This is a genomic window from Marinomonas sp. HM11-D, from assembly GCF_057626615.1.
Map to the genome: position 1 here is coordinate 115,343 of NZ_JBMMKT010000004.1, position 230,686 is coordinate 346,028.

Annotated in this window: 214 protein-coding genes, 1 other RNA gene, 2 pseudogenes and 2 riboswitches (2 of these 219 cut by a window edge); of the genes and pseudogenes, 74 read left to right on the forward strand and 143 right to left on the reverse strand. The window is 46.5% G+C overall.

The features are described from left to right. The 4 genes in view from ACOSVP_RS07320 to ACOSVP_RS07335 are tightly spaced (at most 5 nt apart) and all read right to left on the reverse strand, a layout consistent with a single transcriptional unit that may run on beyond the window. On the reverse strand, nt 1-209 hold the beginning of the coding sequence (locus ACOSVP_RS07320) for an Hsp70 family protein (RefSeq protein ID WP_487346841.1). 2,491 nt of this gene lie to the left of the window's left edge; 209 of the gene's 2,700 nt are visible here — the first part of the coding sequence; the start codon lies at nt 207-209; its stop codon lies beyond the left edge, outside the window. Further along, nucleotides 209-1,957 (reverse strand): Hsp70 family protein, encoded by a 1,749-nt coding sequence (locus tag ACOSVP_RS07325; RefSeq protein ID WP_487346842.1) that lies wholly within the window; start codon nt 1,955-1,957, stop codon nt 209-211. The genes ACOSVP_RS07320 and ACOSVP_RS07325 overlap by 1 nt, the downstream gene beginning before the upstream one ends. Then, nucleotides 1,958-2,551, reverse strand: a complete 594-nt coding sequence (locus ACOSVP_RS07330) for a DUF2760 domain-containing protein (protein WP_487346843.1) — start codon at nt 2,549-2,551, stop codon at nt 1,958-1,960. A gap of 5 nt (nt 2,552-2,556) precedes the next feature. Further along, the gene (locus tag ACOSVP_RS07335) at nt 2,557-4,476 is read right to left on the reverse strand and encodes an ATP-binding cassette domain-containing protein (protein WP_487346844.1); all 1,920 of its coding nucleotides are present in this window, start codon (nt 4,474-4,476) and stop codon (nt 2,557-2,559) included. A 253-nt stretch (nt 4,477-4,729) separates the two neighbouring features. Between ACOSVP_RS07335 and ACOSVP_RS07340 the strand changes: the two genes are divergently transcribed. From ACOSVP_RS07340 to ACOSVP_RS07360, 5 genes are all read left to right on the forward strand, one after another. Continuing rightward, nucleotides 4,730-5,833 (forward strand): efflux RND transporter periplasmic adaptor subunit, encoded by a 1,104-nt coding sequence (locus ACOSVP_RS07340; RefSeq protein WP_487346845.1) that lies wholly within the window; start codon nt 4,730-4,732, stop codon nt 5,831-5,833. Next, nucleotides 5,830-8,940 carry an efflux RND transporter permease subunit gene (locus tag ACOSVP_RS07345; RefSeq protein ID WP_487346846.1) on the forward strand — a complete coding sequence of 1,037 codons (3,111 nt, stop codon included), beginning with the start codon at nt 5,830-5,832 and terminating at the stop codon, nt 8,938-8,940. The genes ACOSVP_RS07340 and ACOSVP_RS07345 overlap by 4 nt, the downstream gene beginning before the upstream one ends. 108 nt (nt 8,941-9,048) lie before the next feature. Next, the gene (locus ACOSVP_RS07350; RefSeq protein ID WP_487346847.1) at nt 9,049-9,822 is read left to right on the forward strand and encodes a motility protein A; all 774 of its coding nucleotides are present in this window, start codon (nt 9,049-9,051) and stop codon (nt 9,820-9,822) included. A gap of 2 nt (nt 9,823-9,824) precedes the next feature. Next, complete coding sequence (locus tag ACOSVP_RS07355; RefSeq protein ID WP_487346848.1) at nt 9,825-10,610, forward strand: OmpA/MotB family protein; 786 nt, start codon at nt 9,825-9,827, stop codon at nt 10,608-10,610. 27 nt (nt 10,611-10,637) lie between these two features. After that, nucleotides 10,638-11,063 (forward strand): PilZ domain-containing protein, encoded by a 426-nt coding sequence (locus ACOSVP_RS07360; RefSeq protein ID WP_487346849.1) that lies wholly within the window; start codon nt 10,638-10,640, stop codon nt 11,061-11,063. Between the two features lie 76 nt (nt 11,064-11,139). On the opposite strand, the gene ACOSVP_RS07365 is transcribed toward ACOSVP_RS07360, so the two are convergent. The 15 genes from ACOSVP_RS07365 to ACOSVP_RS07435 form a co-directional block, all read right to left on the reverse strand. Then, nucleotides 11,140-12,312 (reverse strand): O-succinylhomoserine sulfhydrylase, encoded by a 1,173-nt coding sequence (locus tag ACOSVP_RS07365; RefSeq protein WP_487346850.1) that lies wholly within the window; start codon nt 12,310-12,312, stop codon nt 11,140-11,142. A gap of 92 nt (nt 12,313-12,404) precedes the next feature. Beyond that, entirely contained in the window at nt 12,405-13,913 is a 1,509-nt protein-coding gene (gene purF / locus ACOSVP_RS07370) for an amidophosphoribosyltransferase (RefSeq protein ID WP_487346851.1), read from the reverse strand. Nucleotides 13,914-13,979: 66 nt separating this feature from the next. Continuing rightward, nucleotides 13,980-14,513 carry a CvpA family protein gene (locus ACOSVP_RS07375; protein WP_487346852.1) on the reverse strand — a complete coding sequence of 178 codons (534 nt, stop codon included), beginning with the start codon at nt 14,511-14,513 and terminating at the stop codon, nt 13,980-13,982. A gap of 71 nt (nt 14,514-14,584) precedes the next feature. Then, nucleotides 14,585-15,193, reverse strand: a complete 609-nt coding sequence (locus ACOSVP_RS07380; RefSeq protein WP_487346853.1) for an SPOR domain-containing protein — start codon at nt 15,191-15,193, stop codon at nt 14,585-14,587. A 16-nt stretch (nt 15,194-15,209) separates the two neighbouring features. Next, entirely contained in the window at nt 15,210-16,430 is a 1,221-nt protein-coding gene (folC, locus tag ACOSVP_RS07385; protein ID WP_487346854.1) for a bifunctional tetrahydrofolate synthase/dihydrofolate synthase, read from the reverse strand. 4 nt (nt 16,431-16,434) lie between these two features. Continuing rightward, nucleotides 16,435-17,301 (reverse strand): acetyl-CoA carboxylase, carboxyltransferase subunit beta, encoded by an 867-nt coding sequence (gene accD, locus ACOSVP_RS07390; RefSeq protein ID WP_487346855.1) that lies wholly within the window; start codon nt 17,299-17,301, stop codon nt 16,435-16,437. Between the two features lie 38 nt (nt 17,302-17,339). Continuing rightward, the gene (gene trpA, locus ACOSVP_RS07395; protein WP_487346856.1) at nt 17,340-18,146 is read right to left on the reverse strand and encodes a tryptophan synthase subunit alpha; all 807 of its coding nucleotides are present in this window, start codon (nt 18,144-18,146) and stop codon (nt 17,340-17,342) included. A gap of 2 nt (nt 18,147-18,148) precedes the next feature. Continuing rightward, a complete protein-coding gene (trpB, locus tag ACOSVP_RS07400) occupies nt 18,149-19,360 on the reverse strand; it encodes a tryptophan synthase subunit beta (protein WP_487346857.1) in 1,212 nt (403 codons plus the stop codon). Then, nucleotides 19,353-19,970, reverse strand: coding sequence for a phosphoribosylanthranilate isomerase (locus ACOSVP_RS07405; RefSeq protein ID WP_487346858.1), 618 nt, complete (start codon nt 19,968-19,970; stop codon nt 19,353-19,355). Before ACOSVP_RS07405 ends, trpB begins: the two co-directional genes overlap by 8 nt. Beyond that, nucleotides 19,954-20,781 (reverse strand): tRNA pseudouridine(38-40) synthase TruA, encoded by an 828-nt coding sequence (truA, locus tag ACOSVP_RS07410; RefSeq protein ID WP_487346859.1) that lies wholly within the window; start codon nt 20,779-20,781, stop codon nt 19,954-19,956. The genes ACOSVP_RS07405 and truA overlap by 17 nt, the downstream gene beginning before the upstream one ends. Beyond that, entirely contained in the window at nt 20,774-23,146 is a 2,373-nt protein-coding gene (locus ACOSVP_RS07415) for a motility hub landmark protein FimV (RefSeq protein WP_487346860.1), read from the reverse strand. Before ACOSVP_RS07415 ends, truA begins: the two co-directional genes overlap by 8 nt. Nucleotides 23,147-23,263: 117 nt before the next feature. Further along, nucleotides 23,264-24,007, reverse strand: coding sequence for an EAL domain-containing protein (locus ACOSVP_RS07420; RefSeq protein WP_487346861.1), 744 nt, complete (start codon nt 24,005-24,007; stop codon nt 23,264-23,266). A 147-nt stretch (nt 24,008-24,154) separates the two neighbouring features. Beyond that, the gene (gene groL / locus ACOSVP_RS07425) at nt 24,155-25,786 is read right to left on the reverse strand and encodes a chaperonin GroEL (RefSeq protein WP_487346862.1); all 1,632 of its coding nucleotides are present in this window, start codon (nt 25,784-25,786) and stop codon (nt 24,155-24,157) included. A gap of 57 nt (nt 25,787-25,843) precedes the next feature. Continuing rightward, on the reverse strand, nt 25,844-26,134 hold the full coding sequence (locus ACOSVP_RS07430; protein WP_487346863.1) for a co-chaperone GroES: 291 nt from the start codon (nt 26,132-26,134) through the stop codon (nt 25,844-25,846). Between the two features lie 128 nt (nt 26,135-26,262). Next, nucleotides 26,263-26,739 carry an FxsA family protein gene (locus ACOSVP_RS07435; RefSeq protein WP_487346864.1) on the reverse strand — a complete coding sequence of 159 codons (477 nt, stop codon included), beginning with the start codon at nt 26,737-26,739 and terminating at the stop codon, nt 26,263-26,265. A 50-nt stretch (nt 26,740-26,789) separates the two neighbouring features. On the opposite strand from ACOSVP_RS07435, the gene ACOSVP_RS07440 reads away from it, so the two are divergent. Next, nucleotides 26,790-27,101 (forward strand): MGMT family protein, encoded by a 312-nt coding sequence (locus ACOSVP_RS07440; protein WP_487346865.1) that lies wholly within the window; start codon nt 26,790-26,792, stop codon nt 27,099-27,101. Nucleotides 27,102-27,127: 26 nt separating this feature from the next. On the opposite strand, the gene ACOSVP_RS07445 is transcribed toward ACOSVP_RS07440, so the two are convergent. Next, nucleotides 27,128-27,613, reverse strand: a complete 486-nt coding sequence (locus ACOSVP_RS07445; RefSeq protein ID WP_487346866.1) for a YajQ family cyclic di-GMP-binding protein — start codon at nt 27,611-27,613, stop codon at nt 27,128-27,130. An 84-nt stretch (nt 27,614-27,697) separates the two neighbouring features. On the opposite strand from ACOSVP_RS07445, the gene ACOSVP_RS07450 reads away from it, so the two are divergent. Then, nucleotides 27,698-28,648, forward strand: a complete 951-nt coding sequence (locus ACOSVP_RS07450; protein WP_487346867.1) for a ketopantoate reductase family protein — start codon at nt 27,698-27,700, stop codon at nt 28,646-28,648. A gap of 48 nt (nt 28,649-28,696) precedes the next feature. Here ACOSVP_RS07450 and ACOSVP_RS07455 read toward each other — a convergent pair whose 3' ends face one another. Both ACOSVP_RS07455 and ACOSVP_RS07460 read right to left on the reverse strand, forming a co-directional pair. Beyond that, on the reverse strand, nt 28,697-29,533 hold the full coding sequence (locus ACOSVP_RS07455; protein WP_487346868.1) for a CvfB family protein: 837 nt from the start codon (nt 29,531-29,533) through the stop codon (nt 28,697-28,699). A gap of 65 nt (nt 29,534-29,598) precedes the next feature. Beyond that, a complete protein-coding gene (locus ACOSVP_RS07460; RefSeq protein WP_487347095.1) occupies nt 29,599-30,153 on the reverse strand; it encodes a DUF1415 domain-containing protein in 555 nt (184 codons plus the stop codon). A gap of 156 nt (nt 30,154-30,309) precedes the next feature. On the opposite strand from ACOSVP_RS07460, the gene ACOSVP_RS07465 reads away from it, so the two are divergent. Beyond that, nucleotides 30,310-31,545, forward strand: coding sequence for a DEAD/DEAH box helicase (locus ACOSVP_RS07465; RefSeq protein ID WP_487346869.1), 1,236 nt, complete (start codon nt 30,310-30,312; stop codon nt 31,543-31,545). 90 nt (nt 31,546-31,635) lie between these two features. On the opposite strand, the gene ribA is transcribed toward ACOSVP_RS07465, so the two are convergent. Both ribA and ACOSVP_RS07475 read right to left on the reverse strand, forming a co-directional pair. Beyond that, entirely contained in the window at nt 31,636-32,241 is a 606-nt protein-coding gene (gene ribA, locus ACOSVP_RS07470) for a GTP cyclohydrolase II (protein WP_487346870.1), read from the reverse strand. 77 nt (nt 32,242-32,318) lie between these two features. Next, on the reverse strand, nt 32,319-32,792 hold the full coding sequence (locus ACOSVP_RS07475; protein ID WP_487347096.1) for an Lrp/AsnC family transcriptional regulator: 474 nt from the start codon (nt 32,790-32,792) through the stop codon (nt 32,319-32,321). A gap of 191 nt (nt 32,793-32,983) precedes the next feature. Here ACOSVP_RS07475 and leuA point away from each other — a divergent pair, with 191 nt between their 5' ends. Then, nucleotides 32,984-34,657, forward strand: a complete 1,674-nt coding sequence (leuA, locus tag ACOSVP_RS07480) for a 2-isopropylmalate synthase (protein WP_487346871.1) — start codon at nt 32,984-32,986, stop codon at nt 34,655-34,657. A 119-nt stretch (nt 34,658-34,776) separates the two neighbouring features. On the opposite strand, the gene ACOSVP_RS07485 is transcribed toward leuA, so the two are convergent. From ACOSVP_RS07485 to ACOSVP_RS07495, 3 genes are all read right to left on the reverse strand, one after another. Beyond that, nucleotides 34,777-35,703, reverse strand: coding sequence for a GGDEF domain-containing response regulator (locus ACOSVP_RS07485; RefSeq protein WP_487346872.1), 927 nt, complete (start codon nt 35,701-35,703; stop codon nt 34,777-34,779). Continuing rightward, nucleotides 35,700-39,989 (reverse strand): PAS domain S-box protein, encoded by a 4,290-nt coding sequence (locus ACOSVP_RS07490; RefSeq protein WP_487346873.1) that lies wholly within the window; start codon nt 39,987-39,989, stop codon nt 35,700-35,702. The genes ACOSVP_RS07485 and ACOSVP_RS07490 overlap by 4 nt, the downstream gene beginning before the upstream one ends. Nucleotides 39,990-40,264: 275 nt before the next feature. After that, nucleotides 40,265-42,178, reverse strand: a complete 1,914-nt coding sequence (locus tag ACOSVP_RS07495; protein ID WP_487346874.1) for an FAD-dependent monooxygenase — start codon at nt 42,176-42,178, stop codon at nt 40,265-40,267. A 96-nt stretch (nt 42,179-42,274) separates the two neighbouring features. On the opposite strand from ACOSVP_RS07495, the gene ACOSVP_RS07500 reads away from it, so the two are divergent. Further along, nucleotides 42,275-43,198: a LysR family transcriptional regulator gene (locus tag ACOSVP_RS07500; protein WP_487346875.1), complete on the forward strand. Its 924-nt coding sequence runs from the start codon at nt 42,275-42,277 to the stop codon at nt 43,196-43,198. Here ACOSVP_RS07500 and ACOSVP_RS07505 read toward each other — a convergent pair. Together ACOSVP_RS07505 and ACOSVP_RS07510 are read right to left on the reverse strand one after the other, a co-directional pair. Continuing rightward, a complete protein-coding gene (locus tag ACOSVP_RS07505; protein ID WP_487346876.1) occupies nt 43,195-44,031 on the reverse strand; it encodes an inositol monophosphatase family protein in 837 nt (278 codons plus the stop codon). The two genes, ACOSVP_RS07500 and ACOSVP_RS07505, sit on opposite strands and share 4 nt — an antisense overlap. 115 nt (nt 44,032-44,146) lie before the next feature. After that, nucleotides 44,147-44,464 carry a DMT family transporter gene (locus tag ACOSVP_RS07510; RefSeq protein ID WP_487346877.1) on the reverse strand — a complete coding sequence of 106 codons (318 nt, stop codon included), beginning with the start codon at nt 44,462-44,464 and terminating at the stop codon, nt 44,147-44,149. Nucleotides 44,465-44,562: 98 nt separating this feature from the next. Here ACOSVP_RS07510 and ACOSVP_RS07515 point away from each other — a divergent pair, with 98 nt between their 5' ends. The 6 genes from ACOSVP_RS07515 (at nt 44,563) to gntR (ending at nt 50,404) form a co-directional block, all read left to right on the forward strand. Continuing rightward, on the forward strand, nt 44,563-45,447 hold the full coding sequence (locus ACOSVP_RS07515; RefSeq protein ID WP_487346878.1) for a LysR family transcriptional regulator: 885 nt from the start codon (nt 44,563-44,565) through the stop codon (nt 45,445-45,447). A 255-nt stretch (nt 45,448-45,702) separates the two neighbouring features. Beyond that, nucleotides 45,703-46,719, forward strand: a complete 1,017-nt coding sequence (locus ACOSVP_RS07520) for a TRAP transporter substrate-binding protein (protein WP_487346879.1) — start codon at nt 45,703-45,705, stop codon at nt 46,717-46,719. 94 nt (nt 46,720-46,813) lie between these two features. Beyond that, nucleotides 46,814-47,365, forward strand: coding sequence for a TRAP transporter small permease subunit (locus ACOSVP_RS07525; protein ID WP_487346880.1), 552 nt, complete (start codon nt 46,814-46,816; stop codon nt 47,363-47,365). Between the two features lies 1 nt (nt 47,366). Then, on the forward strand, nt 47,367-48,683 hold the full coding sequence (locus ACOSVP_RS07530; protein WP_487346881.1) for a TRAP transporter large permease: 1,317 nt from the start codon (nt 47,367-47,369) through the stop codon (nt 48,681-48,683). Between the two features lie 76 nt (nt 48,684-48,759). After that, complete coding sequence (locus ACOSVP_RS07535; RefSeq protein WP_487346882.1) at nt 48,760-49,254, forward strand: gluconokinase; 495 nt, start codon at nt 48,760-48,762, stop codon at nt 49,252-49,254. Between the two features lie 145 nt (nt 49,255-49,399). Further along, entirely contained in the window at nt 49,400-50,404 is a 1,005-nt protein-coding gene (gene gntR, locus ACOSVP_RS07540; protein WP_487346883.1) for a gluconate operon transcriptional repressor GntR, read from the forward strand. A gap of 19 nt (nt 50,405-50,423) precedes the next feature. Here the strand turns inward: gntR and ACOSVP_RS07545 are convergent, their stop codons facing one another. The 13 genes from ACOSVP_RS07545 to ACOSVP_RS07605 all read right to left on the reverse strand — a co-directional run bounded on the left by ACOSVP_RS07545 (nt 50,424) and on the right by ACOSVP_RS07605 (nt 65,968). Further along, nucleotides 50,424-50,831 carry a GFA family protein gene (locus tag ACOSVP_RS07545; RefSeq protein ID WP_487346884.1) on the reverse strand — a complete coding sequence of 136 codons (408 nt, stop codon included), beginning with the start codon at nt 50,829-50,831 and terminating at the stop codon, nt 50,424-50,426. Between the two features lie 478 nt (nt 50,832-51,309). Continuing rightward, entirely contained in the window at nt 51,310-52,245 is a 936-nt protein-coding gene (locus ACOSVP_RS07550) for an AEC family transporter (RefSeq protein ID WP_487346885.1), read from the reverse strand. Between the two features lie 189 nt (nt 52,246-52,434). Continuing rightward, the gene (locus tag ACOSVP_RS07555; protein ID WP_487346886.1) at nt 52,435-54,306 is read right to left on the reverse strand and encodes a methyl-accepting chemotaxis protein; all 1,872 of its coding nucleotides are present in this window, start codon (nt 54,304-54,306) and stop codon (nt 52,435-52,437) included. Nucleotides 54,307-54,810: 504 nt separating this feature from the next. Further along, complete coding sequence (locus tag ACOSVP_RS07560; RefSeq protein WP_487346887.1) at nt 54,811-56,682, reverse strand: methyl-accepting chemotaxis protein; 1,872 nt, start codon at nt 56,680-56,682, stop codon at nt 54,811-54,813. A 605-nt stretch (nt 56,683-57,287) separates the two neighbouring features. After that, nucleotides 57,288-58,238: an SMP-30/gluconolactonase/LRE family protein gene (locus ACOSVP_RS07565; protein WP_487346888.1), complete on the reverse strand. Its 951-nt coding sequence runs from the start codon at nt 58,236-58,238 to the stop codon at nt 57,288-57,290. A gap of 1 nt (nt 58,239) precedes the next feature. Beyond that, nucleotides 58,240-59,535: a TRAP transporter large permease gene (locus tag ACOSVP_RS07570; RefSeq protein ID WP_487346889.1), complete on the reverse strand. Its 1,296-nt coding sequence runs from the start codon at nt 59,533-59,535 to the stop codon at nt 58,240-58,242. After that, nucleotides 59,535-60,056: a TRAP transporter small permease gene (locus tag ACOSVP_RS07575; protein WP_487346890.1), complete on the reverse strand. Its 522-nt coding sequence runs from the start codon at nt 60,054-60,056 to the stop codon at nt 59,535-59,537. The genes ACOSVP_RS07570 and ACOSVP_RS07575 overlap by 1 nt, the downstream gene beginning before the upstream one ends. Before the next feature lies 1 nt (nt 60,057). Next, nucleotides 60,058-61,029: a TRAP transporter substrate-binding protein DctP gene (gene dctP / locus ACOSVP_RS07580; protein WP_487346891.1), complete on the reverse strand. Its 972-nt coding sequence runs from the start codon at nt 61,027-61,029 to the stop codon at nt 60,058-60,060. 129 nt (nt 61,030-61,158) lie between these two features. Continuing rightward, nucleotides 61,159-62,658 (reverse strand): tripartite tricarboxylate transporter permease, encoded by a 1,500-nt coding sequence (locus ACOSVP_RS07585; RefSeq protein WP_487346892.1) that lies wholly within the window; start codon nt 62,656-62,658, stop codon nt 61,159-61,161. A gap of 12 nt (nt 62,659-62,670) precedes the next feature. Next, complete coding sequence (locus tag ACOSVP_RS07590) at nt 62,671-63,129, reverse strand: tripartite tricarboxylate transporter TctB family protein (RefSeq protein WP_487346893.1); 459 nt, start codon at nt 63,127-63,129, stop codon at nt 62,671-62,673. A 64-nt stretch (nt 63,130-63,193) separates the two neighbouring features. Further along, on the reverse strand, nt 63,194-64,147 hold the full coding sequence (locus ACOSVP_RS07595; protein ID WP_487346894.1) for a Bug family tripartite tricarboxylate transporter substrate binding protein: 954 nt from the start codon (nt 64,145-64,147) through the stop codon (nt 63,194-63,196). A gap of 126 nt (nt 64,148-64,273) precedes the next feature. After that, nucleotides 64,274-64,951: an RraA family protein gene (locus tag ACOSVP_RS07600; RefSeq protein WP_487346895.1), complete on the reverse strand. Its 678-nt coding sequence runs from the start codon at nt 64,949-64,951 to the stop codon at nt 64,274-64,276. Nucleotides 64,952-64,954: 3 nt separating this feature from the next. Continuing rightward, nucleotides 64,955-65,968 carry a hydroxyacid dehydrogenase gene (locus ACOSVP_RS07605; protein ID WP_487346896.1) on the reverse strand — a complete coding sequence of 338 codons (1,014 nt, stop codon included), beginning with the start codon at nt 65,966-65,968 and terminating at the stop codon, nt 64,955-64,957. Nucleotides 65,969-66,137: 169 nt separating this feature from the next. Here ACOSVP_RS07605 and ACOSVP_RS07610 point away from each other — a divergent pair, with 169 nt between their 5' ends. Continuing rightward, complete coding sequence (locus tag ACOSVP_RS07610; RefSeq protein WP_487346897.1) at nt 66,138-67,031, forward strand: LysR family transcriptional regulator; 894 nt, start codon at nt 66,138-66,140, stop codon at nt 67,029-67,031. Between the two features lie 94 nt (nt 67,032-67,125). On the opposite strand, the gene ACOSVP_RS07615 is transcribed toward ACOSVP_RS07610, so the two are convergent. The 4 genes from ACOSVP_RS07615 to ACOSVP_RS07630 all read right to left on the reverse strand — a co-directional run bounded on the left by ACOSVP_RS07615 (nt 67,126) and on the right by ACOSVP_RS07630 (nt 72,369). Next, nucleotides 67,126-68,076 carry a D-2-hydroxyacid dehydrogenase family protein gene (locus tag ACOSVP_RS07615; RefSeq protein WP_487346898.1) on the reverse strand — a complete coding sequence of 317 codons (951 nt, stop codon included), beginning with the start codon at nt 68,074-68,076 and terminating at the stop codon, nt 67,126-67,128. A gap of 87 nt (nt 68,077-68,163) precedes the next feature. Further along, nucleotides 68,164-69,417 (reverse strand): HD-GYP domain-containing protein, encoded by a 1,254-nt coding sequence (locus ACOSVP_RS07620; protein WP_487346899.1) that lies wholly within the window; start codon nt 69,415-69,417, stop codon nt 68,164-68,166. Between the two features lie 58 nt (nt 69,418-69,475). Further along, nucleotides 69,476-71,827 carry a response regulator gene (locus tag ACOSVP_RS07625; protein WP_487346900.1) on the reverse strand — a complete coding sequence of 784 codons (2,352 nt, stop codon included), beginning with the start codon at nt 71,825-71,827 and terminating at the stop codon, nt 69,476-69,478. Beyond that, nucleotides 71,824-72,369 carry a heme NO-binding domain-containing protein gene (locus ACOSVP_RS07630; protein WP_487346901.1) on the reverse strand — a complete coding sequence of 182 codons (546 nt, stop codon included), beginning with the start codon at nt 72,367-72,369 and terminating at the stop codon, nt 71,824-71,826. Before ACOSVP_RS07630 ends, ACOSVP_RS07625 begins: the two co-directional genes overlap by 4 nt. 154 nt (nt 72,370-72,523) lie before the next feature. Between ACOSVP_RS07630 and ACOSVP_RS07635 the strand changes: the two genes are divergently transcribed. Beyond that, a complete protein-coding gene (locus ACOSVP_RS07635) occupies nt 72,524-73,615 on the forward strand; it encodes a response regulator (RefSeq protein ID WP_487346902.1) in 1,092 nt (363 codons plus the stop codon). Nucleotides 73,616-73,672: 57 nt separating this feature from the next. Here ACOSVP_RS07635 and ACOSVP_RS07640 read toward each other — a convergent pair whose 3' ends face one another. The 3 genes from ACOSVP_RS07640 to ACOSVP_RS07650 all read right to left on the reverse strand — a co-directional run bounded on the left by ACOSVP_RS07640 (nt 73,673) and on the right by ACOSVP_RS07650 (nt 81,291). Then, nucleotides 73,673-75,628, reverse strand: coding sequence for a methyl-accepting chemotaxis protein (locus ACOSVP_RS07640; protein ID WP_487346903.1), 1,956 nt, complete (start codon nt 75,626-75,628; stop codon nt 73,673-73,675). A gap of 375 nt (nt 75,629-76,003) precedes the next feature. Beyond that, complete coding sequence (locus tag ACOSVP_RS07645; protein ID WP_487346904.1) at nt 76,004-76,924, reverse strand: diguanylate cyclase domain-containing protein; 921 nt, start codon at nt 76,922-76,924, stop codon at nt 76,004-76,006. After that, nucleotides 76,924-81,291, reverse strand: coding sequence for a PAS domain S-box protein (locus ACOSVP_RS07650; protein ID WP_487346905.1), 4,368 nt, complete (start codon nt 81,289-81,291; stop codon nt 76,924-76,926). Before ACOSVP_RS07650 ends, ACOSVP_RS07645 begins: the two co-directional genes overlap by 1 nt. Nucleotides 81,292-81,623: 332 nt before the next feature. On the opposite strand from ACOSVP_RS07650, the gene ACOSVP_RS07655 reads away from it, so the two are divergent. Together ACOSVP_RS07655 and ACOSVP_RS07660 are read left to right on the forward strand one after the other, a co-directional pair. After that, nucleotides 81,624-82,943 carry a diguanylate cyclase domain-containing protein gene (locus tag ACOSVP_RS07655; protein ID WP_487346906.1) on the forward strand — a complete coding sequence of 440 codons (1,320 nt, stop codon included), beginning with the start codon at nt 81,624-81,626 and terminating at the stop codon, nt 82,941-82,943. A gap of 133 nt (nt 82,944-83,076) precedes the next feature. After that, nucleotides 83,077-84,237 carry an alpha-hydroxy acid oxidase gene (locus tag ACOSVP_RS07660; protein ID WP_487346907.1) on the forward strand — a complete coding sequence of 387 codons (1,161 nt, stop codon included), beginning with the start codon at nt 83,077-83,079 and terminating at the stop codon, nt 84,235-84,237. A gap of 45 nt (nt 84,238-84,282) precedes the next feature. Here ACOSVP_RS07660 and fabG read toward each other — a convergent pair whose 3' ends face one another. The 4 genes from fabG to ffs form a co-directional block, all read right to left on the reverse strand. Next, complete coding sequence (gene fabG / locus ACOSVP_RS07665; protein ID WP_487346908.1) at nt 84,283-85,023, reverse strand: 3-oxoacyl-ACP reductase FabG; 741 nt, start codon at nt 85,021-85,023, stop codon at nt 84,283-84,285. A 99-nt stretch (nt 85,024-85,122) separates the two neighbouring features. Further along, entirely contained in the window at nt 85,123-85,581 is a 459-nt protein-coding gene (locus ACOSVP_RS07670) for a ferritin family protein (protein WP_487346909.1), read from the reverse strand. A gap of 169 nt (nt 85,582-85,750) precedes the next feature. Continuing rightward, complete coding sequence (locus ACOSVP_RS07675; protein ID WP_487346910.1) at nt 85,751-86,065, reverse strand: helix-turn-helix domain-containing protein; 315 nt, start codon at nt 86,063-86,065, stop codon at nt 85,751-85,753. 115 nt (nt 86,066-86,180) lie between these two features. Next, nucleotides 86,181-86,277: signal recognition particle sRNA small type (ffs, locus tag ACOSVP_RS07680), an RNA gene on the reverse strand. A 204-nt stretch (nt 86,278-86,481) separates the two neighbouring features. Here ffs and ACOSVP_RS07685 point away from each other — a divergent pair. The 4 genes from ACOSVP_RS07685 (at nt 86,482) to ACOSVP_RS07700 (ending at nt 89,639) form a co-directional block, all read left to right on the forward strand. Further along, entirely contained in the window at nt 86,482-87,345 is an 864-nt protein-coding gene (locus ACOSVP_RS07685) for a 6-carboxytetrahydropterin synthase (protein WP_487346911.1), read from the forward strand. Beyond that, complete coding sequence (gene hisI, locus ACOSVP_RS07690; RefSeq protein ID WP_487346912.1) at nt 87,342-87,746, forward strand: phosphoribosyl-AMP cyclohydrolase; 405 nt, start codon at nt 87,342-87,344, stop codon at nt 87,744-87,746. The genes ACOSVP_RS07685 and hisI overlap by 4 nt, the downstream gene beginning before the upstream one ends. Nucleotides 87,747-87,963: 217 nt before the next feature. After that, the gene (locus ACOSVP_RS07695; RefSeq protein WP_487346913.1) at nt 87,964-88,737 is read left to right on the forward strand and encodes a class II glutamine amidotransferase; all 774 of its coding nucleotides are present in this window, start codon (nt 87,964-87,966) and stop codon (nt 88,735-88,737) included. A gap of 143 nt (nt 88,738-88,880) precedes the next feature. Continuing rightward, nucleotides 88,881-89,639 (forward strand): SDR family NAD(P)-dependent oxidoreductase, encoded by a 759-nt coding sequence (locus tag ACOSVP_RS07700; protein WP_487346914.1) that lies wholly within the window; start codon nt 88,881-88,883, stop codon nt 89,637-89,639. Between the two features lie 87 nt (nt 89,640-89,726). Here the strand turns inward: ACOSVP_RS07700 and ACOSVP_RS07705 are convergent, their stop codons facing one another. From ACOSVP_RS07705 to ACOSVP_RS07715, 3 genes are read right to left on the reverse strand one after another with little or no spacing between them, the layout of a single operon-like run. Then, the gene (locus tag ACOSVP_RS07705) at nt 89,727-90,683 is read right to left on the reverse strand and encodes an isopenicillin N synthase family dioxygenase (protein WP_487346915.1); all 957 of its coding nucleotides are present in this window, start codon (nt 90,681-90,683) and stop codon (nt 89,727-89,729) included. Nucleotides 90,684-90,695: 12 nt separating this feature from the next. Next, on the reverse strand, nt 90,696-92,990 hold the full coding sequence (locus ACOSVP_RS07710; protein WP_487346916.1) for an ATP-dependent helicase: 2,295 nt from the start codon (nt 92,988-92,990) through the stop codon (nt 90,696-90,698). A 23-nt stretch (nt 92,991-93,013) separates the two neighbouring features. Next, the gene (locus ACOSVP_RS07715) at nt 93,014-94,156 is read right to left on the reverse strand and encodes a succinylglutamate desuccinylase/aspartoacylase family protein (RefSeq protein WP_487346917.1); all 1,143 of its coding nucleotides are present in this window, start codon (nt 94,154-94,156) and stop codon (nt 93,014-93,016) included. A 163-nt stretch (nt 94,157-94,319) separates the two neighbouring features. Between ACOSVP_RS07715 and ACOSVP_RS07720 the strand changes: the two genes are divergently transcribed. From ACOSVP_RS07720 to ACOSVP_RS07730, 3 genes are read left to right on the forward strand one after another with little or no spacing between them, the layout of a single operon-like run. Next, complete coding sequence (locus ACOSVP_RS07720; RefSeq protein ID WP_487346918.1) at nt 94,320-95,540, forward strand: ABC transporter substrate-binding protein; 1,221 nt, start codon at nt 94,320-94,322, stop codon at nt 95,538-95,540. An 18-nt stretch (nt 95,541-95,558) separates the two neighbouring features. Beyond that, entirely contained in the window at nt 95,559-97,250 is a 1,692-nt protein-coding gene (locus ACOSVP_RS07725; protein ID WP_487346919.1) for an ABC transporter permease, read from the forward strand. Further along, nucleotides 97,244-97,879 carry an ATP-binding cassette domain-containing protein gene (locus ACOSVP_RS07730; protein WP_487346920.1) on the forward strand — a complete coding sequence of 212 codons (636 nt, stop codon included), beginning with the start codon at nt 97,244-97,246 and terminating at the stop codon, nt 97,877-97,879. The genes ACOSVP_RS07725 and ACOSVP_RS07730 overlap by 7 nt, the downstream gene beginning before the upstream one ends. Here ACOSVP_RS07730 and ACOSVP_RS07735 read toward each other — a convergent pair. The 5 genes from ACOSVP_RS07735 to ACOSVP_RS07755 all read right to left on the reverse strand — a co-directional run bounded on the left by ACOSVP_RS07735 (nt 97,854) and on the right by ACOSVP_RS07755 (nt 102,432). Next, the gene (locus ACOSVP_RS07735; RefSeq protein WP_487346921.1) at nt 97,854-98,312 is read right to left on the reverse strand and encodes a hypothetical protein; all 459 of its coding nucleotides are present in this window, start codon (nt 98,310-98,312) and stop codon (nt 97,854-97,856) included. The genes ACOSVP_RS07730 and ACOSVP_RS07735 overlap by 26 nt on opposite strands. A 116-nt stretch (nt 98,313-98,428) precedes the next feature. Then, complete coding sequence (locus ACOSVP_RS07740) at nt 98,429-99,286, reverse strand: ABC transporter permease (RefSeq protein WP_487346922.1); 858 nt, start codon at nt 99,284-99,286, stop codon at nt 98,429-98,431. Then, nucleotides 99,283-100,116 carry an ABC transporter permease gene (locus tag ACOSVP_RS07745; protein WP_487346923.1) on the reverse strand — a complete coding sequence of 278 codons (834 nt, stop codon included), beginning with the start codon at nt 100,114-100,116 and terminating at the stop codon, nt 99,283-99,285. Before ACOSVP_RS07745 ends, ACOSVP_RS07740 begins: the two co-directional genes overlap by 4 nt. A gap of 89 nt (nt 100,117-100,205) precedes the next feature. Then, nucleotides 100,206-101,354: an ABC transporter substrate-binding protein gene (locus ACOSVP_RS07750; protein WP_487346924.1), complete on the reverse strand. Its 1,149-nt coding sequence runs from the start codon at nt 101,352-101,354 to the stop codon at nt 100,206-100,208. Nucleotides 101,355-101,388: 34 nt separating this feature from the next. Beyond that, nucleotides 101,389-102,432, reverse strand: coding sequence for an ABC transporter ATP-binding protein (locus tag ACOSVP_RS07755; RefSeq protein WP_487346925.1), 1,044 nt, complete (start codon nt 102,430-102,432; stop codon nt 101,389-101,391). Nucleotides 102,433-102,593: 161 nt separating this feature from the next. Here ACOSVP_RS07755 and ACOSVP_RS07760 point away from each other — a divergent pair, with 161 nt between their 5' ends. The 5 genes from ACOSVP_RS07760 (at nt 102,594) to trbK (ending at nt 106,819) form a co-directional block, all read left to right on the forward strand. Beyond that, a complete protein-coding gene (locus ACOSVP_RS07760) occupies nt 102,594-103,379 on the forward strand; it encodes an MBL fold metallo-hydrolase (protein ID WP_487346926.1) in 786 nt (261 codons plus the stop codon). After that, the gene (locus ACOSVP_RS07765) at nt 103,376-104,428 is read left to right on the forward strand and encodes a LacI family DNA-binding transcriptional regulator (RefSeq protein WP_487346927.1); all 1,053 of its coding nucleotides are present in this window, start codon (nt 103,376-103,378) and stop codon (nt 104,426-104,428) included. Before ACOSVP_RS07760 ends, ACOSVP_RS07765 begins: the two co-directional genes overlap by 4 nt. Next, a complete protein-coding gene (locus ACOSVP_RS07770; RefSeq protein WP_487346928.1) occupies nt 104,425-105,219 on the forward strand; it encodes an inositol monophosphatase family protein in 795 nt (264 codons plus the stop codon). The genes ACOSVP_RS07765 and ACOSVP_RS07770 overlap by 4 nt, the downstream gene beginning before the upstream one ends. Nucleotides 105,220-105,315: 96 nt before the next feature. Beyond that, complete coding sequence (locus ACOSVP_RS07775) at nt 105,316-106,050, forward strand: dienelactone hydrolase family protein (protein WP_487346929.1); 735 nt, start codon at nt 105,316-105,318, stop codon at nt 106,048-106,050. Between the two features lie 364 nt (nt 106,051-106,414). After that, complete coding sequence (trbK, locus tag ACOSVP_RS07780) at nt 106,415-106,819, forward strand: entry exclusion lipoprotein TrbK (RefSeq protein WP_487346930.1); 405 nt, start codon at nt 106,415-106,417, stop codon at nt 106,817-106,819. A 149-nt stretch (nt 106,820-106,968) separates the two neighbouring features. Here the strand turns inward: trbK and ACOSVP_RS07785 are convergent, their stop codons facing one another. The 6 genes from ACOSVP_RS07785 to ACOSVP_RS07810 form a co-directional block, all read right to left on the reverse strand. Continuing rightward, nucleotides 106,969-107,832, reverse strand: a complete 864-nt coding sequence (locus ACOSVP_RS07785) for an isocitrate lyase/PEP mutase family protein (protein WP_487346931.1) — start codon at nt 107,830-107,832, stop codon at nt 106,969-106,971. A gap of 244 nt (nt 107,833-108,076) precedes the next feature. Next, complete coding sequence (locus ACOSVP_RS07790; protein WP_487346932.1) at nt 108,077-110,596, reverse strand: sensor domain-containing protein; 2,520 nt, start codon at nt 110,594-110,596, stop codon at nt 108,077-108,079. 173 nt (nt 110,597-110,769) lie between these two features. After that, nucleotides 110,770-111,063: an STAS domain-containing protein gene (locus tag ACOSVP_RS07795; protein WP_487346933.1), complete on the reverse strand. Its 294-nt coding sequence runs from the start codon at nt 111,061-111,063 to the stop codon at nt 110,770-110,772. A 437-nt stretch (nt 111,064-111,500) separates the two neighbouring features. Continuing rightward, complete coding sequence (locus ACOSVP_RS07800; protein ID WP_487346934.1) at nt 111,501-111,917, reverse strand: universal stress protein; 417 nt, start codon at nt 111,915-111,917, stop codon at nt 111,501-111,503. Nucleotides 111,918-112,308: 391 nt separating this feature from the next. Continuing rightward, complete coding sequence (locus ACOSVP_RS07805) at nt 112,309-112,689, reverse strand: hypothetical protein (protein WP_487346935.1); 381 nt, start codon at nt 112,687-112,689, stop codon at nt 112,309-112,311. A gap of 186 nt (nt 112,690-112,875) precedes the next feature. Further along, nucleotides 112,876-113,772: a DMT family transporter gene (locus ACOSVP_RS07810; RefSeq protein WP_487346936.1), complete on the reverse strand. Its 897-nt coding sequence runs from the start codon at nt 113,770-113,772 to the stop codon at nt 112,876-112,878. A gap of 209 nt (nt 113,773-113,981) precedes the next feature. Between ACOSVP_RS07810 and ACOSVP_RS07815 the strand changes: the two genes are divergently transcribed. Continuing rightward, nucleotides 113,982-114,119, forward strand: coding sequence for a hypothetical protein (locus ACOSVP_RS07815; protein WP_487346937.1), 138 nt, complete (start codon nt 113,982-113,984; stop codon nt 114,117-114,119). A 320-nt stretch (nt 114,120-114,439) separates the two neighbouring features. Here the strand turns inward: ACOSVP_RS07815 and ACOSVP_RS07820 are convergent, their stop codons facing one another. The 3 genes from ACOSVP_RS07820 to ACOSVP_RS07830 form a co-directional block, all read right to left on the reverse strand. Beyond that, nucleotides 114,440-115,255 (reverse strand): CHAD domain-containing protein, encoded by an 816-nt coding sequence (locus ACOSVP_RS07820; RefSeq protein ID WP_487346938.1) that lies wholly within the window; start codon nt 115,253-115,255, stop codon nt 114,440-114,442. A gap of 134 nt (nt 115,256-115,389) precedes the next feature. Continuing rightward, nucleotides 115,390-115,755 (reverse strand): hypothetical protein, encoded by a 366-nt coding sequence (locus ACOSVP_RS07825; RefSeq protein ID WP_487346939.1) that lies wholly within the window; start codon nt 115,753-115,755, stop codon nt 115,390-115,392. Between the two features lie 98 nt (nt 115,756-115,853). After that, on the reverse strand, nt 115,854-116,234 hold the full coding sequence (locus tag ACOSVP_RS07830) for a TonB-dependent receptor (protein WP_487346940.1): 381 nt from the start codon (nt 116,232-116,234) through the stop codon (nt 115,854-115,856). A 475-nt stretch (nt 116,235-116,709) separates the two neighbouring features. On the opposite strand from ACOSVP_RS07830, the gene ACOSVP_RS07835 reads away from it, so the two are divergent. Continuing rightward, on the forward strand, nt 116,710-117,018 hold the full coding sequence (locus ACOSVP_RS07835) for a hypothetical protein (RefSeq protein ID WP_487346941.1): 309 nt from the start codon (nt 116,710-116,712) through the stop codon (nt 117,016-117,018). A gap of 98 nt (nt 117,019-117,116) precedes the next feature. Here ACOSVP_RS07835 and ACOSVP_RS07840 read toward each other — a convergent pair whose 3' ends face one another. The 3 genes from ACOSVP_RS07840 to ACOSVP_RS07850 form a co-directional block, all read right to left on the reverse strand. Next, nucleotides 117,117-117,728 carry a cation efflux transmembrane domain-containing protein gene (locus tag ACOSVP_RS07840; protein ID WP_487346942.1) on the reverse strand — a complete coding sequence of 204 codons (612 nt, stop codon included), beginning with the start codon at nt 117,726-117,728 and terminating at the stop codon, nt 117,117-117,119. A 65-nt stretch (nt 117,729-117,793) separates the two neighbouring features. Further along, nucleotides 117,794-118,378: a hypothetical protein gene (locus ACOSVP_RS07845; protein WP_487346943.1), complete on the reverse strand. Its 585-nt coding sequence runs from the start codon at nt 118,376-118,378 to the stop codon at nt 117,794-117,796. Between the two features lie 140 nt (nt 118,379-118,518). Next, complete coding sequence (locus tag ACOSVP_RS07850; protein WP_487346944.1) at nt 118,519-118,662, reverse strand: hypothetical protein; 144 nt, start codon at nt 118,660-118,662, stop codon at nt 118,519-118,521. 224 nt (nt 118,663-118,886) lie between these two features. Here ACOSVP_RS07850 and ACOSVP_RS07855 point away from each other — a divergent pair, with 224 nt between their 5' ends. Then, nucleotides 118,887-119,762: an MYG1 family protein gene (locus ACOSVP_RS07855; protein ID WP_487346945.1), complete on the forward strand. Its 876-nt coding sequence runs from the start codon at nt 118,887-118,889 to the stop codon at nt 119,760-119,762. 79 nt (nt 119,763-119,841) lie between these two features. On the opposite strand, the gene ACOSVP_RS07860 is transcribed toward ACOSVP_RS07855, so the two are convergent. The 12 genes from ACOSVP_RS07860 to rsmI all read right to left on the reverse strand — a co-directional run bounded on the left by ACOSVP_RS07860 (nt 119,842) and on the right by rsmI (nt 134,283). Next, nucleotides 119,842-120,654, reverse strand: a complete 813-nt coding sequence (locus ACOSVP_RS07860) for a formate/nitrite transporter family protein (protein ID WP_487346946.1) — start codon at nt 120,652-120,654, stop codon at nt 119,842-119,844. A gap of 98 nt (nt 120,655-120,752) precedes the next feature. Then, nucleotides 120,753-121,787, reverse strand: coding sequence for a serine hydrolase domain-containing protein (locus ACOSVP_RS07865; protein WP_487346947.1), 1,035 nt, complete (start codon nt 121,785-121,787; stop codon nt 120,753-120,755). A gap of 333 nt (nt 121,788-122,120) precedes the next feature. Next, on the reverse strand, nt 122,121-123,386 hold the full coding sequence (locus ACOSVP_RS07870; protein WP_487346948.1) for a hypothetical protein: 1,266 nt from the start codon (nt 123,384-123,386) through the stop codon (nt 122,121-122,123). A gap of 176 nt (nt 123,387-123,562) precedes the next feature. Then, nucleotides 123,563-124,693, reverse strand: coding sequence for a phospholipase D family protein (locus ACOSVP_RS07875; RefSeq protein ID WP_487346949.1), 1,131 nt, complete (start codon nt 124,691-124,693; stop codon nt 123,563-123,565). A gap of 106 nt (nt 124,694-124,799) precedes the next feature. After that, the gene (locus ACOSVP_RS07880; protein WP_487346950.1) at nt 124,800-125,657 is read right to left on the reverse strand and encodes an SIR2 family protein; all 858 of its coding nucleotides are present in this window, start codon (nt 125,655-125,657) and stop codon (nt 124,800-124,802) included. Nucleotide 125,658: 1 nt separating this feature from the next. Further along, nucleotides 125,659-126,693, reverse strand: a complete 1,035-nt coding sequence (locus ACOSVP_RS07885) for a ParA family protein (protein ID WP_487346951.1) — start codon at nt 126,691-126,693, stop codon at nt 125,659-125,661. Between the two features lie 1,165 nt (nt 126,694-127,858). Then, on the reverse strand, nt 127,859-129,016 hold the full coding sequence (gene thiH / locus ACOSVP_RS07890) for a 2-iminoacetate synthase ThiH (RefSeq protein ID WP_487346952.1): 1,158 nt from the start codon (nt 129,014-129,016) through the stop codon (nt 127,859-127,861). Then, nucleotides 129,013-129,786, reverse strand: coding sequence for a thiazole synthase (locus ACOSVP_RS07895; protein WP_487346953.1), 774 nt, complete (start codon nt 129,784-129,786; stop codon nt 129,013-129,015). Before ACOSVP_RS07895 ends, thiH begins: the two co-directional genes overlap by 4 nt. A gap of 1 nt (nt 129,787) precedes the next feature. Further along, a complete protein-coding gene (gene thiS, locus ACOSVP_RS07900; protein ID WP_199460741.1) occupies nt 129,788-129,985 on the reverse strand; it encodes a sulfur carrier protein ThiS in 198 nt (65 codons plus the stop codon). Beyond that, on the reverse strand, nt 129,966-131,132 hold the full coding sequence (thiE, locus tag ACOSVP_RS07905; RefSeq protein ID WP_487346954.1) for a thiamine phosphate synthase: 1,167 nt from the start codon (nt 131,130-131,132) through the stop codon (nt 129,966-129,968). The genes thiS and thiE overlap by 20 nt, the downstream gene beginning before the upstream one ends. Continuing rightward, nucleotides 131,133-133,124 carry a phosphomethylpyrimidine synthase ThiC gene (gene thiC, locus ACOSVP_RS07910; protein WP_487346955.1) on the reverse strand — a complete coding sequence of 664 codons (1,992 nt, stop codon included), beginning with the start codon at nt 133,122-133,124 and terminating at the stop codon, nt 131,133-131,135. A 136-nt stretch (nt 133,125-133,260) separates the two neighbouring features. Then, a riboswitch (TPP riboswitch) is annotated at nt 133,261-133,365 on the reverse strand. 63 nt (nt 133,366-133,428) lie between these two features. Beyond that, on the reverse strand, nt 133,429-134,283 hold the full coding sequence (gene rsmI, locus ACOSVP_RS07915; RefSeq protein WP_487346956.1) for a 16S rRNA (cytidine(1402)-2'-O)-methyltransferase: 855 nt from the start codon (nt 134,281-134,283) through the stop codon (nt 133,429-133,431). A 146-nt stretch (nt 134,284-134,429) separates the two neighbouring features. On the opposite strand from rsmI, the gene ACOSVP_RS07920 reads away from it, so the two are divergent. Genes ACOSVP_RS07920 through ACOSVP_RS07930 form a run of 3 tightly spaced genes read left to right on the forward strand, consistent with a single transcriptional unit; the run spans nt 134,430 to nt 137,088 of the window. Further along, complete coding sequence (locus ACOSVP_RS07920; RefSeq protein ID WP_487346957.1) at nt 134,430-136,148, forward strand: penicillin-binding protein activator; 1,719 nt, start codon at nt 134,430-134,432, stop codon at nt 136,146-136,148. After that, complete coding sequence (locus tag ACOSVP_RS07925; RefSeq protein WP_487346958.1) at nt 136,108-136,485, forward strand: YraN family protein; 378 nt, start codon at nt 136,108-136,110, stop codon at nt 136,483-136,485. Before ACOSVP_RS07920 ends, ACOSVP_RS07925 begins: the two co-directional genes overlap by 41 nt. Nucleotides 136,486-136,494: 9 nt before the next feature. After that, a complete protein-coding gene (locus ACOSVP_RS07930) occupies nt 136,495-137,088 on the forward strand; it encodes an SIS domain-containing protein (protein ID WP_487346959.1) in 594 nt (197 codons plus the stop codon). A 7-nt stretch (nt 137,089-137,095) separates the two neighbouring features. On the opposite strand, the gene ACOSVP_RS07935 is transcribed toward ACOSVP_RS07930, so the two are convergent. The 8 genes from ACOSVP_RS07935 to zapE all read right to left on the reverse strand — a co-directional run bounded on the left by ACOSVP_RS07935 (nt 137,096) and on the right by zapE (nt 143,216). Next, nucleotides 137,096-137,482, reverse strand: coding sequence for a ClpXP protease specificity-enhancing factor (locus ACOSVP_RS07935; RefSeq protein ID WP_487346960.1), 387 nt, complete (start codon nt 137,480-137,482; stop codon nt 137,096-137,098). 65 nt (nt 137,483-137,547) lie between these two features. Continuing rightward, on the reverse strand, nt 137,548-138,180 hold the full coding sequence (locus ACOSVP_RS07940; protein ID WP_487346961.1) for a glutathione S-transferase N-terminal domain-containing protein: 633 nt from the start codon (nt 138,178-138,180) through the stop codon (nt 137,548-137,550). A gap of 112 nt (nt 138,181-138,292) precedes the next feature. Then, entirely contained in the window at nt 138,293-139,078 is a 786-nt protein-coding gene (locus tag ACOSVP_RS07945) for a cytochrome c1 (RefSeq protein WP_487346962.1), read from the reverse strand. Then, nucleotides 139,078-140,313 carry a cytochrome b gene (locus ACOSVP_RS07950; RefSeq protein WP_487346963.1) on the reverse strand — a complete coding sequence of 412 codons (1,236 nt, stop codon included), beginning with the start codon at nt 140,311-140,313 and terminating at the stop codon, nt 139,078-139,080. Before ACOSVP_RS07950 ends, ACOSVP_RS07945 begins: the two co-directional genes overlap by 1 nt. Further along, nucleotides 140,313-140,909 carry a ubiquinol-cytochrome c reductase iron-sulfur subunit gene (gene petA, locus ACOSVP_RS07955; RefSeq protein WP_487346964.1) on the reverse strand — a complete coding sequence of 199 codons (597 nt, stop codon included), beginning with the start codon at nt 140,907-140,909 and terminating at the stop codon, nt 140,313-140,315. The genes ACOSVP_RS07950 and petA overlap by 1 nt, the downstream gene beginning before the upstream one ends. Nucleotides 140,910-141,110: 201 nt before the next feature. Continuing rightward, on the reverse strand, nt 141,111-141,503 hold the full coding sequence (rpsI, locus tag ACOSVP_RS07960) for a 30S ribosomal protein S9 (RefSeq protein WP_487346965.1): 393 nt from the start codon (nt 141,501-141,503) through the stop codon (nt 141,111-141,113). Between the two features lie 15 nt (nt 141,504-141,518). Then, nucleotides 141,519-141,947, reverse strand: a complete 429-nt coding sequence (gene rplM, locus ACOSVP_RS07965) for a 50S ribosomal protein L13 (RefSeq protein WP_487346966.1) — start codon at nt 141,945-141,947, stop codon at nt 141,519-141,521. A 159-nt stretch (nt 141,948-142,106) separates the two neighbouring features. Next, nucleotides 142,107-143,216: a cell division protein ZapE gene (gene zapE, locus ACOSVP_RS07970; RefSeq protein ID WP_487346967.1), complete on the reverse strand. Its 1,110-nt coding sequence runs from the start codon at nt 143,214-143,216 to the stop codon at nt 142,107-142,109. A 130-nt stretch (nt 143,217-143,346) separates the two neighbouring features. Between zapE and ACOSVP_RS07975 the strand changes: the two genes are divergently transcribed. Then, nucleotides 143,347-143,787, forward strand: coding sequence for a ZapG family protein (locus ACOSVP_RS07975; RefSeq protein WP_487346968.1), 441 nt, complete (start codon nt 143,347-143,349; stop codon nt 143,785-143,787). A 91-nt stretch (nt 143,788-143,878) separates the two neighbouring features. Here the strand turns inward: ACOSVP_RS07975 and ACOSVP_RS07980 are convergent, their stop codons facing one another. Then, on the reverse strand, nt 143,879-144,640 hold the full coding sequence (locus ACOSVP_RS07980) for a Nif3-like dinuclear metal center hexameric protein (protein ID WP_487346969.1): 762 nt from the start codon (nt 144,638-144,640) through the stop codon (nt 143,879-143,881). On the opposite strand from ACOSVP_RS07980, the gene ACOSVP_RS07985 reads away from it, so the two are divergent. Further along, nucleotides 144,639-145,703 carry a S1C family serine protease gene (locus ACOSVP_RS07985; protein WP_487346970.1) on the forward strand — a complete coding sequence of 355 codons (1,065 nt, stop codon included), beginning with the start codon at nt 144,639-144,641 and terminating at the stop codon, nt 145,701-145,703. The genes ACOSVP_RS07980 and ACOSVP_RS07985 overlap by 2 nt on opposite strands. Before the next feature lies 1 nt (nt 145,704). On the opposite strand, the gene ACOSVP_RS07990 is transcribed toward ACOSVP_RS07985, so the two are convergent. The 10 genes from ACOSVP_RS07990 to ACOSVP_RS08035 all read right to left on the reverse strand — a co-directional run bounded on the left by ACOSVP_RS07990 (nt 145,705) and on the right by ACOSVP_RS08035 (nt 152,779). Beyond that, nucleotides 145,705-146,241 (reverse strand): SRPBCC family protein, encoded by a 537-nt coding sequence (locus tag ACOSVP_RS07990; protein ID WP_487346971.1) that lies wholly within the window; start codon nt 146,239-146,241, stop codon nt 145,705-145,707. Between the two features lie 13 nt (nt 146,242-146,254). Further along, nucleotides 146,255-147,565 (reverse strand): histidinol dehydrogenase, encoded by a 1,311-nt coding sequence (hisD, locus tag ACOSVP_RS07995; RefSeq protein ID WP_487346972.1) that lies wholly within the window; start codon nt 147,563-147,565, stop codon nt 146,255-146,257. Nucleotides 147,566-147,571: 6 nt separating this feature from the next. Next, on the reverse strand, nt 147,572-148,210 hold the full coding sequence (hisG, locus tag ACOSVP_RS08000) for an ATP phosphoribosyltransferase (RefSeq protein WP_067207315.1): 639 nt from the start codon (nt 148,208-148,210) through the stop codon (nt 147,572-147,574). Nucleotide 148,211: 1 nt separating this feature from the next. Then, nucleotides 148,212-149,474 carry a UDP-N-acetylglucosamine 1-carboxyvinyltransferase gene (gene murA, locus ACOSVP_RS08005; protein WP_487346973.1) on the reverse strand — a complete coding sequence of 421 codons (1,263 nt, stop codon included), beginning with the start codon at nt 149,472-149,474 and terminating at the stop codon, nt 148,212-148,214. A 17-nt stretch (nt 149,475-149,491) separates the two neighbouring features. Then, nucleotides 149,492-149,728 (reverse strand): BolA family protein, encoded by a 237-nt coding sequence (locus tag ACOSVP_RS08010; protein ID WP_487346974.1) that lies wholly within the window; start codon nt 149,726-149,728, stop codon nt 149,492-149,494. A gap of 110 nt (nt 149,729-149,838) precedes the next feature. Further along, entirely contained in the window at nt 149,839-150,111 is a 273-nt protein-coding gene (locus ACOSVP_RS08015; protein ID WP_487346975.1) for a hypothetical protein, read from the reverse strand. Nucleotide 150,112: 1 nt separating this feature from the next. Next, nucleotides 150,113-150,736, reverse strand: a complete 624-nt coding sequence (locus tag ACOSVP_RS08020) for an MlaC/ttg2D family ABC transporter substrate-binding protein (RefSeq protein ID WP_487346976.1) — start codon at nt 150,734-150,736, stop codon at nt 150,113-150,115. Further along, a complete protein-coding gene (gene mlaD / locus ACOSVP_RS08025) occupies nt 150,736-151,197 on the reverse strand; it encodes an outer membrane lipid asymmetry maintenance protein MlaD (RefSeq protein WP_487346977.1) in 462 nt (153 codons plus the stop codon). The genes ACOSVP_RS08020 and mlaD overlap by 1 nt, the downstream gene beginning before the upstream one ends. A 2-nt stretch (nt 151,198-151,199) precedes the next feature. Further along, a complete protein-coding gene (mlaE, locus tag ACOSVP_RS08030; RefSeq protein WP_487346978.1) occupies nt 151,200-151,982 on the reverse strand; it encodes a lipid asymmetry maintenance ABC transporter permease subunit MlaE in 783 nt (260 codons plus the stop codon). Beyond that, on the reverse strand, nt 151,982-152,779 hold the full coding sequence (locus ACOSVP_RS08035; protein WP_487346979.1) for an ATP-binding cassette domain-containing protein: 798 nt from the start codon (nt 152,777-152,779) through the stop codon (nt 151,982-151,984). The genes mlaE and ACOSVP_RS08035 overlap by 1 nt, the downstream gene beginning before the upstream one ends. 167 nt (nt 152,780-152,946) lie before the next feature. Between ACOSVP_RS08035 and ACOSVP_RS08040 the strand changes: the two genes are divergently transcribed. The 9 genes from ACOSVP_RS08040 (at nt 152,947) to yjgA (ending at nt 159,920) form a co-directional block, all read left to right on the forward strand. Beyond that, on the forward strand, nt 152,947-153,903 hold the full coding sequence (locus ACOSVP_RS08040; RefSeq protein WP_487346980.1) for a calcium/sodium antiporter: 957 nt from the start codon (nt 152,947-152,949) through the stop codon (nt 153,901-153,903). A 3-nt stretch (nt 153,904-153,906) separates the two neighbouring features. Then, complete coding sequence (lptC, locus tag ACOSVP_RS08045; protein WP_487346981.1) at nt 153,907-154,488, forward strand: LPS export ABC transporter periplasmic protein LptC; 582 nt, start codon at nt 153,907-153,909, stop codon at nt 154,486-154,488. Next, a complete protein-coding gene (gene lptA, locus ACOSVP_RS08050; RefSeq protein WP_487346982.1) occupies nt 154,469-154,984 on the forward strand; it encodes a lipopolysaccharide transport periplasmic protein LptA in 516 nt (171 codons plus the stop codon). Before lptC ends, lptA begins: the two co-directional genes overlap by 20 nt. Before the next feature lie 5 nt (nt 154,985-154,989). Then, complete coding sequence (gene lptB / locus ACOSVP_RS08055; protein ID WP_487346983.1) at nt 154,990-155,715, forward strand: LPS export ABC transporter ATP-binding protein; 726 nt, start codon at nt 154,990-154,992, stop codon at nt 155,713-155,715. Between the two features lie 76 nt (nt 155,716-155,791). After that, a complete protein-coding gene (locus ACOSVP_RS08060) occupies nt 155,792-157,279 on the forward strand; it encodes an RNA polymerase factor sigma-54 (protein ID WP_487346984.1) in 1,488 nt (495 codons plus the stop codon). A gap of 11 nt (nt 157,280-157,290) precedes the next feature. Next, complete coding sequence (gene ptsN / locus ACOSVP_RS08065) at nt 157,291-157,740, forward strand: PTS IIA-like nitrogen regulatory protein PtsN (protein WP_487346985.1); 450 nt, start codon at nt 157,291-157,293, stop codon at nt 157,738-157,740. 10 nt (nt 157,741-157,750) lie between these two features. Further along, complete coding sequence (locus tag ACOSVP_RS08070; RefSeq protein WP_487346986.1) at nt 157,751-158,020, forward strand: HPr family phosphocarrier protein; 270 nt, start codon at nt 157,751-157,753, stop codon at nt 158,018-158,020. A gap of 3 nt (nt 158,021-158,023) precedes the next feature. Then, nucleotides 158,024-159,376 (forward strand): magnesium transporter, encoded by a 1,353-nt coding sequence (gene mgtE, locus ACOSVP_RS08075; RefSeq protein WP_487346987.1) that lies wholly within the window; start codon nt 158,024-158,026, stop codon nt 159,374-159,376. Nucleotides 159,377-159,389: 13 nt separating this feature from the next. Further along, nucleotides 159,390-159,920, forward strand: coding sequence for a ribosome biogenesis factor YjgA (yjgA, locus tag ACOSVP_RS08080; protein ID WP_487346988.1), 531 nt, complete (start codon nt 159,390-159,392; stop codon nt 159,918-159,920). Between the two features lie 2 nt (nt 159,921-159,922). Here the strand turns inward: yjgA and ACOSVP_RS08085 are convergent, their stop codons facing one another. The 7 genes from ACOSVP_RS08085 to ACOSVP_RS08115 form a co-directional block, all read right to left on the reverse strand. Then, the gene (locus tag ACOSVP_RS08085) at nt 159,923-160,762 is read right to left on the reverse strand and encodes a carbon-nitrogen hydrolase family protein (RefSeq protein WP_487346989.1); all 840 of its coding nucleotides are present in this window, start codon (nt 160,760-160,762) and stop codon (nt 159,923-159,925) included. Between the two features lie 7 nt (nt 160,763-160,769). Continuing rightward, entirely contained in the window at nt 160,770-164,606 is a 3,837-nt protein-coding gene (locus ACOSVP_RS08090; protein WP_487346990.1) for a YhdP family protein, read from the reverse strand. A gap of 14 nt (nt 164,607-164,620) precedes the next feature. Next, nucleotides 164,621-166,075: a ribonuclease G gene (rng, locus tag ACOSVP_RS08095; RefSeq protein ID WP_487346991.1), complete on the reverse strand. Its 1,455-nt coding sequence runs from the start codon at nt 166,073-166,075 to the stop codon at nt 164,621-164,623. Next, nucleotides 166,068-166,664: a Maf family protein gene (locus tag ACOSVP_RS08100; protein WP_487346992.1), complete on the reverse strand. Its 597-nt coding sequence runs from the start codon at nt 166,662-166,664 to the stop codon at nt 166,068-166,070. The genes rng and ACOSVP_RS08100 overlap by 8 nt, the downstream gene beginning before the upstream one ends. Before the next feature lie 10 nt (nt 166,665-166,674). Continuing rightward, nucleotides 166,675-167,148 (reverse strand): rod shape-determining protein MreD, encoded by a 474-nt coding sequence (gene mreD / locus ACOSVP_RS08105; RefSeq protein WP_487346993.1) that lies wholly within the window; start codon nt 167,146-167,148, stop codon nt 166,675-166,677. Continuing rightward, nucleotides 167,145-167,930 (reverse strand): rod shape-determining protein MreC, encoded by a 786-nt coding sequence (mreC, locus tag ACOSVP_RS08110; protein WP_487346994.1) that lies wholly within the window; start codon nt 167,928-167,930, stop codon nt 167,145-167,147. The genes mreD and mreC overlap by 4 nt, the downstream gene beginning before the upstream one ends. Nucleotides 167,931-167,998: 68 nt before the next feature. Next, a complete protein-coding gene (locus tag ACOSVP_RS08115; protein WP_487346995.1) occupies nt 167,999-169,042 on the reverse strand; it encodes a rod shape-determining protein in 1,044 nt (347 codons plus the stop codon). A gap of 239 nt (nt 169,043-169,281) precedes the next feature. Here ACOSVP_RS08115 and gatC point away from each other — a divergent pair, with 239 nt between their 5' ends. Genes gatC through gatB form a run of 3 tightly spaced genes read left to right on the forward strand, consistent with a single transcriptional unit; the run spans nt 169,282 to nt 172,490 of the window. Continuing rightward, entirely contained in the window at nt 169,282-169,569 is a 288-nt protein-coding gene (gene gatC, locus ACOSVP_RS08120) for an Asp-tRNA(Asn)/Glu-tRNA(Gln) amidotransferase subunit GatC (protein ID WP_067207252.1), read from the forward strand. A gap of 12 nt (nt 169,570-169,581) precedes the next feature. Next, a complete protein-coding gene (gene gatA / locus ACOSVP_RS08125; protein WP_487346996.1) occupies nt 169,582-171,042 on the forward strand; it encodes an Asp-tRNA(Asn)/Glu-tRNA(Gln) amidotransferase subunit GatA in 1,461 nt (486 codons plus the stop codon). 2 nt (nt 171,043-171,044) lie between these two features. Then, on the forward strand, nt 171,045-172,490 hold the full coding sequence (gene gatB, locus ACOSVP_RS08130; RefSeq protein ID WP_487346997.1) for an Asp-tRNA(Asn)/Glu-tRNA(Gln) amidotransferase subunit GatB: 1,446 nt from the start codon (nt 171,045-171,047) through the stop codon (nt 172,488-172,490). A gap of 78 nt (nt 172,491-172,568) precedes the next feature. Here gatB and ACOSVP_RS08135 read toward each other — a convergent pair whose 3' ends face one another. After that, entirely contained in the window at nt 172,569-173,813 is a 1,245-nt protein-coding gene (locus ACOSVP_RS08135) for a GGDEF domain-containing response regulator (RefSeq protein ID WP_487346998.1), read from the reverse strand. Nucleotides 173,814-173,916: 103 nt separating this feature from the next. Between ACOSVP_RS08135 and ACOSVP_RS08140 the strand changes: the two genes are divergently transcribed. Both ACOSVP_RS08140 and ACOSVP_RS08145 read left to right on the forward strand, forming a co-directional pair. Then, nucleotides 173,917-174,195 carry a YkgJ family cysteine cluster protein gene (locus ACOSVP_RS08140; protein WP_487346999.1) on the forward strand — a complete coding sequence of 93 codons (279 nt, stop codon included), beginning with the start codon at nt 173,917-173,919 and terminating at the stop codon, nt 174,193-174,195. After that, a complete protein-coding gene (locus ACOSVP_RS08145) occupies nt 174,192-175,880 on the forward strand; it encodes a L,D-transpeptidase family protein (protein ID WP_487347000.1) in 1,689 nt (562 codons plus the stop codon). The genes ACOSVP_RS08140 and ACOSVP_RS08145 overlap by 4 nt, the downstream gene beginning before the upstream one ends. 42 nt (nt 175,881-175,922) lie before the next feature. Here ACOSVP_RS08145 and rlmM read toward each other — a convergent pair whose 3' ends face one another. Genes rlmM through ACOSVP_RS08160 form a run of 3 tightly spaced genes read right to left on the reverse strand, consistent with a single transcriptional unit; the run spans nt 175,923 to nt 178,777 of the window. Next, nucleotides 175,923-176,975 (reverse strand): 23S rRNA (cytidine(2498)-2'-O)-methyltransferase RlmM, encoded by a 1,053-nt coding sequence (gene rlmM / locus ACOSVP_RS08150; RefSeq protein ID WP_487347001.1) that lies wholly within the window; start codon nt 176,973-176,975, stop codon nt 175,923-175,925. A 14-nt stretch (nt 176,976-176,989) separates the two neighbouring features. Further along, on the reverse strand, nt 176,990-177,673 hold the full coding sequence (locus tag ACOSVP_RS08155; protein ID WP_487347002.1) for a pseudouridine synthase: 684 nt from the start codon (nt 177,671-177,673) through the stop codon (nt 176,990-176,992). 9 nt (nt 177,674-177,682) lie between these two features. After that, on the reverse strand, nt 177,683-178,777 hold the full coding sequence (locus ACOSVP_RS08160) for a GGDEF domain-containing protein (protein ID WP_487347003.1): 1,095 nt from the start codon (nt 178,775-178,777) through the stop codon (nt 177,683-177,685). 545 nt (nt 178,778-179,322) lie between these two features. On the opposite strand from ACOSVP_RS08160, the gene ACOSVP_RS08165 reads away from it, so the two are divergent. The 6 genes from ACOSVP_RS08165 (at nt 179,323) to ACOSVP_RS08190 (ending at nt 185,220) form a co-directional block, all read left to right on the forward strand. Then, entirely contained in the window at nt 179,323-180,783 is a 1,461-nt protein-coding gene (locus tag ACOSVP_RS08165) for an ABC transporter ATP-binding protein (protein ID WP_487347004.1), read from the forward strand. Further along, nucleotides 180,780-181,847 (forward strand): ABC transporter permease, encoded by a 1,068-nt coding sequence (locus ACOSVP_RS08170; RefSeq protein WP_487347005.1) that lies wholly within the window; start codon nt 180,780-180,782, stop codon nt 181,845-181,847. Before ACOSVP_RS08165 ends, ACOSVP_RS08170 begins: the two co-directional genes overlap by 4 nt. Nucleotides 181,848-181,856: 9 nt before the next feature. Continuing rightward, nucleotides 181,857-182,789, forward strand: coding sequence for an ABC transporter permease (locus ACOSVP_RS08175; protein ID WP_487347006.1), 933 nt, complete (start codon nt 181,857-181,859; stop codon nt 182,787-182,789). Between the two features lie 55 nt (nt 182,790-182,844). Beyond that, complete coding sequence (locus ACOSVP_RS08180; RefSeq protein WP_487347007.1) at nt 182,845-183,915, forward strand: BMP family ABC transporter substrate-binding protein; 1,071 nt, start codon at nt 182,845-182,847, stop codon at nt 183,913-183,915. Between the two features lie 118 nt (nt 183,916-184,033). Further along, the gene (locus ACOSVP_RS08185) at nt 184,034-184,393 is read left to right on the forward strand and encodes a DUF2750 domain-containing protein (protein ID WP_487347008.1); all 360 of its coding nucleotides are present in this window, start codon (nt 184,034-184,036) and stop codon (nt 184,391-184,393) included. Between the two features lie 20 nt (nt 184,394-184,413). After that, the gene (locus ACOSVP_RS08190; protein ID WP_487347009.1) at nt 184,414-185,220 is read left to right on the forward strand and encodes a M48 family metallopeptidase; all 807 of its coding nucleotides are present in this window, start codon (nt 184,414-184,416) and stop codon (nt 185,218-185,220) included. 88 nt (nt 185,221-185,308) lie between these two features. On the opposite strand, the gene ACOSVP_RS08195 is transcribed toward ACOSVP_RS08190, so the two are convergent. Next, nucleotides 185,309-185,620, reverse strand: a complete 312-nt coding sequence (locus tag ACOSVP_RS08195) for a high-potential iron-sulfur protein (RefSeq protein WP_487347010.1) — start codon at nt 185,618-185,620, stop codon at nt 185,309-185,311. A gap of 105 nt (nt 185,621-185,725) precedes the next feature. After that, complete coding sequence (locus ACOSVP_RS08200; RefSeq protein ID WP_487347011.1) at nt 185,726-188,521, reverse strand: diguanylate cyclase; 2,796 nt, start codon at nt 188,519-188,521, stop codon at nt 185,726-185,728. Nucleotides 188,522-188,805: 284 nt separating this feature from the next. Here ACOSVP_RS08200 and ACOSVP_RS08205 point away from each other — a divergent pair, with 284 nt between their 5' ends. The 3 genes from ACOSVP_RS08205 (at nt 188,806) to ACOSVP_RS08215 (ending at nt 192,179) form a co-directional block, all read left to right on the forward strand. Then, complete coding sequence (locus ACOSVP_RS08205; protein ID WP_487347012.1) at nt 188,806-190,020, forward strand: LysR family transcriptional regulator; 1,215 nt, start codon at nt 188,806-188,808, stop codon at nt 190,018-190,020. Between the two features lie 149 nt (nt 190,021-190,169). Further along, entirely contained in the window at nt 190,170-191,117 is a 948-nt protein-coding gene (locus ACOSVP_RS08210) for a Gfo/Idh/MocA family oxidoreductase (RefSeq protein ID WP_487347013.1), read from the forward strand. A gap of 78 nt (nt 191,118-191,195) precedes the next feature. Further along, on the forward strand, nt 191,196-192,179 hold the full coding sequence (locus ACOSVP_RS08215) for an aldo/keto reductase (protein WP_487347014.1): 984 nt from the start codon (nt 191,196-191,198) through the stop codon (nt 192,177-192,179). Between the two features lie 99 nt (nt 192,180-192,278). Here ACOSVP_RS08215 and ACOSVP_RS08220 read toward each other — a convergent pair whose 3' ends face one another. The 11 genes from ACOSVP_RS08220 to ACOSVP_RS08270 all read right to left on the reverse strand — a co-directional run bounded on the left by ACOSVP_RS08220 (nt 192,279) and on the right by ACOSVP_RS08270 (nt 202,513). Further along, nucleotides 192,279-192,782: a porin family protein gene (locus ACOSVP_RS08220; RefSeq protein ID WP_487347015.1), complete on the reverse strand. Its 504-nt coding sequence runs from the start codon at nt 192,780-192,782 to the stop codon at nt 192,279-192,281. A 242-nt stretch (nt 192,783-193,024) separates the two neighbouring features. Continuing rightward, a complete protein-coding gene (locus tag ACOSVP_RS08225; RefSeq protein ID WP_487347016.1) occupies nt 193,025-194,890 on the reverse strand; it encodes a bifunctional sugar phosphate isomerase/epimerase/4-hydroxyphenylpyruvate dioxygenase family protein in 1,866 nt (621 codons plus the stop codon). A gap of 203 nt (nt 194,891-195,093) precedes the next feature. Next, nucleotides 195,094-195,948, reverse strand: coding sequence for a shikimate dehydrogenase family protein (locus ACOSVP_RS08230; protein ID WP_487347017.1), 855 nt, complete (start codon nt 195,946-195,948; stop codon nt 195,094-195,096). Nucleotides 195,949-196,124: 176 nt separating this feature from the next. Next, nucleotides 196,125-196,979 (reverse strand): class III extradiol dioxygenase family protein, encoded by an 855-nt coding sequence (locus tag ACOSVP_RS08235; RefSeq protein ID WP_487347018.1) that lies wholly within the window; start codon nt 196,977-196,979, stop codon nt 196,125-196,127. Then, nucleotides 196,979-197,326, reverse strand: a complete 348-nt coding sequence (locus ACOSVP_RS08240; protein ID WP_487347019.1) for a protocatechuate 4,5-dioxygenase subunit alpha — start codon at nt 197,324-197,326, stop codon at nt 196,979-196,981. Before ACOSVP_RS08240 ends, ACOSVP_RS08235 begins: the two co-directional genes overlap by 1 nt. Nucleotides 197,327-197,580: 254 nt before the next feature. Continuing rightward, nucleotides 197,581-198,432, reverse strand: coding sequence for a class III extradiol dioxygenase family protein (locus tag ACOSVP_RS08245; RefSeq protein ID WP_487347020.1), 852 nt, complete (start codon nt 198,430-198,432; stop codon nt 197,581-197,583). Continuing rightward, the gene (locus ACOSVP_RS08250; RefSeq protein WP_487347021.1) at nt 198,432-198,791 is read right to left on the reverse strand and encodes a protocatechuate 4,5-dioxygenase subunit alpha; all 360 of its coding nucleotides are present in this window, start codon (nt 198,789-198,791) and stop codon (nt 198,432-198,434) included. Before ACOSVP_RS08250 ends, ACOSVP_RS08245 begins: the two co-directional genes overlap by 1 nt. Nucleotides 198,792-198,826: 35 nt before the next feature. Next, the gene (locus tag ACOSVP_RS08255; RefSeq protein ID WP_487347022.1) at nt 198,827-199,696 is read right to left on the reverse strand and encodes an amidohydrolase family protein; all 870 of its coding nucleotides are present in this window, start codon (nt 199,694-199,696) and stop codon (nt 198,827-198,829) included. Nucleotides 199,697-199,737: 41 nt separating this feature from the next. After that, nucleotides 199,738-200,808 carry a 4-oxalomesaconate tautomerase gene (locus ACOSVP_RS08260; protein ID WP_487347023.1) on the reverse strand — a complete coding sequence of 357 codons (1,071 nt, stop codon included), beginning with the start codon at nt 200,806-200,808 and terminating at the stop codon, nt 199,738-199,740. Continuing rightward, entirely contained in the window at nt 200,801-201,478 is a 678-nt protein-coding gene (locus ACOSVP_RS08265; RefSeq protein WP_487347024.1) for a 4-carboxy-4-hydroxy-2-oxoadipate aldolase/oxaloacetate decarboxylase, read from the reverse strand. The genes ACOSVP_RS08260 and ACOSVP_RS08265 overlap by 8 nt, the downstream gene beginning before the upstream one ends. Before the next feature lie 27 nt (nt 201,479-201,505). Beyond that, nucleotides 201,506-202,513, reverse strand: a complete 1,008-nt coding sequence (locus ACOSVP_RS08270) for an amidohydrolase family protein (protein ID WP_487347025.1) — start codon at nt 202,511-202,513, stop codon at nt 201,506-201,508. Between the two features lie 596 nt (nt 202,514-203,109). Between ACOSVP_RS08270 and ACOSVP_RS08275 the strand changes: the two genes are divergently transcribed. The 6 genes from ACOSVP_RS08275 to ACOSVP_RS08300 all read left to right on the forward strand — a co-directional run bounded on the left by ACOSVP_RS08275 (nt 203,110) and on the right by ACOSVP_RS08300 (nt 209,955). After that, nucleotides 203,110-204,120, forward strand: coding sequence for a DctP family TRAP transporter solute-binding subunit (locus tag ACOSVP_RS08275; protein ID WP_487347026.1), 1,011 nt, complete (start codon nt 203,110-203,112; stop codon nt 204,118-204,120). A gap of 84 nt (nt 204,121-204,204) precedes the next feature. Then, nucleotides 204,205-204,675 (forward strand): TRAP transporter small permease, encoded by a 471-nt coding sequence (locus tag ACOSVP_RS08280; RefSeq protein WP_487347027.1) that lies wholly within the window; start codon nt 204,205-204,207, stop codon nt 204,673-204,675. 2 nt (nt 204,676-204,677) lie between these two features. Then, nucleotides 204,678-205,946 (forward strand): TRAP transporter large permease, encoded by a 1,269-nt coding sequence (locus ACOSVP_RS08285; RefSeq protein ID WP_487347028.1) that lies wholly within the window; start codon nt 204,678-204,680, stop codon nt 205,944-205,946. 199 nt (nt 205,947-206,145) lie between these two features. Next, nucleotides 206,146-207,396 (forward strand): porin, encoded by a 1,251-nt coding sequence (locus ACOSVP_RS08290; protein ID WP_487347029.1) that lies wholly within the window; start codon nt 206,146-206,148, stop codon nt 207,394-207,396. Then, entirely contained in the window at nt 207,396-207,833 is a 438-nt protein-coding gene (locus tag ACOSVP_RS08295) for a type 2 periplasmic-binding domain-containing protein (RefSeq protein ID WP_487347030.1), read from the forward strand. Before ACOSVP_RS08290 ends, ACOSVP_RS08295 begins: the two co-directional genes overlap by 1 nt. A gap of 28 nt (nt 207,834-207,861) precedes the next feature. Continuing rightward, entirely contained in the window at nt 207,862-209,955 is a 2,094-nt protein-coding gene (locus ACOSVP_RS08300) for a bifunctional diguanylate cyclase/phosphodiesterase (protein WP_487347031.1), read from the forward strand. On the opposite strand, the gene ACOSVP_RS08305 is transcribed toward ACOSVP_RS08300, so the two are convergent. From ACOSVP_RS08305 to ACOSVP_RS08325, 5 genes are all read right to left on the reverse strand, one after another. Continuing rightward, nucleotides 209,944-210,333: a nucleoside-diphosphate sugar epimerase/dehydratase gene (locus ACOSVP_RS08305; RefSeq protein WP_487347032.1), complete on the reverse strand. Its 390-nt coding sequence runs from the start codon at nt 210,331-210,333 to the stop codon at nt 209,944-209,946. The two genes, ACOSVP_RS08300 and ACOSVP_RS08305, sit on opposite strands and share 12 nt — an antisense overlap. A gap of 31 nt (nt 210,334-210,364) precedes the next feature. Then, entirely contained in the window at nt 210,365-211,129 is a 765-nt protein-coding gene (locus ACOSVP_RS08310; protein ID WP_487347033.1) for an ABC transporter ATP-binding protein, read from the reverse strand. Further along, nucleotides 211,126-212,106 (reverse strand): FecCD family ABC transporter permease, encoded by a 981-nt coding sequence (locus tag ACOSVP_RS08315; protein ID WP_487347034.1) that lies wholly within the window; start codon nt 212,104-212,106, stop codon nt 211,126-211,128. The genes ACOSVP_RS08310 and ACOSVP_RS08315 overlap by 4 nt, the downstream gene beginning before the upstream one ends. Before the next feature lie 4 nt (nt 212,107-212,110). Beyond that, entirely contained in the window at nt 212,111-212,893 is a 783-nt protein-coding gene (locus ACOSVP_RS08320; RefSeq protein WP_487347035.1) for a cobalamin-binding protein, read from the reverse strand. A 131-nt stretch (nt 212,894-213,024) separates the two neighbouring features. After that, nucleotides 213,025-214,854, reverse strand: coding sequence for a TonB-dependent receptor domain-containing protein (locus tag ACOSVP_RS08325; protein WP_487347036.1), 1,830 nt, complete (start codon nt 214,852-214,854; stop codon nt 213,025-213,027). Between the two features lie 60 nt (nt 214,855-214,914). After that, a riboswitch (cobalamin riboswitch) is annotated at nt 214,915-215,111 on the reverse strand. A gap of 185 nt (nt 215,112-215,296) precedes the next feature. Between ACOSVP_RS08325 and ACOSVP_RS08330 the strand changes: the two genes are divergently transcribed. Next, nucleotides 215,297-215,722 (forward strand): thermonuclease family protein, encoded by a 426-nt coding sequence (locus ACOSVP_RS08330; RefSeq protein WP_487347037.1) that lies wholly within the window; start codon nt 215,297-215,299, stop codon nt 215,720-215,722. A 6-nt stretch (nt 215,723-215,728) separates the two neighbouring features. Here the strand turns inward: ACOSVP_RS08330 and ACOSVP_RS08335 are convergent, their stop codons facing one another. The 6 genes from ACOSVP_RS08335 to ACOSVP_RS08360 are packed head-to-tail and all read right to left on the reverse strand — an operon-like array spanning nt 215,729 to nt 221,671. Continuing rightward, nucleotides 215,729-215,998 (reverse strand): amphi-Trp domain-containing protein, encoded by a 270-nt coding sequence (locus ACOSVP_RS08335; RefSeq protein ID WP_487347038.1) that lies wholly within the window; start codon nt 215,996-215,998, stop codon nt 215,729-215,731. 6 nt (nt 215,999-216,004) lie between these two features. Further along, the gene (locus ACOSVP_RS08340; RefSeq protein ID WP_487347039.1) at nt 216,005-217,327 is read right to left on the reverse strand and encodes a metallophosphoesterase family protein; all 1,323 of its coding nucleotides are present in this window, start codon (nt 217,325-217,327) and stop codon (nt 216,005-216,007) included. Nucleotides 217,328-217,360: 33 nt separating this feature from the next. After that, a complete protein-coding gene (locus tag ACOSVP_RS08345; protein ID WP_487347040.1) occupies nt 217,361-218,047 on the reverse strand; it encodes a histidine phosphatase family protein in 687 nt (228 codons plus the stop codon). Further along, nucleotides 218,048-219,133, reverse strand: coding sequence for an HprK-related kinase B (locus tag ACOSVP_RS08350; protein WP_487347041.1), 1,086 nt, complete (start codon nt 219,131-219,133; stop codon nt 218,048-218,050). It abuts the gene before it with no gap. After that, entirely contained in the window at nt 219,133-220,035 is a 903-nt protein-coding gene (locus ACOSVP_RS08355; protein WP_487347042.1) for a GAK system ATP-grasp enzyme, read from the reverse strand. Before ACOSVP_RS08355 ends, ACOSVP_RS08350 begins: the two co-directional genes overlap by 1 nt. Next, a complete protein-coding gene (locus ACOSVP_RS08360; RefSeq protein WP_487347043.1) occupies nt 220,028-221,671 on the reverse strand; it encodes a phosphotransferase in 1,644 nt (547 codons plus the stop codon). Before ACOSVP_RS08360 ends, ACOSVP_RS08355 begins: the two co-directional genes overlap by 8 nt. 540 nt (nt 221,672-222,211) lie before the next feature. Between ACOSVP_RS08360 and ACOSVP_RS08365 the strand changes: the two are divergent. Continuing rightward, nucleotides 222,212-222,886: pseudogene (locus ACOSVP_RS08365) on the forward strand (PAS domain-containing protein); the annotation flags it as partial. A 108-nt stretch (nt 222,887-222,994) separates the two neighbouring features. Beyond that, a pseudogene (locus ACOSVP_RS08370) lies at nt 222,995-223,420 on the forward strand (methyl-accepting chemotaxis protein); the annotation flags it as partial. Here the strand turns inward: ACOSVP_RS08370 and ACOSVP_RS08375 are convergent. From ACOSVP_RS08375 to soxR, 4 genes are all read right to left on the reverse strand, one after another. Continuing rightward, entirely contained in the window at nt 223,417-223,968 is a 552-nt protein-coding gene (locus ACOSVP_RS08375; protein ID WP_487347044.1) for a DUF2889 domain-containing protein, read from the reverse strand. The pseudogene ACOSVP_RS08370 and the gene ACOSVP_RS08375 overlap by 4 nt on opposite strands. Before the next feature lie 175 nt (nt 223,969-224,143). Continuing rightward, the gene (gene katG / locus ACOSVP_RS08380; protein ID WP_487347045.1) at nt 224,144-226,333 is read right to left on the reverse strand and encodes a catalase/peroxidase HPI; all 2,190 of its coding nucleotides are present in this window, start codon (nt 226,331-226,333) and stop codon (nt 224,144-224,146) included. A gap of 289 nt (nt 226,334-226,622) precedes the next feature. Continuing rightward, nucleotides 226,623-227,714 (reverse strand): MBL fold metallo-hydrolase, encoded by a 1,092-nt coding sequence (locus tag ACOSVP_RS08385; RefSeq protein ID WP_487347046.1) that lies wholly within the window; start codon nt 227,712-227,714, stop codon nt 226,623-226,625. A gap of 90 nt (nt 227,715-227,804) precedes the next feature. Beyond that, nucleotides 227,805-228,308 carry a redox-sensitive transcriptional activator SoxR gene (soxR, locus tag ACOSVP_RS08390; RefSeq protein WP_487347047.1) on the reverse strand — a complete coding sequence of 168 codons (504 nt, stop codon included), beginning with the start codon at nt 228,306-228,308 and terminating at the stop codon, nt 227,805-227,807. Nucleotides 228,309-228,488: 180 nt separating this feature from the next. Here soxR and ACOSVP_RS08395 point away from each other — a divergent pair, with 180 nt between their 5' ends. Together ACOSVP_RS08395 and ACOSVP_RS08400 are read left to right on the forward strand one after the other, a co-directional pair. Next, on the forward strand, nt 228,489-229,643 hold the full coding sequence (locus ACOSVP_RS08395; protein WP_487347048.1) for an efflux RND transporter periplasmic adaptor subunit: 1,155 nt from the start codon (nt 228,489-228,491) through the stop codon (nt 229,641-229,643). A gap of 2 nt (nt 229,644-229,645) precedes the next feature. Next, a protein-coding gene (locus tag ACOSVP_RS08400; RefSeq protein WP_487347049.1) for an efflux RND transporter permease subunit crosses the window boundary here: on the forward strand, nt 229,646-230,686 show its 5' end (the start). It continues 2,007 nt past the right edge of the window; only the first 1,041 of its 3,048 coding nucleotides appear in the window; its start codon is at nt 229,646-229,648; its stop codon lies beyond the right edge, outside the window.

The following is a 230,686-nucleotide window of genomic DNA, read 5'->3' on the forward strand; positions in this document are numbered from 1 at the left end:
CAAGGCAAGACTGGCTCGATTTTACCGAGCTCGTCCTTTGCTAATAGGTAAATTGCACTCGGTAAACGAGTCGATGGGCGCACTGTCCCATCAGCCATAAACTGAGGTATTTCCAGTAATTTGGGCTCTGTCTCGCCCGCCGCAAGGTAAGACACCACACAGTTAGTGGTGCCTAAATCAATACCAATACGATATCGAGCGTTTGACATTAAGACTCCCTAACTTGGAATTCGATGGTCCATACCAAATCAGATTTTACATCGTGAGCTTGAAGCAATAGCAAGCCTAGCTCTGTGACACGTGCAGATAGACAAATGCGCACCATTTCACCTTCTTGGTAATGGCCAGCGTCTAACGCAATCGATAACGGGCTAAGCTCAATCAAAGCTGGTACAGAGAAGGAAGGAATCACCTTACCTAAGGTATCAACGTCAGCCCCTTTCGATTGGAAGAAACGGAACGTCACTGTCTCGCCCACCACAAGAGAAAACTCATTTGGCAGCATCTGCTCGTCTGAGCCTTCTTCTAGGCCAAACGGTGCGACACACAATGCATCCACTGGCGGAGCCATACCTGGAATCGCTGGCATTGGACTTGCGACACCAATGTAGTAGTTCGCAGCAAGGCCGCTCTTAACTTTAACACCGCCTTCCTGCTGTACTTTCTCATAGAAAGCCGCACCTTTGGCTACCGCATAGTCCAGATGCGCAGGCGTTAGCATGGTAAGTTCAGTGTGCTCGCCCAGCATTTCTTGCAGGCGTTGTTCTAGCAGATCACGGATCGGCTTCGCGTTGAACACACCACCGTTTAGCAGCACCTTGTTTGGCACCACTTCCACCGTCGCAAGGAACTCAGAAATATGACGCGTGATCGCGGGATCGGCTTCGTAATCTAGGTTAATCGCAGCAAAACCAGAGCGTTGCGCTGTTTGAGCGCGTTCACCCAAATTTACTGCAGGGAAGAAGCCCGCTAGCAATTGCTGCTGCACATCGGCTTGCGTCAGGGTTGCCTTGATACTGTTATTGAATAGGCTACGACCACGGCTCGGCACCACCACAGTAGCATCGGCCAGGTCTTGATTACCCAACAAACGTTCTTTTGCTTCTCGGCAAGCTTGTGTCAGACCCGTAATTTGCCAAGGCTCTAGTTGTGTCCCTTGCTGCGCTAGTTGACCAGCTAAGTGGTAGGTCAAGGTCATGTCCATGTTGTCACCACCCAGAAGGATGTGACGACCTACGGCAACACGTTCAAGGCCTAGACTACCGTCTTGGTCTACCGCTTGGATCAAGGATAAGTCAGTGGTACCGCCACCCACGTCAACCACTAGAATATGATCATCAACGTTTAGGGAATCGGTCCACTTAGGTTGATCGGCTAACCATGCATAAAAAGCCGCTAATGGCTCTTCAATAAGACGCGCACGAAGGCCAGCTTTGTTGGCAGCATTTTCTGTGATCGCACGAGCAGCAGGATCAAAAGATGCAGGCACGGTAATCACTACCTGCTGATTCGCCATGGGCGCATCGGGGAACCTATGGTTCCAAGCGTTTACTAAATGCTCGATATACCATTCCGTCACTTGTGCAGGAGAGACTTTTTGTACTTCTTCCAGTGCATCGACAGGTAGTACTTGTTCGTCCGCATTGACACGTGTGTGACACAACCAGCTTTTCGCGCTCTGCGCCATACGGCCTTGGGACTTACCGCCCAGCTCACGCGCTAGCGCACCGACGATCACATCGACTTTACCCCAAGGTAGCTGACGATCACTTTCCAGAAACTCTGTCGCATGGGGGAAATACGCAAACGATGGCAGCAAAGTTAATTCTTCCACTCGTCCCGCCGCCGTTAGTTGTGGAATCAATAACTGTTGCAGACTCGCGTCTTCGCCCTGCTCTGCGTAAAACACTGCTGAGTGAGTGGTACCCAAATCGATACCGATAAAATACTGTGCCACTTAAACCTCTACTTCCGCAGGTGCCAAGATATGTAGGCTGTCTGTGTTAGAAACTTTTGGTAGGTTGGTTGCCGTTACTTGCCAACCTGGGTGAATCAAGGTACCTGCGTATGGGCCTTCGCCCTGTACGCGACCTTCAAGCTTGATGGCTTTTGGATCGTAATCAGCAGCCACTTCAACACGGCTGTTTTCTGGCGCACCATTTACCACATCAACGGTAAAGTACTGGCTTACAACCTTAGAACAACCGGCGTGAATTTGACGTGCTGCTGCGCCCACATCCGCATCGCTGTAACCATCAATGCTTTCTTTGACGAAGTCGATAAAGCGCGCTTCTTGCTGCAGTAGTTGCAACAATTGCAAAGCACCGTCTTCACTGACGGTATCCAGCTTAGGGGCTTGAACTTCAACCTCTTTCACCACTTCAACCGTTTTAGTGATGACTTCTGGTTCCACTTCAGAGGCAAACTTTTGGCCTTCACTCACCGCTGAACAGCGTGCGGCGTATTGGCCATTGCCCATGTATTTGAAAAACTGGCCGAACGCGCCAAAAAAGCGCGATACGAAGCCGATAGATTTGATTTCATCAGACATAGTGTTTATCCATTCTGCATTTCTTCGAGCTCGACCCAACGTTCCATCGCATTCTCGAGCGCTTGTTCTGTTTCGGCAATTTTGGCTAAGGTCGCTTGAACCTTTTCTTGATCACCGGTGTAGAAATCCGCTGCAGCGGTAGTGTTGCTCAGTTCTTCAAGTTGCTCTTCTAACTTAGCAATGAGATCTGGCATACCATCAAACTCGCGCTGCAGTTTGTAGCTTAATTTACTCTTCACCTTAGCGGGTTCAGCAGCCTTAACCGGTACGTCGGCTTTCTTTTCAGCCTTTTTATCGGCTTTTTGAGGCTTTTCCACTTCGGCTGTCGATTCATCTGGGAATTTACCCCCTTGACGAATCCAATCTTCGTAACCACCAACGTACTCTTGTACTTTACCCTCACCTTCAAAGGCGATGGTGCTGGTCACTACATTGTCCAAGAAGGCACGGTCGTGGCTCACCAACAACATGGTACCGTCGTAGTTCATCAGTAGCTCTTCTAGCAGCTCTAAGGTTTCTACGTCTAGGTCGTTGGTTGGTTCGTCCAATACCAAAAGGTTAGCCGACTTGGTGAATAATTTTGCTAGCAAAACACGATTACGCTCACCACCCGATAAGGCTTTTACTGGTGTGCGAGCACGCTCAGGCGGGAATAAGAAATCCTGTAGATAGCCGATGATATGGCGGTTTTGGCCGTTGATTTCGATGGTATCTTTACCTTCACCAACGTTATCCGCCACAGTTTTCTCAGGATCTAACTGATCACGCAACTGATCAAAGTAAGCGATTTCAAGTTTAGTACCTTGACGAACCGTACCTTGGTTTGGCGTTAATTGACCTAATAGAATTTTTAAGAAAGTACTCTTACCGCAACCGTTTGGACCGATCAGACCAATACGATCGCCGCGGCCGACCACCAAATCCATGGGTTGAAGAATGACTTTGTCGCCAAACGAATGGGCCACCTGAGTGAATTCCGCCACCAACTTGCCAGACTTTTCTTTGCTGTCCAGCGTCATCTTAGCGGTGCCTTGACGATTGATGCGTTCTTTGCGCTCTTCACGTAGAGCTTTTAAGGCACGAACTCGACCTTCGTTACGGGTACGGCGGGCCTTGATGCCTTGGCGAATCCAAGCTTCTTCTTCTGCCAATTTTTTATCAAACAATGCATTGGCACGCTCTTCTTCTTCCAATAACTTTTCTTTGAAATCAAGGAACGCAGACAGGGAGCCTGAGAATGACAACATGTTGCCACGGTCAAGCTCGATAATACGATTGGCTAGATTTTCTAGGAAACGACGGTCGTGGGTAATAAAGAGAATCAAACCGCGGAATTGCTTAAGCTGACTTTCCATCCACTCGATGGTTGGCACGTCCAAATGGTTGGTCGGCTCGTCCAGCAGTAATACGTCAGGATTCGACAGCAATGCCTGAGCCAAAATCACACGACGACGCCAGCCTCCGGACAACTCTGACATTAGCTTGTCAGCAGGCAGAGCCAAGCGTTGAATCATGTGATTCACTCGTTGTTCAAGGTCCCAACCTTGACGCTTATCCAATTCGTTTTGAATACGAGCCAACTCATCGTGATGGGCTTCATCAAAATCTGCCAGCAATTCGTTGTAGCGTTGCATTAACTGATGGATATCACCACCGCCTTCGCTCACCACTTCACGAACGGTTTTGTTGTTCGCTTCTGGAAGTTCCTGTGGCAATTGCGCCACACGCATACCGCCTTCGACGCGAATCACGCCTTCATCGGGAATGACTTCGCCTGCGATGATTTTTAAAAAGGTAGACTTGCCTGCGCCATTGCGACCGATGATGGCAACACGCTCTCCGGCTTCGGCTGAGAAGCTGACGTTACTCAGCAACGGATGATGGCCAAACGCCACGCTCACTTGGTCGAGTGTTAATAAACTCATAGTATTCCGTAAAAACAGGGTCAATTTGATGGCGCCATGTTACCACTGTTCAAGTGTAAAAATTAACAATAGCGGTATTTTTACGTTGATTTTTAATAAATTTCCTTCGAAACAAGCACCAATTTAGGCGCTTTCAATTGACCTATTCTTGCAAAGGTATCAATTTAGTGCATAAACGAGTGTTCGTCTTACGGATGAGGTGCTTATAATTTACACAAAATCGCCTCACAGCCTGACTGCTATGGAGTAAAACATGGAACTAAGTAACAAGCTCGGCCCCATCATTGCGATTAGCATGGGAGTACTAGCGACGGTTTGGTTATTAAGCGGTGAACAAGGCATAGTTAAAGCTCCTAACGACCAAGCTACTTCCGAAGCAGCGCCTATTGAAGAATCTAATTCAGCCTCTAAATCTCTGTTTAAAGTGAGTGCCCAACAACAGCAGTCACAATGGGTCTCGCAAACGCTGCGCCTTAGCGGTTCTACCATCGCCAACAATACCTTAACCATTAGCAACCAATGGGCTGGGCGCGTGACCGACGTTTTGGTCAGTAAAGGGGATATCGTAAAAGCCAACCAGCCCCTGATTAAGATTGATGACCGTAGTTTGCAAGCCAACATTCTCCAAGCAAGGACCTTGGTAAAACAACGCACTCTGGAATTAGAAGGTGTGCAGCGCCTGACGGATCAAAAGCTTTCCTCTAAGGTAAGCGTCGCTTCAGCTGAGGCAGCTTTGGCAGATGCTCAAGCCAAGCTTGCTGAGCTAGAAGTGGATCTTGAAAATAGCCAAGTTAAAGCGCCCTTTACAGGCGTTGTAAATGAATTTTCCATCAAAGCAAATCAATGGCTAAGTGTCGGCGAACACGTGACTACCCTAGTCGATACCACACCGATGAAAGTCTCGGTACAACTGCCACAAAATTATTTACGCAGTGTACGGTTAGGCTCGAGCGTTGACGTTACGATTCAGGGACTAGAGCTACAAGGCCAGATCAGCTACATCAGTCGCGTCGCGGACAACCAAACCCGCTCTATCCCACTGGAAATCACCCTTACTGACACCCTTGAGACAGTACCAAGTGACATTAGTGCTGAAGTCTTACTGCATTTAGAGAAAGTCAAAGCCCACCCAGTCTCTCCCGCGCTACTGAGTATCAACGACAGTGGACAAATGGCAATTAAGACCCTTAATCACAATATCGTCGAACAACAGCCAATCACCATTATTCGCTCTGAACAAGACAAGGTCTGGATTACGGGTTTAGACGACAGTGCCACCATCATTAACGCTGGGCAAGGCTTTGTAAAAGTAGGTGATCAGGTGGATGCAGAGATCAGCCACGGAGAACAACCATGAGAACAGTGATCGACGCAGCGCTCACCCGATCACGCACGGTTCTGCTGCTGTTTGCCTTAATCATTATCTCGGGCACGGTGTCCTATATAGAGATCCCCAAAGAAAGTGCCCCCGATATCACTATTCCCATGGCCTATGTATCGGTCACTTTAGAAGGCATTTCACCTGAAGATGCAGACAGTCTCTTGGTACACCCGCTTGAGCAAGAACTTAGGGGCGTCGAAGGATTGAAAGAAATTCGTTCCACGGCCTCAGAAGGTCACGCGTCGATTATATTAGAGTTTCAATCAGGTACAGATATTGACCAAGCCATTATCGACACCAAAGATAAGGTTGATCGCGCGAAAAGCGAGTTAACAAGCGATGCTGACGAACCCACTGTTACTGAAATCAACCTCTCTACCTTTCCTGTCATTCGTATCAACCTGTTTGGCGACGTGGATTTCGCCACCCTAAGCCAAGTTGCTAATCGCCTACAGGATGATATCGAAGCCGTTGAAGGGGTACTGGAAGCGAAAATTAATGGCGATCGCGAACAGCAAGCCGAAATCATCATCGACCAACAGAAACTGGACAGTTACGGTTTAAATCTCAGTGAAGTAGCGGGACTTTTGTCAAACAACAATCGCCTCGTGGCCGCCGGTAATTTGGACGCTGGCGCAGGCCGTTTCCCGATTAAGGTGCCTGGCTTATTAAAGACCGAGCAAGACATCATGGAATTGCCGGTTAAAATTTCTGACCAGCAAGTGGTGCGCGTACAAGACATTGCGACGGGACAACTTACCTTTGAAGATCCTAACAGCTTTGCCCGCGCCAATGGTCAGCCAAGCATCACCCTAGCCGTATCGAAGCGCGTCGGTGCCAACATTATTGAAACCATCAATGCTGTTAAAGAAGTCGTGCGCGACAGCCAAGACAACTGGCCTGAAGGTGTTCAATTTAGCGTCACACAAGACCAATCAGAGCAGATTGAAACCTCCTTAAACGATCTATTTAATAACGTACTCGCTGCTACTTTGCTGGTGATGATTGTGATTGTTTGGGCACTGGGCGTTCGTTCTGCGGTATTAGTTGGCCTCGCCATTCCTGGCGCTTTTCTTACTGGCATACTGTTTCTAAGCCTGCAAGGTTTCACCATTAATATGGTGGTACTTTTTGCCCTGATTCTAAGCGTTGGCATGCTGGTCGATGGTGCCATAGTCGTCACCGAATACGCGGATCGTAAACTCGCTGAAGGTGCCGATAAAAAAGCGGCCTATGCTGCTGCAGCGCGTCGCATGGCTTGGCCGATTATTGCTTCCACGGCAACGACACTAGCGGTATTTATGCCACTGCTGTTCTGGCCCGATATTGTTGGCGAGTTTATGCGCTATATGCCGATTACGGTCATTGCCACCTTATCAGCATCCCTGTTAATGGCATTGATCCTGTTGCCGACGCTGGGCTCGATCGTGGGTAAACGCGGCGCTTATTCTGCCGCCGCCCTACAGACCCTGCAACTCACTGAGCACGGTCACCTTGACGAACTAAAAGGACTCACTGGACGTTATGGTCGATTATTAATGCGCTTAGTAGAACGGCCTGTCGCGGTTCTTGTGGTCGCCATTGTCATGCTAATTAGCGTCATTGCTATTTATGTCAGCTTCGGCAAAGGCGTTGAGTTTTTCCCATCCGTTGAGCCGGAAGTCGCCAACCTAGAAGTGCGTGCTCGCGGTGACTACTCTTTGCAGGAGAAAGATCAGTTTGTACGTCAAGTTGAAGCCCTGATCCTGCGACACAAAGAATTCAAAAGTGTTATCGCCACCACCTACACCAGCCCTCCTGACAATGCTTCACCCGATGCCATCGGCACCATCACCATGGAATTTATTGACTGGAATCTGCGCCGTTCTGCCAATGCGGTGCTGGCCGATGTTCGTGCTGAAGCAGAACAGATTCGCGGTATTAAGGTGACGACTTTGGTTGAGCAAGGCGGCCCTCAATCTGGATCTGATATCGAGCTACAACTAAGTTCCAAGTTTGGTTCGGTTTTAGACCCAGCCGCAGATCAGATTGTAGCGCGCTTGCAGCAACACCCAGCCATCGTCTCCGTAAGCGATGACCGCTCTTTACCGGGTATTGAATGGCGCTTGCAAATCGATCGTGCTGAAGCCAGCAAATACGACGTAAATGTCAATATGCTAGGCAATGTGGTTAAACTGGTCACAACAGGCATCAAGCTGGGGGACTTTTTACCCGAAGGCGCGGAAGACAAAATCGATATCATGCTGCGTTTCCCGATTAATCAACGCACTCTAGATCAACTGGATCAGCTACACATTCCTAGCAACCAAGGTATCGTTCCGGTGAGTAACTTTGTCACCCGTTATGCCGCCCCTAAACAGGGCTATATTCACCGTGTAGATGGCAAACAAGCCATTAAAATCTCAGCTGACGTTCAGGATGGTCTGGTTGTAGATCAGGTGATTCAAGGTATTCGCGCCGAGTTGGAGCAAGCCAACCTGCCTGATAGTTTGCAATACGAATTTCGCGGCAACACAGAAGACCAAGAAAAAGCAGGCAGCTTCCTACTGAAAGCGTTTGGCGTGGCTTTCTTTATTATGGCTATTATCTTGGTAACCCAGTTCAATAATTTCTTCCAGTGCCTACTGATTCTCAGTGCAGTAATCTTCTCGACCATGGGGGTGTTCATCGGACTACTTTTAAAAGGCGAGCCATTTGGCATCGTTATGAGTGGTGTGGGTACCATTGCCTTGGCGGGGGTCGTGGTGAACAACAATATCGTCTTAATTGATACGTTTAATGGTCTACGTCATAAAGGTATGGAAATTAAAGAAGCGGCTATACGCACCGGCGTACAGCGCCTCCGTCCGGTTATGCTAACTACCATTACCACGATCCTTGGACTTATGCCTATGGTGTTCCAGCTGAATATCGACTTTGTCCATCAGGAACTAAGTCTTGGCGCGCCTTCGTCGCAATGGTGGACTCAATTGTCCACCGCGATCGCAGGGGGCCTAGCCTTTGCAACCCCATTAACACTAATTCTGACTCCTTGTTTGTTGGTTTTAGGCCACAGAAGTAGAAAACCAAAACAAAAAGCATAAAGTGTGCACAGATGTCATACAAAAAACTTACGTTAAGCACTTGTCCTGACCATTTTGGGTCTACATAATGATCCCTTACCCTCTTGCGAACATTAGGTAGTTTATTCGATGGATTTTGCATCATTTATAGGAATCATTTCAGGCTTAGCCCTGATCGTTGGCGCCATTTTTCTAGGTAGCAGCGACTTCTCCATTTTCATTAACATTCCAGGGATCATGATCGTAGTTGGCGGCACCATCGCTGCGACATTACTGACGTTCCAATTCAAAGACACCATGGCAGCTTTAAGAGCCATGTTTATTGTATTCGCGCAAGACAAGCAAGATCCTCAAGCCATGATTGCGACCATGTTGTCATTAACTAAGATTGCTCGTCGCGAAGGCCTTATTGCTTTGAGTCGTGTTGATGCAGGCTCTCCATTCTTGAAACGTGCCTTGGCGATGGCATCCGATGCCTCTGATGAAGACTACATTCGCAAAACCTTACAGGCTGATATCGACTCTTTAAAAATGCGCCATTACGTAGTGCAAGACGTGTTTAAGAAGATGGGCACCTATGCTCCTGCTTTTGGTATGTTAGGTACCTTGATTGGTTTGATTCAGATGTTGGCTCAACTAGATGATCCTGAAACCATCGGCCCCTCTATGGCCGTTGCGCTTTTGACCACTTTTTATGGCTCCTTACTGGCCACCGTTATCTTTAACCCTATTGCTGGTAAGTTGAAAGCACGGACTATACTTGAGATTCAGACATTAGAAATCATTCGTGACGGTACGGTAAGCTTACTGGGTAGCAACAACTACTTGGCCGTTTACGAGCGCTTATCGTCTTATGTTCCTGCCCATCAACGTAAGCCTGCAGGTATCGGTGGTGGAGACTAATTATGATCGATCCGTTCCTAGAAGATGATGAAACCGCAGGTTGGATTTTTACCTTTGCCGACCTAATGTCGCTGCTGTTGGTATTCTTCATCCTGCTCTACAGTCTTTCAAAAATGACCGAGACCACCCTAGTTGCAGCGCTTTCGTCCATTCAAATTGCATTAAATAGTAATGGTGCTCTGGTTCGCCAAGACCCGCTCAAATATTCTGGCGGTGGTACAGAAACCATCAAGCCTGCAGAACCACAAATGGCCACCAATAAAGAGTTGGTTTACGCAGAAGACCCAATCGACGAAGAAGTACGCGAAGAAGTCAACGAGATCGCCAATGAGGTGATGGGCAAATTTGTTGCGAACAACATGCAGAGCCAAGTAGCGGTTTTCGAAGATGGCGAAAAAATCACCATTCGTATTGATGGCCATTCATTATTTGAGTCCGGTGAAGCCACCATTCTTTATAGCGCTGAACCAATTTATGAGACTCTGCTAGGCATTTTTAACCGTTACCCAGATTACGATATTAATATCAAAGGTCATACGGATAATATTCCAATCAATACGTCACGCTTTCCAAGTAACTGGGAGCTTTCAGCAATCCGTGCAACGACAACGCTAAGGTATTTCTTAGAAAATGATATTCCGCCAGAACGTATGACCGCAACCGGCTATGCCGACAGTATTCCTTTGGTAAGAAATGATACCGAAGAGCACCGTGCTATGAACCGACGTGTTGAGTTTGTTCTTCAGCGCGATAAAGATAAGCCAATTAACGGCGCAAATAAGAAATAAGCTTGGTGTTCGTTCAAGGAGCGCAGCATGTCCGATGACATGAACTTTGATTATCATTCCAATGAACGCCGTAACGCAGTTCGGGTGCTACCTGTCGGGCACAAACTGTCGTTTGACCAAGGCCAGTTCAAACTCGACTGCATTGATATCAGCATGGATGGCGTGGCATTAAAAAGTGATGCTAGCCTCCCTACTCTTACAGACGAGCAAGTGGGTTTTATACTCGACCAAGATGAGTTGGTGATTGGCAAAGTGAAAGCACGTTTGATTTATAAACAATCGGATCGATCCGGCTGGCAGTTTACCGCCTTAGAAGATGCAGTACGGGAGTTTATTGAAACACTGGTGCTGGACACACAGAAGCAAGAGCTTCGCAAAGCGGCAAATGAGAGATTAGTTGAGCAAGAAAAAGAACTGCTACATCTTGATCAAGAAACTCAGCAAGATAGTTAAATTCAAACGCACTATTGTCAGCAACAAAAAGAGCAGCCTAGGCTGCTCTTTTTAGATCTAGCGACTTCAACAGGCGTTATAGTTTTTCCAAAGCCTGCTTCACATCGGCAATGATGTCTTCAATGTCTTCTAGACCGACTGACAAACGTACTAAGCCTTCTTTGATGCCCGCGGCTAGCTTCTCTTCATCCGTCAAACGGCCATGAGTCGTCGTTGCAGGATGCGTCACCAGTGTCTTGGTATCACCAAGGTTGCCGGTAATCGACATCAACTTAACGTTATCAATAAACGTCCAAGCCGCTTCACGACCGCCCTCAACTTCAAATGACATCACGCCACCAAAGTCTTTCTGCTGTGCTTTCGCCAACTCATGGTATTTGTGCGATGGCAGACCACCGTAGTTCACTTTTGATACTTTTGGATGCTGCTCAAGATACTCTGCTAGCGCTTGGGCGTTGGCAGAATGAGCCTTCATACGCAAGCTAAGCGTTTCAAGACCGTTCAACAATACCCAGGCGTTAAATGGGCTCATTGCCGGTCCCGCACTACGCATAAAGGCAATAAACTGACTGACGATTTCTTTCGAAGAAATCAGTGCACCACCCAAGCAGCGACCTTGGCCGTCGATAAACTTAGTGGCTGACTGCATCACAATGTCAGCACCTTGCGTCAGCGGGTTCTGCAAAGCAGGCGTTGCAAGCACAGTGTCGACACACAACAACGCGCCTTTAGCATGAGCAAGCTCAGCGACCTTAGCAACATCTACGACTTCATACAAAGGGTTTGAAGGTGTTTCAAAGTAACACAAACGCGTGTTGTCATCGATTTCACGTTCCCACGCTTCGTAGTCCGTTGCATCCACGTAGGCGATGTCAACGTTGTACTTGGCCATGTAAGCGTTAAAGAATTTTACCGTTGAGCCAAAAATATTACGTGAGCAAACTACCTTGTCGCCTGCTTTTAGCAACGAGTAACCCAAGGTCATCAATGCCGCCATACCCGAGGACGTAGCAATCGCCGCTTCACCCTTTTCCAACGCTGCCAGACGCTTTTCAAACATCTCAACCGTTGGGTTAGTGAAACGTGAGTACACGTTACCGTCTAGCTCACCACAAAACTTACCTGCCGCTTCTGCAGCACTGGAGTAAGCGAAGCTGGAGGTCATGAAAATGGCTTCACTGTTCTCTTGCTCTTGGGTTTGACGAATACCCGCACGAATCGCGAGCGTTGCATCTTTATATTCAGACATGGGTCACTCCAAGTTGACTCTTTAAAAACAACTAAGCCAGGTGAGAACCTGGCTTAGCATCTGCAAATACAAACTAGCACTAAGCCAATGAATTACATTGGGTGCATTAGATCGCTATCTGCGGCTTCTTCATCAGAAACTTTTTTGGCATCGCTACGCGATTCCGCAAGGCTATCAAGGTACGCTTGATTGATGTTACCAGCGATGTATTTACCATCAAATACTGATGTATCAAATTCACGCACATCAGAATGCTTCTCATCGATACAAGCCGCAATTAGGTCATCAAGATCTTGGAAAATCAAACGGTCAGCACCGATCAATTCACAAATCTCATCGACATTACGGTTGTAAGCAATCAGCTCCGTCGCCGCTGGCATATCGATACCGTATACGTTCGGGTAACGAACTTCTGGTGCAGCAGAGGCAAGGTATACTTTCTTGGCACCGGCATCACGCGCCATTTCGATAATCTCTTGGCTTGTGGTACCACGAACAATTGAGTCATCTACCAAGAGTACATTCTTATCTTTGAATTCGAATGGCACTGGGTTTAGCTTCTGACGCACCGATTTCTTACGCACCGTTTGACCAGGCATGATGAAGGTACGACCGATGTAACGGTTTTTCACTAGACCTTCACGGAATGGAATGTTTAGTTCTTGTGCGATTTGCAACGCTGCGGTACGGCTTGTATCAGGGATTGGAATCACCACATCGATGTCGTGGTCAGCCCACTCACGCTTGATCTTAGCCGCCAAACGATCACCTTGGTTGATACGTGCTTTGTAAACAGAGATGTTATCAATCACAGTATCTGGACGAGCAAAGTATACGTACTCGAACAAACATGGACGTGGCGGACGGGCTTCCGTACATTGACGCTGATGAACCTTATGGTTCACGTCAAAGAACAACGCTTCACCTGGGCGAATATCACGCTCGATCTTAAAGCCTGCAGCATCTAGCGCCACACTCTCAGACGCCACCATGTATTCGATACCTTTTTCGGTTTCTCGAGAACCGTAAATCAGCGGGCGAATACCATCAGGGTCACGGAATGCAAGAATACCGTAGCCAGTGATCAGGGCAACTACAGCATAGCCACCTTCAATACGCTTATAAACGCGCTCAAGGGCGTTAAAGATATCATCAGGTGTTGGAACTAGCTTGCCTTCTTCATGAAGTTCGTGTGCCAAAACGTTAACCAACACTTCAGAATCTGAGGTTGTGTTGATGTGACGAAGGTCGGACTCAAACACTTCTTGCTTAAGCTTCGCTGTATTCGTTAGGTTACCGTTGTGCGCCAACGAAATACCGTAAGGAGAGTTCACATAAAACGGCTGAGCTTCAGCAGAACTAGACGTACCCGCAGTTGGGTAACGCGCGTGTCCAATACCGATATTGCCGTGCAGTTTTTTCATGTGTCGTGTACGAAACACTTCACTCACTGGACCATTATCTTTGCGCAAGCATAATAATCCGTTATGGCTTGTAACCATACCAGCAGCGTCCTGACCGCGATGCTGAAGAAGCGTGAGAGCGTCAAAAATGGTTTGGTTAACCATCGACGTGGCTACGACACCAACGATACCACACATGTATATATACCTCGTGATTTGGGGAAACGACTTCGCCGTCTATTTATAACTTCGCACAGAATGCGATTAACTGTTTAAAGTACGTTCTATAAGAGAAGAGTCAAATGCCTCACTCCCTTTGCCTAACATGTCACGTACCCAATCTTTTAATATAACGAGCTGAGGCACGAGCTGGGATGACTTCCACATCTCGCTTTTCTCAATTGCAGGACTAAGGCTCAACAATGAGACAAATGCCACCACAACTAAAGCACCTCGTACAAAACCAAATAGCATGCCGATCACGCGATCGGTACTGCTTAAGCCGGTTGCTTGAATCAAGGAACCGAGCGTAAAACTGACTAACGCGCCGATGACTAAGCTGGCGATAAACAGCGCAATAAAGGCAACTATGTAACGGATTTGATCGTTTTGCACTTGATCAACTAGCAGAGTTTGCAGAGGACCGGTAAATTTCACCGCAATGATGAAGGCTACCACCCAGGTCACCAATGACATAACTTCTTTGACGAAGCCACGTTTTAGGCTAATTAACGTCGAAATAACCACGACTACGATGATGACCCAATCCAATGTGCTAATCGATTGAATTTGCTCCACGCTTACCTCTTAAATAATGCTGCGCAGTTTACCAAAAGCTGGCTTTATTCCAAGCTATCAACTAGTAACTATTACGAATTAGGTGAATATTTCACAACTATTCCGCTGAGTTTAAATTCTTTCAAGACTTTCTCTTTCATCTGCTCTGACGCTTCACGCTTCAACTCAGGGCCGATAAACACCTTATAGAGTGAATTCATGTTCATCACATAAGCTGGATAACCCGCATCCTGAAGCTTTTTCAAAGTGCGGGTGGCATTGTCTTGTTTACCAAAAGTGGCCACTTGCAAGGTCCAGCGTTCACCAACCGGTGCCAGTTCAGTTTTCACCTCAACAGGCTGAGGCGTTGGCTCGACTTGCTCTGGCTCAGGTGCCTGCACAACAGGCTGTGATGGCGTGGCGCTGGTTGCCTTAGACGGATCCGCGGATGCAACATTGATTAGCTCAATGTTGTTAACATCCACTTCATCTGCCTCAAGCGCAGAGCGCTGATCCAATTCAGCCACAGGCTGTACCGGAGCAATGGCTACTTCTGGAAAAGTCGGCCTTTCAGGCACAGAGATCTGAACATTAAGTTCCTCTGGTCGCTCACCATCTAGAACCAATGGCAAAAGTACGGCCGACGAAGCAATTAATAAGCCTGCTCCGATCAAACGATATTTCGACTTAGTATCTAACATGAGCCTCACCTTTCACTTATTGGATTGACAGAAACTCTGACACAGTCACAAACGAACCAAACACAATCACCGTAGCGGATTGAGCCTGCGCGGTTTGTTTTGCTGCGCTCAGGGCATCACTGATGTTGTCATAGCAGTGAGATTGACTAACAAACTTTGCTAACTCAGACGCTTTGGCGCCACGTGGGCCAGGTAAGTCAATAAAGTGCCACTCAGAAAACGTGTCTTTAAGAATCGACATAACACTGCCGATGTCCTTGTCTTTTAGCATGCCACAAACAGCAATCGCGGGCGTGTTTAAGCGCGCCACTTGCTGTTTCAATTGCCCTGCTGCTTCTGGATTGTGTGCCACATCAATATACAAGGTTGGCTCACTAGCCACTTGCTGAAAACGCCCCATCAAAGTTGCTTTTTCAAACATAGCGACCAGTCGTTCGCGTGATACTTCGATATCAAGCTGCAATAGCGCGGCAATAACGGTCGCGGCATTTTCCATTGGCAACTTTGGCAGAGGTAACTCAGCAAATGACTGGCCTAAACCTTGCCAACTCCAATCAGAGTCCGTTGCAGTGAAAGTAAAATCCACATGCTTTTGCAGCAAAGGAGAACCTGTTTCCGCAGCCACATCAGCAATGGATTGCGGCGGATTCACAACGCCGCTGATCACTGGCTTGCCTGGACGAGCAATGCCGGTTTTTTCACGACCAATACCTTCGATTGAATCCCCTAGCCAATCCATATGATCCAGAGCAATCGACGTGATCACCGCCAGATCCGTATCGACCATGTTGACAGAATCCAAGCGACCACCAAGACCTACTTCTAGCACCCAGTAATCAAGCTCTAATCGGTCATAGACCCATAGGGCTGCAAGCGTTGAGAACTCGAAGTATGTCAATGGCGTGTCGCCGCGAACTTGTTCAATCACCTCGAAGGCTTGCACCAAGAGTTGATCGGAACACTCTACGCCATCAATCAGCACACGCTCATTGAAACGTAAGAAATGAGGCGATGTGTAGGTACCTACTTTAAAGCCAGAATCCACCAAATATCGAGTCAACATGGTACAGGTAGAACCTTTACCATTAGTACCCGCCACCGTAATAACTTTGGCTTTTGGACGACCTAAATTGAGTTTCTCTAAAACGGATAGGCCTCGTTCAAGGCCTAGTTCGATTTCGGAAGGGTGTTGGCTCTCAATATATGAGAGCCATTCTGAAAGAGATTTTGCGGACATTCAATTACGCTGCTTTGTGAGTCAAGATCGATAGAATGTTATGCAGACGATCACGCATTTGGTGACGTGTAATAATCATATCAAGCGCACCTTTATCCAATAGGAACTCAGAGCGCTGGAAGCCTTCAGGAAGCTTCTCACGAACCGTTTGTTCGATAACACGAGGACCCGCGAAACCGATCAAGGCATTTGGTTCAGCAACGTTCAAATCACCTAGCATTGCCAAAGAGGCTGACACACCACCAAACACTGGATCTGTCATGGCTGAAATGTAAGGAATGCCTTGTTGCTTCATGCGCTCAAGCGCGGCACTGGTTTTCGCCATCTGCATTAGAGAGATCAACGCCTCTTGCATACGTGCGCCACCTGAAGCGGAGAAACAGATCAGAGGAATGCGTTTTTCAAGACAAACGTTTACCGCTTGAACAAACTTTTCACCGACGATCGAACCCATTGAACCGCCTAGGAAGTTGAATTCAAAGGCTACTGCCACCACTGGCATACCGTTTAGAGTGCCTTCCATTGCTACCAAAGCGTCTTTCTCGCCGGTTGCTTTTTGAGCCGATACCAAACGGTCTTTGTACTTCTTAGAGTCTTTGAACTTTAGTTTATCTTCTGGCTCAAGTTGAGCAGCGATCTCAGTACGGCCTTCTTTGTCTAGAAAAATATCAAGACGACGACGCGCCGTTACACGCATGTGATGTTCACACTTAGGACAAACATCTAGATTCTTTTCAAGCTCTGGGCGATATAGCACGTTGTCGCACTTTGGACATTTTTTCCAAAGACCTTCTGGTACGCCACCTTGCTGTGCACGCTTCGACTCGCTACGCATAATCGAAGGAACAAATTTATCTAGCCAACTGCTCATTTAACTCTCCAAAATAATAACGAACTGACGCCTACGGCTTACTTATCCATTTCCGAACGCATCGGCGACAAAATAGCGCGTAATGCATCAGCAACCTGATCTTGTGTACTGTCCTTCGCTTGGGCGATGGCATTCACTAAAACACTACCGACGATAACACCGTCTGAACATTGGCTTACCGCTCGCGCTGTTTGCGCGTCACGAATACCGAAGCCAACACCAATCGGTAGGTTTGTAATTTTTCGCAATGATTCAACATGTGTCGCCACACTGTCCACATCCAATGATGCCGATCCGGTTACACCTTTTACTGAAACGTAATAAACATAACCCGATGCCAAGTCACAAATCTTCTTAGCACGAGCATCTGTGGTCGTTGGTGACAAAAGGTAAATCAAATCAATGTCATTGCTACGGAAGCATTCTACTACATCTGTTGCTTCTTCAGGAGTCAAATCTACTAATAAAATGCCATCAACACCGGCTTCTTTTGCTGCATCTGAGAAAGCTTGGTAGCCAAAGAACTCGATTGGATTCAAATAGCCCATTAAAACAACAGGTGTCTGTTGATTTAGGGTACGAAACTCTTTAACCATCTCTAGCACTTTACGGATGGTAGTGCCCGCCGCCAAGGCGCGTTCGCAAGCTAGCTGAATCACTGGACCATCCGCCATCGGATCAGAAAACGGCATGCCGATCTCGAGCACATCCGCACCTGACTCAACCAAGGCATGCATCAATTCCACCGTGTAAGCTGGCGTCGGATCACCCGCTGTGATGTAAGGAATTAGGGCTTTTTTGTTGTCCGCTTTTAATTGCTCAAAACATTGTTGAATACGGCTCATGGTTACATCTCCAAACCATCAATTTCTGCAACCGTGTGGATGTCTTTATCACCACGACCCGATACGTTAATCACCACGATCTTATCTTTGTCCATCGTCGCCGCCAGTTTCATACCGTAGGCAATGGCATGACTTGATTCTAGCGCTGGCATGATACCTTCAAGACGCGTTAGCTCGCGGAAGCCATGCATGGCTTCATCGTCGTTGATGGCCACATAATTAGCACGACCAATGTCTTTTAACCACGAGTGTTCTGGGCCAACACCTGGGTAATCAAGGCCCGCAGAAATAGAGTGTGTACCCAAAATTTGACCGTCATCATCGGCCATCACATAGGTACGGTTACCATGCAAGACACCTGGACGACCAGCAGTCAGAGGCGCAGCGTGACGACCAGTTTCGATGCCATCGCCGCCGGCTTCAACACCATACATTTCCACACTTTCATCTTCGATAAATGGGTAAAACATACCGATCGCGTTTGAGCCACCACCAACACAAGCCACCACTGCATCAGGCAGACGACCTTCTTGCTCCAAACATTGCGCTTTGGTTTCACGACCAATCACGGCTTGGAAATCACGCACCAGCTTTGGATATGGGTGCGGGCCCGCTGCGGTACCGATAATGTAGAAGGTGTCATCAACATTACTTACCCAGTAACGCATCGCTTCGTTCAGGGCATCTTTTAGAGTCTTGGTACCAGACTCTACTGGAATCACTTCCGCACCCAAAAGCTTCATGCGGTAAACGTTTAGTTTCTGGCGACGAATGTCTTCAGAACCCATGAACACCTTACATTTAAGACCAAGACGTGCGGCTACCGTAGCGGATGCCACACCGTGTTGACCTGCTCCGGTCTCAGCAATGATATTTGGCTTGCCCATGTGCTTCGCCAGCAAAGCCTGACCAATGGTGTTGTTAATCTTGTGCGCACCGGTATGGTTTAGGTCTTCACGCTTCAGATAGATTTTTGCACCACCTACACTATTAGTAAGGCGCTCTGCAAAATAAAGCGGTGACGGACGACCAACGTAGTGAGCTAAGTCTTTGTCAAAAGCCGCTTGGAATTCAGGATCCTTTGATAAGGTTTCGTACACTTCTGCCAAATCTTCTAGAGCAGACATTAATGTTTCGGAAACAAAGACACCGCCAAACTGACCAAAACGGCCATGCTCATCCGGCAAATTCAAGGAAATTTTAGACTTATCCACGCTTAGCTCCGTTAATAAATTGAGTCACTTTTAAGGGATCTTTTTTCCCTTTTTGTTTTTCTACACCACCACTGACGTCCACAGCATAAGGCTGAACACTGGCGACAGCATGGCTAACATTATCGACCGTCAAACCACCAGCTAGTATCAATGGTTTGGGCAAACTTTCTGGAATCAAATGCCAATCAAAGGTTTCCCCTGTACCGCCAGGTACACCAGGCTTATAGGCATCCAATAAAATCGCTGTTGCTTGATCGTATCGCTTAGCTTCTAACAATAGATCAACATCTGGCTTCATTCGAATCGCTTTAAAATAGGGTTGACCATAGCAAGCGCACTCTTCCGGCGTTTCATCACCATGAAATTGCAAAGTCCAACGCGCACTCCCGGCAATCACCGAATGCACCAATGACTCATCTGCATCGACAAACAAGGCGACAGGCGTAATAAAGGGAGGCAACTGCGCAACGATTTCATTGGCAATCTCTGGTGTAACGTATCTTGGGCTTTTTTCGTAAAAAACAAAGCCTAGCGCATCCGCCCCTGCATGAGAGGCCTGCAATGCATCCTCGAGATTGGTAATACCACAGATTTTAACGCGGCAATTCATAAGCTGGCTCCTCTTTGAATGGTAAAAAATGAGGACCTAATGGTGGCTTAGGTACACCAAACTCTACTGGGTATTCGGCATCTACAAAGTACAGACCAAATGGCGGAGCCGTGATACCCCCTTGGGCTCGATCTTTTGCATCCAGCACTTGCTGGGCCCATTCTATAGGCTGCTCACCGGCGCCAATGGTCATCAGTACGCCAGCAAAATTACGAATCATATGGTGCAAGAAGGCATTCGCGCGCACATCCAACACAATATACTGACCGAATTGATCGACTGAGAAATTTAAGATAGTGCGCACAGGACTATTCGCCTGACAACCAACTGCACGAAAAGAGGTAAAGTCATGGGTTCCAATAAAGACTTGACAGGCAGCTTGCATCGCTTTGATATCAAGATCCTTATAAGTCCAAGTCACCCCTTTACCCATGACGGCAGGACGGTACTCAGACTGATAAATCACATAGCGATAACGGCGACTCACTGCACTAAAACGGGCGTGAAAATCATCTGCTACGTTAGCGGCAGCTTTAACAGAAATATCGTGCGGAAGATGTGTGTTTACCCCTAAGGTCCAAGCGCGTAATGGGCGCTGGGAATCTGTTTCAAAATGAACCACCTGTGCACTGGCGTGAACGCCTGCATCAGTACGACCTGCACAGATCACACTAACAGGATGGTTGGCAATTTTGGAAAGGGCTAATTCGAGACACTCTTGAACGGTGGCAACATCAAATTTTTGAGCTTGCCACCCTTTGTAGGCTGCCCCATCGTATTCAACGACTAGGGCTACTTTTTGTTTACTCACTTGGGAACATGCGCTCCATCATACTACTGGCTTCTGCAACCTGGCTTTCACTGCCAGAATTGATTACGTCCTCAAGTATAACACGTGCACCCTCTTCATCACCCATATCCATGTAGGCACGAGCTAAATCTAATTTGGTCGCGACTTCATCACCGCTAGCATCGAAGAAATCGATCGGTTCTTCATCATCGTCTTCTTCGCCATCCATATCTTCTGCCGCTTGATCTTCACCAAACTCTGGAATATCAAGACCACCAAAGTCATCTTCTTCCTGCGCTTCAGCCAAGACTTCATCAATACTATCCGCCAGCGCAGTATTAGGCTCAGCATCAAATACAGAGGACTCGTCTACATCGTCTTGATCCTCTGCATCCGTCAGTAGACTATTAACAAAAGACTCTTCTTCAGAGTAATCTGCCGCTTCTTCTGCTTGAGCAAGCTCATTTTCCACTGGCGTATCATCCGCCACATCAAGCTCACCCAGAGTATCCTCTAGATCAAAACCACTATCTTCTGGCAAAGTATCTTCAGCAAAGGCATCAGCACCAAAAGCATCGAGCAGATCATCCGGATCCTCAACCGTCATTTCCTCTTCAATTGGGGTATCGAATGCATCTAGATTAGTGTCTTCTACTTCAAATTCCGCAAATGGATCCTCTGACTCTTCGCCGCTTTCATCATCAGCGAACTCATCCATCTCTGCACCCAAAGCATCTTCAAAGTCGTCAACTTCAGCGACTTCATCTAATTCAGGCACATCGAATTCAGCAAAAGTATCAGTTTCATCAGGCATCACTTCAGCTGAGGCAACAGACTGATCAAAACTGTCAAAGCTATCTTCTTCTGGTACATCTACTTCAAAATCAAAGGCAAATGGATCTTCCTCTTCGATTGGCGCTTCAGGCTCGTTCACTGGCGCTGCAGGCACTGGTGTTGCTGCCGCAACCGCCGCCGCGACAGGAGCAGCCGCTGCGACTGGAGCTAAATCAAACTCATCAGTGCTGTCTGCGTCTTTTGTTTTATCATATTTATTACGCCCAGAACGTTTGATCAACATACCGATCAACAAGCCCAACAGCAGCAGCACTACACCGCTTACAGATAGAACAATAGGGTTGTTAAAAATCTTATTTGACAAGGAAGATTCATCTGCCGCTTGTTGTTCACGGCGCAATTGATCCGCTTCCAACAACTGATCTACTGTATTTTTTTGCTCCTGCATGGCCTGTTGCGCGCTGGTAAATTGACGCTGCAACTCAGCCATCTGTTGATCTTTTAGAGAAATTAAACTCTCTAAGGTAGCAAGCTGCTCATTAAGCTCACTTAATTTGTCGTTTAGCTCAGTTTTTTCACGGGTTTCTTTATCGAGCAACTCACTGGTTGCTGACAATTCGCTTTCTAACGCGCTAATACGCTGTGAATCCGTCTGATTGGAGCTAGCATTTTTTTCTGGCAACGCACTTTTTCCAGAAGCCAGCTTCAACTGATCACCCGTTGGAGCTTTAGGTGCAGGCTTTACATTACTCTTTGCCTGCGTATTCATTTGCTCTTGAGTGACAACATTTTTCACTTTACCAGCCTGTTTTAAGGCCATCCAAGCTGCATGCTGACGCTCAAACTCTTGCTCAGAGGTTGCTCGATTAAACAATGCGATCTGTTCTTTCGTCGGTAAACGCAGAACCGCCCCTTCACGCAATAGGTTGATGTTATTGGCGTAGAAAGCATCTTGATTGAGCGCCTGAATCGCCATCATCGTTTGATAAATGGTGAGCTGATTGTTTGGTCGATTTGAGCCAGCAATGGCCCACAGAGTATTACCCTTTTTAACCACCAGTTCACCGCGATCAGTCATAGCGTTAGCTTGCACTGCCTGTTCGCGAAAAACTTGATTGCGAACCACTTGATTATTGCTAACGGGTGTTGGTGCTTGAGGTGTTACGGACTGGACCACTTCGGGCTGAGCTTTTTCAACCAAAGCCGATTGATTGAGAGGGGTTCGATATTCGCGTACCACCTGTCCGTTTGGCCATTGGGCAGCCAATACAAAATTCAGTTGATCAACATTTAAAGGCTGTTGTGATTGTACCTGCACTGCCAATTGACCGTTTTCTCGCACCACTTCAAAATTTAGCTGCGATAGCGTACTGGTCAACATCACTCCTGCCTGACGGAACTCACTTTCCGTTCCTAAGCGAATGGTTATGTCATTCGGCACCAATCCTGCTGCGTCAGTTAACTGAATACGACCGCGATAAGGTTGATCAGCTTGCGATTGGGAAGTCAGTTCGCCCAGCTCCAAAGCATATCCGTGGGACATGTACAACGCGCTGGAGACAGCCAAACTAATCAGCGTTTTTTTGAGCATAAGCTTCCCTTTCTTGTTAAAAACTGACGACAAGTACCGCCCAAGTATCTAATACAGGTCACGATTTATCAATAGCTTTAGAATCAATGGTTTGGCCGATATCAGAGTTTCGCGACATTATGGCAGCTTATTAATAAATTGTGGGCGATATAAAAAGCCTTGGACGTAGTCCACTTCAAGCTGCCGAGCCATTTCTAGATCCGCTTCGGTTTCGATACCTTCCAAGACAATCTTTTTATTAGTCACACGAGCGAACTGAATCATCTGCCGCACAAAGGTCATAAATACCGGATTTTTTGCCATTCTCAGCACACAACGATCCAGCTTCACCCAACCAACCAATTGCAATACAGAAACAGAAATCATCGAGTGTGGATGACACAGATCATCTAACGCCGTTTCAATCCCCAATGCATCAAATGCTTCAATCATGGATAAGCTCATAATCGCATCATTGATTTCTGAGTTCTCAATGAGTTCAACGACCACCTTATCCTTTTCTTGACGACGAATTAATTGAATAAAAGGATTATTATGGGTTTCAACATCCGTTGCAAAAAATGCATCCTGATCTAAATTCACAAATAGTTGCCCTGCCGGACGCTCCGCCAACTGCAATTGCTTTTGTGCAAACTCCACTTGAAACAGCGTAATGGGATTCTCGTGCAAGGAAGCATAAACCAGATCCGGCCGCACAGATTCCCCCGCGTTATTGTAAAAGCGTGACAACGCCTCATAGGCAACCACTGCCCCACTGGAAAGCTCTACGATCGGTTGATACTCCACGCCGAAGCGCTCCGACTGAATCATTTCTAGCAACATCGACTTACTGAGACTTGACTGACTGGCACTCACAAGCATCCCTTATTAAAGCAGTATAACAAGCCTCTGATTTTAATGAGAACCAATAGCATTTACAAATATTTAAGCATAAAAAAAGCCTTACTTTTACAGCAAGGCTTTTTAAAAAGGCATTATAAATCAGTGGGTTAATGAATCCCTACGGGATCACATCATACCACCCATGCCACCCATACCGCCCATATCAGGCATAGATGGACCTTCTTGTGGGATATCAGCGATCATCGCTTCAGTAGTGATCATTAGACCTGCAACCGATGCAGCCGCTTGTAGCGCTGAACGAGTTACTTTTGCTGGGTCTAGGATACCCATTTCGATCATGTCGCCGTAAACGCCAGTTGCAGCGTTGTAACCGAAGTTACCTTCACCCTGCTTAACTTTGTCAACTACTACAGACGCTTCGTCACCTGCGTTTGAAACGATCTGACGCATTGGCGCTTCCATCGCACGAAGTGCTAGAGCGATACCAACGTTTTGGTCTTCGTTATCACCTTCAAGTGTAGCAAGTTTAGTTAGTGCACGAACCAGCGCCACACCACCACCTGCAACCACACCTTCTTCAACCGCTGCGCGAGTTGCGTGAAGAGCGTCGTCTACACGAGCTTTCTTCTCTTTCATAGCAACTTCAGTCGCTGCACCGATTTTGATTACGCCAACACCACCAGCAAGTTTCGCAACGCGCTCTTGTAGCTTCTCTTTGTCGTAGTCAGAAGTTGAGTTTGCCATTTCAGCACGGATTTGCTCAACACGTGCGTTGATAGAAGCGTTGTCGCCAGCGCCATCAACGATGGTTGTGTTTTCTTTTGTAAGAGTAACGCGCTTAGCAGTACCTAGCATGTCAATCGTTACGCCTTCTAGTGCTAGGCCAACTTCTTCAGACACAACTGTCGCACCAGTAAGGATCGCGATGTCTTGTAGCATTGCTTTACGACGGTCACCGAAACCAGGTGCTTTTGCAGCAGCTACTTTAACCACACCACGCATAGAGTTAACCACTAGCGTTGCTAGTGCTTCACCTTCTACGTCTTCAGAAACGATTAGAAGAGGACGTGAAGATTTAGCCGCCGCTTCTAGTGTTGGAAGAAGATCACGGATGTTAGAGATTTTCTTATCAACCAAAAGGATGAATGGGTTTTCAAGTTCCGCACTCATAGTTTCTTGGTTGTTGATGAAGTAAGGAGATAGGTAACCGCGGTCGAACTGCATACCTTCTACTACTGCTAGCTCGTCTTCGAAACCAGAACCTTCTTCAACAGTGATAACACCTTCTTTACCTACGCGTTCCATTGCTTCAGCGATGATTTTACCTACTGAAACATCAGAGTTAGCAGAGATAGTACCTACTTGCTCGATCGCACGAGTGTCAGCACATGGTGTAGATAGAGCAGCGATTTCAGCAACAACCGCTTCAGTTGCTTTGTCGATACCGCGCTTAAGATCCATTGGGTTACGACCCGCTGCAACGGCTTTTAGACCTTCAGTTACGAACGCTTGCGCAAGTACAGTTGCAGTTGTAGTACCGTCACCCGCTACATCGTTTGCTTGTGAAGATACTTCTTTAACCATTTGAGCGCCCATGTTCTCAAAACGGTCTTCTAGTTCGATTTCTTTCGCTACTGTTACACCGTCTTTTGTTACTAGTGGTGCACCGAAAGATTTTTCGATTACTACGTTACGACCTTTTGGACCAAGCGTTACTTTTACAGCATCAGCTAGGACGTTAACGCCTTTAAGCATTTTTTGGCGAGCGCTGTCTGAGAATTTTACTTCTTTAGCCATTTTCTCTAATCCTAAATTTTATTAATTTGCTAATTCGTTGATTAAATTGAACAAGACTTAGGCTTCGATTACGCCGTAGATTTCGTCTTCTTTCATGATAAGTAGTTCTTCACCGTTAAGCTTAACGGCTTGACCTGAATACTGGCCGAACAACACTTTGTCACCAACCTTAACAGCTAGTTCTTGCACATCACCATTAGATTGAATACGACCTGTGCCCACAGCCAAAACTTCACCCTGAGTTGGTTTCTCAGTTGCAGACCCTGGTAGAACGATACCAGACGCTGTAGTTGTCTCTTCTTCTTTACGGCGAACAACAACGCGATCGTGCAAAGGACGAATATTCATTGATCTATATCTCCAAAGTTAATCAATACCAGGAATCCCCTGGCCGGATTAGCCCCACTCTTCTGGCGGGATTCGTTATCGAATTCTTTAATGTGGTTAGCCCAAATTATTTCAAGGGCAGATCCTAACTATTTTTTCTCAATCTGATCATTTTTTTCTGATTCAGAACGGTATTCACCTTCAATGATGTCACCTTGAGTAAAATTTCCGTGGCTATCACGATGACTCCAATGAGCACGCATATTCATACGCTTCTTCATAAAGTCCAATGAAATAGTTGCAGCGACACTGCGACGCAGTGGTGTAATCAGCAACAATGCACCGATAGCATCCGTAATAAAGCCAGGAATTAGCAAACACACGCCAGCAAAGGCCAACATAAAGCCTTCTGCCATTTCAGACGCTGGCAATTCCCCACGACGCATTTTTTCTTGCGCTTTACGAGAGGTCTCAAAACCTTGGCGGCGAATCAGGGTCAAACCGACTATGGCGGTTAGAAAAACTAGCGCGATGGTGGTCAAGCTACCAATTTGTGATCCCACTTGAATCAACACGGTCAGCTCAACCACTGGAATTAATATCAAAAGCAATAATGCAAAACGCATGGTAACCTTCTTAATGTCAGATTGTATCAATGACTATTTAGGGGTGTTTTTTGGCGAATCAAGTAACCGAAGACTTTAAAGATCGCGTTCTATTTGTTCTTGCACACTTGCCACAAGGTTCGGTGATTTCTTACGGCGAATTGGCAGCCCAAGCCGGCAACCCTCGTTACGCGCGTTTGGTAGGACAAATTTTAAAACAACTGCCAAGCACCACCAGCATTCCTTGGCATCGAGTCGTCAACAGCCAACACCGTATCAGCTTTACTGAGGGCTCAGATGCCTACCTACGACAGAAAGCTTTACTGGAACAAGAGCATTGGGCAATTGTTGGACAAAAGCTGATACAAAAAGAGACACTCTAGGTGTCTCTTTTACATTCGCGTCGTGATTAGTCACGGAAGTTGTTGAATTGAACTGGCAATTCAAGCTCTGCGCCGCGCAGTAATTGCATCACTTGCTGCAGGTCGTCACGTTTTTTACCGGTCACGCGTAGCTGCTCACCTTGAACCTGGGCTTGCACCTTAATCTTGCTGTCTTTGATCATTTTTACGATCTTTTTCGCTTCCGCTTGATCAATGCCTTCTTTTAGTTTGATCTCTTGGGTCGCACGCAAGTTACCTTCAACAATTGGTCCGCGATCTAAAGTTTTCAAATCGATACCACGGTTTACCAATTTTTGGCCTAGAATATCCATCATCTGACGCAATTGCATTTCTGCTTTTGCTTCAAGTACAACCGCCTGCTTATCTTTTACAGTGAAGCTAGCATCAACACCTTTAAAGTCAAAACGTGTTGCTACTTCGCGATTTGATTGGTCTACTGCGTTAGTTACTTCGTGCCAATTAAGTTCGGAAACGATGTCAAAAGATGGCATTAAGGCCTCCTCCATTCGATATTTACTCTTTGGGGCGGCATAATAGCAGGCTTACCGTTAAAAAACTTCTAATACGAGGCTTAAATGACAAAAGATGCGTGGTTAGTTGTCGGCAATGGCGCAATCGGTCTTCTTTGGGCAAGCAAATTGCGCCAATTAGAACAACCGGTTACAGTTCTTTGCCGTAGCGACGTGCCAAATGGCATGCTCACAGTCGAAGACTTGGACGAAGAAGGATCTCAACAACAGACTCAGTACGATGTCGAGTTTATTACCAAAGAGCAATTGGAAGGCAAATACACCAAGGTACTGTTATGCACTAAGGCATTTGATTTAGTCGCCGCTTACTTAGACATTCGTAAGCACACCAAAAAACGCGCCCTGATTGCCACCTTGTGTAATGGCTTAGGCGCACAACATGATTTGATCCCACATTTGAAAAAACAGCAAAACCTTTGGGCTGGCATTACCAGCGAAGGTGCTCTGAAACTGGACTCCAATCGTGTTAAAAAGACCGGCAACGGCGATTCTTTCTTTGGCTTATTAAGCCAAAACGAAAACAACCTCTATGGCGACAGCTTCCCCTATCCAGATGTGCAGTGTCAAAACATCGAACGCAGGCTGATTGAAAAACTTGCAGTGAACGCAGTCATTAATCCACTGACCGCCATTTTTTCAATCCGCAATGGACAAGTACTGGAAGCACCGGTCAAACCTTTATTCGATGCTGCCATCGACGAGCTGGCGAACGTGATGAAAGAGGATTCGTTTAAGTTCAAAACCATCGTTGGCGACATCACCAGTGAGCAACTCAGTATGCGCATTGCCAATGTGGCTCGCTTAACGGCGATGAACTGCTCTTCCATGTATGAAGATGTAAGGCATCACCGCCAAACCGAAAACGAGTACATTTCAGGCTTTTTCCATCGTGAAACCCCTTCATCGGCGACACCACTGCAGGATGCATTTTACCTAGCACTGAACGATCAGGATCATTTGGAAGAACATAAAAAAAAGCTCTTATCCATGTGCTAAGAGCTTTTCCTTAATCTCGATAAAAGCCTAACAGTAATGATTAGGCTTTTATTTTTTCAGGGTCGTTTTATCTTTACCCAGAATGACTTTTTGATCTTTGTACAGAGCACCCAACGCTTTCTTAAAAGTCGCCTTACTCACTTTAAACGTCTTAAAGATGGTATCTGGCGCACTCTTATCCGTCAGTGACATCTCACCACCGTTTTGCTCCATATGCTCAATGATCTCTTCCAGCAAGCCCGTTACTTTCTTGTAACCTGTCTGCTGCAAGCTTAAGTCGATCTTACCGTCTTCACGCACACGCTTGATAAAGGCTTTTAGCTTGTCGCCTTTAAAAACTCGACCGACTACATCCTGGAAGAACAACACACCCCAGTAGCGGCTATCGATAATACATTTGTAACCGATGTCTGTACGATCACCGATGATGATGTCGACCTGCTCACCCGTACGGTAAGTTGGCTCATCACGGTTCAACAAACGATCTACTTTTGTGGTTGCCACGATGCGGTTGGTTTCGTGATCCAAGTAAACAAATAGAAGATGCGTTTCACCTTCCTCTACGCGATTCTTTTGCTGACTAAAAGGTACCAATAGATCCTTTGGCAAACCCCAATCGAAGAAAGCGCCCACTTGGTTAACGGATACTGCACGCAGCGCCGCGAACTCACCGACCTGTACTTTTGGCACCAACGTAGTGGCAATTAGCTCATCCTCAGAGTCAAGGTAGACAAATACCTCTACCGGATCACCGATGCGCAGGCCATTTGGCACATAACGTTTAGGTAATAGAATTTCACCTAGTTGATCTGCATCGAGATAGACGCCGAAATCTTTTTCTTTAACTACGCGTAAGCGGTTCATGCGTCCGATATTGGTTGGCATATTGACTCCAAGTATTGATTAAGGCCGCGCACTATACACGCCCCTTGGTAAAAGTAAACTGTCTATTAAGATTGTGCCATGCACTGCTGCATTAGCTTAGCCAAAGCTTCATGGCCGGTGTCTTCCATCAGCTTAATATTGCGTTCTGGAATATCAGCCGTATCACCATAATAGTCGATCGCTTTCTCTAGGCTCGCCTCACGTAAGATATGCAGCATGGGATAAGGCGAGCGATTGGTGTAGTTACTAACATCGTCTTCTTCGGTTCCCGAAAAACAGTATTTCGGATGAAAAGTCGCTAATTGGTATACGCCTTCACAGCCCTGTTGGTACATCAGTTCTTCCGCATCATCGACAAAGTCCAAGTAACTAACAAAGTCTTGAAACATGGTTGGGAAGATCATCAGCGTGGTCTCAACTTCAGGGTTTTGATCCAAGAAGTCGACCTCAGCCATCAGCTCTTCTAGCGCCACCGTTTCTTGACGGGAGCGCACCACTTGGTAACGCACCGAGCCGCGATCCACTTCACGCTTGGCAAAGGGACAAACATTCATTGCCACAATAAAAGAACTAACCCACTTTTGCGTCTGGGCAATCACTAACTCTTCGGTTAAGTGCATGGTTAAAACCTCTAAATTTTTCGCCATTTTATTTCATTACCTGAAATCGGTCTAACGACTATCAAGAATTCATGAAATTAAATGAAAGAAATCCACCCAAATAACAGGACAGTGGTACAATCGCCCCTACAATTTACGTTTTAATTGAGAGCATACATGTCCTTTTCCGAGTTAGATCTGGATTTCACCATCACGCAAGCCATTGAAGACATGGGGCTTAGCGAACCAACACCGATTCAAGAACAAGCCATCCCCCTTGCAATGGATGCGCAAGACATTCTTGCCTGCGCCGCAACCGGCACAGGCAAAACACTGGCCTTTGCAGCGCCAGTGGTGCAACACATTCTAGACCGTAACGAAGAGTCTAGCTTGGCACCCAAGGCATTGATTCTGGCACCAAGCCGTGAACTTGCACGCCAAATTTTCCAAGTGTTTGAGCAACTGATTGTTCATACACGCATTAAGTTACAAATCATTGTGGGTGGCACACCTTATGGTATGCAACAGCAGCAACTAAGTGAACCTTGCGACATTCTAGTGGCGACACCAGGTCGTTTAGTCGAATTAGACGAAAAAGGCTGGCTGGATTTCAGTGACTGCTCCATGTTTGTTATCGATGAAGCCGACCGCATGCTCGATATGGGCTTTATAGATGCCGTAAAACATCTAGCGAAGCAGCTACCAAAAGAACACCAAACCCTAATGTTCTCGGCAACCATCGACGGCGAAAAAATGAGCCGTTTCTCACGCTCATTATTAAATGAAGACGCTGAGACAATTCAGTTAACAGATTCTCCACGCACTGTGCCAAGCCAAATCAAACAGGTAGCCTTGCGTGTCGATGACGACGCTCATAAAGAAGCTCTACTGAAGCATTTGCTAACCCAAGAACGCGTGCAACAAGCGGCTGTATTCGTGTCCAACCGTGATCACGTAGATGTTTGGGTACAGCGCATCCGTAAATGGGGCCTTCGCTGTGATGGTCTACATGGCGAAATGAAACAAAGCGACCGTAACGATCACCTGAAGCAGATGAAGAAAGGTCGTTTGCAGGTATTAGTGGCAACCGACGTTGCCGCCCGCGGTATCGATTTACCAGAAATCAATACCGTGATTAACCTTCGCCTACCGCGCCGCGCCGACTCTTATGTACACCGTGCTGGCCGTGCTTCTCGTGAGGGCAATCCTGGTGAATGTTACTCACTAGTCGACATGCACGATTTGCCGATGATTGAAAAAATCCAGCGCTACATGCAAGCGCCCATTTCTTTCAGCAAGATCGAAGGCCTAGAACCTAAGACCAAGATCCGCGCGGCAAGCGTGACCAAGTCGAAGAAAAAACCTGCCAGTAAAAAGAAAACAACGGCTACTAAAGCCAAGAAAAAGAAATAATCTTTTCTGGCCTAAAACTGACACGCACTAAAAAGGGAGCTTTTGCTCCCTTTTTCATATCCGCTTAACCACGACATTGTAGCGATCAGATTAATCAAACTTTAGTGTGTGATTTTTACGACGCGCTTTTGCTTCTAGGTAATTACGGTTGTGCTGGTTCACATGCACTGCGGTTGGCACCAATTCTGTTACCTCAATGCCATTGACCGTTAACTGCTCAGCTTTATCTGGGTTATTGGTTAACAAGCGCACTTGATTAACGCCCAAGGCTTTAAGCATACGTGCAGCAATACCGAAATCACGGCCGTCGTCTGGCAAATGCAACATTTCATTAGCTTCGTAAGTGTCATAGCCCTGATCCTGCAAAGCGTAAGCATCCAGCTTAGCGTACAAACCAATGCCGCGACCTTCTTGACGCAAATAGAGAATGTAGCCGCCCTCTTCGTTAATGCGGTCAATCGCTTCATCTAATTGTTCACCACAATCACAGCGACCTGAGCCAAATACATCACCCGTCAAACATTCTGAGTGAAGACGAACCAGTGGAATGTCGTTTTTCTCTGTCGTGGTTCCTGCAAAGGAAATAGCAATGTGCTCTTTACCGCTTTCATCGCCATTGAACGATATAAACTCGGCCATGACGTCACCAGCTCGTACTGGAATCACTACTCGACGTTTAACCGTTAATTGATCCATTGATACTGCTCTCTTACAAAAAATTATGCTCTATATGCGAGCATTATAAGGCGTTTTCAACCCCTGAGTAAGGAAATCTACATTAAGTGTCCCAGAGGCAAAGATGTATTTTCTTTTACGGACCGCAAAAGGAAACTGGATTGTACACCACTTACGCCGGGGATACGTGTTAATTGCCCCAACAAAAAGTCGTGATACTTCTCCATATCCTCCACGACGACCTCAACTAAGTAGTCACAGTTTTGCCCCGTCACCAGGTTACAAGAACGCACTTCAGGAAAGGAGTTCACCGACTCTTCGAATACACTAAAGCGATCTGGCGTATGTCGATCCATACTGATCTGTACAAACGCAGTTAGCTTCAAACCTAACTCAGAGCGTTTAAGCAAAGTCACTTTGCGATCAATGATGCCACTTTCTTCTAATGCTTTAACGCGTCTTAAACAAGGGGATGGTGACAAACCTACTCGGTCTGCCAGCTCTTGGTTGGTCAAGCTAGAATCTTGCTGTAATTCCTGCAAAATTCGAACATCAATTCTATCCAAATCCAGTTTCATACGCCCACCAAATCAATACTTCTATGTTTTTAGCAATTTTATGCTAAAACATTGGCAAATTAAGGGTTAAAACGCAATCATTTTCCGCTAATATTTGGTTACACTAGATCCTGTTGAAAGATGCTAACCGCATCGCAATCTACAAAAGGCTTACCCGCCTAACTACATTATGGAAGGAAAAGAATATGAGTTCTTTTGATCACACTAAATATCGTCCGTTCGAGCCAGTTGCGATTGAAAACCGCACTTGGCCTGACCAAGAAATCACCAAAGCTCCTATCTGGGCAAGTGTTGACCTACGCGACGGCAACCAAGCGCTGGTTGAGCCTATGACAGTGGAACAAAAGAAGGAATTCTTCAAACTTCTAGTTGATGTAGGTTTTAAAGAAATCGAAGTAGGCTTCCCTGCTGCGTCTCAGTTGGACTTTGACTTCGTACGCTGGTTGGTTGAAGAAGACCAAGTACCTGATGATGTTTACATCCAAGTATTGACGCAAGCACGTCCAGAATTGATCGAGCGCACTTACGAGTCGTTGAAAGGCGCGAAGAAAGCGGTGGTACACGTTTACAATTCCACTTCTAAAACTCAGCGTGAGCAAGTATTCCGCTTGGGTAAAGACGGCATCAAAGACATTGCTGTACGTGGCGCACAATGCGTAAAAGATCACGCTGCGAAGCATCCTGAAACAGAGTGGGTATTCCAATACTCTCCTGAAAGCTTCACAGGCACAGAAACAGATTTCGCCGTAGAAGTGTGTGACGCTGTCATCGACGTATGGCAACCAACACCAGAAAACAAATGCATTATCAACTTGCCAGCAACCGTTGAAGTCGCGACTCCAAACCGTTTTGCTGACCAAATTGAATACTTCTGCCGTAAAGTGAAAAACCGCGACAGCATCATCATTAGCTTGCACACACACAATGACCGTGGCTGTGGCGTTGCGGCTGCCGAACTAGGCATGATGGCTGGCGCAGATCGTATCGAAGGCACCTTGCTAGGTAACGGTGAGCGTACAGGTAACATGTGTGTCGTCACCATGGCCATGAACATGTACAGCCAAGGTATCGACCCAGAATTGAACTTTGCTGACATGGATCGCGTGATCAGTGTGGTTCAGTCCTGCACACAATTGCCAGTCCACCCACGCCATGCTTACGCTGGCGAGTTGGTGTTCACTGCGTTCTCAGGCTCTCACCAAGACGCAATCAAGAAGTGTTTGGCGAATCAAACGGATGAAAAACCTTGGGATGTGGCTTACTTGCCAATTGACCCACGTGACATTGGCCGTAGCTACCAAGAGGTTATTCGAGTTAACAGCCAATCAGGTAAAGGCGGTGTTGCCTTCGCTCTTGAGCAAGAATACGGTTTGGCATTGCCACGCTGGTTGCAGGTTGAGCTAAGCCCAATCGTGCAGAAATTCTCTGAAGAAGATGGCGGTGTGATCGAAGCAGCGGACATGAAGCGTTTGTTTGAAGAGAACTTTATGACTTCTTCTGCACCATACGCGTTGGGCAACTACGATCTAAGCAAAAAAGACCGCGACACTGTGACAGCTGAGTTAAGCCATAAAGATGGCGTTATCTCTGTACACGGCGAGGGTAACGGCGCATTGTCAGCCTTCACTAGTGCTTTGAGTGCTCACTTCAACGTTCGCGTAGACATCGTTCAATACCAAGAGCATGCGCTAACTGTTGGCAGTGATTCTCAAGCCATCGCTTACATTCAGGCGAACATCGACGGCGAGCGTTACAACGGTGTTGCGATCGACAACGACATCGTGTCAGCATCGATCCAAGCGGTACTTGCAACGGTTAACCAAAAAGTGATCGCATCAGAACAGGCGAACGTTGCCTAACCCCCGCAACGTTTGTTTGAAGCTGGGGTAAGTGGCACAACCGCTACCCCAGATACGTTAAAGCCGAGCATTACCCTGCTCGGCTTTTTTAATTCAGTAGTTATAATCACTAGCGCGAATTAATTGCTGCTGTTTTTCATAACCACCACACGATCTCGCCCACTACGTTTAGCTTGGTACAAAGCCAAATCCGCACGCTTAATCAGCTCTAACTGATTCCTTTCACTGGTAAACTGACATAAGCCAATACTCACGGTTAAGTGAATACTCTGATCATCGTAGAGGTAAGGGTCTTGCGTCAGCACATGGCGATATCTTTCACAGGCAATCAAAGCATTTTCTAGGTCCGTATGAGGCAAACAAAGACCAAATTCCTCACCGCCAATACGACCAAATTGATCCCCTGCACGGCGGTCAACCTCAAGACGACGAGACAGCTCCCTTAAGACAACGTCACCGCCCTCATGCCCATAGGTATCATTAATCTGTTTGAAGTGGTCAATATCAATCACCGCAACACATAACATTTGACCATAGCGCTCAGCCTTGGCCATCTCGTCCTGCAGATTTTTCTCAAACGCTCGTCGATTCGGTAGATTAGTCAAATAATCGGTCGTCGAGAGCGCCTCTAGACGGGCGTTCATGGAAATTAAACGCTGACGCATCTCTGCCAATCGGGTCATAGCCATTAATTTAGCGGCCAGCACTTTATGTTGAATAGGCTTGACTAAGTAAGCATCGGCACCGGCTTCGATACAACGCAGAATATCACTATCAGATTCGGAGCCACTTAAAATAATAATAGGCACCCAGTTGGCATCATAACTTCCTTGAAAGGTTCGAATTTCGTTAACCGCTTCAACACCCGTTTTATTGGGCATATTGAGATCAACTACGAGCAAATCGAATTCCGCAGAATGCTCAAAAAAGTATTCTACCAATTCCGCGCCGTCATTGACTTCACACACTTGATGACCAAGCTTCTCTAAGTGAAGTTTTAGTAGCATACGATCTGATGGTGCGTCCTCTGCAATCAGTATCTTCAAGGAAGCCTCCCAATCCTTTTTAAATGTGCCTTAACTCGAACAAACTCAGCTTTTATGTCTTCAATTTGATCATTGGGCTGCTCAACCGCACCCGCTTTTGCCTGAGCTTCCAATGCTGCCGCTTTGGCACTCAACCCCATAGCACCCACATTCGCACTGACAGACTTTAAACTGTGAGCAGGACGGTACATGGCTGCAACATCATTGTTTGCATTTGCATCATCTAAGTTGCTCATGACGCCATCCGCATCTTGCAAAAAGGCCATTACGATCTCTTGAACTTGATCGCCAAGAATTTCTTCTAGGCTACCCAATACCGTTTCGTCCAATGCATTTTCCAAAATGTTAGATTCCTCTACTTCTAATGAATTTACCACTTCACTTCCATTAGCTTCCGTCGTTTCACTTTGAGACAACCAAGCAGAAATAGTTCGTATTAATTCAGCACCTTTAAAGGGTTTTGATATATATCCATCGCCACCAATGCGCTTAACTTCTTCAACTCGTTCCGGTTGTACATCAGCGGTTAAGGCTAAAATGGGAACACGTTTAATTGCTTGCTCTTGTTCTATTTGTCGAATCTGCTTGATCGCTGCAATACCATCCATAATCGGCATATGCAGATCCATTAAGATTAGATCAGGCTTGAATTGTTGCCACTTTTCAATGGCAACTAAGCCATTCTCTGCCACTTCAACCTGAACATCATATTGAGACAACATCCCCTTCACAACGGCTAAGTTGGCCTTCATATCCTCAACCACAAGAATTTTGGCGGCCTTCTTAAGCGTTTGTGGCTTGCTCACTTCCACAGGAAGTTCTGTACTTCTTGAAGCTGTGTAATGAGTGCTGGCTTCAATACCCCGTATGCTATCAATACCTCGTTTAAGGTCATGAACACTGGCAGGTTTATTAATACATTTGGCAATGCCGCTCTCTCTAAGCTCACGGCTCGACAAAGTCCCTGCGGAAGAAATCAACAAGACTTGCGGCAGCAGATTATGCTCTAACTCAGTCTGAAGCCTTTTACTAAAGGTCACTCCGTCTAATTCAGGCATTAGATAATCCAAAATCAGCAAGTCATAAGGCGCATTTTGCTTCGCTGCTTCGATTACTCTCGCGTAAGCTGTGTTCGGGTACTGCAAAAACTCGGCCTTGAGTTGGCACAAATCCAGTTGATTTTGAAGTATCACTAAATTGGTCGGATTATCATCCACTACCAATACTTTAGAAAAACCAGCTTGATCAACTTCACCTAGAGGGTGGCTTAGGGGCTTTTCAGCGATGCCTAGTGATAATGACACATGGAATGCGGAACCTTTTCCAACTTCACTTTCGACAGTGATGTGCCCGCCCATCAAATCAATCAGCTGTTTGGTAATGGCTAACCCTAATCCTGTGCCGCCAAACTTACGTGTGGTGGAGTTATCCGCCTGCATAAACACCTGAAAGAGTTTACTTTGCGCTTCTTCAGAGATACCAATCCCCGTATCGATCACACTAATCTTAATGTCCAAGTTATTACCAGAATCAGACACTTCGCCAGTGACACGAATCATAACTTGTCCGATTTCGGTAAACTTAATCGCATTGCCAACTAGGTTCATTAGAATCTGGCGAATACGATAGGCATCCCCACTTACCGCTGGAAATTCACTAATGCCATATTCGACTAGTAGATCGATGCCTTTTGACTCCGCTCGGTTAACCAGCAAACGCGACAAATCATATACCAAGCCTTCTAAGTTAAAATCGATCTGTTCCAGAGATAAATGACCGGCTTCTATTTTCGAGAAATCTAGGATTTCATTAATTAGCTCAAGCAGGCTTTCACCGGAATTCTGAATGATTTTGAGCTGGTTCTGCTGCTCTTTATTAAGCTCAGTATTGGATAAAATTTCCGTCATCCCTAACACACCATTAAGTGGCGTGCGGATCTCATGAGACATGGTAGCAAGGAAGTTACTTTTGGCCTGACTTGCTTTGATGGCCTCTTCACGAGCATGTTTCAGAACACTTTCAGTTTCGTAGCGATCTGAGATATCCATATTCGTGCCGTACAAATACAAAGGATTGCCCTCTGTATCAAGGGCTGTTCGCGCACTGGCTTTAATATGACGTTGCGAACCATTTTTTAGAATGATTCTAAAATCCGCCACAAGATCCGTCTTAAGCTCTATTGCCTTAGCCATGGCGACCTGCAGGCGATCGATATCATCAGGATGAACGGCATTAAGCCAAACTGAATAGTCAAACCGACCTGAAATAGCATCCAACTGATACAAATCAAACATGCGCTGGTCCCAGACCAGTTCACGAGTCTGTAGATCCATTTCCCAAACACCGATCCCTGCAGACTCGGTGGCAATACTAAGTCGACTCTGAGCCCGAGCGATATTCGCTTCAATTTCTAGGCGTGAGGAAATATCTCTGGAGTGGATAATAAAACCACTTAAATGACCATTTTCATCAGTAATTTTGCTGCGTACGTTGTCAGTAATAAGCTCCGAACCATCAGCACAGCGATACACCATACGGTACTCTTCACGCTCTGGATGCTGCTCTTGTCGGAAAGCAAGGCCAACTCTGTCAAATGATTCTGCATCCGCATATAAGAATCTTGGACTCTTACCAATGAGTTCACTTTCTGGATAGCCAAACATTTGTATCGCAATCGGGTTAACCATCCTAATAAGTCGATTCTCATCAACCAAAACGATGGCTTCAGGTGCATCCATAAATAGAGATTTAAACATCTCCATTTGATCCTTCAACGCCACTTCTGCTTCTTTTTGCTCGGTAATATCCTGGAAGGTAATTACACAAGACAGATCCTTTTCCAGATCCTTGGCAACAGGCGTACAAGAGAATTGCACAGGAAACCAGCTGCCATCTGCGCGAGCAAACTTGGCATCGGTACTGACAATTTTGTACTTACTACGAACAGCGTGCAGCAATAAGTTTTCATAGTGGGTCTGCTCAGCGTCACTGCCTAAATGATTACGCAATAAACAAGCAACAGATTTACCAATCAGATCGGACGAATCAAACGCCACTAAAGAGGTTGCCGCTTTGTTCACAAAGGTAATATTGCCTTCATGATCCACTCCAACGATGCCGTCTTTGACCGATTCAATAATCAAACGATATTGTTGATCGGCTTTTGAAATAGCTTGCTTATTCGCTTCATTGGTCAACTCACTCTCAACCCACTGCCCGAATAGCTTAACCAGTTCGTACTCATCTTCATTGAAGTCTTCGCCACGAATATCGTGACCAAAAAAGTTCAAGGTACCAAAGACTTGGCTATTTTGATAAAGCGATACACCTAAATATGACTCAACTTTATGCAGCAAATAACAAGGGTGTGTAGCGATTTCACTGGCACCAGCATGATAAAAGCCTGTTACTTGATCTCGTTTTAACGTGTGAAAACAGTAACAAGTATTAAGGTCAAATATATCTCCAGCAGCGAAAGCATCATTATTACTGTGGCAATAAAGCACTTCATAGCGATCACCAACAATGTGGCTGACAATGCCCATCGGCAAATTCAAAATTTCGCAGCCTAAAGCAAGTACCTTATTAACCTTGTCTTGAAGCGCCAAATCGCTGTTAGAAGTAATCTTGTGAAACTTTTGCAGGGCTGTGGTAATACGTTTTAAGGGTGTTTGATCTCGCACACAAACATATACGCCATCGACTTCACCATTCTTCAACTTAGGGATGAAGGAACAAGCAATATATTGTTTAGTCATCGCACCAAGTTGATTTTTATTCACGGCAGGAAAATGAGCCTCTACCGCTTCTCCCTGAAATGCTTTCTGAAGAGCCGCTTCGACCTTTTCAAACTGCTCCGGACCGACGACATCCACTACACGCTGCCCAATCACGTGTTCTCGAGTTTTATGAAACAGGGTTTCATACTGTTTATTTACAAATCTATAACGATAATCGGGACCGATCAGTGACACCAAGAAAGGTAGATGATCAATGATGCTAGTGACTTCTGTTAATTGCTCTCGAATGGGCTCAGGGGACGTACTGGGAAATAACGCCGAGATTACCGGCAATGCATCATGGATAAAGTTTGAATCGACGTATAGCGGGATACCCAAATAACCCGCATTGGGTAACTCAAACCACTCTAATGACTTAATCGAGATTTGGGGCAGATCCTTGATATGACCTTCTTCAACATAAATCCCCTGCCCGTCCATCAAAACCACGGCCCAATGTGAAATGGCACCGGTACGTTCCAAAAGATTAGCCAGCGATTTAAACACCTTAAAAGGTCCAGTAAATGCATTTGCCCATTCAATCGGGGTCGGGCAAAAAGGAACATGCTGCAAAGTCATATACGTCACTGTAAGTAAGATGGCAGTTCAAAAAAGCTAATGTGAGACAACTAGCTCTGTCATCTCAACCTTTAGAGCCTAATAGACTAAGCATACCACTTGTTTGCATATCTCCTATATAAAACAAAATTCAAGGCAAAAAAAAGCGCCAACTTTCTGGCGAGTTGGCGCTTTTCAGAGCAACAATAATCACAAAAAAATCATTACAACAATGCTTTAGCAAACAGCGCTTGCAGTCGATTCAGGTCATTTAACGGCATCACATCTGCCACGTACTGATCAGGACGAACCACCACAATACAGCCTTGCTGACGATCAATGCCGCGCATCTTGTAGATATCTTTGCTGGCATCAGAACTTAGGGCAAACAGCTTCTCATAATCACGTAAACCAAGCTTACCTTTTAGTGGCTGCAACAAAGGATGCACTTGCGTCATGTCTACATCGCGATGTGCACAAGGCAAGATGGCACGCACATCAATAATAGAATCAATGTCCTCACCCTCACGGGTGTAACGCACAACCGGAGAAGAAGGCTCATGTTGCAAGTAATCGCACAGTTGATTGAGATCGGCCAAACCGTTTGCTAGGTCCTGTTCTCCCGCAAAAACAAACAGGTGCCAGCGGGCATCGGCTTCAACACAGTGCCCCATTTGCATGGGTTTGGCATCCGCGACACGCGTTACCGGTGCTGAGTGGAAACGCATACCAATGGTTTCACCAGACGCCAATTCTTGATACTTAGCATCTAAGCCAAGTACTTCTACCTCGTAGCGAATTGCGGTCCCTGCAGTAAATCGCCCAAACTGCTGGAAGTAACGCTGAAACTCTGCAGGATCAATACCGTCAGGGTTGGTTCCAGACTTTGGCTTGGCACTAAACATCTTTGAAAACTCGCGGTCAAAATCAATCAACTGCTGCGCCACATGTTGTCGCTCTTGTGAATAGGTCAACAGGAGTTCTGGTGCCGCACGCCCAGTTAGAACGTGCACCAGCTTCCAACCTAAATTCCAAGTGTCATTCACAGAGGTATTCAACCCTTGCCCCGCTTTAGGACTGTGTGTGTGACACGCATCACCGGCTAAGAACACTCGCGGCAATTGGCCTTCTTCTGAGTCATCAAACGCCGTGGTTAGTCGCTGACCGATCTCATAGACACTCCACCAAGCCACTTGTTTTACATTCAACGTGTACGGCTGCATGATGCGATTCGCTGCTTGAATCAAGTATTCAGGCGTAACACTGTTACGATCGATACGCTCATTAGGAGCCAACTTATCCAGTTCAATATACAGACGAACCATGTAACCACCCTCACGCGGGATGATCAGCATGTTGCCTTCATGATTGGAGTGAATCGCGCTTTTCAGGCGAATATCTGGGTAGTCAGTTTCCACCAACACATCCATCACGCCCCAAGCTTGATTGATCGAATCGCCAACCAATTCTCGGCCAATTGATTGACGAACCGAACTACGTGCGCCATCACAACCGACGGCGTATTTTGCATGTACCACCTCATGTTCAACCATGTATTGTGAGTTATTCACAACACGCTCAAATGTTAAGGTGACTGGGTATTCTGTGTTCTCTTGATCCACTTCTACGGAAATCAGCTTACGAGAATAATACGGCTCGATTTTCGCAGGATTCTGACGCATCACGTCTAGGAAATGGTCATGCACTCGAGCCTGGTTAATGATCACATGAGGAAATTCAGACAGATCATCTTCCACGTCTTGAATCTTGCTGCTGCGAGCGATGTGCTCACCATTTTCAGCACTCGGTTTCCAGAACGCTGTCTCATTAACCCAGTAGGCTTCTTGAGCGATTTGATCGGCAAACCCGTAGGCTTGGAACATTTCCATAGTACGACAGGCAATGCCATCTGCTTGCCCAACTAAGAGACGGTCGTCTTTGAAATCGACGATGCAGGTATTGATGTCAGCAAACTTTGACAATTGCGCCGCTAAGTTCAACCCGGCAGGACCACAGCCAACAATCATCACGTCAACGTATTCTGGTAACGGACGTTTTAGCGGGGGTGCTACGACGCGATCTTGTGGGTCTGCGAAACGTGGATCACCAGGGAAGAAACCGTTTAGATGAAATTGCATAGTTGTATTTCCTTGTTGTTATTTTCATCAACTCTAGTTTAGATTGAATATAAAGAAAAATTGCTTTTTAAAGCCATAAACAAAGAATTTGCATATATGAACCCAAACCATTTAAAGCAACTTGCGATCATTATTAAACAAGGCTCCATTTCAGCTGCCGCTGAGCAATTGTTTATTACCCAACCGACCCTAACCCGTTCTATTCAACAGTTAGAACAAAAAGTCGGTGCACCTCTACTTAAACGCACCCGCTATGGCGTAGTGGCCACAGAAATCGGTGAACGTCTTGGTCAACTAGGTGAGAAAATCTTGGCCGAGGCCGAACAAGGCAACGAGATTATTCGTCAGTGGCACAGCGGTTTTCATAATCAGTTTTCAATCGGTATTGACCCCCTGTGGGAATACTCCACCGTCGCGCAAACGACCGAAGCTTTCTTAGCTGAGCCGCGTTTTGTGTTTCATTTGCGCACCGGCTCTGCCGCTACGCAAATTGAATTACTGAAGCGAGAACAGCTGGACTTTTTATTGGGGCCTGCCCATGTCACGGTTGCGCAACGAGAGCTCGCTCGAGACGTACTGTTTCGTGATCGCGCGGCCGTATTTGCGGGGGCAAAATCCCCATTAATAGGCCTGAATCGTCCGATAAAGAAAACGGAATTAGAGCGTTGTAAATGGTTTATCGCCGGCGCCAGTGCAGGCTTTATGAACGTACAAAACGAAGAGTTGCTGAACAATGCCGCCAAGATATCATTTACCGGTGGTATTCATTCAGTTATGAATTTATTGCAGAACAGTGAGATGCTAGTTCGCCTGCCGGCACGTCTTGCCCTAATGTCTGGCGCCGTGAAACTTGAACAAATGTTGACCATTGACGAGGACCAATCCCCGCGCCGAGACATTGCTTTATGGTCGTTACAAGATGATAGCGAGCGCCCTGACAAACAACGGGTCAGAACACTGCTAAAAGAATTTGTCACCGAGATAGATCAGCAGTCCCCCTGCTTTGGGCTTGATATTTAAAGTGCTTGATACCAAGAAAAATCTTGTTGAATCTGACGTAGCACTGTGTCATTGCGCGCCGCGATAATCATGCCACTGCGAACGGAAGGACGGTATTCGGAGCCGTCCTGCATGCAGACTACACCACCTGCTTCTTGGAACGCTAAGATGCCTGCCGCATGGTCCCAAGAATTAGGTTTTGGGCTAATAAAGAAATCGATGTTATCACCCAGCATAGTACGATATTCGTGGCAGCTACAACGCATGGAAATGACACGCGCATATTGAGTTTGTGTGACGGCGGCTTGCTGACGCTGTGCTAAATCTTTGAACAAGAAGGGTGAAAAAATTCCCACGAGTTTGCTATCCGTTGGATTCTCAGACAGAGTTAGCTTACGGGGTGCCTGACTAGGTTTAACGTACCAAGCCCCTTCGCCTTTACTCGCTTCAATCCAGTCATCATTGATCACATCGTAAAGTAGACCAAAGATAGTTTCCCCTTGAAAAGAGGCCGCAATCAAGACGCCAAAGTTTGATACCCCGTTGGCATAATTCCAAGTGCCATCAATCGGATCGATAATAATCACTAAAGCATCACTGTCCAAATGATCCAGCACGCTAGGATTTGCAGCGACGGCTTCTTCACCAACCACTAAAGCTTCAGGAATCATCTTGCGAAACTGCTCAGTCATGGCCTTTTCCGCTGCCACATCGGCTACCGTGACCAAATCATCAAAACCGGATTTGGTGTCGATGGCCTCATCTGATAACGCCCTAAAACGTGGCAAGATTTCTTGTTTACTGACTTCACGGACGGTTTCAATGATGGCAAGCTTTTTTTCTGGGGACAGCAAAACAGACTCCTTGTTTGGGAAAGGGATGAGCAAGATAAACGAATTTATCTCGCCTTCATAAAAACTATATTACAGCCCCAGAGGAACACCAAATTTGATTAACCATTCAAAACACTTAATGGGCGACTTTAAGCACGATTACACCGGAAATAATCAGCAAAATGCCCATATAACGCATCAAAGAGCTGGCATCCCCAAAATACGCTACGCCAACCAAAAAGGTTCCCGCCGCACCAATCCCAGTCCAAACCGCATAGGCTGTGCCCATTGGAATGCCCTTTTGCGCCAACCAAAGTAGATAACCGCTCAGCACCATAAACACCACCGCCATGAGAATTCCGGGCCATTTTATCGCTGACGTTTGCGCCAACTTCATTCCCAAAGGCCAACCAATTTCCGTCAATCCCGCCAAAATTAGAAACAACCAACTCATGCTACACCTCCTCTATTCAAGCCAGTTTGGACACAATTGACGCCAATACTATCGATATATAAGATGAATAAAAGTTAATAACTATCGAATAATTTCATATGCAAAACTTAGAACACATTCGTATGTTGGTCCTCTCGGCTGATTTAGGTTCTTTTTCTGCCTGCGCCAGACACCTAGGCAAAGTTCAGTCCGCTGTAAGCCACGGTATCAGCACGCTCGAGATCGATTTGAATGTGGAATTGTTTGATCGTAGCACTCGAAAACCGGTGCTGACGGCAGCAGGAGAAAGGCTCTATCGCAGTGCCAAAGCCCTGCTAGCGCAATCCGATGAATTTGAACTGATCGCTAAATCGATCAATAAGCAAGAAGAAAGTGAACTCTGCATCGTGATTGACGACGCATTGTTAATGCCCAAGGTTAACCAGTTATTAGCACAATTCGCCGAGCGCTTCCCTTATACCCAACTTGATATCTTAAATCGTCCATCGCCAGATATTGTACCTTTAGTACAACATGGTAAGGCCGAACTCGGGCTCATGTTTTCAGAGCTCGCCACCATTAAGGAAGTTGACTTTGCCTATATCGGCCATCTGCCAATGGTGCCGGTCTGTCATCCAAATCATGCTCTCGCCAGCCGTAAACAGATCAATGAAACCGATCTATTTCCTCACCGCCAATTGACCATTCGCGGTAGCCAAAAGACCGAGCCACCCATGTTAGTCAGCATGTCCCCTAATGTCTGGTGGTGTTCAAGTAGTTTAAACGCCTTGTCACTGATTCAGCAGAATGTCGGTTGGGGCTACCTACCAGAATATCTGGTAACAAGCCTAATCACAGCGAAGCAGCTTGTAAGGCTGGATGTCACTTTCGACCACCTCACATGGCAAGTACCGATTGACTTGGTGTGGCAACGAGGCAGTGCCATCGGTCCAGGTGCCAAATGGCTGTTAAATGAGGTCAAACAAATTTTTAGCACCACCTAACACGTACTCATCGCCTGCAACCGCCCCCAAGCAAAACAGCGCGTCGACAAAAATTAACATTTTGCTAAGCCCTTCATTTCTCGAAACTTCTTAGAAAATTGGTCTAAGATTTCTATGTTACCGGTAAAATTTTCCTCAAAACCTATTGACGCCCATTTTATGTTATCGGTAACATTGCCTCCTAGTTACCGGTAACATAAATTTGTCGCCTATAACTTTACATTCCTTTAAAACAATAAATAGCGGGAAGAGATCATGAGCAAATTCGCTAAAACGCTAATCACTGCAGCCGTTGCAGGTGCCCTATCTACAGCAGCGTTCTCTGCTGACTACACTTTCAAGTTCCAATCATCTGACCCATCAGGCGATAAAAACTTCCAAATTCAAAAAGAATGGACTGAGCGCGTTGAGCGTATGTCGGCTGGTCGTATCAAGATCAACCTACTGCCAGTTGGTAGTGTGTTCAAACACACCGAAACACTTGATGGCATCAAGATGGGCATTCTTGATGGTCAAATCACCGCTACAGAATTCTTCTCTGGTAAAGACGCTGCCTTTGGCCTAATCGGCAACACGGTAGGTGCTTGGTCAGATACCACTCAATTGCTGCAATACATCAACTACGGTGGTGGTTACGAGCTAATGAACGAACTTTACGCACCTTACGGCGTGAAATTCATCGGTGGCTCTACAACAGGCGTTGAATCATTTGTATCACGTGTGCCACTAAACGGTGTTGAAGATCTAAAAGGTCTAAAACTACGTGCACCAGAAGGTTTGGTGCAGCGTGTATTCGCCGCAGCAGGCGCAGCACCGGTTAACCTACCAGGTTCTGAAGTGTTCACGGGGTTGAGCAAAGGCGTTATCGACGCGGCTGACTACACTGTGTTCTCTACTAACCAGAAAGCGGGTATGAACCAAATCGCGACACACCCAGTGCAGCCTGGTTTCCACTCTCTACCATTGATCGACGTATCAATGAGCATGAAAAAGTGGGAAAAACTGCCTGCGGATCTTCAAGAAATTATGACCACGTCGGTGCGTGACTTCGCTAACGACATCACGACTCAGCTACGTATTGCTGACCAGAAAGCCGTGAAAGAAGCACAGCAAGATCCGAACATCACGATTCACGATTGGTCTGCAGAAGAGCGTAAGAAATTCCGTGAAATCGCTCGTACACAATGGGCAGAGTTTGCAAAACAATCGCCAAACGCTCAAAAAGTGTATGACTCGATCACTTCTTACCTAGAAGAAAACGGCCTTCTTTAATCTCTAAGACGACCACCGCCAAACCAAAACAGGAGCTTGCTGGCTTGTAGTTGAGCAAGCTCACTGGCTCCTGTTTTAAACTGGACCCTACCCCATGAATAAAGACACCCCTATTCCACACCCAGAAGATGCGGCAGAGCAACCTCGCAATCTCCTAGATAAAGCCATTGTTCGTATTGGCAATGCTTTAAGCTTGTTATTCCTGTTTACGGTAGCCATCTCTTTTTACGAAGTGGTGATGCGCTATGTGTTTAACTCCCCCACCATTTGGGTGCATGAATCCGCGTCTTTTATCGGCGGGTGCCTATTTGTATTTGGTGGTATCTATGCCCTCGCGACCAATAAACACGTGCGCGTAGTGCTGATTTACGATGCGGTCTCTGATCGCACACGTCAGTACCTGAATGTGTTCCATCACATTATGGGGCTTATTTTTGCAGGCCTACTCGCCTATGCCGCTTACCAGATGACCGAAAGTGCCGTGTTAACGCCTTTTGGTGATATTCATTTTGAAACATCTGGCTCTGCGTGGAACCCAGCGTTTCCTGCTTACGTGAAAATTACCATCTTTGTCACCATGTGTGTGATGTGCGTGCAGTTCGCTCTTCACTTAATCCAAGAAGTGCTGAACCTAAGGAAGTCATAAAATGTTTGATCTATCTAGTTTAGGCATTGGCTACGGCAGCCTATTAATGCTGGTCTCCATGATTCTTCTGCTACTGACCGGTATGCAGTTGGCCATGGTGACAGGTCTAGTCGCCTTGGTATTTGCCATTGGCTGGTTTGGTATCGACGCTCTACCTTTGGTAACCAGTCGTCTATACAGCTTTGTCGGTGGCTACGTATTCCTTGCGGTACCGATGTTCGTCTTAATGGCGGCGTTACTGGACCGTTCAGGCATCGCCCGCGATCTGTTTGATGCGATGAAAGTCGTTGGCCGTAAGGTTCGCGGTGGCGTTGCCGTTCAAACACTTGTGGTAGCGGTTATCTTGGCCTCTATGTCAGGTGTTATCGGCGGTGAAACCGTACTACTGGGCATCTTGGCTCTGCCACAAATGCTACGTCTTGGTTACAACCGTAAGCTAGCGATTGGTACGACCTGTGCCGGTGGTGCGCTGGGGACTATGTTGCCACCTAGTATCGTCTTGATCATTTACGGCCTAACCGCCAGTGTATCGATCGGCGACCTATTTAAGTCAGCGTTTTTGCCAGCCCTGATTCTAGCCGCAGCCTACATGGTGTACGTGTTAGTCATCAGCTACATGCACCCAGAATACGCACCGCTTCCAAGTGAAGAAGAGCTAGCGCAAGACAAAGAAACCAATTACTTCAAAGCACTGTTCTTCCCGATCCTATCGGTAGCGGTTGTTCTTGGCAGTATTTACACCGGTATTGCATCCGTGACTGAAGCGTCTGCTCTGGGTGTGGTCGGTATCGTGATCAGCGCTTGGGTTCGTGGCGAGCTGAACTTTGAGATGCTTAAAGAAAGCGCCAAAGCCACTATGAGCACCTGTGGCATGATCATTTGGATCGGTATCGGTGCAACAGCTCTGGTAGGTGTCTACAACCTAATGGGCGGTATCGACTTCGTTGAAGAAACCATCCTAGCGTTATCTGGCGGCAGCGTCATGGGTACTATCTTGATCATGATGATCATCCTACTGGTACTGGGCATGTTCCTAGACTGGGTAGGTGTTGCGCTACTTACCATGCCGATCTTCGTACCTATTATCACTAATCTTGGTCTAGACCCAGTTTGGTTTGGTGTTGTGTTCTGTCTAAACATGCAGGTGTCTTTCCTTTCACCTCCATTTGGTCCAGCTGCTTTCTACTTGAAATCTGTGGCACCAAAAGACATCAGTTTGGGCGAGATTTTCTCTTCATTACTGCCATTCATTGCCATTCAGATCCTCGTGTTGGCATTGGTTATTTTCTTCCCTGAATTGGCAATTTGGTGGAAATAATCTTCCCCGACCTGATTAGTACAGACAATATTTAGAATACAAAGTGCCATTTGGCACTTTGTAGGAGATACAAAAAATGATTAAGAAAATCATTGTGATGGGCGTATCAGGATGTGGCAAATCATCCATGGGCCAAAAATTAGCTGGGCATTATGGCTACCCATTTTTCGACGGGGACGACTACCACAGTGAAGCCAACGTGGAGAAAATGCGTCAAGGCATTCCGTTAACCGATGAAGATCGTTTTGGCTGGCTAGAAACCTTAAACGGTATCCTAAAAGATAACGATACAGCGGTGGTCGCCTGTTCAAGTCTAAAACCGATTTATCGTGACATCCTACGCAAGGGTGTCGAAGACTTAGCCATCGTTTATCTGCAAGGAGACTTCGATACCATTTGGCAGCGTCATCAAAAGCGTGCTGGTCATTACTTTAATGGCAAAAGCATGCTAGAGAGTCAGTTTGCCACGCTGGTTGAACCGGTTGACGAAGCAGACGTCATTGCCGTAGATATTTCGCACCCTCTCGATGAAGTATTTGCACAAAGCATTGCCGCGTTAGAGGCTCGTTAATTATGTTTAGCTGGCGTTCGCATCAAGCGCTCAAAACGTCAGCTAACTTATTCTTATCCTTTGCTTTTTTCGACATTAGTACATTCGCACAGGAAGCGGCATGTGGTAATGTTACCGTTAACAATAGAAAAAAAGATCCATCATAATGAAGAAAAAGCGCCCTACTTTACAGGATGTGGCTGACCTTGTCGGAGTGACAAAAATGACCGTCAGTCGCTTTATTCGTAACCCAGAACAAGTATCTGATGCGTTGCGCGATAAAATCCAAACGGCGCTTGATGAACTGGGGTACATTCCTAACCGCGCTCCAGACATTCTTTCCAAATCCAAAAGTCACGCCATTGGTGTCTTGCTACCTTCTTTAACCAACCAAGTATTTGCCGAGGTCATTCGCGGCATCGAAACCGTGTTAGAGCCGGAAGGCTACCAAACCATGTTAGCCCACTTTGGCTATAGCCCAGAATTGGAAGAGCAACGTATCGCGACGCTACTGTCTTATAATGTCGATGCTTTGATTATCTCTGAAAGTCAGCACACCCCTAAAGCACAGAAAATGCTGGAAAATGCCGGGGTGCCCGTGATCGAGATTATGGACTCCACGTCAAAGAGCCCATTGCATATTATCGGTATCGATAACTGCGCGGCGGCACGGGAAATGACACAAACCATGATCGATCATGGTCACCGCAATATCGTTTATTTCGCGGCCCGAATGGACGAGCGTACCCTGCAAAAAATCGACGGCTACAAACAAGCAATGGAAGCCAACGGTCTAGATGTGGTGGTCAAAGAAACGCAGAGCGCATCGTCCTTCACCCTAGGCGCAAAATTCCTAGACGAAGTGTTAGCAGAGCATCCAGACACTGACGGTATCTTTTGTACCAACGATGACTTAGCCATCGGTGCACTTTATGCTTGTCAAAAGAAAGGCTTAAAAGTCCCAGAGCAAATCGGCATTGCTGGTTTTCACGGACACGACATTGCCCGAGCCATGGTACCCCTGTTAGCAACCGTGATCACGCCACGAGAGGAAATGGGACGCCTAGCGGCAAAAGCCCTGTTAAAAGGCCTGCAGGGCGAGTCGATCAAAAAACAAGTCATCGAACTCCCCTACCAAATTGAATGTGGCGAAAGCATCAAAGCACTTTGATGCTTTTCTTGGGCTAAATTTAGTTCGGCATACCTGGCAAACGAGTGATCTCGTCTAACCCCTCATCCCAATTGGCACTGCTGTCGCAACAAATATGTGCATCGGGCTTAACTTCTACGTCATCGTCTAAACACCCAGCGGGTACCACCACTAGCTGTCTAGATTTTGCGTCAGTCGGCATCATAGAGCCGCAGGTACTGCAAAAGCTACGTGCAAAACGTGTTTCTGGTAAGTGATAAAAAGTCACGTCATCCGCACCTTTCAACCAAGTTAACTTAGCATTCGGTGCAAACAAGTTCGCGCAATGAGCCGTACCAGAAGCTTTGCGACAGCGGCTACAGTGACAAAGATAGAACTTGGCAAAGCTTCCTTCGAGCTGAAAAGCCACCTTGCCGCACAAACAAGAACCACGGTAAATTTGATCCATTTAACACCTCTGCAAAAGCCGTATAAGTACTTCTAGAGGCCAAACTTTAACGCGTTTGTAGAGAAAAACAGAGTGGTATCGATGAGAAAAATAGCGGGCATAAAAAAAGGGAAGTATGCAGGGTGTTGAAGAGTCATGCATACTTCCCTTAAAGGGTGACGTTAATCGCCTCGGCAGAACGAACACACAAAAGGATGTGCTTGATCTGCGATTACTTAGCAATCCCCCATTTATGAAAGCTAAGCAACCGTGTGAGGCAATAGAAATAGATCACCATTCCATAGAGGACTTCGCATACAATATCGGGCAGAGCAAATATATGACGCGATGTCGAGATTAATAATAGGCGGTTATTAGAAGTAATAGCTTGCTAATTGCGCCTCTGATCTCACCATTTACGACAAAACTAAGGATTTGCGACACATTGGTCGTTATTTTCCTAAAAATCGCCTTGATATAAAGCGATCTCTAGCCTTTTCTAGATCTGCAACAAGTACAGCAAAGTACTGATACTCACAAATGACAGCACTGTCGTTACCATCAACGTACTCGCGCAGAAGCTACGTTGACCATATTCGCCACAAATAATTGGATAAATACTAAACATCGGCATCGCGGCAAACAGCAAAACTGCCACGCGTAACTCAGTTGGCATTTGCGGGAAAAACTGCAAACAGGCAAACACCACCAGCGGGAATGTCAGCAACTTCATGCTCGCCACCAGGGCTGTACGCACTTTACTGCCCTGCACGGTTACCCCGACTAATGAGCCACCAATGACGATCAAAGCCGCTGGTGCCGCCGCCATTGCCAGTAGATCCAAAGAACCAGCGACAAAACTTGGCAGATGGAGTCCCAATAGGGATAAGATAACCCCAGCAAATACTGACAAGATAATTGGGTTGGTCACAACACGTTTCAACACATTGCCAATAACCTTCTTACCGGCCCCCGGCTCATGGTTATACACCGACTCAATCACCACCAAGGCCACCGGAAGAAATAAGATATTCTCAACAACCAGTGACATGGCAAAGGCTTGCGCAGGAGCATCATCTAGGTATTGCAGCAAGATCGGGAAGCCAATGAAAGAGCTGTTCGGCATCATAGCGCCCATGCCACTCACCACAGAGGTGAGCCAATTCTCTTTCAGAAACAGACGCGCCGCGGCAATGGTCAGTGCAAAGGCCACTAATCCCCCTACCGCATACACCAGCATATAAGACAGATCTACGACCGCTCGTAAATCCAGAGACGAGATTTTGGTCACCATCACCGAAGGCAGCGCAAAATAGAGTACAAAACGACTCATCGCTGGTAAGGCTTCTTTTGGCAGCAATTGAAAACGCGTACCTAAAAAACCCAGCAAGATTAGAAAGAAAATGGGGGCGGAAGTATTAAGAACAACGTCCAAAGCGAATCCTTATGTCTAGAGCGATGTGAAAACTCCATGCTACCCGAATATCATGACAAGCAATACAAAGCAGTACGATCAAAAAACAAGATTGCTATTCAATAATTCTGATACTGGATTATTGTCTGATTCTAAAAAAAGAAATGCCCCAATTGGGGCATTTCAAGTTAACGCATAAATTGCTAGGCACTACACCACAAAGCGATCAAGCAATTGCTTCTGTGACGTGGTACTAACGCGTTGTTGTTCCATCGACTCATTTGAGGACTGGGCTAAACCAGATACTTCGGTCGACAGGTCTTTGATTTTGACGGCGTTGCCGCTGATGTCTTCCGCCACATGGCTTTGCTCTTGTGCGGCTGAGGCAATCTGTACGTTCATGGTACTGATACGCTCAATCGCGGCACTGATGTTCTGTAACGACTCGTCAGCAAAGCGTGCTTTTTCGACCGCTTCTCCTGCTGTGTTGCGGCTCTCATTCATGGCCGCCGCCACCGCGCCAGAACCTGCCTGAAGCTGTTCGATCATGTCACGAATTTCAGTCGTGGATTCTTGCGTGCGCTGCGCTAGGGTACGCACTTCATCTGCCACAACAGCAAAGCCACGACCGGATTCCCCTGCCCGTGCCGCTTCAATCGCAGCATTAAGCGCCAATAGGTTGGTTTGGTCAGCAATATCATTGATCACACTCAATACTGTCTCAATATTCGCTGTGGCGGTTTCAAGCTTTTGTACCTCAACCACGGCCTGCTCAATGCGACTAGACAAAGCATCAATCGACATGGCGGTATCACTGACCACTTTTGAACCGTCAATGGTGTTTTTGTCAACTTCTAACGCGGCTTCAGAAGCGTGCTGAGCACTTTGCGCCACTTCGTTAGCCGACATGGCCATTTCATGAATCGCCGTCGCAAGCAGATCCAACTCCTGCATTTGCATGCTTGTGGCTTGAGCCGATTTTTGCGAATCGAGCACAGTCTCATCACCACTGGCAACAATTTCATCACCTAGATGCTTTAACTGCTTTATCTGATCTTGGAGGCTTTCTGTAAAAGTATTAAAGCCTTCTGCCAAACTGGCAAACTCTGGTGTGTTACTCACTTCGATACGTTTTGTTAGGTCACCTTTACCGGTAGCGACTTCTTGGATCGCAGCATTTAAGCTGTCGAGCGGACGCATCAACACCTTAATCATAAGCATTAGCGCGATTACACTGATGATCACACCAATGACAGTGAATATAATCGAGCTATTACGCAGTTTACTTAAGGTAGCGTAAGCTTTGTCTTGATCCACCACCGAAACAATGTACCAACCCTCTGCTTTATCGAAACGCATACTAACCATGTAAGGAATGTTGGCCACGGTTAAATATTGCTTACCCTCTTTCAATTGAACGTTAGCAAAGAAATCACGAATGTTTTTGCCGTTGTTTGAAATCTCAGGATGGGCAATCGCCGTACCATCGTCAGATATAATGAATAGATAACCAGCATCCATTAGATTGGCAGAGTTCACCAAGCTAGCCAGTGATTTCAGTTCCATATCAAAATACATGGAACCCACAAACTTGCCTTGTTGATACACAGGTGTTGCGATCGAGATAATAGTATTACCCGACGACACATCCACATAAGGGTCTGTGATAACCAAACCGCCGGTTTGCTTTGGTTCAGTAAACCAAGGGCGTGTTTGGGTCACATAGCCTGCGCCAGGATCCCAATTTGGATCATTATCTATAATGATGCCGTCTGACTCATAACCAAAACCAACAGACAAGAAACTTTGCTTCACTGCGGCTTGATCAATCAAATTCTTAACGTACTGACGATCATTGGGGTTGAGTTGAATCGCCTGTGTAATGGCAAGAGCAAGTAACTTCTTATTACTTAACTGCGCCTGAATAGTATTCAGTACGCCCTTTTCAATTTCATTTAGACTCGTTGCAACCAGTCCTTCCACTTCATTTTTTACGGTACTTTGCTGTTGTAAGCTCAATAAGCCAACGGTCAGCAATAAAAGTAGAGCGGATGCTCCGACAATTTTGTAACTAAAGCGCATTTTTTTACCCTGCTTAATTTTCCACCTAGCGGTCACTTTTTGACTATCAGTGACTCATAATATTTATAACCATCGATTTTAATTATTTACTTCAGACCACCAAAAACCATAAATAATATTTATAAATTTTTTGGAGTAACTTTAATAAAAAAATTAGCTATATACTCAACCAATGGAATGTACAAAATATTACAGCGAAACAATTAGTTACAGAGTTTTGTAAAATTATTTACGATTTAGATCATATCGCTCAACAAGATATAACCACAGCAAAACCCAGCAATGATACAACGATTTAAAAATGGAATATCCCATTTCAATATCGCACATATTAAATTGTCTATTTGGTTATAATTGATCTGATATTTTCCCAATTATATAAATAGTAAAACAATCTTTTCGAAAACGATTCTCACTTATATGACCGTAAAACGAAGCGCCTTATAAAAACAAAAAATGCCCCGTATGGGGCATTTTGGTGAACTAGAGTTTGACCGACGAGTATTACACGATAAAACGATCGAGCAATTGTTTCTGAGCAGAAGTGCTCACACGCTGCTGCTCCATAGACTCGTTTGACGATTGTGCTAGACCAGAGACTTCGGTCGACAGATCTTTGATTTTGACGGCGTTGCCGCTGATGTCTTCCGCCACATGGCTTTGCTCTTGTGCGGCTGAGGCAATCTGTACGTTCATGGTACTGATACGCTCAATCGCCGCACTAATGTTCTGTAATGACTCGTCTGCAAAGCGTGCTTTTTCGACCGCTTCTCCTGCTGTATTGCGGCTTTCATTCATGGCCGCCGCCACCGCGCCAGAACCTGCCTGAAGCTGTTCGATCATGTCGCGAATTTCAGTCGTGGATTCTTGTGTGCGCTGCGCTAGGGTACGCACTTCATCGGCTACTACAGCAAAGCCACGACCGGATTCCCCTGCACGTGCCGCTTCAATCGCAGCATTAAGCGCCAATAGGTTGGTTTGGTCGGCAATATCATTGATCACACTTAACACGGTCTCAATATTCGCTGTGGCGGTTTCAAGTTTTTGTACTTCAACCACGGCCTGCTCAATGCGACTCGACAAAGCATCAATCGACATGGCGGTATCACTGACCACTTTTGAACCGTCAATGGTGTTTTTGTCAACTTCTAACGCGGCTTCAGAAGCGTGCTGAGCACTTTGCGCCACTTCGTTAGCCGACATAGCCATTTCATGAATCGCGGTCGCAAGCAGATCCAGCTCCTGCATTTGCATATTGGTTGCCTGAGCCGACTTTTGCGAGTCAACAACTGTCTCATCACCTTTTGCAACAATCTCATCACCTAGCTGTTTCAGTTGTTGAATCTGACCTTGAAGACTTTCCGTAAAGGTATTAAAGCCTTCTGCCAAGCTGGCAAACTCTGGTGTGTTACTCACTTCGATACGTTTTGTTAGATCACCTTTACCCGTAGCGACTTCTTGGATCGCAGCATTTAAGCTGTCGAGCGGACGCATCAACACCTTAATCAAGAACATCAATACGATCACGCTGATGATGACACCAATAGTGGTAAAGATAATTGAGCTGTTACGTAGCTTACTTAGTGCAGCAAAGGCTTTATCTTCGTCTACGATGGAAACGATGTACCAGCCTTCAGCTTGGTAATAACGCATATCCACTAAGTAAGGCACGCCCTCAAGAGTTATGTTTTGGACACCTTCTTTCAGATTAATATTGGTAAAGAAATTACGAATATTTTTGCCGTTATTAGAAGCATCAGGATGGGCAATCGCAATACCGTCGGCTGACACTACAAATAAATAACCTGCATCCAATAGATTGGCAGAATTGACCAAGGTAGCGAGCGATTCTAGTGACATATCAAAGTAGATGGCGCCAACGAATGTTCCTTGCTGATACACGGGTGTGCCAATAGAAACAATGGTATTACCTGATGACACATCCACATAAGGATCCGTGATAATCAAACCCCCAGATTGTTTAGGCCCAGTAAACCAAGGTCGTGACTGTGTCACATAGCCAGGACCCGGCTCCCAATTAGGATCATTATCAACGATACTGCCATCCGCTTCGTAACCAAACCCTACGGCAATAAAACTCTGTTTAATCGCGGGCTGGTTCAACAGGTTGCTAACGTATTGGCGGTCCATAGGATCCAGCTGAATAGCTTGAGTGATCGCTAGAGCAAGTGCTTTTTTGTTACTGAGCTGTGCATCTATTGTATTAAGCACACCCTTTTCAATTTCACCAAGACTGGTGGAAACCAGCCCTTCAACTTCATTTTTGACCGTGACTTGTTGCTGAACGCTTAATAAGCCAACCGTTAGCAGTAACAACAATGCCGAAACGGCAACAATTTTATAGCTAAAACGCATTTAATTACCCTGGATTACTTCCACATAAATAAGAACTGTTTTTATTTACTGGCAACAAGTATTAATTGGAGGCTAGCTGCCACTCGCATCAAACCTCAGAATCAAAGTGCAGGAATTATGTCTTACTTACAAATATTGACATATATCTTGTTTTTGTTGCATTTTGTAAAAAATATTAGTGGATTTTCATGTAAGAAATAGTTCAGCGCAAATCATTTTTTACAGTTTCTTTTCAGAATTATTATTTTTTCTTATACATTTATTTAAAATTTAATCTAAATCATTAATTTTACAGGGATAAGTGATCCCTCTTTTATCAATAAGGCGCTTTTCTTGCACAATAAAACCTCATTTATATTAGTAAAATCAAAGATAAGAAACGTACTTTTAGAGCGGGCTAACATGGCATAGCACCTCTACTACTTGTCACACTAAGAAGAAGTCGTTTTTATAAAGACATGTTGAAGCGTTAAAACTATGTTGATTGCTAGTCAGCCTGACCTTGTTATTTGGGGAATTCTGCTTAATTTGATTGCCTCACAATAAAAAAACCTCGATGACTTATTCAGCCAATCGAGGTTTTATGGGTACTCAAAAACGTTAACTTAATGACCGGTGTAGCCTGAGTACATGGGATGACCTGAGATGTTTAACGCTTCTGGGAATTCCACTTTCAAGATGGTGCCGGTATCCGATTCCGTGATAAACAAGGTACGTAAATCTTTACCACCAAAGGCACAGTTGGTAGTACCTAAGCCTTTCGGTGAGCGCACCACAGCCACCGGCCGACCTAGATGATCGTGCACCCATACCAAGCCCATACCGGTCTGACAAACCACCACACCGTTTTGTGCCGTCAATGCCAAACCATCTGGGCCAGCGCGACCGCCATTAAACTGCAGGAATAAACCGGCTTTATTCACTCGGCCACTTTCCGACATCGGCAAGCGCCATACAGCATTGGCACGGGTCACCGCTAAATAAAGAACATGGCTATTTACATCCAATACCAAACCATTTGGGCTGGGGGCCGTATCAATTATACAGGTCAACTCCCCCGTTTCTGGCTGCCAACGGTATACACGACCGGTTGGATCGTGCAGACCGGTTTGACCTTGATCGGTAAAGTACAAGGCGCCATCTGGCCCAAAGTGAAGATCGTTACAGCCTTTAAAGCCTTCTGAATCACAATCCTTTAAAACCCCCGTCACTTCACCAGTTTTCGGATCCAGTTGCATAATGCCATTTTGGAAGTCGGCAATAAAAATGCGCCCGTCTTTGTGGATCTTTAAACCGTTGGGCTGACCATCGTATTCGGCGATCTGCTCAACATTCCCTGCATGGTCCGCACGCATAATGCGGCCAAATGGAATATCGACAAAATACAGGTTGCCATCACGGTCAAACGATGGTCCTTCAATGAAACTATCGACCGGCACACCGCGCTTATTGCGTGTTGCCCAATAGGACGAAGCATTCGGACGGCGCAAAGACTCAGGTAACTCAGTGAATACCTGTGCATCAAATACAGCGGGTTCTGGAAGAGGATAAGTCATGCTATCCACCTGTTGTTAAAGAGGGTAAATACAAAGCGATCTCTGGGAACGCCATCAAAAGGAATAAGAAGCCGACAATCACGATAAAGAACGGCAAAGTGCCCATGACCACATCTTCTACTTTGACCTTATTGGATGAACTCGCCACCACAAATAGAATCACGCCTAACGGTGGTGTAAGTTGACCTAATTCCACCAAGATCACCACAAACACACCAAACCAAATCAGGTTAATATCCAAGGCGTTTAAGGCAGGAAAGATCACCGGCACTATGATGGCAATCATCCCTAGGCCTTCCATAAAACAGCCTAGAATGGCAAAGATCACCATCACAATAATCAAGAACACAAAGCGCGAAACATCCGCATCCTGCAGGTAATTCACCAAGGTTTCACCGGCTCCCGACAACGCGGTCGCATAGGCAAAAATCATCGAGGTAAACACGATAAATAAGATGTTACCGCTCATCTTAATGGTACGCGTTAACGCATTACGAAGTAACGTAACATTCAAACGCTTATAAAGCCCTGCCACCAACATGGCACCTAATACACCGACAGCACCCGCTTCTGTTGGGGTAGCAATACCGCCATAAATACTGCCAAGCACAATAAAGATCAGCATTAGAAACGGCAGCACATCTAAGCCCGCGCGATACAGTTCTTTAAAGGTCAGCTTGCTCTTGTCCACTGGCGCTAAATTAGGATTCAAAGTACAGCGAATCATAATCAGGCCCATATAAAACAGCGCCAGCAAAATACCCGGCAACATGCCAGCAGAGAACAACTGCGCAATAGAAGTTTCGGTGAAGGTTGAGTAGATAATCATGGTGATCGACGGCGGGATCAAAATCCCCAAGGTACCGCCAGCCGCTAAAGAGCCCGACACCAAACGAATGTTATAGCCACGAGAAGAGAGCTCAGGCAGTGCCACAGTCGACATCGCTGCTGCCGTTGGCGCACTGCCTCCTGAAATCGCCGCAAAAATACCGCTACCAGCGATGTTGGTATGCAATAAGCCACCCGGTAAGCGTCGTACAAACGGTGATACACCATTATATAAACGCGAACTTAAGCCCGAGCCAAGCAGAATTTCGGCCATCAAAATAAACAACGGAATGGCCGCCAAGGTAAAGCTATTCGCAGAACCCCAGCTGACAATGCCAAGTGCCTTCCAACCAGCAAAGCCCTTGATGGCCCAAAGATACGCAAGGCCGGCACTGGCGACGGCGAACTGCACCCACATACCACCAACAATAAGGCCTACGAGAAGACCAAAAATTAAAATGCCTTCCATTATTCGTTGCCTTCTTTTACACGTAACAAGATCAGCATGTGTTCTAGTAAGAACACAGCGATGACCACAAACCCAAGTGGTAATAGGGTTTGTGGTATCCATAAAGGTGTGCGTAAAACAGTTGGGGCAAACTTTCCGCGACTAAACGAACTGCCGACTAAATCGAAGGTTTTCCAAGCCAACACCGCACAAATCGATATCGCAACGATGGTGAACAGTACACCGAGCAACCGTCTTACTGAGAATGGCAGCGCATCAAACACCACTTGCACTTGAAACAAAGAATTAGAACGCACCGCCATGGCCGCACCAAATAACGTGAGTGCCACCACCAGATACCCCGTTACTTCCTCAACAAAGCCGAGTGAGTAGCCAAATACGCCTCGTAAAAAGACTTCCAAGGCGACCAACAGCACCAAAGCGGCCAGCATCACCGAAGTCAGCACGCCAACGATACGTCCCAGTAGATTAAAGAAAGGCGCAGCAGGTGCTATGCCTTGTAATGGTTGCTCGGCATGCATACTACTTACCTATCGCCTTTAACACTAACGCCAAGGCTTCTTCGTATTGTGGGCCATTTTCTTTGGCCCACTCAGACCAGTAAGGACGTAGCAATTCACGTGCCTTAGCGGCATCACCGTCCGCCGCCATAGTAATCGTCATGCCTTTCGCTTGCTGATCGGCCATTTGCGTTTTTTCATCTTCGATGAATTCAGCTGAGGTTTTCTCGCCCTCTTCAGCGACAATGGCACGTAATTTCGCTTGATCGTCTTCATCGAGATCTTCAAACGAATCGATGTTCGCGATGATCATTGAGTTACCGTAGTTCACCGCAAAACGGTAGTTGTTGGGTAGGAATTCATGCCATTTCTTGGCACCGCCAGCACTGGCTGTTAATACCCCATCTATGACACCACGCTCAAGCGCTGTTGGTACTTCTGTACCAGATAGCGTAATCGGCAAACCACCAAACGCTTCAACAAAATGGCCTTGCTCAGGAGAGGTCACACGGATCTTACGACCTTCAATATCGCTAAGCTGATTTACAGGGAAGGTAGTGAAGAACACCTGTTGTGGGTAACGGTAGCCACCCAGCAAAACCACATCTTGCTGTGCAAATGCGTCTTCTAACATAGGTTGCATCGCCGCATAGGCTTTTTGCCACTCGGCATCGTTTTCGATCAGCATTGGCAAGTTCAGAACGCGAGCGATTGGCACATTACCTGAGAAAAAGAAGTCCGCGGCGAAATCAACAATGCCGTCCCCTACCGCTTGTGTAATGTCAGCGGATTTGATCTGCAAGGTTTTACCAAGGTGCATTTTGATATCTAAGTCACCGTCGGTTTCCGCTGCAACACGTTCGCTAATACGAGTCATGCCTTTTACAGCAGCCGTGGTTGATACAGAAGAATAGGTATAACCCGTCCAGCTGGTGGCATGGGCTGCAAACGTACAAGCCATGATGGCACTTGCAACGATCGTTTTGATTTTCATATAAGTCTCCGTAGCATTTACACTATATTTATTATTGCTAACAAAGTTAGCCAAGACGTTTCTTGGCTACTTACGAAAAGGAAAGGCCGGTGACCATGACGAAACACCAGCCTTCCTAAACTCTGCCCATTAGCCTTTCGACTGACGAGCCTTCATCACGCGACGTTTGATCATAGGACCAACCACCACCGCGACCGTCATGGCCACCAACACTAAGCTAGTTGTGTTGGCAAACAAGGCAGACCATTGGCCTTGACCAATCAATAGCGTTAGACGTAGGTTCTCTTCGGCAAAGCCTCCTAAAATCAAACCCAGCACCACAGGTGGTAGTGGGAATTTGAATTTGTCCATGACATAGCCGATCAGACCAAAACCAAGCATCAAATACACATCGAACATACGCTCGTTAATCGAGTACACACCGATGAACATCAATACGATGATGATGGCGCCCAACACTGGACGAGGTAGTTTCAATAGATGAGCAAAACTGTTGGTTGCTAATGAACCACCTAAGAAAATCAGCAGGATGGCACCAAATAGGAACTGCCACATGAAGCCAAACACAATGTCAGGGTTATCACGGAACAGCATTGGACCCGGTTGCAGACCATGTACCAACAGACCACCTAGCATTACTGCCGCCACTGCGGTACCAGGGATACCTAACGTTAAGGCAGGAATTAACGCGGAAGCCGTGTCGGCGTTGTTCGCTGTTTCCGATGCTGCCACACCTTCTGGCTCACCTTCACCCCATTCGCTAGGATTATTGCTGGCACGACGCGCTTCGTTGTAAGACATAAACGCCGCCATCGAACCGCCTGCACCTGGCAAAATACCAATCCAGATACCGATCAAAGAAGAGCGCAACCAAGTTTTCCAGAAGCGGAACATTTTCGGCAAACTGCGTAGCAGAGATTCCGTTTTAAGTGCTTTACCAGCGGCTTTGGTGTCCAGCGGTTGTTCTAGCAAGTCGATCACCGGAGGCATCGCGTACAAACCCACTAGCAGAATGACCATGTTAATGCCGTCAAGTAACTCAAGCTGACCAAAGGTAAAGCGGTCTTCACTGGTGATTGGATCGGCACCCACCATGGATACGAAAATACCAAAACAAGCACTGATCAAACCTTTGATCGGGCTTTCACCGAGCAAGAAGATAATGCTACATAGACCAAATACGGCGATCCAGAAGACTTCCGATGGACCAAATAGCAGTGTGACTTTCGCCAATGGCGGCGCTAGTAGCATCAGTGCAAGTGCACTGGCGATACCACCGATGGCAGAAGACACCACAGCGATTTGCAAAGCAAAACCACCACGCCCTTTTTGCGCCATTGGATAACCGTCAAAACTGGTGGCCACGGCCGCTGGCGTACCAGGAATACGCAGTAATACAGCAGGAATGGCACCGCCGTACATGGCGCCATTGTAGATACCTGCCATCAAACCCAAGGCTACTAGAGGATCTAGACCAAAGGTAAAAGGCACCAATACTGAAATCGCCATGGTGGCACTTAGACCAGGCATGGCACCGACAGCGATACCGGATAAAACGCCAATAACGATCGCGGTAAAGTTATCAAATGTGAGCACGCTCGGTAGAGCTGAGATTAGTTCCATATACATAGTCAGTCACCCTTACCAAATCGAGCCCATTGGAAAATCTTTGGCCATTGCCATGCCAAAGACCAGATAAATACCTGCTACAACGATCACATCAGATACCAAAAGAATTTTTAGACTACGGCAACCAAACAGATAAGCAACAACCGGCACGAAGATCGCTGTGGTTAAGTAAAAACCGAAAAAATCTACACAGGTAACGAATAGAAAGACCGCCAACAGCGCACCGAATACGCGTCCAGGGGATTGAAGAGCAGGTTTTTGGGATGCTTTATTGCTTCGTGCCTTTTTGATGTCAGACAGAACCAAAATGACAGAAAGCACCATCATAGCGATCAGCATAGCCACCGGTAGCAAAGATGCATTACCCGTTAGCTCTAATGCTGGGATAAGAAACGCAGCGGATGCGATAAAAATGCAGAATGCAATTACTATCATCGGCCGCAACAATGGTTTGGTATTGTTATTATTCATCACAAGCCACTTCACAAAAGGTAAAAAAATGGTGCGGGAAAAACTCACCCCGCACCGTTAGCTTTTATTTCCAAGGAGTGGTTTCCCACACTTGTTTTGCCAAATCGTATAAGTCACTGTTTAGCTGTTTGAAGTCTGCACCGATAGAGGCTTCAACAGGGTTCGCAGTGGCGTTCATTTTTGCGATTAACTCAGGATCATTCGCCGCTTTCTCAAACGCTTCTAGTAGTTTTGCTTCCACGTCCGATGGAAGACCCGCTGGGGCAACAAAACCACGCATCGCACCGTTTAAGAAATCAACACCCTGCTCTTTGAACGTAGCCACCTCAGGAGCGAACTCCGAGCGTTCAGATTGAGCCACACCGATCACATTCAATTCATCTTTAAAGGCCGCCACTTCTGAAATGTTCAGAACGCCTGCTGCAACGTGACCACCTAGGATGGCAGTACGAGCTGCTGAAGAGCCTTTAAATGGAATAATGGTGAACTGTGTATTAGTGATGTTTTGGAATTTAGTCAGACCTAGGTGATCATCACCGCCAAGACTCGACATCCCCACCGTGATAGAACGAGGCGCTTTCTGGGCCGCTTCGATCAACTCTTGAGCAGTAGTAATGCCAGTTTTCTTAGAGGTTACGATTACGTTTGGATCGTTAACGATGTTCGCAAGGTAGGTAAAACTGTCAGCCGTGTACTTCGATTCACGGTCCAAGGTACGAGCCATCATACCTGGTAGGTTGTATGTGCCAATGGTGTAACCATCTGGATCTGAGTGTGCCACCTCGGTGATACCGATCTGACCACTCGCACCTGGGACGTTTTTCACCACGATGCTGGCGTCATTGCCAAGGTATTTCTCAACAAACGGTACAACATTTCGCGCCATGACATCTGTACCACCACCCGCAGCAAAACCAACAATTAGGGTAATTGGTTTTTCTGGGTAATCAGCCAATGCAGCACCCGATGCGAATAACAAGGCACTCATAAGCGCAGCTTTCTTTTTATAATTGAACATGCGTCTTCTCCTGAGATTTAGCGTTTTAGTTGGGGTATTCCCCTTTAAATTTAAGTCTCCGCTCAGACTCAAATTGGTGATTAACTGCGTGACTCATTCACATCACGCAGTTATTTAACTTAATGATTATTCAGGGAATTTACAGCCTTTTTCTTTCAATGCTGCGTCAACCCAGCTGCGATCGTTAGTACGTGCCTTGATCGCTGCCATTTGTTTCACTTCTTTGTCTTGCTTTTCCATCGTACTCGCAAGAATCTCTTCTGCGTGGTCTAGTGGCACTGCCAAGACACCATCACAGTCACCAATCACGATGTCACCTGGGTGAATCACCATGCCATCAATGCTGATCGGTACGTTGATTTCACCTGGGCCATCTTTGTAAGGACCACGGTGCGTAACGCCTGCCGCAAACGTTGGCAAGTTAGTTTCAACAAAAGCATCTAAATCACGGATCGCACCATTCAGTACAAAACCTGCTACACCACGGTTAATGGCATGCGCTAGCATCAACTCACCCATTAGAGCGTTACTAAGATCACCACCCGCGTCCACTACGATAATGTCACCGGGTTCAGCCATATCGATGGCTTTGTGAAGCATTAGGTTGTCGCCTGGACGTGACTTAACGGTGATAGCAGAACCAATCATGGCACCTGAAGCGTGCATTGGACGAAGCGTTGGACCCGCAGCAAACACTCGGTTCATTGAGTCAGATACGTTTGCCACTGGCAGACCGGTAAAGGCTTTGATCAGTTCATCTGATGCTTTGCGTTCACGTTTTAGGATTTGAAAACCAATAGACATTTCTTATTCTCCTTGCTGCATGAATTGCGCTGGTTCGGCTAACAATTTGCGGTTAATAATTCGGTGAGCGGGCAACAATTGACCTTCAGCAATGGCAACAACGCCTGCTGCTGCATCAACGCTGACTCGAGTACTGCCTTCTGTTGTCACACCACCGATGTGTGGTGTCACGACAATAGCAGGCTCTTTTAGGAATGGATGATCAGCCGCTGGCGGCTCAACCGCGAAGGTATCAAGACCAGCACCCGCTAGATGACCAGAATGAATCGCTGCGACCAATGCAGCTTCATCAATCAAGCCACCGCGTGCTGTGTTGACGATGTAGCTACCTTGCGGCAGCTTAGCAATGCTGTCGGCGTTAATGATCTCACGCGTTTGCTCTGTCAGCGGACAATGCAGACTTAGGATATTGCTCTTTTCTAATAGCTCATCCACGCTGTCACAACGGGTTACGCCATGCTCAGCAAACATCGCATCGCTGGCGTACGGATCGTAGCCAAACAGGTTAAGGCCAAAACCTTTTGCCATTTTCGCCGTCGCTTGGGCAATGGCGCCCATGCCAAACAAGCCCATGTTTTTGCCCGCTAGCTCGACGCCAGAGAAACCTGGTTTTTCCCAGCGACCTTGGCGTAGGCTGTCATCAAGTGGCAAAACACGCTTAACAGTGGATAGCATCAAAGCGATAGTGTGCTCAGCAACAGAAACCGCGTTTGCACCAGTTGCAACGACCACAGGAATATTACGCTCTGCAGCCGCTTCGATATCGATGTTGTCGACACCAACGCCGTGCTTAGCAATGACTTTTAAGTGAGGAAGGCCCGCATCTAGAGTGTCTGCATCTAGGCGACCCATTCGAGAAATGATTCCTACCGCTTGTGTTTCACGCAGTAGGTTAGCAATGGTCTCACTGTCCGCGTACGGCGGAGTATGGATAGGTGTGTAACCATTGTCTGCTAGGTATTGTGTAGCACTAGGCGCAAGCGCTGGCCCAGTCACAAGAATATTTTTCGTTGTCATATTGTTCTTATTCGTTGTTAGTTAGATCACGCCTTGGCGGCAACCAAATCAAGATCATTGGATGACAATAAAAATTACTTATGTCGTCCTGATAGAAAATAGACTACGAGATAGATATTCTTTATGATAGCGAATAATTTTTTAGCTTAAATAAAGATAATCTTTATCTATGGACACAAGACAACTCAAATCGCTGGCCGCTGTTCGAAAATACGGCACCTTTGCTAAAGCTGCAGAGTACGTCAACCTGACGCCCGCTGCGGTCGGACAGCAGATTGCCGCCTTGGAACAAGAGCTAGATGTGGAACTGTTTGATCGCTCTACCCGCCCGCCCGCCTTGACGCCTCAAGGCTTACAAGTGTTAGAGATGGCAAGCGAGATACTGCGCTTGGAAGAGGATACCAAAGCGTCCCTGCGCGGCGATCGTATCTCAGGCACCTTGGTGATTGGCTCCGTTCGCTCCAGTGCGGTGAACTTGTTACCTGCCGCCATGGTAGAAATGCGTAACAAGTTTCCTTTCTTAAAAACTAATTTACGCATCGGTTTGTCAACCAACCTAGTATCCGATGTGGAATCTGGTCACCTAGATGCGGCGATCATCGCCGAACATGTTGGCATCCCACCGACTTTGCGCTGGAGCCCATTCCTCAATGAGCCATTATGGATAGTGGCCGCAAAGGGTGTCAAAGTCGGTACGCCTAAAGAGATGCTCAGTAGCCTACCGTTTATAAAATTTCGCAGCTCAGTCCCTTTAGCGAACTTGATTGATACCGAAATTTCACGCATGGGCGTGACCACCAACGATGTGGCAGAGATTGATATGATTGGCACCATTTTGACCTGTGTTCGACATGGTCTAGGAATTTCCGTGGTCCCTCATGTGGCATTGATGGAATCCGATGCTAGGGATTTACAGCGCATTCCGTTTGGCAATCCACAACTTACACGTCAAATTGGCATTGTAGAGCGCAAAAACTGCCCTAGGGGATTAGTAGTAGAAACGCTTCACAACATTTTGGCTAACCATAGCGGCCTTTACGGTGTGAAGCGTAGAGATGAGTAAATATAACTCTATATTTACGATTAATATCTTTAAATAAGAGCTCTTTCGCTGCTGTTGCAGTGTAGTTGTGCTTAAGCCCCATTCAAACTCTTCTTTAGTCAGAAGAGTTTGCCGCCGCCCATTTCACGATATTTTCAAAAGCCACACTGAAATAGAGCTCGTAGCTGTTTTTCTCCACATATCCAATGTGCGGCGTAGCGGTGACGTTATCAAGCGTTAGCAAGGGCTCGTTTTCAAGCAGTGCTGGCTCCACATCAAACACATCCAGCGCGGCTTGACGTCGAGGGTGATGACGCAAGGCTTCAAACAACGCATAGGTCTCGATTAACTCCGCGCGACTGGTATTGACGAACAAGGCATCTTCTTTCATTAACGCTAGATCTTCAGCCTTAACACAGCCACGAGTCGCTTCATTCAAACGCAGATGCAAACTGATCACATCAGAATGGCTAAAAAAGTTTTGTTTACAATCCGCAGCACGATAGCCATCTTCTAGCGCTTTTTGCCTAGAGGCTTCACTACCCCAAACTAAAACATGCATATCAAACGCTTTCGCATATTTAGCGATCTGCTGGCCGATTTTACCGTAGCCCCAGATGCCGATGGTTAAGCCCTTGAGGGTTCGACCCAACCCCAATTGACCAGAGTCCTGCCATTGATCAGCACGCATATTATTTGAATAAGTAGGAATATGTCGTGAGGCAGACATAATCAGCGCCCACGTTAACTCTGACGGCGCCACCGGAGAACCCACACCTTCGACAACAGTCACGCCATATTGCTGACATAAATCCACATCAATATGATTACTGACCTTACCCGTTTGACTGATTAACTTTAGATTGGGGAGTTTTTTTAGAAGGGATTCCGTGATCACGGTGCGTTCACGAATCAATACCAACGCATCAACGTCATGCAACTTACGCACTAACGTATCTTCGGCGTAGGCATGATTTAATACCATTACCTCATGCCCCGCTAAAGTATCGAAGCACTGTAAATTACGCACCACATCTTGATAATCATCTAACACTGCGATCTTCATAGCACACCACTCCTTTTTGCTGTGTCCTCACTTATGATGCTAGCAGTTTAATCGTAAGATGACATAGCTCTATGGCGTCATGATTAACTAACTTAGCCCAAAGAAGTAACGATCTATCTTAAATTGCATTAGCTGGTGACATTGCCTTTCATCCAAGCCTTTTAGACGATCATAGAAGTGTCTAGCCTGCTCTTCAAATACATCCACCAAATGCGGATCAAAGTGACTACCGCGACCCTCTTTGATGATATTAAAAGCTTCTTGATAACTAAAAGGCTGCTTATAAGGGCGCTCGGAACAAAGCGCATCAAACACATCGGCAATGGCGAAAATCCGGGCATTAAGAGGAATCGACTCACCCGATAACTGCTTGGGATAACCCGAGCCATCCCACTTTTCGTGATGCGAACCAATCACTGGAATCGCAGGCTCTAGCCATTTAATGCCCTCTACCATGCTGACACCTTCTTCAACATGGGTTTTCATAATAGACATTTCATTCTCATCTAAACGACTGGGCTTGAGCATAATCGTATCTGAAATGGCAATTTTGCCGACATCATGGAGATAACTCCCCAATATCAATGCTTTAATCTGATCTGTATCCACAGCGGCTTTTTCAGCCAGCTCAACCGCCATCCAGGCAACGCGGTAATTATGAGCACCGGTATCTGAGTCACGTAAGGAAATGGCTTTGCCCAAGGCCAGCATCATATCGATGTTGCCCTTTAGAATTTCTTTCGACTGTCGTATATGTTCACGATTGAGATACACGATGGTTGGGTAAATCACCAACGCACACAACCAGACAGCACCGATCGACAGCAGAGCCACCATTAGAGAGTAATGGCGAATGTCAGCTTGCTGCCAACTAGGGACAACTCGAACCCCTTCCATATAGCCCCAAATACCGGAATCTTGCGTTTCAATCGGCACAAAAATTCTTAGCACCCAACCATCTTCTGAGGTGGTGATGCTTTCATAAGCTGGCTTTAACGTATCTGGTTTATCGTGATGTGGCAGTTCATCTTCGATCTTTGAACCGCTTGGGGTCAGTGACTCGGATAATTTCTCACCTTGGGCATTATAGAGTTCAACGATATCAAACCAATCCAGCACCAGACTTTGTGTGACTTGCTCCGCTATCTGTTCAACTTGCTCAGGCTTGGCAGCCACTAAGCCAAAATGCTGAATCGTATCGTGGGTGACGTCCATGGCAAGGTCGACAGATTCTCGCTCAGCATTTTCAACTGCCATAAACCAAGCAATTGCACCGGCCCCCAAGCTAATCAATAAACCAGTCAAAATAATGCGCTGCAACGCACGACGAGCAAAGTCCATAAACAGTCCTTAGAATACTGATCCAAAGAAAATAAGAAGCGATGATGCAACAAATTTCTTATTTAACGCTTATGGCTCGAATGTCATCTAATAGTCGATTCGCTGAGTGAAGCGCTTCCGAAAAATCGTAATCTTCCAGTTGCTGCAATAACAGGTTCAGCTGTAATTGATAAGAATCCGCTAATTGATAACGAGCAAGTTCGGCACAGCATTCAAGCGCATCTGCATCACCACCTTCAGACAAGTCCACGACGCGTTGTAATAGACCAATTAACCTTTCATCTTGAGTAAAAGACTGCTCGAGTTTTTTCTGATCTTGCATATCGCGTAACCTTGATAAACTCTGTTCTAGCTCTTCTAAACCGTTACGCAAGTCCTGTATCACACTTTGCAGATACTGATCATTTAAATCGGTTATTTTTTCAATCCGTTTGGCAATGGCTACTAGATTCACCGCACCTAGGTTACTGAAAATGCCGTGCAAGTCATGGCCCACAAACTGTAGGCTATCAAGCTGTTTTTCATGCGTTAAGGTTTTAATGTGATTCACAAGTGCTGGATATTTACGTTTATAACGCCCCCACAAATCTAGATATTGCGGTAAACCGCCAGGGATACGCTTCAGAGCAGAACGTAAACTCAACCCCGGTAGCATTTCTGGTACAGCAGTTTCTGCAGTTTGAGCTGCGTTACCTATCACCGTTTTACGGGAAGAGATACACCATTTCAGTAGCACTTCTTTGAGCTCTGCTGGGTCGATGGGTTTGGTCAAATGATCATTCATACCGGCTTTGATGCTTCGATCACTGTCCCCCACCATGGCATGAGCCGTTAAAGCGATAATTGGTAAGTCTTTATATTGTGGTAGCTTGCGAATCTCATGGGTCGCCTTAAAACCATCCATCACCGGCATTTGTAAATCCATCAATACCAAACTGATGTCATGCTCTGCGAGTGCTGATAAGGCTTCTGCACCATTTGTGGCACTAACCACTTCAAAACCCATTTTTTCGATCAGGCCCGTAGCAATCATCATGTTGATCGGGTTGTCTTCGGCAATCAGTATTTTCTTACCAAAAAGCACCTTGGATTCTTGTTGAGAAGAGCCTCCCACCACAACCTGCTCGGCAGTGGACAAATAGTTAGTGACTGACCTGAGCAATCCTTCTGGAGTCCGTAAATGGGTGAGAAAATGAAGCTCTCTTTCAAACTTGTTCCGCAGCCTAAGCTTTTCCGCTTGGCTCGTTATAATGATCACCCCCGATTCTGAAGAAGCGTGGTGTAAGCGTGATAGCCAAGCATCCACCTCAGCTACTCTGATGCCACGGGCATCGACAACGTGTAATTGGCAATCCGTTAAGGCCTGATCATCAACCATTGCCGTATCTGTGGATGCTACGTACACCAGATCGGCACGCAAGCCATAAAACAAATTCGGCAATGAGGCGTCCTTTGCAAAAAGACTCAGCTTACTCACCCCATCGAGTGCTAATTTGCTATCAACTGTGCTGGCAATAGGTAAGGTCAGTTGCAAGGTAAACACCGAACCAACGTCTGGCTCACTTTGCACTGCTAACGAGCCAGACATAATATCTACTAATTGCTTACAAATGGATAAACCTAATCCCGTACCACCATAACTTCGGCTGGTGGAAGCATCCGCTTGGGTAAAGGGCTGAAATAAGCTTTTCAGCACAACTGGGCTCATACCTATACCAGTATCCCTGACCTGCACTTCAAAACTGACCTTATCTTCCATTTGCTCGATCATGCGAACACTCACGAACACACAGCCCTGACTGGTAAACTTTATCGCGTTATTAACCAAATTAGTTAATACCTGACTAATACGTACCGAGTCCCCAAGCATGGTTCGAGGTAAGTTAAAGTCATAATCAAACACCAACTCAATGCCCTTCTTGAAAGCATTGAGATGGTTCACATCGTAGACATCTCGCAATACATGATCCAAGCGAAACTCCTGTGGATCCATTTGTAATTGACCTGATTCAATTTTCGAGAAGTCTAGAATGTCATTAATAATCACCAACAGGCTGCTCGCTGACGCCTGGATCTTATTCAAATAGTCACGCTGCTGTGGTTCGAGGGAAGTATCTTGAAGCAGATGGCTTAATCCGATAATACCATTCATTGGCGTGCGTATTTCATGGCTCATATTGGCCAAGAAATAGCCCTTGTGCCGGTTCGCGTTTTCCGCAGCCTCCAGCGCCTCCTGCAATTCCTTGGTTCGCTCTTTCACAAGTTCCTCTTGCTTAAGCACCATTTCTTGCAAGTGTGTATTGAGCTCATAGAGCTCGCTGGCTTTGGCCTCCAGCAAAGTTTCCGCTTCGAGACGAGAACGTTGTTCTCGCTCTAAACGGCGCTTTAATCGTTCTTCCAAGTCCGTCATGAAAGTTTTTCGATCTCAAAATGTGTTTCATACAGCTCATCCGAATCAAGGTTCTGATACGAAATCTCTAGCTGCTCATTAAAATATTCAGCACAGCCCTTGATTAGCCCAAGCGCCAATATTGAGAAAGGCCGCTTCGAGCGATACTCCATGTGTAACTTTGAAGAATCTATGCGAGTACACTTAAACTCCGGCAACTCTGCATTAGGGTATAATTTACGAACTTCGACATGGATAGAGTTATCCACCGACTCAAGCATGTCTAAGGCACTATCTTTATCTGCTACAAGCATCGGATATTTAGAAATTAACGCTGAAAACAAATGCTTACCAAAAGCTTCCACTAGATCATCCACGGGAATATTGGTTTTTTTGCTTAGTGCCACCACCAACTTGATAATATCCGTGTGTTCATAATAACCAACCGAGGTGTACGCCCCGCCAGTACTCAAGGTTGGATCATCTAATAAGTCATCCAAAACGTCTTCGGAAAACGTTTCTTTAATCATTTCCATAAACTGAATATAGACTACGCCAAGCATGAATTCCCTCACATATTGATTACATCTTGTTAACGAAACAGCACTTAATCAAGCTAACACATGGTCGTAGTTTTGCTATAGCATTAGAGTTAATAAACTGTTAATCGTTGTAACTGGCATCAATTGCAACGGGCAGATTCAAAGAGGAATGGACATGAATGAACAGGGCTTAAAGACCATCTTGGTGGTGGACGACGAACCTGCCAATATCACTGTTTTATCAGGTACTTTAAAAGACAATTATCGCGTGATCGTTGCCAAAAATGGCAAACAAGCCATCGAACGCATTGAGAACGTTGTTAAACCTGATTTAATTCTACTCGACATCATGATGCCAGATATGGACGGCTATGAGCTGTGTCAGATCCTTAAACAGCGCGAAGAAACCAAAGACATTCCCATTATCTTTGTTTCCGCGATGAGTGAGTTTAATGATGAAGAGAAAGGCCTACAGCTAGGTGCGATTGACTACATCACCAAACCCTTTTCCCCTGCCATTGTCTTGACGCGAGTCCGCAACGTCCTGCAGTTACGTGACGCTCAGTCATCATTAGAAAATCAAAACAAAGCCTTAGAACAAATCGTAGCCGAGCGTACTCGTGAAGTGTATTTAACACAAAACGTTACAATTCATGCTCTGGCTTCGTTAGCTGAAACTCGAGACAACGAGACTGGCAATCATATCCGCCGCACGCAATATTATGTGAAAACATTGGCTGATAATCTGATGCAAAATGGCTATCACCTAGATGAGTTGACTAAGGAAAACATCGATTTGATGTTTCGTTCAGCACCACTGCACGATATTGGTAAAGTTGGCATCCCAGACAGTATTTTGCTCAAGCCTGGCAAACTCGAAGCAGACGAATTTGTGATTATGAAAAGCCATGCTTCATTAGGCGCTCAAGCGTTGCGAGCAGCGCAAGCGGCGGTTGGAAATAACGAAACAGAATTCTTACGTTATGCCCGAGAAATTTCAGAAACACACCATGAAAAATGGGATGGATCAGGCTATCCAAAAGGCTTAAAGGGAGAGGATATACCGATTTCTGGCCGCATTATGGCGTTGGCCGATGTTTATGACGCGCTAATTTGTGCTCGAGTTTACAAACCAGCTTTTTCCCATGAAAAAGCCAAAGAAATTATTTTAGAGGGCAAAGGTAAGCATTTTGACCCGAAAGTAGTCGATGCCTTCCTCAATATGGAAAGCCAATTCCAAGCCATTGCAGAAGAATTTAAAGACTAAACTATGATTTCCATAAAAAAACCGCCCGAAGGCGGTTTTTTTATGCATATTAATTTTTTAGAACGTAAAGACCTTCATTTGTTGCCTTAACGTTCCCATACGATCTCGTAAATTACGGGTCGCAGAGCTAGATTGATCCGCCATACTTGAGGCGTGCTCGCCCTGCTGTGATAAGGCTTGTAGACCTTCATGGACTTCACTGATCGAAAGTTCTTGATCCTGTGTACTCTTAGCGATTTGAGCATTCATATCAAATACCACCCCCAGCTGAACACTCATCTCATCCAACTTAGTGCGCGTATCACGTAGCCCAGACAAACCATTCTCAGTAATACTCGCGCTGTTTTGCATTTGATCCGCCATGCGTTGCGTCGCACCACGTAGACTATCAATCATACCTTGAATGTTAGTGGTTGAATTCGATGTACGAAGCGCTAGTTGACGCACTTCGTCCGCCACTACCGAGAAACCTCGTCCATGCTCACCCGCACGGGCGGCTTCAATCGCGGCATTCAACGCTAATAGATTCGTCTGTTCTGAGATGCCACGAATCACATCCAACACTTCGAGTATCTCATCTCCATGATGCTGCAATACGCCCATTTCTTCACGATTAGAGGTCATTTCCGCTTGCAAGTTTTCAATCGCATTAACGCTCATCTGCAATTGCTTAACGGACTGATCTAATATCTGACGCCCTTCTTGGGATTGCTCCCCTGCGTCTCGGGCAGAGTTTGCAATATAAGAGACTTGCACCGCTATGCCTTCCATCGTGGCTGAGATTTGCGCGAGAGCAGCTTGCTGCTCATGGAAAGATTGCGTCGTCGTTTGTGCTCCAACTTCCAGTTGCGAAGACAGATTCTCAGTTTCATCCGACACCAAAGCTACTTCTTTCATGGTCAGACGCAAACGCTCCATTAACTGCGACAATTGCACACACAAATCGCCAATCTCAGCACGATCTCGAGTACTAAAGGTCATCGACAAATCCAGTGATTCTGAAACTTGGCTAATCTGCTGACGCAACCGAACCACAGGTCGAATCAACGCCCCTGTTACCGGATATAAAACCATAAGCGCCACAGCTAACAACACGGACGCCAAGATGAAGATAACTGTTTGGTTGTCTCGAATGTCTGCGGTAATGTCACTGGTTGGCACTGTGGCTACGATGTAACGCTGTAAACTCGGAATCCAGTAGCTGGCAATGTAACTATTATTTCCTTGCCAATTCCCTTCAATGACTTGAACAGCTTCGCTTGGCTTCGCAATCAAAGGGGCAATCACAGGGTCTTGACTTAAATTAAGCTCTGTTCGGCTGTTTTCAGGACTAACATCAACATGACCATCCGCGCCGACCATCATCACGGTACCGTTGGAACCAATTTGATAAGACTGAATCAACTTGGCAATGGCTGCCAAATCCATAACACCACCCGCAATTAAATAGGGGCTGCCTGCTGAGTTATGCTCAACACTTGAATAGTTAATAAACATGCGTAACGCGTTGCCACTGAAATCATTGGAATCCAAGTTCAATTCATAAGCAGCATGACGGCTTAAATAATCAAAATACCAACTATCATCGCTATTGGACTTTTCTAATGCTCGGCCGTGCAATTTACCGTCTTCGTAATGGTAATACACCATTTTCTGGCCATTATTAGCGGCAAGAAACACCCCCAAGGCTCCGATTGAAGACTGGGTTTTCACCATCGTTTTTGACACTAGATCGAATTCACTTTCTGGCATCCCATCTTGCACCCATTGGATGATAGTTGGGTTGTTTGCTAAGGCCTGTGAACCTGCAATCATGATGTTAAGCTCAGCTTGAATGCCGCTGCCAATGCCTTCTAGGGCTAATGGAAGTTCATAATTTTCAAGACGTTCCAGTCGATCTTGACTGGAAAGGATGGCTTGGGCCGTCATAACGATTACCAGCTGAGCCAGTAGTATGAGTGCAACCACAAGATAAAAACGTGTTCGTAAACCTAAACGATGCCAAAATTCCATATTCAACTCCCTATCCTAACATTAGCCCTTGCAGAGATATGCACTGACCGCGTTAATTCCTAATGGCAAAGGTGAGTCAAAGGAATAAGCATTCGCCTATTCTTCAGTGAGGAGAGAGTCATTCCATTGACTAATTCCTGACAAAATTATCATGGGTGATTTCAAATAACTAGAGATATGTCAACTAACACAATTACATTAGGGTCAGCTAATTTCTAATTTTTGGCTGGTTATTAAAGGAGCTATTCGGAGTGATTGTTTTAACAAGGATTGATTTAGAAAACCTTAATGTAAAATTTTATCCTCGAGACATAAACCCTAAGGATTACGCTTTAACTAAATACCAATCATGGAACTAAAAAATTACTGATAAGTTCATTTAAATGATTTAATCACCATACTATTTCGGCCCTGTGCTTTAGCCTCATATAAAAGCTCATCACTTTGCTCAATCAGTTGCTTTAACTGTATTGATTCAGGATTTTGGCAAAATACAGCACCAGCACTTAAGGTGACATAGTCACTACATTGGGACGATTCGTGAGGGATCTTTAGCGCATGTACCGCTTCGAAAACTGATTCAATTAATGATTTAAGCTCTTCTAGAGACGTGCCAGAAACTGCCAGTATAAACTCTTCACCACCGTAGCGGGCAAAGACTCTAAACTCCTTACCTATTGTGGTTTTCATAATATTAGAAACTTCCTTCAAGCAATCATCTCCCGCCAGGTGGCCATATCGATCATTAAAATTCTTGAAGTAATCAATATCAAACATCACGACGCTGATGGCAGTTTGAGTTTGCAGACTGTGCGAAAACAAAGCTTCGCCCTGATCATCAAAGTAACGACGATTATGAATTCCTGTCAGCCCATCTAGATTTGCCGATCGCTTAAGAGCGTCTGCTTGAAATTTAAGCGTTAAGTGGGCCTTTACGCGCTTGGAAAGAGTTAGCTGATTGATGGGTTTCTGTACGAAATCCACGCCACCTGCTTCCCAGCACTCGACTTCCTGCTCAGGCTCCGTAAAAGACGTAATAAATATAATTGGGATATCAGCGTATACCGGATCCGCCTTCAATATGCGGCACAGCTCTAGACCTGACAATTCAGGCATATACACGTCTAGTAAAATAATATCCGGGCGTCGAGTCTTAATCAGCTCAAGCGCCTCAGCACCGGAACGAGCCATATAGACGTTATAGTCATTGTGCAAAACTTGATAAATCAGCTGGATATTGGATGCTTGATCATCCACTACCAGCACATCGGCCAAGTTAAAATTGAACAATTCCATTACTGTGACCCTTTTATATAATTGTGTAGTTCTGCGGCCGCGGCTTTAAAATCCAGTGCCTGCATCGCAGCCTTTATCTGTTCTAGCGCCGCTATCTCGTCAGGACTCGCCTGTACCTTCATCATCTCATAGACACTGGTGGCACGCATATTTGAACTTTCCAGTAGCGCAATCAACTGCTCCAAGGAAAAGCTCGGCGTTTGACTGTATTCATCGGCTACATGCGTAGCGCTTGTAATACTTTGGTTTAAAACAGATTGAATGGCAACTACAGCCTCATGGTAAAGAGTGTCAAGTTGCTCAATTTGAGCACTAAAATCTGTTACTTCACCTTCTTTTACTTTTTTCTCCAGTGCCAGCATAGCGCCACTAAGGTGTTCCGCACCAATCGCCGCGGCAGAACCTTTTAACGAATGTAACAGCCTTTTTGCCAATTCAAAGGTATCGTCATCCCCATCGATTTCCCGTGGCATAGAAGCCATCAACTCTTTCGATTCACGCAAAAAAGCTTCCAGTGATATGTGATATAGCTCTACATTGTTGCCCATTCTTATCAAGGCCGCTTGCGTATCCAGTGTTGGTGCAGAATCCTGTGGACTGAGCGCATTTGAATTCGCAGCGCAGCTCTCTATTCCGTTAGTGGCATTAATATGTTTCAAGATTAGCTCCACAAGTTGCTTAATTTGAAAGGGTTTACTTACGTGAGCATTCATACCCGCTGCTTCGGCTAATTCGCGATCTGATGTCAATGCATTGGCCGTCATCGCAATAATGGGGGTCTGTTGTGACATTGCTCGAATCGCCTTGGCTGCGTCATAACCATCCATCACCGGCATTTGAATGTCCATCAGCACTAAATCAAACGGGTTACGAGCAAATAGATCAACAGCCTCTTGGCCATTGTTTGCGATAACCACCCTAGCCCCTTCTGCTTGCAAGAGTTCCTTGGCAATCAGCTGGTTGGTGGCATTGTCTTCCGCTAACAGCAGCGTTAATCCATTTAAAGGCAATGTTTCTAGCTTTTCGACCACACTGCGCTCATCCTGACTAGGATGGAATTCCAGTAAAGATTCTGCCAAGCGTTTTGCTGTTACTGGCTTCCTTAAATAAATAGGATTTTCTTCTGGCGACTCAAGCTCATCATATTCATTCGATAAAATAACAATTTTTCCCTTAAAACAAGTGCCATCAAGTTTGTTATTGATTGTTTTTAATGGATTTTTCTCATTTTCAATCATTCCCTCATCGATCATTATCATATCGACAGGAGTAGAATTGTCGGCACTGTTTTGTAACTTAACCAGCATCTCACTCAAGTTGTCTGCGACGATCGACTGCCAACCCAATACTGTAATCGCATGCGCAGTGGCCTTTGCCAAATCTTCGTTATGAGCCAGTAGTAAGACGCATTTTGCCGATAAACAAAAGGTATTAGATAGAGGTTTCTCAGGCGTTTGATAAGGAATCGATAGGTAAAACTGCGTGCCATGACCAAGTTCACTTTGAAATGACAGGTTACCGCCCATCAACTCAACTAGGCGTTTGCTGATGACTAACCCAAGCCCTGTGCCACCGTACTGACGCACGGTTGAAGCTTGCGCTTGACTAAAGGCCTTAAACAAACGTTGCTGTTTCTCTGGTTCAATGCCAATACCTGTATCAATCACTTCAACCAATAATTCTGATGTAAGAGAACCCTTGAATCTCAAAATCACCTGACCATGGGCGGTAAACTTCAGCGCATTACCAGCAAGGTTTAAAATTACCTGTTGTAAGCGCAATGAATCCATAACGATTTCATGTGGCAGTTTGGGGTCAAGATCGACGATTAACTCAATGTTCTTATCGCCTTTACTGGCGATTAATATACTCACCAACACTTCGATCAAATCCGCTAAAACAAACGGTTGAGGATCAAGTTCGAGACGTCCCGCCTCCATTTTGGAAAAGTCTAGAATGTCATTCAATATCGCTAACAACGTCTTCGCAGCACTATCCGATCGATCAATGTAATCTTTTTGTAGATCATTTAGGCCGGTACGTCGCATCAACTCAAGAGTACCAATGACGGCGTTTAATGGTGTGCGTATTTCATGACTCATATTAGCGACAAACTCTGACTTGGTACGGTTCGCAAGGTCCGCAGCGTTCTTCGCTTCTTTTAAGGCATTCTCATAGCTGATCTGCTGACTCACATCTTGGTTAATACCAATGACTGCCGCAGAATTGTGATAGTTGCTGCTTTCCAGGGAAGCTGTCGCATGAATGGTTTTACGTGTTCCCTGAGGAGTGATCACATCAAACAAGATGTCGGCTTCGGTGCCACCACTGACTAGCTGCTGAAAATGGCTCAGTGCCCGCTCTCGATCTTCTTCTACCACCATATTGGACCAAGCATCGAACTCGATTGGGATAGAGCTATCCATATCATAGATCTCATACATTTTCGGGTTCCAATAAATGGAGTTATCACTGAGATCCCAGCTCCACACACCGAGGTTTGCAATTTCTGATGCCTTCGTAAGCTGGTCCTTAAAAGCGACCAATTGCTGACGTTGCTCAATTAGCTCTGTGATATTGGTAATCATGCCTAAATAACCGGTAATCTCACCGCGATCATTATAAAAGGCCGAAGCACACAAATAGACCGGGACTCGCTCACCTGATCGAGTAATGTAGGTCCATTCATGTTCATTTTTTAAGCCAAGCCGTGTTTTGACAACAAATACATCAAAACCTGGCTCAATCGGCATGTTTAATTCGGCGCTGAGCTCTTTTGCCCGAACCATAATTTCCGCTTCGTCATGGAAAAGCGCTGGCGTGCATTTACCAACCACCTCTTCTTTGGCATAACCCAACAGGCTTTCTGCGGCAGGATTAAAATGAGTAATAACCCCGTTAAGATCGGTTGCAATCACGAGGTTCTCACCCGTGGTTAGAATCGCCTCCTGCAGGGCAGATGACTCTTGTAGCTCTTGAGTTCTTGCTTCGATTTGCTTTTGTAGTGATACGTTAAGGTCATGCAACTCCTTTGCGATGGCCTTCTGCTCAGTCATATCACGAATGATTTCGGATACTCCGACAATGTCGCCACGCTCGTTTCGAATAGCAGATGCCGATAAAGAAACATCAATATTACGACCGTCCCTGTGCTTTCGCGTTGTTTCGTAGGGTTTTATATTCTGACCAGAAAGTAGTTGCTGGCGGATTTTACTCTCATCTTTCTCACGCCCGAGCGACCATATGATCTCTGAACTTTTTTGACCGATGACCTCTTCCGGATAGTAACCAAACATTTGCTCAGCACTGGAGTTCCAACTATTAATAATGCCTTCAATTGACACACCAACAATGGCATCTTGGCTACTCTTGATGATGGCCGCATTCTTTGATTCATTGATAACTAACGCCGCCTTTTGCTTTATATTATTTTTTTGTAAGTAGTAAATAACCAGAAAAACAACACATAAAACAATCAACGCTGCCATTGTTGTTACAGCATCAAGGAAGGCATGTAATCTCGCTGTATGATCTTGATTAATAAGCACTATGCTTATGTAATCAGATTTGTTGAGTGGCACCGAAGCCCGCCCATGTAGATAATGGGAGTCTGTCAATTGATCCACAATAAAATCTGAAAATCCTTTACTCGCCGCGGGTATTTCTGCCAAAGCCAACAGCAGACCATTACGGCTATCAAGCACATTTAAACCAATCTCAGGACTGATTTCTGCTTTGAGTTGATCAAAAATTGGTTGCAGACTCACTTCCATCAAAAGAACACCAAATAGTCGCTCTTCTTGGTCGAAGATTTTGACCGCCATCAGCAGTCGATTTGCTGGTGTATTTTTTGATGCTTTGACTAGCCCAGAGATGAACACATGATCTAGGTTCGAATTTAAAACCTCTTGGATAAATTGCTTCTGTTTCTCAACTTCTAAGCGGGTGACATTGGATTCGTTTTGCTGTGCTACATTGACCAACTCTTGCCATGCATTTTGAGTGTGAATATAACGAACTTGTAGAATATTAGGCTGACTATCTAGATACGTATGAAAAATTGAGCTGAGTCGCCCTTGCCACATAGCAGTGGTACTGGAATCCAATGGATCACTATTGTGATGTTGCAAAGCCCGCTGAATACCTTGAATGGGAGGCGTTGACTTTAAAATAGAGAGATCGCCCTTTAAATCATCGAGCTTGGCAGAAATAAACCCAGTATGCGCATTTGCCTCAAGCTGCAATGATGACTTGATTTGCTTTGAGAGTTGACCGTAATTGTCTAAATATATTGAGTAGCCAAAGCCGTATATGGCGACTAATAAGAACGTAACAAGTACATATTTAATGATGCCAATGCTCTTCAACGCCCTTCTCCCGCAACCAGTCAATACAACGAATTCTAACGTCAAACCTGAGCAAAGATTGTGTGATGCTGTAAGCAGAAAGTAACTTTTTGAATCCGGTATGGCAGTGCCAATTATTCAATATGCCAGCCGCCACTTAAGCTTTAACCAGCAGATCACATAAAGCAAACAAATCATCAGAGAGGAGCTAACGCAGGTTAGACACTGTTACATTTTTATACGATTAACTAATGTCTGTATTTCTAGAATGTGTATACATTTAAGTAATAAAAACTAATATAACTCAAACCATTATGCACCATTTCTCAGATTACAGAGTTAAAGCGTTTCTTGTGTTTGCGGCTCTGTATTGGATCGCGGCCTTATTCACCATAGAACATTTAAGTGACCTTGCTGTAGAGCAGGCTCTGAAAAAGCAGCAACACTCCCTGCAAAGTGATGTAGCGATATCACGCTCAAAAATCGAATCCGCTATTTATGAAGACATTTATGCGGCTGATGCCCTTTCGATCATTCTTGAATACGACGCTAATATTGTGACTCAGCAGTGGGATTCGCTCGCCCAACAATTGATTCAAAAGTCGACGAACACACGTAACATTGGAGTTGCACCCAATGACATTATTCAATACGTCTACCCCCTTGAGGGCAACCAGGCCGCACTTGGGCTAAATTTTAGAAGCGTCCCCCAGCAATACCGAGCTGTTCAAAAAGCGATGCAGATGCAATCCGTTTACCTAGATGGACCACTTGAATTAGTACAAGGGGGAAAAGCAATCATCGCCCGCTACCCTATCTTCTTGGATCGCCCAATCAATAAACATTACTGGGGAACCGTCAGTGTGGTGTTGAACTTTGATAAGATTCTTAACAGCAGTCAGCTAAGTAACATCGATTACGCCGATGTTGCAGTCACGCGTCTAAACCTCGATGACCAACAACAAATTATTTATGGCGATCTTGCGACGTTTGAAAGTCCCGATGTGCTCTTACCCATTAACTTGCCCAACACGCAATGGCAACTCGCTGCTAAATTACACAATTGGCAACTTCCGGAAGTAAAACAAGCCAATACCATTACTAACTTGTTTGCTTTTAGCGGCGCCGCCGTTCTATTTATCTCAATCTATATTCTTTTTCGCGCCTATCGAGTTGCCCATAACGCTGCGTTATTGGACGATTTAACCCATCTACCGAACAGACGTCTCTTCTACGCTAAACTTGCCAAAAGACTTCGAAGAGCGCCTTACGAAGGAAACTTTGCCGTGCTTAATATTGACGTTAACCACTTCAAAAGAATCAATGATGAATTAGGACATGACGCAGGTGACGATCTACTTCGTTATTTGGCAAAACATTTGTCCAGCGTGCTAAATGAAAAGGACTTGGTTGCAAGAATGGGAGGCGATGAGTTTGTTATTTTACTCGATAAGCAAGACAGCATTGACAACACGATCCACCAAGTTAATCAGACTTTGACGCAAACCCCATTCCATTGGAAAGCAACCAGTTTGCCTATTTCCTTAAGCATTGGTCATGCGACCTATCATGGGCAATCAGTTGATGATCTGCTCACTGAAGCGGATAGGCACATGTATCAACAAAAACAACGCCTCAAGGAGGCCGCTTCGGACTCTGACTATATTATCTAAGCAAAATAGCCAGTGGATACAAAAGCCTAGGGCAAGACGTACTTTAGTCTTATCTCACCGTAAATAAGTTAGTTTTACTAACGACCTATGGTAATTTCTACGCTCTATTTGGATTCATTTTAAGGAGTACAAAATGAGCCTTATTTGCGAGCTGAGCGATTTACAGCGCTTATACCATAAGCGCGTCCCCAAAATGTTTCAGGGATACTGTGAATCTGGCTCTTGGACGCAACAAACCTTGGCGCTGAATAAATCAGATTTCAATCAGATCTTGTTTCGTCAGCGAGTCGCGCGGGATTTAGAACCTCGCTCGTTAAGAAGCACGCTGGTTGGCCAAGATGTGAAAATGCCCTTAGCCATTGCCCCAGTAGGATTGCTTGGCATGCAGCATGCTGATGGTGAAATTCTTGCCGCCCAAGCCGCTGAAGAGTTCGGTGTACCTTTTACACTTTCGACCATGAGCATCTGCTCAATTGAAGCCGTCGCGGCGAAAACGCAAAAGCCATTTTGGTTTCAGCTCTATGTACAAAAAGATCGAGATTTCACTAAGAAACTAATCGATCGTGCTAAAGCCGCTGGCTGCTCTGCGCTGGTTGTTACGCTAGACCTGCAAATGATTGGCCGTCGTCATGCCGACCACCGTAATGGTATGACAGCGCCACCACGCCTAACGCTACCAAATATTATCGACATTGCACGCCGACCACGCTGGGCATTGGATATGTTGAAAACTGAGAACCGTCAGTTTGGCAATATTCAGGGCTGTGCCACTGGCGTTGATGACATGCATGACTTGATGAAATGGACCGCGAGCTCGTTTGATACCAAGTTAAGCTGGGACGACATTCGTTACTTCCGTGATATTTGGCAAGGACCGCTAATTATCAAGGGCATTATGGAAGTGGAAGACGCCAAGGAATGTGTCAAATTAGGCGCCGATGCCATCGTCGTATCCAATCATGGTGGTCGCCAATTAGACGGCACCCGCTCTACCATCACCACACTGCCAGAAATCGTTGCTGCGGTGGGGGATCAAATCGAAGTTTGGCTCGATAGCGGTATCCGCAGTGGCCAAGACATCATTCGCGCCAAAGCATTAGGTGCCAAAGGTGTGATGGTCGGTCGACCTATGGTGTACGGATTGGGTGCAATGGGTAAACAAGGCGTGTCGAAAATGTTGCAAATCTTCCACGAAGAAGCGGAGCTGACCATGGCTTTTATCGGCCATCGTGACATCAGCCAAATCAGTCGTGAGGATATTGTGTTTCAGCGCGACGCCTTCGCTAACGTTTAGTTTTTCTAAATGGCAACTGAAACCGTCGGTTGCCGTTCACTCAATTTACAAAGTCACACCACCGCTCACTTCTAACGTTGCACCATTGACGTAACTCGCTTCATCCGACGCTAAAAAAGCGTACACATTGGCCAATTCTTCTGGCTTGCCAATACGTTTTTGCCAACAGGATGATTCAATCTGCTGCAAGATATGTTCAGGAACAGTGTTTAAAATATCCGTCGCTACCGCCCCAGGCACTACGGTATTGACGCGAATACCTTTTGGTCCTAGTTCTCTGGCCCAAGTCTTGGTTAAGCCTAAGATCGCAGCCTTAGAGGCGGAGTAGTTGGTTTGACCGAAGTTACCAAATAAGCCGGAGATACTAGAGGTGTTGACGATCGAGCCAGACTTTTGCGCCACCATGACTTCCGCCACCGCTTGGGTACAATTAAAAACACCTTTTAGATTAACGGCGATAACCTGATCAAACTGATCTTCGGTCATTTTCAATAAGGTGGCATCTTGGGTGATGCCCGCATTATTGACTAACACATCAATACGAGCGTATTTCTCTTTCAACGCATCGACCATGGCGTTAACAGAAGCGCGGTCTGCCACGTTTACGGCAAAACCTTCTGCTTGGTAACCTTGTTCCTGCAACTTGGCGACCGCTAACTCAACTTTCTCTGCCTGGATATCACACACCACCACAATAGCACCTTCAGCGCCGAACTTTTCTGCTGCCGCATAACCAATACCGCTAGCAGAGCCTGTAATGATGGAGACCTTATTCTTTAAACGCATCTTATCTTCCTTTGTTTTTATTATGAAATGGTTCAAAGATAGTAACGCGCGATCCAAACAATGGGTACAAAAAAGCCAGTCATGTGACTGGCTTTGCTACTACATATCCGAGAGTCTATTTGAAGACTGCACCATACGCTTGATCTCATGCTCTTCCATGGAGCTCAATGCACTGAGCATTTCTTTGGTAGACGTCGTCTCGGCGCGTGACGCCAAGTAACGATAAAGCTCAATCACCTGCTGATGTTGATCAATCACCACATCCATAATCTGTACCGCATCCAGTTCAGAAAAGGGTGCGTTAGCATGTGATCGTCTAGTAATAGGATATTTCTGCACGTATTCGTAACACCAAGTATTCAGTACGCTCTCTTTTCCATTTTGCTCAAATCCCTCGATCACCTTGGTCAGTTGAGCTTCATGATCAGCCAAATAGCTGAGTATCATTTTGGCGCGCTCATCAGTACTTGTTGCCGCTTCTTGAGATAAACATTCACTTAACTGTTTGTGGAAAGTTTCAGTCCAACTTAAAACGTCTCTTAATGTTTCAATGGCCATACAATCGCCCCCACCTACTTACGGATTCCATTAACTGAATCAGAATTTACAGCTGCTTCGATCCCTATGCAGATGTCGTGTAAAAGTAAGTATTGTTCCGAATACAGTGTTCAACAAGCCAATATACTGACTCATGACAATCACTGCTGAATTTGGGGCGTTTGGAAAACTAACTTGACGGTCGCAATTCTAATAGCGTGTCTTTCACTGCGTCGATCTCGGTTTCATTAAGCGCTTCAGTGGCCAAAATCAGTTCAGCCAAGGCTTCATTATCACAATAGAAATACGCCACTGGCACAGATAGCGCATCGGCCATTCTTTTTGCCATAGTAAAATCTGGTGCATGCTTCCCTGTTTCATATTGACTGATACGCGCCGTACCGTGGGATCGGTCGTATCCTAAAACCGTACTGAGTTGTTCTTGAGTAAAGTTAGCAAGTTTACGTGCGTGTTTAAGACGAGTTGGTAATGGACTTTGCATCATTCACAGCCTAAGAATGTCGAAAATGAATGCTTAGAATAGAATGTCAGAGATCGTAATGAAAACTATAAAGGGGATAAAAGCGAGATAACAAGAGGAGAAAAAATTAAGGTGGCATCTCCACCAGCCTCACCTCGGCACACGAGTCCACCGCTGTGGCTGCTTCCTTCCGGACCTGACCAGATTCACGGTTTATCGTTGCGAGGGGACCAGCGGAGACACCATAGAGGAGGTCCCGATGACCTTGGCGAGCCATTATACGCATCCAAATCGGAAGTGCAACAGATGTATTATATTTTTCAGTCACTTAGCGCGAGTTTTTCGATTTGTGTTTTATTTGACACCTTTTGTTGTCGGACGTTGGTATCCTTGTGCGCTTCTAGTAACATAGCCGCCAGTAAATTTTTGAGGATATATCGTTGAAGCTGTTTGTTAAGAACTTAACCCACGTCGACCTTTCTTACTTCTGCCCTGTGCGTGGAGTATTGGGCGAAAGTTGGCAAGCCGATATCGTGCTAACAGGGAAGCTAAACGATGAAAGCATGGTGTGCGATTTCAGCATTGTGAAGAAGATGATTAAGCAATGGCTGGATGCGCATTTAGATCACACCCTTGCTGTGCCTGCACAACACCCGAATACAGTTCTAGAGCCACTAGAAGAAGATCGTGTGCGTTTTGCTTTTAAGCATGACAACGGACAACGCTTTGAATGCAACGCACCGAGCCAAGCGATTGCGCAATTACCGATGGCAGAAATCACCCCAGAACAAGCAGCGAAATGGGTCGAAGATCAGATTTTAGATCTACTGCCAGCTGAGTTAGAGGCCGTGTCGGTACGTTTCCATCCAGAAGCGACGAATGAAGCCCACTACCAATACAGCCATGGTCTAAAGAAACACGCGGGCAACTGCCAACGTATCGCCCATGGTCATCGCTCTGTGATTGAGATTTACCGTAATGGTGAGCGAGATCGTACTCTTGAACAAGATTGGTCGGAACGCTGGAAAGATATTTATCTTGGTACGCAAGAAGATCTAATTGGCATCATCGAAGAGAACGGTCAGCGTTACCACCACTTTAGCTACGCGGCTAATCAAGGCATGTTTGAACTGATTATTCGTAGTTCACAGGTATACATGCTGTCCTGTGACACGACAGTTGAGTCCCTATCAGCGCACATCGCTGATCAACTCGCAAAAGAAAACAAGGGCGACACCATCGAAGTGCACGCCTTCGAAGGCATCGGCAAAGGTGCTATCTCCGAAGCAAAGGTTGAGAAATGAGTTTAAAAGCATTTGAAATGTCGCCAAAAGGCACTGAGCTAGATCTAGACGAAGTGCTGGCCAATTTAAAAACCGATCAAGACGGCTTGATCGCGGCGATTGCTCAGCAACACGACACTAAAGAAGTACTAATGCTGGCGTACATGAATGAAAAATCCATTCGTGAATCCCTAGAAACAGGCCAAGTATGCTATTGGTCGCGCTCACGCCAAACCTACTGGCGTAAGGGCGAAAGCTCTGGTCACCGCCAACGCCTAGTATCGATGGCCTTTGACTGCGATGGCGATGCTATCCTGTTGCAAGTAGATCAGCAAGGTCCAGCTTGCCACACCAACCGCCGTGACTGCTTCTTCTTTGAAGTCAAAGATGGCAAAGTTCGTATTGAATCGGATCCTCAATAAGAGAATCTTCCAGCCCGTTTTTATTCTTAAAAACGGGCATTCTCTTTAGCCCATCTGCGAAACAATTGGTTGCTTGTCTTAACAAATCCCCTCTACAAACCGCCCTTCTTTGCACAGATCTTGCTAGCAAGATGACTAAGTTTAAGGTGTAATAAAAACCTGCGAGTCTACAGGAATCTTGTCTCCTGTTTCCCTGCTTTACCACGTTGGAGTGATTATGTGTCGTTGGATGGCCTACCAAGGAAGCCCAGTTTATTTAGATCAATGGTTATTTGAACCGGATCATTCCTTAATCCATCAAAGCTTGAGCGCTAAAAAATCTGAAGTGACCGTGAATGCGGACGGTTTCGGTCTTGGCTGGTATGACGAGCGCGAAGAACCAGGGCAATATCATGAGATTTTGCCTGCTTGGAGCGACTGTAACCTTAAAAGCTTAGCGCGACACATTAAAAGCCCGCTGTTTTTTGCTCATGTTCGTGCCTCAACCGGCACTTCTACAGCACGCACCAACTGTCATCCATTTGGCTACAAAAATTGGCTGTTTATGCACAACGGCCAGATTGGCCAATACGAGCAAGTACGCTGGCAAATCGATCGTTGGATCCCAGAGCATCTATACAGCCACCGCCGCGGTAGCACCGATTCAGAAGCCATTTTCTTGCTCATGGTTGCCAATGGTTTGGACGAAGATCCTGTTCAGGCGGTACAGACCACTTTGCAACAGATCTTAAATCTTATGCGTGAAAAAGGCCTCGAAGAACCACTGCGCTTTACCAGTATGCTATCAAATGGCCGAGATATGTGGGCAGTACGCTTTTCCAGTGACGAACACGCCCCTTCGCTTTATTACAAACAATTCGGTGAGCACGTAGTAGTGGGCTCTGAACCATTAGATATTTCCGGTCATGGCTGGCAGTTAGTCGAACCGGGACACATGGTGAAAGTCGGCATCAATCACTATCACAGTGATGCATTGAGACTGGATCTTTAGCCCTACCCATAAAAAATTTGAATATCACACGACGTCCGTCAATGAGCTTGTAAAAACCCTGTCACCAAGACAAACAAATAACGCCATTGACATAAAATTGCACTAGCTTGCTAGGTATTCCAACACAAGTAAGGAGAATGGGAATGGTAGATTTCGATCTGAAAGGTAAAGTGGCGGTTGTCACAGGTGGTGCCGCAGGGATTGGCTTAGCTTGTGCCGAAATACTTGCACGCTCTGGCTCCGCAGTGGCCATTTGGGATTTGAACGATGAAGATCTACAGAAAGCTCAAGACTATTTATCAGAGTTTGAAGATCAGATTCTGACTGTCGAAGTCGACGTGACGGAATCGTCTTCTGTTGATGCCGCCATGCGTGTCACGGTTGAAGAGTTCGGTCGTTTAGACATCCTAGTGAACAATGCTGGCATCGGTGCCAATCTAAAAGATGTGTCTGTACTAAGTGATGAAGAATGGCACAAGGTGACCGGTGTGAACCTTGATGGCGTGTTCTACTGCCAACGTGCCGCTTTGAAATATATGAAACAGTCTCAATCCGGCAGCATCATTAATATGGCCTCTATTCTTGGCCAAGTGGGCTTTGCTATGGGCTCTGAATACGTGGCAGCAAAACACGCTGTGGTCGGCTTGACCAAAAGCGCCGCAGTAGAATTTGCCGAACAAGGTATTCGCATCAATTCAGTTGGTCCTGCGTTTATTCATACCAACATGGTAGATGGCTCAATGGATCAGGAGACTCTCGACCTACTGACTTCTAAGCACCCAATGAAACGTATGGGTAAGCCAGAGGAAGTGGCTAACTTAGTTGCCTTCTTAGCCAGCGATGCCGCGTCTTTCTGTACCGGTGCTTATTACCCAGTGGACGGTGGCTACTTAGCCCTGTAACACACTGATTAAGCCACCCAATAAAAATGCGCCCTTTCTCTCGAAACGGCGCATTTTTTTTACAGCACGATTATCTTCATAAAACGGCTATGCTGACTCTTTCTCACGATAAGCGTATGTGGCGTCAAAACGGGATTGAATCCAATCACCACTATAAATCGGCTCGTATTTCGCTGGTTTCTCAGTGCTCTGACAAGTCGGTACGCAAGCAACTGTCGTTTCGTAGTCTGGTTCCACAAAGAACGGGAAGGAATAACGGTGCACGCCGGATTGTGAAGCACGCACACGATGGGCGGTAGAAACGTACTCGTCGTTGGTCCAACGCTGCATCAAATCACCGATATTGACCACCAAAGCACCTTCCATGGGCGTGGCTTGCAGCCATTCACCGTTGCGGTGCTTAACTTCCAAACCACCAATATCGTCTTGTAGCAATAACGTGACACAGCCGTAGTCGGTATGGGCTCCAGCGCCGTTGTCATGATCGTCACTTGGACGTGGCGGGTAGTGAATCATACGCAGTACCGTGACATGATCTTTGAAGCACTTTGTAAAAAAGTCACTTTCCAACTTTAGCGCTTCAGCCATCGCCATCAGCAGCTGTTGTGCCACACCAAACGCCATCACGTAGTAATCCTGTAGAGTTTCTAACACCACAGGATCGCTAGGGTTTTGGTTCGGACCATACATTTTCGGGTATTTCGCGGCTAACGGATGATCCGCAGGGAGATCCAATGCCATATCGAAGGTTTCTTTCCAATCGGCCTTATTCACTTCATCCAGCTGTTCCTCGCCGACTGCGCCGTAGCCGCGGTGGTTTAGACTGTTCTTGATATCGATCTTAAGCTTTTCTTCCAGCGGCGTTTCAAAGAAACGTTTCGCCGCCTTCATGATGCGCTTAATCAACGCAATATCGATGTCAGTATTGATCAGGTAGAAGAAACCGATTTCACGGCAGGCCGTGTCCAGAAATTGTATTTCCTTGGCGCGCTCTGCTTTATCTGGACTGGTAAGTTTCGAATAATCGATTAATGGAATACCCATTGTTTGCTCCGGTTATGCTTCATTATTGCGATTGGCTAGCCGTACTAACCGTGTATGTTTTGGGTTAAAACGCTTTAAGCCTTCTTCTGCGAAGTCGACATAAATCATACGTTTACCAGTGGTTTCTTGGCGTACCACTACTCCTTGCCCATACTGTTCATGACGAACCTTGTCACCGGCTTTCAAATCGCCTTTGACGGTGTTACTGCTTTGCTTGAAAGTCACATTGGGCGCGTCATCCCCTAACTCCGCTAAGTACTTTTTCAAGGGTTCATCTAGATCAGCACTGAGCTCCAACTCAGCTTTATCATGCCAATGATGGCCCATCTTCTGAATCGGTACTGGCTGCGCCTCATAGACAAAGCGGCTCATGGCACCTGAACGAGCGGCACCGGCCAACAGGCCACCTTTGCTTAGACGTCGTACATCTTCCCCTGAAGGACTTTCAAGGAACACCAAGCGCTTACGGGCTCGGGTCATGGCCACATAAAACAGTCGACGCTCCGCTTGCATCTCAGCCGCCGCTTGGCGATCAATGCTACTTAAGTCATCGTCATAGTATGGGAAACGCCCTTCTTGCAGGCCCGACATCATCACCAAATCAAACTCCAAACCTTTGGATTTGTGAATCGTCATTAGGTGCACCCCATGGGTGTGCTGTTGGTCCTGCTCGTTGAGTTTGACCAATTGTGCAATAATCGTCCCGGCATCGCTAGCCATGCCACGCACATAACTCAAAAAAGCTTCACAGGTGGCAATTTTTTCTTGGGTTTGAATATCTTTGCTGCTGGTATGCTCAAAATAACGATAAATACCGAGCTTATCTAAGGTCTGCAATAAGCCTTGGGCTGGGTCATTTTTATACATCGTCAAACTACGCAGCCAATCAGCTCGATCCGCAATCTTCTTCGCTTTCCAACCTTCGGTTTGATCCGCCATGCGTTCCAATAACTCGGGAATCAAATGGGGACTCTGACGTGCTTGAGTCAGTAAACGGGTGCGATCAGCACTGGCATTGGTGACATTCGGCACTGTTACTAAGTACTCCACATCCGCTTTGTCGTAGAACAAGCTGGTGTCATTTAGACCACCGGCCATCACCGACAGATACGCCATCAGCATACGAATTTGGCGGTTTTCCAATAACGGTGAATCACCGTGTAACTGATAGGGCACGCCCTTGTGCATCAAGGCCAGTTGCACTGGCACCATATCACTGTATAAACGCACCAACACGGCACAACTTTCTAAGTCACCGCCCTGCTCATGCCAGTTTTTGAGCTCACTCAATAGAGCACGACCAGGCAAATCCGAACGAGCAAAATCCACTTCCGTATTAGCGCCTTGGCCGATCACTAATTGCTCAGTCTGGTTCTGCGATACCACACAAGTCGCCATCATGCCGATACTATGACCAAAGCGAAAACTGCACGCTAAAGGATAGGTACTTACCTGAACGAAATCTTGGTCAAACTGCTCAGCCATGATTTCTGGTGCCGCGCCGCGCCACTCGTAAATACATTGCTGCACATCGCCGACGATCATCCAGCGCGCACGCGCTTGGTATAAAGCTTTAAGCAGTTCGTACTGACAGGGGTTTATGTCCTGAAACTCGTCGATCAACAGATATTCATAGTCTGGCGCTAAAGTCTGGATCAGATGACGCTGCTCAGTGCTGGACTGCTGAATCAGCGCAAAGGGATCCGCCAATAAATCAGCAAAGAAGCGTAAGTTAGATTGTTTTCGCAGGCTTTCCAGGTGCTCATATAAAGCGACAAAGTGACGGCATTCTTTGGACCAGTTACCGGCTTCAAACACTTCCGCTGGCGTGATGCTCGCGGCTTTCACTTGATCAACAAATAATAAAAAGTCTTCTAGCCAATCACGCTCATCGTGCATCTCCACTTCTAAGTTTTGACGCATTAAACGGTGGCGTGCCTCACGAATGAGCTTGATCATTGAGAACTCATCGGTGACCAGCTTCGCCGTCGACAGCAAATTACGCTGCTCCAAACGCTTAGCCAGACGCATACCAAAAGCATGGAAGGTCATCACATTAGGCATGCGAGCAGTACCCAGCGAACTCATAGCCTTACTTAAACGGCCAGAGAACTCTTCTTGAGCGCTTTTGTTAAACATAAACACGCCAATTTTCTCGGCGGCAACACCCTGTTCGAGCAAGTGCTGGATACGGCCAATCAGCGTGGTGCTTTTACCTGCCCCCGCGACCGCAATGACTTTGGCATGACCGCTTAAGTCATGTTGAATGACCGCGGATTGCTCCGCGGTATAAGAATACTCAGACACGTTCACCTACTATCTGTGACGTTTTAATCTTCAAACAAATGGCCAATTTCGCGGAAGGCTAAGTGCTCACGACCAGCGATTTTGGCAATGGATTCCCCACACGCCACCAAGCGACGCTGAAAACGGGCAAAGAATACGCCATTGGCACGTGCAATTAACGGGTAAGCGCTGTTCATCACATCATCAGCCATAACATCCACCACTTCACCGATGACTTCACCCGCTTCGACCGGTTCGCCCAACTCCTTATGGAAACAGGCGATGCCAGCGATCGGGGCTTTGACCAAATCCATGGCATCCAGCGGGAAGAAAGTGACCTCACTGGCATCAATTTTCGGCGCTTTACCTTTGACGACCTTGCGATAGGTTAGATACTTCATCAGAGCGCTGGCATCTTGCTCAGCCAACTCATGGGAAATATCGTTTTCACCACGTAATTCCAAGGTTAACGAGCGACAGCCCCACGGCATCAGATGGGCGTAATGAGCTTTCAAATGACGCCACACGCTAACGTTGGTTTCATCAAACGACAAGGCTCCAGTTTCCAGCTCAGACAGCGCTACTTTGGCTTTCATCAAACTCAGTAGCGGCGTGAAGTATTCTTCAAATTCCTGAGCGATGTAGGCATGCATACAGGCTTCACCAGAGCAATGCAGGTCGATCACTTCATCGGCATCCATCGACAGCGCCAACAAGGTTTTTCGCATGCCTTGAAGTTCGGTTAGCTCAGGCAGCGCCATTAATTCTTCACGAATGGCATCACGTACCAGCTGTACGTTTTCTTCCACATCACCGGTGATTTTGTCTTTTACCAGTCGTTCGACTTTTTCACCCAGCTGTGGCCAGTTGCGGTTAAAGTTACCGCCGCCATCGGAAAAGGCAAATCGCCCCGGAATATAGCCATGGAAATTTTGCCCCAGACCAATCGGGTTACACACGGGCACTATGATGATTTCGCCTTTGATCAGTCCTTCTTCATCGGCTTTGATCAACTTCTTGATGAGGGTATTCAGGACCAAGAATCCTGGCCATTCATCCGCATGTAAGCCAGCTTGCAAGTAAATCTTAGGACGAGCACCCGTTTCACCAAAGTGATGGGCTTTTAAAATTCGGTGGGTCCCAGGGGTAGCACTGGGCAGAGTGTGAGAATACAACTGATAACTCATGATCTCATCTATCCTTTGTAACGTACCTGAAATTATAAAATCAGATAAAAATTTTGCATGGCGTCATGGTACGCTAAAGCGTAGATGAATAAAAAATAAATCCTTGTAAGAAAACGCCTTAGCCTGCGTCTAACGGATGATCCGCATCATAAAGGAGTCTTGGATGAAGTCATTTTTGCGCCTATCAACCAGCTGCCTACTAGTAAGTAGCTTTGCCCTTACCCCATTTGCTTTTGCTGAAGAAGAATTGACGGCTTGGCAAAAAACGCTTCAACAAGCTCAAGGCCAAACCGTTTATTGGAATGCTTGGGGCGGTGCGGACAATATTAATGCCTACATTGAATGGGTTGCCGATCAAGTTGAGCAAAACTACCAAGTCCATCTTAAGCATGTGCGCATCCAAGATACCGCCGACACTGTAAGCCGTGTACTGGCAGAGAAAACCGCAGGCAAAGATGAGAACGGCTCGGTGGATTTAATCTGGATCAATGGCGAGAACTTCCGCGCCATGAAAGACAATGACCTGCTGTTTGGCCCCTTTGCCAATGACCTACCGAACTACAAAGCCTTTATTAATCCAGAGGCACGCCAAAGCCTGACCCAAGACTTCGGCACATCGGTGGATGGCATGGAATCCCCTTGGGGCATGGCGCAAGTAATCTTTATGTACGATACGGAGTCGCTAGACACACCACCTCGTTCCATGCGCGAATTGCTCGACTACGCCAAGCAACATCCTGGCCGCATTACCTACCCAGAGCCGCCACAGTTTTTGGGCTCTACCTTTTTAAAACAAGCGTTGCATGAACTCATTATGAATCCTGAACTGCTTCAAAAGCCGGTCAGTTATGTGGATTTCGATGCGGTGACCGCGCCACTGTGGGCATTTTTAGACGAGTTACATCCTGTGGCTTGGCGACGAGGTTCAGCGTTTCCATCCAGTAGTGAAGAAATGATGCGTTTGCTGGATGACCGTGAAATTGATGTGGCGTTAAGCTTTGATGTCTCCGCCGCCTCAGTACAGATTGCCCAAGGCAATCTACCTGATACGGTGCGCTCTTATTTGTTTAGCCAAGGCACGATCGGTAATACCCATTTTGTTGCCATTCCCTATAACAGTAGCGCTACTGCTGGGGCGCAAGTGGTCGCCAATTACCTGCTATCACCTGAAGCTCAGGCCTATAAGCAAAACCCAACCGTCTGGGGCGATATGACGGTGCTGGATTATCGCAAACTAGCACCAGAGCAACAGGCGGCGTTTGATGCCTTACCGAAAGGCATTGCCACTTTAAGCCTTGAGGAACTGGGCACGACTTTGCCAGAACCACACAGTTCTTGGATGGAAGCGTTAGAAAGCGAATGGCGTAAGCGTTACGCTAACTAACGTGAATCTATCAACGTTATGACTTCCCGTTTCAACCGCATCCTTTATCGGCTTATTATCCTTGGTATTAGCTTGCCATTGCTGGTGGGCCTATTGGGAGTGCTGTTACCCAGCGTTGGTTATGACCCAGCGTTGGGACAATTGCAGTTTCACCTAGAACATTGGCAAGCACTGTTTCTTCAACCTGAATTTTGGTCGGGACTACGCCTAAGTCTCAGCACAGGGCTAATAGCCACCCTGCTGTCTTACTGGTTTGCCAGCAGCTTAATTATGGTGAGCTTTGGTAAGCCTTGGTTTACCCGCTTGCAAGCGGCCATTACGCCGATTCTCTCCATTCCCCACGCCAGCATTACCATAGGCGCGTTATTCCTCTTAGCACCTTCCGGTTGGCTAGTAAGGCTTATTAGCCCTTGGCTGAGTGGTTTTGATCGACCACCTAATTGGATTACCACGCAAGATCCAGAAGGCATCGCCTTGATTATTGCCTTGGTGATCAAGGAAATGCCCTATTTGATCTTTGCCATCACGGCAGCATTATCGCAACTGCAACCACAGCAAACCCTGCAAGCGGCCCGTTTACTAGGTTATGAACGTTTTACCGCTTGGCATTTCACCCTGTTGCCGCAACTGTTTAAGCTGGTGCGCTTACCCATCTTTATGGTGCTGGCGTTTAACCTTACGGTGGTGGATGTGGCAACCATTATTGGCCCCAACACGCCGTCCACTCTCGCGGTTACGTTATTGCGCTGGTTTAACGATCCCACCCTAACTCTGCGTGGGCATGCCAGCGCGGCGGCTTTGGTATTAGCTTTGAGCGTTGCTCTCAGTATTATGCTTTGGCTGATGCTTTACCAAGTGGTGCATTACGGTCGACATCGATTAAGCCTACGTGGACTGCGCCGGTCACGGTTACGTTACTGGACTCTATGTGGCGCAGCAGGTGCTTGGCTAACACTCTTATTAACCGCCTTGAGTCTGTTGGTTTTGCCCATTTGGGCGTTTACCCAACGCTGGCGTTTTCCCGATACCTGGCCAAGCAGCTGGACCTGGGACAATTTCAGTCGAACAGGCGATCGCCTGCTAGATTTGGCTGGTACTTCCTTTAGCTTAGCGCTCTGTAGCGCACTGCTTAGCTTATTGCTGGCCTTGGTATTATTAGAATATGAGCGCGCTCATGGACACATTCGATTAAGCGTCGCCTTGCTCTTTAGCATAGTATTACTGCCGCAAGTGACCTTGCTGTTTGGCATTCAAGTGGGGCTTTTATATCTGGACAGTAATGGCACATGGTTCAGCGTTCTTACGGTGCATACGATCTATGTTTTGCCTTATGTCTATTTAACCTTGAAAGCCCCTTATCTGGCGTTTGAACAAGGCTATTTAGAACAAGCTAACCGTTTGCGCCCAGAGCCGCTGCGTAACTTTTTAGTGATCAAGTTAGCAATGCTTAAAGCGCCCATCGCCACCACCCTTGCTATTGGTTTCTCGGTCAGCATGGCGCAGTATTTACCGACACTGTTGGCGGGTGAAGGTCGCATTAATACGCTGACAACAGAAGCGGTGGCAAGAGCCTCTTCTGGCGATCGTAAGCTAGTCAGCGTGCTCGCTTTAGCACAGGCGATCTTGCCATTGGCCTGTTTTATGTTGGCCACGATTTTACCTAGATACTGGACCAGTTGGCGCCTAGCTTTAAGGAGGCGGTTTTGCTAAAGCTACTTTCGATACATATCTCACAAGCTGAGCAAGACTTGTTTCAGCCTATTACAGCCACTGTCAATGCTGGAGAAGTGCTGGCCTTAATGGGCCCAAGTGGCATTGGTAAATCCAGCTTATTGGCCTATCTCTCTGGCATGTTAAGTTCAGATCTATGCGGATCAGGCGACGTCTGGCTAAACGATCAAAGGCTACTGACACGCCCAGCAGAGCAACGCCAATTGGGCCTCTTGCAACAGCAACCATTACTGTTTCCCCATATGACAGTGGCGGAAAACTTGCTGTTTGCCATGCCTAAAGGCGGCAGTAAGTCTGAGCGCTACCAGCAAGCTAAACAGCATCTTGAGGAAATAGGTTTACAAGAGTTAGCTGAACGATTGCCAGAACAGCTGTCGGGCGGACAACAAGCACGCCTTGCTTTAATGCGTACCCTGTTAGCCAAACCCGCCGCGCTGCTGCTGGATGAGCCCTTTAGCAAACTCGATAAAGCCTTGCGTCAAGACATGCGCTTACTGGTTAAACAATGTATCGAACAGGCTCATATTCCAGCCATATTAGTGACCCATGACGAAGAAGACGCCAAGATGTTGGCGTCACAGATTATTGAACTGCAGGCGCCGTATTAGACGACGGCACTTGGCTTGGCACATAAATCGCGGTGCCTTTTACCGAAGCGGGATTGATGGTGAAGCCGGTACCGACACCGGTTGAAATGCCCCGAGAGCCACCCGAAATGCCAGTGGAGATATGGGTGGAAACACCGCCGCTGTCATTCGGGTAATTATTGATAATCACGCCATTGGCACCTAATTCTGCCGCTTCGTTTTTCAACGATTCAACGGCTGAATCCATTCGCCCCTGCTGACTTAGGCCACGGGAACTAGAGGCTTGCAAACTGGCAATGACTTCATAAGACTGACTCGGCGCTTGAGAGTAGACTTTGACCAAGGCAGGATCGATCGCAGGACGTTGCATGCCCGTCAACACATGAGAACCTGACGCACAGGCGGTCAATAACACTGCCCCCATACCCAAACTCAACCATTTCATTGCCTTCATGCCTTACTCCTTAGGATGCTTACCTGTTAAAAGCCATACATCATTATAGCGACTCATTATGATGTATGGCTTAAGCCACAAGGTGTCAAGCTTAACCAAAGAGTAAGGAAGTAAGGCTATTGGCCAAGTTTCGACAATACTTCTGGGCGCATAAAACGATTGATCAGCAACATAAAGGCAATCGAAGGCACTAACAAAATTAACGCGGTAATCGAGGAAATCTGATAATTGCCCTCCATGCTGGCGCTGTATAGCAACAGCGGCAAGGTGCTCACATCTGGCGCGCCCACAAAGAAGGTTCCGGTAAACTCATCCAAGGATTCCAAGAATACAAAGATACTCGCCGCGATCAATCCGGGCGTGGCTTGTGGCAGCACCACATGAACAAACGTATAAATGGGGCCTGCACCCAAATTACGCGACGCACGGGACAACATAGGATCAATCGCCGAAAACGCCGCAACACTGATCCACACGGAATACATTAAGCCGTGAACACTGTGGACCAACACCACCCCGAGAATCGTACCGTTCAAATCCCAACTGTAGAAAATACGCGCCATATTCATGTACACGGTTAAGTTAGGGAATGCCTGTGGCAACAAAAACAGCAGCATAAAGCCAATGCGCCAAGGCATTGAACGACGTGACAACGCGTAACCCGCTGGAATTGACACCAATAAGCAGACCATCACCGCAGCCAAGGCAATCACGATGCTGGTGAACATTGAACCTGACACATCGCTGTAGGGGTTAAACACCTGCCCCCAGTATTTTAAGCCCCATTCATTGGGCAGGACATATGGGAAAAACCAGCTTTCCGCCACCGTCCAAAGCAATAGGTTCACAATCGGGCCAAAGAATGCCAGCGCCAGTAAGGTCATAAACAGGGTTTGCGCCCAAAACCCCCAACGCAATTTGAAGCCAGCAAAAGGACGTAATATTGACGGCTCCATGGTTGCCACTCGACTCATGACAAAGCTCCTTTTTCTTTTAGGGTATGACGCAAGTAAAACCAGGCCAAGGCGGCACAAATCAGGTAAGAAATCATGCCCAAGGCGTTCGCCACATGGTAATCGCCGTAGGAATTCACTCGGAACGCCATATCCGCTGTGATCATGGTAGGCGTGCCAGTGCCGATCATCAAAGGCACTGAAAGCACTGACATGATGGTCACTGTCGATAGCACCAAGGCCACGCCGATACTAGGTAACACTTGGGGAATCATGATCTGAAATAGAATGCGAATGCGTGACGCACCAAGGTTTTGTGCGGCACGGATTTGGTTTTGATCCAGTGCGGCCATGGCACCACTGATCAATAAGGTGGTAAACGCCAGTTGCTTCCAAACGAAGGTAATAATGATGCCACTCCAACCTAGAAAGGACACCGTATCCAGTGGTGTCATCAAGCCCGCGGCCACCAGAGTGTTATTCATCAGGCCATTTTTGGCCAAAAATGTACGCATCATCTGTGCCGCTACAATAAAGGGAATAAACAAGGGCAAGCGGTACAACACGCCAAGCAAGGCCACTAAGCGTTTAAACGGCGACAACACAAGGGTGGCGGAAATCGCGATCGACAACACCGCCAAAATCAATATCGAGCTTAAAACGATCAGGACCGTAAACTGGATGTCCTTTGAATACAGCTCAAATACTTTAAAAAAGTGACTCACTGTCAGAGTAAAATCGTCGTTGGTAAACGCCGATACGATGGAAAACCCGAGTGGGTATAAAAATAAGGCCAAGACCATTACAGCGGCTGGGCCGATCATAAGCATATTGCTGGTAGACGCGCGCATGATGAACTCATTAAAAATGCCGCTTCGTTACTCAATATTATGAGCCCACATTGAGTAACGAAGCGGGTTGTTGCGATAACTAAGCCAGATTAGTTAGACACTTTACGCTCGTAGCCTTCTTTGATGTCGTCAAAGTAAGGGGCGATTGGAAAGCTCTTGCCGTATTTGGCTAGATCTTGTGGAGTAATTTCTGCGAACAGCTTGTTCCATGTGGCATCGTCAAGCTCACTTTTCACATGCTCCGCATCAATACCTGGGTACCAGTTAAACTGCTTCACGATGCCCTCTGCTTGTACCGCAGGGCTGGTCGCTAGTTCAATAAACTCGCGGGCTAGTTCAGGTTGCGCTGCTTTTTCAGGGGTTACGTAGTACATTGGCTGACCCGGCATTCCTGGTGCAATCAGAGCCAGTTTTAACGATGGTGGAATCTTGCCCTGCTCTTTCCAGCTGTAGAACATGTCGACCCAGACTGGCCCCATAAAGATTTCACCGCGGTTTAGCATATCTAGTGTACCCGCGTTACCTGGTGTAAAGGTCACGTTTTGGTTGAACGATTTAAGGCTCGCAAAGGCATCGTCCCATTTCGCTTCCACACCTTTATCGTATGGCAAGCTTGAAAGACGCTCAGCGTCCGTACCGTAGGCGTACATCCAGCCTGCCACAAAGCTCACACCCGACATACCGTTTTTAATACCGTTGTAACCAAAGGCTTTAGGATGTTCCTGTGTCCACTTCACCAATTCGTCGTACGACGCTGGTGGATTACTGATAAAGTCACTGTTGTAGGCAAGGGCTGTTTGACTATGGAACATCGGCATTACGTAGCCATTCACATTGGTGCCCAAGGCATTTTCTGCCGTGTCACGGGTGACCATTTTGCCTGTGCTAATGTCTTGACGGTATTTAGCTAACAAGCCCTGTTCAACCATGTCACCGCCGATTTTTTGGTGAACCACCGCCACATCAAGATCCCATTTTTCTGCACCACTTTGTTGCTGTGCAGAAAGCTTCTCCATGATTTTGTGCGAGCCAGCATCCCCTGGTCCGGTACCCACTACATTTACTTTCACATCTGGATGCATGGCTTCAAATTTCGGTGCCAAGTAAGTCTTAACGTAGTCCACCATATTTTGACTGCCCGCCGTGGCAACATTCAGCACGGTTTCAGCGTAAGCAGCGCCAGAGAGTTGCACTAATCCAACAGCAACTAAAGCTGCAATCTTTGTTTTCGCAAACATGTTTTCTTCCTCGTAAGTTTGACTAAAAGTTTGATCAAGCAGAGCGCGCTGCATTGGGATAGACATACAGCGCATGGGGTGGAACGTGTATTGAAACGTCTGAATTTGTTGGCCAACAGACTGGAGAATCCGCTTGGATTAGCTGATCCCCGTGGCGTAAGGTGTGACGGTAGTTTTGCCCTAGAAAAGCGCTTTGTTCGACCGTACCAGTTAGTGTTAAACCATCTTGATTGGAGACAGCTCCTTCTTCGGCCATACGCGCCGCGGAACTGCGAAAATAAATCAGGTGATGTAGATCCAACGATGTTTTGGGCAGATATAAGCGGAACGCCTTGCAGGTTTTTTCTGGGGCATAGACAAAACGATTGTCGGCGCCCATAAAGTCCGCCACAAACGGCGTTTTCGGGGTTTGGTAAATCGCTTCTGGAGTGCCGATCTGTTCGATATGACCGTTATTTAATACCGCCACACGGTCTGCCATCACCAGCGCCTCTTCTTGATCGTGGGTCACGATCACTGAAGTGAAGCCTAAGCGTTGCTGTAGTGCCTTGATTTCATGACGTACGCTTAAACGCACCTTGGCATCCAAGTTTGATAACGGCTCATCTAGGACCAAAATATCAGGCTTCACCACCAAGGCACGGGCCAAGGCGACACGCTGACGCTGACCGCCGGACAACTGCGTGACTTTTTCGTGCTCAAGCCCCGTCAGCTTCACAATCTCCAGCATTTCCGTGATACGTTGGCTGATTTCCGCTTTAGGTACTTTGCGCACTTTAAGACCGTAAGCAATGTTTTGCGCCACCGTCATATGGGGCCAAAGAGCATAGCTTTGAAACACCATGGTAATATTGCGCTGCTCTGGTGCCAGATGAGTGATATCGCGTCCAGCCATTTGAATTTCACCCGAACGAGTCGGCACAAAACCGCACAGCGCATTCAGCAAGGTGGTCTTACCGCAACCCGAGGGCCCCAATAAGGCAATCATCTCCCCTTTTTGAATACTCAGGTCGATGTTGTGCAATACGGTTTTATCACCGTACGCCACCTGCAGTTGTTGGATACTTAAATGTGCCATTTAGCGCTTTCCTGCCCTTCGTTCTAATTTTTTTTGACTCTTTGAACACGTGTTCACTGTGCTGTAAAAAAAATGCAACCTTGAGTCGACATTATGTGAACCTACTTTGTCGTGTCTGTGTGACAATTTGATTAAGCAAAAAATAAATTTGCTGGAGACTTATGAAAATCGATGTTTTAGGAAGTGGCAGTGCGTTTTCAGTGATGCGTAATACATCTTCTGTTTTGGTCACCGATGAGCAACAACAGCGCTGGTTGATTGATTGTGGCCCGACGATTCCACAAGCATTATGGCAACGAGGGTTAAGCATCGATGAGATCGAAGTGCTCTATTTTACCCATGTACACCCTGACCATTGCGCAGGCTTACCGGCTTTACTAAATCGCTGGAAAAGCTTTGGCCGCCAAGCGCCTTTGACCATTTACTGTCAGCCAGAGCATCGGCCTATTTTGCAGCAACTGGCAGCTCTGGCGACCTTTCCAGTGGAAGGTATTTGTTTTGTCATTGAATGGTTAGATATTCCAGGGCGTTGGACGTGGCGCAATTGGCAGCTATCCAGTGCCGCGACACAGCACGAAATGAGCAATCTTGCTCTGCGTATTGAAGTGGATGAGCGCATTCTATTTTACAGTGGCGATGGCCGGCCAACGCCTGCCACCATCGCCCTAATGCAGGATGCGGACCTTGCCTTTCAAGAATGCGCGGTATCAGAACCACTACCCGATGATGCCTCCCATGGTGATGTACAAAGTTGCATGGCCTTGGCAGACCAGTTAGATCTTGCTGCGCTCGGTTTGTATCACTGTTATGACGAAGAGATTCCAACCTTAGCCCAAGTGATCGCAAAGCAAAGTACCCTGTTTTTATCATGGGATGGCCTGCAACTGGATTTAAACGCCTCTGAATCCGTTCTCGATCAGATTCATCGTCACGGACGTACATCATGAGCACCTTAAAACATAGCTCTTTTAAACATAAGAATGTTACCGCTCAAGATGTAGCCGATTACGCTGGCGTTTCCCGTGCTGTGGTGTCTCGTGCTTTAAGTGACAATGGCAGCATTGCCCCAGAAACCAAAGCTAAGGTGATCAAAGCGGCTCAAGAACTGGGTTATCAGGTGAATTTCTTAGCCCAAGGCTTAAACCGCAAGCGTAGCCAATTAATTGGCGTGGTGGTGGCACGGATCAGCGATCCATTTCGCAGTGCATTATTGGAAGGCCTAATCAGTGCTATCCAAGCCCGTGGCTATCAAGCATTGGTCACCGAGGTGCAAAATGAACAGGACCTGGCCGACACCATGCGCCGTTTTACCCAGTTTCGGGTCTCTGGCGTTATCGTCACCTCAGGCCAACCGCCACAAGCTTTGGTAGAGGAATGTGTACAGTTCAAAATCCCAGTGGTGGGCATTAACCGCCAATTAGATTTACCCAAGGTGGATGCGGTGTATTCTGATAACCAACTGGGCGCGCAACTAGTGTGCAATCATCTGATAGCACAAGGTTGCCAGAGCTTTGGCTGGCTAAATTATCAAGGATCAACCTGGTCGGGTTTACAACGGGGCGAAGCGTTTCAGCAAGCCCTATTCGCCCAAGGTATTGCAGTCGAACAACTGACTTCGATCATCGCGCCCAAAGATGGTTACCATGGTGGCTTTGATGCAGCGCAAATGCTACTACAAAACCAACAAGGCATCCCTAAAGGCATCTTCTGTGCTAACGCGCAATTGGCCTGTGGTTTTCTCGATGGTATGCGTCAGCAGGGGTTTGATGCACCCAATGATTTCAAGCTAGTGGGCTTTGATAACACGCCACAAACCGAACAATACAGTTATCAGCTCACCACCCTACACCAAGATATCGAGGCACTTTGCCAACGCGCCTTAGACTGTTTAGAAAGTCGAACTCGCTCGCCTGATAAACAATCTCAAAGCGTGCCGATCGCGGTGCAATTAATCGAGCGTAAAAGCTCTCTTTCCACACAACAAGGATGTTTATGATTCACTCTGATGATGTAAAAGCGCTCTGTAACACCATCGTTAGTATCGGCAAGGAAGCGCAAGCGATTCGCAATAGCGGTCTCGCAGTCACCGCCAAAGCCGAACAAGACTTTGTCTCCCATGCAGATATTTTCGTTGAGCAGGCGCTAAAAAGTTATTTGAAAATGGAGTTCCCTCACAGCGGTTTCCTTGGCGAAGAAACCGGCCTAGAAGCGGGTTTAAAAGGCTTATGGGTGATTGACCCCATTGATGGCACCACTAATTTCACTCTGGGCATGGATTATTGGTGCATTTCGGTAGCCTATGTTGAAGAAGAGCAGATTCTACTTGGCATCGTCTATGCGCCTGATCGAAACGAGCTGTATGTGGCACAAAAAGATCAAGGGGCCACATTAAACGGTGTCGAGTTATCCATGGTTGAGCCGTTACCTGATCGGGTAGTGCTTGGCCTTGGCCGCTCTAATCGCCGCCCCTTAGCCGACTATCTTCACAGTATTGAGTATTTAATCGAGCAAGAAAATATTGAGTACCGTCGCTTTGGTGCCGGTGCCTTGATGTTGTGCCATGTGGCTTCCGGTCAGGTACACGGTTATTACGAAGCCCACTTAAATAGCTGGGATGCCCTCGCGGGACTGCTGATCTGCCAAGAAGCCGGCGCCATTAGTAATGATTTTGAGCGTGGCAATGGTTTACTTGAGGGGAATACTATTTGGGTGGCAACGCCAAAAGTTTGGCAACGCCTAGCGGTGCATTTTCAAGTGAAACGCCGCTATCCGGTTGCTGAATGCTAAGCACCCTCTAAGCCACCACTAAGCAAGGCCTACTCAACTGAATGGGGATCCTCTATCATGGAGCGCTTGATCCCCATTGTTGTTAAAAGAGATCTTATGATTACCCAAACTGACATCGTCGATATTGCAACCGCAACCGGCACCATGCGTTGCAACGTCTACCGCCCTCAGGCGGAAGGCCAATTCCCTTGTGTGATTTTCTACTCGGAAATTTTCCAAATCACGGCTCCAATCGAACGTACTGCCCGTATCTTAGCAGGACACGGTTTTTCAGTGGTGGTACCGGAAGTGTTTCATGAGCTAAACCCCATCGGCACCGTACTGGCCTATGACGATGTAGGTAAAGACAAAGGCAATAACGATAAATTCACTAAACCGCTAGAAAGTCATGACAGTGATACGGTGGCCATGATCGAGCATTTCGAGCAGCAGCCTTACTGTAATGGCAACTTTGGCGCTATGGGCGTGTGCATTGGCGGTCATTTAGCGTTTCGTGCGGCATTGAATCCGCGTATTTTGTCGACCTTCTGTTTGTACGCTACGGACATCCATTCTAATACCCTTCCCTGCGCGCAAGGCAATGACAGTTTTACCCGTACCGGCGATATTCAAGGTGAGATCACCATGGTGTGGGGTAAGCAAGATCCTCACGTCTCAACCGAAGGCCGTCAGAAGATTTATCAGAAACTGATCGATACCGAACGCCATTTCTCTTGGCACGAGTTGAACGCCCAGCACGCATTTATGCGCGATGAAGGCGATCGTTACGATGCTGAGTTGGCTTTGTATTGCTACAAACTGGCAGTCGATCAGTTTCGTCGCACTTTATAGAGTGTAAAGACGCCATTCTTGAAAGCCCTACTTGTAGGGCTTTTTTTATGCCTATTTTCAGCTCTAAGCCCCGCCAGCCATACATCTTTACACTTATCTTTTACTGTTTAAGAAAGATGAAAGAACTACCAAAAAAATAATGTTTACAAAAACTTGAATTGATAATAATCCCGCTAAATTTAATATTAAAAACCATCAACGGGGCGCAAATGAGCGCTTTATATTTTCAAAAACTGCTAATTAAAAACAGGAAGAATTCTAGTTTTTAATTAAGAGTAAAACGGCGTTCTAATTTTGTTTAATGGATAGAACAATATTAGACACTTATTAAATACACTTAGAAAACTTAATCGAGGGAAGCACTATGAAAATGATCAAACCACAATACATCGCAGGTCTAGTAGCCGTTGCGGCATTAACCACTGCATGCAGTGAAAAAATGCCAGATGTAAACGAAGAAAACTGTACTCAAGCTAGCATCCAACAAATTGAGGACAGTAAAGTTCGTGAAGAGTTCTCTGACCAGTGCTTCGACTTCCGCATTGAACAAGGCAAAGAAAAGGCTTCCCAGCTACTAGAGCAGAGCCAAGACAAAGCCAAGCAAATGTACGAAGATGGCAAAGACGCAGCAGCAGATGCTTATGACTCAACTGCAGAAGCAGTAGAAGATGGTGCCGATGCTGTAGGTGATGCTTGGGAAGACGGCGTCGATGCGGTACAAGATGGTACGGATGCAGCGGCCAAAGAAATGGACAAGGCAACAAACTAATCCATCAGTTTAATAGGAAGCTTTGCACAGGGACGTGCGTTATTAATATAAAAAAGCCGAGGCCATTTTAATAAAAACGGCCTCGGCTTTTTTATTAGTAAATATATTTACAGAACGTTTAATTAAAGCTGATAAAAAGCTTAAATAACTTATTCCTCAACGTCCATAAATTTACGCGCCCACTCACGACTTTCGTCTAAAGTTGAATAACGCTCAGATAATTCTGAAGCGTTTAATTTGCCTTCGGCAATACCACGCTGTTCACGTAGACAATCGTAGGTTGCTTTGATCGCGGCGAAGTACGCCGCGTGACCATTGACCACGATACGTACACCGTTTTTCGCCAAACGCTCACGGTCATTTAATTCTGGGTTACCGTAAGCCACTAACATCAATGGTACGTTAACATGTGCACTAATCGCTTCTAGGTGCTCAAAGTCCTTCACACCCACCATACAGATACCGTCAGCGCCCGCCGCTTCATAGGCTTTAGCACGTTCAATGGTTTGTTCAGTGGTTAATTGACCGGCATTGGTACGGGCAATGATCGACATTGCAGGATCAATACGCGCTTCTAAAGCCGCTTCAATTTTGCCTACGGCTTCTTCTAGCGGAATCAAATCCGTCGATTTATGACCGTATTTAGCTGGCAACAGGGTATCTTCGATCGTCAGGGCGGCAACGCCCGCGCGCTCAAGCTCAGTAATGGTTCGCATCACATTCAAGGCATTACCGTAACCGTGGTCGGCGTCGGCAATGATAGGTAAACGTGCCACACGACCAATACGGGTCGCCTGCTCTACGAATTCACTTAATGTGATCAAAGCAAAATCCGGTGCGGCTAATACCTGCAAAGAGGCAACAGAACCACCTAAAATACCGACTTCAAAACCAAGATCCGCCGCAATACGTGCAGACATGGGATCAAAGGTAGACGCTGTGTAGTAACAGTTATCGCTTTCAAGCAAGGCACGGAAATCTTTACGAAGATCGTGCTGAGATGGGGTGGCCATAGGTAGACTCCTAAAAACGGCCTAATTTCTGGCTTGATGAGTCGGAAATAGGCAAGCATAAAAAACGAAAGGATTCTAACTAAAATAACAACATTTCGTCACCACTTTGACCAAAAAGTAAGTTTCAAAAGGCAAATTTGCCCGTTATGTTGGAAATTTACCAAAATGATAATGCTAACTTATTGTTCAAACTAGCGCATATCTGAAACACTTCGCTACTAGTAGCGCCAGTAGCATCTATTCGTTAATTGGGTATAGGCAAGCCAAACGTCTGCGCAAACGCCTCAGCAGGAAGTGGCTTGGAGTACAAATAGCCCTGCGCGATTTCAACTCCGAAACTCTGCAACAGGCGCGCTTGGTCCAAATCTTCTACCCCTTCTGCGACAACCTTCATGTCCAAATTTTGCGCCATAGAGATCATGGTTTTCACCAGCACTTGGCTTGATCGGGTATGCGTCATATTGGTCACGAACGATTTGTCTATTTTTAAAACATCAATAGCGTAATGGGACAGATACCCTAGCGATGAATAGCCAGTACCGAAATCATCCAAGGCTAATGTAAAACCGAGCTCCTTCAGGGCATCAATTTGATTTGATAAGTTGTCGCAATGTAACAATAGAGCGCCTTCGGTAATTTCTAACTCCAGATGCTCTGTCAGACACTGAGTTCTTCCTAGAATCTGCGTTATCTTGCTGAGCAAATCATCACGATTGAACTGTAGACCCGATAGGTTTACCGCAAAGCGCTGCCCTGTTTGCAAACTCGGACGCCAGTTCGCCACATACTGACAAACCATTTCCAATACCTGCATATCAATTTCACCGATAAGCCCTAGCTCTTCCGCAACCGGTATAAAGTCATTAGGCATAACTAACCCACGTACCGGATGGAACCAACGAACCAAGGCTTCAGCGCCAACAAGTTCACCGTCGCTCATCCGAATTTTGGGTTGAAAAAAGACGCGAAATTCTTTGTTTTTAATGGCCTGACGAATAGAGTTACGCAATTCCATTCGCTGCAGGGCTTTTTCGGTTAGATCATGAGAGTAAAAGCGTACACTGCCACGCTGCTCCATTTTAGCGGCGAACAGTGCTGAGTCCGCGTAGCGCACTAAGTCTTCCAGATCTTGGGCATTATCTGGGTACATGCAAGCACCAATACTGACCGTTACCATCACATCAGATTCATCAATGATCAAAGAGGTATTTAACGCTTTGCGGATTCTATCTACCTCAAAGGTAAAACTTTCACGGCTCTCAACATGGCTAAGAAATATCCCAAACTCATCGCCGCCCGTACGAGCTAGGTAAGCGGTTGAGAGCACGATATCGCGCAGTTTTTGGGTCAATATCTGCAATACTTTATCGCCAAATTCATAGCCAAAACTTTCGTTTACATTTTTAAAATGATCGATCCCCAGAACCATTAGGCCAAGTTTAGTTTGATCTGAACTCAAGCCAATAAATCGAGTGCTGATTTTCGATAACAAGCTCATGCGGTTGGGAAGACCGGTTAGCGGATCAAATTTAGAGAGATAATCCACCTGATCTTGATAGGCTTTTAGCTCAGTTTTATCACGCCCCACCACTAACACGGATTCTAATTTCCCCTCATTGTTAAATTCAGGCGTAAGGCGAAGAGAGCTGTATAAAACTCCACTACCACTAGGGCTGGAAAGCTCGCACTCTTGCTCTGACTGATTGGCAATCGCTGCCTTTAAAGCGGTGTGCAGCACAAACTCCCCAACCGGTACAAGCGAACTGAACTTGCGATGCAAGTACACATTCATCTGCGTAGGGTTCATACCCATCAGCGCTTGCATAGGACAATCGAACAGTCGAGTAATCACTGGATTGGCGTACACCAAATGGCAATCGGGATCAAAGCGTAAGATATAATTTGGCGAGTTTTCTACCAAGGTTCGGAACTGTTTTTCACTGACTTCCGTGCGCTGAATGGCAAGCTCTTCATTGGTCACATCGCGCGAAATCAGCAGTACGCCAACAATGTCACCGTGATTATCATACTCGGGGATCATGCGGGACTCATGTATGACGGTTTGACCTTCACCAATTTCAACATTGAGCTTTTTATTGATGCGCTGACCTGTACTTAGCACCTCCATTACGGACTTTTGCACCAGCGCTGCACTGTTTTCACCAATACCTGATAATTCTAAAGGAAGCTTACCAATGGCCTTTTCACGAGGGACGCCAGTGATATGCTCAAAGGCTTTATTAACATAGGTTCGTTTACCTGTAGCGTCATAACGCACAATCAGATCGGGGGAATTTTCTACTAAGTTAAAAAAGTCTTGCTGCCGTTGCGCCTCTGTCAAAGCACTTTGAATCGCAATCGGTTCAAAATTGGCCAAGGTGCGAGTACTAGCATTTAAAATCACCGCTGCGATATATGGCGACCCTTCAACTTCAAACCACATAAAGCACAACTCTTGAGCGGAAGCTTTCGATTTAAGTAATGAGGCAGGAATTAATTGATAACTCTTTTGAACCTGTTTTATTTGCTCAATAAAGGCATGACGCCAGTTTGAATCCTGCCCTTTCGGCCATTTATCAATAAACCAAGTGTTTTCGCTTAGATCAGGTAAGTCGAAGTAACGTGCTGCCGGAGGGTTAGTAAACACCACGTCTAAATTATTCGCGGGATCTAAAATAAATAAAGGAGCACCTAACGAAGACGATAGGAACGCTTCTGTCATGGAGGCGATACTGGGGCAAGACTCTCGATCATTCGGCTGCATGATCAGCGATACTCCACAAGTTTAAAGTGTAGAACCTTAATCAGATATCCTGAGTATAGTTAGCAACTCAATCCTTGTTATAGCGCAGATCATTAATCGTGACACCAGTCCAAATATAAACAGACTTGCCCAGTGAGTTATAGACTCTAGCGGGATTTATATAGATTTGAAGTCTATGAGACAGACTGCAAATGTATATAGCGGCCGTACATGTTGGCCAAACGGAATAACTCATCACAATACATTGTCGGTGAGCTCACAAACAAATCATGGTTCGTAACGCTCTTAAGGCCTTTTTGCAAAGCAGCAATCATACCCAGTGCCGCAGAATCCAAAAAAGCGACCTTGTTGCAAACTAACTCTACTGGCTTACTGGCCATCAACGCTTCCGAGTACACATTACGAAACCACTCATAATGTTCAAAGGAGAACTTCTCAGGCAATGCAACGCGATAAATCTCTGGCATAAGACCCTCTTAATCTTTTATGACCGTTTTATTAAATATTCATTTAGACTAAAAATTAACCTGAAGTTGTTGTTGAAATCAACAAAAACTTACACTGTGCTTACTCAATGTTACTTACGGTAAGTTTTGAGAAATGGATCAGTTTAGAGAGGATCTAATTGAATTGAGATCCGTTCACAAAAGCACTTATGAATATTGAAACTCCAAGTGCTTTGCCGTCCTTAAGCGTGGTGACAGGATAAGAGAACTTTGTTACAAAAAGTTTTAACTTAGATTACACATGAAAAAAAACCTTTAATATCAATTAATTATAACTTTTCATTACAATTAACTAATATTCATAGAGCCAAAAAAGCATGGGGACATGCACTAAAACTTAATATTGGCATTTCCCCATGCATTAATCTGGAATAGAAACTCTAAACAGCTTTGGGAGGCTATCGAACAACCAGCACGGACACTTTAGAGTATTTGGCGACGTAGCCAGCATTGGAAGCAAAGATATGATCTGAAAGACCGGGGACGTGTGATGCCATCACCACAAGGTCTACCCCATTTTCTTTCTCAGCTTTAATTAAGGTTGCATCCAAGTCCACGGTCGGATCAGGAATGCTGTAAGCCACTGTAGTCACGTTGTTTAAGCCATATTTTTCAGCTTGCTCACGACCGAACGCATCGACCATTTCGGCAAACTCTTCTGGATTATGCGCCACGCTACTTGGAGTAGAGCTACTGACCCCAACATAGCACACAGGAATGTCATAGATTTTGGATAAATCTGCGGCGGTTTTTAACGCTTTTTCAAGGCGATCTACGTGGCCTAAATCCACTGGCACCATGATTTTACGGTACATTTCAACCCCTCCTCGGCAAGAACAGAATGCTCTATACCTATTGGTTGGTGAGTGTACTTTCAGTATGGTAGACGAATGTTAGATGCACAAACTGGCGTAAGAGACTTGCTGATTATTTAAAAAGTTTATGCATTGTATTCACCAACCATTAAGGCGAAATAACTCTCTAATGCTTGGAGGGTTTTATACTGGTATGGGAAAGCGGCAAAAAACAGTTTTCCTAACAAACAATCTACCAGGAACGGCCAACTGTTTTTTGTCGATTTAAAACAACGGCGAAGCGGCCTTACTCTGCTGTTGTTGGGTCGATGATGGTTCTGACTTCATTAATGGCTGTGATAGGAAATTCACTTAGCTCAGATAACACCACTAAGCTGGAACCCATTAGGACTTAATAAAATTCATCGCTCGCTTTGGTTGACACCATCATGCCATTAAACAGCGAAATCAGCAGCGCAGAAATACGCTCATGCATGATCACAGTGTGTTGGTTGCCACTTTCTTGCATATGCTGGCGTAGCGCATCGCGCACTTCTTTAATGCCGGTCACATCAATCAAGATATCGATCTGAGTGCTGTCTTCAAGCAAGTCGTTCATATTGGTAGTGACTGGGATATTGTGCTCTTTTGCTAAGATAACCCCTGGCGCGTGTGGGTTAGTGTCCGCCACCCCTAGAATTTCAACAAACTCAGCTTTAAACAGTCGATCGAGTAACTCTAATCCTGCATTTCCGCCACCGATCACGGCAATTTTGAATGGATTTGAACTCATAAGCATTCCTTGTTCTCTGATTTATTATTTCGTACTACGGAGCATTTTTGATGCTCAACCATTAGTAAACATACGCTTTCAAGAAGCAACTGAATACCGATTAGGCGGCAATAGCCTCTGAATCTTAAAGGCTATTGCGTTATGTCAGGGGAACAATGGCAGAGAGAGAAAGAAAGAGATGACCGATCAAGATGCTTTGCGCTGACCATGAATGGAATACAGGCCACTGACAATAATCACAGACGCGCCAATAAGGGTCCAAGAATCAGGGAATTCACCAAACGCGAATAAGCCAATCAACGTCGCAAACACCAGCAGGCTGTAATTAAACGGTTGCAACAAGGAAGCCGGAGCGTATTCAAGCGCTTTCACTAATAGTAGCTGAGCCGCAACACTCAACGCCGAAATAATCGCCAGCCAGCCCCATTCCGTTAGGGTCGGCTCACGCCAAGCAGAAACACCAAACACGGTTGTGACTAAACAACCAATCAGCGCCATATAAAACACATTGGTATTAAAGCTATCCCCTAATCCGCTGACCTTGCGGGTCACCACGTGGTAACCGGCAAAGCCAAGCGCCGCTAATAGTGGAATAATCGACTCTGGCTCAAATACGCCCATACCAGGACGTAAAATCACCAAGGTCCCAATAAAGCCCGCCATCACCGCAAACCAGCATTTTGTGCTGACCTTCTCGCCCAACACGGGGGCCGCCAAGGCAATCACCACCAGAGGAAAAACCGCCATCAGGGCATGGGCTTCAGCAAGGCCAAGGTAACGTAACGCTAAATTGAATAAAGCAATTTCCGCCAGAGACAGCAACGAACGCAGTATTTGTAATTTATAGGAAGCCGTCGGCAAGGCGCGCCTTAACGCTCCTGTGCGAGACACCCAAACAATGGCGAATACTAAGAATACCCAGTAGCGCACCATCACCACCTGAGCCACTGCCATCTCCTGCACGATCATCTTGGTAAAGGCATCTTGGGTGGCGAACGCTAGCATAGCGGCAATACACAAGATAACACCGGTTAAAACAGAACGTTGTCCAGAGTGTGAAACAAGCTGCGCAGATTGACTCATGGGAAATGGGCTACCAACAAAATTAGCGAAAACAGGATGCAATTTATAGAACGAACGTCTATCGAAATCTGCTTGAAACACATATTAGGTAAATTGGAACTTTAAGAACAGATGAAAATCATAGATAATGCCCGCACCTATCAGGTTGTCAGCAATATTTGAAGCCTAATAAGTGCAAGAAATATTATAAAAACGGAGAAAAATACAGCATGGCTGCAGCGTTACACCCCCTCGTCACCCCATCAGACTACATCCTGCTGGAAGATGGCTCCTACTCTTTACCAGATACTGATAAATATTTATCACTGGCGGAGCATCTTGTGACGACCCGCACCATGGAGCATTAGAATATAACCGCTCCCTGATTCGCTACCTAAAACACAAAGCTAAAAGTGACTACGGCGAACCGAGATACCAACGCATCTTTCGCAAATACGCCAATAACCGCAGAATTAAAAAAGTATTGTCGGTTGCTGCTGCAATTCGCGACAAACATTTATATGGCAGACCAGAGCATCACGCTGAGGCTGATAAGCAAAACTCTTTTACTCGTGTAGAGTCTGTTTTGTTTCAGCATGTGCCTGTTGAGTACCTACAAATACACGCTTAAACAGTACAAAGGACGTATTGAAGCAAACAGCGCTTTTATACGTCCTACTCACCCACATTAGTCCAATTTCAGCGGTTCTAAATTCTCAAAGATGGCCGCCACAGATTGCTGTAAATGATTTTGATACAACGCATCGACCTGCTCGATCAGCGACGGATCAGCGTTATATTCCGTCATTAACCCCAAAGCAATATGTAGATCATTGGTATCTCCCAAATGATCCTGAATATATTTCAGCGTTTTTAGACGTTCATCTTCTGCCTGAGTTGCAACCGAATTCAACTCTAAGAAATAACGAAATTTCTTCAGCTGTATTCGCGTCGGGTGAAAATGCTCAGTATCAATTTTTAGCTGTTCCACTGCGGTCTGTAATGCCAAACGATGCAGAGCGTCCTCGGCATCAAGCTGTTCCAGCAGACTTCTTTTCTTAACCTGTTGGAAATGACTATGCTCACGAATGTAAGCAATGGATTCTGACACGAACATGGCAGCCACAGACTTGAGCAATTGCGCTTCAAGTCGAAGCTTTTCATGCTCCAAATGGACAATGTATCGATTCAACACCGACTCATCAGTTTTCAGCTGTTCAGCAAAAGACTGAGCCAGTTTTACCTGAACCTCCAAGTCCCGAGGCGCGGAAAGCGTCTTAAATAATGAGCGAAACACTCGCCTATGCTGGCGCAGTTGTTTCTTGCCTTTTATGTCAGGCTCTAGAGCGATCAATAGGTCTAATACGGGTGTGATGCGTCTGACGGACACACGCAATTCATGAATGGTCTCTTCATCGCCTTGCTGTTTTAACAAGTCGACAAGTTTTTTCTCAATCGAGGTTAACAGTTCTTCGCAATGTTGTTTTAGATGCTTTTTAGCCATGATTGACTCAATTATTTACTGCTGGTGATTGAGTATAGGCCAGAGCAAACGATTTTGTTTTCTCGCCCTTTTTCTGGAGACTGAGGCACATCAATAAAGCGCTTTAAAGCAAACAAACATCCTTTGGCATTGCACTATTCGACTAACAAGCGCCGCATTTGAATTTCTTTAATCTTGGAGACAATGAGCTCCGCGACCAAATTGTTAATCATTTTGGCTCTGGGGTTGATCAAATAATTTATGCATTCATTAATTTGTGCATTGACCCTGACTCTTTGTTCTTCCGTACAGGGAACCTCAAGGGTGAAGGTTTTCAGAGACTCTGCTTCCATTTGCTTGATATCAGTCCATAATTTCTGGGCGTAAACATAGACTTCATGCTTTTCGGCGTCCGAAAGGACGATTGGTAACGCATCCAGAGACTTCATCAAGGCAACCTCAAGCTCATGATCCTCTGGCATTGAGCTTAGGTACTGTCGAATATCAACAATATCTCCCATGCAGACCTCCTAAAAATTTGCTATACAGCTTTAGCAGAACTTACTTCAGTGCATCTGGGATTTGAAAAACAGCTCTTTGTAACGACTCTCCATTTTGATCAGCTTGTTGCCCTAGTAGATCGGATAAATTCCACCATCATGAGCACCAGACCAGAAAACACCGTAATAGAAGCAATGCCTAATAACGGATCAATGGCTTCTAATGGCACGAATTGGCCGTAAAGTAAGAACAGTCCAAGCAGAATGACAAACGCCCCCGCTTGATGCACATAAAATTGAATTTTTGCTAAGGTCGAAGGAGACTTGTTGAGCCAAAGTTTATGGCAAAGGCCGTAAATAAAGGACAACACAAAACCGATTAACATAATGTGCGCATGGGTAACGAACTGCCCATGGTTTTTTGAGGCGGCCATATATATCCCTAAAGACAAGCCTAATACTGCGTAGCTAAATGCAGTGATGACAAATTTACGGTCCATAGAATGCTCCTTGGTTTAGAGTCTAAACACACAGCATTTGAATAGTACGCATGGTTATTCATGCACGTTTTTACTACTCATCCATGAGGCCCAAAAGCCGCTAACCCTCTGCTTTACATCTAGTTTTTAAAGCTAGTTCAACCTTTTAAGAATTGCAAAAGCGAGAATAAAACAGGATTCATAAGGTGGACCTAATTTATTGAACTATACTTCAGCCTGCTGAACAAACATGAGGGTAACTTCCATGAAATACCGCACTCCCCTTGTGACAGCATTGAGTCTCGCTATTTTTTGTAGTTTTAACGGGTATGCTGCCGACAACTCAGAAGCACTGCTAAAAGATGCGCTTAGCGCCGCACCTCCAACCCTAAGAGATAAAGTCACTGTTTTAGACTGGAATCAAAATGTCCTGCAAAAGGGTTCCAGTAATTACACCTGCTTCCCTACCCCACCTCAACTCAACGGGATCGCTCCCATGTGTTTCGATGGACCATGGATGGAATGGGCCCATGCTTGGATGAACAAAGAACCCTTTCAAGCCAAAGCAATGGGCGTTTCCTACATGCTAGCCGGAGATGGAGGCGCTAGTAACACCGACCCCTTCGCTGCAGGAATGACTGAACACAATCATTGGATTGTCGAAGGCCCACACTTAATGATCATAGTGCCTGATGCCGCGCTGTTGGACTCATTACCAACCGACCCTAGCATTGGTGGCCCTTACGTTATGTGGAAAGGCACACCTTATGCGCACATCATGGTGCCAGTTGGTGAGAGAAAGTAAGGAACGGATGAACTGAATGGATGATGCTTGAGGCCAGATGAAAAACGGTTTTCATCTGGCCTTAACTATTGTCTATCTATGAATCGTTGCTTAAGCGGCTAGGCGCACTTGGAAGATTCTTCTGTTTCCTTGGCTTCCCTAAGTATTTGTATACCACCACGAATCACTACAATAGAAATGATGGTCCCGACGATTAAGTCTGGGTAGCGACTGCCAATGATGGCAACCAGTAAGCCGGAAATAATAACGCCTAGATTGGCAATCACATCGTTGGTTGAAAAGATCCACGACGCTCGCATATGCACACCGCCGTCCTTGTGCTTGGAAATAAGAACCAGACAGATAACGTTGGCTAGTAGCGCCAGAGCCCCCACCGCTATGATCAATGTGCTTTGCGGCTCGCTACCAAATACCATGCGCCTTAGTACTTCGACAAAGACGCCACAGCCCAAAATAATTTGCAAATAGCCACTGACTTTAGCCGCCTTGGCTTGTTTCACAATGCCTTTGCCAACCGCATAGAGCGACAAGCCATATACAGTGGCATCGGCCAGCATATCTAAGGAGTCTGCAATCAGCCCCGTTGACTGGGCCAGCCAGCCTAGCGTCAACTCAGAGACAAACATCAATGCGTTGATAGACAGCAGAATAATCAGCGTTTTCTTTTCTAAGTTATTTGCTTCGTCTGCACCACAACCACAGTTAGACATATCTGCTCCGATTTAAATTGTGAGTAAGCATCCTTAAGGGGAGTTTGGAGTATTACACGAATCCCTTACTTTCTAATACCCAGCAAGATAGTACACTCTGAGCGACCAGCAGTGTGAAAACTTGAGCAAAGGAAGCTCTCATCCAAAAAGTAGGCAAGCAACTCTTCGTTGATGCTTTCGTATTCACTGAGACTGGTATCACCATGTGCAAGAAAGACTCCGCCCGTCACAGCGCCCAACGGCTGCGTTGTCATAAACGCCAAAGCGGACTGTTTTGTAGTAAAAGCACATAAGCTATCAGAGCAAAGGTTAAGATTGCGGATGTCGGCAATGCCAATATTGGCAGGCATCTCATCAGAGAAGAATTTATCCGCGAGATTCAACACCACATCCTTGATAACGGCCTGATCATTCTCAGGGTGTGTAAACACGACAAATTCAATGGCTTTATCTTTACAGAGATGGGAGAGTTCTTGCTGTTGCTCAGAGGTGAGCGCAGAAACAAACAGTGCATCAACGCTTTCTTCTAATTGCAAAGCAGACGTAATCTGATCGACTGATATGAAAGTACCATTTGGCACTGACTCTAGATCGGGAAGTGAAATAACCAGCTGCAGAGTTTCCTGCTCTACTTCTACTAGATCAAACATTATCCATCCTTGAGTTTTGTGACTTTGATAACGCTTTGCGAACTGGCATCAAATCGCCAGCGCAGCCACTCTCTTCAGTCGCTGCGCCGTATAAAACTATTGGCTCGGTCAATCAATGATTCAAACCAAACTAGCTTTGCTTACTTACTTGATTTGTTTGAACGTGCATTGCGCTTTTGTTTCTTACGCGCATTTTTTTCAGTGACGATCTTGATCGCTTCTTCTTTGGTTAGATGTGGATGCTTTGCGATCAGCTCTTCAACTCTTGTCTCAAAATTTGTCATTTATAACTCTCATGTATGAAATAGTTGTGCCCTATTCGGCGCAGCTGCATCTTAACAATACACAGGCGCCAATACTCTATAAATAATCGGCTCAAACTTATTTTTTTGCTCTAACACCAGCAAATAAAATGGACGGTGTCACCTCACGGCAAAACCCCGTAGAATCCAGCCCCTGAATACTATGTACTGATATGCAAAATAACACCGAACTAAGAGATGGACGAATGACCGAACAACTTCCAGTGATTGCGACGCACAATGGCAACTTTCACGCAGACGACGTATTTGCTGTAGCAGCACTCAAGACCATTTACCCATCTGCTGAAGTAATACGAACACGCGACTTAGCCGTGTTAGATAAAGCCGACATCGTATTGGATGTGGGTGGTGTATACGATGCCGACAAAGGCCGCTTTGATCATCACCAACGCGGCGGAGCTGGCGCACGGGACAATGGCATTCCGTTCTCATCGTTTGGCTTAATGTGGCAAAAATACGGCCTAACAATCTGCGCAGGCAATCAAGAAGTTGCCGAGGCCGTGGATAAAAACCTAGTCTCTGTGATCGATGCCATCGACTGCGGCCATGTAGACGGCCCCCTGACTGGCGTCAGTTTGAGCCAAACCATCTCCATGTTTAACCCTACCTGGGAAGAACACGGTGATTTCGATGCCTGCTTCGAAGAAGCCGTTGCCTTTGCGTCACGTGTCCTAGCACGCTTTATCGCCGCAGCCAAAGGTGGCGTCAATGCCAAATCCATCGTTGCCGCAGCCATCGAAAATGCCGCCGATCCAAGAGTCATCGTGCTTGAGCAATTCACCCCATGGAAAACCACAGTACTGAATCTATCGCAAGATGCCTTGTTTATGATCTACCCATCGCAAACCGGCGAATGGCGTATCCAAACCGTGCCCGTTGAACTTGGCTCGTTTGAAGATCGCAAGAAACTGCCTGCTGCCTGGGCTGGCTTGTCTGGTAAAGAACTACAAGAAGTGACTGGGTTGGATGATGCCATGTTCTGCCATAACGGCTTGTTTATCGCAGGTTGTGAGTCGTTTGAGAACACCATGAAAATGGCACAGATGGCGTTGGCGGATTAGGCTCGATTTAAAAAGCAGCCTTTGAGGTCAGATGAAAATTAAGGCCTTTTTCATCTGACCCAATTGTTGATCATAAAGCTCAGTCTTTGTGTTGGTGTTCGCCGCGAAGATAAGCGAGCCAGTAGACGCCAGCCACCAGCAAGGTTCCGCCAACGATATTACCTGCGCTCACCAGCAGCATGTTGATGAAGAAGTCTGCTATCGACACTTCACTCTGCCCATCTAGAACAAACCCAAACGGTAGAAAAAACCAGTTGGCAATGGAGTGTTCCAACCCAATGGCCACAAATGCTGACACGGGAAAGATAATGGCCAAGATTTTTCCGCTGACGCTCTGTGCCCCAATCGCCAACCACACCGCAAGGCAAACAAATACGTTACAAAGGATACCGCGAGCAAAGGCTTCGATGGAGGTAAGACTCATCTTGGCATGAGCGATACCCATGGCGGTTTCCCCTACCGCGCCGCCACCTAAGCTGGCCACATCACTTGCCAATACCAGCAGAACCGTCCCTAAACAGCCCACCACATTACCGAGATAAACCAAGAACCAGTTGCGCATCACAGCGCGAATGCCTATCCGGCCGCTGGCCCAAGCCATCGCAATCAGGTTGTTGCCCGTAAAGAGCTCCGCGCCCGCGACAACGACAAGTACCAGCCCAAGGCTAAAACTCAGCCCACCCAGCAAACGCGTCACGCCAAAGCCGAGACCAGTATCGGTGATCACCACAGTATAAAACAGCGCCCCCATCGAAATGAAAGCCCCAGCTAGCACCGCAAGTACGAACAGTGTGAGGGTATCGGTCTTCGCTTTTGCTTCACCGAGCAGTTCTACTTTGTGAGCAATTTCCGGCGGTGGAAACGCCCCACTGTGATTGGGTGATTCGTTCATAAGATAGGGTCCTGTTGATACCTATCTTTGAGTATTGCACAAAATCTGGGCAGCTTATTGGTGGTGAGTTAAATAGGATGGTTAAGGCTGCAAACCTTTTATTGAGCCGACTGAATCGCGGGAATAATATCTTGACTCAACATGTGATGCAGTGAGTCACGATACCCAGTGCGGCCAGAAGGCAAATTTTCTTGCGAGGTAATGGCGACGGTGAGCTCTAACTCTGGCAAGACATAAATCATCTGACCGCCATAGCCCCAACCGTAATAACCCTTCACATCCGCAAAGGTCTGAATAAACCAGCCGTAGCCATAGAGACCACGATGGTATTGAGACTGAGTCCTTGGCGTCCAACTTTGTTCGATCCATTCTTGTGAGAGAATTCGCTTACCGTCTTCTGTGACACCACCACGACGGTACAACTCACCAAAGGCCAATAACGACGCTGGCGTCATGCCCACTTGATTACCACCCATTGGAATCCCTTGAGGGTCCGTCTCCCAACTTTGGATGCGCACGCCAGAACCCTGTAACCAGTCATTGGCGAGCTGATAGGTATGTCGTCCACTTTCTCGCATCATGATGGCCGATAGCACATGAGTATTACCGGTGGAATACTGCATTTCGCCACCCACCTCTTCCACAAAAGGTCGAGACAACACACTTTTCACCCAATTATCACTAGCGACCCAAGCGCCATAATTACGCCCAGACGTGCGCTCCAATCCAGCCTGCATAGACAGCAAATGACCAAGGGTAATCTCGTTTAAACGAGGATCAGGGCTTTGCGGCAGCTGATCAGGCAATAAGGTCGTAACCGATTGATCCACACCCTCCAGCACACCACGATCAACGGCCATGCCAACGATCGCCGACATCAAGGATTTCGAAGCAGACTTAATGTTTGTTACTGCGCCAATGTCCGCATTGTTATACGCCTTAGACCAAACCAACTCACCCTGATACGCCACTTGAACAGTTTTGATATTTGAAAAACCTTGAGCGGTTTTGTCCATGGCACTTAAGTCAATGGTGCTTGCCTGTGCGGCACTCCCTACCGTGGTAATACACGTAGAAATGGAGCAGAGAGCGAGTGTTTGTAAAATAGGAATTTTTGATAAAAGTGAAAGCATAAAAAGATAAATCATCCGTTGAATGGAGTGAGTAGTGCTCTAATGAATGACAAGTTGTTAGGGAAAAAGTGCCGCAAGGCTATGGAGTAATGGGGTTGGAGGGGAAGTTTATTGGGGGGTGATGAATCCATTTCACAATGGTGATGACCTAAAAGGTATGGTTTCTGCTTGCTCATCAATAACGTAGAGCAATCGGTTATTTTTCATCTGCCCCCAACGCTCGCATCATAGGCAGACGGCGCATAGCGACGGCTGTCCTTATGCATGCGCTTGTTATGTGATCCGAGTTCACTCACTATAGTTTTTTTATTGCTACAGGAAACATTTGCAAGATTATGAAGTCTCGCTGAGTTGCTTTATGTATGTTGATAGCAATTTTTTAGCTAAGAAGAAAGAATCACTATATATTTTATACATCTTTTCTTGATCATCTTTCAAAGATCCTGTGTGAACTAGCTGTGACCTATAATCATAAAGCTTATAAAAAAGTTGAGAATCTTTTTTACCTAGTAAGCTCTTCACTAAAGATTTACAACTTTTACCAATAGATTGAAATCTCATGGATTCCAGTGTTCTTGTTAACGAAGCTTTTACCTCTGGGTCAAATTCATTTGTTTCATTCATTGATTGCACTAAAAAGTCCAAGGCTCTTAGCTCTTCATTATCTCGACGTGCCTTTTCTGACAAAACCTCGATAACTGTCATTGATAATATTATCTTGCTGACAAGTGAATCTTCGTAGATTGATGTTGTCAATATAGATGAAGCTAATTCAATTTTCCTAAATTGATCATCACAAGTACTGGTATCTTTTAGGTAGTCATAATTATCTCCAAATGTCTCTTCCAAAAGATTTACATCAGAAGGTCCTCTTTCTTCGGTGACGTCACTATTCCAAGGGTGGGATTCTTCTTGAAATAACACTACCCCAAACTTATCACTAAAATGAATCAATGGCCTTTCATAATAGTCATCGAAGAACTTTGCATGATGACCAATAAATGAACTTTCCAGCTCTTTTTGTATATTATCTAAAGCAAATCCAGATACTAAATTTTCAGGGTAGGCTATTCCTATACCCAATTCTGCAAAAGCCATAATCAATATTTGCTCTACTTTTTTAGAAAGCGGCAATATTTCACGATAAATCAAACTTATCTTGTTTCTCAGAACCAAAACGTTCTCTTCTTTCAGAGATTTACCATCATCTGCCTCAATGATATATTGATCAAGAAGCTTCAGTGATTTTTCATCTACTCCTAATGGCTTCGACACCCTAAATCGGATATAGAAATTCCATTTTGTTTTGTCAGGATCCATTTCGCTAACTAAATCAGTAGTATGTTCGGTCACCTTAGCAAGTAATGCTGGTTCTGCAATGTCAAGAAATTCTGAGGAATCATCTTTATTCAAATTCGCAATAAAATTCAAAAACTCACTTGTAATCTCATCGACAGCATCTCTCTCACTGGTCCCATTTTCTTCAACTCTTTTGATAGCCAGGTCAGGGAAAGAATCAACTAAGCGTAGAACACGGTCAACTTCAATTGGTCTTGTGAATGAAACACCAAATATTTCCCCAATATAATCCCCTTTCATGCAAACCTCAAAAACATCTAGTTGGATATATCTACAGATTCAAACAACTTTTAATAAATCGCTAAAAAATTACTTCACTGATTCTTAACACATAAAGCCTTGCTAAACGGCGCGCGTTAGCACGTCCAGTGGAGGCCTTTTTTGGCCGGAACGAGTTTGAGCAATTTGTTAAGCGATTATTCACCGTATTCTAGCCAGATAACACTGTCTAGCTCTGCTAGATTTTTGGCTGGATGCTTAGGGTTCTGAGCTAGCGAGATCCTAAGTTTCTTAGCAAGATCTAAATATGCAGCCCCTTCACTAGAACCTTTCGGCGGCCTGAACTTAATGTCAGACAAATACGCATGGACTGGTTTATTTAGCACTGGATATTTATCTGGAAATGTTAAGCAAAGTATTTCTGATAAGAATGCTCTTCTGGCAGAGTTCTTTAATGAACTAAGACGATCCAATTCACGTACTACCGTGTCGTCCCTATCACCTTCATTCGCATTTAATATCCGAATGAAACTTTCTGAAATCGATTTAAAATCACTTCCTTTTCCTTGCCTCTCCCACCCCAGACCTTGAAGTCTATTTCCGGAATCCCAACTCCAGAAAGATGGCAGCCTCTCATAGAATTCTGATGAGCTAATTTCACCTTTACTACAGCGTAAAAACAGCTTGTGCAAATCTTCCTTTAAGCTCGTATGCGTTGATAATTGCTCTCGTCTAGCTTTTACCTGTCGCTTCGATCCATTTGGTTTTGGTAGACCTAGAGATTTAATCGGTACCTTTTTCTCTCCTTTATTCATTTCTATTTTAGGAGATTGGTCACTTTCCTGATATTCATCCAGCCAGTCTTCAGACACAACAACTGCCCGCTCCTCAATTTCCTTTACCCATGTTACAGCGAGATCAAAGTCTTCCGATGATATCTCTGAAAAAATGTTCGCTTCATAGTTTGTCTCGAAAGCTGCTCTCGTTAAGTTTGATGACCCTATTAGCGAAAAGCACTTCCCTCTGTTACTCTTCCAGAATATAGCCTTTGGATGAAATCCAGATATTTCATCAGCGACCATAAATTGACTTTTCCTCTCTGCAGGTAGCCATTTCATAACATCGTTACAGGCTGATTTTCTGGTAATTCCAAAATCCTTTCCAACAATAACTCTGAAGCTTTTGCAATTATAATTTAGCTCTAAACTACTATCCCATTCCGTCAAATATGCAGTTACTATATAAAGCTCCACAGCTTGCATGAAAGCCTGTCTGTATATATCTCTAATTTCGCTTTGCGAATGAGGGGAGTGCAAAATAAGTTTCATCAGTCAAATACTTCCTTATATTTGGATACACTATCCGCTTAACGCCGCGCTCTGGGGCAAACCGGAGCGCAGCGTAGGTTTGTCCCTAGCAGCGCTTTGTTAGCCATTACGCAGGGTTCGTCTCTCTTCGCTTATTTACTAGCTGAACAAGCTCTTCAAGCATTTCATTTGCCTTAGCAAAATCACCAGGCGGAAACTCAACAAAATCTATATTATAAGCCTCCTTGTATGCTTTTTTTATCGATTCCTCCATCCCTTCCTCCACTAACGCATAATGCGGATGCGAAGCTTTGTAAGTGATGTTTGAGTTTTCTAACATCAGTTGTATGTCCGGATCTGACAGGCTATAACCTAGGAACAACAAGGTGTTTGTCAAAAATAGTGCATCAAGCACCTTGTAAAAATTAGGGTGATTTTGACGTTCTTGAAAATACTGCGAGCGTGTAAGAACTATTTTTGATGGGTCGGTAATGCATCCATGTGCTTTAATGATTTGTCTAACAGGAGATCGCAAGTCTGAAACCAAGTGGGACTCATAGTATTTACAAACATTATATAAACCCTGCTCTTTACCGCTCTTACAATAATTGTCATATATGTCATCATAATTAGTTGTGACTACAATTTTTGGATCTAGATTTAGAACATGTTCGTGAATATCTGAAGCTTGGTATCTAGGCTCCGCCATAACCTCTCTAATGTATGACGCAAAATCTGCGGGATTTATACTTCCGAATAAGACTTCAGCAGCGTCCAAGTATTTTTCTTTTGCAATTAAACTATCAGCTATAGGTTTTGAAGCCTTATCTCTAGCAATAGACTTTATTCCATCAAGAAGAGCGCTCCACGTTGGTGGGCTTTTAGGTGGTGTGTCCTGATTAATACTACCGGCAGAAGCTCCCGCCCCTAAGAAAACGATACATCGGCGTGAAGCCAGTTCTTCAACTAAAGCTCTTGGCCACATATCATTCACCCTGCTCTAAATTGCTCAATAGTCGGGCACAAATTAAGCCTAGAATCTCTTCATACTGATCTCTCTGCTTGCCTTGCGACCCAACTAACCCATCCTTAGATTGAAGATCAAAGAGAGGACAAGAAACTGATTGAGCTAGAGGTATCAGACTATAAAGGTGTGGCACATCGCCAAGAGGCAAGTTATTAATGTCCATATTCTGTGACAGGTAGTTTTTTAGGGACCTCTCAATCTCAATGGGAACATTATCAATTATCTTCTCGTAAGCCTTCGTGGGCCTTCTTACCCCACCTTTAGATTTAGTAATATATTGCTGCATGGTATAGCCAACATACCCACTGGTAATTGAAAGCTCGGAAGAAATACCAAACGCTCCAAGCCTATTAGGTGTGTTTTTCTCACACAGTTGCAACCCATTTTCATATCTATCTACCCATGATGCTAACCAAGCAGAAATATTTCTTATTCCTAGAATACTGAAAATGTCAGTACCCATGGGTGTCATAAACTTATCACACCCTATTAATACGCTTCGATTTATTGAACCAAGACTTGGGCCAAGATCATATAGCACAAAATCGTATCTATCTTTTATTTTATCTCTTAAAAACGTATTCCAATTGGTTTTCCTAATACCACCTAAATCGCCACCTTGAAGGTCATGCCATGCTGCCCCTAGACGATCCTCAATTATTGAGAATGATGGGTGGCCAGGAATCAGATCGACGCCAAATCTATTTTCAGAGCTTTTTATGGGGATTATCTCTTGCGAAATTGTTGAGTCCCCATCCTCAATGGGCTGCAATATCCCACTTATAGTTGATACTTTTTGATCATGGTCATCTGAGAAGTAAAGCCTGGTTGCATATTCCTCGCCCATAATTAATTGGGAGGCATTGCATTGAGGATCACAATCTACAATAAGAACGCGTTTTTTCATTCGCTGTGCAATGAAGGCAGCAACATTACATGTTAATGTCGTCTTTCCAACTCCACCCTTATTATTAAACATTGCTAACGTTATCATCTAAGTTCCTTCGTAACTAAAAATTACTTGTGCAGCCCTAACCCTGGCTAACAATTAAGGGTTATACGGCAGCGTAGCTGCGGCTATAACCCACTGTTGAACGGCTGCGTTGTCTATATAGGGGATTTGCTTTTTTCATGGTAGGACTTCCCTGTTAAATAACTCGCTAAAACCAAAGATCCTCTGGTCTATTTCGCATCAGATCGTCTTTGATCACCGCAATATTGGTTCTTAATGTACCCTTTTTTAGCGTGATTTGACCAGAGAGGCAAGCGATTACCTCAGGCCTTATGACCTGATCTGTTTTATACTCTGATCTCATTATGTGCTAACGCTAACTACCATTGTCCCACGGTAGCATGACACGAAGCCTCTCTGTCACTTTACTCTCTGAGACATCGCCAAGATAAGTAACAGTTCGTTCTCCACAAGCAGGGCATGATTAACTTGACTCCGAACTATCGGGATCAGATGAAAAATCCTCGAAATTTAGGCTTGGCGATTTACATCATGAATGCAGGTTTGGTCGCGGGTGTAACACTTTTCTACAAGACACTGGCTCATTAGCAGCATTCCATGTGTTTGATTCGCGCTGACGTTCGAAGGGAGGAACGACCTGAGATTTGCGCAAGCGAATTGAATTACATGGAATGGGGCCGCAAAGTGGTTTCTGAGTGCCGAATCTAACTATTGGGGTCAGATGAAAAATTCACAAAGCAGATTATGAGCGCCGAAACGGAGATTTAGTAGCCTAGAATTGTCTCCTAGATTGCTGGTTGTTCCCTCGCACAGCGAGGTCGTACAAGTGCGCAAAGCTATCGCTTTGGTCGCGGGTACAACCCGTTGCTACAAAATAGATATTAGCAGCGTTCCATGTGTTTGATTCGCGCTGACGCATCGAGGTACGAAGACAATGCGCAAGCGAATTGAATACATGGAATGGAGCAGAATAGTGGTTTCTGAGTGCAAAAACTGAGATTTATTAGCCTAGATATATTGCCTAGAATGCAGGTTATTCCCTCGCGTAGCGAGGTCCTACAAGAGGTTTGGTCGCGGAACGGAGTCCGCTCGTACGAGGGGGATTGCAGCCTAGGGAGATTGCCTAGGCTGCGGACTTTTCCCTCGCAAAGCGAGGTCCTACAAATGCCTTATACGTTGCGAGGCTCTACATGTTAAGGGAGATGTCCCAGTCTTTCCAGACGACTTCGCGGCCTTGGGCGCGGATGGCATTGGCGATTTCGGTGACGCTGCGTTCGTCGCTGACTTCAAATTGCTCTAGGGCTTCTTTGGCATCGTCGGCGTAGCCGCCCGGTTGGGTTTTCGATTCGGCGCTCATGGTGGTGAAGCCCATGCGTGCGGCGTGGTTACGAAACTCCGGTGATTCGCGGGTGGAGAGGCTCATTTCCAAGTCTGCATCGAAGAGTCGCCATGCGGCGATCAGTTGTACCAGTTCGAGATCGGAGATCACGGATTTCGGTACGATGCCACCAGCACAGGGGCGAATACGCGGGAAGGCAACACTAAAGCGTGAACGCCAGTAGCGTTTTTGCAGGTGTCTTAGGTGGTGCGCCATCATGATGGAGTCGGTGCGCCAGTCGTCCAATCCTAGCAAGACGCCTAAACCGATTTTATGCACCTTGGCTTGGCCAATACGATCCGGCGCATCCAAGCGGTAGTTAAAGTCGGACTTGTTGCCTCGCAAGTGATGCTCAAGGTAAGTACTGCGGCGGTAGGTTTCTTGGTAGACCAAGACGCCATCGAGGCCGAGTTCTTTGAGTTGCGCATATTCTTCCATTTCCAGCGGCTGCACTTCCATAGAAAGCTGGCTAAAAGCGGGCTTAAACAGAGGCAACATGCGCTCGAAGTAAGGCATGGAGACTTTCTTGGTTTCGCCAGTCACCAGCAAGATATGGTCAAAGCCCTTTTGCTTGATGGCGGCGATTTCACGCTCGATCTGCGCTTCGTCCAAGGTCAAACGCTTGATGGCGTTGCTCATGGAAAAGCCACAGTAGGTGCATTCGTTGGCGCAGGTATTGGACAGATACAAAGGCGCAAACAAGCTCACTGTTTTACCAAAACGCTGCAATGTCAGGCGCTCGCTCTCTGCCACCATCTCATTGATAAATGGCTTGGCGGCTGGGGAGATCAAGGCAGCAAAGTCATTGATATCACGCTTAGGCTTGGCCAGCGCACGACGCACATCTGCTTCGGTGGCGTTTTGATGCTGAGCGCTGGTGGCGTCCCAATTTAGCGCTTCTAATGTTGCGCTAAATTGGCCTGCTACCGCTGGGCTTTGGTGCAAGACTCGTATGGCGCCACTCATGATAGCTCCTTGAGGAACTCGGTAAATGGGCTAGACGCTTCTGCGGTTTGCTGCACTTTACCGGTACCAGACTCATAGGCCATACGCCCTGCTTCCACCGCCAGTTTAAAGGCTTTACCCATTATTTCAGGTTGGCTCGCGACCGCCATGGCGGTGTTGACCAAGACCGCATCGGCACCGGCTTCTAACGCCGCCGCTGCATGAGACGGTGCGCCAATGCCCGCATCGACAATCACCGGTACATTGCTTTGCTCAATAATGATGTCGAGGAACGGCTTAGAGGCCAAACCTTGGTTAGAGCCAATCGGTGCGCCAAGGGGCATCACACATTGTGCGCCGACTTCTTCCAAGCGTTTGCACAACACAGGATCTGCGTGGATATAAGGCATCACAACAAAGCCTTGACGCACTAGCTCTTCGACCGCTTTTAAGGTCTCGATCGGATCAGGCATCAGGTAACGTTGATCTGGGTGGATTTCTATCTTAACCCAGTTGGTTTCCAAGGCCTCGCGCGCCAATTGTGCGGCGTAGATGGCTTCTTTGGCATCGCGGGCACCAGAAGTATTTGGCAATAGCTTTACCCCCAGTTGCTGCAAGGGTTTTAGGATATTGTCGGAGCCTGCTTTTAAATCCATACGGCGCAAGGATAAGGTGGTCATTTCACTGCCACTGGCCAAGATGGAGGCAATCATCTGCTCTTGGTTGGCATACTTGCCAGTACCGGTGAATAAGCGCGATGAAAAGGTATGACCTGCAATCGTTAATGACATATTACCCCCCGGCAATGGATTCAAAGATATCGATACGGTCGTTGTCTTTTAATAGACAATCCGACCACATACTGCGAGGCACCACTTGTTGATTCACTGCCACCGCGACCCGTTGTTCAGCACCAACATAGTTCTCTAATAACGCTGATAAGGTGTTGTGTTCAGACTGAACTGGCTCATCATTCACATACAACTGCATTGGCATCTCCTTGAACGTCATTAATCACCGCTTTGAGTAGAGCTTGCGTCGCAGCTTTTGGATCGTCCGCACGGGTAATCGCGGTCACCAAGGCTATCGAATCTACGCCTGTCGCTTTTACTTTTGGTAAGCGTTCTGCATTGATGCCACCAATGGCCACGGTTGGGTAAGCGCCATTGATCAGCTCCACATATTGGCCTAAACGGGTTAAGCCCTGTGGCTGAGACGGCATATCCTTAGTCACGGTTGGGAATATATGGCCGAGGGCGATATAACTTGGCTTGAGGTTAAAAGCACGCATGATTTCAAAGTAGCCATGGGTACTGATGCCAAGACGTAAGCCTGCCTGTTGAATCGCCGAAAGATCGGCCACTTCAATGTCTTCTTGACCTAAATGCACACCGTAAGCACCCAGTTCAATCGCTAGTTGCCAGTAGTCATTGATAAAGACTTGCGCGCCATGTTGCTCGCCTAAGGCAATGGCTTGCTGGATCTTATTCCTTAGATCCTTGTCGTTAGCATCTTTGATACGCAATTGCGTGGTGGTCACGCCCTGCTCTAACACCAACGCCAGCCATTCCACCGTATCCACGACGGGATAAAGGGTAAACAGCTCTTTGCGAATCGGGCTAAACTCGGCACCTTTGGCAATTACATGGTCATCGGCAAAGCTAGTGCTCGGGAACCAAGTGCGATCTTCCGGCCAACCCGCCCCAGCAGCACGTGCTTGTTGTGTTAACCAAGCCAACGCCAAGGTCATGGCATCTAAATGTTCGTAGCCCTGCTCAATAAAACACGCCAGCGCGACGGCAAGGTCGTTTTGGTTTATCTTGGTCAGCTTATCAGCCTGAAAATATGCAATGCGTTGCCCCGGTAGCTGAACCGTGACTTGATTGTCTTGGTCATCTTTTTGACACAGGGCTTGATAAACACTGCTTGAGGCATCTAGCTCAGTGACAAACTGCCATGTTTCCGTCGTCGTGGTCAGCGTTAATCCGCCCTGACGGGTTTCAATATGACACGGGTGTTGAACTTCATCCGTTGTGGAGTGAAGCACTCGACACCCAAGGTGTCGAGTGTTGTCCAAAACAGATGATTTAAACCCAGCGTCTCGAAACGCTATTTGTTTAACATCTGTTGTGGTCATTTACTGTTCCGTCTCTAGCTCGTCTTCAGAACGTTTATCGGTTTTCTTCTTGTCAGTCGCTAGCTTGTCTGTCGTTAAGTAGACATCGCTGCCTAGCTCCTTGAACTGCTCCGACATTTGCTGCATGCCTGCTTCTGCCGTTACGTCCACCGCTTCGATCTTCTCAAGGCCTGCGGCGTAGTCACGTACTTCTTGAGTGATCTTCATCGAACAGAATTTTGGACCACACATAGAACAGAAATGCGCCACTTTACCCGATGCTTGCGGTAGGGTTTCATCGTGGTAAGAGCGTGCTGTGACTGGGTCTAGTGACAAGTTGAATTGATCTTCCCAACGGAATTCAAAACGGGCTTTTGACAAGGCGTTGTCACGTACTTGGGCACCTGGGTGACCTTTGGCCAAGTCCGCCGCGTGGGCAGCGATCTTGTAAGTGATCAGACCTTGCTTCACGTCTTCTTTGTTCGGTAGACCCAAGTGTTCTTTTGGTGTCACGTAACACAACATGGCACAGCCGTACCAACCGATTTGCGCGGCACCGATACCTGAAGTGATGTGGTCGTAACCCGGTGCGATGTCTTGTGTTAGGGGGCCTAAGGTGTAGAACGGTGCTTCATGGCAGTGCTCAAGTTGCAGATCCATGTTCTCTTTGATCAGCTGCATTGGCACGTGGCCTGGGCCTTCGATCATCACCTGAACATCGTAGTCCCATGCAATTTTCGTTAGCTCACCTAGAGTGCGAAGCTCTGACAATTGCGCTTCGTCGTTGGCATCCATGATCGAACCTGGACGTAGACCGTCACCTAGGGAAAGCGCCACATCGTAGGCCGCACAGATTTCACAGATTTCTTTGAAACGGGTGTAAAGGAAGTTTTCTTCGTGGTGCGCTAGACACCATTTCGCCATGATGGAACCACCGCGAGACACGATGCCGGTTAGGCGTTTCGCTGTCATAGGCACGTAACGTAGTAGGACACCACAGTGGATGGTGAAGTAGTCCACGCCCTGCTCCGCTTGCTCAATCAGAGTATCGCGGAACACTTCCCAGTTTAGGTCTTCGGCCACGCCGTCCACTTTTTCTAGTGCTTGGTAAATCGGTACCGTACCGATTGGCACTGGCGAGTTACGTAGGATCCATTCACGAGTTTCGTGGATGTTTTTGCCAGTCGACAAATCCATTACGGTGTCCGCGCCCCAGCGTGTTGACCATACCAGCTTCTCGACTTCTTCTTCGATCGAAGACGTTAGCGCCGAGTTACCAATGTTGGCATTGACCTTCACTAGGAAGTTACGGCCGATGATCATTGGCTCGGTTTCTGGGTGGTTGATGTTGTTAGGGATGATGGCGCGGCCTTCGGCAACTTCTTTACGCACGAATTCTGGCGTGATTTCCGTTTGAATATTGGCACCGAAGCTGTGGCCTGGGTGTTGTTTTAGCAACAGCTCAGATTTAATCGCTTGCAGGTTTTGGTTCTCACGGATGGCAATGTATTCCATCTCAGGTGTGATGATGCCTTGGCGCGCGTAATGCATTTGCGTCACGCATTGACCCGCTTTGGCTTTACGTACCGTTGGTAGGTGCTTAAAACGTAGCTCGTCTAGCTCGTTATTTGCTAAACGCTCTTGAGCGAAGTTTGAGCTTACGCCTTCTAGCACTTCGGTATCGTTACGAGCTTCGATCCATTGCTGACGTAGTGCTTTAAGGCCCACGTGTACGTCGATGTTTTCTGCTGGATCCGCGTATGGACCCGCTGTGTCGTACACGTAAATTGGCTCGTTTGGCTCAAAGGTTAGGTTTTCAGGATCTGAACCAATCGGCGTGTCGGTTAGGTTGATCTGACGCATTGGCACTTGGATCGAGGCATCAGAGCCTTGTACGTAAATACGCTCAGACGACGGAAATGGCGTCGCTTGCAAAGACTCGATAAAGGCTTTGGCTTCTAGACGGGCTTTTTCACGTGTTTTTTTGTTTGGCTTTGGAATGTTGGTCGACATAAGCAGATTCCCATTATGTTTGTATTTGGAAAAAATGCTTGTCAGGAGGTCACGTACTTCCACGTACGCGCGGTTGTTCTAATCCTATCGCACAAGGTTCGTGCTTGGGAAAAACAACGCTATTTCAGCAGAAAAGAAATGATGCTTTCTTGTTCCCTTCGCAGGTATTAGCCTGATCAGGTTCTGCGGATCCCGCATTAAAATGCGATCTCAGCCAATTAAGGCACTCCGACAAGTTGCGCATCAGTATACGCGTTTGTTTGTTGCTGTAAACAAGCAAACGCGAAATGGCTAGATTAAGGAATTACTCTTCGTTCATCGCCAGTGCTTGTTTGTACAAGGCGTTTTTCTTCTCGCCAGTGATTTCAGCGGCTAAGGCTGCAGCTTGCTTTACTGGTAATTCTTTCAGCAGAATCTTTAGAATTTTAATGGCTTCACCGTTGTCTTCTTCCTGTGCAGGTAAAGACACCATCATCACGAATTCACCGCGAGTTTGGTTGCTATCGTCTTCTAAAATGCGCTTAATTTCTGAAACCGAGCCTGACAGGAAGGTTTCAAACGTCTTGGTTAATTCGCGCGCCAAGGCCACTTGAGCTTGCTCACCCCATACCGCTTCTAGATCTTCTAAACAGTCTAAAATACGGTGGGTTGACTCGTAGAACACCACAGTACCAAGGCTTGGTGTCCAGCTCGACATTTCATCACGACGAGATTTACTTTTTGCTGGCAAAAAGCCAACAAAGCTAAAACGATCGGTCGGCAGTCCCGAGGCACAAAGGGCGGTAATCAAGGCAGACGGGCCTGGAACGGGAACTACTTTGTGGCCTTCTTGACGTAAGAAGTTCACCACATGGTAACCAGGATCAGAGATCAAGGGCGTGCCCGCATCAGAGATCAAAGCAACGTTTTTACCGTCACTTAACAAGGAAGCAATGTAGGAAGCTTTATCGCGCTCATTGTGGTCATGTAGAGCAAACAGTTTGGTGTCGATACCAAAATGATTCATTAAACGTTTGCTATGACGGGTGTCTTCCGCGGCGATAAAGTCAACTTCTTGTAAAACTCGTTTTGCACGATCCGTAAAATCATCTAGATTGCCAATTGGGGTCGCTACAATGTAGAAGGTTCCTCTCACATCATTATCAGACTGTGTTACCATGATTCCTCTTTTATAGGCTTAAGTATTGCGTGCATATGAGTTTGTTTAGATCCCGTATCATACCACTTTCCTTAGTTACATTGTCGCTAATTGGTTGTGGTGCTATTGAAACTTCCGTACCCAGTTCTGGTATGACGAATGCTCAAATGGAACAAGGTAGCGATTTATCTGATTACAACTACGCCCTAGCACAAGCTCAGGCGCAATCCACTCCAGAACAAGCCGCGCCCTATTACTGGGCTGCAGCACAAGCACTGGTGATGGATGGGCAGTATCTTCAGGCGCGAACCTTGTTGGAAACCCACGTACTTCCGATTCGTGGCCAAAGCCAACTCGATGGCTATTTGCTGATGAGTGATATTGCCTTAGCGCAAGAAACGCCGATGTTGGCGCTGCAGCTGTTGAACCAAGCGGCAGAGCTGCCTTTAACTCAGCGTCCTAGCAACAATATCAAGGTATTGCAGCAACGCGCCAAAGTAATGGCATCCATGGATAATTGGCCCAATGCAGTTCGCGATTACATGCAGTTGAGCCTGATGCTGCCAGCTGATCAGCAAGAACAGAACCGCGCTGAGCTTTGGTTCGCCATTCAGAACTTAACCGATAGCGAAGTCACTGACCTAGAAGGCAATCAATTGCCATTATTGGATGGCTGGCTGGATGTTTCTAAGATTTTGCGTCAGCAGTCTTTGACGGTGGAGCAACAGGTCGCGGAGTATCAATCTTGGCAACGCATTCACGGTAGCCACCCAGCAGCCGTGTACCCGCCATTGGACTTCCAGATCATGGCGTCACTTGAGCAAAACATGCCAACGTCCATTGCGGTGATGCTACCGATGAGCAAAGAGCTTAAGGTTGCCTCTGAAGCGATTCTAGATGGTCTTTTACAGCAGTATTACGCCAACAGCGATGTACAGCCTAACTTGCACATCATTGATACGGACCAATACAGCCAATTCTCGCAAGCCTACTTAGCTGCTTTAGAAACTGGCGCGGAAACCATCATCGGGCCACTGCGTAAACAAAACGTAGGTCAGTTAGCGGACTTGGTACAAGACGTTCCAACGATTGCTTTAAACCAATTGGAAAACAATCGCACGATTCCAAACTTGTACCATTTCTCTCTGAACGTGAGTGACGACATTCGCGAACTGATTGCCTTTGCCAAAAAAGAAGGCGCAGACAATGCCGCCATTCTTGCCATGGAGTCCACTTGGGCTTTACGTCAAAGTGATTTGTTTAAAGAAATTGCGCAAGAGACACATTTACCGGTACTGACATCACTGTCTTATGAGGACACGCCAAACGGTCGTGCTCAGGCGGTCAAGAAACTGCTGCAAGTAGACGAAAGTGAAGCACGTATTCGTAGTATTCAACAGTGGACCCAGCAAGAAGTCGAAGCAACGCCTCGAGCCCGTCAAGATTTGGACTATGTCTACTACATAGGCAAACTAGACGACGCTAAGCAGATTCGACCACTGTTGAACTTCTACTTTGCTGAGGACATCCCAATGCTGGCCTCACAAACCATTCACGATAAGACGCCAAGCTCTACCAGCAAGAGCGAGGACATTGAGCGCATTATCTTTACTGAACTGCCTGCTGTTTTAGAGTCGGCGGATCAACACAGCAACAAGCCGTTCGTTTTACAGCGCCTCACAGCACTGGGTAACGACAGCTATATATTGGCTAAGCGTTTAGCACTGTTCACCAATGTTAAATCGGCAAAGGTGTCCGCTCGCACAGGTATTATTACCCTAGACGACGACGGCATCTTTAACCGCCGCCCTAACATAGTGACCTATAAGCAAGGAGAGCTTATCGATGCTAAGGAAAGTTATTTCGCCCAGAAGGAAACAGAATGATGGCGCTAAGGCAGAGCAACTTGCCGAGCGCTATCTAGTCCAACAGGGCTATCAGTTTATAGCTCGAAATTTTCACTCACGCGTGGGTGAAGTTGATTTGATTATGCGCAATGGCCAGACCATTGTGTTTGTAGAAGTGCGTTATCGAGCCGATGCCTCCCGAGGCAGTGCCGCAGAAAGCATAACCAAACAAAAGTATCTCCGCTGTTTAAAAACAGCGGAGTACTGGTTAATCAAAAACAATTTGCAGAGCAGCCAATACCAAATAGATGTCATTGCCATAGATGGTCTACTCGACATCCACAACATACATTGGTTGCCAGCAGTACAGATATAGTAGTCACACATGGATTATCAAGAAGCCATTTACACCCAGTTCGCTCAGAGTTTTGAGTCACAACAATACGCACTAGAGACCTTACCACCGTACATTGAACATGCGGCAAAGGTGCTGTTTAACAGCATCGCCAATGGCGGCAAAGTCGTAGCGATAGGCAATGGCACAGGTGCCTATATTTCACAATATTTCAGCACCCTATTACTAGACCGCATGGACCGCGAGCGCCCTGGCCTACCAGCGGTTTCTTTAACCAGTAATGGTAATGCCCTGCTTGCGATCACTCATAACGACAGCTATCACGATGTGTTTTCTAAGCAAATCACAGCAATTGGTAACCCTGGCGATGTGCTGTTTGTGGTGGCCAATAAAGGCAATACATCACCGATTATTCAGGCGATTCAAGCGGCCCACGAACGTAAGATGAACATCGTTGCTTTGACCACGCCAGATGCGAAGAACGTCTCTTCCCTAACGTCACGGGATGATACAGAAATTAAGATCAATCTGACGGGAACTGCACGCGTACAAGAAGTGCAAACCACTGTCGTTCATGCCTTGGTGGATCTACTTGAACGACAGCTGTTTGGTTATGAAGACTAAAGGTCGCTTATTTAACAACCTTTAGTGTGAAGCCTTTCTTTGGCGGCTCCGGTGGCGTTGGTTCTGGCGCTGGAGTCTCATCAAACTCTTCTGGTGGAAACACCAAGCCATCGCCATCTTCTTTCGCGTATAGCGCAATCGCTGCTGCCATTGGTACGTATACCTGCATCGGCTTGCCACTAAAGCGTGCTTCAAACGACACACCTTGCTTATCAATATGCAAATGACGCACGGCATTCATGCTGATATTCAGCACGATTTGGCCATCATTCACAAATTCACGTGGCACCTCAGCACCCGGAAAGTCCGCATCCACCAACAAGTATGGTGTCATGCTATTGTCTGCTATCCACTCGTAAGTAGCATTTAGCAAATAAGAACGTTTTGGAATCATTCACTGCACTCCAGAAAAAATAAAAGGGGCTAAGCGCCCCTTTTGCTATTATGCTTTAGCGCACCTTAGTCAAGGCGCATCTCTTGCTCTGCTTCGGAAAGACTTTCTTTGAAAGACTCACGCTCAAATACAAGATCCATGTACTTGTACAGACCAGGCGCTTGAGATTTCTCAATAGAAACACCTAGTACTGGCAAACGCCACAAAATTGGCGCTAGGCAGCAATCTACGATAGTGAATTCTTCGCTCATAAAGTATGGCTTTTCTTCGAAAATCGGAGAAACGCTGATTAGGCTTTCACGCAATTCTTTTTGTGCTGTTTCTACGGCATCACGATCTTTACTTGTTAGAATCGTATCCACTAGACCCGACCAGTCACGTTGAATACGGTACATGTAAAGACGGCTTTCAGCACGTGCAACAGGATACACGGGTAGTAATGGTGGATGTGGGAAACGCTCATCCAAGTATTCCATCATTACGTTTGGCTCATACAATACAAGTTCGCGGTCAACTAGCGCCGGCAACTCGTTGTAAGGGTTGATGTCCGCCAATTCCTCTGGCTTGTTGAAAGGATCAACATCAATAATATCTACGGTTACCGCCTTCTCAGCCAAAACGATACGTACGCGATGACTGTAATGATCTTCCCCATCAGAGAAGAACGTCATTGAAGAGCGCTTTGCAATAACACCCATGTATAACCCCTATTCAATAAACAACGAAAACCCCATGAAGGGGTTAACTTAACAAACTAATTTGTAAATGTCCCTCCTAAGGAGGGACATTTTGGCAAAACTCAATGAATCATTAATGAATTTCGCGCCAGTATTCTTTGTTCAACAGGTATGCAAAGATACCAAACAGAACAATAAATAATAACACTTTTATGCCTAATGATTCAGCCTGTAAACGGCTTGGTTCACCCATATACACTAAGAAATTCGTAACATCGTAAGCGACTTGGTCAAATTCTTCTTCAGATAATTGACCGGCAGTCTTCTGCACTACCACGTTACATTGCTCTTCCGTTAAAACATCGCCGGTAAGTGTATCAAATTTTGTCTTACCATGCTCATCCAATGCTGGCGCTTGCGCACAAGTCATTTCACGAACACCTTGCAGATGCTCTAGCACGTTCGGCATACCCACACTTGGGAAGATAGTGTTGTTGACACCCCAAGGACGAGTTTTGTCTTCGTAGAAAGATTTAAGGTATGTGTATACCCAATCATGACCACGCAGACGCGCTTCCAATGTTAGATCAGGAGGTGTTGCGCCAAACCAGTTTTTAGCATCGCCACCGTCCATAGCATTCTTCATTAGCTCACCAATCTTTTTGCCTGAAGGAAGCATATTCGCTTCAAACAAATCGGCTGGAATCCCTAAATCTGTAGCAGCACGCTCATAACGGGCATAACCCATTTCATGACAGCCTGCACAGTAGTTTGTGTAAACCTGCATACCACGCTGCAATGAAGCTTTATCATGCAGATCCGGCGCCATTTGCTCTAAGTGAACCGCAGAACCACCGGATGCGAAAGTCATCGCCGACGCAAACACCAGCGCCACTGTTGCGAACATCTTTTTCATCATTACACCCTCTCCGGAACTGGTTTAGTACTTTCCCACTTCGTATACCATGGCATTAGGAAGAAATACGCAAAGTAAACGACAGATGCAATTTGAGCGACCGTTGTACGACCTGCAGTAGAAGGCAATACACCCAACACACCCAAAGTCACGAAGCTAATACAAAACAAGATCAGAGCCACTTTACTCATCCAACCTTTGTAGCGCATCGCTTTAACAGGACTACGATCCAACCAAGGCAGAACGAACAAAACTGCAATTGCACCACCCATAGCTACCACACCCCAGAATTTGGCATCCAAACCAAACAGTGGGTAAGTGACCGCACGAAGGATCGCGTAGAATGGCGTGAAGTACCAAACTGGCGCAATGTGCTCAGGAGTCTTCAGTGCATTTGCTGCTTCAAAGTTAGGTTTCTCAAGGAAGTACCCCCCCATTTCAGGGAAGAAGAAGATCACACCACAGAACACAAACAAGAACACCGCCACACCAACAATGTCATGCACTGTGTAGTATGGGTGGAATGGAATACCATCTAGCGGAATACCGTTCTCATCTTTATGTTTCTTAATATCCACGCCTTTCGGGTTGTTAGAACCCACATGGTGCAGCGCTAATAAGTGAAGAACCACCAATGCAACCAACACCAACGGTAAGGCAATCACGTGCAATGAGAAGAAACGGTTTAGCGTAATACCTGAAATCAAGTAGTCACCACGCACCCATTGCGCTAGATCTGGACCCACCATTGGAATCGCACTAAATAGCGAGATAATTACCTGTGCACCCCAGTATGACATTTGCCCCCATGGTAGTAGGTAACCCATGAAAGCTTCTGCCATCAGCGCCAAGTAAATCGCCATACCAAACAACCACACTAATTCACGTGGCTTTTGGTATGATCCGTATAGCAAACCGCGGAACATGTGTAGGTACACCACCACGAAAAATGCTGAAGCACCCGTTGAGTGCATGTAACGAATTAACCAACCGTATTCCACATCACGCATGATGTATTCAACTGAAGCAAACGCCCCTTCAGCCGATGGGTTGTAGCTCATGGTTAACCAAACACCGGTTAGCAACTGGTTGACCAGCACTAACAAAGACAACACACCAAACAAGTAAAGAACGTTCAAGTTCTTCGGTGCGTAGTATTTACTCATGTGCTTTTCGAAAGCCTGTGTAACTGGTAGACGAGCATCTACCCAAGCCATGAAATCTTTCATTGCAGCCATTATGCGTTACCTCCAGTGTCTACACCGACTTCGATAACAGAATCATCAATAAAACGATGTGGTGGAACGACTAGGTTTGTCGGAGCAGGTACCCCCTTGTACACACGACCCGCTAGGTCGAAACGGGAACCGTGACAAGGACATAGGAAGCCACCTAGCCATTTTTCGCCAAGGTCTTCTGGAGCGATTTCTGGACGGTAGGTAGGAGAACAACCAAGGTGCGTACAAATACCCAATAAAACGGCAATCTCAGGATTGATCGAGCGATATTCGTTTTGTGCGTAGGTTGGCTGCTGCTCAACCGCAGACGATGGATCTGCAAGTTGATCGTCTAATTTGGATAAATCAGCAACTGTTTCTTTAGATCGGCGAACAACCCACACAGGTTGACCACGCCACTCAACAATCATCTGCTGACCCACTTCTAGTTTACTGATATCGGCCTTCACCGGTGCGCCAGCCGCTTTCGCTTTGGCACTTGGATTCCATGAGGCAACAAAAGGCGTTGCAATCCCTACGGCACCTACAGCGCCGATTGCGCTAGTTGCACCTAATAGAAATCGACGACGGCCCTTATTAACGCCGCTTTGACTCATTATGGTTCTCTCCCACCAATTTACTGTCAACAAGCTCAAATCCATATAAAAACTAAGGATTTGAATACTTTAAGTGATGTTATGGGAAAGAAATTATAGTGACAAGGCAACATTTTTGCACAATCACAAAACACTGATTTGAGACATAAAAAAACGCCTGCATTTGCAGGCGTTTTGAAGAATTCGAAGCGTAGTAAAAAATTAACGCTTAGAGAACTGTGGACGACGACGTGCTTTACGTAGACCAACTTTCTTACGTTCAACCTGACGAGAGTCACGTGTAACGAAACCAGCAGAACGTAGAGTGCGACGTAGAGTCTCATCGTATTGCATTAGCGCACGAGTGATACCGTGACGGATAGCACCTGCTTGACCAGAGATACCACCACCGCTTACAGTAACGTAAACGTCAAATTTCTCAGTTGCATCAACTAGTTCTAGTGGCTGACGAACAACCATGCAAGAAGTTTCGCGACCGAAGTATTGCTCTAGAGAACGGTTGTTGATAACTAGGTTACCAGAACCTGCCTTTAGGAATACACGAGCAGTAGACGTTTTACGACGACCTGTACCGTAGTATTGAGTAGCTGACATAATGATCTTCCCGTATTAGATGTTAAGTTCTTGTGGCTGTTGTGCTGTGTGTGGGTGCTCAGAGCCAGCATACACTTTCATTTTCTTGTGCATTGCGCGACCTAGAGGACCTTTTGGCAGCATACCTTTAACAGCGATTTCAAGAACGCGCTCTGGAGCGTGATCAATCAACTTCTCAAAGCTCATAGAACGTAGGCCACCTGGGTAACCAGTGTGACGGTAGTAGTTCTTGTCAGATGCTTTGTTACCAGTTACACGGATTTTCTCAGCGTTGATAACTACGATGTAATCACCAGTGTCAACGTGAGGAGTGTATTCTGCTTTATGCTTACCGCGTAGACGGCGAGCAATTTCTGTAGCCAAACGACCAAGAGTTTTGCCATCAGCATCAACCACGAACCAGTCGCGGCGTACTTCAGCAGGTTTTGCAGTAAAAGTTTTCATTAAAAAACCCTTTATCATTTACATGCAGTGCGCATGTCAATACCTATTATTATTGGTTATGTCTTCGGATTGCGAAGTCATAACGTGCACATACTCAAATTAAGAGCGCGCGAATTATAACCAAAGCACTTTAAAAACTAAAGCCCTTTCAGCACTTAATTACGGGCGATGCTCAAGCGTTAAGTATTCTTCTGATTGCATTTCCAGCAATCGACTTACGGTACGATCGTATTCAAACGCCAAACGGGTACCGATATAAATGTCTGGGATGGCTACTTCGGCAGAAATGATCACCTTCACATGGCGATCGTAGAATTCATCAATCAAGTTAATGAAGCGACGCGCCATATCATCACGTGGCGAATCAAACTGCGGCAGACCAGAAATAATGATGGTGGAATATAATTTAGCGATCTCAATGTAGTCCACTTGACTACGAGGACCATCACAAAGTGCTTTAATATCGAACCAAGCCACATCTTCACAACTACGCAATAGCGGGATGTTGCGGCCTTCGATCTCGACTTCACCACCCTCTTCCACACTGTCTTGGTTAACCACTAGACTGCAAAAACGCTCACTCAACGCATCCGCTGCTTCTGTAGTAAGTGGGAAGTGATACAGCTTAGCTTGTTTAAGGGTACGTAGACGATAATCCACACCACCATCAACGTTCATGACTTTGGTGTGCTTATTAACCAAATCAATGGCAGGCAAGAAGCGCGCACGCTGCAAACCATTTTTGTAAAGACCATCTGGCTCGATATTAGAAGTTGCTACAAGCACAGTACCATTAATAAATAGCTGCTCCAGTAGGCCAGCCAGAATCATGGCGTCCGTAATATCCGTTACGAAGAACTCATCGAAACACAACACTTGCGCCTTTTCAGCAATCTGTTTGCCAACGATTTCTAATGGGTTTTTCGTGTCATGCAGTTTACGCAGTTCTTGGTGTACCATCTGCATAAAGCGGTGAAAGTGAAGACGCAGCTTGCGCTCCATCGGCAGACACTCAAAGAAAGTATCCATCAAGTAGGTTTTACCGCGCCCTACACCACCCCAGAAATAAAGCCCTTGCTCAACATTAATTTCAGGTTTCTTTTTCTTAAGGAAGCCAAACAGAGATTTTTGCGTTTTTGACGGTTTTGATCCATTCGCGACAATTCGCTCATACAAGTCTTGTAAAGCGCGAACCGCTTCTTCTTGTGCTGGATCGTAGTTAAAGTCTGAACGTTTTAGGTCTTCCTGATATTTCGATAACGGGGTCATTGTCTGCGAATACACCATTGCATGTAAGATTGCGACATATTATCAAATTGATACAGAAACCTCACTATTCCCTATATTTCCCATGGTGTATTTCCGTTATAATTTAGACAGATGTTTTGGGGAGTAAACCATGGAACTTGAAGTATTCGATATCATCGTTTTTGTTACTGGCATCATTGTAGGGTTTGTAGGCGCACTCATTTTCCGCGCTCTTAGCAAAAAAAGCACAAACGACAAGCACCAAATTGGCGCTGCAATGGAAGCCATGCAACACGAAATGGAACGTCGCCAAGTACTTGCAGACGATCATTTCTTACAACTTAACGCACACCTAGCAGCAGCCGAGAAAAAATTAGCCGATGCCCGTAAAGCAGTGTTTGAAGGCGCTTCGACTCTAGCAACGGTTGAGCTAGAAAAACCTGAAGTAGCCAGCGAAAACAAAGCTGATTCTGAAGAAGTGACTGCTCAGCCACGCGATTACGCAGCCAAGTCTGGTGATGATGAAGGCATGCTGAGTGAAAACTACGGTTTACACCGCAAAGAAGCCGAAGAGCCAAGCCGAGCATACTAAGCTCATTTGCGATCACGATCTTAATCCTAAAAAGCCTGCTAGTTAGCAGGCTTTTTTATTAACGCTGACCCGTCCTAAAAACTGTTAAACATTATGCTGGATTCGGGATATCGATAAATTCACATTCCACGCCCCAATGATCATTGATGTGCTGCGCCAACGCCTGAGGACCAAAGCACTCCGTAGCATGATGACCTGCCGCGCAAAAATGAATCCCTTCCTCACGAGCAGTATGAATGGTTTGCTCTGATACCTCACCGGTAATAAAGATGTCTGCCTGAGCAGCAAGTGCCTTACCGATGTAACCTTGGGCACCACCAGTACAGAGTGCCACCTCAGAAATAGGCGCATCCGAAACTGCTTCAAACAATACTGGGCGACCTACCGCATTTTCTACTAGTTCTTGGAAGGCCTGCGGCGACATGGGGACAGCAAGCTTGCCCACCACACCGATACTTTCCTCTAATGGCTTCTCCGATTCCAATGGACGTAGCGACTCTACACCCAAAGCGCGCGCCAAGTTGGCGTTATTACCTACCAATAAATGGGCATCCATCGGCAAGTGATAACCAAATAAATTGATATCATTTTTAATCAAGGCTGACAGACGACGATACTTCATCCCCACAACCTCTGGACGCTCACCTTTCCAAAAATACCCATGATGTACAATGATGGCATCCGCCTGCTTAGCAATGGCAGCCTCGATCAACGCCATGGACGCCGTCACACCAGTGACGATTTTGTTAATCTCGTCTTTACCTTCCACTTGTAAACCATTAGGCGCATAATCTTTAAATAAGCGCGGCTGATACAATGCCGTCAATTTTTTCTCGAGTTCTGTTTTATTCATGATTACTCCATACACACTAAATAGTTTAAGAAGTCGTAATAGTCTTGTTTGGATACTACTGGGATTATGGCTCGGAACTGCGTTTTTATTTTGGCAGCACTATAAGAATGAGTCAGGACAAAGCTTCGCCAGCGCCGCAGCAAAAACCGCCAACTCAGTAGTGAACATCTATACCTTCACCAATCAAACTTCGCCCTTTAATCATAGCAGTAGCCAGAAGATCACTAACCTCGGCTCTGGCGTTATTATATCGGAAGATGGCTACGTACTGACAAACCATCACGTGATTCAGGGGGCAAGCACCGTTATTGTCTCTCTAAACGATCAAAGACAAACTCGCGCGCAAATTATTGGCACCGATCCCGCTACCGATCTGGCCGTATTAAAGATTGATCTGGATAAGCTATCCCCTATCACACTGGGCAATAGCGACAGACTGATGGTGGGCGATCAAATTCTCGCCATTGGCAACCCGTTTGGTATCGGTCAAACGGTGACCGCTGGCATTATCAGCGCCAAAGGTCGCGACAGCATTGGCCTTAATACCTACGAAAACTTTCTACAAACTGATGCCGCCATCAACCCTGGCAACTCGGGCGGCGCTTTAGTTGATCTAACCGGCAAATTGGTAGGCATCAGCTCTGCCATTTATTCTAGCTCTGGCGGCTCACAAGGGATTGGCTTTGCCACGCCGATTAACGATGCTATCAGCATTATGAAATCCATTATTAAGAATGGCAGCGTGATTCGAGGCTATTTGGGCCTGCAAGTGCAGGAGAATAACCCTCAAGTGGCCATCGCTTTAAACTTACCCGTCGAAAACGGATTAATTGTCACCAGTGTCGTACCACAAGGGCCAGCCGATAAAGCCGGCCTTCGCGCGGGTGACATCTTAACTTCTATTGAAAAGCGAACGGATTTAAGTGCGCATGATGCACAACAGCTGGTGTCCAGTTTAAAACCAGGAGAGCGTATTAGCATTATGGGGATTCGTGGTACGCAAAGCTTTATCACACAAGCCTTGGTGGAGAAACTGCCTGCAATGCAGGCAGTTGAGCAATAGCTTATTGAACCAAGTTCGATAAGCTTTTTTCGATGTTGCCACCAGCAATTCGGTTCGCTAGGAAGGCTAAGTAAGGACTTAAAAAGCCCGCATCTAGCTCACCTTCTATGACCCATTGCAACTGGGTCTGACCGCTTTCGGTCACATCAATATATAACGTATTTGGTATCGGCTGCGTTTTCTGGTTAGGCTGCACAGTAAAGGTAATCGCGTCCATCGAAACCGAGTCGATCACAATCGAACCCTGTTTGACCGTCTCACCCTCATACTGAATCAAGTAACGGTTACCCTCTTGAAGCACAACACTTCCTTCCTGCAACACTAATTTACCTGATTCGATGTACATCCAATCCGTCCATGCCTCTGGGTTCATCAAACGCTCTTGAACCAAATCATATTGAGCACTTTGCGCAACAGCACTGCGCTCAATACGATAATCTGAAGGCAGAAAAAAACCCACAGCAACCGCCACTAATATAATGACGGCCGCAATGCGGGTTATATAACGCAGAGATACCAGTGCTTGAGTGGGTTGCACTGATGACTCCTTCTTATGCGTTGTCGATCATGCGGAATTCCGCCGATACAGCGTGCGCTTCCAACGATTCACCACGCGCCAAAGGCGAGGCAATTTTCGCTAGCTCACTGGCACCTTCGTGCGAACAGTAGATGATTGAGCTACGTTTTTGGAAGTCATACACACCTAATGGCGAAGAGAAACGCGCCGTACCAGAAGTTGGTAACACGTGGTTTGGGCCGGCACAGTAATCACCTAGCGCTTCTGGGGTGTAACGCCCCATAAAGATCGCACCCGCGTGACGAATCTTACCTACCCACTCTTCTGGATTTTCAATCGAAAGTTCCAAGTGCTCTGCCGCAACAATGTTCGCCACTTCGATGGCTTCTTCCATTGAATCTACGTGAATCAAAGCACCACGACCTTCCAAAGACGTTTTGATAATCTCTTTACGAGACATGTCTTCGATTTGACGTTCCATCGACTCTTTCACTTTCGCAATAAAGTCTGCATCGGTACTGATCAAAATAGATTGAGCGTCTTCGTCGTGCTCTGCTTGAGAGAACAAATCCATGGCAATCCAATCTGGGTTCGATTGACCATCGCTCACCACAAGGATTTCCGAAGGACCCGCAATCATATCGATACCACAAGCACCAAACACCATGCGTTTTGCCGTCGCAACATAGATATTGCCTGGGCCCACAATCTTGTCGACCTTCGGCACAGTCTCTGTACCGTAAGCCAAGGCCGCTACCGCTTGTGCGCCACCCACAGTGATCACACGATCCACGCCAGCAACGTGCGCTGCCGCCAATACAATGTCGTTTACCACGTCATCAGGCGTCGGTACCACCATGACGATTTCAGCCACACCCGCAACTTTTGCAGGCATAACGTTCATCAATACCGATGATGGGTAAGCCGCTTTACCGCCAGGCACGTAGACACCCACGCGATCAAGTGGCGTGATTTGCTGACCCAACACAGTGCCGTTCGCTTCTTCGTATTGCCAAGAAGGCTGAATTTGACGCTCGTGGTAAGACTTAACGCGCTCAGCTGCCTGCTTTAGAGCAGATACAATCTTAGCATCAACTCGTTCAGCCGCTTTCGCTAGCTCATCCGCCTCAATCACCAAGTCCGCTGCAGATTGCACAGCACGACGGTCAAAACGGTTAGTTAGCTCAACCAGCGCCGCATCACCTTCTTTACGAACGCGATTAACGATGTCTTCTACGCTTTTTTGAACATTTGCATCAGACACACTTTCCCAAGAAAGCAGCTGATCTAGGTCCTGACGAAAGCCTTCGTCTTTTGACGAAAACTGTCTGATATCTAGTTTCATAATCTTCTAAGCCTCAGCAGATACCGCACCATTCAACATATCTAGGATAGGCTGAATGTGCTCATACTTAGTTTTGTAAGCGGCTTTGTTTACCACCAATCGAGTACTAATATCCGCGATCAAATCACGTGCTTCAAGACCGTTGGCACGCAAGGTATTACCTGTATCAACAATATCCACAATTAAATCAGCCAGACCCATAATTGGTGCTAATTCCATTGCGCCGTACAATTTAATGACATCGGCTTGGATACCTTGTTCCGCAAAATACGCTTTCGCAGTCTTGGTGAACTTAGAGGCAACTTTTAGACGACGATTTGGTAGCTCTTGACCTTGAACACCCGCCGTCATCAGACGACATTTAGAGATCTTAAGGTCCAATAGCTCGTAAAGGTTCTTGGTATTGGCTTCCATCAATACGTCTTTACCCGCCACACCAAAGTCCGCTACGCCATGTTCAACGTAAGTCGGTACGTCCGTCGCGCGTAGAATCACCAACTTGATATGCTCATGGTTAGTATCAAAAATCAGCTTACGGCTTTTGCTGATGTCTTCTAAAGGATAAATGTTCGCCTTCTCTAACAGAGGTAGCGTCTCGCCTAAAATACGCCCTTTCGATAGCGCAATCGTTAAGGTTTCGCTCATTTTAATTTAGAACCCTTGATATCTTCGCACCCAATGCACCCAGTTTTTCCTCGATACACTCGTAACCACGGTCGATGTGGTAAATTCGATCAATTTTGGTTTCACCCTCTGCCACTAGGGCAGACAGCACCAACGATGCCGACGCTCGCAAATCTGTGGCCATGACTGGCGCACCTTTCAGCTTTTCTTTACCGCGGACAATTGCGGTATTGCCTGTGACCTCAATGTCAGCGCCCATGCGCACCATTTCATTAACGTGCATGAAACGGTTTTCAAAGATGTTTTCGATAACTGTACCAACGCCCTCCGCTACCGCGTTCAAAGCCACGATCTGCGCCTGCATGTCGGTTGGGAATGCTGGGTACGGTGCGGTCGAAATGTTCACCGATTTAGGGCGACGCCCTTCCATATCCAACTCAATCCAGTCATCACCACAAGTGATCTTGGCACCCGCTTCTTCAAGCTTCACCAGTACCGCTTCAAGACTGTCGACATCCGTATCCGTCACGCGCACTTTACCGCCAGTGATCGCACCAGCTACCAAGAAGGTACCGGTTTCGATACGGTCAGGCATTACGGAGTAAGTCGTGCCACCTAAGCGCTCTACACCCTCAATCGTGATGGTGTCCGTGCCGTGACCGGTAATTTTTGCACCCATCGCGATCAAGCATTCCGCCAAATCGACAACTTCTGGCTCGCGCGCAGCGTTTTCTAGAATAGTTGTGCCTTCAGCTAACGCTGCCGCCATCAACAGGTTCTCAGTTCCTGTCACCGTAACTTTATCAAAGAAAATACGCGCGCCTTTCAAGCGACCATCTACTTTGGCAATGATGTTACCGTTGTCGACCACGATGTCTGCCCCCATAGCCTCTAGGCCACGTAGGTGAAGATCCACCGGACGACTACCGATGGCACAACCACCTGGCAAAGATACGACAGCGCGACCAAAGTGTGCCACCAAAGGACCCAACACTAGGATCGATGCACGCATGGTTTTCACTAGTTCGTAAGGCGCCTCACAGTTGTCCAATGAAGACACATCTAGCTCGACGTTCATACGCTCGTCCACTACCACGCCACACCCCATAGAACCAAGCAGTTCTAACATAGTTGTGATGTCATGTAGGTGTGGCAGATTTTTGATGGTGATTAGATCTTTGGTAAGCAGTGTCGCAGCAAGAATTGGTAGTGCAGCATTTTTTGCTCCTGACGCACGCACAACTCCGTTTAGAGTATTACCGCCAGTAATCAGCAATTTATCCATTTACTTCTCTCTTAGATTTAAAGACTTTCGAATTGTGCTGGCGTGTAAGTTTTCATGGTAATCGCATGGATTGCACCAGAGGAGATTGCGTCTTGTAAATGAGAGTAAACAAGCTGCTGTCTTTTAACTGCGTTTAGACCTTCAAAGGCCTCAGCAACAATAGTGATTTGGAAGCTACAGTCAGCACCGTTAGTAGTAACTTGGCAGCCTTCAATTTTTGATTCTAATAAAGCTTTCACTTCGGAGGCGTTCACAAAAACTCCAATATTTATTCAATGTTCTATGGCGGGTATTGTACCTTACCCTAAAAGCTTTTTGTCAGCTTTATAACGCAAAAACAGGAGTTTCCTCCTGTTTACGATTCCTATGCAAACTGAAAAATGCACTCGACACCATACAGTTTTAACATTTCTCTAAACTCTTCTCGACACCCTTTTAAGGTTAAGGCATCGCTGTGGCGTCGAATTTCAATCATCAGTGCGATGACTGGGGCATTAATGGTGCTTAATTCAGACAAGTCCAAAGAGCTACAGGCGTGACTTCCTGTCTTAGCTAACTTTTTCTTAATCTTTAATAAGTCATCTGCATCATAACGCCCCGTTAAACGCCACCCCTGTTCGGAGGTGTGCAGTTCCATACTACTCCTCCGAAGACGCTAGCGACTTCTGCCACGCAGCAATGGCCTGATCAATGTCATTACCGTTCTGCTGCATCATAACGCCAAACTGCTTACGGAAGGTCAAACCAAAGTTAATGTTGTTAATCACAACGTTGCTCAACATCCATTGCTCCGTTGCGCTTGGCTCCATATAAAACGCGATGTCCACAGGCGCACCATCCGACATTTGGAACTTAGCATCCACGCGCACTTCACGACCCGGCTTCTGACGTGCTAAAGGCATCACTGTTAAACGGCTCGGATCAAAGTCGATCACAGCAGCACTATAAGTCTTTAACAAAGTCCCTTCAGTAACACTAACAAAGGCTGCCAACTGCTCAGCTGTCGCCTCACGATAGTATTTGCCCATGACTTTCTTCGCCAGATCATCAAAATCTACGACTGGCGCAATGATTTCACGCATCGCTTCCTGTAGCTTTTGAGAATCTTTGCTAAGCACTTCTCGCTGATCAACAATCTTGGTTTTAAAATCATCCACTACACGCAACACTTCGTCACGAGCACCCTCAGGATTTGCTGCTGCAAACACAGAGCCTGCAAACAACATAAGCGTTGCCGCAAGACCCATCATTAACTTACGCATTACTCACCACCTCCGGCATTCATTAAAAACTGTCCGATTAGGTTCTCAAGCACCAAAGCAGACTGCGTATCATTGATTTGATCGCCATCTTTTAGCACTTCTTCATCCGCACCAATGGAAATACCTAGATACTTCTCACCAATCAAACCACTCGTTAGGATCGCGACCGAACTGTCCGTCGGAATATTATTTACATCTGGGTAAATCGACATGGTCACCTTAGCCATGTAGTACTCAGTGTCGTACTCAATGCTTTCCACTTGACCAACCGTCACGCCAGCAATGGTCACTTTAGAGCGATCAGTTAAGCCACCGATATCATCAAAGTAGGCCTCCACTCGGTAGCCCTCTGCTCGCTGATTAAAGGCTAAGCCACTCACCTGCAGCGCCAAATAAATAAAGGCCAACGCTCCTAAAAGCATAAACAGGCCAACTAATACGCCAGCTTTATTATCCTTCATTATTAAAAGTCTCCAAACATTGCTGCTGTTAGCAGAAAATCCAAACCTAAAATAGCCAACGAACCAAGCACTACCGTACGAGTGGTAGCACGACCGATCCCTTCAGACGTCGGCTGACATACATACCCTTGATACACAGCAATCCAGACCACTGCGATCGCAAATACAAATGACTTGATTACACCATTCATTACATCGGTATCAAAGTAAACCGATTGCTGCATGCTGCTCCAAAATGAGCCTTCATACACACCTAGCCATTGCACTGAAACCATCATACCTGCCCACACACCAACCGCCGAGAAAATCAGCGCCAAGATCGGCATACAAGTAATACCAGCCAATAAACGCGGTGCAATCACACGACGCAACGGATCAATCCCCATCATTTCGTAACTAGAGAGTTGCTCGGTCGCTTTCATCAAACCAATTTCCGCCGTTAACGCAGAACCAGCACGTCCAGCGAACAGCAAGCCTGTCACCACAGGCCCCAGCTCACGCAATAAAGTCAGTGCTAACAGTTGACCTACGGCGGCTTCGGAACCATAACGGGTCAAAATTGTGTAGCCCTGAAGAGCCAGCACCATACCGATAAAGGCACCAGACACGACGATGATAATCAGTGACAGTACGCCCACCGAATACACTTGACGAATATACAAACGCATCGCTTCATTAAAGCGCACCGGAACACGGAACAAAGTCTGAAACAAGAAAATTCCAGCTTGACCAAAGGCATCAACAAATCCGTAGATACTGGCAAGAAGATACTTAAACACTGCCATTAATTACGCTCCAACAATTGTTCACGGTAATCCTGTGCGGGGTAATGAAACGCAACAGGCCCATCCGCCTGCCCTTGCAGAAACTGCACGACACGTTCATCAGTAGAACTACGCACTTCTTCTGGCGTTCCCGATAAAATAACCGTTCGACCAGACAACAAAACCACATGATCAGCAATACTTAATGACTCTTCCACATCGTGCGACACCAGAACACTGGTCATGTTCGCAGCACTGTTGAGGCGCTGAATAAGCTCCACCAACACCCCTTTTGAAATAGGGTCTTGGCCAGCAAACGGCTCATCATACATCACCAGATCCGGATCTAACGCAATAGCACGGGCTAACGCCGCACGACGCGCCATACCACCCGACAATTCCGACGGCATTAAATCCGCAGCGCCACGAAGACCAACACTTTGTAGCTTCATCAGCACGATATCGCGGATCATGTCTTTATCGAAGGAAGTGTATTCTTGTAGCGGCAATGCCACATTCTCAAACACACTCATATCACTAAATAAAGCACCACTTTGAAATAGCATGCCCATTTTGCGGCGCGCTTCGAACAATTCTTTGCGTGAGGCCGCAGCGATATCAACACCATCAACCGTTAGCGTGCCGGAGTCTTGTATCACCTGACCGCCGATCAAACGCAATAGCGTCGTCTTACCCACGCCACTTGGGCCCATGATAGCGGTGATTTTACCTTTCGGGATTTGCAAGGTGACATCGTCATAAATCGCACGATTACCGCGATAAAAAGACAAGTTTTTAACGTCAATATAGACTTCCATAGACGACTCCCTGCTGAAAAAAACGGACGGATACTAGCACCGCCAAAAAGTAAAAGATACGCCATCTATTTGGCTTTGCCTGCATGCAAGTCTTGAAATCCTTGAATAAACCACATTAAATGGGGCGTTTTACAAAACTCTCTCACATATCATCAGGTAAACTTTAGATGCTCTTGTTTTCTGCAGCGTTAATCGCTGGCTTAATCTTACTCGTACTAAGCTCCGATAAATTTATCGAACACGCCGCACTTGTGGCTGAGAAGCTTAATGTCAGCCCCATCGTCATCGGTATTACACTGGTCGCCCTTGGCACTTCCGCACCAGAAATGGTGGTATCCGCTATCGCTGCACTCGACAACGCACCAGGCATCGCAATTGGTAACGTTATTGGCTCAAACATTGCCAATATTGGCCTTGTGTTTGGCACCACCTTGTTATTGGCAGCGGTTCCTATCAATGGCGGTCTAGTCAAAAAAGAGATCCCTTTAGTGCTAGCCGTGACAGTGTTAGCCGGCGTACTGATGATCGATCAAAACCTTAGTATTATGGATGGTATTATCCTAATCGCGGTGTTTATCGTAGTGCTTTATATCCTTCTAAAGAACTCTAGTAATTTAGAAGATGAGCTAACTGAAGACTTGCCTGAGGACGACGGCAGTAGCGTTGCGCACTCTTTGCTTATCTCAGGATTAGGCTTAGCAGTGTTAATTGGCAGTTCTAAATTGTTAGTTTGGGGGGCGATCGGCATTGCTTCAGCCTTGGGCGTATCTGACCTAATCATTGGCTTGACGATTGTTGCGATCGGCACCAGCCTACCCGAGCTTGCCGCGTCGATTACCAGTGTACGCAAAGGCCACCATGACATCGCCATTGGCAACGTTCTAGGCTCGAACATCTTTAACTTAGCGACAGTACTACCTCTTCCAGCATTGCTGGCTCCTGGCTTAGTGGATGAAACCATCTTAAGTCGAGATTACTGGTGGATGCTTGGCTTTACCTTGCTGTTCGCTTTGGCCGTTATTATTTATTCCAAACACCGTAGTTTCAGCATTCCACGCTGGTTTGCGTTACCATTACTAGGTGGCTATGCAGGCTACCTATATTTACTCACTATTAATGGATAACTCATGCTAGAAAGCATCAAAAAGATTGCTCAGCATAAAGGGCTAGCTGGCATCATAGCGGTTGCCATCGTCGCCGCTGTTGTGTTCTTGCTTGGCAGCAGACCAACGCTTTACATTCTTGAAGAGCAAAAGCTTTCCGAAGCGCCTGACTTTTTCCTAGAAGGCGTGGAAGTCAGATCGTTCAATGTGAATGGGGAGCTGCAAGAAACCATTAATGCTGAAGCGGCCAACCACTATATCGAGCAACACACAAAGCTAACCAATCCTGTGATTACACGTAGCAGCGGCAATATCAGCTCTGTTGCCAGTGCTGATAATGGCCTTATTGATGACACCTCCGACAGCTTTACGCTGAGTGATAATGCCAGCATTACCCGCTACCAAGATCAACAGGAGACCGCCCGAGTCGAAGCACTGACCATCACTTATAACGATGAAGATCAGAGCATCCACGGGCAATCTCAGGGTAAACTCATTACCCAGCAAGGCATTACTGAGTCTGATAGCATCCGCTTTAACCTTGTCGATGATACCGCTACCCTAGATGGAGGCGTAAAAGGACATTATGACGTTACACAACACTAAACTTAGCTTAGCGGCACTAGCACTTACACTTGCGTGCAGCTCGTCATTTGCCTTACCAAATGACCATCAAAAACCCATCAGTATCGAAGCTGACAAAGCCTTCTTTGACCAACAACAAGGCACTGCCAGCTACAGCGGCAACGTGCTCGTCAAGCAAGGTTCAATTGTAATTGAAGCACAAGAGCTAACGATTAAAACCAATCCACAAACGGGTGAGTTTAAAGCGCTTAACGCAAAGGGCACACCGTCCAAGTTCTCGCAACAGCTTGATGAAGCCGGCAATGCCATGCATGCCAATGGCGATTCACTAGACTATGACGTCACCACAGGCCAGCTTGAGATCCACAACAACGGCTACCTGCAACGTGGTGAAGACGAAATCTCTGCCGATTACATTCATTACTTACTCAATGAAGGCACTTTTAAAGCCGAAAACCGCGGCACTGGTCGTGTTAACATGACCCTACAACCTAGCCTTACAGATCAAATAGAATAATTTTCATGGCCATTCTAGAAGCAAAAAATCTAGCCAAAAGCTACAAAAAACGACAAGTTGTAAAAGACGTTTCCTTATCAGTGAGTTCTGGCGAAGCCGTTGGCCTACTGGGCCCTAACGGCGCCGGAAAAACCACCTGTTTCTATATGATAGTAGGCATGATTGCGAACGACTTAGGCGGCATTTTCATTGATGGTGAGGACGTCACTAAGGACGCCATGCACAGCCGCGCACAAAAAGGCATTGGCTACTTACCACAGGAAGCGTCCATCTTCCGAAAAATGTCGGTAGAGGATAATATCCTTGCTATATTAGAAACACGTAAAGACCTCAGCAAAGCAGAACGCCTCGAAAAGATGGAGAGCTTGCTAGAGGAATTTCACGTCACACATATCCGAAAAAATTTAGGTATGGCCCTATCGGGTGGCGAAAGACGACGAGTTGAAATTGCCCGAGCTTTGGCAATGAATCCTAAGTTTGTGTTACTAGATGAGCCCTTTGCCGGAGTCGATCCAATCTCGGTCGGCGATATCAAAGAAATCATCAAGCACCTGCAAAAAAGCGGCATCGGCGTTTTGATCACCGACCACAACGTGCGCGAAACACTCGACATCTGTGACAAAGCCTACATTGTCGGTAATGGTCACATTATCGCCTCAGGTGATGCTGAATCTGTTATCAACAACGAGCAGGTTAAAAAAATCTACTTAGGCGACAACTTCAGACTTTAAAGCCCTTATTTTTCGGATAAAAAGGGAGTACTATGCATAAGTCATTCCAAATAAACGAAAATATAAGAGTTGCGTTATGAAGCAGTCCTTGCAACTTAAAATCGGTCAACAGTTAACTATGACTCCGCAATTGCAGCAGGCAATTAAATTGCTGCAATTGTCGACTCTCGACCTGCAACAAGAAATCCACGAATTTCTTGAATCAAATCCGTTACTTGAGTTTGATGAGGAAGAGAACTACAGCGCGGAAATCGAGCCCCGTTCTGCTGACACCAATAACGCCAAAGATACGTCTAACAGCGAAGCCAGTGAGAGCAGTTCTGAGCAACCGCAGGTTGAATCAGAATGGACTGAAAGCATCCCAAATGAGTTGTCGATCGACAGCAATTGGGATGATACCTACCAAAATTCAGCTGCCGCTGCCGACACACCTGTGTTTGAAGGCGAGCAAGATTTTGACAGCCGTAACGCCTCATCAGAAGACATGCAAGATCACCTGATCTGGCAACTCAACTTAACCCATATGTCCGATCGCGACATTGAGATTGCTTACGCCATCATTGATAGCGTGCAAACCGATGGTTATTTATCACTTAGCCTAGATGAAATTTTTGCAGCCCTCGCCGAAGAACTGGAAGATCTAGAGCTTGATGAGGTAGAAGCCGTACAACATCGACTACAGCGCTTCGACCCTGTGGGTGTTTGTTCACAAGATTTGCGCGAATGCTTACTGGTGCAATTAGAAGCCTTTAAAGAACACCCGCTATACCGAGTTACCTACAACATCGTGGATCAGCACCTAGGCTTACTTGGTAACCGCGACTACGCACAACTTAGCCGTAAAACCAAGTTGAAAGAAGACGCCTTAAAAGACGTCATCACCTTAATTCAACAGCTTAATCCACGCCCAGGCTCAGTGATTGATACCACTGAAACAGATTATGTTATCCCTGATGTCACGGTTAAAAAGCACAATGGCGTGTGGCAAGTAGAGCTCAACAACGACGCTCTGCCTCCGATCAAAATCAATGAAACTTATTCAGCGATGGTCAACAGCAGCGCTTCCAGCGAAGATATTTCTTACATCAAAAACTCTCTTCAAGAAGCAAAATGGTTCCTTAAGAGCCTACAAAGCCGCAACGAAACCTTACTCAAAGTGGCTAGTTGCATTGTTGCCAAGCAAGTAGAGTTTTTTGAAGTGGGTGAAGAAGCCATGAAACCTATGGTACTTCATGATGTCGCAGAAGAAGTCGGCATGCATGAATCGACCATTTCCCGTGTCACCACGCAAAAATACATGCATACCCCACGCGGCATTTACGAGCTGAAGTATTTCTTCTCAAGCCATGTAAACACCGCTTCTGGGGGCGAGTGCTCATCCACCGCGATTCGCGCGATGATTAAAAAGCTGGTAGCGGATGAGCCGCCACAAAAGCCACTCAGCGACAATAAATTGGCCAACATTCTGGCCGAACAAGGAATCCAGGTTGCGCGACGCACCGTCGCTAAATACCGCGAAGCTATGAATATACCGCCCTCGAACGAGCGGAAACGACTTATCTAAAGGCTATTGAAATGTCTGTGAAAAATTTAGTCAAACCTGAACTGGTATTTGCCAAGCAGCAAATTTCCAGCAAAAAACGACTGCTAGAACAATTAGCTGAGTCCGTTGGTGATCGCTTGCACTGCAATGCCGACGAGGTTTACGATGCCCTTCTAGGACGCGAAAAACTGGGTAGTACTGGCATCGGCAATGGCATTGCCATCCCCCACTGTCGCCTAGACCAAACAAATCGCGCCACCATCGTATTGATGTCGCTTGAAACGCCTATTGATTTTGATTCAATTGACCGCCGCCCTGTCGATTTGATTTTTGCCCTATTAGTACCATCAAATCAGTGTGATGAGCATTTAGCGACTTTGGCACAAATTGCCGAGCTTGCTCAATCTGAAGACAAACTGAACATCTTACGTAAAGCACAAAGCAACAGCGATTTGTATTCGGCGTTCGATTCTTTGATTTAAGGACAAGCCTATGTTGGAGCAATCCATCGAGATCATTAATAAATTGGGCCTTCATGCTCGCGCAGCAGGAAAACTAGTGGAAACCACTACCCGATTTACATCCGACATTACTATTGAAAAAGAAGGCCGTAACGTAGACGGAAAAAGCATCATGGCGATGATGATGCTGGCTGCGGCAAAAGGCACAATTATCAATATCAAAGTGAATGGCGAAGACGAACAAGCAGCAATGGACGCCATTGTTGCCTTGATAAATGACCGTTTCGGAGAAGGCGAATAGCCTGTGAGCGATCAGACGACCTTAGAACACTTACAAACCGTTGCCGACTCCCTTGAGTCTGGGGCAACGATGCAAATTCGTTATTTGCTAAATGGTGCTCTGCCTGCACAGGATGTTGCACGTCTTTTAGAATCCTCCCCACCGAAAGAACGTAAATTGTTGTGGGAGCTGATTGACCACGACAACCAAGGTGACGTTCTTCAATACGTTTCCGAAGACATCAGTATCCAGTTTATGAAAAGCATGGATACTGAGCGCCTTCTGGCGGTCTCCGAAAGCTTCGATGACGACGACCTTGCAGACATTCTGCAACAACTTCCTGAGACACTGGTAAAAGAAGTCTTGGCTTCCATGACTGCGCAAAATCGTACGCGCATGGAATCCTTGATGAGCTACCCGGAAGACTCTGCTGGTGGTCTGATGAACACAGACACCATCACCATTCGTCCGAACATCACCATCGATATTGTATTCCGCTTTTTGCGCCGACACACAGAACTGCCGGAGATGACCGACAGCTTATTAGTCGTGAGTCGCTCTGACCGTTTCCTAGGCATCTTGCCACTGCGTAAACTACTGGTAGCAGACACCGACACCACCGTACGTGACATCATGGAAACCGATTGTGATGTGATTTATGCAGAACAAACGGCAACCGAAGTCGCACAACTGTTTGAAAAAATGGACTTGGTTTCCGCGCCCGTCATCGACCCCAATAGCAAAAAGCTACTAGGTCGTATCACCATCGATGACGTAGTCGACGTTATTCGTGATGAAGCTGAACACTCCATGCTGCAAATGGCCGGCTTGGACGATGACGAAGACACTTTTGCACCGGTGATGCAAACCACTCGCCGTCGCGCTGTGTGGCTAGGCATTAACCTCATTACTGCTTTTATCGCCTCTTATGTGATTGGTTTATTCCAAGACACATTGGACAAGGTTGTGGCTCTGGCTATTCTTATGCCTATCGTGGCTAGCATGGGCGGCATTGCCGGCTCACAGGTACTCACCCTTGTGATACGGGGTATTGCGCTCAACCAAATTGGCGCCTCGAACGCCCGCTGGCTACTCAACAGAGAAGTCATCGTTGGTCTTATTAACGGGGTACTCTGGGCCACCGTCATTGCCTTACTCACGGTGGTGTGGTTTGGCGACATGCAGATAGCGTATGTGATCGCCGGGGCCATCATCATAAATTTAATATTTGCCGCCCTAACAGGCACCCTGCTGCCTATTGCATTAAAGAAATTGGGCATAGATCCCGCATTAGCTGGCAGTGTTATTTTAACCACGGTCACAGATGTGGTAGGCTTCCTGTCCTTCCTCGGGTTGGCAACTCTCTTTTTACTATAGAAACGAATTTACCATGACAGATTTTGAACATTACGACGACAGCGAAGACGATTACAAAAGCAAAACCCAAGTAAAAAGAGAAATGGAAGCTCTGCAAGACTTAGGTGAAAAGCTGACGCAACTAAGCCCAGGCCAACGCAAAAAAGTCCCGATGTCGGACACCCTACGCGCGGCACTAGAAGAAGCGGATCGTATTAAGCAATGGGGCGCGAAACGCCGTCACTTGCAATACATCGGTAAAGTGATGCGCACCGAAGACTCTGATGCGATTGCAGCACGTCTTGAGTTATTTGACAGCACATCAGCGGCCAACAACAAGCGTTTCCATCAACTTGAAGCAACACGTGATGCGCTGATTGGCGAAAACAGCAAAGTGATTCTAGACGAATACATCGAAAAGAACCCATCTGTTGATATTCAACAGCTGCGCTCTTTAGTTCGCATGGCGATTAAAGAAGTGGAAACCGGCAAAGCAACCACTAGTCGTAAGAAACTCTTCAAGTACTTGCGCGAAGTACAGGATGCTCAATTAGGCTTACTATAAGCCTAATTGAAAATACGGCGATGTTCTGCACAGGGCATCGCCGTTTTTATTTGCTGACGATAATCCGTATCCACCTCAAAGTGCAACACGCTGGACTGCTCATCATCTAAACAAGCTAACTGCTCACCCCAAGGCGAATAGGCCACAGTATTACCATATGTTTGGCGCGTTTCATTATGCCATCCAGCCTGATTTACTCCGGCCATATAACATTGATTTTCAATCGATCTTGCCTGCAATAAAGCATGCCAATGTGCCGCACCAGTACGATGCGTAAAGGCCGAAGGCACCACCACCACATCAGCGCCTTGCATCATAAGCAGACGGTAGAGTTCAGGAAAACGCAGGTCGTAGCAAATACTCAAACCTAAGCGCACTCCATCAATCTCGAATACCACAGGCTGAATCTCTCCAGGCTCAATAAAACGGGATTCTTGATACACAGCCGCTTTGTCCGCCACCAGCACATCAAATAGATGAATCTTGTCATAGCGAGCCACCAGCTCTCCTTGATCAGAAATAAGCAAACTAGATTGTCGCACTCGACCGCCCTCTACAGGACGACCGTCTGGGCGAAGCGCCATAGGGTGGGAGCCAATCAAGATGAACGTCTTGTGTTGTTGTGCAAAGGTCGACATGGCCATCAAAATTTGCTCTGTCGCATCCCCTTCAGCAATCGCTCGCATCTGTTTGGCATCGAACAAAAACACATTCTCCGGCAGTACAATCAAGCGTGGTGAATACTCTAATGACTTATCCATTAAGTTGAGGACGGTCGTTAAATTGACCTGCCAATCAGCGCAACTGGTTAACTGAATCGAGACTACGGAAAGCTTAGACATTGCAGGTTTACCTTATTGGAGAGTATGGAACAGGCGTCACTTTAGGATTACTAAATGGACCTTCGATCTCATATTGAATACTGGTCACTTTAGCAAGCTGATCACCGATCAACTTATCAGTAATGTACAGCAAGCCCGCGATTTGCGGTGTCGCCAACAACAAGCCCGCCACTGGCAAAGTACTACTGATCGGCACTGAGGCTGTCAAACGCTCTTTAAGGGTCTCATCAACCAAGTTAGCCGTCCCTTGTAAAGTAATCTCGGCGGTCGGCGATTTTACCCTAACGGGCTCAGCCGTTTTGAGCAGACCATCGGTAATAAACAGAGAACTACTGAAGTTATCAAACGGCATCCCTGGTTCATACAAATCCGTAAAATCGAAGGTCAGACGCTTAGCCAAGGCATCAACATTGAAGATCCCCAGCAAACGCAAAAACGGCGGTAACTGATCCACCTGATTAAAGTTCCCCTTTTGCACATCAAACTGAATTCGTCCATTGAGCGACTTACGATCAAATTTCAGTAGGGAGTCTTTCCAACTCAAGGCAATGTCCATTTGATAGCGATTGGACGATAAGAACGGCGTTGATGAGAACTTCTTAGTTAACTCACGGGCATTCTCACCTTGCGCCTTCACCGTTAACTCAACATTATGACGAGCCCCACCTTGCCAGAAGATTTGCCCTTTAAACTGCCCTTTGGGTAAATCAGTTGAAATATCATCAATGCGCAGACTATTGCCAAGATTTACCACCTTACCTTGCCAATCTCCGTACGGGCGGTTATCGATGAAAATCTGATCTACACGTAACAACATCGATGGAATGATATTTGGCTCGATGGAGCTCTCTTCTTCCTCTACAGGCGCCTGATCTTCGCTTTGCGTAACAGTTCGCCAATTCAGATAATGGATATGCAACTCTGGTCCTGCATCCGTTTGACGTAAGGCCGCATTCAACTCATCAGATGTAATCGCCAATGGATGGCCATCTTGACCTCGGTTATAGGTAAGTTTGACATTATTCAGTTGGTTGATGTCATTAATCGGCAGATGATCAATCAGAATATCCGTGGCATACAGCCACTCTGGAAGCTCAGTTACAATGCTTGCATTCTGACTAGCCTGCTGTACAGAAGCAGTCTCCGCTTTACCAAAATCATTGATAATCGGCATCCAAGTACGCCAATTAAACTCATCAAATTGACCATAAATAGACACACCTTTTTGTATACCCATATCCTGTGGCAGAGGCTTAAACGCAGATACATTGCCCCCTTGTAGCGCGCCATCTTCAATCAACAGTTGCGCGTACACCAGATCTTGTACAGCGGCATCCAACAACACCTCGCCATTTAAAACTTTCACGCGAACATTGGTTGGACGCAGTTGATCCGAGCGTTTGGTGAACGGCATCGGCAAAGCAAGGGAGACCCCTTTAAGATCACTTGACAGAGTAAAATCCACTTGGTTTGGCAGAGCCCTGCCAATAGCAAGATTAGCAGAGTAACTGCTTGCGCCCTGTAAACGGGATATGACGGCTGGCGGTGCTTGACGCCATTTGGCAAGCTGAGTGCTATCAAAACTGCCGGCTAAGGCACCATCGACCATCAAGCGACCAGAGTTTGCCCGCTCAGAGGTCAGCGTCAAATCAGAACGTCCACCCAATGTGCGCAGCTCAAAGCGCGTATCATAAATACCTTGCGAGCCATTAAAATGCAAAGCCCCCTTATCCACTATCACAGGCAAGGCAATTTGCGCGACATTAATGGTGTTTTTCTCGAAGTCCAAATTCAAGCTGACATCTGGATCAACTTTCTGACCTTGAATCGGAACAGCTACCGCAAAATCCCCTGTGACATTTCCCGCAGCCTTCCAATCAATAAATGGCTCTAATACAGAGTCTTTCAGAGGTGTCTTGGCAAGCGCAGTTAAGACTTTACCCGCATCATGCTGAACCTTCCCTTGAACTTCCACCCAACCGGCATGCTCACCATGGATGGGCACTACCACTTGGATATCATTAACAGGAAGACCGGAAAACACAGCACTTTTAACATCAACACTCACTTGCTGGTCATCGACCAACACCCTGCCATCCACATCTGTTGGTGCTGGCCAGTTGTCCGCAAACATGATGCGATCAAGCTTGGCATCAATCGCTAGGCGTAAATGGGGCGCATCGCCTTTCTTCAACCCAGTGCGCAACAGCAAGTCCACATTAGAAGCCACACCAGCACCCAATGCCTTCTCTAGCCATTGGGTTAATTCCTCAGATAAGACATTCGGCGGCACAAAAGTCATTCGATCCTGATCTGGGACGTTTTGCGCATTGATATCAATGGCAAGCCAATCTTCGCCCACCCCTGTTTGCTCAAGCGGCTGCTCCAGATGAAAACCGCCCCGAACAGTAGCGCCATTTCGTTCAAGAATAAGATCCCTACCAGAGACGGCAAAGGCGTTGTCATGCAGTTGCCAAGACACTTCCCCGCTGGCACGCTCAACCGACCAAGCATCCTCATAAACAGTTGGAAACGCCAGTGTGGCCTGTTGATTTTTAAACTCTACGCTACCTTGGGAATCGGTTAGAGAAAACAGACCATAGACATGATCGACCGCAGGAATCCCATTATGACCGTCCACTTGAGCATCTATTAAATTGCTCAAGTATTGATAACGCAGTTGTTCAGCATCCCGCCAAACACGCAGAGAGGCATTTTGCGCCTCCCCATGAGGATTCAAGCCCGATAGAATTTTCGCTAGACGCCAATCCTCTGGAACAAAATTTAACGCGAGGCGGTTGGCGATTTGTGCATCCATTTTATTGAACACGACAAAGGTGCGGTTATCATCACGCTCCCATTCAGCCTTGATATCTACCCCTTCATACAGGCGGCCATCATCATTAAACGATAGATTGGCAATGGTTGCATTGACACCATCTGAATTGGCCCTTATACGCCAATCTAACGCCATAAATAAGGGTGCCTGATCAACAAAATCGAGTTTCAAACGACTGTTTTCAGCTTGAAGTGTCACGCCTTTATTAGGCTGATAGGTTAACCAATAATCACCCGCCAAGCTGACGCCCGCCAACTTTGCCAAGGCCGCAGAATCCAACCATTCCAGCGACACATCCATATCAGGCACCATGACATAGGCCTGAACCTGCTGCTGCAAAAAATTAGTGAGATCCGTGCTCATTTGCGCACGCACTTGAATCGGCTGCGCAATGTCACCAATAAAGACATCAGAGCGCAATAACGTTCGCGAGGATTGTCTGAGCAAATAGGTTTCAGGAACAGAGATGATTAGATCGGAAAATCGTGGACTGCTAATACTGATCGAAACATCTGAGAGCGTCATTTGCTGCTGTTCAGCCGCATAATTTAACACTCGGGACATGGCAACATTGGTACCATCAGAGGCTTTTGTGGATTCAGCAATACCACGTAATGCCACGTTCCCCGAACCATCTTCTTGCAATAAGACAGAGACTCCGGAGACCGAGACATTTTTAAACTGAGGAGAGAACGTTAATAAGGTTTTAGGAATGTCCAGCTCAAGATTCAAATCGCCGACTTGAATCACGCCATTTTGCCCAGCGCTACTGACATTGATATCAGAAACCTTTAGCTCGACATTAATGCCATTCAACTCGCCCATCAACTCGCCGACTTGAACCTTCATTCCCGTCAGTTGCGTTAGGTTGCGCTCAATCTGAGGCTGATAGGCATTAAGCCAAGGCAAACTCAATTTTGCGAGCAAGACAACGCCTGCCAGAAGCACACTGGCCGCCACCACTGTCCAGAAGGTGAAGATTGCCGTTGCCTTAAATACCCGCATGAACTATTCCTTTATTATCGCAGCACTACGTCATATTGATCTTGAGTGTAGACTGGATCCACTTGGAATCGAATGGTTTTACCGATGAAAGCTTCCAATTCTGCCACCGCACTGCTGTCTTCATCCAAGAAACGCTCAACCACCGAATTGCTCGCCAAGACCGTATACGTTTGTGAGTTATAGGCCCGATCTGCACGCATGATTTCACGCAGGATCTCGTAACAAACTGTTTCCGGTGTTTTCACTACGCCGCTACCGCGACAAGAGCGACAAGGCTCACATAACACTTGCCCCAAACTTTCACGGGTACGCTTACGTGTCATTTCCACTAAGCCAAGCTCAGAAACACCTGTAATCTTGGTTTTAGCATGATCGGTTTCGAGGACTTTTTCCAACATACGCAAGACTTGTCGCTTATGCTCTTCGTCTTCCATATCAATGAAATCAATGATGATGATACCACCAAGGTTACGCAAACGTAGCTGGCGACCGATAGCGGTGGCCGCTTCCAAGTTGGTCTTATAGATGGTTTCTTCTAGATTACGACTGCCAACAAAGGCACCGGTATTGACGTCGATGGTGGTCATCGACTCGGTTTGCTCAATCAGCAAATAACCACCAGATTTAAGCTGCACTTTGCGGTCTAGGGCGCGCTGAATCTCATCTTCAACACTGTAAAGGTCAAAAATTGGACGCTCGCCTGGGTAATACTCAATGCGATCCATTAAATCGGGGATAAAGTCTTCCGCAAACCCACATAACTTAGCGTAGTTCTCACGGGAATCAATGCGAATTTTCTCAGTTGAGATACTTACTAGGTCACGCATAGTGCGCAGATGCAGCGGCAAATCTTCGTAGATAATCGCCGGCGCCTTGGTACTGGTAATACGCTTTTTAACCGACTGCCATAGACGTGTTAAGAAGTTAATATCAGCCAAGATCTCTTCTTCGCCGGCACGTTCTGCCGCAGTACGTAAGATGTAACCACTGGTTTCATCACGATCTTCCAGTGCTTTTGATACCAAAGACTTAAGACGTTCGCGCTCTTCTTCGTTATCAATACGCTGGCTCACCCCCACATGGGCCTGATCAGGCATGTACACCAAGTAACGGGATGGAATCGACAGATGCGTCGTCAGACGTGCGCCCTTAGTACTGATCGGATCCTTGGTGACTTGAACCACCAGCGACTGCCCTTCACGCAAATAATCGCCGATCTGGTCACTGGCATTCACCGTATCACGGTCAGCCACTTCTGAAACATGAATAAACGCCGCGCGCTCTAGGCCAATATCAACAAAGGCCGCCTGCATACCAGGTAAAACACGCACCACTTTACCTTGATAAATGTTGCCAACGATGCCTTTGCGAGTTGATCGCTCAATGTAAACTTCCTGCAGCACTCCATTTTCAACCAGCGCAACGCGGATCTCCATGGGAGTGACGTTGATTAAAACATCTTCACTCACGAACCTTCTCCTTTAAAGGGCTCACACCAAACTCGTTTAGCAATTGAGTCACTTCATAGACTGGAAGCCCCACCACTGCAGAAAACGAGCCTGAAATATGCTTCACAAACATACCTCCAAGCCCTTGAATCGCGTAGGCACCGGCTTTATCCGCTGGCTCGCCTGTGCGCCAATATTGTTCAATCTCAAGATCAGAGATTTCCCTAAATTCCACTTCAGATATTACATTGCAGGTGGCGACACGGTTTAAACCACCATTGCAAACACACAAGGAAGTCATCACCTGATGCTTTTGCCCAGACAAGGCACGTAACATTTGCTTGGCGTGAGCCAAATTCTCTGGCTTACCTAAAATCTCGTCACCCAACACCACACTGGTATCCGAGGCAATAATGATATCGCGATGAGATAAATTAGGCTGATGTGCAATTGCTTCAGCTTTCTCACGCGCCATGCGCACCACATACTCATCAGGCTTTTCTAATGGGTATGGGGTTTCATCAATGTCCGCTGGCATAACGGAGAACTCATTAACCAAGGTAGACAATAATTCTTTTCGTCTAGGCGATGCTGAAGCCAGAATAATCATGAAAAAGCCTTTACTGAATCGAATACAACCGACGAATACTGCGCAACAATACAAATATCCACGGCCAAATAAGCGCTGAGATAATGGCTGGCATAAAGATCATCAAAGTTGGTTCCGCATCACCGCTGTAGTGGTCAATCCAGAAGCCAACCAGCTGGTTGATTGAAATTAACAGAAAAATAAAAATACTTTGTTGCCAGCGACGGTACATACGCAAACGTTTGTATAGTGTGGCACAGGTCGCAGTGACGATGACGTAGGTTAAAGAGTGCTGCCCGATCACACCACCCTGCAACAAATCCACCAACAAACCCAACACCCAAGCAATACCAATACCCACTTTTAGAGGCAATGCTAGCACCCAATAGAGGATAACGAGCAATGTCCATTCTGGCTTATACCAAATCAAAGACGTTGGAAAAACCAAGCCTTCCAACATCAAAGCCGCAATAAAGGTTAATGCAAAAACAATGGAGGACTTCATTTATTATCCTCTTTGGCACGCTCAATCAACATCACATGACGACTACGACCTAGTTGAGCCAAAGGTACTACTTCTACATCTGCGTATGGCTTACCAGATACATGGGTCACGGTACGTACAACCCCCACTGGATAACCCGCTGGAAAACGGTTGGCTAAGCCACTCGTCGTCAAAATATCACCCTTTTTAATATCCGCTGTATGCGGCACACTCATCAGTTCCATGCGTTTCATATCACCCGTACCACGCAACACACTGCGAAAGCCTGTACGAGCTAATTGCACAGGAACGAAATGGCTGGCATCGGCAATCAAAAGCACACGACTAGTATAAGCAGAGGTTTCTACCACTTGACCTAAGACACCGGTTGCATCCAATACTGGCTGACCAACGTAAGCACCATTAGAAAAACCTTTATCAATTAGGATTTTGTGGCTGTAAGCGTTCTGATCAAAACCAATCACCTCACCCATCACTACTTTTTCCTCTACTCGTTGGGAAGCATCGAGCAGTTCACGTAGACGCACATTCTCAGCTTTCAGCGATTGAAATAGCTGCAGCTGGCCGCGCAACATAAGTAATTCTTGGTTAAGGGTTTGATTCTGAGCGACGAGGTCCTCACGACTATCTAAGTGCATTTCTGCCCAGCTAATCATTTTTTGAGGCGCACCAACTACCACCTGAATCGGCGTCACCAGCCAGCTCAAGTACGGTCGGACAGGGCTAAAGATTTTATACTGCAAATCCCCTACGATCATCGCAACGGAAAGCAGCACCAGCACAACAACACGTGCGCTGGATACTTTGCTTGTAAAAAAAACAGAATTGCTAATGGGAGAAGCTCCTAAACTTAATCACTCTCAGGTGAGAATAATTCCGAAGCGTGCTTATCCATCATTTCCAATGCCATACCACCACCACGAGCCACACACGTCAGTGGATCATCAGCAACGATCACTGGCAAACCAGTTTCTTCACTAATCAAACGGTCGATTTCGCGCAACAGGGCGCCACCACCAGTTAGCACTAGACCAGATTCAGCAATATCCGCCGCTAATTCAGGTGGAGATTGCTCAAGTACTGCTTTGACCGCTTGAACGATCTGAGTCAATGGCTCTTGTAGTGCATCAAGAATCTCGGTGCTTTTAAGGGTAAATGAACGAGGCACACCTTCTGCTAGGTTTCGACCGCGAACATCGATCTGAAGTTCCTCACCTGTATGGTAAGCCATACCGATTTCAGTCTTAATACGTTCCGCTGTGGCATCGCCAATTAGACTGCCGTACTGACGACGAACATAGGTTGTAATCGCTTCATCAAAACGGTCACCACCAACACGAATCGATTCAGATGTCACGATACCATTCAAAGAGATGATGGCGATTTCAGTGGTACCACCACCGATGTCGATGACCATGGAGCCAGAAGCTTCTGCCACAGGAAGACCTGCACCAATCGCCGCTGCCATTGGCTCTTCAATAATAAAGACTTCACGCGCACCCGCACCCAAGGCAGATTCTTTAATCGCACGACGCTCAACTTGAGTTGATTTACACGGCACGCACACCAATACGCGTGGGCTTGGTTTAAGCATGCTGTTTTCATGTACTTTAGAGATAAAGTACTGCAACATTTTTTCTGTAACATGGAAGTCAGCGATTACGCCATCCTTCATTGGGCGAATCGCAGTAATGTTTCCAGGCGTACGTCCTAACATGCGCTTAGCATCTGAACCGACAGACGCTACAGTTTTCTGGTTACCATTGTGACGAATTGCTACAACAGACGGTTCATCCAAAACGATTCCACGATCGCGCACGTAAATAAGGGTATTAGCTGTCCCCAAATCGATGGATAGGTCGCTTGAGAACATTCCCCTAATTTTTTTAAACATGAATTTCTACACCCTGAATAGATCCATTACGAATAGTCAGAAAATGTAACAACCAGCTGTCCATTGGGCAAGCCGAAACGACACAATTTAGCGATTTCTTTACTCATATATCTTTGTTTATAGGCGTTTTTTCGTAGTGTGAAGGAATATTCGATTATTTTTCGTCGTGCGCTTTCTCCCCTTTCCCAATGGCGCTACAATGTCCGCATTTTTTGAAAACCGATAAAATTAGGTGAAACATGTCTCTAGAAAAGCAAGACGTGCTCAAAATCGCGCACCTTGCTCGTTTAGCGTTGGATGACAACGATGCCGAGCAATACCAACACTCTCTAACGAGTGTTCTTGATCTGGTTGAACAAATGCAATCTGTTGATACGGACGGTGTTGAGCCACTATCGCACCCATTGGAAGCGAAACAGCGCCTACGTGAAGACGTGGTGACCGAAGAAAATCGCCGCGAAGCCTTCCTTGCTAACGCACCTCAAACCGAAGCGGGCCTTTTCTTGGTTCCTAAAGTTATCGATTAAGAGCTTACTGACATGGTTGATCAAAGCATTGCCTCGCTCGCGAAGAAACTGCGAGCTAAAGAAATTTCCAGCGTTGAACTAACGCAAGACTACCTAGCACGAATCAAACAGCTAGACGGACAGCTAAACAGCTTTATCACAGTGACTGACGAAGTAGCCCTAGCGCAAGCCGAAGCCGCAGACAAACTGATCGCTGCTGGCTCAACAAGCGCTCTAGCGGGCATTCCAATCGCCCATAAAGACTTGTTCTGTACTAACGGCATCCTAACCACCTGTGCCTCAAAAATGCTGTACAACTTCGTACCACCATACGAGTCAACCGTGACGGGGCGCATGCTTGCCGCTGGCGCAGTGACTTTGGGTAAAACCAACATGGATGAATTCGCAATGGGTTCATCAAATGAAAACAGCCATTACGGTGCAGTGAAAAACCCATGGAACCTAGACAAGGTACCAGGCGGATCTTCCGGCGGTTCTGCTGCTGCGGTAGCGGCAGGTCTTTGTGTCGCAGCAACGGGTACAGATACTGGCGGCTCTATCCGTCAGCCAGCTTCGTTCTGTGGTATCTCTGGTCTTAAGCCAACTTATGGACGAGTTTCTCGTTTCGGTATGATCGCTTACGCATCAAGCCTTGACCAAGCCGGTCCAATGGCACGCTCTGCCGAAGACTGTGCGCATATTCTTCAGTCTATTGCGGGCTTTGACGCCAACGATTCCACGTGTTCTGAAGTCGCAACAGAAGATTACACGGCTAACCTAGACGCACCTCTTGAAGGCCTAACTATCGGCTTACCGAAAGAGTACTTCGGTGACGGTCTAGACAATGGTGTCGCGGCAGTCATTCAAGACGCCGTAAAAGAATTCGAAAAACTAGGCGCTAAGGTGAAAGAGATTTCTCTGCCTAACCTTAACCTAAGCATTCCTTCTTACTATGTGATCGCGCCTTCGGAAGCGTCTTCTAACCTATCTCGTTTCGACGGTGTACGTTACGGCTACCGTTGCGAAGAGCCAAAAGACCTGATGGATATGTACAAACGCTCGCGCGGCGAAGGCTTCGGCAAAGAAGTACAAAAACGTATCATGGTCGGCACTTACGCTCTATCTGAAGGTTACTACGATGCTTATTACCTGAAAGCACAACGTATCCGTCGCCTGATCAAAGAAGATTTTGTCAAAGCCTTTGAAGAAGTCGATGTGATCATGGGCCCAGTGGCACCAACGACTGCATTCGGCATCGGTGCAAAAACTGATGACCCGATCGCCATGTACCTAGAAGACATCTACACCTTGTCGATTAACCTTGCGGGTATTCCAGCCATGTCTATTCCTGCAGGTTTTGCGGACGGCATGCCAGTTGGCCTGCAAATCATGGGTAACTACTTCGCAGAAGCTAAGCTATTGAACGTTGCACACAAGTTCCAGCAAGCAACCGATTGGCACACGAAAAACCCTAGCTTGGCAGAAGGAGCATAATCATGAATTGGGAAGTTGTAATCGGCTTGGAAATTCACGCCCAACTGTCGACTAAATCAAAATTGTTTTCTGGCGCAGCCACCAGCTTCGGTGCTGAGCCAAACACCAATACCACACTAGTTGACCTAGGTATGCCTGGCGCACTGCCTGTGTTCAACAAAGAAGCCTTACGTATGGCAGTAATGTTCGGTCAAGCGGTGAACGCTGAGATCGGCATGACATCCGTGTTCGCACGTAAGAACTACTTCTACCCTGACCTACCTAAAGGCTACCAAACTAGTCAGATGGATCACCCTATTGTGGGCAAGGGTCACCTAGACATTACCCTTGAAGACGGCACCGTAAAACGTGTTGGCATTACCCGTGCGCACCTTGAAGAAGATGCGGGCAAGTCTTTGCACGAAGACTTCCACGGCATGACCGGTATCGACTTGAACCGCTCTAGCACACCACTACTAGAAATCGTTTCTGAGCCAGACATGCGCTCAGCAAAAGAAGCAGTGGCTTACGTGAAGATGATCCACTCAATCGTGACTTATCTAGGCATTTGTGATGGCAACATGGCCGAAGGTTCGATGCGTTGTGACATCAACATTTCTTTGCGTCCAAAAGGCCAGCAAGAGTTTGGTACTCGTACGGAAATCAAGAACGTTAACTCGTTCCGCTTCATCGAACGCGCGATTTACACCGAAATCGAGCGCCAAGCCGATATTCTTGAAGATGGCGGCAAGATCGTTCAGGAAACACGCCTATACGATCCAGACAAAGATGAAACACGCAGCATGCGCACCAAGGAAGATGCTAACGACTACCGTTACTTCCCATGTCCAGATCTTCTACCAATCGAGCTAACGCAAGAGTATGTGGATGAGATCGCTGCCAACCTGCCTGAGCTTCCAGCACAAAAAGCTGAACGCTTCATGACTGAGTACAAGCTAAGCGAATACGATGCAGGTGTTATTTCTGCAACGCGCGCCATGGCTGAATACTTTGAAGTCGTAGCTAAAGCTGCTGGCAATGCCAAGCTGGCAGCTAACTGGGTTATGGGTGAACTAAGTAAGTACCTAAACACTGAAGGCAAAGAAATCACCGAATCTAACGTTTCTGCGGAACAGTTAGGTGGCCTGTTGGTTCGTATCGAAGACAACACCATCAACGGCAACACCGCGAAAAGTGTTCTTCAAGCCATGTGGGAAGGTCAAGGCTCTGCAGATGAGATCATCGAAGCCAAAGGCCTAAAACAGGTGACAGACACTGGCGCCATCGAAGCCATGATTCAAGGTGTCCTTGAAGCCAACGCCACTCAAGTAGAGCAATTCCGTGAGTCTGACGAAGACAAGCAGAAGAAGATGATCGGTTTCTTTATGGGTCAAGTCATGAAAGCTTCCCAAGGTAAAGCGAACCCAGGTGTGGTCACGCCAATCTTGAACAAGCTACTAAAAGGCTAATCAAGCTCTTTAGAAACAAGAAGCCCGCTACTTAAGCGGGCTTTTTTATGGCAACCACCAGCACCTTAGGCGAGCTCTTTAAGCCACTTCACTATCATAGGGTTCAACACGATTACGGCCAAATGCCTTGGCTTGATACAGCTGCACGTCGGCCGCATCGAGAAACTCATTGAGGCTTAACTTGGACTTAAAGCACACCCCCACACTACAGGTCATCGCCAAATTTTTCTCGGTAAACAAGGTACAACGAACCGCATACATAAAGTCCGTAATATCCTGTCGTAGAGCTGCCTCCGAGCGAGTAGAAATCACCACAAACTCTTCACCACCGTAGCGCCCTACCAAATCATCCTGGAAGCACTTGCGCAACATGCCAGCAAATTGCGCTATCAACTGATCGCCAATACGATGCCCTAAAGAATCATTGACCTCTTTAAACTCATCCAAATCAAACATACAGACACCAAAGCCAGCGAACTTGTGCTTTTCAATAAAGAGTCTTTCTGCCTGCTCAAATAAATAGCGTCGGTTATGAATCCCCGTTAAAGCATCCACATAGACTGCTTTTTGGATGGCTTCAACCATTTCCATGGACTCCAATGCACTGAATACCCGCCAATAAAACTCTTCATGGTAAAAAGGCTTAGTCAGAAAATCATTGGCACCACTTTTAATAAATTTTGCCGACATCACCGGATCACCCTGAGCAGACACTCCAATAATGGTTAAGTTTTGATACTGAGGCTGTTCACGCAGCTGTTTCACTAACTCAAAGCCCGACATCTCTGGCATATAGTGATCACAAATCACCATTTTGATATCACGCTCTTGATCCAGCACTTGCAATGCCTCGACACCATTTTTGGCAACACACACTTCAATACGTGCTTTGCGTAGCAAATTACACATGATGTTAGAGCAGACAAGACTGTCTTCTACCACCAGCACTTTAATCGCTAAGTTCTTACGAATGCGATCTAAGATTTTCTCCACTTGCTTGTAGGCATAACCACCATCTTTAGAGATGTAGTCCAATACACCTTGTGCCAACAGGCGGCTGCGTAATTGCTCATCAAAATTACCCGTTAGCACCACTGTTGGAATGCCGCGTTGCAGCACTTCTGGCACCACCTCTCCATTTGGGGCATCAGGAAGGTTTAAATCCACCACCGCAGCCAAAAACTCGACATCCTGCTTGATTGCCTCTTTTACTGACGCCAAATCCTTGCACGACACACAGCGAAAGAAAGGATTTGAACCAATCAGATTCTCGAGGATTTTTCTAACTACAGCAGTATCTTCAACCACCAATATGTTATACATTCTGCTACCCTTAAGATGACTCTTATAGAGAATGTAACAGTGATTTGGCAGATTAACGTCGGTTACTTAGTTGTTAAATAGTGATTTTTTGTAAAAGGGCCCCATGAACTGTCGACCCAACTGTGGTGCATGCTGCATCGCCCCATCGATCTCCAGCCCGATACCCGGAATGCCGAATGGCAAACCCGCTGGAGTACCTTGCATACAACTTGACCACGATTATCGCTGCAAAATTTTTGGCCACCCAGATCGACCTGCCGTTTGCGCTGATTTTCAAGCGGTCGAATATGTGTGCGGTAACCACCGGGACGAAGCCATTGCTACCCTAAATGACATGGAAGCCTCGACATCACCGACGCTCATAATTAAGGACTCTACATGAAACGATTGACTCGTAATGTCGGCACTGCGTTAGTAACTTGCGCCATACTTTCAGGCTGTTCTAGCAATAGTCCTCAGACCTATGAGACACCCAACGCAATCAGCTCCCAGCCAAGTGGTGCTCAGATTGAAAGCAGTGTACGCGAGCAAGTCTCTTGGATGCTGGATGCATTCACCCCTATCGCAGGACAGGCTTTGCCCAATAAGAGCGTCTTAGACGCTTATGAATTTCGAAACTTCGAGCCCATTTGGATCAAAGACAAACAGTTAGATAAGTCCATCTATAAGTTGGTTGACACCCTTGAAGCGGCGCGTAGCCACGGACTCAACCCTGTCCATTATCATCTACAAACCATTAAAGATTATCTAGCGATCAAAGCACCTTCCGCGCAGCAACTGGCGGAATTGGACGTGATCACTACGATTGCCCTCTCTAGCTATGCTCACGACATTTCCAATGGCCGTTATGAGCCGCATTTAATCGACCCAAATTGGCAACTTGACGCTCCAAATAACGATTGGAAAAACTTACTATTTTTAGATTCACCAGTTGATATGGTGAGTTACTTACCGACGCTAGCGCCAAGACAACCAGACTATCAAGTACTGCAGAACTGGTTAGCCTTTTACCAAGAGGTTGCTCAGAAAGAAGGTGACGTACATGTGGACTATGGCGCCCTATTACGCCTAGACGATCAGTCACCACGGGTAGCGCAATTACGTGCTCGCTTGGTGCAGTTGGGAGATATGCGCTTTTCAACCAGAAAAGTGGCGGAAAACTACTTTGACGAAGAATTACGCGCGGCCGTAATTCGTTTTCAAAAGCGCCATCAACTAGACGCCGATGGCACGGTCGGCACTCAAACGATACAAGCCCTCAATGTCCCGCTAGAACAGCGCGCGAAACAAATCGCCTACAATCTAGAACGCTGGCGTTGGCTGCCCTCTCAGCTTGAGGACAACCGTGTTTGGGTAGATTTGACCGACTTTACCGCCCATATTTTCCTAAATGATCGCACCGAAAGCATGAAGATCGTAATTGGTAAGCCCGATCGAAAAACCAATGTATTCTACGGCAAGATGACCTACATGGTGGTCAATCCGACATGGCGTGTCCCCATGCGCATTGCCAGAGAAAACCTACTGCCTAAATTGCAGGAAAACGCCAACTATCTAGCGGAAAATGGCTATCAAGTGTTTAGTAGCTGGAGCATCGGTGCCCAACAATTAGATCCATTAAACATTGACTGGAAGAACATACAACCCGAGGAACTGCGTTACCGCTTTGAACAAGCGGCGGATGACGATAATGCCTTAGGGGGATACAAATTTATGTTTCCCAATAAGTTCGACATCTATTTGCACGACACTCCAGCCAGACACCTTTTTAATGAAAAGGTACGTGCTTTTAGCTCAGGCTGTATCCGCTTAGAACGCGCTAAAGACTTCGCTGATCTGCTGGTCGCTGGCAATCGTAAAGGCCAACAACAATTAGCAGCAGCTCGTGCATCTCAAGAAACCAAAGTCGTTTCGTTAAGTCAGTCGCTGCCCGTGTATTTGGTTTACTTTACCGTGGTACCCAACACCAATGGTATGCCAGAATTTCGCAATGACATTTACGAACGTGATGCATTAATGAAAGAAGCCATGGGTTACTCGCCGTTCAAGGCAAAAGAGAGCATCTAGGCTGTTCTGAAAACATATAACAAAGGGGCGAAAGCCCCTTTGTTATTTCACCATGATACACACGGTAATTTCTTCACGATCATGGAACAGATGTTTGTATTGCATCTCATAGCGCATCCCTTTCTGCGCCAGCTGGCTCGAAATCAGCTCCAAACACTGCACCACCTCTTGGTAACGCTTCTTCATCGGCAGTTTTAGGTTAAAGATAGTCCGTTGCGTCCAGCCTTCACATAACCATTTCGCCATCAGTTCAGCGACTAGGATCGGGCGCTCCACCATGTCACACACCATCCAGTCTACTTTCACTGGCGGCTGGAATTTGAAGCCATCTTCGGTCATATGTGACACCAAGCCAGTGGCCATCAACTCTTTTTGCATAGGGCCATTATCGACTGCGTAAGTATGAATGCCGCGCACCACAAACTGATAAGTCCAGCCACCTGGGCAGGCTCCCAAATCCACCGCATGCATGGCATCGTGTAAGTCTTTCTCACGACGCTGTTCAGGTACGAATTGCAATAGCGCCTCTTCTAGCTTTAACGTTGAGCGGCTAGGACCTTTCGCCGGAAAACGTAGACGACGAATACCCAGCGGGAACTCTGAACGACATTCGGCATAACTGACACCCAAATAGGCTTGATCACCTTCCATAAAAAACACATGGTGACGTACACCGACCGCTTTTTTACGAACTAACCCAGCTTTTTTCCAAGCGGCTAACAAAGGCTTCTCAATCTTTTTAATCAAACCTGCCAAAGCTTTTGCTTCGTTGGTATCCGCGGTTTCAAACCAGATATCTTCCGCTAACGGCAACTCACGCGCCGCCTCTAACAAGGCTTGAACACGTCCACCCTTTTCAAAATCAATCACATCATTTACGGCAATGATTTGACGAGCAAAAATTAAGTGGTTAAAAGACAGAGACTGAATCAGTGATTCCGCCCCATGATCATCGCCCGTATGGTAGATCACATACCCCGAATTCTCAGTTGGTACACCATAACCGAAAAGCCCATGCTCGGCCGCTTTGTCTGAGATCTCAGCCAGCGCATCTTTTTCAAACCCTGGGCGACAGTAAATTAAAATATTTTTCATAATGGTGAGGTGATTTATTTTGGAATAGTGAATTTAGGCCATGGCAAAGATGGCTCGAAAAAGTTTGCTTGGTACAAGTCTCTGGCTGCATCAGAGAAAAACTCACCCTGATCTGGCCAGACTTGAAACGCAAAAGGCTGTCCTTGCCATGTAAACGCTAAGGAATAGGCGTGCAAATAGCCACGATCGGCGACGCCTCCTGAGTAACGCAGATCACCTAAAATCGGTGAGCCAAGACTTTTTAATGCGACACGAATCTGATGCGTCTTACCTGTTAATGGCCGCACGAAAAAATAGCGTTTACCATCCAATGCAGCACTGAAAAATTGGGTGACAGCCAGATTATCGCCCTGACTGGTCAACTTCCATTGACCGCGGCGGCTGGCTTGCATGCTGCCCACGATCGTACCTTGTTTTTTCTTTGGCTTAGCGAGCGACACCGCCAAATAACGTTTTTCAAAACGATGCTCAGCAAACATATCACCAAATTGCGCTGCTGCCTCTTTGTTGGTAGCAAACATCAACAAACCAGAGGTCATTTTATCCAGACGATGTAACGGGTAAAAGGTCTGCTCAGGGTAAGCATTTTGTAATCGCTGGGCAAAGCCTACACCGTCTTCCGAGTGAAAACTCTCACCCGCTGGTTTCACCACCAGCCAAAAATCAGGGTGCTGACAAATGATGTCTATAGTACTCATGTTTGGTTCTTACTCAGATACATCTAACTCGACACGGTTACGGCCATTTTCCTTGGCTAGATAGAGAGCCGCATCAGCGCGGGCAAGAATCTGTTCGTAACGTACCGTATCGTCTTTAATCTCTGCGACACCGATACTTGTGGTAACGGCAATGGGCACATCTTGCTCTTCAAGAGCGATACGAATATCCCCTATTTGAATGCGCAGACTTTCCATAATGTCATAGGCTTCATTGAGACGCGTATTCGGCATGACCATGACAAATTCTTCACCACCATAACGCCCCAACCAGTCCCCTCTGCGCATGGCATTTTGCATGGTTTGGGCACAGCGCTGTAACACTCGGTCGCCGACTTCATGACCAAAGCAATCATTAATCTGCTTAAAGTGATCTAGGTCCAAAATCGCAAAGCAGCATCGTTGATTACTGATCACTGCATCAGCAAACACGTTCACCGCCTCGGCCAGCACTTTACGTCGGTTACTGACTCGAGTTAACTCATCCACCTCCGCTTGATAGCGCAAATGCTCATTTAATTTACGCAGCTTATTTACCACCACGCCAGCGATCAGTACCACCATAATCATAGCCACGATAAAGGTCGCTAACGAAATGAATAGCTGGGCATCTTTCGAGGAATACAGAGTACTAATGGGGGCAAACAACTGATTAAAAGAAAACACCAAGAGCGCCAGCCAACACACCAAGAATTGCTCTTTACCACTTTCAACTCGAAAGCCCGCTACCGAATAAGCTGCCAAGGTAATTAACAGCCAGTGGAAGTGGCTGTAGGATCCATAGAACAGGAAGGTACACAGCGTAACGTACAACGAACAAGCAAAGGGAAATAGCATTCTGGCACTGCGGGAATGCCCTTTGATTGACAAAACAAAGCCAATTAAGGCAACGCCGGCACTCCCCCAATGCAATAACGACTCGATTAGCCAACCCTGAGCCATAAACAGCAATGCAGAGGAGATACCCACCAGCATGGTCAGCAGGTAAGTGATGTTAACCACTTGCTTACGATTGTGATCAACATCCGCGCTGTTTCTCAAACCAATCAAAGCCAGTTTTTGTAAAAGTTCGCTAAAAAAAGACAAAGTATGTCCTATACGACATGGAAGCGATGGGCTGGAAAAAATCTATTCTTTCAAGCCACGTAATGGGCGAATATTTTACACTAGGCTGGGTCATGCGCCTACGCCTAATTCTGGACCACATGGTCAAACTTATCACCAAAATAGTGCAATACTGACCAACAAAACAAGATTATTCTAGAACCTTGCTAAATAAACGCCACTTAAAAAGCTGACCATGCAGACAAACAACTGAAAATTGCGTATTCTTCGCGCCTTATTAATGCCTCTCGCCTATTTTCAACGCATTGGCACACTTATTGATAACGACATATCAGACTGGCAAATTTAAACGCTACAAAATGCCCATTGCCCAGTCCAAAATGCCAAGGATGCTAACAATAGAATCTGACAGACAGCCCAGCATCTGTTAAAAGAATTAAATCACCCAATCACATAGAGTATTAACGGTGTCGGAAACATTGAAAAAACAGAATTCTAGCCCGCGCTTAGAATTGCTGAATATCACTAAACAGTACCCCGGATGTCTTGCCAACGACCAAATTTGCATGACCCTTATGCCAGGGGAAATTCATGCTTTACTCGGTGAAAACGGCGCAGGCAAAAGCACATTAGTCAAAACCATTTATGGCGTCGTCTCACCCGATGCAGGCCAAATCATGTGGGATGGTCACGAGGTCGATATTAAGTCGCCATCGATCGCCCGAGAGTTAGGCATAGGCATGGTGTTTCAGCACTTTTCTTTATTTGAAACCTTAACCGTCGCCCAAAATATCGAACTGTGTCTAAGCAAAACTCAGTTAGCCGAGATCGGCAATCTTGCTCAGCGTATTCGTGATTTATCCCAAACCTACGGCTTAAACGTTGACCCTGATCGTTACGTTCATTCTCTGTCGATCGGCGAACGTCAGCGTGTTGAAATCATGCGCTGCCTAGTGCAATCGGTAAAACTATTAATCCTTGATGAGCCGACCTCTGTCCTCACACCACAAGAAGTAGCAGGGTTATTTATCGTATTACGCCAGCTTTCAAGCGAAGGCTGCAGCATTCTCTTTATTTCTCACAAACTGCATGAAGTCACTGAAATCTGCCACAAAGCCACTATTTTGCGTGGTGGCAAGTTTGTCGGCGACTGTGAACCTGCTCGCGAAACTCCAGCCACCATTGCCAAAATGATGGTTGGTGATTTGGCCGAGCAAGATGCCGGCTATGAAAAAGCGCATGGCAAAGAAGTGATTTTCGCCGCCAAAGATTTACATCTCGCGGCAAAAACGCCATTTGGCACCTCGTTAAAGCACATCAATTTTGAGCTGTTAAAAGGCGAGATTCTTGGAATTGCGGGGGTTGCTGGGAATGGTCAAGAAGAACTGATGTCCATCATCAGCGGCGAAGACAGCCGCAGCCTTAAAAACGTACTGATGCTAGATGGCGCAGATCTTGGCGTATTGTCAGCAGGTGCGCGCCGCAAGTCTGGTTTAGCTTATGTACCAGAAGAACGCTTAGGTCGTGGCGCCGTACCAGAAATGAGCCTATCGGAAAACACATTGCTAACGCATAGCCAAGGTTTTGTGAAATCAGGCTTGGTGAACTGGGGGGCCGTAAAAGAGTACGCCAAAAGCTTAATTTCACAGTACAGCGTCAAGTGTCACGGTGAGTTTTCGGAAGCTAAAAGCCTGAGTGGCGGCAACTTACAAAAATTTATCATGGGTCGAGAGATTGGCCAGAACCCTAAGGTACTGATCTGTGCCCACCCTACTTGGGGGGTCGATGTGGGCGCGGCGCTAGCGATTCACCAAGCGTTATTAAAGTTACGTGATGAAGGCGCAGCCATCCTTTTAATCTCAGAAGATATTGATGAATTGTTCCTACTTGCGGATCGCATGGCGGCTGTGTGTGATGGCTACCTTTCCCCAGTGGTTCGTACCGAGCAAACATCTATTGATCAAATCGGTCAGTGGATGGCTGGTACTTTTATTAATGATTCCAACGTTTCGGAGGCGCAGGCATGATCCGCGTTCAAGCTCGTACCGAACCGAGTACATTGATGACCTTTGCGTCACCGTTTCTAGCGATTGTATTAACCCTTATTTTTGGCTCTATTTTATTCTCAGCGCTCGGTAAAGATCCGTTACAAGCGCTGCATGTGTTGCTGATACTGCCGCTTTCGGATGCTTATAATATCAGTGAGATGCTGGTGAAAATGGGGCCGTTGCTGCTCTGTGCCGTGGGCCTTTCACTGTGTTACCGCGCTAATATGTGGAATATCGGTGCTGAAGGTCAGCTGCTGGCGGGTGCGCTAGGCGGTAGCGCTGTTGCGCTAATGTTCGTTGAGTCGGAATCCGCTATGGCGATGCCATTGACGCTATTAGGGGGCATTTTGTCAGGTATGGCTTGGGCAGCAATTCCGACTTACCTGAAAACAAAATTCAACTCTAACTTGATCCTAACCACGATTATGTTGAACTACATCGCCTTGTATCTGTTGATTTGGGCGGTACATGGACCATTGCGTGATCCGGAGGGGTTTGGTTTCCCTGAGTCCGCTATGTTCTCAGACGCGACACTATTACCAGTACTGTTTGACAGCGGTCGTGTACATTTAGGTGTTGTGTTAGCAATATTGCTCGCGCTGTTTGCATGGTTTCTACTAAGCAAATCTCACCTTGGCTTTAAAATCCGCGTCTACGGCGCCGATGAACCCGCTGCGACTTACGCAGGTTTTAATGCCAAAGCCATCAGCTGGTTTGTGATGCTGTTTGCCGGTGCCTTGGCAGGTCTTGCTGGGGTAGCGGAAGTCGCTGGTCCAATCGGCCAATTGACTCCTAATGTGTCACCTAGCTATGGCTACTCAGCTATCATCGTGGCTTATTTAGGACGTCTACACCCTGCTGGCGCCATCGTCGCGTCGATTTTCTTAGCGATTCTATATATGGGTGGTGACCTTGCTCAGATTGAGATGGGGATTCCTATTGCCGTGGTCGGCATGTTCCAAGGTGTCTTACTATTCTTCCTTCTTGCGTGTGACTTCTTTATTCGTTACCGCATTATTCCCTCTCGTGAAAATCTAGCTTAGGAGCAACACATGGACATCGATCTAATTACGCAAGTGCTGTTCGCAGCGATTAAAACGGGAACACCGTTACTGTTTATCGCTCTAGGCGAAGCCATTTGTGAGAAAACAGGGGTGCTGAACCTCGGCCAAGAAGGCATGATGCTAATGGGTGCCGTGGTCGGATTTATGGCCGCTTACGCTACCGGCAATGCTGGCATGGGCATTTTAGGCGCCATATTAATTGGTATGATCATGAGCCTTATCTTTGGCTTCCTAGTGCTACATTTGGGCGCCAACCAAGTGGCAACAGGTTTAGCATTGACCATCTTCGGTAGCGGCTTAAGCGCCTTTGTGGGTTCAAGTGTGGTTGGCCAAACCATTACTGGCTTCCAACCTATCGAGATACCTGTGCTATCAGAACTACCAGTGATCGGTAAGGTATTGTTTAGCCATGATCCATTGGTGTATTTAGCAATTGCGCTGGCCGTCATCCTCTCTTTCGTTGCCAATAAAACTCGTTTAGGGTTAACCATTAAAGCCGTCGGCGAAAATCCGCACGCGGCTAATGCCATTGGCATTAAGGTATTGAAAGTGCGTTACCTAGCCATCATGTTCGGTGGTGCCATGGCTGGCCTTGGCGGTGCCTACATGTCTTTGGTGTACACGCCCATGTGGGTTGAGAACATGACCGCAGGCCGTGGTTGGATTGCCCTAGCCCTGGTGGTATTCGCCTCTTGGCGTATTGGCAACATTGTTCTAGGTGCGTATCTATTTGGTCTAGCCAGCATTATGCATCTAGTGCTACAAGGTATGGGCTGGTCGATTTCTCCGAACTTGCTCGCCATGTTGCCGTATGTCGCTACTATTGTTGTGGTAGTCATCATCAGTGCTGACAAATACAAAGAGAAACTGCTAGCGCCTCGCTCGCTTGGCAAACCATTTGACCCACGTCAGATGGCCTAATCCCCATTTTGTTGTAAGTGATAGAAAACGCCTTCGGGCACAAAAGGAGCAAATAATGAAACTAAAGAGCTTACTTGTAGGTCTTGGCCTATTGGCAGGTGTTGGTGCTGCGCAAGCAGCAGATGACCCATTCAAGGTTGGATTTGTCTACGTTGGCCCAGTGGGTGACTTAGGCTGGAGCTATGAGCATGATCGTGGCCGCCAAGAATTGGAAAAATTCTTTGGTGACAAAGTTGAAACAACATTTGTCGAAAACGTACCAGAAGGTGCAGACGCTGAGCGTGTCATTACTCAACTGGCAAAATCTGGTAACGATCTAATCTTTTCAACTTCTTTTGGTTTTATGAACCCGACGTTAAAAGTTGCCAAGCGTTTCCCGAACGTAACGTTCGAACACGCAACCGGCTACAAACGCTCTAAAAACATGGGCACCTACGTACTGCGTACCTACGAAGGTCGTTATGTCTCAGGCGTAGCAGCAGGCCTTCTAACCAAAACTAACACCATTGGTTACATCGGCTCTTTCCCTATCCCGGAAGTTATCCGTGACATCAACTCTGCTTACATGGCAGCGAAGAGCGTTAACCCTGACGTTAAAATCAAAATCGTATGGGTGAACTCTTGGTACGATCCAGGTAAAGAAACGGATGCGGCAAACGCTCTAATGGATCAGGGCGTCGATGTATTGCTACAACACACTGACAGTCCAGCACCTCTGATCGCTGCTGAAAAACGTGGCATGCGTGCCATTGGTCAAGCGTCAGACCAAAGCAGCTTTGCACCGACTGCACACGTCTTCTCAGTACGTGATGATTGGGCTCCTTACTACATTAAAGTTACTCAAGAAGTAATGGATGGGACTTACCAACCAAAAGACTTCTGGGGCGGCTTCCATGAAGACATGCTAAGCCTTGCGTCTATCAACGAAAACTTGCCTGCAGATGTTCGCGCAAAAATTGATGCTACTTACGAGAGCATCAAATCAGGTGAGTTCAAGCCATTCACTGGTCCGATCAAGGACAACAAAGGCAATCTTGTGGTGGCTGAAGGCCACAGCCTAACAGATGAAGAATTGGCGCAAGTGAACTGGTACGTCGAAGGTATCACTGACGAAATTCCACGTTAGCTCACACTTTTCCTTTTTCTTTACGCAATGGGTAGCCTGTCAAGGCTGCCCATTTTTTTGGGCTATCAGATATAGTCTGATGTGTTACTATCGAACAAACTTTATTGAAGAAACAATTATGACATTTGATAACACAACTTTTTTTAGAGAAACCAGTCAAAAACGCTATGATTTGTTTGTCGGCCACATTAAAAATGGCGGCACTTGCTACACGTTAGCCGACACAGAAGGTTGTTTAAACGTCACTATCGGTAGTGAACGAGTATTGCCTGTTTGGCCAAGCGAAGAGATGGCCAACGAATGGGCCAAAACTGAACATGAAGGTTTCAGTGCATTAGATGTGAGCAATGAATCATTCACGGATATCTGGTTGCCAGGTATGTCAAATGACGGCGTGAGTGTGGGCGTTGCTCCTAATATGGCTGGCGAAGGGATTGTCGTACAAGCCTCAGAACTTCTTCAAGATATCCAAGGATAAACACATAAGGATACGCTCCTATGGCATCTAAATTACAACGCAATATTGCTCTTGGTTTGCTGAGTGCAGCTTTACTAAGTGCTTGTAGCACCTCTCCTACTGGCCGTAAGCAACTTGTCTTGCTACCAGATAGCCAGCTTAATGAAATGGGGGTGGCCTCTTTTACTGAGATGAAGTCAAGCACTCCGGCATCAAGCAGTACGCAAGCCACGCAACAGGTGCAATGTGTTGCGGATCGCATTATTGCGGTGCTACCAGATGAATACCGTAAACAGAACTGGGAAGTGGTTCTGTTTAATGATGAACAAGTGAATGCCTTCGCTCTGCCGGGCTATAAAATAGGCGTTTATACAGGCCTATTGGAAGTCGCAACCAACCAAGATCAATTGGCTGCGGTTGTCGGCCATGAAGTCGGCCACGTACTGGCTCGTCATGGTAATGAACGTGTCTCTACACAGCTAGCAACCAGTCAGGCGTTAGCAATAGGCTCTCAGCTTTACGGTGAAGACTCTGTGACTAAGGCGGCTATTTTCCAAGGTCTAGGTATTGGTGCTCAGCTAGGCATTATCCTGCCGTTTAGCCGCACCCATGAGTCTGAAGCAGATGTCATTGGTCTTGATTTAATGGCGAAAGCTGGCTTCAATCCGGAAGAAAGCATTAAGCTTTGGCAGAACATGTCTAAGAAGGGATCCAGTACCACCCCTGAATTCCTATCGACCCACCCGTCCCATCAGACACGTATGAATGATCTGAATGCCGCGATGGCTGGACCTAAGCAGGTCTATAGTTCACTTAAAGCCGCTAACAAGGCTGCACGCTGCTATTAATCATCAAGCGACTAGACTGATATAGACAATAAAAAAGCTCTTAAGCCTTCCACAGCTTAAGAGCTTTTTAGTATCTGTTATGTGCTCATTAAGGCTTTTTAACCCAAGCCTGACACCAACCGTTTGCTTCTACTGCATTACCAGCGAATAGCGGACATGCGCCTGTTTCGGCATTGTAGAAGTTACAGTTCGCGCAGTCGCTACCTGCTTTATAAGCCGCGTGAGATACGCCAGCTGATACATCAGGTGTATAAGATAAAGCTTTTGCATTGGGCGCATTTGGATCCAACATTGGCAATGCAGCAAATGCTTTTGTCGTTAGCACGCCCATACCAAATGGCAAAACGGCTAAACCAAACAATCCTTTTTTAACAAATTTACGACGACCGTTATCAATCATAGCTCTCTCCTGCAATTCCTAACGTTATATTGTTTGCCGAATGAATGGCTTACAGACTAAGGGTGGAATCATTCTCAGAACATGACACACATCATAAGTTCCGCATCAACGGCGAAACTCATGGTAGCAAACCACTCGGTTTCGCCCTGTATCTTTCGCCTCATAAAGGGCATGGTCGGCCCGTTTTAACAAGGTTTGATAATCAGGGCAGCCTAACGCATTGGATAAACCAATACTCACGGTCAGCTGGAATTGGTTTTCTAGCGCCTCGCACTCTAATTCAGATACCCCTCTTAGTAATTGCGCACAGAACTCTTCGGCTTGGGTCTGATCACCATGAATCAACAAGGTAAACTCTTCCCCACCCCAGCGGGCCACGATGTTTGGTGCAGTAACCGCTTGCTTCAAATAGTTCGCCACTAATTGGATCACCTCATCACCTACTAGATGCGAGAAGCGGTCGTTTACCTGTTTGAAATGGTCGATATCAATAATCGCCAAGTTAAGTTGCCTTAAAGATTGAAAAGACATAATAAAATCGCGGCGCACTCGCTCGTCGAACGCACGACGGTTAAACAGTCCGGTTAAAGCATCTTCTTTCGCTAAACGCTCATACTGCTCAGCTTGCTCGCGTATCGCTTGTGTTTGAATACGAATTTGTTCCGCCATTTCTCGCTGACGATGTTTTAAAGACTGCACTCGCCAAAACATCAAACTGCCAATGGAAAAAATCAGCGCCAACAAACCCATAATTTGCATATCTTTGCGCTGCCATAGCAAGGGCTCTATTTCAAACTGAAACGACACTTTTGCCACGTTCCAATCGCCGTATGGGTATCGCGCACTGACCAAAAACTCATAATGACCTGGAGGTAAGTTGGTATACTCAGCGACCGTTTGACTGCCGTGGTAGAGCCACTCATTTTCAAAACCAACAAGCTTAGTTTGGTACTGCAAACGCTGTGGCATGATATAACTCAGGCCAGCAAAGTTAATGCGAATCCGGTTTACCCCTGAGCCCAGTTTCTTGTCCAATTTTGGATTAATAGACTGTCCATCGACATCCACCGCCTCGATGACAACTGGCAATCGGTATTGATACAGCTGTTTAAGAGCGGTTGGACGTATAAAAGACACACCATTGGCCGTTGCAAATACCAAGCTGCCACCACGAGAACTGACTGCTGCAGGGCTTGAGCCGCCATTGGCCTGACTACTGCCCATGCCATCCTCTTCGCCAAAATGCTCAAAGTTGATCGTCTTGCGTTCACCAGATGCCACTTGATGGGCATCCACATAACCTATTTTCCAAATTCCACGGTTACTGCTTAGCCAAAAACTGCCCATGTGATCGTAGATAACTTGGAAGAACTTATCGATGGGCAGCCCCGCAGGCTTGCCCACCCCACTAAGTTTGTTTTCCATGGAGTCATAACGAAGTAGGCCTCGATCTGTCGCCATCCATATGAATCCAGGCTCGATATAAAAACCGAACACATATTGAGCTCCTTCGTAAGCAGAGATGTCCACTGACTGAACTTGATCACGACGGTCATAGAAGGCGCCCCCCTGGGCCGTCCCGATCCAAATACGACCACGATGATCCTCCATCAACGCCATGATGTAGTCATCCGGTAAATTCGAGTTCTGCTGATTAATATGCTTCATGGTGCCATCAGGCTCAATCAGCACAAGACCATCAACAGTACCAATCCAAATGCGTCCTTTAGAGTCTTCTAACAGAGCTCTAACTTCGTTGGATGGTAGGCCCTTTTCTTTATTGTATCGGGCAATCATTTCCCCCATGCGCCACTCGAACACTCCAGAGCTCTGGGTGCCAACCAGCACGTTACCAGATTGCATGTTCGCCAGACTCAATATGGACTGATGAGCAATGTTACTTTGCGAAGCAGGAAAAGCTTGTCCATCTTCTACTAAGCTTAGCCCCTCGCTGGTGCCGACCAAAAAGCGTTCGCCAGGCACCTGCAACACGGTACGGGTAAAGGCACCCAGCAAACCTTCTGACTTGCCTACGGAATTAAATGGCGCCGTACGAAGACGGAGCAAGCCACCATTCGTGCCAATCCAGATACTGCCTTCTACGTCTTGAAACCAAGATAAAACACGGTTGTTCGGCAAACCTGAATCCGCATCAATATAGTCCACACGGCGATAACCAACGCGAGCCAAGCCTTTATCCAGCGTGCCGAGCCAGAGTGTCCCTTCATCATCTTCTTCGATTAAAGTAACTGTGGAATGATTAAGCTCTTCGGTGATGCTATGGAATTTTGTACCATCGTAACGCCACGCACCTTGCGCGGATGCAATCAATAAGTGGTCACGATGATCCATCGCCACATAATAGATTCGAGTATTCTCAGGTAGGTTCGGAATAGTAATTTTTTCGGAGCCGGTTTGACTAAGGCGATACACACCTGTCTTGGTAGCAGCATAAATAGAGCCTTGATCCGACTGCACTAATCGATACGCCCCAACATCCAGAATTTGACGCTCAGGCCCATATTCGTTGTTGCCTAAATAAGATCGATAAAAAACTCCTTCACCTTCGACTGCCAACCAAAGATTCGAGTCATGATCGATTAAGGCATGATTGACTAGGCTCTTGGTTTGCGCTTGAGGATACCAGCTGTAATCCTGATGCAGGGTCAAACCGCCACGGGCACCGCCTACCCACAGTCGATTATTTCTATCAGCGACTAAGGTGCGAATCCCCGCATCCGCGATCCCCGTCTTGGCATCACGACTAAAGAGTTCAAAAGATAAGCCGTTGTAGCGCGCCACCCCTTCCCAAGTAGCGAACCACAGATAGCCATCACTGGTTTGAGCAATGGCATTAACACTGTTATGCGGCAAGCCATCGTGGGAGGTCCAGACCTCCATAAAATAGTCATTAAACCCAGAGCTAGCGAATGCAGAACTACCGAATAAAAGACTGTAAATGCACAGCACCCACTGGAATGTATGTTTGACTTGACTGACTCGCATGCTCGATCTCACAACAGCTACTCATGCCAAAATAGCGTAAATAAAAGGAAAAAAGTAGATTTTTAACCTTCGCTAAATGCACTTTGCCGTACAGGGGCAATCTAATTAGCCAAAAGTAGCCTTTTTAAACTATATTCATTTTTGATATAGTCAACTAAATTACTTCATTGGAGCCAGCTGTGGACATTCAAATTCCTAATTTACGGCATTTACGTGTGTTTCTTGCGGTATGCGAACTGAAAAGCATCACCCGCGCCTCTGAGAGAATCTACTTATCTCAGCCTGCGATCACACAAGCCATTGCAAAATTAGAGAAGCAGCTGGAAACCCACCTATTTGAACGCCATTCGGATGGCATGTATCCGACAGAGTCTGGGATCTTGTGGCAAAAGCGAGTGACACGTTCGCTGAATTACCTAAGAGACTCCACCGCCGAGTTACTCAAAGAACCCTCTTTAAAAGACACACTTTCCGCTAATGTCTTAGCGCAAATCAGCACCACACAACTAAAGGCTCTCGTGGCGGTGTGCGATGTACAAAATTTCAGTATCGCTAGTCGTAACTTAGGGGTGTCGCAGTCCTCGGTACACCGTGCTGCCAGAGATCTAGAAAAGCTACTGGGCATCGCGCTTTTTGATAAAACCAACACTGGTATTAACGCCACCGACGCAGCCAAGACCCTGACCAAAGCCGCGAAACTTGCTTTCAATGAATTGCGCCAAGGCATTTACGAGATCCATGCCCTGCAGTTCAAAGACGTGTCGACTATTTCACTTGGCAGTATGCCATTAGCGCGTACCACCATTTTACCCAAGTCGATCTTACGCTTTGGCGATCAACATCCAGACGTTAACGTAAAAGTCATCGAAGGACCTTACCCTGACTTACTGCATCACTTACGTCACGGTGACATTGATATTGTTTTGGGGGCGTTACGTTACCCGGCGCCGGCAGATGATGTGATTCAAGAAGAACTTTGGAATCCACCACTGTCGATTATTTGTCGTGCAGATCACCCTTTGTTATCACTGGAAACGGTGTCGGCACAGGATCTGGCTAAGTTTGCGTGGGTCGTCCCTGCGGAAGGCACCCCCACACGCACCGCCTTCAAAGAAATCTTTGATCAGGCGGATTGTGAACTGCCAAGTCGTATTGTCGAGTCCAGCTCACAGATCCTGATCCGTGAATTGCTGTTGGGCAGCGATCGCTTAACATTGATTTCAAAGCACCAGATGGAACGTGAAGTCGAGATAGGCTTACTCAAAATCTTATCCTATCCACTGGAGCATACACGTCGCCCTATTGGTCTTTGTGTACGCAAAAACTGGCTTCCAACCATTACTCAGTCTCACTTTCTAAGCGTCCTAAGAGAAATCTGTGATCAGTTTAGATAGAGAGCTAAAAACCATATCCTATGCTTTTTTTAAATAGCATTATTGGTTAACGAATTACATCATTGATACAGTCGATGTTAGATTGGACGGATACAGTTACGAGTCTAAACACTCACTAGAATAACAAGACAACGGTTAGGAGATATCTAATGAGAATTTGTATTGCAGGTGCATCTGGCGCATTCGGCATGAAACATATGGACGCCATTGCAGCCATCGAAGGCTCTGAAGTGGTGTCTGTAGTCGGCACGAAAATTGACGCGATCAAAGCGTTTGCCGAAGAGCGTGGCGTACCACACTACACGACTGACCTAGCTGAAGCGCTAGCACGTGATGATGTTGATGCCGTTATTTTGGCAACACCTACACAAATGCACGCGGCACAAACGATTCAATGTTTGGAAGCAGGCAAACACGTTATGTCTGAAATCCCAATGGCAGACAACATCGAAGACGCACGCAAAGTGGTTGAAGTACAAAAACGTACTGGCCTAGTGGCTATGGCGGGTCACACTCGCCGCTTCAACCCTTCTCACCAGTGGATCCACAACAAGATCGAAGCAGGTGAACTGAAAGTTCAACAAATGGACGTACAAACGTACTTCTTCCGTCGCTCTAACAAAAACGCCCTAGGCCAAGCTCGTTCTTGGACTGACCACCTACTATGGCACCATGCTTGTCACACCGTTGACCTGTTCCAATACCAAACAGGCGAAGTGGCAACCAAAGTACAAGCACTTCAAGGCCCAATCCATGAAGAACTTGGCATCGCAATGGACATGAGCATTGGCATGAAAGTGCCAAGTGGTGCGATCTGTACTTTGTCTCTATCGTTCAACAACGACGGTCCATTCGGCACTTTCTTCCGTTACATCTGTGATAACGGTACTTACCTTGCTCGTTACGACGATCTATACGATGGTAACGACAACAAGATCGATCTTACTGGCGTTGCCGTGTCTAACAATGGTATCGAGCTGCAAGACCGCGAATTCATCGCTGCAATCGAAGAAGGCCGCGCACCAAACTCTTGTGTGACGCAAGCCATCGATGCCATGGAAACACTACACAAACTTGAACTGTGCCTAGAAGACTAAGCACTTACAAGTGATCCAAAAGCAGGGCTAAACACCCTGCTTTTTTCATTTATACAGACCATAAATGAGGCAAGGAAAATGTCTACTAAACACCCAAATTTACTGACACCTAGCATTGGCCTAGGCTGCATGAACCTATCTCACGCTTACGGCTCACCTGTAGCGGAAGACGCAGCTGTTAAAGCCCTTCACGAAGCCTTTGATATGGGCTACCGCCATTTCGATACCGCAACCTTATACGGCGGCGGCAAAAACGAACTTTTAGTTGGCAAGTCCCTTAAACACCTACGCAAAGAATTCTTCCTCGCCAGCAAATGTGGCATGGCAATTGTGGATGGCAAAAAAGAAATCAACGGACGTCCAGAAAACATCCGTCAACAATGTGAGAACAGCCTGAAGCGTCTTGGCGTTGAACACATTGATCTGTACTACCTGCACCGTAAAGACCCGAATGTTGCCATTGAAGAAAGTGTCGGCGCACTTAATGACTTGGTCAAAGAAGGTAAGATCGGCTCGATCGGTTTATCTGAAGTGTCTGCAGAAACACTGCGTAAAGCGCACGCTGAAGCGCCGATTGCTGCGCTACAGTCTGAATACTCCCTATGGACTCGTAACCCAGAGATCGCAACTCTAGAAGCGACTAAAGAGCTTGGTGTCACCTTTGTTGCCTTCAGCCCATTAGCACGTGGCTACCTAACTGGAGCCGTGAAAAGTGCTGGTGAACTAGTACAGGGCGACATTCGCCTTAACATGCCACGCTTCAATGATGAGCATTACCCAACCAACCTTGCGCTGCTTAACAACTTCCTTGAGATGGCCAAAGAGATTGGCTGCACACCTGCTCAGCTCGCTCTTGCTTGGGTATTGCACCAAGGCGACCATGTGGTAGCCATTCCTGGTACACGTTTTGTGAACCATATGAGCGACAACTTAGGTGCAACCGATGTGAAACTGTCTGAAAGCCAGCTAAGCGACCTAAACGACATGATCAATCAGAACAATGTCAGTGGCACACGTTACAACGACGCTCAGCAGAAAGAGATCGATACCGAAGAGTTTTAAAGCTCTGTTGGAAGTATTTTAGGCTTAACGCTATCCAGTTGAGCTAAATTGAAAAGGAGGACCACAAGTCCTCCTTTTTATTACTCATAACATCATGCGTTAAAACATATATTGAGCACCCAGCGAATAGTTTTTCACTTCACCATCATCAATATCAAATTGTTGAAATTGCGCATATAGACCAAAGTTAGGCGTGAAATCAACCGAAGCACCTAAGGCAAAGGTCGCATCCACACCATCATCATTCATCACCGCACCAAAACCATCTTGGTCCGCCGTCGCATCCCAAATAAACATACCCACTTTGCCAAATAAGTTAATGCTATTTGAAAGTGGCACCTTGCCTACTGCAGAAAGCACAAAACCATCAATACTAAGGGTCAGGCCAGCTCCCAAATTGTCATCCATATCACCCAAATCGGCATAAGTTGCCTCTAGAGCAAAGTTATCATTTAACTCATATCCTCCCGTAACCGAGAAAGAAGTGCCATTATCCAAGTAACTTTCATCGGCATCACTCATACCGGCAGAGACACCAGCATAACCGCCTGCGAAAGCGGCTGAAGACATTAAAACTGAAGCTACGAAAAGTGTTTTTTTCATCACGTGCACCCACAAAAGAAATTATGGGAATTTGAAGAGACACATACCTAGAAACTAAGGGATCTAGTAGGTGTTTACCCAAACTTCCCTGTTAACGTCACATTAATACTAGTTTATAAATCAACCAACACAAATGCCGTGACCATTCATTAAACAACTAGAATTTATCTGAAATTCGTCCATACAAAAAGAAAAGGGCCACCTTAATAAGGCAGCCCCTTCTAAAATCCCGTCACTCAAACTTAAGCTTTTTCTTGCTCTGCCTGAGCCTGTGCAGCCAGTCGAACAAAGGCATTGGCTTCACCATAGTTGTCGTAATCACCTACACGCTGTACCACTTCGAAGAAGACACCATGCATTTGCTCAGTGTAGAAGTGGAAGAATTCACCCTGATCATTGCGATCAAACAGGATGTTATGAGCTTTTAGCTTGGCAATTAACGCTTCCGGTAAATCAAATCGCGCTTCGATATCACGGTAGTAGTTATTTGGAATCGCTAGGACTTTTTCTTGATCCATATTCTTCGCTGCCGTGAAGATATCATCACAGGCAAAGGCGATTTGCTGTACGCCAGAACCGCGAGTTCGAGTCAAGAAACGTTCCGCCGAAGCCGAACGCGCATTGGTCATATTGATTGGAATACGAATGCTCTTATCTTTGTTGGTCGCGGTACGGCTGACCACTAGACCATGGATATCCGGCAAGTCTTGGCTTGGCTGAATATCAAAGCCAAAGAGCGACTTGTAGAAGAAACCAGTCGATAGGAAATCAACGTTTGCTACCGTTTGACCAATGTGGTCAATACGTTTTAGGCCTACGCCCTGCTCGCCTTGTACACCATCGATGCGCTTAAAGTCCACATCAAAGAAACGATAGCCCGCATCACGATTCACAAAGTACACCAAGCTATCACCGACACCGCGGATCGCTGGGATGTTTAGTTCACCAGGGCCAGCTTGATTTTCAAAGCGTTCAGCCTTGTAGTGTTCCGCAACAGCCAATGTATGCTTCACGCTATCCGTTGCAAACCCTAGCGCACAGACAGAGACACCGTGTTTCTGGAAGTATTCGTGCGCTTGGCTCTTAGGCTCTTTGTTCAAGATCAGGTTGATTTCACCTTGACGCATCAGGGTAACGTTCTTAGAACGGTGTTTATGAGTCTCAGCAAAACCAAGCTGAGCCAAGGTTTTCACCAACTCATCGCCTGTGTCACCTTCCACTGCAAATTCGATGAATTCCACTTCTTTGATCGAAGCAGCTTCTTCAATGTTATCCACGGCAATATCGTGTTTCGGCGTGGTTTGATCATCCAACCAGATCAATGAACGCATGCCATCGATGGCTTTCGCCACAGGATCGGAGGAACGGAATTCGTCATTAAAGATCTCGTGGGATAGGTAATCGTCAAAGCCTTTGTCTTTCAGGATCTGCACGAATTCTACCACTGGCATGTCACCCTGACCTGGGAAACAGCGTGAGTGACGGCTATAAGTTAGGTAGTCAGTACGTGGCATGACTGGCGCATCGGCGACCTGTACCAAGGCAATCTTATCAACTGTGATCTCATCACGTAGACAGTCTAATGTGTTGCCACGGGAGAACATGTGGAACGTATCTAGGTTAATACCCAAATTCGGGTGGTCGGCACGTTTGACCAAATCCCAAGCATCTTCGTAGTCAGCAATGTGCTTACCCCAAGCCAGTGCTTCATAACCCAGGATCAGCTGTTCGCTGGCGGCGATCTCTGCAAGATGACGCAGGTCTGCGGCACACAAATCGCGATCCGCAGAGGCATAAGGCTGAACATTACAGCACATCAATAGTCGGTTAGTGCCCAACTCATGCGCTACCTGCATCTTGCGCTTCAACATCTCGATGCGTTTCTTTTGAATGTCGCGAGGGTTGCCTTCCATGTCACGGAACGGTTGCAGTGCGATGATCTCCAAACCTAGATCTTTCGCCATCTTGCCCACTTCTGATGGCGACCCGCTGTACTGGGTCAAGTCATTTTCAAAGATCTCAATCCCCTGAAAACCCGCCTTTGAGGCTGCTTCCATCTTCTCGCGCAATGTACCCGAGATAGATACGGTAGCTAATGCAGTTTTCATTAAATCCCCCTTAACATATATCATTTTTAATATATAAGAGTAGTCGAAAAGTTTTCGTTCTAACTAAGCCTTATAGCAAGAATAGTAACGTATCTGAGGGATAGGCATCGAATGAAATATCAAATGAATATACAGTCTAAAAAGGAATACATAAAAACAAAAAAACGCAGCCGAGGCTGCGTTTCTAGGTTCAAAATGATCGATTAAATCAAATCACTGACCACATCGTACTTCTCACGGAACTGATCCCATACTGGTGTCACATCACCCACCTCAACACCGGTAAAGATTTCAAACGCATCTAACCCTTGGTAAAAGAATAGATCAAAACCGGAGACAATCTTTAGACCCGCCGCATTGGCAGCTTTTAGGAATTCAGTATCAAGTGGTGTGTAAACCGCATCGAACGCCCATTGCTGACCACCAAAGGCAGACTCTGCTAATGGGTTACCTGGCGTTTTGTAGTGACCTACAGGGGTACAGTTCACTAGACCATCGACGTCTTTTGCCACGGACGCAACATCCTCAGTTGCCACGACCGTAGTTTTGTAGCCAGCGTCGTTCAACGCTTTAGCTAGGGCTTCAGCACCCGCGACGTTTAAGTCGGTAATGAAAAGCTCTGTCGCACCCACTTCAAACAAGCCAAACGCCACGGCACGACCCACACCGCCGGCGCCAATCATCAGCACTTTACCCGCTGGCAAATCACCTAGACGGGTACGGTAGCCACGGATAAAGCCCGTGTAGTCGGTGTTGAATGCGCAGACTTTGCCATCTTTTAGTAGCAAGGTATTGGTTGAACCGACTTTTTTCACTGAGTCGTTCACTTCGTCAGCGCTGTCTACTGCGATTTGTTTAAATGGGAAGGTAACGTTAGTACCGATAAAACCTTGCTCACGAATTAGGGCTAAACGCTCTTTAAAAGCCGCCGCTTCAGGGCTGTCCAATTCCTGCAGTTCGTATTTCACCGGTAGGCCTTTTAGTTCACCTAGCATATTGTGAAGAGATGGAGCACGAGAAGCAGAAATGCTTTGACCGATTAAACCAATATTTTGCATGAGAAGATCCTTAGATACTGAGTCGAGCGCATATATTGAATCACGCAGCCGCTGCGCATAAACAGGCGCTAAAACGAGTCGTGAATAATATAAGAAGTGATGAAAGCGTACACCAAGTACGCCTTCATGTTTATGATAAGTTTGACTGATTTTATGTCAGAAAAATTATAGATAGATTAGCGTGCGTTATTGGTTGCCAATAGCTGTAAACCCGCACCAGTATTAGAGATCGGCAAGTGGTAACTGCGGTGCAGTTCTTTCAGCTTACCTTCCCCTTCTAGAGCACCACGCATGGCCAACCACATATTCAATTCCACCCCTTGTGCGCCCGCTTCTTCCACTAAGTCATAGTTAGAGTAGCGTGTCAGCAATTCAGGCTCATCAACGATTTTTTCCATGCAGTACAGGTCAAATGGCTTATTAATAAAGCCTGCACGCTGGCCGTCTAACTGATGTGATAAACCACCCGTCCCCATCACCACCACCTTTTGATCGCCAGCAAAGCTACGCACGGCATCGCCAATGGCTTTACCAAACGCGTAGCTGCGGCTTGGTTTTGGCATAGGATGACGCTCACAGTTGATCGCCACAGGGATTACCTTTACATGACCGTATTTGTATCCCGGCCACATCAAAGTCAGCGGCACCGTTAAACCATGGTCCACTTTCATTTCCTGACATACGGTGATATCAAAGTCGTGTTCAATCAGATGATTGACAATATGCCACGACAACTCAGTTTCACCGGTAACCGGAGGAATTTCAGCGATGCCCCAACCTTCATCAGCATTTTCATATTGAGCTGCCGCCCCAATCGCAAAGGTAGGCTTACGGTCGTGGAAGAATTCTAAACCATGGTCATTGTAGAAAATGATCGCAATATCTGGCTCTTGTGTGTATAGCCAGTCTCGCACTGGTGGGTAAGCTTCAAAAAACTCTTTCCAGTAAGGCGTGTCTTCAAGACCTTGGTCCATAGCAACACCGATTGCAGGGATGTGTGATGTGGCGATGCCACCTAGTAATTTCGCCATTATACTTCTCCCTGCTGCACCAAAAATGCTTTGAATTCTTCTGTTGTCATGCCAGTCTGCAAGCCACCAACATCCTGTACACTTAACCCTAACAAACCCGCAAACTTCGCCAGATAATAGATGCTCCCACCCGCTTCTAGCATGGCAATCACATTACGCTTACGCATCGCATCTCGTTGATCTTCTGTTAGTTTGAACTTTTCGTAATAGGCTTCTTCATCTTCCTTGAATTCATTACGGGCCGCAGCATTATTGAAGGAGTAACACATTTTATTTAATGGGTATCCTTTTGTTGCCATAGGCCCATCGAGCATAATTGTCCCAGGGATATTTACCGTTTGGCTCATTTCACACCTCACCGTGTTATTTTTATAGGATGGTTTAACAACGCACCTGCAACACAGTATAAGTGGCTTATTTGTTCCATTAATTGATATACATCTAGTATCGAACAGGCTTTAAATTGATTAATTAGAACGAGAAAAAGGCGTAAAAGTTATATTAAACGAAAGACATAAAAACAAAAAAAGCCATAACAAACGTTATGGCTTTTTCAATAACCCCATCCTAACCTTCCCCTTAAAAAGGGGGAAGGAACAGGTTATTTCTCAGGCATAGTATGCTCTAACAACATCAGACCAGAGCCTGTGTTGGAAATCGGCGCATGGTAGTTGCGGTGCAACTCTTTCACATCACCGATCAAACAACCACGCATGGCAATCAACATGTTTAGCTCAACCCCTTGCGCACCGGCAATTTCAGCCAATTCAAAGTTTGAGTATTTTGTTAGTGCCTCTGGGTCAGATACCAACTTGTCTAAGCACATGAGGTCGAATTCACGGTTGATGATGCCCGCGCGCTCACCGTCTAGCTGGTGTGACATACCACCGGTACCAAACACCGCCACCTTCAAATCTTCGTCAAAAGACTGAACCGCACGACCAATCGCTTGACCTAAGGCAAAAGTACGTTTTGGCTGCGGCATTGGGTGCTGCTCACAGTTAATACATACCGGAATCACCTTTACGTGACCGTAGTTATGGCCTGGCCACATTAGATTTAATGGCACTGTTAGACCATGATCCACTTTCATTTCCTGACAGATGGTCATATCAAAACCATCTTCTACCAAGCTATTAGCAATATGCCAAGAAAGGTCTGATTCGCCGGTTACAGGTGGAATGGTAGGGATACCCCAACCTTCGTCTGCATTGTGGTATTCATCGGCCACACCAATCGCAAACGTCGGTTTTTTATCAATGAAGAATTCTAAACCGTGATCGTTGTAGAACAAAATGATCACATCTGGTTTTTTCTCATTTAACCAATCGCGCACTGGTGGGTAACCATCAAAAAATGGCTTCCAGTATGGTGTCTCTTCCAAACCGTTTGCCATGGCATTGGCAATCGCAGGAATATGAGAAGTCGTAATACCACCGATAATATTCGCCATTACACTTCTCCTCGACCATTTTTAACAAGCATGTCTTTAAATTCTTCAACACTCATGCCTGTTTGCAGAGCACCGATATCTTGCATATTCAGTTTTAATAAACCAGCGTATTTAGCTAGATAATAAATACTGCCACCTTCACGTAGCATCGCAATAATATCTTTTTCTTTAATCGCTTTTTTCTGAGCTTCCGTTAAATTGAATTTATCGCAGTACGCATCTGGATCCGCATTAAATTCATCACGTGCTTCCTGATTATTGAAGGTAAAGCACATTTTATTTAGGCCATACCCTTTTTTAGCCATTTTGCTATCAAAAAGGTAAGTACCCGGAATTTCTCTCTTTTCATTAGTCGCCATGGGGTGACCTCTTTTTTATTCTGTTCTGTACCGGATTAGTTCCAGTATAGACGCATTGGGTTGTCCACTAGTAGCTTCTGCTGAAGCTCCTCGGTTGTTGCGATCATTGGGATCACATCAACTAGGTGGCCGTCATCTGGCACGTGCGACTTCATATTTGGGTGCGGCCAATCAGTACCCCAAAGGACACGATCAGGGAATTGCTCAACCAAGGTCTTCGCAAATGGCACTACGTCAGAGTAATCTGGCGCTTGCAACGTTAGACGCTCAGGACAGCTCACTTTACACCAAACATTGTCGTTCTCAGCCATGAAGTTCACGAAACGCTGGAAGTCTGGGTGATCAACACCTTTGGCAACGTCTGGACGGCCCATGTGGTCCACCACAATGGTCGTACCTAGCTCTTTTAGGAATGGGATCAGCTCTTCTAGATCTGGCGCTTCAAAGTAAACAACGATATGCCAGCCCAATGTTTTGATCTTCTCAGCGATGGAGAAGAACACTTCACGTGGCGTGCTATCGACCAAGCGCTTAACGAAGTTAAAACGCACACCACGCACACCTGCATCGTGCATTTCTTGCAGCTGTTCGATAGTAAAACTGTCATCGATAAAGGCTACACCACGCGCCAACTCACCCGCTGTTTGCAACGCATCAATCAGTGCAGCGTTGTCGGTACTGTGACAAGACGCTTGAACGATCACGTTACGAGAAAAACCTAGATGATCACGCAGCGCGAACAGTTGCTCTTTAGAAGCGTCACAAGGCGTGTATTTACGTTTTGGGTGGTATGGGAATTTATCAGCAGGACCAAAAACGTGACAGTGTGCATCAACCGCACCTGCTGGTGCTTGGTATTTTGGTTTACTAGGATTTGGATGAAATGGAAGATAATCTTTGTCCATTTTTAGCTACCTATCGTTATTCTTTTTAATGAAAGAACGGCTTACAAGCCGTTCTTATGTACAAATACTTTACCGTCAAACAGTTTACGGGCGGTACGCAACAAAGCCGCAGAATCGACCTCACCTTGACTGTTTTGATCCAGCACCACCGTCATACAGCCCGTTGGATGCTCAACATCTAGCGTCATCTGCGCCGCTGGCTCATAAGTTGCCAACGCATTAGCAGGTGAGCCCTTCAATACCGCAGCGGTGGCCACACTCACCGCACCTAATACGCCAATCGAAGCATGGCAACGATGCGGAATAAAGGTACGGGTAGAAATCGCGCCACCATTGGTTGGTTCAGATACCATGGTCATTTTCGGTACAGACTTGTCTTTGACATCACCAAGGTTCATCAATGGACCAGCTTGTAAGCGAATCGCTTCTAACTTAGCACGTAGCTCAGCGTTGTTTTCTAGCTCTTCACGAGTCTCAGAGCCACTGATGCCCATGTCTGAAGCACGCATCACCACACATGGCATACCGTTATCAATCATGGTCACTTCGATACCATCGATCACATCGACAGCATTACCCGTTGGCAACAAAGCGCCACAACTAGAACCGGCGGTATCTTTAAAGGTAATCGGCACTGGTGCAGAGAAACCAGGCACGCCATCGATGCGCGCGCTACCTTCATAGACCACTTCGCCATCTTTCACTTGCACACGGGCCACAGCAATCTGACCGGTGTTTTCCATGAAGATACGTACTTCAGTTTCACCTTCTACTGGTTCTACCAAACCACGCTCAATGGCAAATGGACCAACGCCCGCAAGGATATTGCCGCAGTTTTGCGCATCAGTGACAATGGCCTGATCAACGAACACTTGCAAGAACAAGTAGTCAACGTCCGCATCCTCACGCTCAGACTTCTTCACCACGGCCACTTTTGATGTCAGCGGATCCGCGCCACCCATGCCGTCGATTTGACGAGCATCAGGCGAGCCCATTACGCGTAGCAGGATATCGGCACGTGCTTGCTCATCGCTGGGTAAAGCATTGGCAAGGAAGTACGCCCCTTTCGACGTACCGCCTCGCATCCACATGCATTCGATGCCCTTAGACATACTTCAGACCTTTTTCTTCAAGGCGTGGGCGCATGTCGTAGATGTCTAGACCTAGCTCACCGTTTTCTAGACGAACACGCTTCGCTTCTTCGTTGTCCATACGCTTGCGTGAAAGCTCAAGTACTTCAGCCGCTTTCTCACGACGAACAACCACAACACCGTCGTCGTCGGCAACGATTACGTCACCGGCATTGATCAGTTGATCCGCACAAACGATGGTGACGTTAACCGAACCTAGTGTTTCCTTGATAGTACCTTCTGCGCACACTGCTTTGGACCAAACTGGGAAGTCCATTTTGCGCAGATCGCGGGTATCACGTACACCACCATCGATCACTAGACCCACTACACCGCGTGCTTGCGCAGACGTTGCCAGAAGGTCACCAAAGAAACCGTGATAAGAAGGAGACGTCGGTGCAAACACCAGCATGTCACCTTTTTTACATTGCTCAATCGCAACGTGCATCATCCAGTTATCGCCGGCAGCACCAGAGATAGTAATCGCCGAACCAGCAACCGCTTTGTCTTGCTGGATAGGACGCATGTAATGAGCCAATAGACCCACACGACCTTGCGCTTCGTGGATGGTTGCTACGCCGCATTCTGCCAAGCCGTCAATCACCGCCTGATCGGCACGTTCAATATGTTGTACTACTACGTTTTCGCGCATTAAATTGCTCCTTTTAACTTCAGACGATTAGATTTTTAGACGAGAGAAAACACGACGAGTGTTGTGCTCGAAGATGTCTTGTTTTTGCTCAGCCGTCAAAACCGTGTTGTTATCGATGTAACGTTTGGTGTCATCGAAGTAGAAACCCGTTTCAGGGTCAATGCCACGAACCGCGCCAATCATCTCTGAAGCGAACAGGATGTTCTTAGTTGGAATGATGTCTAGTAATAGATCGATACCACGCTGATGGTACACACAAGTATCGAAGTAAATGTTGTTCAATACGCGCTCAGCCAAATCGAAGCCTTGGTCTTGCGCTAGGCCGCGGAAACGACCCCAGTGGTAAGGTACTGCGCCACCACCGTGTGGAATGATGATTTTAAGTTCAGGGAAGTCTTTGAAGACATCCGACATCATCAGTTGCTGGAAGCCTGTTGTGTCCGCACCTAGGTAATGGGAGCCCGTAGTGTGGAAACAGTCATTGCAGGAAGCTGATACGTGAACCATCGCTGGGATATCGTATTCACACATCTTTTCGTAAATTGGGTAGAAAGAGCGATCGCCAAGAGACGAACCGTTCCAGTGGCCGCCACTTGGATCTGGGTTTAGGTTGATACCAATAAAGCCCATCTCTTCTACTGTACGGATGATTTCAGGCACAGATTTGGCAGGGTCAACACCTGGAGACTGTGGTAACTGCGCCACTGGCACAAAGTTTTCAGGGAATAGATCGCACACGCGGCGGATTAGGTCGTTTTGATGTTCGGTCCAGTATTGGCTTGTGTGTTCATTACCAACATGGTGACCCATCCAGCTTGCACGTGGGGAAAAGATCGTTAGGTCCGTACCACGTTCTTGTTGTAGGCGAAGCTGGTTGTTAATAATACTTTCGCGGATTTCGTCATCAGTAACGTGGATGGCACCTTTCTCACCAACAAAAGAAGGATCCTTCGCAACTTCTGCTTTTTGCTTATCACGGTATTCACCCACAGCAGGTGGAGTCGTCGTGTAGTGACCATGGCAATCTATAATCATGCTACTGCTCTCTTATTACTCTAATTTTTATTGGGAATGGCGCATCGTGTCGTTGTGTCAGTAGTCAAACAAGCGTCTTTCTACTTGTGCACTACGCCTAAATGTAAGCAAAAGTATTAGGAGCCAGCACTCTTTTTACTATTTCAATTTGAATAGATCTGTATTGCATTTTGATATAGCACCCTATTCCCTTTTTTCAATAGCAATGTTTTTTCTGAATAAATCAAGTACTTAGCCCATGAAAAAAACTTTCAAAAGCCTGCCCAATAGCATGATAAAGTCTTGTTTTATATATCTTTTCCCATTAGTTACACGATTAAACTGTATTTTGTATGCCGTTTTTGGAATATTACATGTCTGAAAAATTCATTTCTAAATAGGCGCGATTTAATACATTTTTGTGCCGTTCCTGGTTTTAGCAGTGACCAAGAGCGCTCCAGAAACGCCACATCGCACACAATGTGATGGCAAGACCGATATAAGTTACTATTCTTTCGGTCACCCAAGCGCTTAAATAAACTCACTATTGTGAGTGCGTAACGGCTATATACGACAAAAATAACGATCACGGGCTCAGCCCGGACTTGGAGACGATTATGAAATTTGCAAAAAAACTGATGCTTGGTCTAGCGACAGCAGGCATGGCAACGGTTGCATCCGCAGCTGACATCACTTTGACCATCGGTCACGTTGATCCTCAAGAGTGGACATCTTCTAAAAAAGGTGCCGCGACTGAAGTATTCAAAAACCTAGTGGAAGCTGAATCAGGTGGCCGTATCGAAGTAAACGTATACCCTTCTGGCCAGCTTGGTGGTGAGACTGATCTAGTGCAATCCACTCAAGAAGGCATGATCAGTATGACCATGGTTTCCGGTGCGTTTGCGAAAGTATGTAAAGAAGCATCAGTTCTGGAAATTCCATACTTGTTCCCGTCTGCTCCAGTTGCTTGGGAAGTACTAGACGGTGAGTTCGGTAAAGCACTTTCTCAACACTGTCTAGAACAAACAGGTCTTCGTACCCTAGCGTACGGTGAAACAGGCTTCCGTAACTTCACTAACTCTAAACGCCCTGTAGCGGAACCAGAAGATCTAAACGGTCTAAAAATCCGCGTCATGACACTGCCTCTATACGTAGAGATGGTTAAAGCAATGGGCGCAGAGCCAACGCCAATCGCATGGCCTGAAGTGCCATCTGCCCTAACAACAGGCGTTGTGGATGGCCAAGAAAACCCAGTAAGCGTAATCGACGCCAACAAATTCTATGAATTCCAAAAATACCTAACCCTAGACGGTCACGTGTACGGTACTGACTTCTTCCTAATCAACGAAGACATCTACCAATCACTAGACAAAGCAGACCAAGAGATCGTTGCCCGTGCAGCGAAAGTAGCTGGTACTCTAGGCCGTGCTATTCAGCAGTACAACTCTGCAAAAGGTCTTAAGTCTCTAGCTGAAAACGGTATGGAAATCACTACTCCGACTTCTGAGCAGCTGGCGAAATTCCAAGCAGCCGCTCAACCTGCAGTGATCGAATGGTTGAAAGGCGAAGTGGATCCAACTTGGATCGACAACGTTCAAGCTTCTGTAAAAATCGCTGTAAACAACTAAGGCTCACTCGAAGCCTAAAAATAATCGGGGACCCCGGTCCCCGATTATTTTCTTAACCCCATTTAGTTATTCCCGGAATCGCCCATGATACGCCTTTATAAACGCATGCTGGCTTTCTTAACTGGCACCTCACTGTTTGTAATCTTTGCAGTGGTATTGGCCAGTAGTTTAAGCCGCTACCTGTTGAATTCACCCATCCAATGGAGCGAGGAAGTGGCTCGCTACGCCATGATCTACGGCACCATGTTTGGTACTGTGCTGTGTTACTTACACGGCATCCACATTCGCTTTTCGTTTTTAGAGGACGCCGTTAAGCCAAGCTTTAAAAAAGTCTTGAACTTCATCTCCGATGTAGTGGCTTTGGTATCGGGTGGGGTTTTAGCCTACTCTGGCTACATCTTTATGATGAAGCGTGGTGCCATCAACGCGCCAGCTGTTGGCATTCAGATGTATTACTTTCAAGCCGCAATGGTCGTCGGTGGTGTACTGCTGGCGATTGCCGCGCTACTTCGCATTATTGAAATCATCACAAACAAACAAGAGGAAGGTAAGTAATTATGCTGGGCTTTGGTGTCTTACTCATTCTTCTTGCTGTTGGTAGTCCAATTGCATTTGCCATTCTACTAGCGGTTGTCAGCCATGTTTCTACCTTGCCATTTAACATCAGTTTGGTGGCACAACGTGTTTTTGCGGGGCTCGATTCGTTCTCGATTCTTGCGATTCCACTGTTCGTATTAGCCGGCGAGCTCATGAACGAAAGTGGTATTACTAGCCGTATTATCAACTTCGCCAATGCCTTGGTGGGCCATATGCGCGCAGGTCTTGCTCATGTGAATATCTGGGCATCGGTGATCTTTGCTGGTCTATCTGGTTCTGCCGTAGCAGACACTTCCGCCTTGGGTCGTGTGTTCATTCCAACCATGGAAAAAGAAGGCTACCCACGTTCCTTTGCTGCCGCCCTAACTGCCGCGTCTTCGGTAATCGGCCCTATGATTCCGCCTAGTATCCCGGTAATCATTTATGCCTTGATCACTACCGGCGTGTCGGTACCAGCGCTATTCTTGGCAGGTGTTGCTCCTGGTTTGTTCTTGGCAGTCGGCTTGTCTATTTATGTTTACTTCTTTGCAGGCCATTACGCGGAACTTAAACCTAAACAGTCAATGAAAGAGCGCTTCAAAGCATTTACTCAAGCTTGGATTCCGCTGTTCATGCCGATCTTTATCGTCGGTTCAATCCTCACAGGTATCGTGACACCAACGGAAGCGGCCGCGTTTGCAGCAGCCTACGCCTTGATTGCAGGTATGTTTATCCTACGCACCCTTAAAGTGATCGATCTGCCAGCTATCTTCATCCGTGCGATGCGTGATTCATCGGTGGTATTGATCATTATGGCGGTGATCGCAGCAGCAAACTGGCTACTGACCTTCTCTCGCGTACCTCAAATGGTTTCAGAGCTAGTGCTAGACTCTGTATCAAGCCCTTGGATGTTCTTGATTCTAGTGAACGTGATCCTATTGGTGATTGGTTTGTTCCTAGAAGGTATTGCAGCGATGCTGATCCTACTACCGATCCTTCATCCAATTGCGATGTCGCTAGGCATTGATCCTGTGCACTTTGGTATCGTAGTCATCTTTAACTTGATGATTGGTTTGGTGACACCTCCGATGGGGATTTGTTTGTTCGTCTCCAACTCCATTGCTAACGTGGGAATTGCAGCCATTTCACGTCAGATCATGCCAATGTTCCTAGTGGAGCTAGCGGTTCTGTTGTTAATTACCTTTGTGCCAAGCACAGTAACCTTCCTACCAAGTTTATTTGGGTATTAGCCGTACCGAAATTCCGAGGGCGCCTTGTGCGCCCTTTTTTTATGGCAAAAATCATCGCCAAATACTTAAATTGATATAAGACTTATCACTCAAAAACAAAACAACACAAATTATGAAGCAAAATGCATAGATACCTAAGTATCTAGCGGTTAACATTCAAGCATTCTTATATATCACTTAGCTAAACAGGATTTTAAAGATGACTGCTTCTAAGCTCTTGCCAACTAGCCTCGTTCAATATGGCTCATGCCTAGTGGCAAGCGCCTGTCTTTTCATTCCCACTCAAGGCTTTGCTGAACAAGATGTATTTTCAATCTCGGGATTTGGACGTATCGTTGCAGGCACAATCGATACCGACCAAGCTGAGTTTATTGGCTATGATGATGATATTAGCTTGCGACCTAACTCTTTATTTGGCTTGCAGCTAGATGCTCAAGCAACGGACTCTCTAAGCTTTACCGCACAAGGTGTGCTTAGGGCCAGTGAAGACGTCGACTCAGAGTTAAAACGCTTGTACGCGACCTATCAACCGGAGAGTAACTTTGCCGTTCGTGTTGGTCGAGTGCGGGTGCCATTCTTCATGCACAGCGATGTGATTGACTTAGGATACGCCTACCACTGGGTCAGTCTGCCACATCAAATGTACAACGCCTTCCTGTTCCCAACTTTCGATGGGGTTGATACCACATGGGGATACTCTCAGGATGATTACGATGTTTCATTTGAAGCCTACTTGGGTCACCACAAAGACACCATGAACGTGAACAACCGCTCTACAGACTATGATATTGAGGTATTAGGTGGTCTTATTGCGAGCGTGAAACGCGGCAATGTGGAGTTAAGAGCGTCCTACCATCAAGGCGACGTGGATGTAGATGTGCCTGAGCTAGATATGCTATCCGGTTTGATTTCAAGCCTTGGCAATTACAGTGCCACTACCAGCGCGCTCTCGACAAAATCCAAGGTACAGGTAGCACAGCTCGGCGTTAGATACGATACATTTGACTATTTTGGCGCCATGGAATGGGTTCATGTCACCCCCGAAACCAACACATTTATGGCCGAAATTGACACCTACTATGTTACTGGTGGTTATATTTTTGACCCCGTCACAGTCCATCTAACCTATGCTAAAAGCCACTTAAGCTATGACAATTTTCCAACCGAGCTAAACCAAGCGCTCGCTGGCATGTCGCCAACCGACCCACGCTATATGGGGCTAGCGCAGTCGATCTATGCTTTAAATGCCATTTCTAGCGGCAGAATCACCGACAACCTAGATAGCTGGACCATAGGTGCACGTTGGGATGTGCAACCGAAATTGGCGTTAAAAGCAGATGTCACTTTCTTGATGGGTGATGACAACGAAACAGCCATGTTTACGGACATTAAAGACGGTTTTGATCGTAACGCGCGACTCTATCAAGTAGCGCTAGAGTGGATTTTCTAATGTACAAACCAATTACGTTCATTAGTGCCAAACTTCTCGTAGGCCTGTGTTTTATCGCGGCAAATTTTCTAGGTAATGCCTATGCATCAGATATCGCCATTATTGCTAACAAAGCTACTAATCTCACCTCCCTAACGATTAGTGAAGTGCGTCAGGTCTACATGGGCGGCACACTTAGCCGTCGCTACAAAGCTGTGTCATTACCTATCGACAGCCCTTCTCGTAAACACTTTAACATCGATATCATTGGTTTAACCGAAAGTAGAATACAGTCTTACTGGGCTCAGCTACTCTTCACTGGACGAAGTGATCGCCCTACTGAATTGGAATCAGTGGAGGCTGTAGTGAAATTCGTTGCAAAAGAAAGCAACGCCATTGCCTATGTGCCACTCGACACACCGCTTCCGAGCAATGTGATCGTGGTATTACAGCGCTAGTGATAATTATCAAAAGAGAGTTACGCTTTTGAAATTGAGTATTCGTTTTAAACTTCTGGCCATTGGCATCGTTGCTATTTTTAGCGCGGCAATGAGTGTGTTCATTGTGTCTCTTAAAGAGCACCAAACCATTTATGCCGAGTCCGTGAAAGTCAATCTTGCCGCTTTGGCAGCGAATACCGCTGATGACCTACTATTACTCATGTCTGATAAAAGCGATCCGTTCTTATTACGCAGCGTATTACTACGCTTTGAACGTTATGATGACATCAAATACGCCATTCTTTATGACCATCATTGGCAGCAAGCCCAGGCCTACCTGCAACCTCGTCTATTCAGTGCCGTGAAAGACGGCAAGTTGATGATCCCTGAAATTCCGCCAGAACAGTTACCATTGCATGTATCGGTACAGGATGATGGTATTTTTGTAGTGCAACCAATTGGCGAAAACGGACATGTCGGGGGCTATTTATTGCTAGCCCATGAATATCGTGAACCCTTGAAAAAAAGTCGCACAGAGCTACTACATCTATCGCTAGCGCCATTAATTAGCATATTGATCATTTCCATTGGCGCCATGCTACTTATCATTCGCCAACAGTTAGTCCCTCTGCTTAACTTGTCTAGCTTTACACGCCAGCTTAGCTCTCGCAAGGATTACAGCGAACGATTCCCTATTATCGGTGATGATGAAGTCTATACCTTGGCACAAGATATCAATGCCTTCCTTGGCGTCATTGATAGCGAGATAAAAGCCAACCATGAAAAAGCCCAGCTGCTAACGGAACAAAAGGAAGCCATGTACCGCTTGGCAAACTACGACCAATTAACAGGTTTGCCAAACCGTCGTTATATCATGTCCTGTCTAGCGGAATTACTGGCTAACGCTCAGCGAAATAACGAAAAGATCACCCTAATGTATTTCGATGTTGACCATTTCAAAGGGGTTAACGATCGTATGGGCCACGAAATTGGCGACAAGCTTTTAATAAAAGTGGGCAAACTGGTGAGCCGCTTTTTAAGTGACGATCAGGTGCTAGCACGCCTAGCGGGCGATGAGTTCCTAGTGGTCTTACCGAATCTAAGCAATAAGCTAGATGCAGTGAACTTAGCCAGCCGAATGACAGCGGAGTTAAGCCTTCCAATCCACATTGAACGCTGGAATATTCAGACCGGCATCAGTATCGGTATCGCGGATACTAGTGATGCAGGCTACCACGTAGATGATCTCATCAGTTATGCGGACGTGGCCATGTACCACACTAAGCACTTTTGCAAAGGTGGCGTAACCCTGTTTCATCCTGAAATGCTTCAAGAGACACAGCGCCGTTCGATGATTATTAATGCCATTGCCGATGCGGCCCACAATAACGAATTTAAGCTGTTCTATCAGCCAAAAGTCAGTAGCACTGGTGAGGTGTTAGGGCTAGAAGCGCTGATTCGTTGGGAAAATGCGGCACTAGGTACGTTATCGCCATCAGAGTTTATTCCGATTGCCGAAGCGTCTGGCAAGATTTCTAACATTACACGCTGGATTCTCGATCAAATCGTTCGTGACTTACCGGATTTGATGAAAGCGTCTCATGCCAACATTGTGGTGTCGTTCAACATCTCGTCCCACGATCTGGACGACAATTGGCTGACCGAGTATTTGCAAGAACTGATTCAGCAAAAGCCTGACGTTGTTAAACATCTACAGTTTGAAATCACTGAAACTAGCTATTTAAAAGACTTTCACAAAGCCAATCAGTTCTTTGCAATGGTACGTGATTCTGGCAGTTCGGTAGCCTTAGATGATTTCGGTACCGGCTTTTCCTCGCTCAGCTATTTAAGCAAAATCGACATAGACACCATCAAGATTGATCGTACCTTTATTCATCATGCAATGGACGATAAACGCAACCGAGCAGTGCTTCACCTGATTCTAGATTTATCCTATAACCTAGGGTTGCAAACCTGCTGTGAAGGCGTAGAAAGCGCAGAGCAGGCTAAATATCTGATTTTAAATGGCTGTAATCTGATGCAAGGATTTTACTTCTCTTCTGCTATGCCGATTGAAGACCTATCCGAAGCCATCACCACAGCACAACAGAGATATCAGGAAATTGAGTTATTTTGTTAGCCGCTGATTGAGCTGTTCAAGTACCTGTTCACGCCACTCAGAGAGCGACTGAGTGCCATCATTGACTAAGCAGAGCTGCTTAACGGACAGATCCTTTAACTCATCTTTGATCGATGGCGGCACTAGGCTTGAGCTTTGAAAATCGATAATAAGCGCCACGGCTCTGCGCTCGACCAAGGCCGCCATATCACTAGGATAATGGACTTTAGCACCAAGCAATTCCGTTCGATTAGTCCAAGGCTCGTCATCAATAAACGCTACGATTTCAGCGTCCTGATGCTCGATAAGGGCTTGCCCAAGTTGGTAGCAGTGGGTATCAATGCCAACAATGATCACCTTGGGTAAGGGCTTAGATTTCCCTAACCACTGCTTACTCATTCGCCTGAACCAGTTCACTTAAACCTTCCTACTACATAGCTTTGGGTAAAAATACCATACGCCCATCAATTTCGCCCTGCACGAGCGGCTGCTGGTACAAAGGCTCTAGATATTCAAGGATGAGTAAGTCATCTGCCCGTCCCATCAACGCCGGACGATCAGAATATAAGAGCAGCACATGACTACACCAAGTCGACGCTAAATTCACATCATGCAACGACATCACCACCAATTTATTCGATTTGGCTTTGTCTTGTAATAGCTTCATTACAGCGACTTGATGGTGTAAGTCTAAATGATTTGTCGGCTCATCCACTAACCACACATTAGGATCCTGGGTAAGCAAAGCCGCTAACGCGGTGCGCTGACGCTCACCACCCGATAACTGGCTAATGGAGCGCTCTGCTAGGGGGGACAACTCCAAATGCGCCAAAGCGGCCTGCGCCATGGCGATATCCTCTTTACTCTCCATTTCCCAAGGAGACAGATGCGGAAAGCGCCCCAATAATGCCGTCTCTAGAACCGTCGCAGGAAAGCCATCTTGATGCTCTTGGAACATCACACCTACCTGTTGCGCAAGCGCTAAACGATGCCATTCAGTAAGTGGCTGTTGTGCTAAACAAACGGTCCCCGTTCGTGGGGCAATCAAGCCTGCTAAGGTATGTAATAAGGTCGTCTTGCCAACGCCATTGGGGCCTAAGATGCCCCATACTTGCCCAGCGTCCATCTGTAGCTGTAATGGATGAGGCGTCCTTTTGGGAATATCTAGTATCAAGAATTGCGTAGTGAGTGTCATACACGCCCCCTGCGCAATAAATACAGAAACGTGGGTACACCAAGTAAGGCCGTAATCACGCCCACTGGCAACTGCTCTGGTGCGATTACCGTACGCGCTAAGGTATCGGCTAAGGTGACTAAGGTGCCGCCCGCTAAGGCACAAGCAGGCAAGATCAGGCGCTGATCATTTCCCAACACTAGACGTAGCATATGCGGTACCACCAGACCAACAAAACCAATACTGCCAGCTGTAGTCACCGCAATCGCCGTCAACAAGCTGGCAATGAGAAACACCAAACGCTCCAATTGCTTCACATTGACTCCCAAAGCGGCCGCTTGCATCGGTCCTCTGGCCAAGACATTAAGACTGCGACCAAGGGGAATCAAAATAAAACATACCGGCACCAATACGATCCAAGCTAACCAAGGGGTATGGGCATAGGACAAATCCCCCATCAACCAAAACAACATGCCGGGGATTTTCTGTGGCGGAGCCAAAGCCAGCATTAAGGTAATGCAAGCTCCCCAACCCGCAGCGATCACCACCCCAGTCAGCAGCAAGCGCATCGGCGAAGCGCGGCCAATACCTTGCGCCAGGCCAAACACGAGTACCGTGCTCAGCACTGCTCCGATAAACGCCGCTCCTGACAGCAACACTCCGGTCATTCCGGCAAGAATCGCCAACAAAGCCGCCACTGACGCACCACCAGAAATCCCCAAAACATAGGGGTCAGCCAATGGGTTTCTCAGTAAGATTTGCATCAGTGCGCCCGCTACGGCCAACAAGCCACCGGTGGCAAACGCCGCCAACACACGTGGCACCCTAAGTTCCCATACCAAGGTTTGATTCAATAGAGAGCCTTGATTGTGTAACGCTTGCCACAGTTGATCTAGTGACAAGGCGACACTACCTTGAGTAATCGACGCCAAGATACACAACAACGAAATTAGGCTTAAGCTGAGCAGTGGCCAAACAAGAATACGGGGCGCTAACAATGGATTAACCCCTATGCTGACGCGCGATGTCTAACTTTTCGCACATAATGCGGGCACCTTCGAGCAAACGCGGGGTTGGACGTTGAATCAAGGACGGAGGAATAAAGAACAAGTTGTCCTGCTGTGTGGCTAAAAGCTCAGGAAAGGCTCGCCATTTCTCCAACCACTTGGCATTACGCTCGCCCATGCCGCCCGCCAGAATAGCCTCGGGATTTTTAATCAACACCGCCTCTTGATTCAGACGCGGGATCAAACGTGGCGAATCCGCAAACACATTAACACCGCCACACAGAGTCACCACCTTACTGATATAGTGATCACTGTTCATCGACATCAAGGGCTCATCCCACACCTGATAAAAGGTCTGCACAGGAGGCGCACCTTGATAACGCTTAGCCAAGGCATGAATACCTGCTAAAAACTCATTCGCGGTTTTCACTCCGACGGACTCAGTACCGGAAAGCAGCGCCATATCTTTAATATTATCGGCGATATCATCAAAGTCATGGGGTTCAACGTAGTACACCGTTAAGCCAATACGCTCAAGGGTGGCAATTTGTTCGCTCGGGTTGCCCGTTCCCCACGCTAACACAAGGTCTGGCTTTAGACTTAACACACGCTCAAGATCTAAGCGCGTATGACTACCTACCGAAGTTACTTGCATGGCTTCAGGTGGGTAGTCACTAAAAGACACCCTTGCGACGACCTTGTCGCCCGCACCAGCCGCGTAAATCAGTTCGGTCGCACCTGGAGATAATGCCGCAATCCTTGTGGCTGGCTGAGCCATGCAAACGTCCCTTTGCTTATCATCCACAACACACAACGGCTGTGCTGAAGCTTTCTCCGCGAACGAGGTCGCAAAGAAGAGCCCAAACACAAATGTCGTCAGAGGACGTTTAAAGCAAAAATTAGCTGTCATTAAAAGGCCGAGTAATTAACCGTTAGGAAAGCGCCAACCCCAGGGTTGTTGTAGCCTTGTGCGGTTTGGTAAGACTTATCCAGCGCGTTTTTGACTACGAATTTCGCATTCCAGTTGTCGGCAAAATCGTAGCTCGCACGCAGGTTAAGCACACCATAACCAGGTAGCAACGTTTCGTTCTCTTCATCATCAAAACGATCGCCGTAACTTGCCAACGTCATACCCAATGCGAAGTCTTCAAAGTGGCGATCCACATCAAAACGTGCACTCTTGTTGGCACGGCGAACCAAGCGTTTGCCTTGTGTAGCGCCATCGCTAAGATTTTCAGTATCCATCAGTGTTACCGCGACCGCAAACGACCATTGTTCAATGTCCGTACCCGCCGCAAGCTCTAAACCACGTACGCGCGCCGCTTCGATATTGCCCACGGTTGGGTAAGTCCAGGCAATTAGATCGTCATAGTCCGCTTGGTAAATCGCAGCGTCCCAGTAGCTATTCTGGTAATCACCACGGATGCCCATTTCATAGGACTCGGAGGTTTCTGGACGAATGTCATTGGTTAAGGTGTAACCCCAGTTTTCCGCATTCATCGAGTTAAAAGTTGGCGCGGTGAAGGAAGTACGGCCACTAACACGGAAGGTATGCACCTCATCAAGCTGGTAACCAAATGCTACCCCACCTGTAGTTTGTGTATCGTATTCATCGTAATGGTCAGCACGCAGGTTTAACTGCACACTCAATGGACCGAATTCAGATAAAGACTGAGCGAATACACTGTTGCTGGTGCGCTCTTTACTGTAGGAGCCATCAAAGCTGTCTTTGATATGTTCCGCACCCAGCACAAGTTCATGATCGCCAAGCCATAGGGTGTTATTCCAACGTACACTTTGCGATTCACTATCGTAATAAGTGCCAGTTTTGACGCCTGCATCGTTCAAAATATCGTAGTCATCCACCGACTCACGTAATTGAATTTCTGACTGCCAACGGTCCGTGACATTCACACCACCGGTCAGCGCTAACACCTGGTTAACATAATCGTTATTACGCAAACTACCACTGGACGTAGTGTATTCAGAATCGCCTTCCGCACGCAGCATCAAGGCTTTAATGTAGGCACCCGTATCAAATTCATAGCCAAAGCGCGCCAGCATATGGTCATTGGAATAACCCATATCACCTGCGCCTTCTTTTACCTCTTCACCGTCGGTATTGAAAGAACCAACCGATAATAGATAGCTCGCCTTACCATCAGATCCCGAAACGGTCGCATCCGCTTGAGTGGTACCAAATGAACCGGCCCCCACCGAGATGTCCGCTTGATCGCCCTGCTCGCCTTCTGGCAGGAACACCTGAACGACACCACCCGCAGCGCTAGAACCATACAGAGAAGATTTCGGTCCACGAACCAATTCAATGCGTTCAACTTGAGAAATCGGAAGATATTGCCAAGACGCTGAACCTAATGAATGGGATTGAATCGGCACACCATCAATCAGGAGCTTAGTACCTGTACTAGCGGAACCTCGGGTATAGATATTCGTACTTTTACCGTAACCACCGTTGGTCACGATATCGACACCAGGCTGAGCGGCTAGCAACTCGGTAATTTCTTGTGGCTGTTGTTTTTCAATATCGGCTTTATCAATCACGGTAACAGAGGTCAAAGACTGGGCTTCGGTCACTTCTGTCGTAGTGGCGGTCACCACTAATTTTGAAAGATTGCTAGTTTCTTCCGCCAACACGATTTGAGATGAAGTTGCGGCCAGAATAGCCAGTGCCGTCGCAGATTTAGCGAACACTGGTGCAGAATAAAATTGAGTCGTCATGTATTTGTCTTCATGTACACTGCACACGCCCGTACAGTGGTCGATGTTTGGCCTAAATCTTCAGGCCCCCTACTACAGGCAGGTCTCCGGACTGATAAAGCAGAGTGACCTCTCACCTTGTCGCCTTCCCATGTCAAAACACAGTGGCGTACAGACAAAGCTTTACTTTAAATACCGTTGCGGGGGCAGCGTCAGACTCTCACTGACTTCCCTCTTCATGCCGAATCGCGTCGGCAACCTCTAGCGGCGCGTACTCTAACACAAGCAAGATGAGGGTTGAATGAAAGCCGCTCAGGCAAAGATTAAAAACACGATAAAGTAGCTTTTTAAAGCGCTCTCTGTGCAAAAGCGATTGCCTTATAAAAATTGCTAATTATCATGTCAGCTTATGGATGGAACCTTTCTTCACAAGGCAGTGATGGTTTTACAGTGGAGATTGACAGTGTTTCGTATAGCGATAGTACTAGGCAGTTTGGTATTCGCTTTACCACTCTTTGCAGAAACAAATGCGACGGTTGCGCGCATTAATTCGGTGTATGACGCGGATACCTTTCGGGTCGATATCAGTAATTGGCCGGATATTGTCGGCAAGAACATTCCTGTTCGAGTCAATGGTATCGATGCCGCAGAAATTCGCGGCAAATGTCTCAGTGAAAAAGAGCGCGCTAAAGCCGCTCGCGATTACACGCGCAAATTTTTAGAAAGCGGTCATACGATTGAACTGCGTAATATTCAGCGAGGTAAATACTTCCGTCTATTGGCGGATGTTTACGTGGATGGTGCGTCCTTATCAGAGGCATTGATTGCCTCTGGCCACGCGCGTACCTACGATGGTGGCACGCGTCAAGGCTGGTGTGCGCTTAATTAGTTCATGTTAGCTTTTGATTTTAAGAGGCGTCTTAGATGAGGATTTAGGACGCTTCTCCCAACTGACTTTGACTTCAAATTGCTGGCGTCCATCGTCTTCACTGGCACTGACTTTCAAACGCAGCAAGCCTTTCGGATTAAGCTCCATTTCGCTGTCTTTGCCATCGGCAAATTCCATCTTGCCTTTGCTTACCCCTTTGGCAAGCGCTTCAAGCACGGCTTGAATATCGTCCGCTTCCACCAGTGCTTCGTGTTTAAATTCTGTTTTCGACTTCATGTTCTACTAAGAATAAATATGCTTAAGTGATTTGGCAGGTAAATGCTTGATCACCGGATAATCACAACTGATACCAACGATACCAAGCTGCTTACTAATAATGGTCGCACCCATGCCCTTTCCAGGAAGTTTTTCTAGGCGACGTGAGTTTTCATCGAGCGTAATATCACCCTCAATGTGTACCAAGCCCTTTTTAATGGCAATGCGTTGACCGTGCGTTTTGTTCACGTGTCCTTGCACCACCACCTTGATACCTGTTTTATGGATCGCCTTGACACCACGGTGTGTTAACGGCAAATCGGCATCACGGTATTTGGTACGGAAGGTATTCGCCAACGGGCTGTAGTAAAAACCAAATAAATCGCGGCGCTGAAGATTGCGATGAAAGGCACGGTTGGCGTAGCGGGTGCCATTTTTCAACAACATTTCCCCCATCACATCATCTAGCCCCGCATGCAGGTACAAGAAAGAACCGCGTTTCTCCACCAATTTCATTTTGCGGAAGAACCAGCTAAATTCGCCCTTTTTGCCCAAAAACATCTTTTGACACTGCATGGACGCCGCGTACACATGACGTAAGGTCAGTCCAGCTTCCAAACAATGGCGCTCAAACTTATCGACCTTGGTATGCATCTTACGCACTTCTCGATCAATACCTTCCGATGTCAAAAAGCCCGCTGCGTGAAACGGAAACTCGTTAAACCAATCTTCATTAGGAAACAAAATTTTGCGACAGGTGGCCTCATCTGGCACCTGCTTTTCCCACTTGGTGCCTTCTAAATATTGCTCAAACACTTCCTTGAACAGCGGCACAATCTTCTTACCCATACGTACAAAGAAATGCTGATTGCCCGCATCCTTTTTGCGCGAAATGGCCAATAAGCCCATGCGCAGGCGTAAATCATGATTACCGGCCAACAGCGTCACTTTGGCTTTGATCTTAAAAAGGTATTTTAAGCTACGGAGTAATTCGAGGTTGCTCGGCCCCTTATCTAGACAATCACCACCGACCATGATTTCAGCACTTTTACCAAATTTGGTCAGTTTTAACTGTCGTAAACCGGGCTTACTTCGTTCAGCGACACCCGCAGCAATCAGTGAGTTTTCAAACGCTTCGGCATCGGCGTGCGGATCCGAAATAAACACCACAGGACGGCTTGGCCAGCGTACTTTCTTTTGCCAATACTTATTAAGCGGCTGATGAGTATCCAATGCCTTGTCATTAAACGAACAGCTTTCACGAGGCCACAGAGCAACGTTGGTCGGAATACGAGCACGGATCTCCTCATGAAGCGGAGAATCTACAATGGTAGGAAGTTTATTCTGCATAATAAATGCGACACCTTCGTCTGTTTGGGTCAGTTAATCCGGAGCATCTTGAAGCTTACGCTGCTTCCAATCCCCGAACAGCTGAGTTGTCTGATTGCCAACAAATTCCAAAACTACTGGATGCCCATAATGCATACTAAATCGTTTAATATCGCAAAATTTCATGACATTCATATGAAATGCGGCATGTCGAATCGAAGCGCCATGGCCAACAAACAACTTTACTAACGGGCGGTGATCGGCCGTGTGTTGCTGCCATGTTTGAATATGCTGCGCGACTCTTTCCCCAGCTTGCAATAAGGATTCCGCTCCGTCAAATGGTAAACAGTAATGACTGTCGGACTTCCAACCTTCAGGAGCTGGGTCAAATCTTGGATCGAGCGTTAAAATACGTTCGATTTCATCTGTTGTTAAGTTCGCCACCGCGCCAACGCTTCGCTCACACAATGACGAAAAACTTTGCACTGTCGGCTCAGCAACGAATAAATCGGCCACTTCCTCTTGATAGATGGATGCGGTTTGCCAGGCCCGCAATAACGTTGAGGCATCAATCACAGGGTCCAATCTATGCCCTGAAGATAACAACCAGTCTTTGAACAATCGCGCTTGTCGGCGCACTTCAAGCTCGCCTTCAGCGGTTAAAGGATAAGGTTGCATAGCACTCGGCGTATTGCTGAGCTGTTCATACGCTCCGTGGCGAATCAAGGCACAGATGGCCATTTATAAGGACTCCAACAATTCAAAGGCGCGATCAAAATCGATCTGCCCTGTTAAACGATAGACCTTAACGGGCGCTAGTGTTTTACAGTATTGTGAAAGTGACGCCAAATCGTTTAGATCCGCACAAAATTGCCCCGTTTGATCTTGGTAAAACGGCCCTGGTCGTTTACGCAGGCCATCGATCACTGCGGCTTCGCTGTTCAAGTCGACTGGCATTAACTGAGTGGCTTCGGTACTGCTTAAAGACCAGTCGAGCATCACCAAATGGGCTAACGCACCCTCACTGGCCACTCGACCTTGGCCGTATTCATCTTCGATTTGCACATCGTATTTTTCTTCTAGCGACCAAAGTTCCGCCTTCGATAAGGCCTGCAGTTGCTGTTGACGCTCGCTTGGCAAGATATGTTTTAAGCGCTCTGCATTAAGCAAGGTCCCTGGGTTCACTCGTGGTAGCTTAGCAATGCCCACCGCATGAACGCGCTCAGCGTCGCGTTTAAATAACAAACGATCATTGGTGATAAAGTTGCGCTCAGCGTTCTCTAAACAACGCAGCATCAGAGTCGATTTACCACCACCGGAACCTGCCGCAATGGCCGTCACACGACCATTGTGCTCAAAAGCCGATGCATGGCCTAACTCATAGCCGTGGCTTAAATAATGGTTCAGGCATTGGTTGTTTACAAAGTTAACAATTTGCGCCAGATTGTGACCGCAAGGACCCACTACTGTCGGTGTCTGATTAGACTGCAATAGCGTTAGACCCGTCTTAAATTTCTTAATCCAGCGCGCCCCAGACCAAGCATCCAAGTAACCTTCTTTGCGACCGGTTTTACCCGCTTCTCTTGGTACTTCTAGCCATTCCAGCTCATCACCCAGAGCATCTTGCTCGACCACATACAAGTCAATCTGTTGACTCGGCGCACAGCCACCAAGGTAGCTTTTGTAGTACAGATCCAGTTCATCTAGCAGGGTTGCATTATTGCTATGAACCTTGACCGCTAATTCACCAAATACATAGTGTCGTTGTTGCTCACAAGCAGCGTGTACCGCTTGCAACTGAGCTTGATCAAATAACTCGGTCAGCATTATAACGCTCCTCGTTGTTGCACCTGCTCGATAACGTGTTGCGCATACGCTTCCGCGGCATCCAGCTTACAGCCTTCCAGCGCCCCTTTAAAGCCACCAAAGGCTGATACTTCAAACACCACTGGGCCTTGATCAGTCAAAGCAATATCGACTGTGGTAAAGCTCAGATCAAAACACGCCTGCGCCTTGTGCCCCAATTCAATCAGCTCTGCACTGGGTTCAAATCGCTCGTAATGACCACCACTATGAATCGTGGTATTCCAGGAGTCTTTATTACCTACGCGCGCGTAAGTACAGAAATACTCGCCACCAAGGAACACCATCCCTAAATCTTTGCCATCCAACTTAACCGTTTGTTGGATATAAAACAGGCTGTTGTTCTGACGATAGTCCGCTAAGGCTTGGCGTAATTCGGTTTCCTCTTGCGTTGAGCTTAACATCACCATGCCACGGGCTTTGGTGGAATACAGCGGCTTCAGGATGACAGACCCAAAGTCATGCACAGTTTGCAGTGCTTGTTCCAAATCCTCGGTGATACGAGTCTTCGGCATCGGCACGCCGCCTTGCTGTAACGCTAAGGTACCACTTAGGCGGTTAATCAAATTACCGATCGCCTGTGCTGAACTAAAAATAGGCACACCCATTTTTTCAATATGGGACAGCACATGAATGCGGTCTTCCGTGCTTGGGGCGTAGACTTCACTGATCTTCTTCACAATGATGCCGTCTAATTGCGCCAGATCTAGCTCGCCAAACATCAACTGATTGGTATCTAAGCGCAATTCCACCTTGGCCATATCAATGACAGCACGAAATCCAGTGAGGGCTTCTAGACGGTCCGCCAGCACTTCGGTTGACCATTTTCCTGGGATTCCTACCACCCCAATTTTGGGCTTATTCACTATATAACTCCTTTAGTGGAAGCTTAAATGCTGCTTCTTTTTCGGCTGGCAAAGTGGCCAACTTTTCTAACAAATAACGTGCGCGTAAATACATGCGCGAGGACAATTTCTTATCCAAGACAAAACGTGTGGAACTGGCAAATGAGCGTGCTAAACCAGCGGCCATGCGTAGTTCAAAGGTTGGATCTTGATGCCGTTTGGCAAAACGCAAACCGAATTGATAGATCTCTTTGGCACAGTCCATCATTAGCGCTCTCTGCTTTGGCTCTAAGATCTGCATGCGATAAATAGACACCATCAGCACCGTCAAATCCTGTACGTAATCAAAATAACTGGAGCGATGCAGATCGATAAAATAGATACGGTTTTCAACCCCATCAAAAATTAGGTTATCGACGTTAAAGTCACCGTGGATCATTACCGAAAATGGCGCGGGCCAACGGGTTTCTTGCGCTTCGACGTGGGCGACCAACTCGTTAAAGCTAGGCTTCACAACCCCACAAATACATTGCTCGGGTGTGAAATATTCTGGATGCACCGCCACGCAATCCTCGACTCGCTTGTTCAGCTGCCCCATAAATTTCGCTTTGGCGGGCTCTTTACTCAGGGTTTCTTGCCACGTCTGCTGTAACGTTTTAAACAGGGTTTTTAACGCCAATTGCAGCGGCTTTTCTTTGCCTTCCCTAAGAAGCGATTCAAGGGTCTTACCAGGGATATGTTCGATTAATAAGGCCGAGGTTTCGCCATCATGCTGACTCTGCATCAAGACATCGGGCGCCAATTTAGGGTTCACCTTGCGCCAGTTTTCAACCCCTTGCACCTCTTCATCAATCTTAGTTTGATCGCCCTCTTTGTATACCGCCAACACCCGTTGCCCTGATTCATCTTCGTGTGTCAGTGAAGCAATAGCGCTACCAGAACGGGTTAATGCCAGCCGTTTCACCTTCAAATCGTCCAACTCGTAATTCAGTGAGGCAGAAACGTGCTTCAGGTGGCGATAGTTTTTTAGCGTGGCCACATGACCAAGATCCACCTTGATAAGCGCTTCAGCAACCCTAGTGAGCAGCTTGATCACACGTTTTAAATGAGCATTACAAAGGATGGCGGCGTTTAGCTCAGCATCATCAAGCGTCGTTTTCTGCTTTATGGTATGCATTTGCACATCGTCGAATAACTGCGTCAGCTTATCCGCCCGGCGCGCAACCTTGATGCTGGTACGGCGAACTTCCGTATAAAAACCAAACTTGATCAGTTGAATCGAGCGATTGAGATGCTTAATAAATTGGACCGCTTGGCCAGAGGCAGGATGACGAAATTCGAATTCTAAGGTGCCAGCCTCAATGCATTCAGTTAATCCTGCAGCCAGCTCCGCTAAAGCATTAGCAAAGCCGCGCACCGCAATTACTCGGTTATAGAATGAAGTGCCCAACTTTCTGCGCTCTAACATTTGTGCGCAGCGAAGCTCCACTTTCTCACGCAAGGTTTGTACATAGCCTGCGCGAGCGCGCATACGAATAAGAATATCCGGTGAACCTGATTTAAAGAATAACTGAGCAAAATCACCATGCTTCACAAGTTCGCCAAGCAAAAACGTGAGATCTTCCTGAACAGTGTTAAGAGGGGATGCGACAGACATGCTAGCTCTAAAAGTAAATCCATAACCTTACACTATATTGAGACTAACAAGGTTACAGTCACATTAAAACCTTATAGATATTAAGCATTTACTCAAAATCTGTTTACAAGTCAGTACATAAAGACGCAATTAGTCAATTTACTCAGACAACATTGATGACTACCCTTTTTGTAGAGTCACCATTTATGCGCAAACCTATGTCACCCAAGGCGTTATGCTGTGCGTAAAGAAATGCTTATAAATTATCTAGTTACAATTTATTCCAACCTGATCATTTTAGAATCAAAGCTGAATAAATTTTCGTCGTTCCAAGGTTTGAGTTTTAAAGGAATTAGCGTTCAAATTTCAATGGATACGTTTTTTTGAATATGCAGTCTGATGAATTGATACTGTGTGCGGTCACACTGTAAGGATCTTCATCAGATGTAGTACGAGGAAATTTCCATGTTGTTTCAAGCGAAGAAAACAGCAAAACGTATTGCAGAATTGGAAAATGAAGTCGCCGTTTTCCAACAAGTTCGTAAAGATTTGATTGAGGGCATGCTGTACTTTGCCCTTGATCAACAAGGCCACTTTCTTGAAGCCAATCCCAGTTTTCTTAAATCATGTGGCTATCGATTTGAGGAACTAGGCACTATCGCCAACCATATTTCCCAAAAAGCCAAGCATAAAGCGCATTCACAACAGCTATTACAGGCCATCTCATCAAACCAGCACTGGCATGGTGCCATGCAGTTTCTTGGTAAAGACGGCACCGAGCGTTGGTACCGAGTCATTCTTCAACCAGTGGCGTATGAAAAGAATGAGCGTCTGTCGGTCTACTGTGTTGAGTTGACCCGCACCATCACCCAATCTCGTCAACACGATGACATGCTTGCCGCGCTAGACCGCTCGCAAGCAGTCATCGAGTTTAGCTTGGATGGCATCATTCTCGATGCCAATGATAATTTCCTTAAGGGCATGGGCTATAGCAAGAGCCAAATATTAGGCAAGCATCACCGTATGTTTTGCAGTGCTGCAGAAGCGTCTTCGTCTGCTTACGAGCAGTTCTGGCGTACACTAGCATCAGGAAAATTCTTTTCTGGTCGCGTTCACCGTGTTGATAGCCGTGGCCAAGATATTTGGCTAGAAGCCACCTATAACCCAGTCCATGATGAAAATGGAGAGCTGTACAAGGTAGTGAAGTTTGCCTCAGTGGTGACTGACCAAGTTAGACGTGAACAGGCGATCTCCGAGGCATCTGAAGTGGCCTATAACGTTTCTCAACAAACAGGACAGCAATCCACTAAAGGCATTGAGGTGATACAACGCACCATTGCTACCATGCAAGAGCTGACCACTTATATGAGTAACGCCAGCGATGGCATCACCGCCCTAGACGCACAATCGGCCAAGGTATCTGCTCTGGTTGAAAGCATTCGCGGCATTGCCGATCAAACCAACTTGCTAGCCCTTAACGCTGCGATTGAGGCCGCCCGTGCAGGAGAACAAGGCCGAGGCTTCGCGGTGGTCGCTGACGAAGTCCGCCAATTGGCATCACGTACCAGCACAGCCACCGAACAGATTATCGAAGTGGTAGCGGAGAACAAAAAGCTAACAGAACAAGCGGTAAACTTAATTAACGACAGTCTTAACAAGGTTAATGAAGCTCACCAGCTATCAAGTGAAGCAGGCATCGTCATCAATGATATTCAAGATGGAGCTGAGCAGGTCGTAGCAGCCGTCGAGCAGTTTAAGCAAAACCTTTAGGCTTTGCTTTTTAACTCAGTCGCTTCTGGCCATAGGCGTTGCTGTGCCCGTCCACCATCACGAAACCCATGGCAGGTATTGCGTACCGTTTGTCGCTCTTCAGAGCCCGATGCATAGTTGGGCTCGAAATTTAACTTGTAACCACGGATGGTCTGTAAAGCGGCCGTTGCTAAAGGCGGTAGCATTTCAGTCAAATGGGTACAGCTGGTGGTACGGCCGAGCACCACTTTGGCTTCGTCCATCCAACCTTTTTTAATTTGTAAACCAATCAATTCTTTGTATTGCGGCTCCGCCCCAGAACAATCGGAGTACGGAGTGTTGTGCATTTGCGCACGCACATCACGGATGGTAAAGCTGTCATCAAACACTAACGTCAGGGTCATGCGGTGCAGAAAGTCACCGATCTCAATCAAACCACGATCTTCTAAAGAAAACGGATAACCCTTGGTGTCTTCCAGCACGCCCTCCACTTCCCACAGACCGTCGTCACGCTTATAGCCTTGAATATTGATGTTTCGAGTGTGTAATGGGGTCCGTTTTACTGTCATGGTGTTCGTCCGATTTTGATTCTAATTATTTGATCAATAAGTGTTAACGATTTTTGCCAAGCCTTCAACATTGAGACAAAACATATAAAAATAAAAAAACGCCTTAGCCGTGAGACTAAGGCGTTTTTACGTTGGCATCACCCAACATTACTCGGCTTTCGCATTATGCGTGGGACTATTTTAAGTCAAAACGGTCCGCATTCATGACTTTTACCCAAGCTTTGACAAAGTCTTTCACAAACTTTTCTTGGTTGTCGTCCTGAGCGTAGAACTCTGAGTAAGCTCGCAAGATAGAGTTAGAACCAAACACTAGATCCACTCGCGATGCGGTCCATTTCACTGCACCGGTTTCTCGGTTACAGATATCGTAAGAGTTACGGCCAGTTGGCTTCCAAGTATTTCTCATGTCCGTCAAATTGACGAAAAAGTCATTACTCAGCACTCCTTCTCGGTAGGTCAATACACCCTGTTTTGTACCACCATGGTTGGTCCCTAAGACACGCATCCCACCGATTAACACTGTCATTTCTGGCGCGGTTAAGCCCATCAACTGCGCACGATCAAGCAATAACTCCTCAGGTTGCGGGATATAATGGTCCTTTTGCCAATTACGGAAACCATCATGTAATGGTTCTAGTACAGCGAAAGAATCCACATCGGTTTGCTCTGCTGTGGCATCACCACGGCCTGGAACGAATGGTACCTTAATGTGTACATCTGCATCGTAGGCAGCCTTCTCGACCCCTGCACTACCAGCAAGCACAATTAAATCGGCCATGCTAACGGGTTTGCTCAAACCTTTTTGAATCCCCTCTAAGACCGACAAGACTTTTTGCAAACGCTCTGGCTCATTACCTTGCCAGTCTTTCTGTGGTGCCAAACGAATGCGTGCACCGTTAGCGCCACCTCGGTAGTCTGATCCGCGGAAGGTACGAGCACTGTCCCAGGCTGTCGATACGAGTTCCGACACAGTCAGTCCAGAAGCCAAAATTTTGGCTTTCAAGTCCGCAATTTCAGCGTCATCAAGGGTGTAATCCACCGTTGGAATTGGGTCTTGCCAGATTAGATCTTCAGCTGGCACATCGGCACCTAGGTAACGGGCTTTCGGTCCCATATCACGGTGAGTCAGCTTGAACCAAGCACGAGCAAACACCTCTGAAAAATATTCTGGATCTTTGTAGAATTTCTCTGAAATTTTACGGTACTCAGGATCCACTTTCATGGCCATATCCGCATCCGTCATGATCGGCATACAGCGAATGCTTGGATCCTCAACGTCAACCGGTTTGTCTTCCTCTTTAATGTCCACCGGCTGCCACTGCCAAGCGCCCGCAGGACTTTTCACACTTTCCCATTCGTGATTCAACAGCATTTCAAAATAGCCGTTGTCCCACTGAGTTGGGTTAGTTGTCCAAGCACCCTCTAGACCACTGGTCACCGTATTACGACCAATACCACGAGTTTTGTGGTTGTTCCAACCAAGGCCTTGCTCTTCAATTTCCGCGGCTTCTGGCTCACGACCTAAGTTCGCCGCATCACCATTACCGTGGGTTTTACCCACTGTGTGACCACCCGCCGTTAACGCAACGGTTTCTTCATCGTTCATGGCCATACGTTTAAAGGTTTCACGCACATCATGGGCTGTGCGCTGTGGATCAGGGTTACCATCCACACCTTCTGGGTTTACGTAAATTAAGCCCATCATCACCGCTGCCAGCGGGTTTTGAAGATCACGTTGACCAGAGTAACGGCTGTTTGGATTGTCGGTTGGTGCTAACCACTCTTTTTCAGAACCCCAGTACACATCTTTCTCAGGGTGCCAAATGTCGGCACGACCACCACCGAAACCAAACACTTTAAGTCCCATTGATTCATACGCCATATTACCGGCTAGAATCATCAAATCTGCCCAAGATAACTTGTTACCGTATTTCTGTTTGATCGGCCAAAGCAAACGACGCGCTTTATCCAAGTTGGCGTTATCTGGCCAGCTATTCAATGGCGCAAAACGCTGGTTACCCGTGTTTGAACCACCTCGGCCGTCGGCTTCACGGTAACTACCCGCGGCGTGCCACGCCATACGAATCATCAAGCCACCGTAGTGGCCCCAATCCGCTGGCCACCAGACTTGGCTATTGGTCATTAAATCTTTTAAGTCGTTTTTAACTTTTTCAAGGTCGAGCTTTTTGAACTCTTCCGCGTAATCAAATTCGTTACCAAAAGGATCCGTCTTAGTGTCGTGCTGATGCAAAATGTCTAAATTAAGCGATTTCGGCCACCACGCCATCACAGAATCGCCCGATTCCGTATGACTGCCGTGCATCACAGGGCATTTACCTTGAGAAGTATTGTTATTTTGACTCATGACTTGGCTCCTTCGTTGATTTGAAGTGGTATGTCTACCCACAAACTGTTCCTTATTAAAAATAGAACACCGTGGGGCATACGCATTAACATCTCGATAAAGATCACATTTTTTCTGTTTGTGACTAGATTTCCTTCTAAGCATAGAAAACCTTGTCTAATAAGAGAAATTTGCTTTTTAAATTGCAGTTGATAGATTTTTACAATCAAAGAGAGCTCTTCAATTTTGACCAAGCAAAAAAAAGCGTGCTTATGGCTAAGCACGCTTTTGAAGTATCGAGGCGGGTGGACTAACGTTGGCGCCACCAATCTTGGAAGGTTTGCGTCTCATCATCCAGATTGACAGTCTCACCGATTAGAGGTGTCATCATACGATAATCAGCCCCTTTTGAGGCCAAGGTAATGCGCTCAAGTGGCTCATACCAAGAGTGATTCGACAGTTTGAACTTACTATTGTGAGCCGCCAATACTGCCTTAGCTTGCACATCATTTGCCGCTTGCACGGCTTGCTCAGGCGACATATGAATGTTGGCCCAATTTTCGTTGTACTGGCCATCTTCTAGAATCGCTAGATCAAAGGCTCCAAGGCGTTTATAAATTTCTTTAAAATGCTCACCGTAGCCGGTATCACCACTGTACAGCACTTTGCGCTCTGGTGTCATGATGGCAAAGCCCGACCAAAGCGTGCGATTGCGAATTAACAGGCGCCCAGAAAAGTGCACCGAAGGCACCAAATGGATACTAACGTCGCCATCGTCAAAGCTATCAAACCAATCGCCTTGGAACACTCGATCTTCGGCAAAGCCCCATTGGGTTAAATAAGAACCGACACCAAGGGGAGCAATCACCTGCCCTACCTTATCTTTCAGCCCTTCAAGGGTGGGCAAATCTAAGTGGTCCCAATGATCATGGGAAATCAGCAAGTAATCGATTTTGGGAATATCGGCAGCGTCATAGATATTCGTCCCAGGGAACGCCATATTCGTGCCAGGCACAGGTGAGGCATAATCGCTAAACACCGGATCAATTAGGTAGCTTTTACCATCGAATTGCATAAAGTAAGACGAGTGTCCCATCCACACCACGATATTGTCATTAGGATCGAGCGCTAGTAAATCAGTCTTCTTTGACGGTAGCGGCTTATCAGGAATGGCATCCACGACTTCTTGAAATAAGAAACGGTAGAACAGCGCGAATTGGCTATCGTTCGTGGTCGAGACCGGTACCTGCGGATTGTTATGGAACAGGCCTTCATCGTAATGATCGCTGTTAACTGGCGCCTCAACGATTGGTGCCACAAACTGCGGTTGCTGCAAATAGAGAATGCTGACAAATGCCAGCACTATGACTGTCCATGATACCCAATAAAGTAAACGGCGCATAAAACCCATCTAGTAAAGTTAAAGCGTCGATGATAACAAATACCTAGGTGAAGAGAATTTCTCTGTACCTAATAGGTCAATGAGTAGGATTCATGAATCCTTACTAGAAGCAATCTCAACGTCTTCTAAAAGCTGCGCCCCGGGCCCCTGCTCGGCAATGATGTCATCAGGGTTTCTTAGGGGGCAGTCTTCCAACGACAAGCAGCCACAGCCGATACAGCCTTCCATTTGATCCCTTAACTGCAACAACATGGTGATGCGCTCATTAAGCATGGCGTGCCATTCGACACTCAGTTCACGCCATTCCTCTACGGTGATCTTTTTCTTTGGTAGGGTATCCAAGTGCTCCTTGATCAACGCCAAGGAAATTCCCGCCCGCTGAGCAATGCGAATAATGGCGATACGACGCAACACCGAACGGTCGTAACGACGCTGATTGCCTTGGTTACGCCAACTTTCAATCAAGCCTTTGCTTTCGTAAAAATGCAGTGTCGACACATTGACGCCACTGCGTTTAGCAACTTCGCCAACACCTAATGATTTCTCGTTATTCATAGTAAAAAAGCTATTGACCTCAAGTATGCTTGAGGTCATATTATTCTTGTCGGCTAGCACACTCAAGTGCCATTAATCGTTTGTTTTCGTAGGAGCCGACATGAATCGCCCACAATCCCCTTTCAAAACCTGCGCACGCTTTGGGCATGTCATCGCACACACACCCAGCAAGTCTGTTTTCTCTGCTAACCTTTTTGTATCAAAAACAGGAGGTAACGTATGAGCGAACACAACCTTCCACCTAAAGAACCGCTAGAAATCGACCGTTCCTCCCCTAAGTTAGCCTTCGTTTTAACTGGCGTGGTGCTAGCGGGTATTTTTGGCGGCATGTACTACATGAAAAACTACGGCCAGGAACAAGCCCCTGCTTGGCAACCCCATGCAGTGCCTGTGACCGCTATGCAAGTACAGGCGACCGAACTGCCAATCACTCTAAGCGCCATCGGTACTCTAAGCGCCTCAGAGCAAGTATTGCTAGCGGCAGAAGCCTCTGGCCGTGTGGCGAGCATTCATTTCAAATCCGGTGAATCCGTTAAAAAAGGCGAACCACTGGTCGACCTATACGACGGTACCGAACAAGCCGCCCTAGAAGCGGCCAAAGCCAATGCTAAACTGGCTAAAAGTCAGCTAGATCGTTCCGAGCGCCTTGCTAAAACGGGTGTAGAACCACTGGATACCTTGCAAGTGCGTCGCTCTACCTACGAGCAAGCCCAAGCGGAAGTTACCCGCATTGAAGCCCTACTGCGCCAAAAACAAATCCTTGCGCCTTTCTCTGGTGATTTGGGTATTCGTCAAATCGACCTAGGAGAATACTTAAGTCCTGGTCAACCAGTGGTGTCGTTAACGGCATTAGATACGCTGTTCGTGGAATTTGCAGTACCGCAACAGGCGTTTGCTTCCATTCGTACCGGCGCACAAGTCGAACTAAAAACCGATGCTTATCCTAATCGTTCGTTTATGGCTCAAGTCAATGCCATTGAGCCGCAGGTAGATGAAGACACCCGTAACGTTCATGTTCAAGCCACTTTGGATAACTCGGATCGCGCTTTACGTCCTGGGATGTACGTTAACGCTTCGCTTTCACTGGATAACCGTAAGAATGCCATACTAGTGCCCAACACAGCGATTCAAACCTCAGCACAGGGTTACAGTGCGGTAGCGATTCGTGGTGAAAACGCCGCAGAGAAAGGCAACGCGGAAATCATCAGCGTGCAAATTGGTGAGCGCATTGGCAATCAAATGGTGGTGACGTCTGGACTTAATGCTGGTGATGTCATCGTGACGGTGGGGCAAAACCGCATTCAACCAGGAGCCGAAGTGATCGTCTCTGAGCTGACTGGACAAGCTGAGCAAGCCAAGTCTGAGGAGCGCTAGCGATGAAGTTCACCGATTTATTTATTAAACGCCCGATCTTGTCGATCGTGGTCAGTTTATTAATCCTGTTGATTGGTATCAGCGCCACCTACAACCTGCAAGTTCGTCAGTATCCGAAAATGGAAAGTGCCACTATCACGATCGATACGGCACTTCCAGGTGCGACGCAGGATATGATGCAGGGCTTTGTGACCACGCCGATCGCCCAAGCGATTTCCACGGCCAGTGGCATCGAGTACATCACCTCCACCTCAAAACAGGGCAAAAGTCATATCTCGGCTAAGCTGGTACTAAACGCCGATGCGGACCGCTCGATGACGGAGATTTTGTCGAAGGTACAAACGGTGAAATACCGTCTACCGGAAGGTGTCGCTGACCCAGTGATTTCAAAAATCACCGACGGTGCCTCGGCCATTCAATACATCGCCTTTAAAAGTGATGTATTAGAAACTGCACAGATCGTCGACTTTGCCGATCGTGTCGCCTTGCCCTTGATCACCTCTGTTTCGGGCGTAGCCTCGGCACAAATGGCGGGCGGTGCCTCTTACGCCATGCGTATTTGGGTCGACCCAACGAAATTGGCGGCGCGTGATATGACCGCTAGTGACATCGCCAATGCCCTGCGTGCCAACAACATTCAGGCGTCACCTGGTCAATTAAAAGGCCCTGATACGGCGATCAACATCACGGCTGGTACAGACCTTCAAGACATGGACGCGTTTCGCGATATGATCGTAAAAGACGGCGCCAATGGCGTGGTGCGACTAAGCGATGTGGCGACCATTGAACTGGGGGCACAAAACTATGACTCTGCCGCCATCGCTGATGGCAAAAGCGCCGTGTTTATCGCCATCTCGCCAACTCCGGATGGCAACCCGCTACAGATCGTTGATACCGTTAATAAGCTGTTACCAGATATTCAACGTTCCGCGCCGCCGGGCCTTGAAGTCATTAACCGCTTTGATGTCGCGCACTTCGTGAATGCGTCCATTGAAGAAGTAGAGCACACCCTAATCGAAGCGGTACTCATCGTAATAGTGGTG

Excerpts from the sequence above, each read along its gene's own strand:
- ACOSVP_RS08275 (WP_487347026.1), top strand. The coding sequence starts at position 203,110 with ATGAAATTTGCAAAAAAACTGATGCTTGGTCTAGCGACAGCAGGCATG.
- ACOSVP_RS07555 (WP_487346886.1), bottom strand. The coding sequence starts at position 54,306 with ATGCGCTTTAGTTACAAAATTGTCGGAGCATCCGCTCTACTTTTATTG.
- gatC (WP_067207252.1), top strand. The coding sequence starts at position 169,282 with ATGTCTCTAGAAAAGCAAGACGTGCTCAAAATCGCGCACCTTGCTCGT.
- ACOSVP_RS08085 (WP_487346989.1), bottom strand. The coding sequence starts at position 160,762 with ATGTCTAAGCTTTCCGTAGTCTCGATTCAGTTAACCAGTTGCGCTGAT.
- ACOSVP_RS07785 (WP_487346931.1), bottom strand. The coding sequence starts at position 107,832 with ATGGCCACCCCATCTCAGCACGATCTTCGTAAAGATTTCCGTGCCTTG.
- ACOSVP_RS08320 (WP_487347035.1), bottom strand. The coding sequence starts at position 212,893 with ATGGCTCAGCCAGCCACAAGGATTGCGGCATTATCTCCAGGTGCGACC.
- ACOSVP_RS07885 (WP_487346951.1), bottom strand. The coding sequence starts at position 126,693 with ATGATAACGTTAGCAATGTTTAATAATAAGGGTGGAGTTGGAAAGACG.
- ACOSVP_RS08250 (WP_487347021.1), bottom strand. The coding sequence starts at position 198,791 with ATGGCGACTAATGAAAAGAGAGAAATTCCGGGTACTTACCTTTTTGAT.
- ACOSVP_RS07615 (WP_487346898.1), bottom strand. The coding sequence starts at position 68,076 with ATGAAGATCGCAGTGTTAGATGATTATCAAGATGTGGTGCGTAATTTA.
- gatB (WP_487346997.1), top strand. The coding sequence starts at position 171,045 with ATGAATTGGGAAGTTGTAATCGGCTTGGAAATTCACGCCCAACTGTCG.
- rpsI (WP_487346965.1), bottom strand. The coding sequence starts at position 141,503 with ATGTCAGCTACTCAATACTACGGTACAGGTCGTCGTAAAACGTCTACT.
- ACOSVP_RS08020 (WP_487346976.1), bottom strand. The coding sequence starts at position 150,736 with ATGCGTAAGTTAATGATGGGTCTTGCGGCAACGCTTATGTTGTTTGCA.
- ACOSVP_RS08350 (WP_487347041.1), bottom strand. The coding sequence starts at position 219,133 with ATGCTGACCGAGTTATTTGATCAAGCTCAGTTGCAAGCGGTACACGCT.
- ACOSVP_RS08345 (WP_487347040.1), bottom strand. The coding sequence starts at position 218,047 with ATGGCCATCTGTGCCTTGATTCGCCACGGAGCGTATGAACAGCTCAGC.
- ACOSVP_RS07800 (WP_487346934.1), bottom strand. The coding sequence starts at position 111,917 with ATGTACCGTAAAATCATGGTGCCAGTGGATTTAGGCCACGTAGATCGC.
- ACOSVP_RS08215 (WP_487347014.1), top strand. The coding sequence starts at position 191,196 with ATGTCTACTAAACACCCAAATTTACTGACACCTAGCATTGGCCTAGGC.
- ACOSVP_RS08190 (WP_487347009.1), top strand. The coding sequence starts at position 184,414 with ATGGCATCTAAATTACAACGCAATATTGCTCTTGGTTTGCTGAGTGCA.
- ACOSVP_RS07745 (WP_487346923.1), bottom strand. The coding sequence starts at position 100,116 with ATGCGCGCGTCTACCAGCAATATGCTTATGATCGGCCCAGCCGCTGTA.
- ribA (WP_487346870.1), bottom strand. The coding sequence starts at position 32,241 with ATGGATCAATTAACGGTTAAACGTCGAGTAGTGATTCCAGTACGAGCT.
- ACOSVP_RS08090 (WP_487346990.1), bottom strand. The coding sequence starts at position 164,606 with ATGCGGGTATTTAAGGCAACGGCAATCTTCACCTTCTGGACAGTGGTG.
- ACOSVP_RS08340 (WP_487347039.1), bottom strand. The coding sequence starts at position 217,327 with ATGCAGAATAAACTTCCTACCATTGTAGATTCTCCGCTTCATGAGGAG.
- ACOSVP_RS07820 (WP_487346938.1), bottom strand. The coding sequence starts at position 115,255 with ATGGCTAAAAAGCATCTAAAACAACATTGCGAAGAACTGTTAACCTCG.
- ACOSVP_RS08245 (WP_487347020.1), bottom strand. The coding sequence starts at position 198,432 with ATGGCGAATATTATCGGTGGTATTACGACTTCTCATATTCCTGCGATT.
- ACOSVP_RS07450 (WP_487346867.1), top strand. The coding sequence starts at position 27,698 with ATGACAAAAGATGCGTGGTTAGTTGTCGGCAATGGCGCAATCGGTCTT.
- ACOSVP_RS08035 (WP_487346979.1), bottom strand. The coding sequence starts at position 152,779 with ATGGAAGTCTATATTGACGTTAAAAACTTGTCTTTTTATCGCGGTAAT.
- ACOSVP_RS07350 (WP_487346847.1), top strand. The coding sequence starts at position 9,049 with ATGGATTTTGCATCATTTATAGGAATCATTTCAGGCTTAGCCCTGATC.
- ACOSVP_RS07840 (WP_487346942.1), bottom strand. The coding sequence starts at position 117,728 with ATGTCTAACTGTGGTTGTGGTGCAGACGAAGCAAATAACTTAGAAAAG.
- ACOSVP_RS07935 (WP_487346960.1), bottom strand. The coding sequence starts at position 137,482 with ATGATTCCAAAACGTTCTTATTTGCTAAATGCTACTTACGAGTGGATA.
- gatA (WP_487346996.1), top strand. The coding sequence starts at position 169,582 with ATGGTTGATCAAAGCATTGCCTCGCTCGCGAAGAAACTGCGAGCTAAA.
- purF (WP_487346851.1), bottom strand. The coding sequence starts at position 13,913 with ATGTGTGGTATCGTTGGTGTCGTAGCCACGTCGATGGTTAACCAAACC.
- ACOSVP_RS07465 (WP_487346869.1), top strand. The coding sequence starts at position 30,310 with ATGTCCTTTTCCGAGTTAGATCTGGATTTCACCATCACGCAAGCCATT.
- dctP (WP_487346891.1), bottom strand. The coding sequence starts at position 61,029 with ATGAAAATCAAAACGATCGTTGCAAGTGCCATCATGGCTTGTACGTTT.
- ACOSVP_RS08270 (WP_487347025.1), bottom strand. The coding sequence starts at position 202,513 with ATGATTATAGATTGCCATGGTCACTACACGACGACTCCACCTGCTGTG.
- ACOSVP_RS08185 (WP_487347008.1), top strand. The coding sequence starts at position 184,034 with ATGACATTTGATAACACAACTTTTTTTAGAGAAACCAGTCAAAAACGC.
- yjgA (WP_487346988.1), top strand. The coding sequence starts at position 159,390 with ATGACAGATTTTGAACATTACGACGACAGCGAAGACGATTACAAAAGC.
- ACOSVP_RS08210 (WP_487347013.1), top strand. The coding sequence starts at position 190,170 with ATGAGAATTTGTATTGCAGGTGCATCTGGCGCATTCGGCATGAAACAT.
- ptsN (WP_487346985.1), top strand. The coding sequence starts at position 157,291 with ATGTCTGTGAAAAATTTAGTCAAACCTGAACTGGTATTTGCCAAGCAG.
- ACOSVP_RS07670 (WP_487346909.1), bottom strand. The coding sequence starts at position 85,581 with ATGGCCATTGAAACATTAAGAGACGTTTTAAGTTGGACTGAAACTTTC.
- rsmI (WP_487346956.1), bottom strand. The coding sequence starts at position 134,283 with ATGGTAACACAGTCTGATAATGATGTGAGAGGAACCTTCTACATTGTA.
- ACOSVP_RS07525 (WP_487346880.1), top strand. The coding sequence starts at position 46,814 with ATGAATAAAGACACCCCTATTCCACACCCAGAAGATGCGGCAGAGCAA.
- ACOSVP_RS08235 (WP_487347018.1), bottom strand. The coding sequence starts at position 196,979 with ATGGCGAAATTACTAGGTGGCATCGCCACATCACACATCCCTGCAATC.
- ACOSVP_RS07660 (WP_487346907.1), top strand. The coding sequence starts at position 83,077 with ATGAGCCTTATTTGCGAGCTGAGCGATTTACAGCGCTTATACCATAAG.
- ACOSVP_RS08265 (WP_487347024.1), bottom strand. The coding sequence starts at position 201,478 with ATGCGCGAAAACGTAGTAGTACAACATATTGAACGTGCCGATCAGGCG.
- ACOSVP_RS07950 (WP_487346963.1), bottom strand. The coding sequence starts at position 140,313 with ATGGCTGCAATGAAAGATTTCATGGCTTGGGTAGATGCTCGTCTACCA.
- ACOSVP_RS08200 (WP_487347011.1), bottom strand. The coding sequence starts at position 188,521 with ATGGAGGTCTGGACCTCCCACGATGGCTTGCCGCATAACAGTGTTAAT.
- ACOSVP_RS08375 (WP_487347044.1), bottom strand. The coding sequence starts at position 223,968 with ATGACAGTAAAACGGACCCCATTACACACTCGAAACATCAATATTCAA.
- ACOSVP_RS08145 (WP_487347000.1), top strand. The coding sequence starts at position 174,192 with ATGAAACGATTGACTCGTAATGTCGGCACTGCGTTAGTAACTTGCGCC.
- ACOSVP_RS07575 (WP_487346890.1), bottom strand. The coding sequence starts at position 60,056 with ATGCATGCCGAGCAACCATTACAAGGCATAGCACCTGCTGCGCCTTTC.
- ACOSVP_RS08135 (WP_487346998.1), bottom strand. The coding sequence starts at position 173,813 with ATGTATAACATATTGGTGGTTGAAGATACTGCTGTAGTTAGAAAAATC.
- ACOSVP_RS07365 (WP_487346850.1), bottom strand. The coding sequence starts at position 12,312 with ATGTCTGAATATAAAGATGCAACGCTCGCGATTCGTGCGGGTATTCGT.
- ACOSVP_RS07620 (WP_487346899.1), bottom strand. The coding sequence starts at position 69,417 with ATGGACTTTGCTCGTCGTGCGTTGCAGCGCATTATTTTGACTGGTTTA.
- ACOSVP_RS07415 (WP_487346860.1), bottom strand. The coding sequence starts at position 23,146 with ATGCTCAAAAAAACGCTGATTAGTTTGGCTGTCTCCAGCGCGTTGTAC.
- katG (WP_487347045.1), bottom strand. The coding sequence starts at position 226,333 with ATGAGTCAAAATAACAATACTTCTCAAGGTAAATGCCCTGTGATGCAC.
- ACOSVP_RS07700 (WP_487346914.1), top strand. The coding sequence starts at position 88,881 with ATGGTAGATTTCGATCTGAAAGGTAAAGTGGCGGTTGTCACAGGTGGT.
- ACOSVP_RS08155 (WP_487347002.1), bottom strand. The coding sequence starts at position 177,673 with ATGAGTACTATAGACATCATTTGTCAGCACCCTGATTTTTGGCTGGTG.
- hisD (WP_487346972.1), bottom strand. The coding sequence starts at position 147,565 with ATGAAACTAGATATCAGACAGTTTTCGTCAAAAGACGAAGGCTTTCGT.
- ACOSVP_RS07445 (WP_487346866.1), bottom strand. The coding sequence starts at position 27,613 with ATGCCATCTTTTGACATCGTTTCCGAACTTAATTGGCACGAAGTAACT.
- hisI (WP_487346912.1), top strand. The coding sequence starts at position 87,342 with ATGAGTTTAAAAGCATTTGAAATGTCGCCAAAAGGCACTGAGCTAGAT.
- mlaD (WP_487346977.1), bottom strand. The coding sequence starts at position 151,197 with ATGAAGGATAATAAAGCTGGCGTATTAGTTGGCCTGTTTATGCTTTTA.
- ACOSVP_RS08305 (WP_487347032.1), bottom strand. The coding sequence starts at position 210,333 with ATGAGTAAGCAGTGGTTAGGGAAATCTAAGCCCTTACCCAAGGTGATC.
- ACOSVP_RS07600 (WP_487346895.1), bottom strand. The coding sequence starts at position 64,951 with ATGTCTATTGGTTTTCAAATCCTAAAACGTGAACGCAAAGCATCAGAT.
- ACOSVP_RS07945 (WP_487346962.1), bottom strand. The coding sequence starts at position 139,078 with ATGATGAAAAAGATGTTCGCAACAGTGGCGCTGGTGTTTGCGTCGGCG.
- ACOSVP_RS07565 (WP_487346888.1), bottom strand. The coding sequence starts at position 58,238 with ATGACTTATCCTCTTCCAGAACCCGCTGTATTTGATGCACAGGTATTC.
- ACOSVP_RS07405 (WP_487346858.1), bottom strand. The coding sequence starts at position 19,970 with ATGAATTGCCGCGTTAAAATCTGTGGTATTACCAATCTCGAGGATGCA.
- ACOSVP_RS07625 (WP_487346900.1), bottom strand. The coding sequence starts at position 71,827 with ATGACGGACTTGGAAGAACGATTAAAGCGCCGTTTAGAGCGAGAACAA.
- ACOSVP_RS07985 (WP_487346970.1), top strand. The coding sequence starts at position 144,639 with ATGATTACTCCATACACACTAAATAGTTTAAGAAGTCGTAATAGTCTT.
- ACOSVP_RS07870 (WP_487346948.1), bottom strand. The coding sequence starts at position 123,386 with ATGAAAGGGGATTATATTGGGGAAATATTTGGTGTTTCATTCACAAGA.
- ACOSVP_RS07535 (WP_487346882.1), top strand. The coding sequence starts at position 48,760 with ATGATTAAGAAAATCATTGTGATGGGCGTATCAGGATGTGGCAAATCA.
- ACOSVP_RS07760 (WP_487346926.1), top strand. The coding sequence starts at position 102,594 with ATGAAAATCGATGTTTTAGGAAGTGGCAGTGCGTTTTCAGTGATGCGT.
- gntR (WP_487346883.1), top strand. The coding sequence starts at position 49,400 with ATGAAGAAAAAGCGCCCTACTTTACAGGATGTGGCTGACCTTGTCGGA.
- trbK (WP_487346930.1), top strand. The coding sequence starts at position 106,415 with ATGAAAATGATCAAACCACAATACATCGCAGGTCTAGTAGCCGTTGCG.
- ACOSVP_RS07790 (WP_487346932.1), bottom strand. The coding sequence starts at position 110,596 with ATGCAGCCGAATGATCGAGAGTCTTGCCCCAGTATCGCCTCCATGACA.
- ACOSVP_RS07775 (WP_487346929.1), top strand. The coding sequence starts at position 105,316 with ATGATTACCCAAACTGACATCGTCGATATTGCAACCGCAACCGGCACC.
- ACOSVP_RS07610 (WP_487346897.1), top strand. The coding sequence starts at position 66,138 with ATGGACACAAGACAACTCAAATCGCTGGCCGCTGTTCGAAAATACGGC.
- ACOSVP_RS07920 (WP_487346957.1), top strand. The coding sequence starts at position 134,430 with ATGGAACAAGGTAGCGATTTATCTGATTACAACTACGCCCTAGCACAA.
- ACOSVP_RS08175 (WP_487347006.1), top strand. The coding sequence starts at position 181,857 with ATGGACATCGATCTAATTACGCAAGTGCTGTTCGCAGCGATTAAAACG.
- ACOSVP_RS07975 (WP_487346968.1), top strand. The coding sequence starts at position 143,347 with ATGGAACTTGAAGTATTCGATATCATCGTTTTTGTTACTGGCATCATT.
- ACOSVP_RS08015 (WP_487346975.1), bottom strand. The coding sequence starts at position 150,111 with ATGGAACTGCACACCTCCGAACAGGGGTGGCGTTTAACGGGGCGTTAT.
- ACOSVP_RS07850 (WP_487346944.1), bottom strand. The coding sequence starts at position 118,662 with ATGACAAATTTTGAGACAAGAGTTGAAGAGCTGATCGCAAAGCATCCA.
- hisG (WP_067207315.1), bottom strand. The coding sequence starts at position 148,210 with ATGAGCGAAACCTTAACGATTGCGCTATCGAAAGGGCGTATTTTAGGC.
- ACOSVP_RS07795 (WP_487346933.1), bottom strand. The coding sequence starts at position 111,063 with ATGCCAGAGATTTATCGCGTTGCATTGCCTGAGAAGTTCTCCTTTGAA.
- petA (WP_487346964.1), bottom strand. The coding sequence starts at position 140,909 with ATGAGTCAAAGCGGCGTTAATAAGGGCCGTCGTCGATTTCTATTAGGT.
- groL (WP_487346862.1), bottom strand. The coding sequence starts at position 25,786 with ATGGCTAAAGAAGTAAAATTCTCAGACAGCGCTCGCCAAAAAATGCTT.
- ACOSVP_RS08310 (WP_487347033.1), bottom strand. The coding sequence starts at position 211,129 with ATGACACTCACTACGCAATTCTTGATACTAGATATTCCCAAAAGGACG.
- ACOSVP_RS08260 (WP_487347023.1), bottom strand. The coding sequence starts at position 200,808 with ATGTCTAAGGGCATCGAATGCATGTGGATGCGAGGCGGTACGTCGAAA.
- ACOSVP_RS08325 (WP_487347036.1), bottom strand. The coding sequence starts at position 214,854 with ATGACGACTCAATTTTATTCTGCACCAGTGTTCGCTAAATCTGCGACG.
- trpA (WP_487346856.1), bottom strand. The coding sequence starts at position 18,146 with ATGAGCCGTATTCAACAATGTTTTGAGCAATTAAAAGCGGACAACAAA.
- ACOSVP_RS07430 (WP_487346863.1), bottom strand. The coding sequence starts at position 26,134 with ATGAATATTCGTCCTTTGCACGATCGCGTTGTTGTTCGCCGTAAAGAA.
- ACOSVP_RS08220 (WP_487347015.1), bottom strand. The coding sequence starts at position 192,782 with ATGAAAAAAACACTTTTCGTAGCTTCAGTTTTAATGTCTTCAGCCGCT.
- ACOSVP_RS07420 (WP_487346861.1), bottom strand. The coding sequence starts at position 24,007 with ATGCTTGTGAGTGCCAGTCAGTCAAGTCTCAGTAAGTCGATGTTGCTA.
- ACOSVP_RS07590 (WP_487346893.1), bottom strand. The coding sequence starts at position 63,129 with ATGAATAATAACAATACCAAACCATTGTTGCGGCCGATGATAGTAATT.
- ACOSVP_RS08225 (WP_487347016.1), bottom strand. The coding sequence starts at position 194,890 with ATGAAAACTGCATTAGCTACCGTATCTATCTCGGGTACATTGCGCGAG.
- ACOSVP_RS07980 (WP_487346969.1), bottom strand. The coding sequence starts at position 144,640 with ATGAATAAAACAGAACTCGAGAAAAAATTGACGGCATTGTATCAGCCG.
- thiE (WP_487346954.1), bottom strand. The coding sequence starts at position 131,132 with ATGACCACAACAGATGTTAAACAAATAGCGTTTCGAGACGCTGGGTTT.
- mlaE (WP_487346978.1), bottom strand. The coding sequence starts at position 151,982 with ATGGCAGTGTTTAAGTATCTTCTTGCCAGTATCTACGGATTTGTTGAT.
- ACOSVP_RS07835 (WP_487346941.1), top strand. The coding sequence starts at position 116,710 with ATGTGTTTCGATGGACCATGGATGGAATGGGCCCATGCTTGGATGAAC.
- ACOSVP_RS08100 (WP_487346992.1), bottom strand. The coding sequence starts at position 166,664 with ATGATTATTCTGGCTTCAGCATCGCCTAGACGAAAAGAATTATTGTCT.
- ACOSVP_RS08240 (WP_487347019.1), bottom strand. The coding sequence starts at position 197,326 with ATGAGCCAAACGGTAAATATCCCTGGGACAATTATGCTCGATGGGCCT.
- ACOSVP_RS08385 (WP_487347046.1), bottom strand. The coding sequence starts at position 227,714 with ATGCGCCGTTTACTTTATTGGGTATCATGGACAGTCATAGTGCTGGCA.
- ACOSVP_RS08295 (WP_487347030.1), top strand. The coding sequence starts at position 207,396 with ATGTACAAACCAATTACGTTCATTAGTGCCAAACTTCTCGTAGGCCTG.
- ACOSVP_RS07750 (WP_487346924.1), bottom strand. The coding sequence starts at position 101,354 with ATGTTTGCGAAAACAAAGATTGCAGCTTTAGTTGCTGTTGGATTAGTG.
- ACOSVP_RS07805 (WP_487346935.1), bottom strand. The coding sequence starts at position 112,689 with ATGAGTTCAAATCCATTCAAAATTGCCGTGATCGGTGGCGGAAATGCA.
- ACOSVP_RS07355 (WP_487346848.1), top strand. The coding sequence starts at position 9,825 with ATGATCGATCCGTTCCTAGAAGATGATGAAACCGCAGGTTGGATTTTT.
- ACOSVP_RS07755 (WP_487346925.1), bottom strand. The coding sequence starts at position 102,432 with ATGGCACATTTAAGTATCCAACAACTGCAGGTGGCGTACGGTGATAAA.
- ACOSVP_RS07740 (WP_487346922.1), bottom strand. The coding sequence starts at position 99,286 with ATGAGTCGAGTGGCAACCATGGAGCCGTCAATATTACGTCCTTTTGCT.
- ACOSVP_RS08170 (WP_487347005.1), top strand. The coding sequence starts at position 180,780 with ATGATCCGCGTTCAAGCTCGTACCGAACCGAGTACATTGATGACCTTT.
- ACOSVP_RS07875 (WP_487346949.1), bottom strand. The coding sequence starts at position 124,693 with ATGAAACTTATTTTGCACTCCCCTCATTCGCAAAGCGAAATTAGAGAT.
- ACOSVP_RS07695 (WP_487346913.1), top strand. The coding sequence starts at position 87,964 with ATGTGTCGTTGGATGGCCTACCAAGGAAGCCCAGTTTATTTAGATCAA.
- ACOSVP_RS07645 (WP_487346904.1), bottom strand. The coding sequence starts at position 76,924 with ATGGAATTGTTCAATTTTAACTTGGCCGATGTGCTGGTAGTGGATGAT.
- ACOSVP_RS07380 (WP_487346853.1), bottom strand. The coding sequence starts at position 15,193 with ATGTTAGATACTAAGTCGAAATATCGTTTGATCGGAGCAGGCTTATTA.
- ACOSVP_RS07360 (WP_487346849.1), top strand. The coding sequence starts at position 10,638 with ATGTCCGATGACATGAACTTTGATTATCATTCCAATGAACGCCGTAAC.
- ACOSVP_RS07330 (WP_487346843.1), bottom strand. The coding sequence starts at position 2,551 with ATGTCTGATGAAATCAAATCTATCGGCTTCGTATCGCGCTTTTTTGGC.
- thiH (WP_487346952.1), bottom strand. The coding sequence starts at position 129,016 with ATGAGTGGCGCCATACGAGTCTTGCACCAAAGCCCAGCGGTAGCAGGC.
- ACOSVP_RS08230 (WP_487347017.1), bottom strand. The coding sequence starts at position 195,948 with ATGCAAAATATTGGTTTAATCGGTCAAAGCATTTCTGCTTCTCGTGCT.
- ACOSVP_RS07930 (WP_487346959.1), top strand. The coding sequence starts at position 136,495 with ATGGATTATCAAGAAGCCATTTACACCCAGTTCGCTCAGAGTTTTGAG.
- ACOSVP_RS07715 (WP_487346917.1), bottom strand. The coding sequence starts at position 94,156 with ATGAGTTATCAGTTGTATTCTCACACTCTGCCCAGTGCTACCCCTGGG.
- soxR (WP_487347047.1), bottom strand. The coding sequence starts at position 228,308 with ATGACCTCAAGCATACTTGAGGTCAATAGCTTTTTTACTATGAATAAC.
- ACOSVP_RS07500 (WP_487346875.1), top strand. The coding sequence starts at position 42,275 with ATGAACCCAAACCATTTAAAGCAACTTGCGATCATTATTAAACAAGGC.
- thiS (WP_199460741.1), bottom strand. The coding sequence starts at position 129,985 with ATGCAGTTGTATGTGAATGATGAGCCAGTTCAGTCTGAACACAACACC.
- ACOSVP_RS07925 (WP_487346958.1), top strand. The coding sequence starts at position 136,108 with ATGCTAAGGAAAGTTATTTCGCCCAGAAGGAAACAGAATGATGGCGCT.
- ACOSVP_RS08140 (WP_487346999.1), top strand. The coding sequence starts at position 173,917 with ATGAACTGTCGACCCAACTGTGGTGCATGCTGCATCGCCCCATCGATC.
- ACOSVP_RS07570 (WP_487346889.1), bottom strand. The coding sequence starts at position 59,535 with ATGGAAGGCATTTTAATTTTTGGTCTTCTCGTAGGCCTTATTGTTGGT.
- lptA (WP_487346982.1), top strand. The coding sequence starts at position 154,469 with ATGACGTTACACAACACTAAACTTAGCTTAGCGGCACTAGCACTTACA.
- ACOSVP_RS07770 (WP_487346928.1), top strand. The coding sequence starts at position 104,425 with ATGATTCACTCTGATGATGTAAAAGCGCTCTGTAACACCATCGTTAGT.
- ACOSVP_RS07860 (WP_487346946.1), bottom strand. The coding sequence starts at position 120,654 with ATGAACGAATCACCCAATCACAGTGGGGCGTTTCCACCGCCGGAAATT.
- ACOSVP_RS08060 (WP_487346984.1), top strand. The coding sequence starts at position 155,792 with ATGAAGCAGTCCTTGCAACTTAAAATCGGTCAACAGTTAACTATGACT.
- ACOSVP_RS08280 (WP_487347027.1), top strand. The coding sequence starts at position 204,205 with ATGATACGCCTTTATAAACGCATGCTGGCTTTCTTAACTGGCACCTCA.
- ACOSVP_RS07735 (WP_487346921.1), bottom strand. The coding sequence starts at position 98,312 with ATGAAGGCAATGAAATGGTTGAGTTTGGGTATGGGGGCAGTGTTATTG.
- ACOSVP_RS07815 (WP_487346937.1), top strand. The coding sequence starts at position 113,982 with ATGGCTGCAGCGTTACACCCCCTCGTCACCCCATCAGACTACATCCTG.
- thiC (WP_487346955.1), bottom strand. The coding sequence starts at position 133,124 with ATGTCGACCAACATTCCAAAGCCAAACAAAAAAACACGTGAAAAAGCC.
- mreD (WP_487346993.1), bottom strand. The coding sequence starts at position 167,148 with ATGAAGTCCTCCATTGTTTTTGCATTAACCTTTATTGCGGCTTTGATG.
- accD (WP_487346855.1), bottom strand. The coding sequence starts at position 17,301 with ATGAGCAGTTGGCTAGATAAATTTGTTCCTTCGATTATGCGTAGCGAG.
- lptC (WP_487346981.1), top strand. The coding sequence starts at position 153,907 with ATGCTAGAAAGCATCAAAAAGATTGCTCAGCATAAAGGGCTAGCTGGC.
- ACOSVP_RS07830 (WP_487346940.1), bottom strand. The coding sequence starts at position 116,234 with ATGGACCGTAAATTTGTCATCACTGCATTTAGCTACGCAGTATTAGGC.
- zapE (WP_487346967.1), bottom strand. The coding sequence starts at position 143,216 with ATGACCCCGTTATCGAAATATCAGGAAGACCTAAAACGTTCAGACTTT.
- ACOSVP_RS08070 (WP_487346986.1), top strand. The coding sequence starts at position 157,751 with ATGTTGGAGCAATCCATCGAGATCATTAATAAATTGGGCCTTCATGCT.
- ACOSVP_RS07545 (WP_487346884.1), bottom strand. The coding sequence starts at position 50,831 with ATGGATCAAATTTACCGTGGTTCTTGTTTGTGCGGCAAGGTGGCTTTT.
- ACOSVP_RS07515 (WP_487346878.1), top strand. The coding sequence starts at position 44,563 with ATGCAAAACTTAGAACACATTCGTATGTTGGTCCTCTCGGCTGATTTA.
- ACOSVP_RS07725 (WP_487346919.1), top strand. The coding sequence starts at position 95,559 with ATGACTTCCCGTTTCAACCGCATCCTTTATCGGCTTATTATCCTTGGT.
- ACOSVP_RS07495 (WP_487346874.1), bottom strand. The coding sequence starts at position 42,178 with ATGCAATTTCATCTAAACGGTTTCTTCCCTGGTGATCCACGTTTCGCA.
- ACOSVP_RS08180 (WP_487347007.1), top strand. The coding sequence starts at position 182,845 with ATGAAACTAAAGAGCTTACTTGTAGGTCTTGGCCTATTGGCAGGTGTT.
- ACOSVP_RS08115 (WP_487346995.1), bottom strand. The coding sequence starts at position 169,042 with ATGTTTAAAAAAATTAGGGGAATGTTCTCAAGCGACCTATCCATCGAT.
- ACOSVP_RS07460 (WP_487347095.1), bottom strand. The coding sequence starts at position 30,153 with ATGCACTTAACCGAAGAGTTAGTGATTGCCCAGACGCAAAAGTGGGTT.
- ACOSVP_RS07895 (WP_487346953.1), bottom strand. The coding sequence starts at position 129,786 with ATGTCATTAACGATTGCAGGTCATACCTTTTCATCGCGCTTATTCACC.
- ACOSVP_RS07585 (WP_487346892.1), bottom strand. The coding sequence starts at position 62,658 with ATGTATATGGAACTAATCTCAGCTCTACCGAGCGTGCTCACATTTGAT.
- ACOSVP_RS07675 (WP_487346910.1), bottom strand. The coding sequence starts at position 86,065 with ATGATGCAAAGTCCATTACCAACTCGTCTTAAACACGCACGTAAACTT.
- ACOSVP_RS07455 (WP_487346868.1), bottom strand. The coding sequence starts at position 29,533 with ATGCCAACCAATATCGGACGCATGAACCGCTTACGCGTAGTTAAAGAA.
- ACOSVP_RS08165 (WP_487347004.1), top strand. The coding sequence starts at position 179,323 with ATGACCCTTATGCCAGGGGAAATTCATGCTTTACTCGGTGAAAACGGC.
- ACOSVP_RS07340 (WP_487346845.1), top strand. The coding sequence starts at position 4,730 with ATGGAACTAAGTAACAAGCTCGGCCCCATCATTGCGATTAGCATGGGA.
- ACOSVP_RS07345 (WP_487346846.1), top strand. The coding sequence starts at position 5,830 with ATGAGAACAGTGATCGACGCAGCGCTCACCCGATCACGCACGGTTCTG.
- ACOSVP_RS07560 (WP_487346887.1), bottom strand. The coding sequence starts at position 56,682 with ATGCGTTTTAGCTATAAAATTGTTGCCGTTTCGGCATTGTTGTTACTG.
- ACOSVP_RS08335 (WP_487347038.1), bottom strand. The coding sequence starts at position 215,998 with ATGAAGTCGAAAACAGAATTTAAACACGAAGCACTGGTGGAAGCGGAC.
- rlmM (WP_487347001.1), bottom strand. The coding sequence starts at position 176,975 with ATGAAAAATATTTTAATTTACTGTCGCCCAGGGTTTGAAAAAGATGCG.
- ACOSVP_RS08040 (WP_487346980.1), top strand. The coding sequence starts at position 152,947 with ATGCTCTTGTTTTCTGCAGCGTTAATCGCTGGCTTAATCTTACTCGTA.
- ACOSVP_RS07845 (WP_487346943.1), bottom strand. The coding sequence starts at position 118,378 with ATGTTTGATCTAGTAGAAGTAGAGCAGGAAACTCTGCAGCTGGTTATT.
- leuA (WP_487346871.1), top strand. The coding sequence starts at position 32,984 with ATGAGTTCTTTTGATCACACTAAATATCGTCCGTTCGAGCCAGTTGCG.
- ACOSVP_RS08255 (WP_487347022.1), bottom strand. The coding sequence starts at position 199,696 with ATGGACAAAGATTATCTTCCATTTCATCCAAATCCTAGTAAACCAAAA.
- ACOSVP_RS07705 (WP_487346915.1), bottom strand. The coding sequence starts at position 90,683 with ATGGGTATTCCATTAATCGATTATTCGAAACTTACCAGTCCAGATAAA.
- ACOSVP_RS07810 (WP_487346936.1), bottom strand. The coding sequence starts at position 113,772 with ATGAGTCAATCTGCGCAGCTTGTTTCACACTCTGGACAACGTTCTGTT.
- murA (WP_487346973.1), bottom strand. The coding sequence starts at position 149,474 with ATGGATAAATTGCTGATTACTGGCGGTAATACTCTAAACGGAGTTGTG.
- ACOSVP_RS07605 (WP_487346896.1), bottom strand. The coding sequence starts at position 65,968 with ATGACAACGAAAAATATTCTTGTGACTGGGCCAGCGCTTGCGCCTAGT.
- ACOSVP_RS08285 (WP_487347028.1), top strand. The coding sequence starts at position 204,678 with ATGCTGGGCTTTGGTGTCTTACTCATTCTTCTTGCTGTTGGTAGTCCA.
- ACOSVP_RS08395 (WP_487347048.1), top strand. The coding sequence starts at position 228,489 with ATGAGCGAACACAACCTTCCACCTAAAGAACCGCTAGAAATCGACCGT.
- folC (WP_487346854.1), bottom strand. The coding sequence starts at position 16,430 with ATGTCCGCAAAATCTCTTTCAGAATGGCTCTCATATATTGAGAGCCAA.
- ACOSVP_RS07530 (WP_487346881.1), top strand. The coding sequence starts at position 47,367 with ATGTTTGATCTATCTAGTTTAGGCATTGGCTACGGCAGCCTATTAATG.
- ACOSVP_RS07435 (WP_487346864.1), bottom strand. The coding sequence starts at position 26,739 with ATGCGTTTTGCATTATTGCTTTTGATATTAATTCCAGTGGTTGAGCTG.
- ACOSVP_RS07335 (WP_487346844.1), bottom strand. The coding sequence starts at position 4,476 with ATGAGTTTATTAACACTCGACCAAGTGAGCGTGGCGTTTGGCCATCAT.
- ACOSVP_RS07720 (WP_487346918.1), top strand. The coding sequence starts at position 94,320 with ATGAAGTCATTTTTGCGCCTATCAACCAGCTGCCTACTAGTAAGTAGC.
- ACOSVP_RS07940 (WP_487346961.1), bottom strand. The coding sequence starts at position 138,180 with ATGGGTGTTATTGCAAAGCGCTCTTCAATGACGTTCTTCTCTGATGGG.
- ACOSVP_RS07880 (WP_487346950.1), bottom strand. The coding sequence starts at position 125,657 with ATGTGGCCAAGAGCTTTAGTTGAAGAACTGGCTTCACGCCGATGTATC.
- ACOSVP_RS07825 (WP_487346939.1), bottom strand. The coding sequence starts at position 115,755 with ATGGGAGATATTGTTGATATTCGACAGTACCTAAGCTCAATGCCAGAG.
- ACOSVP_RS07510 (WP_487346877.1), bottom strand. The coding sequence starts at position 44,464 with ATGAGTTGGTTGTTTCTAATTTTGGCGGGATTGACGGAAATTGGTTGG.
- ACOSVP_RS08290 (WP_487347029.1), top strand. The coding sequence starts at position 206,146 with ATGACTGCTTCTAAGCTCTTGCCAACTAGCCTCGTTCAATATGGCTCA.
- ACOSVP_RS07635 (WP_487346902.1), top strand. The coding sequence starts at position 72,524 with ATGAATGAACAGGGCTTAAAGACCATCTTGGTGGTGGACGACGAACCT.
- ACOSVP_RS07865 (WP_487346947.1), bottom strand. The coding sequence starts at position 121,787 with ATGCTTTCACTTTTATCAAAAATTCCTATTTTACAAACACTCGCTCTC.
- ACOSVP_RS07630 (WP_487346901.1), bottom strand. The coding sequence starts at position 72,369 with ATGCTTGGCGTAGTCTATATTCAGTTTATGGAAATGATTAAAGAAACG.
- ACOSVP_RS07765 (WP_487346927.1), top strand. The coding sequence starts at position 103,376 with ATGAGCACCTTAAAACATAGCTCTTTTAAACATAAGAATGTTACCGCT.
- ACOSVP_RS08195 (WP_487347010.1), bottom strand. The coding sequence starts at position 185,620 with ATGATTGATAACGGTCGTCGTAAATTTGTTAAAAAAGGATTGTTTGGT.
- ACOSVP_RS07640 (WP_487346903.1), bottom strand. The coding sequence starts at position 75,628 with ATGGAATTTTGGCATCGTTTAGGTTTACGAACACGTTTTTATCTTGTG.
- ACOSVP_RS08360 (WP_487347043.1), bottom strand. The coding sequence starts at position 221,671 with ATGTCTGTCGCATCCCCTCTTAACACTGTTCAGGAAGATCTCACGTTT.
- ACOSVP_RS07855 (WP_487346945.1), top strand. The coding sequence starts at position 118,887 with ATGACCGAACAACTTCCAGTGATTGCGACGCACAATGGCAACTTTCAC.
- ACOSVP_RS07595 (WP_487346894.1), bottom strand. The coding sequence starts at position 64,147 with ATGTTCAATTATAAAAAGAAAGCTGCGCTTATGAGTGCCTTGTTATTC.
- fabG (WP_487346908.1), bottom strand. The coding sequence starts at position 85,023 with ATGCGTTTAAAGAATAAGGTCTCCATCATTACAGGCTCTGCTAGCGGT.
- rplM (WP_487346966.1), bottom strand. The coding sequence starts at position 141,947 with ATGAAAACTTTTACTGCAAAACCTGCTGAAGTACGCCGCGACTGGTTC.
- ACOSVP_RS07520 (WP_487346879.1), top strand. The coding sequence starts at position 45,703 with ATGAGCAAATTCGCTAAAACGCTAATCACTGCAGCCGTTGCAGGTGCC.
- lptB (WP_487346983.1), top strand. The coding sequence starts at position 154,990 with ATGGCCATTCTAGAAGCAAAAAATCTAGCCAAAAGCTACAAAAAACGA.